221 protein-coding genes, 1 tRNA gene and 4 pseudogenes (2 of these 226 cut by a window edge) are annotated in these 229,121 nt (G+C 61.6%); 128 read left to right on the plus strand and 98 right to left on the minus strand.

Features of this window, described 5'->3' with window-relative positions; genetic code table 11:
- The 3 genes in view from G9U53_RS21110 to G9U53_RS21120 are tightly spaced (each overlapping or abutting the next) and all read right to left on the minus strand, a layout consistent with a single transcriptional unit that may run on beyond the window.
- On the minus strand, positions 1–330 hold the beginning of the coding sequence (locus tag G9U53_RS21110) for an acetyl-CoA C-acetyltransferase (protein WP_165639148.1). The gene continues 870 nt to the left of window position 1, outside the view; the window shows 330 of its 1,200 coding nt (coding positions 1–330); it begins with the start codon at positions 328–330; its stop codon lies off the left edge, out of view.
- Positions 327–989, minus strand: a complete 663-nt coding sequence (locus tag G9U53_RS21115; protein WP_020906493.1) for a 3-oxoacid CoA-transferase subunit B — start codon at positions 987–989, stop codon at positions 327–329. Before G9U53_RS21115 ends, G9U53_RS21110 begins: the two co-directional genes overlap by 4 nt.
- Positions 986–1,753: a CoA transferase subunit A gene (locus G9U53_RS21120; RefSeq protein ID WP_172827097.1), complete on the minus strand. Its 768-nt coding sequence runs from the start codon at positions 1,751–1,753 to the stop codon at positions 986–988. The genes G9U53_RS21115 and G9U53_RS21120 overlap by 4 nt, the downstream gene beginning before the upstream one ends.
- 167 nt (positions 1,754–1,920) lie before the next feature.
- On the opposite strand from G9U53_RS21120, the gene G9U53_RS21125 reads away from it, so the two are divergent.
- On the plus strand, positions 1,921–2,700 hold the full coding sequence (locus tag G9U53_RS21125) for an IclR family transcriptional regulator (protein WP_165639149.1): 780 nt from the start codon (positions 1,921–1,923) through the stop codon (positions 2,698–2,700).
- Here G9U53_RS21125 and G9U53_RS21130 read toward each other — a convergent pair.
- Positions 2,697–3,308: an XRE family transcriptional regulator gene (locus G9U53_RS21130; RefSeq protein WP_207624481.1), complete on the minus strand. Its 612-nt coding sequence runs from the start codon at positions 3,306–3,308 to the stop codon at positions 2,697–2,699. The genes G9U53_RS21125 and G9U53_RS21130 overlap by 4 nt on opposite strands.
- A gap of 103 nt (positions 3,309–3,411) precedes the next feature.
- Here G9U53_RS21130 and G9U53_RS21135 point away from each other — a divergent pair, with 103 nt between their 5' ends.
- From G9U53_RS21135 to G9U53_RS21180, 10 genes are all read left to right on the plus strand, one after another.
- A complete protein-coding gene (locus tag G9U53_RS21135) occupies positions 3,412–4,815 on the plus strand; it encodes an MFS transporter (RefSeq protein ID WP_075832419.1) in 1,404 nt (467 codons plus the stop codon).
- Between the two features lie 109 nt (positions 4,816–4,924).
- Complete coding sequence (locus G9U53_RS21140) at positions 4,925–6,832, plus strand: alkyl sulfatase dimerization domain-containing protein (RefSeq protein WP_042452401.1); 1,908 nt, start codon at positions 4,925–4,927, stop codon at positions 6,830–6,832.
- 17 nt (positions 6,833–6,849) lie between these two features.
- Positions 6,850–7,830 carry a linear amide C-N hydrolase gene (locus tag G9U53_RS21145; RefSeq protein ID WP_165639150.1) on the plus strand — a complete coding sequence of 327 codons (981 nt, stop codon included), beginning with the start codon at positions 6,850–6,852 and terminating at the stop codon, positions 7,828–7,830.
- Between the two features lie 104 nt (positions 7,831–7,934).
- The gene (locus G9U53_RS21150) at positions 7,935–9,266 is read left to right on the plus strand and encodes an MFS transporter (RefSeq protein ID WP_165639151.1); all 1,332 of its coding nucleotides are present in this window, start codon (positions 7,935–7,937) and stop codon (positions 9,264–9,266) included.
- 46 nt (positions 9,267–9,312) lie between these two features.
- Positions 9,313–10,509, plus strand: a complete 1,197-nt coding sequence (locus G9U53_RS21155) for an anhydro-N-acetylmuramic acid kinase (RefSeq protein ID WP_158170334.1) — start codon at positions 9,313–9,315, stop codon at positions 10,507–10,509.
- The gene (locus tag G9U53_RS21160; RefSeq protein WP_165639152.1) at positions 10,506–11,381 is read left to right on the plus strand and encodes a MurR/RpiR family transcriptional regulator; all 876 of its coding nucleotides are present in this window, start codon (positions 10,506–10,508) and stop codon (positions 11,379–11,381) included. Before G9U53_RS21155 ends, G9U53_RS21160 begins: the two co-directional genes overlap by 4 nt.
- Positions 11,382–11,478: 97 nt before the next feature.
- Complete coding sequence (gene murQ / locus G9U53_RS21165; protein WP_165639233.1) at positions 11,479–12,396, plus strand: N-acetylmuramic acid 6-phosphate etherase; 918 nt, start codon at positions 11,479–11,481, stop codon at positions 12,394–12,396.
- Entirely contained in the window at positions 12,397–13,176 is a 780-nt protein-coding gene (nagB, locus tag G9U53_RS21170; protein ID WP_161120330.1) for a glucosamine-6-phosphate deaminase, read from the plus strand.
- A gap of 60 nt (positions 13,177–13,236) precedes the next feature.
- A complete protein-coding gene (locus G9U53_RS21175) occupies positions 13,237–14,652 on the plus strand; it encodes an FAD-dependent oxidoreductase (protein ID WP_165639153.1) in 1,416 nt (471 codons plus the stop codon).
- 86 nt (positions 14,653–14,738) lie between these two features.
- Complete coding sequence (locus G9U53_RS21180; RefSeq protein WP_165639154.1) at positions 14,739–17,036, plus strand: serine/threonine-protein kinase; 2,298 nt, start codon at positions 14,739–14,741, stop codon at positions 17,034–17,036.
- A 27-nt stretch (positions 17,037–17,063) separates the two neighbouring features.
- Here G9U53_RS21180 and G9U53_RS21185 read toward each other — a convergent pair whose 3' ends face one another.
- Positions 17,064–17,372 (minus strand): amphi-Trp domain-containing protein, encoded by a 309-nt coding sequence (locus G9U53_RS21185; RefSeq protein WP_037129603.1) that lies wholly within the window; start codon positions 17,370–17,372, stop codon positions 17,064–17,066.
- Positions 17,373–17,620: 248 nt separating this feature from the next.
- Between G9U53_RS21185 and G9U53_RS21190 the strand changes: the two genes are divergently transcribed.
- The 3 genes from G9U53_RS21190 (at position 17,621) to G9U53_RS21200 (ending at position 20,876) form a co-directional block, all read left to right on the plus strand.
- Complete coding sequence (locus tag G9U53_RS21190) at positions 17,621–18,064, plus strand: Fur family transcriptional regulator (RefSeq protein WP_064443491.1); 444 nt, start codon at positions 17,621–17,623, stop codon at positions 18,062–18,064.
- A gap of 36 nt (positions 18,065–18,100) precedes the next feature.
- Complete coding sequence (katG, locus tag G9U53_RS21195; protein ID WP_003941458.1) at positions 18,101–20,323, plus strand: catalase/peroxidase HPI; 2,223 nt, start codon at positions 18,101–18,103, stop codon at positions 20,321–20,323.
- A 79-nt stretch (positions 20,324–20,402) separates the two neighbouring features.
- Positions 20,403–20,876 (plus strand): NUDIX domain-containing protein, encoded by a 474-nt coding sequence (locus G9U53_RS21200; protein WP_003941446.1) that lies wholly within the window; start codon positions 20,403–20,405, stop codon positions 20,874–20,876.
- A gap of 17 nt (positions 20,877–20,893) precedes the next feature.
- On the opposite strand, the gene G9U53_RS21205 is transcribed toward G9U53_RS21200, so the two are convergent.
- Genes G9U53_RS21205 through ctaD form a run of 3 tightly spaced genes read right to left on the minus strand, consistent with a single transcriptional unit; the run spans position 20,894 to position 23,676 of the window.
- Positions 20,894–21,712: a universal stress protein gene (locus G9U53_RS21205; RefSeq protein WP_065456042.1), complete on the minus strand. Its 819-nt coding sequence runs from the start codon at positions 21,710–21,712 to the stop codon at positions 20,894–20,896.
- Positions 21,690–21,941 (minus strand): hypothetical protein, encoded by a 252-nt coding sequence (locus G9U53_RS21210; protein ID WP_165639155.1) that lies wholly within the window; start codon positions 21,939–21,941, stop codon positions 21,690–21,692. The genes G9U53_RS21205 and G9U53_RS21210 overlap by 23 nt, the downstream gene beginning before the upstream one ends.
- Complete coding sequence (gene ctaD / locus G9U53_RS21215; RefSeq protein WP_165639156.1) at positions 21,934–23,676, minus strand: cytochrome c oxidase subunit I; 1,743 nt, start codon at positions 23,674–23,676, stop codon at positions 21,934–21,936. Before ctaD ends, G9U53_RS21210 begins: the two co-directional genes overlap by 8 nt.
- A gap of 199 nt (positions 23,677–23,875) precedes the next feature.
- Between ctaD and G9U53_RS21220 the strand changes: the two genes are divergently transcribed.
- Entirely contained in the window at positions 23,876–24,256 is a 381-nt protein-coding gene (locus tag G9U53_RS21220) for a VOC family protein (protein WP_007726436.1), read from the plus strand.
- Between the two features lie 3 nt (positions 24,257–24,259).
- On the opposite strand, the gene G9U53_RS21225 is transcribed toward G9U53_RS21220, so the two are convergent.
- The 3 genes from G9U53_RS21225 to G9U53_RS21235 all read right to left on the minus strand — a co-directional run bounded on the left by G9U53_RS21225 (position 24,260) and on the right by G9U53_RS21235 (position 27,260).
- On the minus strand, positions 24,260–25,960 hold the full coding sequence (locus tag G9U53_RS21225; RefSeq protein WP_165639157.1) for a GAF domain-containing protein: 1,701 nt from the start codon (positions 25,958–25,960) through the stop codon (positions 24,260–24,262).
- Positions 25,950–26,681: a response regulator transcription factor gene (locus tag G9U53_RS21230; protein ID WP_039972719.1), complete on the minus strand. Its 732-nt coding sequence runs from the start codon at positions 26,679–26,681 to the stop codon at positions 25,950–25,952. The genes G9U53_RS21225 and G9U53_RS21230 overlap by 11 nt, the downstream gene beginning before the upstream one ends.
- A 234-nt stretch (positions 26,682–26,915) precedes the next feature.
- Positions 26,916–27,260, minus strand: coding sequence for a nitroreductase/quinone reductase family protein (locus tag G9U53_RS21235; protein WP_037129595.1), 345 nt, complete (start codon positions 27,258–27,260; stop codon positions 26,916–26,918).
- Between the two features lie 238 nt (positions 27,261–27,498).
- On the opposite strand from G9U53_RS21235, the gene G9U53_RS21240 reads away from it, so the two are divergent.
- Positions 27,499–27,720: an RGCVC family protein gene (locus tag G9U53_RS21240; protein ID WP_003941442.1), complete on the plus strand. Its 222-nt coding sequence runs from the start codon at positions 27,499–27,501 to the stop codon at positions 27,718–27,720.
- A gap of 107 nt (positions 27,721–27,827) precedes the next feature.
- Here G9U53_RS21240 and G9U53_RS21245 read toward each other — a convergent pair whose 3' ends face one another.
- Together G9U53_RS21245 and G9U53_RS21250 are read right to left on the minus strand one after the other, a co-directional pair.
- A complete protein-coding gene (locus G9U53_RS21245) occupies positions 27,828–28,430 on the minus strand; it encodes a hypothetical protein (RefSeq protein WP_081557470.1) in 603 nt (200 codons plus the stop codon).
- 23 nt (positions 28,431–28,453) lie between these two features.
- Positions 28,454–28,903 carry a helix-turn-helix domain-containing protein gene (locus G9U53_RS21250; RefSeq protein WP_007726458.1) on the minus strand — a complete coding sequence of 150 codons (450 nt, stop codon included), beginning with the start codon at positions 28,901–28,903 and terminating at the stop codon, positions 28,454–28,456.
- A 127-nt stretch (positions 28,904–29,030) separates the two neighbouring features.
- On the opposite strand from G9U53_RS21250, the pseudogene G9U53_RS21255 reads away from it, so the two are divergent.
- Positions 29,031–30,158: pseudogene (locus G9U53_RS21255) on the plus strand (MFS transporter); the annotation flags it as partial.
- A 36-nt stretch (positions 30,159–30,194) separates the two neighbouring features.
- Here G9U53_RS21255 and G9U53_RS21260 read toward each other — a convergent pair.
- From G9U53_RS21260 to G9U53_RS21275, 5 genes and pseudogenes are all read right to left on the minus strand, one after another.
- Positions 30,195–31,445, minus strand: coding sequence for an amidohydrolase (locus tag G9U53_RS21260; protein ID WP_165639158.1), 1,251 nt, complete (start codon positions 31,443–31,445; stop codon positions 30,195–30,197).
- A gap of 97 nt (positions 31,446–31,542) precedes the next feature.
- On the minus strand, positions 31,543–31,965 hold the full coding sequence (locus G9U53_RS21265; protein ID WP_007726468.1) for a hypothetical protein: 423 nt from the start codon (positions 31,963–31,965) through the stop codon (positions 31,543–31,545).
- A 195-nt stretch (positions 31,966–32,160) separates the two neighbouring features.
- A pseudogene (locus G9U53_RS33600) lies at positions 32,161–32,259 on the minus strand (FAD-binding oxidoreductase); the annotation flags it as partial.
- 175 nt (positions 32,260–32,434) lie between these two features.
- Entirely contained in the window at positions 32,435–32,983 is a 549-nt protein-coding gene (locus G9U53_RS21270; protein ID WP_003943619.1) for a hypothetical protein, read from the minus strand.
- A 159-nt stretch (positions 32,984–33,142) separates the two neighbouring features.
- On the minus strand, positions 33,143–33,523 hold the full coding sequence (locus G9U53_RS21275) for a hypothetical protein (RefSeq protein WP_207624482.1): 381 nt from the start codon (positions 33,521–33,523) through the stop codon (positions 33,143–33,145).
- Positions 33,524–33,590: 67 nt separating this feature from the next.
- Here G9U53_RS21275 and G9U53_RS21280 point away from each other — a divergent pair, with 67 nt between their 5' ends.
- The 4 genes from G9U53_RS21280 (at position 33,591) to G9U53_RS21295 (ending at position 38,280) form a co-directional block, all read left to right on the plus strand.
- Complete coding sequence (locus G9U53_RS21280; protein ID WP_075832435.1) at positions 33,591–35,306, plus strand: 3-ketosteroid-delta-1-dehydrogenase; 1,716 nt, start codon at positions 33,591–33,593, stop codon at positions 35,304–35,306.
- Positions 35,307–35,995: 689 nt separating this feature from the next.
- A complete protein-coding gene (locus G9U53_RS21285) occupies positions 35,996–36,844 on the plus strand; it encodes a peptidoglycan DD-metalloendopeptidase family protein (RefSeq protein WP_242692638.1) in 849 nt (282 codons plus the stop codon).
- 244 nt (positions 36,845–37,088) lie between these two features.
- Positions 37,089–37,850 (plus strand): pentapeptide repeat-containing protein, encoded by a 762-nt coding sequence (locus G9U53_RS21290; RefSeq protein ID WP_064443221.1) that lies wholly within the window; start codon positions 37,089–37,091, stop codon positions 37,848–37,850.
- Between the two features lie 58 nt (positions 37,851–37,908).
- On the plus strand, positions 37,909–38,280 hold the full coding sequence (locus G9U53_RS21295) for a hypothetical protein (protein WP_250718746.1): 372 nt from the start codon (positions 37,909–37,911) through the stop codon (positions 38,278–38,280).
- A gap of 78 nt (positions 38,281–38,358) precedes the next feature.
- On the opposite strand, the gene G9U53_RS21300 is transcribed toward G9U53_RS21295, so the two are convergent.
- From G9U53_RS21300 to G9U53_RS21315, 4 genes are all read right to left on the minus strand, one after another.
- The gene (locus tag G9U53_RS21300) at positions 38,359–38,700 is read right to left on the minus strand and encodes a hypothetical protein (protein ID WP_003943650.1); all 342 of its coding nucleotides are present in this window, start codon (positions 38,698–38,700) and stop codon (positions 38,359–38,361) included.
- Positions 38,697–39,848: an alkane 1-monooxygenase gene (locus G9U53_RS21305; protein ID WP_165639160.1), complete on the minus strand. Its 1,152-nt coding sequence runs from the start codon at positions 39,846–39,848 to the stop codon at positions 38,697–38,699. Before G9U53_RS21305 ends, G9U53_RS21300 begins: the two co-directional genes overlap by 4 nt.
- Positions 39,849–39,943: 95 nt before the next feature.
- Positions 39,944–40,597: a class F sortase gene (locus G9U53_RS21310; RefSeq protein WP_003943710.1), complete on the minus strand. Its 654-nt coding sequence runs from the start codon at positions 40,595–40,597 to the stop codon at positions 39,944–39,946.
- The gene (locus tag G9U53_RS21315; RefSeq protein ID WP_064689434.1) at positions 40,598–41,929 is read right to left on the minus strand and encodes an ice-binding family protein; all 1,332 of its coding nucleotides are present in this window, start codon (positions 41,927–41,929) and stop codon (positions 40,598–40,600) included. It lies immediately after the preceding gene.
- A 223-nt stretch (positions 41,930–42,152) separates the two neighbouring features.
- On the opposite strand from G9U53_RS21315, the gene G9U53_RS21320 reads away from it, so the two are divergent.
- On the plus strand, positions 42,153–42,869 hold the full coding sequence (locus tag G9U53_RS21320; RefSeq protein WP_042452349.1) for a TetR/AcrR family transcriptional regulator C-terminal domain-containing protein: 717 nt from the start codon (positions 42,153–42,155) through the stop codon (positions 42,867–42,869).
- Between the two features lie 356 nt (positions 42,870–43,225).
- On the opposite strand, the gene G9U53_RS21325 is transcribed toward G9U53_RS21320, so the two are convergent.
- The 5 genes from G9U53_RS21325 to G9U53_RS21345 form a co-directional block, all read right to left on the minus strand.
- Positions 43,226–43,369 carry a hypothetical protein gene (locus G9U53_RS21325; protein ID WP_165639161.1) on the minus strand — a complete coding sequence of 48 codons (144 nt, stop codon included), beginning with the start codon at positions 43,367–43,369 and terminating at the stop codon, positions 43,226–43,228.
- A gap of 57 nt (positions 43,370–43,426) precedes the next feature.
- Positions 43,427–43,888, minus strand: a complete 462-nt coding sequence (locus tag G9U53_RS21330; protein WP_058038924.1) for an Hsp20/alpha crystallin family protein — start codon at positions 43,886–43,888, stop codon at positions 43,427–43,429.
- Between the two features lie 186 nt (positions 43,889–44,074).
- Positions 44,075–44,959: an MBL fold metallo-hydrolase gene (locus G9U53_RS21335; protein ID WP_165639162.1), complete on the minus strand. Its 885-nt coding sequence runs from the start codon at positions 44,957–44,959 to the stop codon at positions 44,075–44,077.
- A gap of 137 nt (positions 44,960–45,096) precedes the next feature.
- Complete coding sequence (locus G9U53_RS21340; protein ID WP_165639163.1) at positions 45,097–46,350, minus strand: wax ester/triacylglycerol synthase domain-containing protein; 1,254 nt, start codon at positions 46,348–46,350, stop codon at positions 45,097–45,099.
- A 46-nt stretch (positions 46,351–46,396) separates the two neighbouring features.
- The gene (locus G9U53_RS21345; RefSeq protein WP_234551966.1) at positions 46,397–48,061 is read right to left on the minus strand and encodes a hypothetical protein; all 1,665 of its coding nucleotides are present in this window, start codon (positions 48,059–48,061) and stop codon (positions 46,397–46,399) included.
- A 206-nt stretch (positions 48,062–48,267) separates the two neighbouring features.
- Here G9U53_RS21345 and G9U53_RS21350 point away from each other — a divergent pair, with 206 nt between their 5' ends.
- Together G9U53_RS21350 and G9U53_RS21355 are read left to right on the plus strand one after the other, a co-directional pair.
- A complete protein-coding gene (locus tag G9U53_RS21350; protein ID WP_075835174.1) occupies positions 48,268–48,885 on the plus strand; it encodes a DUF1109 domain-containing protein in 618 nt (205 codons plus the stop codon).
- A 200-nt stretch (positions 48,886–49,085) separates the two neighbouring features.
- Positions 49,086–49,577, plus strand: coding sequence for an FBP domain-containing protein (locus G9U53_RS21355; RefSeq protein ID WP_058038925.1), 492 nt, complete (start codon positions 49,086–49,088; stop codon positions 49,575–49,577).
- 149 nt (positions 49,578–49,726) lie between these two features.
- On the opposite strand, the pseudogene G9U53_RS21360 reads toward G9U53_RS21355, so the two are convergent.
- The 3 genes and pseudogenes from G9U53_RS21360 to G9U53_RS21370 form a co-directional block, all read right to left on the minus strand.
- Positions 49,727–50,468: pseudogene (locus tag G9U53_RS21360) on the minus strand (ABC transporter permease).
- Positions 50,465–51,400: an ABC transporter ATP-binding protein gene (locus G9U53_RS21365; RefSeq protein ID WP_058038927.1), complete on the minus strand. Its 936-nt coding sequence runs from the start codon at positions 51,398–51,400 to the stop codon at positions 50,465–50,467. Before G9U53_RS21365 ends, G9U53_RS21360 begins: the two are co-directional and overlap by 4 nt.
- Complete coding sequence (locus tag G9U53_RS21370) at positions 51,400–51,759, minus strand: GntR family transcriptional regulator (RefSeq protein ID WP_058038928.1); 360 nt, start codon at positions 51,757–51,759, stop codon at positions 51,400–51,402. The genes G9U53_RS21365 and G9U53_RS21370 overlap by 1 nt, the downstream gene beginning before the upstream one ends.
- Before the next feature lie 1,474 nt (positions 51,760–53,233).
- On the opposite strand from G9U53_RS21370, the gene lpqV reads away from it, so the two are divergent.
- Complete coding sequence (gene lpqV / locus G9U53_RS21375; protein WP_165639164.1) at positions 53,234–53,542, plus strand: lipoprotein LpqV; 309 nt, start codon at positions 53,234–53,236, stop codon at positions 53,540–53,542.
- A 175-nt stretch (positions 53,543–53,717) separates the two neighbouring features.
- Here the strand turns inward: lpqV and G9U53_RS21380 are convergent, their stop codons facing one another.
- Positions 53,718–55,322: an MFS transporter gene (locus G9U53_RS21380; RefSeq protein ID WP_165639165.1), complete on the minus strand. Its 1,605-nt coding sequence runs from the start codon at positions 55,320–55,322 to the stop codon at positions 53,718–53,720.
- Between the two features lie 271 nt (positions 55,323–55,593).
- Here G9U53_RS21380 and G9U53_RS21385 point away from each other — a divergent pair, with 271 nt between their 5' ends.
- Both G9U53_RS21385 and G9U53_RS21390 read left to right on the plus strand, forming a co-directional pair.
- Entirely contained in the window at positions 55,594–55,992 is a 399-nt protein-coding gene (locus G9U53_RS21385) for a hypothetical protein (RefSeq protein WP_165639166.1), read from the plus strand.
- Positions 55,993–56,561: 569 nt separating this feature from the next.
- The gene (locus G9U53_RS21390; protein WP_165639167.1) at positions 56,562–57,698 is read left to right on the plus strand and encodes a hypothetical protein; all 1,137 of its coding nucleotides are present in this window, start codon (positions 56,562–56,564) and stop codon (positions 57,696–57,698) included.
- Positions 57,699–59,497: 1,799 nt separating this feature from the next.
- On the opposite strand, the gene G9U53_RS21395 is transcribed toward G9U53_RS21390, so the two are convergent.
- The gene (locus G9U53_RS21395) at positions 59,498–60,061 is read right to left on the minus strand and encodes a hypothetical protein (RefSeq protein WP_165639168.1); all 564 of its coding nucleotides are present in this window, start codon (positions 60,059–60,061) and stop codon (positions 59,498–59,500) included.
- A 69-nt stretch (positions 60,062–60,130) separates the two neighbouring features.
- Here G9U53_RS21395 and G9U53_RS21400 point away from each other — a divergent pair, with 69 nt between their 5' ends.
- The 5 genes from G9U53_RS21400 (at position 60,131) to G9U53_RS21420 (ending at position 66,883) form a co-directional block, all read left to right on the plus strand.
- Positions 60,131–60,619, plus strand: a complete 489-nt coding sequence (locus G9U53_RS21400) for a hypothetical protein (RefSeq protein WP_165639169.1) — start codon at positions 60,131–60,133, stop codon at positions 60,617–60,619.
- Between the two features lie 193 nt (positions 60,620–60,812).
- The gene (locus G9U53_RS21405; protein ID WP_165639170.1) at positions 60,813–62,036 is read left to right on the plus strand and encodes a hypothetical protein; all 1,224 of its coding nucleotides are present in this window, start codon (positions 60,813–60,815) and stop codon (positions 62,034–62,036) included.
- A 205-nt stretch (positions 62,037–62,241) separates the two neighbouring features.
- The gene (locus tag G9U53_RS21410) at positions 62,242–63,723 is read left to right on the plus strand and encodes a phage/plasmid primase, P4 family (protein WP_207624483.1); all 1,482 of its coding nucleotides are present in this window, start codon (positions 62,242–62,244) and stop codon (positions 63,721–63,723) included.
- Between the two features lie 1,131 nt (positions 63,724–64,854).
- Complete coding sequence (locus G9U53_RS21415; protein ID WP_234551971.1) at positions 64,855–65,529, plus strand: recombinase family protein; 675 nt, start codon at positions 64,855–64,857, stop codon at positions 65,527–65,529.
- A gap of 1 nt (position 65,530) precedes the next feature.
- Positions 65,531–66,883: a tyrosine-type recombinase/integrase gene (locus G9U53_RS21420; RefSeq protein ID WP_165639172.1), complete on the plus strand. Its 1,353-nt coding sequence runs from the start codon at positions 65,531–65,533 to the stop codon at positions 66,881–66,883.
- Here the strand turns inward: G9U53_RS21420 and G9U53_RS21425 are convergent.
- On the minus strand, positions 66,880–67,185 hold the full coding sequence (locus G9U53_RS21425) for a hypothetical protein (protein ID WP_165639173.1): 306 nt from the start codon (positions 67,183–67,185) through the stop codon (positions 66,880–66,882). The two genes, G9U53_RS21420 and G9U53_RS21425, sit on opposite strands and share 4 nt — an antisense overlap.
- A 162-nt stretch (positions 67,186–67,347) precedes the next feature.
- Here G9U53_RS21425 and G9U53_RS21430 point away from each other — a divergent pair, with 162 nt between their 5' ends.
- The gene (locus G9U53_RS21430; RefSeq protein WP_165639174.1) at positions 67,348–67,596 is read left to right on the plus strand and encodes a helix-turn-helix transcriptional regulator; all 249 of its coding nucleotides are present in this window, start codon (positions 67,348–67,350) and stop codon (positions 67,594–67,596) included.
- A 98-nt stretch (positions 67,597–67,694) separates the two neighbouring features.
- A complete protein-coding gene (locus G9U53_RS21435; protein ID WP_165639175.1) occupies positions 67,695–68,381 on the plus strand; it encodes a hypothetical protein in 687 nt (228 codons plus the stop codon).
- Positions 68,382–68,565: 184 nt separating this feature from the next.
- Here the strand turns inward: G9U53_RS21435 and G9U53_RS21440 are convergent.
- Positions 68,566–68,639, minus strand: a tRNA-Gly gene (locus G9U53_RS21440).
- Between the two features lie 305 nt (positions 68,640–68,944).
- Here G9U53_RS21440 and dcd point away from each other — a divergent pair.
- The 4 genes from dcd to G9U53_RS21460 all read left to right on the plus strand — a co-directional run bounded on the left by dcd (position 68,945) and on the right by G9U53_RS21460 (position 71,676).
- Positions 68,945–69,514 carry a dCTP deaminase gene (gene dcd, locus G9U53_RS21445; RefSeq protein ID WP_003943702.1) on the plus strand — a complete coding sequence of 190 codons (570 nt, stop codon included), beginning with the start codon at positions 68,945–68,947 and terminating at the stop codon, positions 69,512–69,514.
- Between the two features lie 25 nt (positions 69,515–69,539).
- Positions 69,540–69,824 carry a hypothetical protein gene (locus tag G9U53_RS21450; protein WP_042452329.1) on the plus strand — a complete coding sequence of 95 codons (285 nt, stop codon included), beginning with the start codon at positions 69,540–69,542 and terminating at the stop codon, positions 69,822–69,824.
- Between the two features lie 91 nt (positions 69,825–69,915).
- Positions 69,916–70,122: a hypothetical protein gene (locus G9U53_RS21455; protein ID WP_007726530.1), complete on the plus strand. Its 207-nt coding sequence runs from the start codon at positions 69,916–69,918 to the stop codon at positions 70,120–70,122.
- A 30-nt stretch (positions 70,123–70,152) separates the two neighbouring features.
- Positions 70,153–71,676: a hypothetical protein gene (locus G9U53_RS21460; RefSeq protein ID WP_165639176.1), complete on the plus strand. Its 1,524-nt coding sequence runs from the start codon at positions 70,153–70,155 to the stop codon at positions 71,674–71,676.
- 3 nt (positions 71,677–71,679) lie between these two features.
- On the opposite strand, the gene G9U53_RS21465 is transcribed toward G9U53_RS21460, so the two are convergent.
- A complete protein-coding gene (locus G9U53_RS21465; RefSeq protein ID WP_054825467.1) occupies positions 71,680–72,432 on the minus strand; it encodes an IclR family transcriptional regulator C-terminal domain-containing protein in 753 nt (250 codons plus the stop codon).
- Positions 72,432–73,943 (minus strand): APC family permease, encoded by a 1,512-nt coding sequence (locus G9U53_RS21470; protein WP_083056129.1) that lies wholly within the window; start codon positions 73,941–73,943, stop codon positions 72,432–72,434. The genes G9U53_RS21465 and G9U53_RS21470 overlap by 1 nt, the downstream gene beginning before the upstream one ends.
- A gap of 238 nt (positions 73,944–74,181) precedes the next feature.
- On the opposite strand from G9U53_RS21470, the gene G9U53_RS21475 reads away from it, so the two are divergent.
- Genes G9U53_RS21475 through tatA form a run of 3 tightly spaced genes read left to right on the plus strand, consistent with a single transcriptional unit; the run spans position 74,182 to position 76,649 of the window.
- Positions 74,182–75,762 (plus strand): FAD-dependent oxidoreductase, encoded by a 1,581-nt coding sequence (locus G9U53_RS21475; protein ID WP_165639236.1) that lies wholly within the window; start codon positions 74,182–74,184, stop codon positions 75,760–75,762.
- Positions 75,763–75,801: 39 nt separating this feature from the next.
- Positions 75,802–76,473 (plus strand): Rid family hydrolase, encoded by a 672-nt coding sequence (locus G9U53_RS21480; protein ID WP_058038935.1) that lies wholly within the window; start codon positions 75,802–75,804, stop codon positions 76,471–76,473.
- Positions 76,473–76,649, plus strand: a complete 177-nt coding sequence (gene tatA, locus G9U53_RS21485) for a Sec-independent protein translocase subunit TatA (RefSeq protein ID WP_003943732.1) — start codon at positions 76,473–76,475, stop codon at positions 76,647–76,649. The genes G9U53_RS21480 and tatA overlap by 1 nt, the downstream gene beginning before the upstream one ends.
- A 52-nt stretch (positions 76,650–76,701) precedes the next feature.
- Here tatA and G9U53_RS21490 read toward each other — a convergent pair whose 3' ends face one another.
- From G9U53_RS21490 to G9U53_RS21510, 5 genes are all read right to left on the minus strand, one after another.
- Complete coding sequence (locus tag G9U53_RS21490) at positions 76,702–77,316, minus strand: SAM-dependent methyltransferase (RefSeq protein WP_007726541.1); 615 nt, start codon at positions 77,314–77,316, stop codon at positions 76,702–76,704.
- Positions 77,313–78,071: a PIG-L deacetylase family protein gene (locus tag G9U53_RS21495; protein WP_058038936.1), complete on the minus strand. Its 759-nt coding sequence runs from the start codon at positions 78,069–78,071 to the stop codon at positions 77,313–77,315. Before G9U53_RS21495 ends, G9U53_RS21490 begins: the two co-directional genes overlap by 4 nt.
- Positions 78,065–79,003: an acyl-CoA dehydrogenase gene (locus G9U53_RS21500; protein WP_054826873.1), complete on the minus strand. Its 939-nt coding sequence runs from the start codon at positions 79,001–79,003 to the stop codon at positions 78,065–78,067. Before G9U53_RS21500 ends, G9U53_RS21495 begins: the two co-directional genes overlap by 7 nt.
- Complete coding sequence (locus G9U53_RS21505) at positions 79,000–79,704, minus strand: glycosyltransferase (RefSeq protein ID WP_042452319.1); 705 nt, start codon at positions 79,702–79,704, stop codon at positions 79,000–79,002. Before G9U53_RS21505 ends, G9U53_RS21500 begins: the two co-directional genes overlap by 4 nt.
- 233 nt (positions 79,705–79,937) lie before the next feature.
- Positions 79,938–80,705, minus strand: coding sequence for a GAF and ANTAR domain-containing protein (locus tag G9U53_RS21510; protein WP_058038937.1), 768 nt, complete (start codon positions 80,703–80,705; stop codon positions 79,938–79,940).
- A 136-nt stretch (positions 80,706–80,841) separates the two neighbouring features.
- On the opposite strand from G9U53_RS21510, the gene G9U53_RS21515 reads away from it, so the two are divergent.
- Positions 80,842–81,513 carry a HemK2/MTQ2 family protein methyltransferase gene (locus G9U53_RS21515; protein WP_242692654.1) on the plus strand — a complete coding sequence of 224 codons (672 nt, stop codon included), beginning with the start codon at positions 80,842–80,844 and terminating at the stop codon, positions 81,511–81,513.
- Here the strand turns inward: G9U53_RS21515 and G9U53_RS21520 are convergent.
- Positions 81,470–82,519, minus strand: coding sequence for an iron-containing redox enzyme family protein (locus G9U53_RS21520; RefSeq protein WP_058038939.1), 1,050 nt, complete (start codon positions 82,517–82,519; stop codon positions 81,470–81,472). The two genes, G9U53_RS21515 and G9U53_RS21520, sit on opposite strands and share 44 nt — an antisense overlap.
- On the opposite strand from G9U53_RS21520, the gene G9U53_RS21525 reads away from it, so the two are divergent.
- Positions 82,520–82,759, plus strand: a complete 240-nt coding sequence (locus tag G9U53_RS21525) for a CDGSH iron-sulfur domain-containing protein (RefSeq protein WP_003943717.1) — start codon at positions 82,520–82,522, stop codon at positions 82,757–82,759.
- Positions 82,760–82,889: 130 nt separating this feature from the next.
- Here G9U53_RS21525 and G9U53_RS21530 read toward each other — a convergent pair whose 3' ends face one another.
- From G9U53_RS21530 to G9U53_RS21540, 3 genes are all read right to left on the minus strand, one after another.
- Positions 82,890–83,093: a cold-shock protein gene (locus G9U53_RS21530; RefSeq protein WP_003943666.1), complete on the minus strand. Its 204-nt coding sequence runs from the start codon at positions 83,091–83,093 to the stop codon at positions 82,890–82,892.
- Positions 83,094–83,409: 316 nt separating this feature from the next.
- Positions 83,410–84,387: a YhjD/YihY/BrkB family envelope integrity protein gene (locus G9U53_RS21535; protein WP_003943713.1), complete on the minus strand. Its 978-nt coding sequence runs from the start codon at positions 84,385–84,387 to the stop codon at positions 83,410–83,412.
- Between the two features lie 86 nt (positions 84,388–84,473).
- Complete coding sequence (locus tag G9U53_RS21540) at positions 84,474–84,911, minus strand: STAS domain-containing protein (RefSeq protein WP_058038940.1); 438 nt, start codon at positions 84,909–84,911, stop codon at positions 84,474–84,476.
- Positions 84,912–85,241: 330 nt separating this feature from the next.
- Here G9U53_RS21540 and G9U53_RS21545 point away from each other — a divergent pair, with 330 nt between their 5' ends.
- Positions 85,242–85,490 carry a hypothetical protein gene (locus G9U53_RS21545; RefSeq protein WP_003943680.1) on the plus strand — a complete coding sequence of 83 codons (249 nt, stop codon included), beginning with the start codon at positions 85,242–85,244 and terminating at the stop codon, positions 85,488–85,490.
- A gap of 16 nt (positions 85,491–85,506) precedes the next feature.
- Here the strand turns inward: G9U53_RS21545 and G9U53_RS21550 are convergent, their stop codons facing one another.
- Together G9U53_RS21550 and G9U53_RS21555 are read right to left on the minus strand one after the other, a co-directional pair.
- Positions 85,507–86,226, minus strand: a complete 720-nt coding sequence (locus G9U53_RS21550) for a SigB/SigF/SigG family RNA polymerase sigma factor (protein WP_223304625.1) — start codon at positions 86,224–86,226, stop codon at positions 85,507–85,509.
- A 59-nt stretch (positions 86,227–86,285) separates the two neighbouring features.
- Complete coding sequence (locus G9U53_RS21555; protein ID WP_003943620.1) at positions 86,286–86,720, minus strand: anti-sigma factor; 435 nt, start codon at positions 86,718–86,720, stop codon at positions 86,286–86,288.
- Positions 86,721–86,957: 237 nt separating this feature from the next.
- Here G9U53_RS21555 and G9U53_RS21560 point away from each other — a divergent pair, with 237 nt between their 5' ends.
- Positions 86,958–87,395, plus strand: coding sequence for a hypothetical protein (locus G9U53_RS21560; protein WP_039972685.1), 438 nt, complete (start codon positions 86,958–86,960; stop codon positions 87,393–87,395).
- A 9-nt stretch (positions 87,396–87,404) separates the two neighbouring features.
- Here the strand turns inward: G9U53_RS21560 and G9U53_RS21565 are convergent, their stop codons facing one another.
- The 5 genes from G9U53_RS21565 to G9U53_RS21585 all read right to left on the minus strand — a co-directional run bounded on the left by G9U53_RS21565 (position 87,405) and on the right by G9U53_RS21585 (position 89,624).
- A complete protein-coding gene (locus G9U53_RS21565; protein WP_003943622.1) occupies positions 87,405–87,722 on the minus strand; it encodes a WhiB family transcriptional regulator in 318 nt (105 codons plus the stop codon).
- A 185-nt stretch (positions 87,723–87,907) separates the two neighbouring features.
- Positions 87,908–88,579, minus strand: a complete 672-nt coding sequence (locus G9U53_RS21570) for an ANTAR domain-containing protein (protein WP_007726556.1) — start codon at positions 88,577–88,579, stop codon at positions 87,908–87,910.
- A 48-nt stretch (positions 88,580–88,627) separates the two neighbouring features.
- Positions 88,628–88,762: a hypothetical protein gene (locus G9U53_RS33990; protein WP_256261806.1), complete on the minus strand. Its 135-nt coding sequence runs from the start codon at positions 88,760–88,762 to the stop codon at positions 88,628–88,630.
- A 73-nt stretch (positions 88,763–88,835) separates the two neighbouring features.
- A complete protein-coding gene (locus tag G9U53_RS21580) occupies positions 88,836–89,381 on the minus strand; it encodes a DNA starvation/stationary phase protection protein (RefSeq protein ID WP_165639177.1) in 546 nt (181 codons plus the stop codon).
- A gap of 84 nt (positions 89,382–89,465) precedes the next feature.
- A complete protein-coding gene (locus G9U53_RS21585) occupies positions 89,466–89,624 on the minus strand; it encodes a hypothetical protein (RefSeq protein WP_003943664.1) in 159 nt (52 codons plus the stop codon).
- Positions 89,625–89,982: 358 nt separating this feature from the next.
- On the opposite strand from G9U53_RS21585, the gene G9U53_RS21590 reads away from it, so the two are divergent.
- The gene (locus G9U53_RS21590) at positions 89,983–90,285 is read left to right on the plus strand and encodes a MerR family transcriptional regulator (RefSeq protein WP_003943719.1); all 303 of its coding nucleotides are present in this window, start codon (positions 89,983–89,985) and stop codon (positions 90,283–90,285) included.
- Between the two features lie 24 nt (positions 90,286–90,309).
- Here the strand turns inward: G9U53_RS21590 and G9U53_RS21595 are convergent, their stop codons facing one another.
- From G9U53_RS21595 to G9U53_RS21610, 4 genes are all read right to left on the minus strand, one after another.
- Positions 90,310–90,687 (minus strand): hypothetical protein, encoded by a 378-nt coding sequence (locus G9U53_RS21595; RefSeq protein ID WP_007726560.1) that lies wholly within the window; start codon positions 90,685–90,687, stop codon positions 90,310–90,312.
- A gap of 136 nt (positions 90,688–90,823) precedes the next feature.
- On the minus strand, positions 90,824–92,311 hold the full coding sequence (locus tag G9U53_RS21600; RefSeq protein WP_165639178.1) for a trehalose-6-phosphate synthase: 1,488 nt from the start codon (positions 92,309–92,311) through the stop codon (positions 90,824–90,826).
- Positions 92,308–92,727 (minus strand): STAS domain-containing protein, encoded by a 420-nt coding sequence (locus tag G9U53_RS21605; RefSeq protein WP_007726563.1) that lies wholly within the window; start codon positions 92,725–92,727, stop codon positions 92,308–92,310. The genes G9U53_RS21600 and G9U53_RS21605 overlap by 4 nt, the downstream gene beginning before the upstream one ends.
- A 259-nt stretch (positions 92,728–92,986) precedes the next feature.
- Positions 92,987–93,175: a PI-type proteinase gene (locus G9U53_RS21610; RefSeq protein WP_136472457.1), complete on the minus strand. Its 189-nt coding sequence runs from the start codon at positions 93,173–93,175 to the stop codon at positions 92,987–92,989.
- Between the two features lie 166 nt (positions 93,176–93,341).
- Here G9U53_RS21610 and G9U53_RS21615 point away from each other — a divergent pair, with 166 nt between their 5' ends.
- The gene (locus tag G9U53_RS21615; RefSeq protein ID WP_007726566.1) at positions 93,342–93,590 is read left to right on the plus strand and encodes a hypothetical protein; all 249 of its coding nucleotides are present in this window, start codon (positions 93,342–93,344) and stop codon (positions 93,588–93,590) included.
- Between the two features lie 220 nt (positions 93,591–93,810).
- Here the strand turns inward: G9U53_RS21615 and G9U53_RS21625 are convergent, their stop codons facing one another.
- Positions 93,811–94,302 (minus strand): hypothetical protein, encoded by a 492-nt coding sequence (locus G9U53_RS21625; RefSeq protein ID WP_207624484.1) that lies wholly within the window; start codon positions 94,300–94,302, stop codon positions 93,811–93,813.
- Positions 94,299–94,877, minus strand: a complete 579-nt coding sequence (locus G9U53_RS21630; RefSeq protein ID WP_007726571.1) for an RNA polymerase sigma factor — start codon at positions 94,875–94,877, stop codon at positions 94,299–94,301. The genes G9U53_RS21625 and G9U53_RS21630 overlap by 4 nt, the downstream gene beginning before the upstream one ends.
- 186 nt (positions 94,878–95,063) lie before the next feature.
- Between G9U53_RS21630 and G9U53_RS21635 the strand changes: the two genes are divergently transcribed.
- The 10 genes from G9U53_RS21635 to G9U53_RS21675 all read left to right on the plus strand — a co-directional run bounded on the left by G9U53_RS21635 (position 95,064) and on the right by G9U53_RS21675 (position 98,785).
- Positions 95,064–95,528: an Asp23/Gls24 family envelope stress response protein gene (locus G9U53_RS21635; RefSeq protein ID WP_003943699.1), complete on the plus strand. Its 465-nt coding sequence runs from the start codon at positions 95,064–95,066 to the stop codon at positions 95,526–95,528.
- Positions 95,525–95,809, plus strand: a complete 285-nt coding sequence (locus tag G9U53_RS21640; protein ID WP_042452304.1) for a hypothetical protein — start codon at positions 95,525–95,527, stop codon at positions 95,807–95,809. The genes G9U53_RS21635 and G9U53_RS21640 overlap by 4 nt, the downstream gene beginning before the upstream one ends.
- A 70-nt stretch (positions 95,810–95,879) precedes the next feature.
- Positions 95,880–96,068, plus strand: a complete 189-nt coding sequence (locus tag G9U53_RS21645; protein ID WP_007726577.1) for a hypothetical protein — start codon at positions 95,880–95,882, stop codon at positions 96,066–96,068.
- 38 nt (positions 96,069–96,106) lie between these two features.
- Positions 96,107–96,286 (plus strand): hypothetical protein, encoded by a 180-nt coding sequence (locus G9U53_RS21650; protein ID WP_003943629.1) that lies wholly within the window; start codon positions 96,107–96,109, stop codon positions 96,284–96,286.
- The gene (locus tag G9U53_RS21655) at positions 96,279–96,671 is read left to right on the plus strand and encodes an Asp23/Gls24 family envelope stress response protein (protein ID WP_019747452.1); all 393 of its coding nucleotides are present in this window, start codon (positions 96,279–96,281) and stop codon (positions 96,669–96,671) included. The genes G9U53_RS21650 and G9U53_RS21655 overlap by 8 nt, the downstream gene beginning before the upstream one ends.
- Positions 96,668–97,237, plus strand: coding sequence for a DUF6286 domain-containing protein (locus tag G9U53_RS21660; RefSeq protein WP_065456024.1), 570 nt, complete (start codon positions 96,668–96,670; stop codon positions 97,235–97,237). The genes G9U53_RS21655 and G9U53_RS21660 overlap by 4 nt, the downstream gene beginning before the upstream one ends.
- Positions 97,234–97,818: a hypothetical protein gene (locus tag G9U53_RS21665; protein ID WP_165639179.1), complete on the plus strand. Its 585-nt coding sequence runs from the start codon at positions 97,234–97,236 to the stop codon at positions 97,816–97,818. Before G9U53_RS21660 ends, G9U53_RS21665 begins: the two co-directional genes overlap by 4 nt.
- A 64-nt stretch (positions 97,819–97,882) precedes the next feature.
- Positions 97,883–98,005 carry a hypothetical protein gene (locus tag G9U53_RS33995; protein ID WP_003943707.1) on the plus strand — a complete coding sequence of 41 codons (123 nt, stop codon included), beginning with the start codon at positions 97,883–97,885 and terminating at the stop codon, positions 98,003–98,005.
- Positions 98,006–98,224: 219 nt separating this feature from the next.
- A complete protein-coding gene (locus G9U53_RS21670) occupies positions 98,225–98,488 on the plus strand; it encodes a GlsB/YeaQ/YmgE family stress response membrane protein (protein ID WP_047890188.1) in 264 nt (87 codons plus the stop codon).
- A 99-nt stretch (positions 98,489–98,587) separates the two neighbouring features.
- The gene (locus G9U53_RS21675; RefSeq protein WP_007726588.1) at positions 98,588–98,785 is read left to right on the plus strand and encodes a CsbD family protein; all 198 of its coding nucleotides are present in this window, start codon (positions 98,588–98,590) and stop codon (positions 98,783–98,785) included.
- 33 nt (positions 98,786–98,818) lie between these two features.
- Here the strand turns inward: G9U53_RS21675 and G9U53_RS21680 are convergent, their stop codons facing one another.
- The gene (locus G9U53_RS21680) at positions 98,819–99,541 is read right to left on the minus strand and encodes a hypothetical protein (protein WP_063314882.1); all 723 of its coding nucleotides are present in this window, start codon (positions 99,539–99,541) and stop codon (positions 98,819–98,821) included.
- Between the two features lie 306 nt (positions 99,542–99,847).
- On the opposite strand from G9U53_RS21680, the gene G9U53_RS21685 reads away from it, so the two are divergent.
- The 4 genes from G9U53_RS21685 (at position 99,848) to G9U53_RS21700 (ending at position 106,229) form a co-directional block, all read left to right on the plus strand.
- Positions 99,848–101,809, plus strand: a complete 1,962-nt coding sequence (locus tag G9U53_RS21685) for a cellulose biosynthesis cyclic di-GMP-binding regulatory protein BcsB (RefSeq protein WP_165639180.1) — start codon at positions 99,848–99,850, stop codon at positions 101,807–101,809.
- Positions 101,806–103,539, plus strand: coding sequence for a glycosyltransferase family 39 protein (locus tag G9U53_RS21690; protein WP_064689397.1), 1,734 nt, complete (start codon positions 101,806–101,808; stop codon positions 103,537–103,539). Before G9U53_RS21685 ends, G9U53_RS21690 begins: the two co-directional genes overlap by 4 nt.
- Before the next feature lie 46 nt (positions 103,540–103,585).
- Entirely contained in the window at positions 103,586–104,734 is a 1,149-nt protein-coding gene (locus tag G9U53_RS21695) for a cellulase family glycosylhydrolase (RefSeq protein ID WP_058038946.1), read from the plus strand.
- A gap of 571 nt (positions 104,735–105,305) precedes the next feature.
- Complete coding sequence (locus tag G9U53_RS21700) at positions 105,306–106,229, plus strand: UTP--glucose-1-phosphate uridylyltransferase (protein ID WP_007726597.1); 924 nt, start codon at positions 105,306–105,308, stop codon at positions 106,227–106,229.
- Here the strand turns inward: G9U53_RS21700 and G9U53_RS21705 are convergent.
- From G9U53_RS21705 to G9U53_RS21715, 3 genes are all read right to left on the minus strand, one after another.
- Positions 106,223–106,549, minus strand: a complete 327-nt coding sequence (locus tag G9U53_RS21705; RefSeq protein WP_228232489.1) for a helix-turn-helix transcriptional regulator — start codon at positions 106,547–106,549, stop codon at positions 106,223–106,225. The two genes, G9U53_RS21700 and G9U53_RS21705, sit on opposite strands and share 7 nt — an antisense overlap.
- Positions 106,550–106,810: 261 nt before the next feature.
- Positions 106,811–108,247 carry a glycosyltransferase gene (locus G9U53_RS21710; RefSeq protein WP_257230690.1) on the minus strand — a complete coding sequence of 479 codons (1,437 nt, stop codon included), beginning with the start codon at positions 108,245–108,247 and terminating at the stop codon, positions 106,811–106,813.
- A 29-nt stretch (positions 108,248–108,276) separates the two neighbouring features.
- The gene (locus tag G9U53_RS21715) at positions 108,277–109,746 is read right to left on the minus strand and encodes a hypothetical protein (protein WP_232508984.1); all 1,470 of its coding nucleotides are present in this window, start codon (positions 109,744–109,746) and stop codon (positions 108,277–108,279) included.
- Between the two features lie 872 nt (positions 109,747–110,618).
- Here G9U53_RS21715 and G9U53_RS21720 point away from each other — a divergent pair.
- From G9U53_RS21720 to G9U53_RS21830, 24 genes and pseudogenes are all read left to right on the plus strand, one after another.
- The gene (locus tag G9U53_RS21720; RefSeq protein ID WP_007726602.1) at positions 110,619–112,139 is read left to right on the plus strand and encodes a sugar transferase; all 1,521 of its coding nucleotides are present in this window, start codon (positions 110,619–110,621) and stop codon (positions 112,137–112,139) included.
- Positions 112,140–112,289: 150 nt separating this feature from the next.
- On the plus strand, positions 112,290–113,387 hold the full coding sequence (locus G9U53_RS21725) for a glycosyltransferase (RefSeq protein ID WP_054187557.1): 1,098 nt from the start codon (positions 112,290–112,292) through the stop codon (positions 113,385–113,387).
- Positions 113,359–114,510 carry a polysaccharide pyruvyl transferase family protein gene (locus tag G9U53_RS21730; protein WP_231916139.1) on the plus strand — a complete coding sequence of 384 codons (1,152 nt, stop codon included), beginning with the start codon at positions 113,359–113,361 and terminating at the stop codon, positions 114,508–114,510. The genes G9U53_RS21725 and G9U53_RS21730 overlap by 29 nt, the downstream gene beginning before the upstream one ends.
- A 1-nt stretch (position 114,511) precedes the next feature.
- Entirely contained in the window at positions 114,512–115,834 is a 1,323-nt protein-coding gene (locus tag G9U53_RS21735; RefSeq protein ID WP_007726610.1) for an O-antigen ligase family protein, read from the plus strand.
- A gap of 50 nt (positions 115,835–115,884) precedes the next feature.
- Entirely contained in the window at positions 115,885–116,880 is a 996-nt protein-coding gene (locus G9U53_RS21740) for a glycosyltransferase (RefSeq protein ID WP_228232493.1), read from the plus strand.
- A pseudogene (locus tag G9U53_RS34210) lies at positions 116,877–117,167 on the plus strand (glycosyltransferase); the annotation flags it as partial. The gene G9U53_RS21740 and the pseudogene G9U53_RS34210, both read left to right, overlap by 4 nt.
- A 168-nt stretch (positions 117,168–117,335) precedes the next feature.
- Complete coding sequence (locus tag G9U53_RS34215; RefSeq protein ID WP_228232624.1) at positions 117,336–117,668, plus strand: hypothetical protein; 333 nt, start codon at positions 117,336–117,338, stop codon at positions 117,666–117,668.
- Positions 117,658–118,584: a glycosyltransferase family 2 protein gene (locus G9U53_RS21750; RefSeq protein ID WP_007726615.1), complete on the plus strand. Its 927-nt coding sequence runs from the start codon at positions 117,658–117,660 to the stop codon at positions 118,582–118,584. Before G9U53_RS34215 ends, G9U53_RS21750 begins: the two co-directional genes overlap by 11 nt.
- A gap of 218 nt (positions 118,585–118,802) precedes the next feature.
- Positions 118,803–119,933 carry a polysaccharide biosynthesis protein gene (locus G9U53_RS21755; RefSeq protein ID WP_242692639.1) on the plus strand — a complete coding sequence of 377 codons (1,131 nt, stop codon included), beginning with the start codon at positions 118,803–118,805 and terminating at the stop codon, positions 119,931–119,933.
- Positions 119,934–119,979: 46 nt separating this feature from the next.
- The gene (gene gmd / locus G9U53_RS21760; protein WP_003943737.1) at positions 119,980–121,011 is read left to right on the plus strand and encodes a GDP-mannose 4,6-dehydratase; all 1,032 of its coding nucleotides are present in this window, start codon (positions 119,980–119,982) and stop codon (positions 121,009–121,011) included.
- Positions 121,008–121,976 (plus strand): GDP-L-fucose synthase, encoded by a 969-nt coding sequence (locus G9U53_RS21765; RefSeq protein WP_042452275.1) that lies wholly within the window; start codon positions 121,008–121,010, stop codon positions 121,974–121,976. Before gmd (G9U53_RS21760) ends, G9U53_RS21765 begins: the two co-directional genes overlap by 4 nt.
- 52 nt (positions 121,977–122,028) lie before the next feature.
- Positions 122,029–123,354 (plus strand): UDP-glucose/GDP-mannose dehydrogenase family protein, encoded by a 1,326-nt coding sequence (locus G9U53_RS21770; protein ID WP_007726621.1) that lies wholly within the window; start codon positions 122,029–122,031, stop codon positions 123,352–123,354.
- A 639-nt stretch (positions 123,355–123,993) separates the two neighbouring features.
- Entirely contained in the window at positions 123,994–125,439 is a 1,446-nt protein-coding gene (locus tag G9U53_RS21775) for a polysaccharide biosynthesis tyrosine autokinase (protein WP_165639183.1), read from the plus strand.
- Between the two features lie 1,631 nt (positions 125,440–127,070).
- Positions 127,071–128,594, plus strand: a complete 1,524-nt coding sequence (locus G9U53_RS21780; RefSeq protein WP_054781086.1) for a sugar transferase — start codon at positions 127,071–127,073, stop codon at positions 128,592–128,594.
- On the plus strand, positions 128,581–129,906 hold the full coding sequence (locus G9U53_RS21785) for an O-antigen ligase family protein (protein WP_054826880.1): 1,326 nt from the start codon (positions 128,581–128,583) through the stop codon (positions 129,904–129,906). Before G9U53_RS21780 ends, G9U53_RS21785 begins: the two co-directional genes overlap by 14 nt.
- Position 129,907: 1 nt before the next feature.
- Positions 129,908–131,119, plus strand: a complete 1,212-nt coding sequence (locus G9U53_RS21790) for a glycosyltransferase family 4 protein (protein WP_165639185.1) — start codon at positions 129,908–129,910, stop codon at positions 131,117–131,119.
- Positions 131,116–132,327, plus strand: coding sequence for a hypothetical protein (locus G9U53_RS21795; protein ID WP_165639186.1), 1,212 nt, complete (start codon positions 131,116–131,118; stop codon positions 132,325–132,327). The genes G9U53_RS21790 and G9U53_RS21795 overlap by 4 nt, the downstream gene beginning before the upstream one ends.
- Entirely contained in the window at positions 132,324–133,220 is an 897-nt protein-coding gene (locus G9U53_RS21800; RefSeq protein ID WP_075832475.1) for a glycosyltransferase, read from the plus strand. The genes G9U53_RS21795 and G9U53_RS21800 overlap by 4 nt, the downstream gene beginning before the upstream one ends.
- On the plus strand, positions 133,217–134,383 hold the full coding sequence (locus tag G9U53_RS21805) for a glycosyltransferase family 4 protein (RefSeq protein WP_165639187.1): 1,167 nt from the start codon (positions 133,217–133,219) through the stop codon (positions 134,381–134,383). The genes G9U53_RS21800 and G9U53_RS21805 overlap by 4 nt, the downstream gene beginning before the upstream one ends.
- A 5-nt stretch (positions 134,384–134,388) precedes the next feature.
- Positions 134,389–135,183: a WecB/TagA/CpsF family glycosyltransferase gene (locus G9U53_RS21810; protein ID WP_165639188.1), complete on the plus strand. Its 795-nt coding sequence runs from the start codon at positions 134,389–134,391 to the stop codon at positions 135,181–135,183.
- Positions 135,184–135,280: 97 nt separating this feature from the next.
- The gene (gene gmd, locus G9U53_RS21815; RefSeq protein ID WP_007726640.1) at positions 135,281–136,312 is read left to right on the plus strand and encodes a GDP-mannose 4,6-dehydratase; all 1,032 of its coding nucleotides are present in this window, start codon (positions 135,281–135,283) and stop codon (positions 136,310–136,312) included.
- Positions 136,309–137,277, plus strand: a complete 969-nt coding sequence (locus tag G9U53_RS21820; RefSeq protein ID WP_081558758.1) for a GDP-L-fucose synthase — start codon at positions 136,309–136,311, stop codon at positions 137,275–137,277. Before gmd (G9U53_RS21815) ends, G9U53_RS21820 begins: the two co-directional genes overlap by 4 nt.
- A gap of 55 nt (positions 137,278–137,332) precedes the next feature.
- On the plus strand, positions 137,333–138,658 hold the full coding sequence (locus tag G9U53_RS21825) for a UDP-glucose/GDP-mannose dehydrogenase family protein (protein WP_165639189.1): 1,326 nt from the start codon (positions 137,333–137,335) through the stop codon (positions 138,656–138,658).
- Between the two features lie 130 nt (positions 138,659–138,788).
- Positions 138,789–140,213, plus strand: coding sequence for a polysaccharide biosynthesis tyrosine autokinase (locus G9U53_RS21830; protein ID WP_064074620.1), 1,425 nt, complete (start codon positions 138,789–138,791; stop codon positions 140,211–140,213).
- Here G9U53_RS21830 and G9U53_RS21835 read toward each other — a convergent pair.
- A complete protein-coding gene (locus G9U53_RS21835; protein WP_058038968.1) occupies positions 140,185–140,709 on the minus strand; it encodes a protein-tyrosine-phosphatase in 525 nt (174 codons plus the stop codon). The genes G9U53_RS21830 and G9U53_RS21835 overlap by 29 nt on opposite strands.
- Positions 140,710–140,817: 108 nt before the next feature.
- On the opposite strand from G9U53_RS21835, the gene G9U53_RS21840 reads away from it, so the two are divergent.
- Together G9U53_RS21840 and G9U53_RS21845 are read left to right on the plus strand one after the other, a co-directional pair.
- Positions 140,818–142,137, plus strand: coding sequence for a UDP-glucose/GDP-mannose dehydrogenase family protein (locus G9U53_RS21840; RefSeq protein WP_054187546.1), 1,320 nt, complete (start codon positions 140,818–140,820; stop codon positions 142,135–142,137).
- Positions 142,138–142,286: 149 nt separating this feature from the next.
- Positions 142,287–143,963 (plus strand): Hsp70 family protein, encoded by a 1,677-nt coding sequence (locus tag G9U53_RS21845; protein ID WP_207624485.1) that lies wholly within the window; start codon positions 142,287–142,289, stop codon positions 143,961–143,963.
- Positions 143,964–143,972: 9 nt separating this feature from the next.
- Here G9U53_RS21845 and G9U53_RS21850 read toward each other — a convergent pair whose 3' ends face one another.
- Together G9U53_RS21850 and G9U53_RS21855 are read right to left on the minus strand one after the other, a co-directional pair.
- Positions 143,973–145,235: a YibE/F family protein gene (locus tag G9U53_RS21850; RefSeq protein WP_065456010.1), complete on the minus strand. Its 1,263-nt coding sequence runs from the start codon at positions 145,233–145,235 to the stop codon at positions 143,973–143,975.
- Positions 145,236–145,744: 509 nt separating this feature from the next.
- Entirely contained in the window at positions 145,745–146,998 is a 1,254-nt protein-coding gene (locus tag G9U53_RS21855; RefSeq protein WP_003943683.1) for a pyridoxal phosphate-dependent aminotransferase, read from the minus strand.
- A gap of 76 nt (positions 146,999–147,074) precedes the next feature.
- Here G9U53_RS21855 and G9U53_RS21860 point away from each other — a divergent pair, with 76 nt between their 5' ends.
- Positions 147,075–149,015, plus strand: coding sequence for a prolyl oligopeptidase family serine peptidase (locus G9U53_RS21860; RefSeq protein WP_165639191.1), 1,941 nt, complete (start codon positions 147,075–147,077; stop codon positions 149,013–149,015).
- Here the strand turns inward: G9U53_RS21860 and G9U53_RS21865 are convergent.
- Positions 149,005–149,937: a hypothetical protein gene (locus tag G9U53_RS21865; protein WP_064074627.1), complete on the minus strand. Its 933-nt coding sequence runs from the start codon at positions 149,935–149,937 to the stop codon at positions 149,005–149,007. The genes G9U53_RS21860 and G9U53_RS21865 overlap by 11 nt on opposite strands.
- 245 nt (positions 149,938–150,182) lie before the next feature.
- Between G9U53_RS21865 and G9U53_RS21870 the strand changes: the two genes are divergently transcribed.
- Both G9U53_RS21870 and G9U53_RS21875 read left to right on the plus strand, forming a co-directional pair.
- Positions 150,183–151,361 carry a DUF6745 domain-containing protein gene (locus tag G9U53_RS21870; RefSeq protein ID WP_165639192.1) on the plus strand — a complete coding sequence of 393 codons (1,179 nt, stop codon included), beginning with the start codon at positions 150,183–150,185 and terminating at the stop codon, positions 151,359–151,361.
- Between the two features lie 45 nt (positions 151,362–151,406).
- Entirely contained in the window at positions 151,407–151,862 is a 456-nt protein-coding gene (locus G9U53_RS21875; protein WP_029537798.1) for a hypothetical protein, read from the plus strand.
- 172 nt (positions 151,863–152,034) lie between these two features.
- Here the strand turns inward: G9U53_RS21875 and G9U53_RS21880 are convergent, their stop codons facing one another.
- Positions 152,035–155,184, minus strand: coding sequence for a (Fe-S)-binding protein (locus tag G9U53_RS21880; RefSeq protein ID WP_165639193.1), 3,150 nt, complete (start codon positions 155,182–155,184; stop codon positions 152,035–152,037).
- A gap of 359 nt (positions 155,185–155,543) precedes the next feature.
- On the opposite strand from G9U53_RS21880, the gene G9U53_RS21885 reads away from it, so the two are divergent.
- Positions 155,544–156,194 (plus strand): ammonium transporter, encoded by a 651-nt coding sequence (locus tag G9U53_RS21885; protein ID WP_165639194.1) that lies wholly within the window; start codon positions 155,544–155,546, stop codon positions 156,192–156,194.
- 79 nt (positions 156,195–156,273) lie between these two features.
- On the opposite strand, the gene G9U53_RS21890 is transcribed toward G9U53_RS21885, so the two are convergent.
- The 5 genes from G9U53_RS21890 to G9U53_RS21910 form a co-directional block, all read right to left on the minus strand.
- Positions 156,274–157,584 carry a S1 family peptidase gene (locus G9U53_RS21890; protein ID WP_054187117.1) on the minus strand — a complete coding sequence of 437 codons (1,311 nt, stop codon included), beginning with the start codon at positions 157,582–157,584 and terminating at the stop codon, positions 156,274–156,276.
- 225 nt (positions 157,585–157,809) lie between these two features.
- Positions 157,810–159,150 carry a S1 family peptidase gene (locus G9U53_RS21895; protein WP_054187118.1) on the minus strand — a complete coding sequence of 447 codons (1,341 nt, stop codon included), beginning with the start codon at positions 159,148–159,150 and terminating at the stop codon, positions 157,810–157,812.
- Between the two features lie 109 nt (positions 159,151–159,259).
- Positions 159,260–160,510 carry a hypothetical protein gene (locus G9U53_RS21900; protein WP_047269499.1) on the minus strand — a complete coding sequence of 417 codons (1,251 nt, stop codon included), beginning with the start codon at positions 160,508–160,510 and terminating at the stop codon, positions 159,260–159,262.
- Between the two features lie 111 nt (positions 160,511–160,621).
- Positions 160,622–163,057: a LuxR C-terminal-related transcriptional regulator gene (locus G9U53_RS21905; protein WP_165639195.1), complete on the minus strand. Its 2,436-nt coding sequence runs from the start codon at positions 163,055–163,057 to the stop codon at positions 160,622–160,624.
- A gap of 14 nt (positions 163,058–163,071) precedes the next feature.
- Positions 163,072–164,799, minus strand: coding sequence for an Hsp70 family protein (locus tag G9U53_RS21910; RefSeq protein ID WP_065352067.1), 1,728 nt, complete (start codon positions 164,797–164,799; stop codon positions 163,072–163,074).
- Between the two features lie 335 nt (positions 164,800–165,134).
- On the opposite strand from G9U53_RS21910, the gene G9U53_RS21915 reads away from it, so the two are divergent.
- From G9U53_RS21915 to G9U53_RS21935, 5 genes are all read left to right on the plus strand, one after another.
- Complete coding sequence (locus tag G9U53_RS21915) at positions 165,135–167,450, plus strand: IniB N-terminal domain-containing protein (RefSeq protein WP_165639196.1); 2,316 nt, start codon at positions 165,135–165,137, stop codon at positions 167,448–167,450.
- Positions 167,451–167,573: 123 nt separating this feature from the next.
- The gene (locus G9U53_RS21920; RefSeq protein WP_007726689.1) at positions 167,574–169,442 is read left to right on the plus strand and encodes a dynamin family protein; all 1,869 of its coding nucleotides are present in this window, start codon (positions 167,574–167,576) and stop codon (positions 169,440–169,442) included.
- Positions 169,439–170,923: a dynamin family protein gene (locus G9U53_RS21925; RefSeq protein ID WP_042452229.1), complete on the plus strand. Its 1,485-nt coding sequence runs from the start codon at positions 169,439–169,441 to the stop codon at positions 170,921–170,923. The genes G9U53_RS21920 and G9U53_RS21925 overlap by 4 nt, the downstream gene beginning before the upstream one ends.
- Positions 170,924–171,027: 104 nt before the next feature.
- Entirely contained in the window at positions 171,028–172,611 is a 1,584-nt protein-coding gene (locus G9U53_RS21930) for an MFS transporter (RefSeq protein WP_007726692.1), read from the plus strand.
- A gap of 23 nt (positions 172,612–172,634) precedes the next feature.
- On the plus strand, positions 172,635–173,279 hold the full coding sequence (locus G9U53_RS21935) for an NAD(P)H-dependent oxidoreductase (RefSeq protein WP_054827513.1): 645 nt from the start codon (positions 172,635–172,637) through the stop codon (positions 173,277–173,279).
- A 19-nt stretch (positions 173,280–173,298) separates the two neighbouring features.
- On the opposite strand, the gene G9U53_RS21940 is transcribed toward G9U53_RS21935, so the two are convergent.
- On the minus strand, positions 173,299–174,303 hold the full coding sequence (locus tag G9U53_RS21940; RefSeq protein WP_070162097.1) for a TIGR03617 family F420-dependent LLM class oxidoreductase: 1,005 nt from the start codon (positions 174,301–174,303) through the stop codon (positions 173,299–173,301).
- On the minus strand, positions 174,300–174,875 hold the full coding sequence (locus tag G9U53_RS21945) for a hypothetical protein (RefSeq protein ID WP_039972689.1): 576 nt from the start codon (positions 174,873–174,875) through the stop codon (positions 174,300–174,302). Before G9U53_RS21945 ends, G9U53_RS21940 begins: the two co-directional genes overlap by 4 nt.
- Positions 174,876–175,137: 262 nt before the next feature.
- Here G9U53_RS21945 and dnaK point away from each other — a divergent pair, with 262 nt between their 5' ends.
- From dnaK to G9U53_RS21990, 9 genes are all read left to right on the plus strand, one after another.
- On the plus strand, positions 175,138–176,991 hold the full coding sequence (gene dnaK, locus G9U53_RS21950) for a molecular chaperone DnaK (RefSeq protein WP_003944365.1): 1,854 nt from the start codon (positions 175,138–175,140) through the stop codon (positions 176,989–176,991).
- A complete protein-coding gene (gene grpE, locus G9U53_RS21955; RefSeq protein ID WP_003944430.1) occupies positions 176,988–177,584 on the plus strand; it encodes a nucleotide exchange factor GrpE in 597 nt (198 codons plus the stop codon). The genes dnaK and grpE overlap by 4 nt, the downstream gene beginning before the upstream one ends.
- Positions 177,585–177,606: 22 nt before the next feature.
- On the plus strand, positions 177,607–178,779 hold the full coding sequence (gene dnaJ, locus G9U53_RS21960) for a molecular chaperone DnaJ (protein WP_003944329.1): 1,173 nt from the start codon (positions 177,607–177,609) through the stop codon (positions 178,777–178,779).
- Positions 178,779–179,186: a helix-turn-helix domain-containing protein gene (locus G9U53_RS21965; protein ID WP_020906601.1), complete on the plus strand. Its 408-nt coding sequence runs from the start codon at positions 178,779–178,781 to the stop codon at positions 179,184–179,186. The genes dnaJ and G9U53_RS21965 overlap by 1 nt, the downstream gene beginning before the upstream one ends.
- A gap of 332 nt (positions 179,187–179,518) precedes the next feature.
- On the plus strand, positions 179,519–180,733 hold the full coding sequence (locus G9U53_RS21970) for an ABC transporter substrate-binding protein (protein ID WP_007726702.1): 1,215 nt from the start codon (positions 179,519–179,521) through the stop codon (positions 180,731–180,733).
- A complete protein-coding gene (locus tag G9U53_RS21975) occupies positions 180,730–181,587 on the plus strand; it encodes a branched-chain amino acid ABC transporter permease (protein WP_007726703.1) in 858 nt (285 codons plus the stop codon). The genes G9U53_RS21970 and G9U53_RS21975 overlap by 4 nt, the downstream gene beginning before the upstream one ends.
- Position 181,588: 1 nt before the next feature.
- Positions 181,589–183,439 carry a branched-chain amino acid ABC transporter ATP-binding protein/permease gene (locus G9U53_RS21980; RefSeq protein ID WP_003944379.1) on the plus strand — a complete coding sequence of 617 codons (1,851 nt, stop codon included), beginning with the start codon at positions 181,589–181,591 and terminating at the stop codon, positions 183,437–183,439.
- Positions 183,439–184,158, plus strand: a complete 720-nt coding sequence (locus G9U53_RS21985) for an ABC transporter ATP-binding protein (protein ID WP_003944438.1) — start codon at positions 183,439–183,441, stop codon at positions 184,156–184,158. The genes G9U53_RS21980 and G9U53_RS21985 overlap by 1 nt, the downstream gene beginning before the upstream one ends.
- Before the next feature lie 132 nt (positions 184,159–184,290).
- Positions 184,291–185,466 (plus strand): NADH:flavin oxidoreductase, encoded by a 1,176-nt coding sequence (locus tag G9U53_RS21990; protein WP_064074636.1) that lies wholly within the window; start codon positions 184,291–184,293, stop codon positions 185,464–185,466.
- 91 nt (positions 185,467–185,557) lie between these two features.
- On the opposite strand, the gene G9U53_RS21995 is transcribed toward G9U53_RS21990, so the two are convergent.
- A complete protein-coding gene (locus G9U53_RS21995; protein ID WP_007726708.1) occupies positions 185,558–186,019 on the minus strand; it encodes a hypothetical protein in 462 nt (153 codons plus the stop codon).
- A 176-nt stretch (positions 186,020–186,195) separates the two neighbouring features.
- Here G9U53_RS21995 and G9U53_RS22000 point away from each other — a divergent pair, with 176 nt between their 5' ends.
- Positions 186,196–186,855: a response regulator transcription factor gene (locus G9U53_RS22000; protein ID WP_007726710.1), complete on the plus strand. Its 660-nt coding sequence runs from the start codon at positions 186,196–186,198 to the stop codon at positions 186,853–186,855.
- 7 nt (positions 186,856–186,862) lie between these two features.
- Here the strand turns inward: G9U53_RS22000 and G9U53_RS22005 are convergent, their stop codons facing one another.
- The gene (locus G9U53_RS22005; RefSeq protein ID WP_165639197.1) at positions 186,863–187,303 is read right to left on the minus strand and encodes a hypothetical protein; all 441 of its coding nucleotides are present in this window, start codon (positions 187,301–187,303) and stop codon (positions 186,863–186,865) included.
- 297 nt (positions 187,304–187,600) lie between these two features.
- Here G9U53_RS22005 and G9U53_RS22010 point away from each other — a divergent pair, with 297 nt between their 5' ends.
- The 5 genes from G9U53_RS22010 to G9U53_RS22030 all read left to right on the plus strand — a co-directional run bounded on the left by G9U53_RS22010 (position 187,601) and on the right by G9U53_RS22030 (position 191,936).
- On the plus strand, positions 187,601–189,226 hold the full coding sequence (locus G9U53_RS22010) for an NAD(P)/FAD-dependent oxidoreductase (protein ID WP_007726712.1): 1,626 nt from the start codon (positions 187,601–187,603) through the stop codon (positions 189,224–189,226).
- Positions 189,223–190,020 (plus strand): mycofactocin-coupled SDR family oxidoreductase, encoded by a 798-nt coding sequence (locus tag G9U53_RS22015; protein ID WP_081557514.1) that lies wholly within the window; start codon positions 189,223–189,225, stop codon positions 190,018–190,020. Before G9U53_RS22010 ends, G9U53_RS22015 begins: the two co-directional genes overlap by 4 nt.
- Before the next feature lie 4 nt (positions 190,021–190,024).
- The gene (locus tag G9U53_RS22020) at positions 190,025–190,855 is read left to right on the plus strand and encodes a mycofactocin-coupled SDR family oxidoreductase (RefSeq protein WP_165639198.1); all 831 of its coding nucleotides are present in this window, start codon (positions 190,025–190,027) and stop codon (positions 190,853–190,855) included.
- 131 nt (positions 190,856–190,986) lie between these two features.
- Positions 190,987–191,289 carry a hypothetical protein gene (locus G9U53_RS22025; RefSeq protein WP_042452216.1) on the plus strand — a complete coding sequence of 101 codons (303 nt, stop codon included), beginning with the start codon at positions 190,987–190,989 and terminating at the stop codon, positions 191,287–191,289.
- Positions 191,286–191,936, plus strand: coding sequence for a hypothetical protein (locus G9U53_RS22030; protein ID WP_003944437.1), 651 nt, complete (start codon positions 191,286–191,288; stop codon positions 191,934–191,936). The genes G9U53_RS22025 and G9U53_RS22030 overlap by 4 nt, the downstream gene beginning before the upstream one ends.
- Before the next feature lie 21 nt (positions 191,937–191,957).
- Here G9U53_RS22030 and G9U53_RS22035 read toward each other — a convergent pair whose 3' ends face one another.
- Complete coding sequence (locus tag G9U53_RS22035) at positions 191,958–193,391, minus strand: FAD-dependent oxidoreductase (protein WP_081557515.1); 1,434 nt, start codon at positions 193,389–193,391, stop codon at positions 191,958–191,960.
- 412 nt (positions 193,392–193,803) lie between these two features.
- Here G9U53_RS22035 and G9U53_RS34000 point away from each other — a divergent pair, with 412 nt between their 5' ends.
- Together G9U53_RS34000 and G9U53_RS22045 are read left to right on the plus strand one after the other, a co-directional pair.
- Positions 193,804–194,115, plus strand: coding sequence for an STAS domain-containing protein (locus G9U53_RS34000; RefSeq protein WP_228232503.1), 312 nt, complete (start codon positions 193,804–193,806; stop codon positions 194,113–194,115).
- Between the two features lie 236 nt (positions 194,116–194,351).
- Positions 194,352–195,623, plus strand: coding sequence for a DICT sensory domain-containing protein (locus G9U53_RS22045; protein WP_207624486.1), 1,272 nt, complete (start codon positions 194,352–194,354; stop codon positions 195,621–195,623).
- A 57-nt stretch (positions 195,624–195,680) separates the two neighbouring features.
- On the opposite strand, the gene G9U53_RS22050 is transcribed toward G9U53_RS22045, so the two are convergent.
- Positions 195,681–195,923, minus strand: a complete 243-nt coding sequence (locus tag G9U53_RS22050) for a hypothetical protein (protein ID WP_003944403.1) — start codon at positions 195,921–195,923, stop codon at positions 195,681–195,683.
- Between the two features lie 72 nt (positions 195,924–195,995).
- Entirely contained in the window at positions 195,996–197,366 is a 1,371-nt protein-coding gene (locus tag G9U53_RS22055; RefSeq protein WP_207624487.1) for a cytochrome P450, read from the minus strand.
- Positions 197,367–197,457: 91 nt separating this feature from the next.
- Here G9U53_RS22055 and G9U53_RS22060 point away from each other — a divergent pair, with 91 nt between their 5' ends.
- Positions 197,458–198,078, plus strand: coding sequence for a TetR family transcriptional regulator (locus tag G9U53_RS22060; RefSeq protein ID WP_054827522.1), 621 nt, complete (start codon positions 197,458–197,460; stop codon positions 198,076–198,078).
- A 31-nt stretch (positions 198,079–198,109) separates the two neighbouring features.
- Here G9U53_RS22060 and G9U53_RS22065 read toward each other — a convergent pair whose 3' ends face one another.
- Positions 198,110–198,733, minus strand: coding sequence for an AAA family ATPase (locus G9U53_RS22065; protein ID WP_042924159.1), 624 nt, complete (start codon positions 198,731–198,733; stop codon positions 198,110–198,112).
- Positions 198,730–199,164 carry a nucleotidyltransferase domain-containing protein gene (locus G9U53_RS22070; RefSeq protein ID WP_037131485.1) on the minus strand — a complete coding sequence of 145 codons (435 nt, stop codon included), beginning with the start codon at positions 199,162–199,164 and terminating at the stop codon, positions 198,730–198,732. The genes G9U53_RS22065 and G9U53_RS22070 overlap by 4 nt, the downstream gene beginning before the upstream one ends.
- 119 nt (positions 199,165–199,283) lie before the next feature.
- Here G9U53_RS22070 and G9U53_RS22075 point away from each other — a divergent pair, with 119 nt between their 5' ends.
- A complete protein-coding gene (locus tag G9U53_RS22075) occupies positions 199,284–199,769 on the plus strand; it encodes a flavodoxin family protein (protein WP_003944338.1) in 486 nt (161 codons plus the stop codon).
- On the opposite strand, the gene G9U53_RS22080 is transcribed toward G9U53_RS22075, so the two are convergent.
- The 3 genes from G9U53_RS22080 to G9U53_RS22090 all read right to left on the minus strand — a co-directional run bounded on the left by G9U53_RS22080 (position 199,742) and on the right by G9U53_RS22090 (position 200,986).
- Complete coding sequence (locus G9U53_RS22080; RefSeq protein ID WP_007726731.1) at positions 199,742–199,987, minus strand: hypothetical protein; 246 nt, start codon at positions 199,985–199,987, stop codon at positions 199,742–199,744. The genes G9U53_RS22075 and G9U53_RS22080 overlap by 28 nt on opposite strands.
- Positions 199,987–200,373 carry a nuclear transport factor 2 family protein gene (locus G9U53_RS22085; protein ID WP_003944423.1) on the minus strand — a complete coding sequence of 129 codons (387 nt, stop codon included), beginning with the start codon at positions 200,371–200,373 and terminating at the stop codon, positions 199,987–199,989. The genes G9U53_RS22080 and G9U53_RS22085 overlap by 1 nt, the downstream gene beginning before the upstream one ends.
- Before the next feature lie 112 nt (positions 200,374–200,485).
- Positions 200,486–200,986, minus strand: coding sequence for a flavin reductase family protein (locus G9U53_RS22090; protein WP_007726733.1), 501 nt, complete (start codon positions 200,984–200,986; stop codon positions 200,486–200,488).
- Positions 200,987–201,226: 240 nt separating this feature from the next.
- Between G9U53_RS22090 and G9U53_RS22095 the strand changes: the two genes are divergently transcribed.
- Entirely contained in the window at positions 201,227–201,928 is a 702-nt protein-coding gene (locus tag G9U53_RS22095; protein ID WP_003944324.1) for a PadR family transcriptional regulator, read from the plus strand.
- Position 201,929: 1 nt separating this feature from the next.
- On the opposite strand, the gene G9U53_RS22100 is transcribed toward G9U53_RS22095, so the two are convergent.
- The 5 genes from G9U53_RS22100 to G9U53_RS22120 form a co-directional block, all read right to left on the minus strand.
- Complete coding sequence (locus tag G9U53_RS22100; protein ID WP_207624488.1) at positions 201,930–202,712, minus strand: IclR family transcriptional regulator; 783 nt, start codon at positions 202,710–202,712, stop codon at positions 201,930–201,932.
- A 311-nt stretch (positions 202,713–203,023) separates the two neighbouring features.
- Positions 203,024–203,935: a biphenyl-2,3-diol 1,2-dioxygenase gene (gene bphC, locus G9U53_RS22105; RefSeq protein WP_007726736.1), complete on the minus strand. Its 912-nt coding sequence runs from the start codon at positions 203,933–203,935 to the stop codon at positions 203,024–203,026.
- Positions 203,936–203,974: 39 nt separating this feature from the next.
- A complete protein-coding gene (locus G9U53_RS22110; RefSeq protein WP_003944352.1) occupies positions 203,975–205,156 on the minus strand; it encodes an acyl-CoA dehydrogenase family protein in 1,182 nt (393 codons plus the stop codon).
- A 51-nt stretch (positions 205,157–205,207) separates the two neighbouring features.
- Complete coding sequence (locus G9U53_RS22115) at positions 205,208–206,404, minus strand: Rieske 2Fe-2S domain-containing protein (protein ID WP_058038551.1); 1,197 nt, start codon at positions 206,402–206,404, stop codon at positions 205,208–205,210.
- Between the two features lie 126 nt (positions 206,405–206,530).
- On the minus strand, positions 206,531–207,076 hold the full coding sequence (locus G9U53_RS22120) for a hypothetical protein (protein ID WP_007726737.1): 546 nt from the start codon (positions 207,074–207,076) through the stop codon (positions 206,531–206,533).
- Positions 207,077–207,298: 222 nt separating this feature from the next.
- Between G9U53_RS22120 and G9U53_RS22125 the strand changes: the two genes are divergently transcribed.
- A complete protein-coding gene (locus tag G9U53_RS22125; RefSeq protein ID WP_031332006.1) occupies positions 207,299–208,873 on the plus strand; it encodes an AMP-binding protein in 1,575 nt (524 codons plus the stop codon).
- 24 nt (positions 208,874–208,897) lie between these two features.
- Here the strand turns inward: G9U53_RS22125 and G9U53_RS22130 are convergent, their stop codons facing one another.
- Together G9U53_RS22130 and G9U53_RS22135 are read right to left on the minus strand one after the other, a co-directional pair.
- Complete coding sequence (locus G9U53_RS22130; protein ID WP_003944308.1) at positions 208,898–209,581, minus strand: response regulator; 684 nt, start codon at positions 209,579–209,581, stop codon at positions 208,898–208,900.
- Positions 209,578–211,230, minus strand: coding sequence for an ATP-binding protein (locus G9U53_RS22135; protein WP_230359592.1), 1,653 nt, complete (start codon positions 211,228–211,230; stop codon positions 209,578–209,580). Before G9U53_RS22135 ends, G9U53_RS22130 begins: the two co-directional genes overlap by 4 nt.
- A 157-nt stretch (positions 211,231–211,387) precedes the next feature.
- Here G9U53_RS22135 and G9U53_RS22140 point away from each other — a divergent pair, with 157 nt between their 5' ends.
- Together G9U53_RS22140 and G9U53_RS22145 are read left to right on the plus strand one after the other, a co-directional pair.
- Complete coding sequence (locus G9U53_RS22140; RefSeq protein ID WP_242692640.1) at positions 211,388–212,395, plus strand: tripartite tricarboxylate transporter substrate-binding protein; 1,008 nt, start codon at positions 211,388–211,390, stop codon at positions 212,393–212,395.
- Between the two features lie 93 nt (positions 212,396–212,488).
- Positions 212,489–213,874: a citrate:proton symporter gene (locus tag G9U53_RS22145; RefSeq protein WP_165639201.1), complete on the plus strand. Its 1,386-nt coding sequence runs from the start codon at positions 212,489–212,491 to the stop codon at positions 213,872–213,874.
- 6 nt (positions 213,875–213,880) lie between these two features.
- Here the strand turns inward: G9U53_RS22145 and G9U53_RS22150 are convergent, their stop codons facing one another.
- Complete coding sequence (locus G9U53_RS22150) at positions 213,881–215,068, minus strand: nitric oxide synthase oxygenase (RefSeq protein WP_042924169.1); 1,188 nt, start codon at positions 215,066–215,068, stop codon at positions 213,881–213,883.
- Positions 215,069–215,303: 235 nt separating this feature from the next.
- Here G9U53_RS22150 and G9U53_RS22155 point away from each other — a divergent pair, with 235 nt between their 5' ends.
- Complete coding sequence (locus G9U53_RS22155) at positions 215,304–216,464, plus strand: globin domain-containing protein (RefSeq protein ID WP_003944359.1); 1,161 nt, start codon at positions 215,304–215,306, stop codon at positions 216,462–216,464.
- 3 nt (positions 216,465–216,467) lie between these two features.
- On the opposite strand, the gene G9U53_RS22160 is transcribed toward G9U53_RS22155, so the two are convergent.
- Positions 216,468–217,214, minus strand: a complete 747-nt coding sequence (locus tag G9U53_RS22160; RefSeq protein ID WP_003944435.1) for an FAD-binding oxidoreductase — start codon at positions 217,212–217,214, stop codon at positions 216,468–216,470.
- Between the two features lie 16 nt (positions 217,215–217,230).
- Positions 217,231–218,427, minus strand: a complete 1,197-nt coding sequence (locus G9U53_RS22165; RefSeq protein ID WP_070160640.1) for an FAD-binding oxidoreductase — start codon at positions 218,425–218,427, stop codon at positions 217,231–217,233.
- 182 nt (positions 218,428–218,609) lie between these two features.
- Between G9U53_RS22165 and clpB the strand changes: the two genes are divergently transcribed.
- From clpB to pyrE, 5 genes are all read left to right on the plus strand, one after another.
- Entirely contained in the window at positions 218,610–221,162 is a 2,553-nt protein-coding gene (clpB, locus tag G9U53_RS22170; protein WP_007726750.1) for an ATP-dependent chaperone ClpB, read from the plus strand.
- A 158-nt stretch (positions 221,163–221,320) separates the two neighbouring features.
- Positions 221,321–222,292 (plus strand): hypothetical protein, encoded by a 972-nt coding sequence (locus tag G9U53_RS22175; RefSeq protein WP_165639202.1) that lies wholly within the window; start codon positions 221,321–221,323, stop codon positions 222,290–222,292.
- An 86-nt stretch (positions 222,293–222,378) separates the two neighbouring features.
- A complete protein-coding gene (locus G9U53_RS22180) occupies positions 222,379–223,266 on the plus strand; it encodes a hypothetical protein (RefSeq protein ID WP_003944407.1) in 888 nt (295 codons plus the stop codon).
- Positions 223,267–223,312: 46 nt separating this feature from the next.
- The gene (locus G9U53_RS22185) at positions 223,313–224,113 is read left to right on the plus strand and encodes an SDR family oxidoreductase (RefSeq protein WP_037131478.1); all 801 of its coding nucleotides are present in this window, start codon (positions 223,313–223,315) and stop codon (positions 224,111–224,113) included.
- Positions 224,114–224,211: 98 nt separating this feature from the next.
- Complete coding sequence (gene pyrE / locus G9U53_RS22190) at positions 224,212–224,745, plus strand: orotate phosphoribosyltransferase (protein WP_003944385.1); 534 nt, start codon at positions 224,212–224,214, stop codon at positions 224,743–224,745.
- A gap of 51 nt (positions 224,746–224,796) precedes the next feature.
- Here pyrE and G9U53_RS22195 read toward each other — a convergent pair whose 3' ends face one another.
- The 3 genes from G9U53_RS22195 to G9U53_RS22205 are packed head-to-tail and all read right to left on the minus strand — an operon-like array spanning position 224,797 to position 227,117.
- On the minus strand, positions 224,797–226,053 hold the full coding sequence (locus G9U53_RS22195; protein WP_003944384.1) for an MFS transporter: 1,257 nt from the start codon (positions 226,051–226,053) through the stop codon (positions 224,797–224,799).
- Positions 226,054–226,076: 23 nt separating this feature from the next.
- On the minus strand, positions 226,077–226,520 hold the full coding sequence (locus G9U53_RS22200; protein WP_003944339.1) for a MarR family transcriptional regulator: 444 nt from the start codon (positions 226,518–226,520) through the stop codon (positions 226,077–226,079).
- Between the two features lie 33 nt (positions 226,521–226,553).
- A complete protein-coding gene (locus G9U53_RS22205) occupies positions 226,554–227,117 on the minus strand; it encodes a TetR/AcrR family transcriptional regulator (RefSeq protein ID WP_047269489.1) in 564 nt (187 codons plus the stop codon).
- A gap of 63 nt (positions 227,118–227,180) precedes the next feature.
- On the opposite strand from G9U53_RS22205, the gene G9U53_RS22210 reads away from it, so the two are divergent.
- The gene (locus tag G9U53_RS22210; RefSeq protein ID WP_003944312.1) at positions 227,181–227,861 is read left to right on the plus strand and encodes a lysophospholipid acyltransferase family protein; all 681 of its coding nucleotides are present in this window, start codon (positions 227,181–227,183) and stop codon (positions 227,859–227,861) included.
- Between the two features lie 49 nt (positions 227,862–227,910).
- A complete protein-coding gene (locus tag G9U53_RS22215) occupies positions 227,911–228,624 on the plus strand; it encodes a lysoplasmalogenase (protein ID WP_003944391.1) in 714 nt (237 codons plus the stop codon).
- Between the two features lie 4 nt (positions 228,625–228,628).
- On the opposite strand, the gene G9U53_RS22220 is transcribed toward G9U53_RS22215, so the two are convergent.
- Positions 228,629–229,072 (minus strand): hypothetical protein, encoded by a 444-nt coding sequence (locus G9U53_RS22220; RefSeq protein ID WP_165639203.1) that lies wholly within the window; start codon positions 229,070–229,072, stop codon positions 228,629–228,631.
- Between the two features lie 34 nt (positions 229,073–229,106).
- On the opposite strand from G9U53_RS22220, the gene G9U53_RS22225 reads away from it, so the two are divergent.
- A protein-coding gene (locus G9U53_RS22225) for an SDR family oxidoreductase (RefSeq protein ID WP_165639204.1) crosses the window boundary here: on the plus strand, positions 229,107–229,121 show its beginning. The gene runs 768 nt beyond the window's last position; the window shows 15 of its 783 coding nt (coding positions 1–15); it begins with the start codon at positions 229,107–229,109; its stop codon lies off the right edge, out of view.

The raw sequence follows: 229,121 nt of genomic DNA on the forward strand, positions 1-229,121 counted from the left end.
GTCGAATTCGCCGGCGCGGATGAGTTGGTCGGCGAGGGCGATGGCGTCGATGCCGGAGAGGCACACTTTGTTGATGCTCAGGGCGGGGACGTTCATGGGGATGCCGGCGGCGACGGCGGCTTGGCGGGCGGGCATCTGGCCGGCGCCGGCGGTGAGGACCTGTCCCATGATGACGTAGTCGACCTGTTCGGGTGCGACTCCGGACTTGTCGAGGGCGCCCTTGATGGCGATGCCGCCGAGGTCGGACCCGGAGAGGTCTTTCAACGATCCGAGGAGTCGACCCATCGGGGTACGAGCTCCCGCGACAATCACAGTGGTCGTGTCGGTCATGCCAGTTCAACTTTCAGTTCGGTGCCGGTTGCGGCGACTACGTCTTCGACGCTGACATCGGGGGCGAGTTCACGCAGGACGAGTGGGCCTTCGTCGCTCACGTCGATGACGGCGAGGTTGGTGATGATCCGATTCACCACGCCCTGGCCGGTCAGGGGCAGGGTGCACGCGTCGACGATCTTGGGGTTGCCGTCGCGGTCGTTGTGCTCCATGACGACGATGACACGCCGGGCACCGTGGACCAGGTCCATTGCGCCGCCCATGCCCTTGACCATCTTGCCGGGGACCATCCAGTTTGCGAGGTCACCCGTCTTCGACACCTGCATACCGCCGAGGACTGCGGTGTCGATGTGGCCGCCGCGGATCATCCCGAACGAGAGGGCCGAATCAAAATATGCTGCACCGGGGTTGACGGTCACGGTCTCTTTGCCGGCGTTGATGAGGTCAGGATCGACGTTGTCCTCGGTGGGATACGGTCCGGTGCCGAGAATTCCGTTCTCCGAGTGCAGGACCACACGAACGTCCGAGCCCAGGTATCCGGGAATCAGTGTGGGAAGGCCGATTCCGAGATTGACGTACTCCCCGTCGATCATCTCTGCAGCCGCCCGCGCTGCCATCTGCTGGCGCGTCCAACCCGTCACTGTCACTGGTGCGGTCATCGTGAGGTTCCTTCCGAAGCGCTGACGGTTCGCTTTTCGATTCGCTTGTTCTGAGGGCCGGTGTGCACAATTCTCTGCACGAAGACTCCGGGCAGGTGCACCGATGCCGGGTCGATTTCACCGGGCTCGACCAGACGTTCCACCTGCGCGATGGTGACCCGTCCCGCCATCGCGGCGAGCGGGTTGAAGTTCATCGCGGTCTTGTCGAACACGAGGTTGCCGTCGGTGTCTCCGAGAACGGCGTGCACGAGTGCGTAGTCGGCGTTGATCGCCTCTTCCATCACGTAACGCTTGGTTCCGAAGACGCGAGTCTCCTTCGGAGGCGATGCAATAGCGATCGAGCCGTCGGCGTCGTAGCGCCACGGCATTCCGCCGTCGGAGATGGGGCTACCCACTCCGGCCGGTGTGAAGAATGCCGGGATTCCGGTTCCGCCGGCGCGCAGACGCTCAGCGAGCGTTCCCTGCGGCGTCAGTTCCACTTCGAGTTCGCCGGCCAGGTACTGCCGGGCGAACTCCTTGTTCTCACCGACGTACGACGCGGTCACTCGTCGGATACGGCCGGCGCTCAGCAAGATTCCGAGACCGTGATCGTCGACGCCGCAGTTGTTGGAGAACACCTCGAGCTCGGTTGCACTCGTAGCTGCGATCGCGTCGATCAACACGTCGGGGATGCCGCACAAGCCGAATCCGCCGACAGCCAGCGTTGCGCCGTCGACGATGTCGGCGACCGCCTCCGCTGCGGACTCGTACACCTTTGCTGTCATGTTCTCTCCCTGCCAAGCGTTCATTGAGTAGACACTCACTCACTTCGATATCCAGTGAACTATCTCCAGTTCACTGGTTCAAGGAATCTCGAACATCAACCGAGAACTGATCGACTACTGATCGTCTGAAGGAATTTCGTTCATTGAATGGACGCTAGGATGGCTGCATGCCAACTCACGGGCAATCGCCGGCCATGGTCGCGCGGGTGGCTGCACTTCTGCGAGCCCTCGGCGCGTCCGAACCAACGGGCACTTCCACCACGGAATTGGGCAAGGTCACCGGCCTCGCTCGGCCCACTGCGCACCGACTGCTCACGTCCCTGGCTGCCGAAGGACTGGTCGACCGTGACGCACGAACCGGTCGGTGGTCTCTCGGCCCAGAGTTGTACCTCCTGGGGGCGGCGGCCGGAAATCGGTACGACATCACCGACCGGGCCCGCGACGTCGTCGACGAACTTGCCCGGGTCACGGGGGAGAGCGCCTTCCTGTCGGCACGCCGAGGTGACGAGACCGTCTGCATCCTGAGTCAGGAAGGCAGTTTTCCACTGCGATCTCACGTGCTGCACGAGGGGAAGCGATTCCCGTTGGGGGTCGCGTCGGCGGGGCTTGCCATCTTGAGCCATCTACCGACGCGGGATGTCGACGACTATTTCGCCCGAGTGAATCTGGAATCGGAATGGGGTGAGATCCACAGTGAGGCATCAATCCGTGAGCGAATCGAGTCGACGCGTGTCACCGGGTACGCGGTCAATCCAGCCCTCATCGTCGAGGGAAGCTGGGGGATGGGTGCCGCGGTGTTCGATCGCAACGGTCGCCCGGCCTGGGCGCTGAGCCTGACCGGAGTGGAAACACGCTTCCGGCCCGCGCGTCATGCCGAGTTGGGAACGCTGCTCCTCGAGCACGCTCACACACTGTCGAACCGATTGAAAACGCATGCAGTGAACTAACTTTCGGGAACCAGGTCTTGTGCAGTAGTAGTTTTTGCCTTCGTGCGCACATGTGCCTTCTCGCCTTGCGGGCCGAAAAGATGCAAGATTTCCACCACCTGTTCATCGGCAGGCCCGAACCAGTGGGGCTCGGCAGTGTCGAACTCCGCGACTTCCCCGGGGTGTAAGAGAACCTCGTTCGCCCCCAGGATGAGACGCAGATCCCCGGCGAGGACGTAGAGCCATTCGTAGCCGGCGTGGGTGACCAGCTTCGGTGGACGCGGACCGATCACCTGCTTGAAGACCTGCACGCGGCCGGGATAGCGCGTCAACGGAACGACGGCACTGCCGTTCTTGCGTCGGCTCGGGGTGAGATGGACCCGAGGATCGCCCGTAGCGGGGGCGCCGACGAGTTGGTCCAGCGCGACCCGGTGCGCTCGGGCAAGCGGCAACAGCAGATCGAGGGTGGGACGACGCTTCCCCGATTCGAGGCGTGAGAGTGCGCTGACAGAGATGCCGGTGGCTTCGGACAGGCGCTCGAGGGTCAATCCGCGATCGCGTCGGAGCGTGCGCAGTCTCGGTCCGATATCGGTGATCAACTGCTCGAATTCAGCATCCATGCCGTCCATCTTTGCAGTTTCCGCAAAATTCTTACCGACTTCGGACGCTGGAGAGCAACGATCCTTTCGACAGTCGAGTACGGCAGAGCACTTCGAGAGATGGAGTCCGACCATGAAACCTTCGAGCGGGATCGAACCGCAAGTGATCGGACTTGATGCACGGCGGCGATGGGGCATCCTGGCGATCTGCTGCACGAGCCTGTTCGTCGTCGGGTTGGACACCACCATCGTCAACGTGGCCCTGCCGACGATCGGTGAGGGATTTCGCGTGGGAACCCGTGGTCTGGAATGGGTCGTCAACGCATACACACTCGTCCTGGCGAGCTTGCTGATCTCGTCCGGAGCAGTGGCCGATCGTTTCGGCAGGAGACGAGTCTTTCAGATCGGTCTGGTGGTTTTCGGGGTGGCGTCGATTGCCTGCGCGCTCGCTCCGTCCGTCGAGATGTTGATCGCGGCGCGGATCGTCCAAGGCGTCGGCGGGTCGATGCTCAGTCCGGTTGCCTTGGCGATCGTCGTCAACGTGATGACCGACCCGAAGGAGCGGGCCAAGGCAATCGGGGTGTGGGCCGCGGTCTTCGGTCTGAGTATGGCGGCAGGTCCGATCGTCGGCGGCGTGCTCATCGAAAGTTTCGGCTGGCGATCGGTTTTCTGGATCAACGCGCCCGTGATCTTGGCCGTGCTCGCCCTGACTGCTGTGTTTGTACCGGAGTCCCGAGCGCAGCAGTCGCGACGACTCGATCTTCCCGGTCAGTTGCTACTGGTGATTCTTGTCGGCGGGGCGGTCGCCCTTCTGATCGAGGGTCCGCGAATCGGATGGTTCTCTGCCGCGGCTACGGCAGGGTACGTCTTTGTTGCTGCAGCGTTGGCCGCATTCATCCGCGTCGAATCACGCAAGCGCGAGCCACTGATGGATCTGGCACTCTTTCGCCGCAGAACGTTCTCGTCGGCTGTGGTCGGCGCTGTCGTGGTGTTCGTGGCGTTGAACGTGACGCTACTGCTCGGCACGTTCTACTTGCAGCACTCCCGCGGAATGAGTCCGGCACTGGCCGGCGCGATCACCCTTCCGATGGCTGTTGCGGCAACGGTCTGCGCGCCGTTGTCCGGAATACTCGTCGGACGCTTCGGCCCGCGGCGGCCGCTACTCATTGCTGGTAGCTTCACGACACTCGGCGGGCTGTGCCTGGTCTCGCTCGACAACAACACGGCGATTCCGATGCTCTTGGCCGCTTACCTGTTCCTCGGTATCGGATTCGGATTCTCGAATGCCCCGATCACCAACACCGCCGTCAACGGGTTGCCGAGATCGCAGGCGGGGCTTGCTGGTGGAATAACCTCCAGTGCACGCCAATTCGGTGCTGCTCTCGGTGTTGCGCTGGCCGGTGGCATCATCGGCGGCAGTGCATCGGTGGATGTCGCGCAGGCATCGAGGTCGGGATGGATCCTGGTTGCCGGATGTGGGATCGCGGTCCTGGTGATTGCACTCGCATCTCGGAATTCCGAGGAACTCCCCGGCTGATCACCTCGCGTGTTCGTGGGAGCTTCACCCTGCGCGGGTGATTCCAAGCGCGTGCCCAACCGATACAGATGATGGGGTATCAGATCGTCGTATCCGAGCGGGGAGTGCCATGTGCCAGACACCTAAGGACGCAACACCGGCCACAGTCACGGCGAATCGCGAGGCAGTCGCACGGTATGCCATGGACGACCGGCAGGATTTTGCCGACGCGGATCGAGGATTGATCGCTCCGTTGCCGGGCAAGGTTGTCGCCGATGACGGGCATACGGTCTTCGATCCTGATGCGATGGCATACCTCGGTGACGATGTTGCCGCGCCGGAGACAGTCAATCCGAGCCTGTGGCGTCAAGGACAACTGATGCGCCGAGGTGGTCTGTATCAGGTGACGGATCGCCTTTACCAGGTACGGAACAACGACCTGGCAAATTTGACGGTTGTCGAAGGTGGCGAGGGGCTGATCGTCATCGACTGTATGGCGGGGGTCGAATCGGCGCGCCAGGGTATGAAGATGATTCGTGAGCACGTCAGCGACAAGCCAGTTTCGGCGATCATCTACACGCACACCCACATCGACCACTACGGCGGAGTCAAAGGGATCGTCGATCTGGACGACGTGACGTCCGGGCGAGTTCCGATCATCGCACCGGGCACGATCGCGTCGTTCGACAAGTTCGCGATCGGGGAAAACGTCGTCGCCGGAAATGCCATGGCGAGACGGTCCTTCTACGCCTTCGGTGGATTGCTCGATCTCGATGCCAAAGGGATGGTTACCTGCGGCATCGGCACGATCAGCACGAAAGGTCCACTTGTCTCGTATATTTCCCCCACTGACAGCATCACGGAGACCGGAACGAAGCGTGAGATAGCCGGTCTGGAATTCGAGTTCCTCTACGCGCCGGATACCGAGGCCCCGGAGGAAATGCACATCTGGATCCCCGAACTCGCCGCGCTGACCTGTGCGGAGAACGCCAATCATTCGCTCCACAACATCCAGACCTTAAGAGGTGCGCGCACTCGCGACGCTCGGAACTTCGCGCGGTATCTGGACGAGACTCTCGAACGGTGGGGAGACGACGCGGCTGTTCACTACGGACCGCACACGTGGCCGGTGTGGGGTAACGAGAACCTGGTGCCGTTCATCGAATCGCAAAGGGACACTTACAAGTACATTCACGACCAGGCGCTCCGTCTCGCGAACAAGGGGTACACGCCGCTCGAAGCTGCCGAGGTGATCGAACTACCGGACGAACTCGGGCGCAAGTGGTACAACCGCGGATATCACGGCACTCTGCACCACGACGTTCGCGCCGTGTACACCAAGGAACTGGGAATGTGGGACGGCGATCCGGTGTCGCTTCATCCTCATCCGCCGGTCGAATCGGCGAAGAGGTTCGTCGATCTCCTTGGCGCGCAGAAGATCCTGGACGAGGGTAAGCGGGCATTCGACGCCGCGGACTACCGATGGGCGGCAGAGATCCTGCACAAGTTGGTGTTCGCGCAACCGGAGAACGCCGAAGCGAGGAACCTGCAAGCCGACGTCTACGAGCAGATGGGCTATCAAGCCGAAGGGCCGCAGTGGCGTGGGATCTATCTCTCGGCCGCGTTGGAACTACGCGAGGGCGCCCAGCCTGCCCCGTACGTCACGGCAAGTCAGGACAGTGTCCTCGCGATGCCCATCGACATCCTCTTCGACTTCGTTGCAATACATCTCATCGGCGACAAGGCCACCGACGCGGAACTGCGGATCGATTTCGTGTTCACCGATCGCGGCGACGAGGCATGGACTGCGTGGGTCAAGCGCGGTGTCCTCAATGCACGTAAGGGTGCGTCACCGAACACACAACTGACGGTCTCGGGCCCGAAGGCGGCGCTCGTGGGAGCGCTTCTTCAACCGGGCGCGGCCGCCGAACTGGCCAAGGCCGGGCAGATTTCGCTCGACGGAGACGAATCAGCGCTCGAGACGCTGGGAGGGTTGCTCGATACCTTCGATCCCAGTTTCAATATCGTCACGCCGTAACGAAGGGATAGCTTTCGATGTGTACACGCTTGGTCTACTTGGGGCCCAACGACACTGTGATCACTGCTCGATCGATGGATTGGAAGGTCGACCTCGGAACAAACCTCTGGGCATTCCCGCGCGGCATGACCAGAGAGGGCTGTGCAGGTCCGAACTCGATACAGTGGACGTCGAAATACGGAAGTGTTGTCGCGACGGCCTACGACATGTGCACGACCGACGGGGTCAACGAGGCTGGGCTGTCTGCCAATCTTTTGTGGTTGGTCGAGTCCGAGTACCCGACGTATGACGGTTCGACCGCGGGATTGTCGATCGCGGCGTGGGCGCAATACGTCCTGGACAGCTTTGCGACAGTTCAGGAAGCGGTCGAAGTGCTCGCGTCGGAACCGTTCACGGTAGTGACCGCCGCCGTTCCCGGCGAAGACCGCCTCGCAACGCTGCACATGTCGCTCTCGGACGCTGGGGGAGACAGCGCGATCATCGAGTACGTCGGTGGACGCCCGACGATTCATCACAGCCGTGAGTACCAGGTGATGACCAATTCGCCGATCTTCGATCAGCAACTCGCCGTCAACGAGTACTGGAAGCAGATCAACGGAACCGTCATGCTGCCCGGAACCAACCGTGCCGCTGACAGATTCGCGCGGGCGTCGTTCTATGTCGATGCGATACCGCAGACGGACGATCCGCGGTCGGCATTGGCATCCACCTTCAGTGTTATTCGGAATGTGTCGGTGCCCCTGGGTATTTCGACTCCCGACGAGCCCAACATTTCATCGACCCGTTGGCGCACCGTCGTCGATCACAAACGCACGCTCTATTTCTTCGAGTCGGCGATGACGCCCAATACCTTCTGGGTGGACGTGGCGTCGATGGATCTCGCGGAAGGGACACCCGTCCGAAAGCTCGGCCTCGGCGCGAACGAGAGCACCGTCTATTCCGGTGACTCCACTGACCAGTTCGAACGGGCGGAGGCATTCACGTTCGCGGGAGCATAAGGCTTCGGGGCGTAGTAAAAATCCAATCGTGAAACTTCTTGACATTTCTACTCCGTACAGATGAAACTTTGTTGCATATTCGGGTTTCGTCAACGGAGGACGGCATGGGCATCACAGTGCAGACACGGAACGATGGTGCGCAGCTCAAACGGCGCAGGGCGCTCGTCGCCGGCTCCGTCGGAAATTTCATCGAGTGGTACGAGTTCGGTGTGTACGGGTTCTTCGCGACGATCATCGCGTCGAACTTCTTCAGCGGCGACGGCTCCGGCGACCTCGAAAGCCTGATCAAGACCTACGCGTCGTTTGCGCTGGCCTTCTTCTTCCGCCCAGTGGGGGCCGCGCTGTTCGGTCGACTCGGTGACCGCATCGGCCGACGCCCCACCTTGGTGATCGTTCTTCTGCTGATGTCGGGTGCGACGACCCTGATCGGTGTGCTCCCCACCTACGAGAGCGTCGGAATTCTGGCACCGCTGCTCTTGACGGTTCTTCGGATCCTCCAGGGACTGTCGGCCGGAGGCGAGTTCGGCGGCGCGGTGTCGGTGATGACCGAGTTCGCGCCCCCGGGACGACGCGGACTGTACGGGTCGTGGCAATCGTTCACGGTCGCGCTCGGATTGCTCGCCGGTGCCGGAATCGCGGCGCTCCTCGCGACAGTTCTCGACTCCGGTCAGCTCAACGACTGGGGCTGGCGCATCCCGTTCCTCCTTGCACTTCCGATGGGCCTGGTCGCCCTGTGGCTCAGGCTCCGACTCGAAGAAACGCCGTCGTTCGAGCGTGCCCGCGCAGTCCAGTCCGAACCGACAGTTGATGCGGCGACGCCGGTGGTGCAGCCGACCGTCGGCGAGACCGCCAGGGCGATCCTGCTCGGCATCGGCCGGTTGATGGGTTGGTCTGCGGCGGGTTACACGTTCCTCGTCGTGATGCCGACTTATCTTCAGAGTTCACTCAACGCGACATTCCATCAGGCACTGGTTGCTTCGGTACTTGCCAATGCCGGCTTCGCAGTGACGATTCCGCTTGCGGGTGGACTCAGCGATCGCATCGGACGACGCGCGGTCATGCTCACCGGCACCGTGATAATTCTGGTCTTGGCGCTGCCGCTGCTCAACGTCCTGCAGAATGAGCAGACGTCTCTGACAGCCAAGGGATTTGCAGTGTTTGCCGCCGGCGCCGCAGTGGGACTTGTTGCCGGACCAGGACCCGCCATGCTCTCCGAGATGTTCCCCACCTCGGTCCGGTACACCGGATTGGGACTCGCATACTCCCTGTCCAACGCGGTCTTTTCGGGCTGCGCCGGTCTGATCATCACGTGGTTGATCAAGGAAACGTCCAATCTCGATATTCCGGCCTACTTCGTGATGGCAACGTGCGCCGTCAGCGCGATCGCCTTGAGTACCTTGCGAGGGAATGCCCACAAGCGGGCACTCGTCGACTGACCGCAGTTCTTCCGAATGCCGAAACGATGCGAGTAAGGGATATTTCATGAGAGTCATCGGTCTGATGTCCGGTACTTCGTACGACGCTATCGATGCTGCCGCAGCAGACATCCGGATCGACGGGGACACTCTTGTGCTGACCCCACTGGGGATGGTCAGCGAACCGTATTCCGGTGAGTTGCGGGCAGCGGTGGCTGCTGCGGTACCGCCGGCGTCCACCACTGTCGGTCAGATCTGCCAACTCGACACCGAGATCGGACAGGCATTCGCGGCCGTGGCTGCGCGGGCGAACGCGGAACTGTGCGGTGGCAGTGCGGAATTGATCTCCTCACATGGTCAGACGATGTTCCACTGGGTCGAAGGAGCGCAAGTAAAAGGCACTCTCCAGCTCGGGCAGCCGGCCTGGATAGCCGAGAAGACCGGATGCACGGTCGTGTCGGACCTGCGCTCTCGCGACGTAGCGACGGGTGGTCAGGGCGCTCCACTTGTCAGCGCATTCGACGTATTGTGGCTCAACGGAAGAACTTCGGGTTCCGTCGCGCTCAATCTCGGTGGCATCGCGAACGTCACTGCTCCGGGAGGCGCTCCGACATCGACGGCAGATGGTGCCGCAGTACCGATTGCCTTCGACACCGGCCCCGCAAATGCGTTGATCGACGCTGCGGTAAGCGAATTCACCGCGGGGGAGCAGTGGTTCGATCTCGGAGGTGCTCTGGGCGCAGCCGGCACACCGAACGTCGATCTGCTCGCACAACTACTGAGCGAACCGTATTACGCGCAGCCCGCTCCCAAGAGCACAGGCAAGGAATTGTTCCATCGGGACTACCTACTCGCCGCACTGCGGGGCTACGAATCCTTGTCTCTGGCCGACATCGTCGCGACACTGACTGCACTGACCGCCCGGACCGTCGCCGATTCCGTCAAAGCACTGGCGGCTACCGAAGTTGTGGTGTCAGGCGGTGGCACCAAGAACCCGACGTTGATGGCGATGCTCCGTGACGAACTGGGCGACATCGCGCTTGTCTCTTCGGACGAACTCGGCGTCACCTCCGACATCAAGGAAGCATTGGCTTTCGCAGTTCTCGGCTTTCTCACCGCGCACGGATTGCCCGGCAGCATTGCTTCGTGCACCGGTGCGCGTCACGCCAGTGTGCTCGGATCTCTGACGCCAGGAAGCCGTGGGCTGCCTAGAATCACATCGGTGCCGTCAGCTCCGAAAACGATGCGAATCGAGGCGTTATGACTTTGGACCGGAGTGCTCCGGCGTCCGTCGACCTGCTTGCTCGTATTCGTGCATCACTGAGTAGCCTCTCGCCTGCCGAGCTGCGGATCGCCGAAATCATCGAAGCCGACCCCAGTCTGGCCTCCACCCTGACGGTCAACGACCTCGCCGAACGAGCGTCGACAAGCACGGCGACAGTGGTCCGCACAGCCAAAAGACTCGGTTTCGAGGGTTATCCACAGCTTCGTCTCGCGCTGGCGGCGATCAGCGGGTCCGGTGCAGAGAACACGATCCCGCTCGGTGTGGACATCGTTGCTGCCGACTCGGCCGGTGAGGTGATGGCCAAGCTCGCCGAGTTCGAATCCGAACAGCTCAAGGGCACGGCGCAATTGACAGATCCTGCTGCGCTCGAAGAAGTTGTGTCCCGGATTCGATCCGCCCGCCGCGTCGAGGTCTACGGCATCGGCGCCTCTGGCATCGTCGCGCAAGACCTCACGTTGAAGCTCTCTCGCATCGACGTCAACTGCCGGGTTCATCTCGACCGAGACGCGGCCATGGTCAGCGCCAGCTTGCTCGGACCGGACGACATCGCAGTGGGGATCTCACATTCAGGTGAGACTTCGGATGTCGTGGAACCACTTGCCCTTGCCCGTCGAACCGGGGCGTCGACGGCTGCGATCACCGGAGGGGCACGATCGACGCTCGCCGTGCAGTCACATCACGTTCTGCTCACTGCCGGTAGAGAATTCGGTTTCCGATCGGCTGCGATGGCAAGCCGCACCGGTCAGCTGTTGGTAGTCGACACAATTTTTGCGATGGTGGCGCACTCGCTGCCCAGCGCACTCTCTGCTCTGCAACGAAGCCATGATGCCATTGCTTCGAAGCGGCACTGACGAGGAGTCGTCGCTGTGAGTACTGACGAGGAGTCGTCGCTGTGAGTACTGACGAGGAGTCGTCGTAATGAATATCGATCGAGGAGGACTCGCCACAATGCAATTGGAAATGCTCTCCACCGAGAGACCCAACCCTCTGACCCGCGATCTCGATGTCATGTCGGTGTCGGGTCTGCTGACGGTGATGAATCAACAGGACGCAATCGTGGCCGACGCGGTGGCAGCGGTACTACCCGCCATCGAATCCGCAGTCGACTTGATCGTCGCGGCCCGAGCACAAGGTGGTCGACTGATCTACCTGGGAGCGGGGACAAGTGGGCGTCTGGGAGTTCTCGACGCAGTGGAATGCCCTCCGACGTTCGGGACCGATCCGGGCGAGGTGATCGGCATCATCGCCGGTGGCCCAGGAGCGTTTCTGAACGCCGTCGAGGGGGCAGAGGACGATCCGCGAGCGGCTGGGGTCGATCTCGACGCAATCTCGTTGAACGCCAACGACGTCGTGGTGGGTCTGGCTGCCAGCGGGCGTACCCCCTACGTCATCGGGGGACTCGATCACGCCCGCGAACTCGGCGCTGCAACAGTGGCAGTCTCGTGCAACCGGAACGCGGCAATGAGTTCTCACGCCGGCATGGCCATCGAAGTGGAGACCGGCCCCGAAATCCTCACCGGATCGACGAGGCTCAAGGCCGGAACTGCGCAGAAGATGGTGTGCAACATGCTCTCCACGGCCAGTATGGTTCGCTCCGGGAAGGCATTCCACAATCTGATGGTCGATCTTCGGCCGACCAATGCCAAGCTTGTCGATCGTGCGAACCGGATCGTCGCGGCAGCCACCGGAGTCGATACCGAGATCGCTGCGGAGACCATCGACAATGCCGATGGTCATGTGAAGGCAGCGGTCGTCATGTTGTTGGCCGAATGCGACTTCGCCGAAGCAACCGAATTGTTGGACCGCGCTTCGGGTTCGGTACGTGAGGCCATCGTCGGAGCCGGCAAGAGCAGTGAGGAAGTCTGAATGGAAATCGTCATAGTTCCCAGTCCGGAGGACGGCGGGCGAATCGCTGCAGATATCGTTTGTGGCGCAATCGAAAACGGAGCGCGGACGCTCGGCCTCGCGACCGGATCGTCACCGCTGCACACGTATCGAGAGCTGATCAAGAGGCATCGAGAATCGGGAGTGTCGTTCGCGGCGATGAGCGCGTATCTTCTCGACGAGTATGTAGGTCTCACGTCCGATAAGCCGCAGTCCTACGCGCACACCATCCGCACGGAACTTGTGGATCACCTCGACATCGACAATGCGCGAGTGTTCAGCCCCGACGGCGGGGCCGCGGATCCCAGTGACGCTGCCCGGCGTTACGACGCTGCCATCGCCGAAAACGGTCCCATCGACGTGCAGATCCTCGGCATCGGCCTGAACGGACACATCGGTTTCAACGAGCCCTCCTCCTCGCTTGCATCGCGCACCCGAGTGAAGACCTTGACCGAGAGGACCCGCGCCGACAATGCACGGTTCTTCGCAGACCCAGCCGACGTACCGCATCATGTGATCACGCAAGGACTCGGAACCATCAGTGATGCACGGCATCTCGTCCTGATCGCGGACGGCGCCCGCAAAGCGCCCGCCGTCCGGGCCGCGGTCGAAGGTCCGGTCTCGGCATTCTGCCCGGCGTCGGTGCTGCAGCTGCATCCACACGTGACCGTCATAGTCGACGAGGCAGCTGCCGGCGAACTCCAACTAGCGGACTTCTACCGCTACACAACCGAGCACAAGCCTGCAGAGCAGGGTTACTGAAAAGCGGGCTGCTGAAAGCGGACTTGATCTCCAGCGCAGTTGAGGTCCTAGCCTCGGGGGATGATCAACGCCAGAGGTCCAGCGGTATCCCCGCCTGCGGCGCCCCGATTCTTCTCACCACCGCTCAGTGTCGCGATCGTCGGAGCGGGGCCGGCGGGAATCCACGCCGCCGGCGCTCTCGCCGAACTTGCGCCCGGCACCAAGACAGACGTGTTCGAGCGTCTACCGACGCCGTACGGACTGGTGCGCTACGGTCTCGCACCAGGGCACCCCGAGTCCGAAAAGTTCGCCCATTCTCTGCACACCACGCTGGTCGCCAGTGAGTTCCGGCTGTTCTGCAACGTGGAGATCGGAAAGGACCTTTCCGTCGATGACCTACGTTCGTCCTACGATGCCGTGATCATTGCAACCGGTGCGCCGCGGGATGCACCTCTCGACATTCTCGGCGTCGAGCTTCCAGGTTCTTTCGGTGGCGCCGAGTTTGTCGGTTGGTACAACGATCACCCGGACAGCTCGCCGCAGTGGCCGCTGAACGCGGAATCGGTCGCAGTGATCGGAGGCGGCAACGTCGCACTCGACGTCACCCGTATGCTCCTCGCCGAGGCGCAATCGCTGCAGGCCACGGACGTCTCCGACCAAGTTCGGGAAGGGATCGCCGGCAGTCGAGTTCGCGAAGTACACATCTTTGTCCGGCGCGGACCAGCCGACGCTCGCTTTTCCCCGAACGAGTTGCGCGCTCTCGGTGAACTACCGGGCGTAGATGTTGTCGTCGATTCTGTCGATGTCGTACCGGACCGGCATGTCGAGCGGATGACCAAACAGTTGGTGCACACCCGACTGGCAGTCGAGACACTACGTAGTTTCGCCGACACTGCGCCTGCCGACCGAACTGCCCAGCGTCGAGTTCACCTGCACTTTTACCGACAGCCCGTGGAGATTCTCGGTAACGGGAAAGTCGAGGCACTCCGCGTCGAGTGGACTGACCCCGACGGCTACGGTCACGTCACCGCTTCGGGTGTCTGTACCGACTATCCGGTTCAAGCTGTGTACCGGGCAATCGGATTTATCGGGACGCCGCTTGCCGGGGTGCCTTTCGATCACGGACGCGGCATAGTTTCGCACCGGAGCGGCGCGGTGGTCGACGAGAGCGGCTCGCCGATCGCAGGTTTGTTCGTGACGGGCTGGATGAAGCGAGGTGCCGCCGGGCTGATCGGTGCGGCTCGGCCTGATGCACGCCAAACCGTCGAAACCTTGCTGCGACAGTTGGATTCGGCATACGAGCGTCGAGCCGGCCACGGCCGTATCGCGGAGGTCCTCAGGGCCGGCAGAGTGGTGCCCGTCGATTGGGACGGATGGCTTCGCATCGATGCCGCCGAACGTGCCCTCGGTGTGAAGCATGGGCGTGATCGGATCAAAATCAAAGAGCGCGACGAACTCGTTCGCATCGGCACGGAGTCGGCAGTTCACGCCGAATAGATTCGCTGGGGTCTGGAGTACCACCGGGGTTACGCTGAAGTGAGTCACTCCGATTCATTGTGATCGAGGTGCGGAACAGAAGTGTCATGAATGAACGTGGTGCGCAGGCCAGTGACGCGACAATCGCGAGCGGGCCCCTGACCGAACGGGGCACCGTCACCGAGTTGCGCCCCTCAACGCTGCCGGTGATGCGTGACGGCCAGAACGGTACAGACGGCCTCGGCCGCCTTGTGGCGGATTGGGAGGAGGGACGAACCCCGTCCGACCTGAGCGACTATCTGCCTGATCCAGCCAAGATTCGTCGGGCGGCGCTGATCGAATTGGTCGGAATCGACATGGAGTACCGCTGGCTGAAAAATGATTGCCCGAAACGGCTCACGGATTACTGTGCCGAGTATCCCGAATTACTCGAAGAACCATTACCGGCCGAGCTCCTGTACGAGGAGTTCCGGCTGCGGAAGCAGGGTGGGGAGGACGTCGCAGCAGCCGAGTACCTCAGCGAGTTTCCCTTGCAGGCAGAGAGTTTCGAGCAGATGTTCGACCGTGATTCGATGGCCGGTCGCGAAGACGTGATGATGTTGGGACTCTCGGGTTTCGACGAGTTCGAAATCGGGCAGCACCTGGACGATTTCGAGCTGGTGTTGGAACTCGGGCACGGCGCATTCGCCCGAGTGTTCCTCGCTCGGCAACTCTCGATGCAGCGGTGGGTTGCGTTGAAAATCTCGCGCAACGTCGGAGTCGAGCCGCAGACTCTCGCCCAGCTCGACCATCCCAACATCGTCCGGGTCTTCGATCAACGGTTGCTCGAGGAACGCGCACTGCGAGTCCTGTTCATGGAATACGTGCCGGGTGGGACCCTGCTCGACGTGGTCAAACTTGTCCGCGTGACACCGCAGGCGCAGCGGTCCGGACAACTACTTCTCGACGCCATCGACAAGACCCTGGCGAAGAAGGGAGAGATGAAGCCCAGCGAGACGAGCCTGAGGAGCGAGATCGCTGCGATGTCGTGGCCGGAGACCGTGGCCTGGATGGGGATGCGACTGGCCGATGCCCTCGAGTATGCGCGTGAGCACGGCGTATTACATCGGGACATCAAGCCGGCGAATGTCCTGCTCAGCGTCGAAGGCATCCCCAAGCTCGCCGACTTCAACGTCAGCTCGAGTGAGGAGGTCTCGACCGAGGACGCTGCATGTTTTGTCGGAGGCTCGCTTGCCTACATGTCTCCGGAGCAATTGGAGGCCTGTGCGGTGGGGGCGCCTGGCACACTCGACACCCGTAGCGACATCTATGCACTGGGCGTGATGTTGTGGGAACTCCTCACCGGGAGTAGGCCTTTCACGGACGACGGTACGGGGGAGAGCCCACCGTCGCCCAAGAAGGCGCTCGAGGCCCGCCGGCGCGGGGTGGATCCCGCAGCCGAGGCACGGCTACCGGACGACTGTCCGCCGGCGCTGCGCCGAGTTCTGGTCAAGTCTCTCTCGCCGGAGAGAGACGGAAGGTGGTCTGGCGGCCGAAAGTTGGCTCGTCAGTTCGCACTGTGTCTGGACCGGTCTGCTCGCAATCTGGTGGACCCACCGGAAGGGAGTCCACGTTCGACGTTGTGGAAGTGGGCGCTGCCGATAGTGCTTGCCGCGATCGGAATTCCGAATCTTCTTGCGGCGGGCTACAACTACTACTACAACAAGATGCTGATCATCTCGGGTCTCTCGCCGCAGGCTCAGCAGCATCTCGAGCAGGTTCATCTGGTCATCGGGGTGGCTGCGTTCTCTCTCGGTGCCGCAGCGATCCTGTATTGGTGTCGGCTTGCACTCACCGTGCCTCACGGACTGCGCAACGGTCAGACGTACAGCGCGGAGGTCTTGAACAAAGCGCGTACCGCGACGCTGAATGTCGGACATCGCGCGGTGGTGATCGCATTCGGGCTGTGGGTTCTGGCCGGTATCGCATATCCGGTCGCATTGCAGATTGCCGCCGGCGGAATTCCGCAGCGAGCCTACGTGCACCTGATGTCGTCGCTGGCGGTGTGCGGCGCCGTCGCAGTCGCGTATCCGTTCTTCATCCTGACGTATTACTCGGTTCGATGTCTGTATCCGATCTTGTTGTCGCACGGCGAGTTACGAAGCGACGACGGACGCGATATTCGCTCACTGGGTCGGAGCAGCACGCGTTACCTCGCAGTCGCGGCGTCGGTTCCCCTGGTGGGAATCGCGGGGCTCAGTTTTGTCGGTTCGGGTGCCGGTGAGGAACTCAACGCAACAGTCCGTGCGCTGTGTTTGGGCGGGATCGCCGGATTCATCGTTGTGTATCAACTGTTTCGACGGATCGAAAGTGACCTCCGAGCACTGCTGCGCGTCGTGTCTCTCGAGGTGTCGGCGTCTCCGTAAGTGCCGAACAACCGTATTCGAGTCGGCCTATGTGGAAGTGCTCTTGCGTGGTCGGCTGCGACGAACTGCTTTGGTGCGAGGCGGAGACTTCTCTTCCGATTCTTCCTGAGGGTCGTCGCGCCAGTGAATCTCGATTTCTATCTCGACTTCGTTGCCGTCGACTTCGATCTCGAGTTCCCACCGAACCTGTTCCGGAACACTGATTTCGATCGAGTCCCCACCCGACCCCAGCTCCACTTCCGATCCACTGGCGAGGGCTTGGCCGAGGGCGATGAGTCGGTCGGCGACTTCCTGCCGTGAGAGTTCTGACTTCCTCTTGATCTCCAGTTTGGGCACGAGCACTCCTGACCTCGGCGGATTCTCCCTTTCACGGTAGTTGGACGAAGGGGAGATTGTCGGAGTTTGTGGAACCACACAGCAGGACGCGTCGACGCGCAACAAACCTGAAGGCGGTGTGGGGACGCCAGAAAGAGCGAGGAATCCGGCTCACTTCCAGCACGGACGAATCGGGCGGGAGGGCCCTGTCAGCGATGATTTTCGCGAAAGTCTGGGTTCAGTCCAGAAGATTGCGCAATAGTGGAAAGGTGCCTTCGACGCCGGATTATGCAGCCCAACTGCGTAACGCTGAGCTTCGCGTGACTCGTCCCAGAGTCACGGTGCTCGAGGTTGTGCATGCACGCCCACACGCAGCCACCGAGACTGTCTTCGATGCTGTGCGGGCTGTTCTGCCTGGGGTGTCGCGGCAGGCGGTCTACGACGTGTTGCACGCTCTCACCGACGCCGGGCTGATCAGGCGGATCCAACCGTCCGGATCGGTGGCGCTGTACGAGTCACGCGTCGGCGACAACCATCATCACGTCGTCTGCCGGTCCTGTGGGGTCGTTTCAGATGTCGACTGCGCAGTCGGAGAGGCACCGTGTTTGACGCCGTCGGCGCACAACGGTTTCGTTCTCGACGAAGCCGAGGTCATTTACTGGGGCCTGTGTCCCGACTGCTCGACAACTCAGAGTTTGCGATCACAAACGTGATCGAAGTCCGTTCTACTCGCTCATGGAGGGATTATCGTGTCCGATAGTTGCCCGGTTGCTCACGACGGAAACACCGAGAGCACCAGCGAAAGTGAAAACCCCGCAATCCCGTCTCCGACGCCTACCGGGAATCGTCCGAGAACAAACAGCGACTGGTGGCCGAATCAGCCGGATCTCTCTGTCTTGCATTCACATTCGTCGAAGTCGAATCCGATGGGTGCCGACTTCGATTACGCCCAGGAATTCGCCAAGCTCGATGTCGAGGCGCTAAAGCGCGACGTCATCGCGTTGATGACGGCGTCGCAGGATTGGTGGCCGGCCGACTACGGGCACTACGGCGGACTCTTCGTGCGTATGAGCTGGCATGCTGCCGGCACCTATCGCATTGCAGACGGCCGCGGCGGTGGCGGCCAAGGTGCTCAGCGTTTCGCCCCGCTCAACAGTTGGCCGGACAACGCCAGCCTCGACAAGGCCCGGCGCCTGCTTTGGCCCGTGAAGCAGAAGTACGGAAAGCAGGTTTCCTGGGCCGACCTGCTGGTGTTCGCGGGCAACTGTGCCCTGGAGTCGATGGGGTTCAAGACCTTCGGCTTCGGATTCGGCCGAGAAGACATCTGGGAGCCCGAGGAGATCTACTGGGGTCCCGAGGACACCTGGCTCGGCGACGAGCGTTACAGCGGAGACCGTGAGCTGTCCGGACCGCTCGGAGCCGTGCAGATGGGCCTGATCTACGTCAATCCCGAAGGACCCAACGGGCAACCGGATCCGGTAGCGGCCGCCCGCGACATCCGAGAAACGTTCGCCCGCATGGCGATGAACGACGTGGAGACAGCTGCGCTGATCGCCGGCGGTCACACCTTCGGCAAGACGCACGGAGCCGGACCGGCCGACCTCGTCGGACCGGAGCCGGAAGGTGCTCCCATCGAGCAGCAGGGACTGGGCTGGAAGAGTGCCTTCGGCACGGGTGTGGGTAAGGACGCGATCACCAGTGGTCTCGAAGTCGTGTGGACTCCCACTCCGACGAAGTGGGACAACACCTTCTTGGAGATTCTGTACGGCTACGACTGGGAGCTGACCAAGAGTCCGGCGGGTGCGTGGCAGTGGATTCCGAAGGACGGCGCGGGGGCGGGCACCATCCCGGATCCGTTCGATTCGTCGGCCGGACGCACCCCGACGATGCTGACGACCGACCTGTCCCTACGCCTGGATCCGACGTACGAGAAGATCACCCGGCGCTGGCTCGATCATCCGGAAGAATTCGCCGAAGAGTTCGCCAAGGCTTGGTACAAGCTCCTTCACCGTGACATGGGACCGGTCACGCGCTACCTGGGACCTTGGGTTCCCGAGCCGCAGCTGTGGCAGGACCCGGTTCCCTCGGCCGATGATCAACTGATCGGGGACGCAGACATCGCGATCCTCAAGAGTCGACTTCTCGACTCCGGGCTGTCCATTTCGCAGTTGGTATCGACGGCGTGGGCGTCTGCCGCGAGCTTCCGCAGCACGGACATGCGCGGCGGCGCCAACGGTGCGCGAATCCGACTGGAGCCGCAGAAGAATTGGGAAGTCAACGAGCCTGCAGCTCTCTCCGCGGTGCTTCAGACTCTCGAGCGTGTTCAGCAGGACTTCAACCAGGCTGGTGGAGCAAAGGTTTCTCTCGCCGACCTGATCGTTCTGGGTGGTACAGCGGCCGTCGAACAGGCTGCGAAGAACGCCGGACAGGACATCACGGTCTCGTTCACGCCGGGCCGAACGGATGCAACGCAGGAGCAGACAGACGTCGACTCGTTCGAGGTACTCGAACCCCGGGCCGACGGATTCCGGAACTACCTCAAGGGAGGCGAGAAGATTCCGGCAGAGATTCTGTTGGTCGACCGCGCGTACATGCTGTCGCTGACCCCGCCCGAGGTGACAGTGCTGGTCGGCGGACTTCGCGCGCTGAACGCGAACTTCGGCAATACCCGTCACGGCGTGTTCACCGATCGTCCCGAGACGTTGACCAACGATTTCTTCGTCAACCTTCTCGACATGGGTACCGAGTGGAAGCCGTCGAAGACGGACGAAAACGTATACGACGGCGTTGATCGCGTGACGGGCGATCCGAAGTACACGGCAACTGCGGTCGATCTCGTTTTCGGATCGAATTCGCAACTGCGTGCACTCGCCGAGGTGTACGCCAGCGCAGACGCCAAGCAGAAGTTCGCCGAGGACTTCGCCGCAGCCTGGACCAAGGTGATGGACCTCGACCGGTTCGACGTGAACTGATCCAGCAGATCGTCGACGACGCCCCGCGAGCTTGTTCTCGCGGGGCGCCGTCATTTCACGCGCACGATAGCGTGGTCGTGTGGCCGATCAATTTGCGCTGGTACCAGCGGTGTACGTGATGTTCTGTCGAAGCAACCCGGTACAACGGCGCGAGGTGCTGCTGCAATTGCGCGAGGGCACGGGATTCATGGACGGATACTGGGCTCACGCTGCTGCGGGCCACGTCGAACTGGGGGAGTCGGCGATCGACGCTGCCGTTCGGGAGGCTGCGGAAGAACTTGGTGTCGAATTGCTTTCCTCGGAACTGAAGCCGCTGACCGTGTTGCATCGCCGCCACGCGGACGGGAGCGAACCGGTGGATCATCGAGTGGACTTCTTCTACGAATGCCGCACGTGGTCGGGTGAACCACGCCGGATGGAGCCGTTGAAATCTGCAGATCTGCGGTGGTGGCCGGTTGACGAACTCCCGGAGAAGTTGGTCGACCACGAGCGTTTCGTAATCGAAGCCCATCACTCCGGTCAGCTCGCACCCATCCACAGTTACGGCTTCTGACCGGGTGACGATCTGATTCAGGCTTCGCTGGCAACGATGACCGGGCAGTGTGCTTTTCGAATCATCGCACTGCTCGTGGTGCCGAGAGCGGTGTCGTCGAACGAGCCTCGCCCACGCCGACCCACGACGAGAAGCCGTGCCTCGGTGGAGAGTTGTTCAAGAATGGCAACCGAGGGGCCGTCGAACTCGATCTGACGGATCGCGACGCCAGGGTAGAGCGTGGCCCAACCCGACAGTTGCCACGTCAGCGGCGTCGAGTGCTGGGGCGCGTGCCCGGATGCGAAGTCTCGACGCAGCTCGGCCTCTGGCGGCGCTGCGTGCACGACGACCAGTTCGGTGTTCGCTGCCTCTGCTTCCTTGAATGCGATGGCCAGAGCGCTTTCGCTGTAGGCGCTTCCGTCCAAACCGACGACAACCGGCAAGGCTGCCGCAGCGCTGCTTTCACGCGGTGTTCCGACTCTTGCGAACGAACATGTCGGTCCAGGTGCGGCGGGATCGTCCTGTGGTGCGACGATCAAGGCGGCCTCAGCTGTCAGCGCGGTGAGAATTGCGGTGTTCTCCCCGGAGATCAGATCGGTCCGGATCCGAAGATCTGGCGACACCGACTCGGCGATCTGAATGGCCTCCATGAACAGGCCGGTCGGCGATGCCGAGGTGTTCAGATCGGCGCTCGGAGCTACGAAAACGATTCGCATCCAGAGACCGTGGCGATGTGCGAACTCAGCCGCCCACGTGATCTCGCCGGGGCGCAGCGGGGATCCGTCGATGCACACGACCACCGCTCCGTCCGCGGACCACTCCGAGGTGATGAGATCAGTCGATAGTTCGGGCTTCATCGTGAACTCCTCGAGCTGTGTCTGTTGAATGCGAACTAGCTTGCAGGACAGTGCCGAACAGCAATCCTGCGACGACTATCGAGCACGCGGCAGTCGTCAGGGGCAACCACACGAGCGTCGTGACAGCGAACATGAGCACGAGCAACGGGGTGAGGAGATGGCCGGGTTTCGCTCGGCATTCGTGGTGCTGCTTTTCTGCCCAGGCTCGGTACTTCGTGCCGTCATTCATGTTGTTTCACCTCAGTTCTCACGTCGGAAACCGACTTGTGACCAAGCAGTCCGACATGCGCCTCGTCGCGCATTCTTTCGACCATGTGGGGGTAGTGCAGTTCGAATGCCGGCCGCTCACTGCGGATTCGGGGAAGTTCGGTGAAGTTGTGTCGCGGTGGTGGGCAGGACGTCGCCCATTCGAGCGAGTTTCCGAAGCCCCAAGGATCGTCGACGGTCACAATTCGGCCGTACCGGTAGCTCTTGAAAACGTTCCAGATGAACGGAATCGTCGAGGCTCCGAGCACAAACGCGCCGATGGTCGAGATCGTGTTGAGAAGAGTGAAATTGTCCGACGGCAGGTAGTCCGCGTACCGCCGAGGCATGCCCTGGGCGCCGAGCCAATGCTGGACGAGAAATGTTGCGTGAAAGCCGATCAGGGTCAACCAGAAATGGATCTTGGCGAGCTTCTCGTCCAACATCCGGCCGGTCATTTTCGGGAACCAGAAGTAGATTCCGGCGTATGTCGCGAACGCGATTGTCCCGAAGAGGACGTAATGGAAATGCGCGACAACAAAGTACGAGTCGGTGACATGAAAGTCCAAGGGCGGGCTGGCAAGGATGACGCCGGAGAGTCCGCCGAACAGGAATGTGACCAGGAAGCCGACGGAGAACAGCATGGGCGATTCGAAAGTCAACTGCCCCTTCCACATGGTGCCGATCCAGTTGAAGAACTTGACTCCGGTGGGAACTGCGATCAGGAAGGTCATGAACGAGAAGTAGGGGAGGAGAACGGCGCCGGTTGCGTACATGTGGTGCGCCCACACAGCGATCGACAGTGCAGCAATTCCCAATGTTGCGTAGACCAATCCGGTGTATCCGAAGATCGGCTTGCGGCTGAAGACGGGGAAGATCTCCGAGACTATGCCGAAGAACGGCAGCGCCAGAATGTAGACCTCGGGATGGCCGAAGAACCAGAACAGGTGCTGCCACAACATGACTCCACCGGTGGCGGGGTCGAACAGGTGCGCTCCCAGGTGCCGGTCCACCCACAGTCCGATCAAGGCAGCAGCGAGCAGCGGAAAAACGAGGAGGATCAGCATGCTGGCGACCAGCGCATTCCACGTGAAGATCGGCATGCGGAACATCGTCATACCCGGGGCGCGCAGGCAGACGATCGTCGAAACGATGTTGACTGCGCCGAGGATGGTGCCGACCCCGCCGAGAGCGAGACCGATGATCCACAGGTCGGCGCCCATGCCGGGGGAGTGGAGTTCGCTGGTGAGCGGTAGGTAGGCGGTCCAGCCGAAATCTGCCGCACCACCAGGTGTTACGAATCCGGCGGACGCGATCAGGCCGCCGAAGAGATAGAGCCAGTAGCTGAAGGCGTTGAGTCGCGGGAAACACACGTCCGGCGACCCGATCTGCAGTGGCATGAGGTAGTTGGCGAATCCGAAGAACACCGGGGTCGCGTACAGCAGGAGCATGATCGTGCCGTGCATGGTGAACAACTGGTTGTACTGCTCGTTGGACAGGAATTGCATTCCCGGAACGGTCAATTCCATGCGCATGAGTAGTGCCATCAGTCCGCCGATCAAGAAGAAGGCAAACGATGTCACGATGTACATCAGACCGATCATCTTGTGATCGGTGGTCCTGAGGATCTCGACCAGTTTCGAACCCTTCGGAGCGGTTCGGGGAATTGCATCGGCGGGGGAATCGACCTCACCGACCGGCCGGGGCGCGAGATCAACCACGACGGCCGCCTACGCACATCGACGTGACGAAAGACCGAGAATGCCTGGGACTGTGGAACATAACGCAATGATCGTGGCGACCGGGAACTCGGACGAGGGGAAAAGGTCCCTAGGATCGGAACAGTGGCATGGCGTAGATCACGTGGTCCGGTACGGTCGAGAGAGTTGTCTTCACGAGCGGAAAGAAAGCGAGATGGTCATGGCATGTCGTATCAGTGAACTGGTGCTCGGTTGCCGGGAACCCGAGGTGCTGGGCCGGTTCTGGTGCGAGGTCCTGGACTTCGTCGTGCTCGATCGAATGGACGACGGTTCGTTGGAGATCGGCCCACGCGAAGGGTTCGGCGGTCCGCAGCCGACGATCATCCTCAGTCGCAGAGACGAACCGGAGAAGGGTAAGCCCCGCCTGCATATCGACGTCAACGCCACCGATCGCGATCAGGAGGCCGAACTGGAACGCCTGTTGAGTCTTGGTGCGCGGCCGGCCGACATCGGCCAGACAGGGCACGAACAATGGCATGTCCTGGCCGATCCGGAAGGTAACGAGTTCTGCCTGCTCAAGGCCCAACTGGATCCGCTCTGACGCTCAAAGATGCTGGATCGGCAACGGACTTCGCCTGGGGCTCAGCGGAACACGCCACACCAGTTCGGTGACACCGTTCTCACTGGTGATGTTGCTCGAGCCTCCGCACTGACGAGCGCGGGTCGCCAGGTTGTCGAGACCGTGGATTCTGGTTGCCTGGTCGATTCCCACACCGTCGTCGACGATGCTGATGACAAGCTCCTCGGTGGCCCGGATGGTGACGTCGATGGCATCGGCATGTGCATGCCGCAGAGCGTTGCTCAAGCCCTCGCGCACAACGGCTTCGGCGTGCGGGGCAAGTCGAGACGGGACGGAACTGTCGATGGTTCCCTCGAAAGTGACGCTGGGAGTGATCGACGAGTGGCCGGACAGACCGTTGACGGCATCGAGTAGTCGCCGCCGCAGGCTTGTGGGAGTAGACATCTCGCTCGTATGGAGGTCGAAGACTGCGGTGCGGATTTCACGGACTGTTCGATCGAGTTGATCGACAGAGGTGTCCAATACGGTTCGAACGGTGTCCTCGTCGCCTGGACGTTGCAGCACCCCCTGCAAACTCAACCCGGTGGCGAACAGCTGTTGGATGACGTGGTCATGGAGATCCCGCGCGATTCGGTCGCGATCTTCGAGGACGTCGACCAGTCTTTCTTTCCGTTGCTGTTCTGCGAATTCGACAGTGACAGAAGCGATGTCTGCCATCGCCGTCAGTTGCTCGATCTCGTCCACTCCCCACGGGCGGTTGCTGCGGCGTGACGCGAAGAGAACACCGCCGCCGAACGAGGTCCCGGAGAGGGGGAGTGCGACCACTGATTCGTCGCCGGAAACGTTCAGTGCCGGAACGGAACTGCCATGTGGTGCAGAGATCGGCCGCCGGCTCCGCGCAGCGTCGTCGATCACGGTCCCGGACAGATCGACGGCTGATCCGGTCGCGGGGACAGGCTGGGAATCAGCAGCATCGGCGACGTGGACTACCGGCTCTCTGCCGAGGTCGTAGCGAACGACGCACACAAGATTTCCATCCGTGAGGTGCCGCGTCGTCCGAACCAGTTCCGCCAGCGTCTCGTCGCGGGATCCGCCGCTGAGCAGACGTGCATTGACGGCTGCGACGGCCTTGAGCCAGGCTTCTCGCGTCCGGGATTCCTCGAACAGACGCGCATTGTCGATGGCGATGCTCGCAGCATTTGCCAGAATCTGGAGTACAGCCTCGTCGCGGTCGTCGAATGCAGTCCGTTCCGAGCTGTCCGCGAGGTAGATGCTGCCGAACACCTCGCCCCTGACGAAGATCGGAACACCGAGAAACGTGTCCATCGGCGGGTGATTGGTCGGAAACCCTGTCGAGCACGGATGCGAGGAGATTCGGTCGGTTCGAACCGGGCACGGTTCTCGAACGACCAGGCCCAGCAGGCCGTGTCCTTCGGGAAGATGCCCGATCTTGGCAACCTGCCCTTGAGTCAAACCGGAGTGGATGAATCGGGACAAGCGTCCGTCGGGGGATTTCACGCCGAGCGCGCCGTAGTCCGCTTCGAGGAGATGTCGCGCGACGTCGACTATCTGTTGCAGGGTTTCGTCGAGCTGGAGTGTGGACCCGACGGTCAACACGGCACTGAGCAGTTTGGGAATTGCAGTCGGGTTTAGAGCAGTCAGCTCCGCGCTTCCGGCGATGTCGCCGAAAAGGCTGAGCATGAGCGCGTCGCGGCTACCTGGCATGGTGCGTGCCCGTGGTGGCGGAAAAGGGCGAGCCGGACGGCGTCAGCAGGTGAGTGGTCGCCTGGCCCGAAGGATCCGGGTGCGAAGTGCCCGCACGAAGCTTTGTCGCCAGAACTGCGGCCTGCGTTCGACGTTCGAGACCCAGTTTCTCGAGGATGCGTGAGACGTAGTTCTTGACTGTTTTCTCCGAGAGTTCTGCGTGCGAGCTGATCTCTCGATTGCTCAGTCCCTTGCCGATCAACTCGAAGATCAAGAGCTCCTGATCGGTCAACAGGGCTGCCGCAGTACCCGACTCCTGTTCGGACCGGATGCGCCGGACCAAACCGATCACCGCCTGGGTGTTCAACAGCGACTTGCCGGTAGCAACCGTGCGGATCGCCGACACCAGGTCGTGGCCGCGGATGTTCTTGAGGACGAATCCTCGTGCGCCGGCGATCAGGGCGTCGAGCAGTGCGTCGTCGTCGGAGTACGACGTGAGCATCAAAGTGGCGGCGCTCGGGTAGGTCGACGCCAGTTCTCGGCACAGTTCCACACCGTTACCGTCGGGAAGTCTGACGTCCATGACAACCACGTCGGGTCGGCATTCGGGTATTCCGGCCGAGGCTTCGCGAACACACGACGCCTCGCCAACAACGTTGAATCCCGATACCTGATTCAACAGGTCTGCCAATCCACGACGGACGATCTCGTGGTCGTCGACCAGATAGATGCCGATCGTCACGGTGGTCACCTCTTCCAGCTCACGCCTGCCGTCGATGTTACCGGACGGTAATGTCCCGACAGGATCGGGTTGTCCGACCGATGGTCGACAAAAAACCCGCGTCGAAGGGTGCGAGACCGAGTCTCGATTGCACAGAGTCAAAGGTCCCGACCGTCACGAGATCTGAATCACCCAGATCTCGTGAGGCGGTGGGTGTGAGCTGAATGTGATTGCACCGGTGGCTGTTCGATCCGCTCAGTCGACGGGAGCGAGTTCGACGGAGACGTAGACACCCTTGCCTTTTCGGTGTGCGAGTGCCTCGCCGGGGCGATCGATACCGTCCAGTTGGAGAACGATCGGACCTTGTTCCGGGTAGAAATTGCGCCACCAACTCTTCTTGTCTGGCATGGCAACGCCGATCGTCACATGGTCGCCTTTTCGTTTGTAGGACACGGGCGCGCTGAAGGTGCGACCGGACTTGCGTCCGACGTAGGTGATGACGGTCATGGAACGGCCCAGTAGTTTGCCTACGATCGGAGCGCCGATCAGTGGTTGGACCACTACGTTCACGGCGGCGGATACACGTTGGAAAGTGTTCACGAGAAGCCCTTTCACGACGAATGCTGCACGAATTCGAATCCTGCACGGAAATGGTGCGTGCAGTAGTTCTATCCTGCTCGACCGGGAATGTCGCGTGGGCAGAAATTGGTACAAACCGGTGTGCCGAAGCGAGTAGCGTGGGGTACGTCGAGGGTCATTCGAATATGCGCGGTCAAGCCATGTCGTCCTCGACGCCAACCCGGTCTGTGGTCGAACGGCCGAGAACTGGAGCGCCGGTATGGCGTCGAACCCGTCCGATGTGTCGAATGCACGAGGGCAATCCGAGTCGACTGACGAGGATCAGAAAACACCGTCGATCTGCCCGGCGTGTCAGCACAGTATGGAATCCCACGATCCGCTCGGGGTTCGCTTCTGCGCAGTGACTGCCGACCGCGGTCTCGATCGAAAGTGCATCTGCGCTGCAGATCGCGAGGAGATGCAGCACTACTCGCGATACTGATCCGCCTGGGCATCACATCAATTCATACGCCAAGATTCGACTGTCACCTCGACGACACTGCCCGCGCCACTGAACGCGCCGCGGGTGAACCGCACTGAGTGACAGATTCACCCTCGTTGCGACCACTTGCTGCGCAGAAGCATCAGTGCGGTAAGGGTGAGGCCCCATCCGATCGTGGACAGTGCGACGCCCACGCCTGCCTGTCCGGTGACATCAGTACTGGCGTCGATGCTGAATGCGGTGGTGAATCCCGCAGCAGTGCCGGCAGCGGCCGTCATACCGCCGGCCTTCATCCATCGCGAGCAATGGGCGGAACCGAAACACGCCAGAATCACTGTCAGTCCACAGGCGACGACCTGCCAGGTGGGGAACTGTGTCGGGGCAGGCAGGCCGGGGCCGCGGAATCCGCCTTTGTAGTCGGCTGACCAGCTGAGCCAGCCCATGCAAGACAGAAAGCCCAGTGCAAAGGCCAACAGGCCGGTGCTCCACAGTCCGAGTGAGCCCGATCCCGTGTGCCCGCCGCCGAGGGCGGTCGTGGAGTGCTCCAGGCCAGTTCGTTCCGAACGCCAGATTGTCCAGATGATGCTCGCGCCGATAGTTGCGGGCACGCCGACGAAGATGAATGCAATCCAGAGAAACTGCGGCCAGGAGAACTCGAGATCGACAGTCATAGTCGGAGTATGCGCGCACTTCGAATCATGTGCGCCCATCTGTCAATCTGGCGAGTTGCGGGTCAACCTTCCTCGACCTTCTCCACATGTGTACTTGTAGGGTCCAGGTCGATATTCCGTGTGTTGATCAGTCGAAGCCTGGGAACCGGATCGCCCGTGGTGTCGTCGATCAAGATCGAGTGTGGCTCACCGTCATCGAAGGCGTGGCGCTCTCCCCACTGTCGCAGGCTAATGATCACGATGAACAGATCCATACCGCGTTCGGTCAGGATGTACTCGTTGCGGGTACCTTGCGCGTTCGGTTGGACTTCGAAGATTCCCTGCTCGACAAGGACTTTGAGCCTGTCCGTGAGAATGTTCTTTGCGATGCCCAGGTTTCGTTGAAACTGACTGAATCTCGATGACCCGTCGAAGGCGTCACGCACGATCAGCAGCGACCATCTGTCGCCGATGATGTCGGCCGCTCGGGCCGTCGGGCAGTGCGGGTCCGTCCATTGTGCGCGATCCGGCATCAAGTTCCTCATTGGTTGCGTTTTGAAACTGTATTGACGTAACCTCCAAATGGTATCAAAACGCAACCAAGTTGAGGTGGAAGTGACTGCACGTCATGCTGTCGAGAACGCGCGGGGCAAGTTGAAAATGTCTCGCGGACTTCGCCTGTTGCTCGCAGTGCTCTGCGGGGTCTCGGTAGCCAACATCTACTACGCACAGCCGCTCCTCGGGCAAATAGGCTCGGATCTTTCCATTCCTCCGGCCGGCCTCGGTTTCGTAGTCGCACTCGCCCAACTCGGTTATGTGGTGGGGTTGATCGTGTTGGTGCCATTGAGCGATCTCGTGAATCGAAAGAAATTGATCGCAATCCAGATCGTCGCTGCTGCAACGGGAACGATGCTTGTTGCTCTGGCCACCACGAATCTGCAGCTGTTGATCGGGATGGCGGTCGCAGGCACGTTCTCGGTAGTTGTTCAAGTCATAGTTGCCTATGCTGCGGCAATCAGTGACCCGGACGAGCGGGGCGCAAACATCGGTGTCATCACCAGCGGCGTTGTCGTCGGCATCATCCTCGCTCGGACTGTCGCCGGCGCAGTTGCGGATCTGGCAGGCTGGCGGGCGGTCTACGCGGGATCCACTTTCATTTCGGTACTGGTCGCGGCCGTCGCGCTGACGATGCTGCCGAAAGATCCTCGTTCGCAACACGATAGGCGTTCGTACGTGCGTGCAATGGGGTCTGTCGTGACGTTGACGCTTACGAACCGACTGTTTCGCACCCGGGCCCTGATCGCCTTGTTCCTTTTCGCGTCCTTTGGTGCTTTGTGGAGCGGAATGGCCCTGCCGTTGAGTGAGGAACCATGGCGGTTGTCGACCACACAGATCGGGCTCTTCGGAATCGCAGGATTGGTTGGAGCATTGGGCGCGGTCGGTGCCGGTCGGTGGGCCGATCAAGGCAAAGCGCAACGCGTCACCGGGGCGTCGTTGGTCGTTCTCTTGCTGTCGTGGGTATTCAACGCGCAGGCGACGCACTCGCTGGTGTTACTCGTAGTCGGTGTTGTTGCGTTGGACTTCGCCGTGCAGGCTGTTCATGTCACGAGCCAGAATCTGATCGTCGCGAACACACCGGAATCGTCGGGGCAGATCATCGGTAGTTACATGGTGTTCTATTCGTTGGGCAGCGCGGCTGGGGCGGTTTCCACCACTATGGTTTTCGACGCGGCAGGGTGGGGCGCTGCAAGTATTCTCGGCGGCGCCTACGCGTTTGCAGCCTTGATCGAATGGACGATCGATCGATTGCGGACCCGCAACACTCTAGGGAGTTGGGAGCCACGTCCTGGCCGCGACGACCAAGGCGTTCACACCGATGGTCAGGGTCGGCTCGATCACGGGAGAGTAGTGCGGAGAGTGGTTCGACGGCACGGTTCGCAAAGCCGGATCAGTCATGTCACCTGTCGTGAACAGTGAAGGGTCGGTACCGCCCAACAGCCAGTACGACAGTGGCGCACCGGCACTGGTCGCGAGAATGCCGACATCTTCACTACCTGCTCCCGCTCCGGGATCGAGAATCTTGTTCGTCCCCAACCATTCGGCAAACGCATCGAGTGTCTTGTCCAGCGCTGCCGGATCATTGACGACGATCGGAAAGTGCTCCGTCTCGGTGATGGTCGGTGGGGTGGGTGCACCGGCGGTGGCCGCTTCGCCCCGGACGATGCGGTCGACGCTGTCCAGGATGCGCTGACGCACACCTGCGTCGTAGCTGCGGATGTTGAGTTGCAGTTCTGCTTCGCCGGGAATGACGTTGGCGGCATCTCCAGCATGGATGGAGCCGACGGTGAGGACAGCTGTGGCAGTACTCGGGACCTCGCGTGAGATGACAGTTTGCAAACGCAACACGGTTTCGGCTGCCATGACCACGGGATCGACCGAGTTCTCCGGCATAGATCCGTGGGCGCCCTTTCCGACCAGTCTCACACGAAGTGAGTCCGATCCCGCATACGAGGGGCCGGCGTGCCCGGCGATCGTGCCTGCCGGTAGCGGCGATACATGTTGTCCGAGAACGATGTCGGGCCTCGGGAATCGCTCGAACAGTCCGTCGTCGACCATGGCTTGCGCACCCGCGCCAAGTTCCTCAGCCGGTTGGAAGACGAGGACAAGAGTGCCAGACCAGGTCGTCGTATCCTGAGAGAGGATCCGGGCCGCACCGAGTAAGCAGGTCGTATGCAGGTCATGGCCGCACGCGTGGCTGACCGAGACGGTCTTTCCCTGATCGTCGGTCGTTGTTACGGTACTGGCGTAGTCCAATCCGGTTTCTTCCCGAACCGGGAGGGCGTCCATATCCGCACGCAGCAGCGCTGTGGGGCCCACTCCGTTCTTCAGGACTCCGACGACTCCGGTAGTCCCGACATCGGTGGTGGTGTCGAATCCAAGTGCTGTTAAATGTCTTTCCACCAGACTGGATGTTCGTTGCTCGTGAAACCCCAGTTCCGGATGGCTGTGGAGGTCCTTGTACAGGTCGATCAAATCCAGATCCACGGCGATCGTTTCGTGCACTGACGAGGTCATGAGTGTCCTCTCGGTAGCGTCTTTTCAGGCTAACCGGGATGACGGGTCGGTAAACAGGACCTTAGGTCCAACGGTGCCGGTGATGCGGAGTCTGGTGCTACGGCACGTAGAACGATGTGACACCTGGGGTGATGATGGATCCGGCCACGGACAGCACGGCAACAGCGACTTGACCGGTCCCGGTCTGCACGATCGCCTCTGCTGGGACTCCGTTGAGACCGTCCGAGAGCCGAGCCGAGCCGGAGGCCCCGGTCGAAAGGTTCAGCCAGCGCACTTCGGACGAGAGCAGGCATCCCCACCGGCCTTCCTTGCCTCCGGTGATCGTCACCGTGCCGGGTTGTTCACCGACGACAGCTACGCAGCGGACGGCCGGCGCGTCGAAGCTGCCGTTCGGGTTGCCGTACGGCGCAGGGTTGACCTGGAATGGAATGGTCACCGCGGCGGATGCGAGCGCTACCGACGTCAGAGTAGAAGCGATCACGACGGATGTGCAGACGCTCAGTCGGCGAACGAGATTCATCACGGAGGCCTCCAGCCATGTCCAGGTGATTTGCTTGTCTTCCCCGACGTAACGTTTTGGTCGTAGCTTCCCTTCTTGCATCGCCGCATTGAAGACGACAGCCTCACCGTATCCGGTTGCACAGGAGAATTCAGGTACTCGTCGCTATTCGCTACATGTGGCGGCCTCAGATGCCGTCCGTCGAACCGCCTCTGCCGTCGTCGAAGCACGTACTACGGCAACCGGTGTTCCGGCTGCGGGATCGAAACTCCAGTCCTGCCGATAGGACTGGAGTAGATCTGGATCTGTGATCATCGCACCTGGCGACAATCGCTGGGCGAGCGTGTTCAAAGCGTCGACACTACCATGATCTGGTTTCAGCCTTCCGCTCCGAGATGTGAAACTCATTGTGTCCAAGGCATGTCCGTGGACCCGAGAGTTGAAAGTCAGTATCTCGAGTGCGGTTGAGATCCACCGAATATGGCGTACGTCATATGTTGCTGAGGTCGGTCAGTACCTGATCGAAGGCGCCGGTACGTCCAGGTGTCACTACCTTCTGAAACAGTGTCAGGACACATTCGTCAAGGGCGTCCGTTGCCGTGAGGGTTCTTCTGGCGACGGTGCTTCTACCGGACCATCGGCCACGTTCCATGTGTGCCAATGCGATTCCGTCACGCCGGGCTGTTGCCTTTCGGCCCGATGAATGAACGAAGAGGTATGTTCTGCCCGCGATATCGACTTCGCACAGCTTGTTCTTGCGGCGCATGGCCTTGGGCTTCTGGTCGATCAGGGTCCCGATCGTTCCGTCGGACAATCGAAGTGATGCAGGTCGGCCTTTACGGAATGTGAGCCTGGATCGATCCTGCTCGGCTGTTGACGATTTCCTCTTCCGCCCGCCGGCAACGCTCTCCGATCCGTCGTCGGATGCGGGAATCAGTTCGCCTTGAACGTTCCCCGACGGATCGAATATCGATACGGCCGAACCACCTTCGGCGAGGTTGACGAACCAGCCGGTCTCTGTAGGGGTGTTCCATTTCATGTAGATGATTATTCTTCATCAGTGCCGAGGAACATCAGCCGACAGCCCGAGACGAGGATCGCGGTCAGGATTCGACAGTCACCTCGATCACGCCATCGTCGCCGTTGAAACGAACCGCCGGCCAGTACCCGTCCATGAAATGCAAACCGCACGAGTCTGTCAGACGTTGACAATCGCTTCGACGGCCAGACGGTGAAGAGCCTGGTGCTGCTCGAAGACGTGGCGTAGGCGGGGAAGCATGCCGCGTACAGCGTCGGGGTCGAGGGAGTGTGCGATGAAGCTGACAGTGCGCCCGTCGACGTTGCAGGTCAGGCTGTAGTAGTCGTCGTCCAATCGCTCACCGTCGGACGAGACGTAATACCCGCGGACAAAGGTGCCGAGCGTTTCGTCGACGATGCCGAAGCTGGGATTTGTCCTCACGTGAGCAGCGTAGACATCGAAGAAGGCAAGCCGCGATTCTGCTGGGGCGGGCACAACGCCCGACCCGTGGCAGGAGCCGTTCTTCGCCAATCCACTCGCAATGTCCCGCTGACTGGGCATCCGGAACCTTCTGCGCCGCGACTGCCTTAGCGTTCTACGTCGATAACCACGTGAAGGGATTTGTTCAATGGCGAAGAATCAGGCACCCCCCGCGACACAAGCCAAGGACATCGTTGTCGATCTACTGGTGATCGGGTCCGGTACCGGCATGGCTGCCGCCCTCACCGCGAACGAGCTCGGCTTGTCCACGCTGATCGTGGAGAAGACGCAGTACGTTGGCGGTTCGACGGCGCGGTCCGGTGGAGCGTTCTGGATGCCTGCCAACCCGATCTTGGCGAAAGCCGGTGCGGGCGACACCGTTGAGCGCGCGAAGACATACGTGCGGTCGGTGGTCGGTGATACTGCCCCTGCCCAACGTGGGGAGGCATTCGTCGACAACGGTGCGGCCACCGTCGACATGCTTTACCGCACGACGCCCATGAAGTTCTTCTGGGCCAAGGAATACTCCGATTACCACCCCGAACTGCCGGGAGGTAGCGCCGCCGGACGTACCTGCGAGTGCCTGCCGTTCGACGCGTCGGTACTCGGCGCGGAACGCGGTCGCCTGCGGCCCGGTTTGATGGAAGCCGGACTGCCGATGCCGGTGACAGGTGCGGACTACAAGTGGATGAACCTGATGGTGAAGAAGCCGAGCAAGGCTTTCCCTCGCATCATCCGCCGCCTGGCGCAGGGCGTTTACGGCAAGTACGTACTCAAGCGTGAATACATCGCAGGCGGTCAGGCGCTCGCCGCCGGCCTGTTCGCAGGTGTGGTCCAGGCCGGTATCCCGGTGTGGACGGAAACGTCGTTGGTTCGGCTCATCACCGAAGATGGCCGCGTAACGGGTGCAGTTGTGGTGCAAGACGGACGTGAAGTGACGGTGACCGCTCGGCGTGGTGTCGTTCTGGCAGCCGGCGGGTTCGACCACAACATGGAGTGGCGCCACAAGTACCAGTCGGAGAGGCTCGGTGAGCACGAGAGCCTGGGCGCAGAGGGCAACACCGGCGAAGCGATCGAGGCAGCACAAGAGCTCGGCGCAGGTATCGGATCGATGGATCAGTCGTGGTGGTTCCCGGCGGTGGCAAGCATCAAGGGCCGCCCGCCGATGGTGATGCTCGCAGAGCGTGCGCTGCCAGGCTCGTTCATCGTCGACCAGACCGGTCGTCGATTCGTGAACGAGGCGACGGACTACATGTCGTTCGGCCAGCGCGTGCTCGAACGGGAAAAGGCCGGAGATCCGGCCGAGTCGATGTGGTTTGTTTTCGACCAGGAGTACCGCAACAGCTACGTGTTCGCAGGCGGTATCTTCCCCCGTCAGCCGCTTCCGCAGGCATTTTTCGACTCCGGCATCGCGCACAAGGCGAGCAGTCCGGTCGAGCTTGCCCGCAAGGTCGGTCTTCCCGAGGAGGCTTTTGCCGAGTCCTTCGAGAAGTTCAACGAGGCCGCTGCTGCCGGTAGCGATGCGGAATTTGGTCGCGGCGGAAGTGCATACGATCGGTACTACGGCGACCCGACAGTGTCCCCGAACCCGAACCTGAGGAAGCTCGACACGAGTGCCCTCTACGCGGTGAAGATGACGCTCAGCGACCTCGGCACCTGCGGCGGTGTGCAGGCGGACGAGCATGCACGCGTGCTTCGTGAGGACGGCAGCGTGATCGACGGCCTGTATGCGATCGGCAATACTGCGGCCAACGCATTCGGTCACACCTACCCGGGCGCCGGTGCAACGATCGGCCAGGGGCTGGTTTACGGATACATTGCCGCTCACCACGCAGCCGAGAAAGTAGCTTCGACTCAGCAGTAGATCCACTAGGCAACAGATCGCCGAACGGGAGATCAGCACGCGTTTCCGATGCCGGGAACGTGCACTGGTCTCCCGTTCGGCTTGTAGGAGCAATGCCGCCTGTATGTCCCATCTCGGTAACGCTGACGCGCCGGGTGATCAAGACGCGGTATCGTCTCCAGAAGTGACATGGGGCACTGGCGATTGTTCGACCAGATGCCATCCACCGAAGGCGCGCCTGATATCGACCGGTCGGGTCGAATGCGCAAAAACAGGTATGTACCCAGGTAATTCAACCGTGGTGTGGAGCGTCGTGAAGCGACAGCGTATGAGGTGATTCCTCATCCGCAACGCAAGGATCTCCATGTTCCACCCCCTTTCCGACCATCCGGGTAGACACCCGCCCTGTCGATCTTCGAATGAGAAGCCTTCGGTTTGTTCCGGCATTCGTAGTCCTCGATCAACGATCGATTCAGGCACTGCCTCGATGTAGAACCCGTATCTCCTGTGCTGTCACCAGGAGTTGCAGACCTGCGGGTCTATGCGCGCGCTCGCGTTCGAGAGCGGTCACCGTACCTCTCTCCATGGCGCGATCCGAACATTTCACTCCAACGGAGTCTTGGTGCGATACACCGAGTAGCTCAGCACGTATTGAGTGCTGTCTGCGGGTAGAGCCTGCACCTGCTCCGAGCACATCAGTCAAGGAAAACATGAGTAAGCACAGAAAACACAAGCCTTCCAGCACAAAACGATTCATCGCCGTAACTGCGGGACTGGGCGCCCTTGTGGGGGCCGGAGCAGTAGCCAATGCAGGTACCGCCGGTGCGCAGGGCTGGTCGGCGAGTTGCAATTGGGAGTGGCCGGTAAGCGGATCACTTTCGCAGGGTTACCACGCGGGACATGACGGAGTCGACTTCGCTGTCAACGTCGGCACCGCGCTCCACGCGCCCACATCGGGCACGATTTCTGTTGCCGGACCCAATGATCCGGGTGGATATGGAACGTACATCCAGTTGGAAGCGGACAGTGGCGAGCAGATTCAGATGGGCCACCTCTCCGAAACATGGGTCGGTGTGGGGCAACACGTCGAGGTAGGCGACGAGATCGGGGCAACGGGTAACACCGGTAGCTCCACCGGCCCACATCTGCATCTCCGCATTCACAGTGGAGGCGCCGTCGATCCCATGTCCTTCCTGAGTTCGATCGGGGCGTGCGATACCGGGTCGAGTATTGCTCCCGCGCCCGCGCCCGCGCCCGCGCCCGCGCCCGCGCCCGCGCCCGCGCCCGCGCCCGCGCCGGCACAGGACGTAGCACCCGAATTTGCACCGGAACCGGCGCCTGCTCCCGTTGTCTACTCTGAGACATCCGAATCTGCACCGGTAGAAAGCATTCCGGAGTCGGAGACTCCAGCGCCCGGCTCAGAGGTAGTCGTTGCAGCCGGTGATACATTGTTCGACCTCGCGACAGAACGAGGTCTCACCTGGCAGCAGGTGTGGGACATGAATCCGCAGATCGTCAATCCCGATCAGATCCTTGTGGGCGACGTGATCAACTTGTGAGAGTTGATAATTCGATACTGATCCGGAGATGAGTCAACGGCTCGTACACGACCGGTTTCAGTACCCCAGTTGACTCCGAGTTCCACTTCGTGCGCGTGAGCGCTGCAGCCGGGCCGTGCATTTCACGGTCCGGCTGTTTTGCGCGCTCCGAGAAGTGATTCCTACCGAAGTACTAATGTGTGGTGGTTCGCTTCTCGGGCAGCCACGGCCAATCAATGGGGATCTTGCCGATACTATTGAGCCCGTGAACCGGTCCGCGATCACCTCCCTACGTCGACGTTGGTCAGATGAGGGCGTCGATAATTTACGGGCGCAGCTGCTCGATCAGTCGCGGATCGTCAAGCCGCCCCACACTCTCGTCTCCCCATGGGCGGAGACCGATGACGGGCTGATCGATGTGCGTGGCCTGACAGCGGGTAGCGCTGGATTGGACATCCGGTATCTCACGTTGGAACGGATTGATCTGAGTTTCGCTCGGGGTCCGATCTCCGTCTTCGAATCCGAATTATTCGACTGCCGTTTCGATTTCGTGGCACTGACCGGACAGCCCCGTTTCAATCGCCGATTCGAACGGTGCAGTTTCCGGGGTGCGACGCTCTCTCGTCTGGCGCTCGGACCGAGGGTCGTCGATTGCGATTTCACTGGAGCCAAAGCACGCGGGCTCCGCTCCGTGCCCAATACTGTGTTCGAACGATGCGCATTCGACGACACAGACCTGACTGGTGCGCAGTTCGCCGATACCTCATTCGTGGAGTGCACTTTCGGCGGCGCACGATTCTCGGCGGCCACGAGTTTTGTGCGGTGTTCCTTCACCCGGACCGCTGTCGAGTTCTCCGAGGCGCAAGTGTCGCGAACAACGTGTGACGGCACCGCGATTCCGGATCAATGGGAAGGTGAGGCCGATTCAGCAGTCGCACTGGAGCGGTATGCCGGTCGATATGCCCGAGCACTTGGCGTGGGGGACACAGAGGGTATGGCCCTCGATCCTGAAATGGATGATTCGTAAAGGGGGCAGATCGATGACTCGCGGGGTCACGTTCAGGACAGTATTCGGTGGACCGTCGGTGCCGCTTGACTTCATCGAGGAGTTGACTCGGCTCAGACACCGGCTGAGGGGCATCGCGATGCAGTACGACTTCGATCTGTTTGTTGTCGTTGGTGGCGACATCTCCGTGGTGACCGATCCGACCGGGATCCGGCTTCCGCGTGTATTTCTGGGCAGGCGTACCGCTACGGCGCAGGTACAGATGAACACTGACGACGTGATGGGGGTGCCCGACCCGCGTGCATTTCTGTACACGACGATCCATGCGGCACTGACGGAACTGATCACGCGTGTCTCAGACCGCGACAACGACTTCGATGCGGACGGGGAGCGAGCGAAGATCGAGTTCTTGATCCTCGATGACATTGGCGAGCGCGAATCAAAGCTGTGATGGCAAATGACAAATGCTGCGCTCCCGAATTCGTCAGGCCGTTGTCACTCTCTGGCATCAAACACTGCGGTGACCACTTCACAGAAAATCGCCGGGTGCCGGCAATGGACGAACCTCACTATGAGTTCTGCGGTGCGCGGTAGCGGTGACAAGTAGGTAGCGTTCAGCTGCGGCGTAGTCGGTGATCGATGTTCCGTCGGGCCCGGGGGTTTGAGTGATCAGGTCGAGGTATCGGCGGCGATAGAGGTATGCGTCGGGCTGGGTCAACAGGTACTCCGCGGCAGCGACGACGTCCAGGCTCGGTGCGGCTCGTCTGAGCCGGGTGCGCGCCGGCTGGTACGCAGCTCTGGCGTGTTTGGTCGGCCCGGTGGCCGTGTAGTGCCCGTCGCTGTGGTCGTCGTCTCGGGCATTGTCATTCATATCGTCGCCTTGGTGTGAATGAGCTCGACGTTGCCGTTGTAGTAGCCGAGGACACGGTGATCCATCATCCGCCGCCACAGTGGTGGTACGGCAGCGCAGACGATCATCACCGCGTATCCGGCAGGGAGTTGCGGAGCGGTTGGAGCGCTGCGCAGAGATTGGTAGCGCAGACGCGGATTCGCGTGATGGTCACTGTGTCGTTGTAATTGGTACAGGAACAAATTGGACAAGAGATGATCACTGTTCCAACTGTCTTCGGGCCGGGCTTTGACAAAGCTGCCGTCTTGTCTTCGCGCACGGAGCAATCCGTAGTGTTCGAGGTAGTTTGCGGCCTCGAGGAACGTGATCCCGGCCAAGGCTTGCAGGAGCAGCCAGGGCAGTATCTGCCACCCGAATAAGGTGATCAACGTCCCGAACAGTGCGGCGCTCAGCGACCATGCCTGCAAGATGTTGTTTCGAGGCGACAGTGCGGGTGAACCCTGCCGGCGCAGGCGTGCTGATTCGATCCGCCAGCCCGATTTCAGACCTCCGAATACGCTGCGGGGCAGGAATATCCAGAACGATTCCCCGAAACGAGCACTGGCGGGATCGCTCGGCGTCGCAACGTTGACGTGGTGACCGTGATTGTGCTCGATGTAGAAGTGCCCGTAGAACGATTGAGCGAGCACAATTTTCGCCAACCGCCGCTCGAGGCGGCTGCTCTTGTGGCCTAGTTCGTGTGCGGCATTGATACCGACGCCCGCAACGACGCCGACGGTCATCGCCAGTGCGATCTTCTCTCCGGTTGCCATCGGGGCGTGCGCCCAACACCATGCGGCGAAGACGAGGCCAGCGTATTGAAGTGGCACGAACAGGTAGGTACACCAGCGGTAGTAGCGGTCGTCCTGCAATGCCGCGATCACGTTGTCGGGTGGGCTGCGGCCATCTGCGCCGACTGCGACGTCGACGATCGGGATGACGAGAATCAGGATCCAGGCACCGGTCGCCCAGAACAGGCCGAGGTGCAAATATTCGACCAGCAGCCAGGACAGGAAGGGACTCAGCGGGATCAGCAATCCCAACGGCCACCAGTAACGCTTCCGATCCCGCCATGCAGGAGCGTCGACACCTGCTTCGGCGCTCGCTCGAATGTCGTCGGTGTCTGTCATCGAAACTTCTCGAGCACGGGAAAGTGGAATACGGTCATTGCTCTCCAACGGTTCGTGCGGACTTTCGAAGTGGTGTGCTGCGGCGTCTCAGGCGGTTAGGCCAGGTCGGCGAATGCGATGATGTTGTCGTTGTAACTGCGTGCGGTTTCGTCGAAGGATCCACCGCACGTGATGATCCGGAGTCCGGGGTGGTCGATGTCGCCGTATACGACGTCGGTGGGAAAGTCCTCTTTGGGGAAGTGTTCGACACTGGTAGCGGTGAACACTGCGCGACTTCCGTCTTCGCGGGTGACGATGATGTCGGCTCCTGTTTCGAGATTCCGCAGATCGAAGAAGACCCCGTCGGTGCCTTGCCAGTCGACGTGGCCGGCGATGATTGCCGGTCCGACCTCACCGGGTGCGGGAGCGCCGGTGTACCACCCTGCGTCCTTCCCATCCGGTGGGACCTCGAGTGCTCCATCGGTATCGAGTCCGAGATCGATGATGTCGGTGTCGACGCCGATGGACGGGATTTCGAGGCGCGCGGGGCGGTGTTCAGCAGTTACCGGCGCCCTTTCGGGCAGTGCAGAGTCAGTGGCGCGTGGCGCGGATGTGGTGTCTTGTCGAGGCGACGAGTGTGGTTGTGAATTTCCGCTGTCGGATTGTCCACCGGCGCATCCGACCACCGTTACGAGTACTGAAACAGTAAGGGCGAGAGCCGTGATGGCTCGGCGAGTTCGCGGAGCCATCACGGAGTTTTCGTCTTTCATCTATCGACTTGTCCGACGGATGACGAGGGCCGACATAGCCACGACGCTGAAGAAGCCGACGAGCAGGGCGATCCACCCTCCACTGGACTGTCCGTCGCGTTGGGATTGTGTGCTTCCGTCACCGGTGTCGACCGACCCTCGTGGTACCTGCTGCACCTGAGGGGCTCGAACATTCGGGGATTCCGGGCCTACCGGTTGAGTGGTCGGGGTACCCGTTCGAGAAGCTGACGTCGTCGGCACCCGAGACGGGACGGTTACCGTCCCGGGAACGGTGGGAGGTATTCCCGGCAGTGGTGGGAGACCGGGAATCTCGGGTATGGACGGAATGTTTCGGCTGGTCGTGATGATCGGCGGTACGTCCACAGTGGTTGTAGTCGTGCCGTTCGGCCCTGGTGTGGTGGTCGTCGCTTCCACCGGTGTACCAGTCGTGGTTGTAGTCACCTCCGGCGGGACGACCGTCGTGGTTGTAGTCACCTCCGGCGGGACGACCGTCGTGGTTGTAGTCACCACCGGCGGGACCACAGTCGTGGTGGTAGTCGTCGCGGTGTCAGGCGGGACTGTAGTCGTCGTAGTGGTCGGAGTCGTGGTCGTGACAGGAGGCGCACAGGTCGGGATCGTAACGGTGTTCGTATCCAGAGTGACCGCGCCATTGATCGCCAACAGTCGACCCTCGACGGTTGCCTCGGTTGTGGCAGTAATGTCTGTCAGCGCCAACAGGTTTCCTCGGAAGACGGAGTTGGTGCCCAGGGTGGCGGAACTTCCAACCTGCCAGAAAACATTGCACGCCTGCGTTCCGTTGATCAGTGCAACGGTGCTGGACGACGATGTGATCAGCGTTGATCCCGCTTGGAAGACGAAGACTGCATCGGGGTCACCTTGCGCGTCGAGGGTGACGGTTCCCGACAGTGCGATCGACGAACCGGAGTTGTAGACACCCGAAACCAGTGTCCGACCGGTCAAGTCGTCTCCCGTCGGTTGTGTGGGTCCCTGACCGGCAAGAGTGTTGTAGGCAGTCAACACGTCGGGTTTCGCTCCCTGCGATACCGCGTCGCCACCATGATTGGTGCCGGTAATCGTCAGGTCCGATACACCGGTGATGGTTGGAGTCGGATACGTGCCGATATCGCCGCCGAGGGTTGTCGGTCCGGTGTTGGTGATTCCTGCTCCGGCAAGGACTGCAAAGGGCTCAGCGGTGCCGAGTCCGACAGCAGTCGCTTCCGCGCCGGCAGTGCCGGCCGGCAAGACGAGAATGCCGACGGAGAAAACGGAAATCGTTGCAATACCCGAGAATTGAAAGAACCGCGAGCGTCGTGTTGCGGTGGGTGCTGTCATGTTCTGTTCATCTTCGATCCTTTGAAGAAGGGACTCATGCGACGAAAGTGAGTCCGTACGTCCGCGCCGACTCCGGCGCCGGGACGTATCGATGAGCGCCCACGTAAATCCGGACATTCCGGGTATACGATGTGTGTATACGTTGTATGCATAGGGCGTATCCGAACAGTAAACCAGCCGTACTGTTCTGTCAACGCGTAGGCATACGTTGTATGTTTTGTGAATGACCGGACACTCGCCAGATCGCACTAAGGGTTTGATTCCCGCCGCGGACCGCGAGGAGCCCCTCACCAGGGCGCTCGTACTCTCGACGGCGTTGGCGATCATCGACGAGGAAGGTGCCGACGGCCTCTCCATGCGCCGACTGGGCAAAGCGCTCGACAGAAATCCGATGACTCTCTACAGGTACGCGGCCAACAAGGCGGCCCTGCTGGACGGGGTCGTCGAGACCGTGCTCGAACAACTGGTCGTCGACCCGTCCGATCGCGACTGGAGGGGGCAGCTGCACGCAGTTGCGTACGGGTATCGCCGCCTCGCGCTCGCGCACCCCAACGTGGTTCCTTTGCTGGTCACTCGGCCGCTGTCCACCCCGCTCGGATTGCGTCCTCCCGGGACGTTGCGCTACGTCGAAGCGATTCTCGAACTGCTGATACGGGCCGGTTTCACTCCTGAAGACGCATTACACATCTACCGAGCAGTGTTCGGCTTCCTCAACGGGCACATTCTCAACGAGCTTCAGGAAATAGTCGAAAATCCCGAGGAGACGGACGATCTCTTGCGGCTCGGTCTGCATCGGCTTGCGCTTGCCGAGTTTCCGAGACTGCGGTCGATGGCTACGATCATGGCTCACTACGACGGGCAGGACGAACTCGAGCGCGGTCTGGCAATCCTTCTGGAGGGTCTGGCGACGGCATCTCCTCCGACGAGGGTTGAGGGCTGACCACTTTCAGTTTGGGTATAGACATGAGGCGACCTCGACGGCCACACAATTCAGGGGACCGACGAGGTCGGTAAGCGTCAGCGCAGTCACTGACGTCTACATTTCAACCGTACGAGTCACGGTTGGCAGGTGGCGGCGAGCTTCGTCCTTGTTGTGTGAGTGTTTCGTCCTGCTTCGCCCATTTCGGGCGGTTCCTGACCTGCTGCAGGTGATGGCTCTTCGGTTCGGCCGGAAGGCTTCATCGAGCTGAACGTGTGTAGAGCGCCTGTAAATGCCTTCCGTCCGCCTCGGTGGACGGACGGAAGGCATCATTTCATTTGTGGGTGACCGTATTCGGCGAACACGGTCTGGTTTTGTCAGGGTTGAAATTCTTCGTTGGTGGGGTTCTCGGGCGGGGTGGCCGCGAGGATGCGCTTCCACCAGCCTTGCCGCTGCGGGTCTTCGTTCCAGACGACCGGTTCAGCCAGAGCTGCGGCGGGGGCCATGATTGGCGCGGGCATAGTGGACCTCCTGGATGAAAGGCTCTCGTACAGTCGATTTCGTGCAAGCCGTTCAGGTCAGGCTTCGATCTGTCCTTGGGTTTTCACCTCGGAGTTTGCGGTGCGGGACGGCGGTCTCGACGAGATTTCGATCCGCCGCGGTTTCGCCTTCTCTGCGATCGGCAAGGTCACGGTCAACACGCCGTTGTCGTATGAGGCGACGATCCGTTCGGAATCGATGTCCTCACTGATGGACAGCTGCCTTCTGTATGTTCCTGTGAAACGCTCACCGGCCAGCCACGTCACTCCCTCTTCGGAAATGGCGCTGCGGTGCGCGGTCAGGGTGAGGGTCGAGCCGTCTACCTGTACGTCCACTGATCCTGGGTCGACGCCGGGAAGATCGGCGTGAAGGACGTAGTGGTCATCGATCTTGTAGAGGTCCATCGGCATGAAGCGTGGACTTCGGCTGCTGCCGGTTCCGGTGGCAAGCAGGGACTTGGTGATCGCGTCGATGTCGGTGAAAGGATCGAAACGAAGCACAGCAACACACCTCCCGTATCGTCTAAGAAAGGTCACCGTCACCTCGACGGCGACCGAACTTACTGTGCGAGAACATGATAACCAGCCAAACTGGCACTCTGCAACCTCGAGTGCCAGATTTTTTCGGTGAACTTCGGTCCGATTTTCGGAAGTATCCGAAATGGCGCGATCAGTTCGCCAGGGATGTCAGAGGGTCCGGCGAAACACCTTGTCTTCGTCGACTGTGACGGCACCGGATGCGATGAGTCGTTCGAGGTGTAGCTGAGCTGTCCGTCGTTCGACGGCGTCGACGTACGGGGCCGATACGTGGGGGCGGTAGACGAGTCGATGAGCGACTATGTCTTCCAAGAGTTTTGGTTCGCCGAGGAATTGGATGAGACGGTCTTCGCGGCTCAGTAATTTGTCGCGGTATGCGGACAACCGGCGACGGAACTCGTCGCTGCCCTCGACCACGCCCTTCTGATGGAATGTTCCGTACCAGCGTGCGTCGATCGTTGCGACGTGGTCGATGGAGTCGAGGAAGTCGTTGACGCTGCTACCCAGGTCGCCGTACATCGGGCCGAAGGAGGTGAGGTCGACGTCGGCGACGTAGAAGAAGCCGTCGGGTTCGACGAGGACCCCGCAGTGTCCGCGGGTGTGCCCTGGCAAATGAATGACTGTCGCAGTGCGGTCGCCGAGGTCGAAGACGTGGCCGCCCGCGATCCCCGACACGTTCTCGTGGGTCGGGGGTATGCCGTATTGCGTAGCAATCGACTGCTGGACCTCGACTCGTTCGTTCGGAGGAAGGCCGTAATTGGTGAGCATCGTGTCGAGGGATGCGACTGCGGGTGCGTCGAGATGGTGCGCATAGGCCGGGGTGTCGAAATGGCGTAGTCCGGCGATGTGGTCCTCGTGCCCGTGGCTGACGAATACGAGGTCTGCGCCGACGGGGTCGCGGTCGAGGGAGAGCGAAGGGTCGATGACGAGCGTGCTTTCAGATCCGTGCACTACCACGGTGTTCCCGTAGGGGACGGCACCACCGTTCTCAGGAACCAGTACCGAGACCTTGCCGAATTCTGCAGGTGTGAACATCTTTCGCCTTCCTCGTGACGATCGTGTCGTGACGACACCGGCTTGCAGGCTCGAATCAGTGGAGATGTTGTCGAGACGTCTCGACAGTATCCGTTGCCCAAGCGGCGAGGTGCATCGGATAGTGGCAGTAGATCCAGTCAGTGTGCAGTGCCGGCTATTTCGTCGAGAGTCCGTTCGACGGCTCGGGCGATCTTGCTTGCAGGTGGGAGATGCTCGGCATCGGCCTGGATTCCGATCCAGAATGTGTCGTTGTAGGACGCTGCGGTGAAGCCGACGCGGACATTGCCCGCCAACGGGCCCAGAGGCCAGAGTTCGACTAGCGCTCCCCCGTCGAGCGTGAGCGGGCCGCGCGGTCCATGGACGTTGGACGCGACTGCACCGATCATGTGCTGCCGCTTTGCGAGCTTGTCGAAAACGCCGGCGATACGCGGTGACCGAAAGGTTGTTCCCGCAGCGCGTGCGGAAGGTTTGGCCGCAGCGGTTTGCTTCGCGACGATCGCGACTGTGCGTTGTGGGTCGGTTTCACGAAGTGGAAGGTCGATGATCATGAACCCGACGGCATTGCGTGCGCTACCGATCGCTGTGACTGCGACGGGTACCGATACCGCAATCGACTTGGGGATGGGCTCGCCGCATTCTTGGAGGATGAATCGCAGTCCGCCGCCCACCGCAACGAGATAGGCATCGTTCAAAGTGCCTCCCGCTTGCTGCGCGGCATGCTCGATCAGAGAGGTGCGGACGTTGACGGACGAGATCGATCTCGTGGGACCAATGGCGCCCAGCAACACCCGTGATCGGATTGGCCGGTGCAGGAAAGTACCGATTCGAAATCGGAGGAGGTCGAGGGAACCGGCGGCCTTCGGAGGGATGTTCGGCACGGGAGCGCCCGGGTCGGTACTTTTCGAATCAGGTGAGGCGAACAAGCGCTCGAAAAGGTCGCTGGCTCTGGCGCCGTCGAGAACCGCGTGATGCACTCGGATCACAATGCCGCACAGACCCGGTCGAGCTGCAGGAACGAAGGCGATGTGCCACAACGGTCGGGTGGTGTCGAGGGGTTGCATCACGAGTCGACCACAGACGGATTCGAAGTCGGGTTCTGTAGGCCCGCGTTCGTCAAGCGAGAGATGGAGGTCGAAGTCGATGTCGTTTTCCGTCCACCACCATGACCCGTTCCGCATGATCGGTCGCTGCCGCAGTAACGGCTCCTGCGCGATGTGAGCGGCGAGAGTGCGGTGAAGTCGCACTAGATCAGGTCGACCGTCTCGATCGACGAAGCCACCAGGAGCGAGCAGTCCGGCAATAGTGACCAGGTAGGGCTGGACGTGCACACCGAGCTGGAAGCTCGCAGCGTCGACGGGTGATATCGGCACGTCGGGTGTGGTGTCGACCATCTGCTGAGCCTAATCGAGGCGACATGGTGGACGGCGCTGTTTTCGGCTAGCGGATCACCAAGTCGTGGTCGGTGGCGCTGAGCGTGATCGCGGCAATGGGGTTTCCGTGCATCCAGTCCTGCACGAACGCGTCCAGAGCGGGGTTCGATGCCCGATCCGCGTACGCGTCCGACGGGATCTCGATTGCCCCGACGAGGTGGCGCGGATCGGCATCGAGGCCGGATGCGCGGGGAGTCATCCGTAGTCCGTCGGCGGTGTGCAGGACGACCGGAAGAACCGTGCCATCCGGTGCAGTCACGGTCGCGGTCCGCGTGGTGGCGACCGGGTCGAAATGGTCCACGTCCAGTCGGTATCCGGACGGTTGTGCGTGCTGGCCGATCGCGTCGAGCATGCGCGGATCCACCACAGAGTACGGAAACCCGATGTCGATCAGAGTCTGACCGTCGATGGCACCGTCGCGGGCGGGCAAGGTCGTGGACAAGTGCCAGGGGGCAGCGGGGGACAGGGTATCCGTCGACCGGTCTGTCGGCGCGTTTTCGATCAGTGTGCCGAGGAGGGACGCGCCGGTCGGTGTGAACTCCCAGTCGCCGCCGACGAGATCCTTGTGCCAGAAGCCGGATTCGGCGCCGCGGAGACCCTCGACACGCAACTCCCGCCGGTTCGGGCCGGGACCGAGTGAGTGCACACTGATCGCGGATGTAACTTCACCGGGAATTTTGGGCTGGTGCACCCAGTCGGGGGCCGGAAGTTGGATCGCGGCGGTGCTGCGGTCCAGTGTTTCGGCCACGAGGTTGGGTGCCGACGGCTTGTCCGACTGATCTTCCCAGCTGTAGCGGAAGAAGATCGAGTCCGATCCCGAAGAATCGAAATCAAATGTGCGGGTGTACATGTCGCCGTACTTGTTCATCACGAAAGTGGTTGATCCGGCCGCCGACAGCGAGTCCGCCTGGAATCGCCCGCCGAGCGGGCCGCCGATCTCGTAGCTGTCGTCGTTGGGCAGCCACGGGTCCGCGTAGGTTATCCGGCTGCCGTCCCCGGTCAACGTGGGGATCATCGTCATCTTGGCGAGTCCGACGAAGTGAATCCGTCCTGCGACGTCGGTGAAAGTTTGGTTGTCCCAAGGCGACGAGACGCTCAGTGCCCACCCGTTCGGGTGGTCTCCGGGGAGTTGTCGGCCGGGACCGCTCCACAGCGGTGCGCCCCATGCCGAGGTCCAATTCCACACCAGCGGATCCTGGGATGCGTTGTCCATCGTGTAGATCCAGCCGTTGTCGTCGACAGCGACGAGTTCGTCGTCGTCCAGTGATATCCCGACCAATCGTCCACGCAGGCACCCGGGCATCGGCACGAAACGCCACGGTTGAGCCGTTGATGCGCCTGGCTCTCGCGGCCGAGCGAGTAAGTCGTGGTCGACTAGCGCGAAGTCCCAGAAACGATTGAATTGCGTCGTTGGCGTGCGGATCTGGACCGAGCTGGGGGCGGTTGAACCGGTGAATGTCGGTAGGTTTGCCAACCCGACTCGACCTCCACCGGAGGGCGCACCTGGTGGCAGTTGGGCGGTTCCGAATGATATGCAACTGGCCGGCCCAGGTTCGGTGGGCGCGGCAGCGGCGAGGGGAGTGGACCACAGGAGGGCGGCGGAGAGTAGGACGCCGACGCTCAGCAGTCGCGGTCGGTGCGGGTGCGAAACTCCACTCGCGGTCTCGTTCACCGTCCGATTGTCGCATGATTCGCATTGTTTGTATGGATCGTGGGGATTGTCTATTTGTTTCGGTTGTGGCGCAGAGTGCCGATCGCTGTGCTCGGGAGTTTGTTGACGATTGGAGAGTTTGTCTTGCAAGTGCTTTCGGAGGAATTGTCAACCCACTCCGTAGGTTTACCGTTCAGATGGGGCTTGCCATCACATACGGTGGGGTGATGAGAAGGCCGACGTCGTTGGGTGAATGGTTGGTAGCTGATCCTCCGGAGTCGTCCAAGCCGCCGGGGCCGATTCTTTTGGCATTCACCGTTGTTCCGCTCATTGCGTTGGTCTGCCGGCATTACGGTTGGTGGCCTTCGCCGTTCGGGGAGTACAGATGGTTGGATCCCTTCCTCGTCAGCGCTGCGGCTCTGCTCATCTTGATCGTGGTCGGTCTGGTGTGGGCGATCCGCACCCTCTACGTCCTTGGCCAGGACCGGCGGTGGTCGTGGTGGATTCTGCCCTCCCCGATCGCCGTCATCGCTGCAGTCGCTCTGGCGTTGTTGATGCCGCCGGCAACTTTCCTCGACAAGAGCGGAGAGTTCGAGACCATCGCGATTGGTCTTTTGGAGCAGCCTGAATCGACCGTGGAAGAGCTCGAGATCGGCCAGTTCGATATCAGTAGTGCCCATGTCGTGCGGCCGGATGAGGTCTACTTCATCGACGACGACAGCATGTTCATCACCTCGAGTGGGTGGGTGTACTCGCCCAGCGGCCCACCATCGGGGTTCGATGATTTCTCCGCAACTCACCTCGGCGGACCTTGGTACGAGTTCACGGCGGTATGGCGTGACTGATAAATCGAGTGGCCTGTAACGCAGGCCTGTAGCTACCATCGCGGTGTGGATACGTACACGGTGACGCCCCATGGGCGTGAGGGGGTTGTCGGCGTCGTCTTCGCCGGCGACAGATAGCGCATTTCGGACCCGACAGCACTTGGTGCTGATCGGGCCATGAGCTGTACCCACCTTCACCGAGCCACGATTGGTATACACCCATGATCATTTTGACCGATACATCTATTCGTTCCAGCCTCGTCAACGCGAGTCGTAAGGAGAAGTCCGATCTCACCCTGCCGGACGGCTTCGGCACCATCGACTTCGACGCTCTCGACTACCTGGGCTGGCGAGATCCGAAAATGGGCCGACGCGCCTACACGATCGTCCCGACACTCGACGGGGAGACCATCGGAGTCTTGCTCGTTCAAGCCGAGGCCACTCCGCGATCGCGCGCCCAGTGCTCCTGGTGCCGCGACACGCGACTCCCCAACGAGGTCGTCTTCTACGGCGCCAAGTTGGCCGGGCCCGCCGGTCGACGTGGCAGCACGGTCGGAACACTGATCTGCCGAGACTTCCAGTGCTCGTCCAATGTTCGTAACGACCCCCCGCTCCCGTATGCCGGCTACGATGCCGCCGCTGCGCGCCAGAACCGGAAAGATGAACTGGTGCTGCGGGCTTCGAGTTTTGTCGAGCGGGTGGCTCGGCAGTAGAGCGGACCAAATCGGGGACGAGATAGCACCCTGTTGCGACGTTCGTCCCCCTTTCCTGACTCAGGGAGGGGGACGAGCTGTCTAGACGGGTTTGATCCGACGAGCACTTCGAGACGACGCGACATGTGGCGTCGCACATGATTGCGCGGTCACGGCGTTGCTCGACGCAACGTCGCCCAGGCTCCGGCGATGCACGCGATGGCAAGGGCCAGAGGGAGTAGCGCCATCGGTACCACTCGGGGAGTATCGACAAACCACGAACCGATCGCCGGGCCACCACCCAGCCCAGGTGATCGCGATCGCTGACAAGCCGAGCAAGCCGAAAAGCCCAGTGAGGGAGGCGAGTAGACCGGTGATCCTCCACCGCTGGTAGATAGCACCTGCCAGCATTGCGATCGAACTGGTCAGCAGCAGCGTCGCGAACAGTGCGAGCAACTGTACGGCGGTGTTGTCGGTGAAGTAGCGTGCGATGCCGAACATGCGCATGTGCACACCCCAGCCGTTGGTGGCGGACTCCACCACTGACAGCAGTTGCAGCGCGATTGCGAAGATTGCGGACTGTGCCAACGCCATTATCGCGGTGGCAGTGAAGAACTCGCGGCGAGTCACGCTCAGCCCGAGCGCGAACGGGAACGTCTGGGTCATCGACTGGAGGTAGAACGCCAGCACGAAACCGTAAACGGAGAACACACTGCCGGTGAATCCCTCACCTTGCTCGTTTCCGACGATCGCGTAGATAGTGAAGCTGATGAGGAAAGAGATCAAAAGGATGCCCACCGGCCAGGCGATCAGCAACGGCCACGCGACCGTATGCAGTTGTAGGACGGGACCGATCCTGGACCGAGCGGGCGTCTTCGGGACCGTCCGTGGCTCTGTCGTTGCGATACTCATACGGTGATCTCCTTGCGCTGCGTCGAAGTCGCGATGACAAGTTCCTGCAAAGATGCCGGTTCCACTTGGACTCCAGCCTCCCGCAGTCGGTTTCGCTCGGTCTCTGTCACATCGGCCTGCAACATGATTCGGCTGTGGGCGCCCAGTGTCTCCCGGCGCAGGACCCTGCCGGACGCAGCAACGGCATCCACCGCATCAATGGGACCGGATACCAGCACGGCGCGACCTCGCAGTGCGTCCGCGTCCTCGTCGACGACAATCCGGCCGCTGTCTACGACAATCACGTGCTCGAGCAGATTGGCTACCTCGTCGATCAGGTGAGTCGAAAGCACTACAGTGCGAGGATGTTCGGCGTAGTCGGCAAGCAGTCGATCGTAGAACAGTTGGCGTGCAACGGCATCGAGGCCGAGATACGGCTCGTCGAATAGCGTGAGCGGTGCACGGGAGGCAAGTCCGATGATCACTCCCAACGCTGACCGCATGCCGCGCGAGAGCTTCTTCACCTTGCGGCACAGGGGAAGTTGGAAGTCGTCGAGCAGTGTCTCGGCGAACGCGTGGTCCCAATTCGGGAGTAGATGGCCGGCGGCGACGAGTACGTGCTTGACCTTGAGGTCTTCGGGGTACGTCTGGCTTTCCTTGACGAAGCACACGTTCGCCAGTACGTCGGCACTTTCGAACGGGGCAGCCCCGAAAACTTCGACGTCGCCGCTGGTGTGCAGGTCCTGCCCGGTCAGTATCTGCATGATCGTCGTCTTGCCTGCGCCGTTGCGACCGAGCAGGCCGTAGATCTTGTTGCGGCTGATCTCGAACGAGACGTCCGCGAGCGCGTCGACGTCCCCGTACTTTCTGTCCACGGAGCGCATCGAGGCGACGAGTTCAGTTTCGTCGAAACGCCTGACGTGGGGCTCGGTCGTTGTCGTGCTTGCGTTCATCAGTCCGCCTTCCTGTCGTCCAGCATGGATTTGAGTTCTTCGAGGGAAATCTGGAGGCGGTCGGCCTCCGCGACCAGCGGCTCGATGTACTGGCGTGCGAACGCTTCTCGGCGTCTGAACCTGAGTGCATCACGGGCGCCGACAGTGACAAACATTCCGATTCCGCGTTTCTTGTAGAGAATCCCCTCGCCCACGAGTTGATTGAGGCCCTTGGCTGCAGTGGCCGGATTGATCCGGTGGAACGCCGCCAGTTCGTTGGTCGACGGCACCTGCCCGTCTTCCGGCAGGGAGCCGTCGATGATCGAACTCTCGATCTGTTCGGCGATCTGTTGGAACAGTGGTCGTCCGTCGTCGATCACGATGATCGGCGCCCGATGTTCACTGGTTCATTACTCATGTAATGAACCATAGAACGTCATGGGGCATGTTGGCAATGAGATCGCGGAAACTGGCATCGACGACGTGGGTCTCCGAGTGCTACCCATCGGGACATTCATCGAGGCAACAGCGGTGGACAGTTCCGCCAGTGGTCGCAGGGGCGACAACCCGCGGGGCGTTGCACCACAGGCATTGAACTTCTGCGGATCAGTGGAACCGCCCGTTGTAGGTGGTCCGACCACGGGGCGGGGCACCTTCGGGTGGCCGCCTCCTATTTTGGAGGGAGTCGATTCCTTGGCACCAGAGAACAGTTCATTATCGAATCGCTAAGTTCGGCAGTTGTCGCCCCAACGAATTCGGCTACCGCATCGAAGACGGGAACTATGTCGCGGGGTCATTCTGCATGGACGTTGTAGAAGCGGAGTTCACCACGCGTTGACGCAAACACCGTCGTCATCTGCAACTCGCCACCCAACGTGAAGCCTGCGAAACCAGAAGCCTCGGCTTCCGGTCGTAACCCGCAGTCGTAGAACAGAAGCCGGACCGCACGCCGCGGTCGGGCTGTTTTTCGTCAACCCAAAGACGGAGTCGTATCCACCGCAAGTAGGGACTTAGCGCCCTGTTTTGGTGTTTCTGTACTGATTCGCAATCCCGATACGTACGCTTCCGGCCAGGGAATCGGACACTCGACCAGCAGGGGTATCTATGCCGAATGTGACAGTGAAATTCGGGGGTTCAGACCCGGAAACAGCAGACCTCGCACGCCGGGCACTGCAACCAGTACTCGACAGCATCTACCGCACATACCGCAGGAAACCGCTCCCATTCGTCGAAGCCGCACTTAAACGCGCAGGCCGAGGAAGCTTCTCACAAGCAGGAATTGAACGATTTGCCGACTACATTTCAAGAGGAGACCGACCGATCCTCACCACATAGCGGCCGCTCATGATCACGCCGAAGAGCGAAGCGCTTCCACCGGCCACCTGTTCGACGACCTAAATTGGTCAGTGCCAACTAGGTACAGGTCCATCGTGGTCAAAATCAAGAGACAGCCCCCGCCCGCGTCCGAGATCGGTAGCTGCCTCAACATGGCAATGGCACTCGCCGGCAGACGGATTCGATCAATCGGAGCTGAGAAGGCTGATTGAGCAGATGCACGTTAGTCCATCTCTGTGTGAATTCTGCTCACGGTGCGCACTCGCGTGATCAAACCGGCGTCGCTGCGACATTCGGTTGCTGATCCCATTCCGCACTGTGTCGAGTGTTGGGAGGGAGAAACTCGGAAACTGATTCTGGTTTGATCTGAGTGTGAAACGAACGATGAGCGTGGTCGCGATTCCGGCACTTCTCGTTTTGTCGGCATGCCGGGGTAGTGAACCGGAGAACAATCCACTGGAAGGTGACGCTGGCGTGGTCAGGCCAGTGTCGAGTCCCTCGCCCACTTCGTCGGATGTTGTGCGTTCGAAAATTTTAGAGGAACAAGGGAATCCCGATCTCTACGACGTCACGTTGGACGGCATTACGACAGCGGTGCACGTTCCGATCAACCCGTCCCCGGGGGAACTTGCTGCCGCGTGTGACGACGTGAAAACGGCGCTGATGGCCTTTGGATCGGTCGACGGTGCGCTGGCTGGTCTTCAAGACACCGGCTGGAACCACATTCTTGCGATCACGTTGCCCGACGGACCTTGGACAAAGCAAACTCCGCAACAGCAGGCGTTGGTCATCGAAGGTCTCCATGCTGCAGCAAACGGGGAATGCTGATTGCAATTGCCGCGGGCCGGCGACCACCGCGATCGTCTCAATCATGAGACGAGAATCGGGCATCGTGCGATCACTGACGCAACCCGCCAACCGGGTCGGTAATTTGCGAGACTGGGCAGGGGTTTCGCTCGGCTGCAGCTGATTTGAGAGCTTTCGGCTCCGGAAGTGCCGCTTGTCAGAGCACATCCGGCTTGGCGCCGGAAGCCGTTGACGTGGTTTCCGGGATCCGGATCATCCGGAACGAATTGAGCACCCCGATGAGGCCGGCGAGGAGGGGAATGAGAAGCGCGACTTGAAGCGCGAGAGGGCGTGAGTCGGTGTTGATACGGATGATCTCGTTCTGAATCTCCGGAGGCTGGTTGGCGAGTAGTTGCTCGAGTTGGGTGTTGCTCATGACTTCGGCGTCGTCCTCGAGGGCTTGCGCCACCTGCTGCTGCTCTGTCTGGGGGAGCACGGTGCTCGATTGCGCCATGGTGGTGAAAGTGATGGAAAGCGTCGCCAACATGATCGCGCCGGCGAACGCCAACCCGAAGGACAATCCGAAGGATCCGGCCGCGGAATTGACGCCGGCAGCTTCGCTTATCCGCTGCTCCTCGATCGGGGCAAGTGTGTAGTTGTTGAGCTGAGAGACCAACAATCCCAAACCTGATCCCGCGATCAGCAGGGGGACTATCAGACCCCAGCCGAACTCTGCCCGTGGCACGATCGGGATCAGCGCCACGATTCCGATCGTGAGCAGTACGAATCCCCACCTGACGATTTTGCTCGGGCGCCGGTCTCCTGACTTCTTCGCTGCAAGTAACGCCACTGCGAACATACTCAGGGAGAGCGGTGCGAGTGACAAGCCTGCCTGCATTGCGTTGTATTCCAACACCATTTGCAGGTAGATCGGCAGCGCGATCATCGTGCCACCCAGGGCAATCTGTTGGAGCATCTGTCCGGAAATGCCCAGCCGGAAGATCTTGGAGCGGAACAGTTCCGGATCCAGAAGCGTCGGCCGTCCTCGACGTTTGCGCCGCAGGAGCCAGTACGCCAACAATGCCAGTGCAGCCGCCCCGACCGCCAGCAGCGCACCAACGGCTTCACCGCCTTCCTGCCAGACCAGGATTCCCAGCACGATCCCGCCCATACCCAGAACGGATAGGACTGCACCCACCAGATCGATCCCTCGAGGGCCGGTGTACGGCACGTCGTGGACCAGTTTGATGCCGGAGAGAACGATCGCGATGACGACGACCTCGAGAACGAAACCGACGCGCCACGAGAGATAAGTGGTGATGAATCCTCCGAGTAGCGGTCCGACAGCGGCGGCAATCGCTGCCGCTGCTCCGACCAAGGCGTAGACCTTCTTCTGCTCTGCTCCTTCGAAGTTGCCGTGGATGAGGGATTGCATTGCGGGCAGCAAGAGAGAGGCGCCAATCCCGCCGAGCACGGCCCAGAAGATGACGATCGCAGTCAGGGACTGCGCGAACGCCATCGCCGAGGCGCCGATTGCGTAGCCGAGGAGGCCCAGCACGTAGGCCCGTTTGCGCCCGATGAGATCGCCGACCTTGCCACCGATCAATATGAATGCCGCGGATACCAGCGCTTCGAGTGCGATCGCTGCCTGGACGCCGCTCACAGTCGTGTCGAGATCGCGGACCACGGAGGAGATCGAGACATTCATCAGAGATGTGTCGACGACGAGAACGAACATCGCCATCGCGAGCAGGAGGGCGAGCAGGCGTGGAGGACCGGCCGCCTGCTCGGCGGTGCTGTCGGTTGTCGGTTCCTCAGTCATGACGGATTAGCTGCCTCCGTGGTTAAGGCACTCTCCCCGCAGAGTTCCACCTCGCGACGAGTCCCAATCTGCGCTCGCCCGTGGATGCCTGCGGTATCAGAGCGAACGTGCGGAGCGCCTGTGAACGACCCGACATCGCCGTGGTCGAGGGCCGCATGAGGCTGTCGACTTCGCGCCCCGCGATTGAGGACCGAGCAGCGGGTATCCACCCGTCGTGACCCTAGGGCTGGGGCACCCGACCGATTCGCACGTGAGACCTCGAGGGGCGGCTATGTCCGAGAAAATTCTGGTCCAGCAAAGTGTGGCAAAGGGAGCGACGATGGGCGGTGCGGTACTTCTCGTCACTGTCGGCGTGCTCGAGTTCCTACAAGGTGTCTCCGCGATAACGAAGGACGAAGTGTTCGTCGTGGGTCCCGATTACTCCTACCAATTCAATCTCACTGCGTGGGGGTGGATTCATCTTGTACTGGGTGTCGTAATCGCGGTGGTCGGCGCCAGTTTGTTCACGGGGTCGATTTGGTCCCGGGTGGGCGCTTTGGTGATCTGCGGTGTGTCGGTTCTCGTCAATTTCTTGTGGCTGCCCTACTACCCGTGGTGGGCGACGACGATCATCGCGCTCAACGTGTTCGTGATCTGGGCGGTCACGACCTGGAATCGCGAGATCATCTGAGGCGCAACGCCGTGTGCACCTCGTTTGTATGTACACGTGTTCGAGAGTTCGAAGTGCTCGGAGAAGATCCGTCGAAACCGGCCTTACGACGGCTGATCAACCAGAATTCGTCTGTCGGAAGGATCTGCGGATCCATGGCGAGCTCAACAGCTCTTGATGGGTGAACACCCAGTGGAGCGAGGACGGGAATCGAACCCGCGTATTCAGCTTGGGAAGTTATTTCTGGAAATTTCTGTGGGTTCTCCTGCCTCGGGATATGAGCCAGTCGTCGGTAGGGTAGACGCTGGTCAAGGTGCGTTTTCGGTCGGGATCGGTACTGGATCGGTATAGCTGCGGTTCGGATTGGGTCGGGATTAGTTCGCGGCGTATTGGCGGCGCGAAGCGGCCAGCGTCCAGGCCGACATCGACCCCGTAGAGTCGGCCCGGTAAGCCGGTTGATTCGCTCGGAGAGCGCCCGTAGTTACAACGTCTTCATGGGGTAGTGCCCCACCCCGGTACCACGCGGAGCGCGACCGGGTGTCCATTACCCCGTTTCCAGCCAAAGGGCTGGCTCTCTCCTGGAGCAATTCATGGCAATCACCCGTGGCTTTTCTGAAGAATCCGCAATCGTCAAAGTCAGCGCGGACGGCGTAGACCTCAATTCGATTTGGGCTGAGCAGCAACTGGCGCTCTCGATTTACAACGAAGAGCGCGACGCAATTCGCCAGCTCCTCAGCTACCCGACGACAAGCGCCGCCGACGCGGTTCCGCAGTCCACCTCCGATTTGGAGTTTGAGGAAGCGTCGGAGTTCGGTGTGCCGCAGTCTGCGCGGATTCCGAACGAAGCGCTCAAGGTCGGCTACACCATTCGCGACTTCGATATGGCGACTCGAAGCACGTGGAAGTACCTCCGCGACGCGGACTCACGCCAGATCGAGGCGCTCTTTGCCTCGATTATCGAAGCCGACAATCGGAAGGTCAACACGTCGATCCTCGGGCGGCTGTTCGATCCGGCGCAGCGTGAGAACGACTTCCAGAATCCGGTCTACGGTCTCTACACCGGTACCGATGGAATCACCCCACCGCCTTACCTCGGCAAGACGTTCCCAGAGAACACCAACCACTACATCGCCTCGGGCGCGCCGGTGATTGATTCGTCCGACGTGGAAGATGCAGCGCGCATGGTCACGTCCAAAGGTTATGGCCGCAAGACAGGCTCCAAAGTGTTGTTGCTCGTAAATCCGCAAGAAGCAGAGGACGTTCGCTCGTGGCGCGCAGGCGAAGAGAGCCGCGCAAAGTACGGGGCAGAACTGGCAGGCCCAATTGCGAAGTGGGACTTCATCCCCTCGCTGGGTGCGCCCGCGTACCTTCAGCCGGACAACGTCGTCGGAGCTGTCGCACCCGCAGAGTTCAACCGTCTTCCTGTGCTCGGTTCGTATGGTGAACTGCTCGTGATCCAGTCGGAGTTCATTCCTGCCGGATATTTCACGGTCGTCGCTACCGGCGGGCCGAGCAGCGACCTCAATCCTGTCGCATTCCGGCAGCACACCAATACGGCATACCACGGCCTCCGTCTGTTTCCCGGTACGGTTCCGGCGTATCCGTTGCAGGAGAGCTTCTTTGCGCGCCAGTTCGGCGTAGGTGTTCGACATCGTGGCGCGGCGGTCTGCGCTCAGATCACGACGGGCACAACGTATTCCGCGCCGTCGCTGTTGAAGTGGCGGTGATCCGCGATGCGGTACGCCTCGAAAGGTGCGGCCAGGGCGTCGGCGTCCTCGGCGAAACGCACGAGCACCCGTAAGTCTCCAAAGGCTCAGCTACGCGATTCTCACGGCAGGTTCGTCTCAGCGTCCAAGTCGTCGGCGGCTCAACCGCCGAACCGCGCTGGTCGTCGGCAAGCCGCGAAGCACGCGAGTACAGCGGCAACGTCTGGTAGGTCTACAGCGATACCCCGAATGTCGACCCGCGGCCTCGACAGCACAGGTCGAGTGAGGAGTCGGTAATGCTCAAGCGTGGCAGTACTCCCGGACCCAGCGAGTTCAGCTGGGGGCCGGGGCCGACTCCACCCGGTCTTGAAGATGCGCCGCCATCGCAGGGCGGTCGGTACAAGGGCATGGCTCCGCCGGTCGATATGACGGCGGACGCGGTGCGTGGTGCGGCCCGACTGAGACGAGGTCGATCGTCATGAGCCGCAACTACAAGCGCGATGCACGCGGCCGGTTTGCTCGTTCGGGCGGCTCAATCGCTGGCGCTGCGGCGGGTGCCGCTATCGGCGGCGCACTCGGAAGCAAGGCCATGCGGAAGCGGTACGTATCCGGCAGCCTCCAAGATCACTCGCGCATTGGGACCCTGCTGATGGGAAGTTCACGGGCGCGAAGGTCGGCGCGGTCTACCGCGCACCGGGAGGTCGGCAAATCCTCGTCAAGGGCAGCATCGCGGTCTCGCAGAAGCCTAATGCGAAGACCAAGGTCCACGTTTCATCGGACCTCAAGAATCGCACCGGGTCGGTGAAGGTCACGTCCCGCAAGCAGTCGAAGCCCAGAGCCTCGACCAAATCTGCCGGGTCGAAGGTATCGACGGGGGCGAAGGGTCGCGCCCGTCGCGCAACTGCGGCTCGTGGCAGCTCATCGGGCCGCAAAGTGAGTCGATAGCGGCTCGGCGCGGGGTCCGCTCGGGCGCTTCCGAGTCGGACCCCGCACCAACAACTCCATTTGAGACTTCCGCGTGAGCGCCCACGTCCACGCGGAATTGCGGAGGGGTAGCACGTTGACTTGTCCGTGCCCCTTCGAGCGTCGTGTGGTCGGTTGACTTGTCCCGACCGCGACGACGTAGAGCGCAGGTTCTTGAAGTCGCTTTCTGTCCTGCGCTCGGCAACAGCACCCCCGACCGTCAAACCGAAGTTCAGCCAGTCGGGGGTGCTGTTGCGTTCGGGCGTGCGTCACGCAGTTCCTGTTTTCGCGCGTTTCTCGCGCACACCCTTCCCGGTGCCCAAGTGTCACAGTGACGAAATTCCAAAAACCAAAGCGCGCAAGGGTTCTGGTCGGCCGATGAATAGACTTCTCCGGTCGAGTTAGGTAGACTTCGAGTCGAGCCCGGTCCGAGCGAACCCATCTAGCGCGACGATCATACGAAACCGAATGCAGTGTCTCAGTACCGGGCGGACCGCTTAAGGGCCAGGCGATAGGACCCTTGGAAAGTTGATGAAGCGCTCGCGTTGGCGGGACTCAAGAGCGCCGAAACTGACCTAAACAGGCACGCAAACACCAAACCGACATGGTCGGGAGGTCGTTTGCGTGCTTTTTGCTTGCGATCTCCTGAATTTCACGGGAGGAAACATGAGTAGGACTGCCCAGCCCAGCATCACACCTGCTGTAGAGCGTGTAATGCGGATTCGCACTGCCCCAGCGTATGACCCAGAGCTGCCCGCTTTCAATCGATCAGGGGTGGTCGCGCTTTGCGCCGCACGCGGGATCGTTGTCACGGAGCACGTCGTCAAATTTGCCTCCATTCGAGGAGACCTCGCGTCTCACAAGGTCGGCGGGCGGCTGCTCTGGTCGGAGGATGATGTTCTCTCTTGGTTGCGCGGAGCGCGCCGCGTTGGAACCTCCGGCGGTGCGGAATGACCAAGAACATTTCCGCCCGACAGCGCGCTGAGCTGGTCGCAAAATACGACGCGCTGCAAGGCGATATTCACTTTCCAGAGCCGTCGGGTGACCCTTCGGAGCTGATGCTTGGTCGTCAAACTGACTACAGCGCTCAGTATTTCGATCATCCCTGGGCAGGTCGTTTCGTCGCAGATCATCGGGGAGGGCTCAGGCATGACCTCGGCTGGGTTCCGCGAACGATGGAACAAACGTACGGCTACCACGAACCGACGGAACTTGTTCGTGATGACTCGCTCGGCACGAATGTTCGGCGTATCGACAGAGCTGACTTTCGATCGGATGAACCCGGTATGCGCGGGTGGGATGAGCACGCGATCGGGGTTGATGGAGAGCCAATCCCAGCGCCGCCCTACTCGCGTGCTGGTGTGTTCGAGCTTGCTGATCGAGACCAGCCGCTTCTCCTGCTGAAGGACGGGATCAATCACGCCTTGCAGCGCCAGGCCCTTGATGTGGCTCGTGATGATCCGGCCGCGCCTTGCTTGCTGTGGTGGTCGATGGACACCCTAGGTCTGGACTATCGTCACCGGCGCTTGGTTCTGTATCCAGTCTCCATCGTCTGGACGTTGGAAGAGTATGCCCGAGCACTGCTGCTGCATGCGTTGGAGATTCAGCGCGCAAAGTACCTCCGCGAAGAGCCGGAACTGGATGCCGTATCGGGATACGACGCGGTAGCTCGCTGCGATGAGCAGCTAGCCGCACGAGAGCGAGGGAGGGCGTCAGCGCCCCTGCTCCAGTGTGACCGGGACCGGTATGACCAATCCGGCGCGACGGACTGGACGCAGATGGGAGATCAGTGGCAGGAGTATCGCCGCGAATTGGCTGATTCGGAACCCGATTACTCGATCCACGCAGGCAGCGCGATTCTTCTGGTTTCGTGTGGGCCGACAGTTGTCATGGCTGTGCTCGGGGACCGCGCACGCGCTCAGTGCGACTCGGAGGGAAATGGGCTGTCCTGGTTCACGAGTGAAGGAGGCCGACTGTGATGCAGATGCTGAGCTATCTGGCTGCCTTCGGGGTCGGCTCAATGCTCTGGAGTCATCCGGGCAATCCGTTCCTGCACAAACAAATCGTCCCCGACGCCAGGGGAGCGCCGGGGACGTTGCCGGTCAACGGGGTACCAGCCCCATCAACCTTTCCTTGCCTTACCGAAACCACTCAGTCGACAAAGGACTTCACATGACTGATTCTACGCTGTCGCGGATGAGTCCGCGTGGCAGACGGCAGAATCCTGTTGGGACAGAACGTAACTTGTATGACGTGCTCTCCGCTTTGGGCTTCCGCTCCACCGAACGAATCAGCATCAACACGAAGGCGCGGGACGGTCGCTTCTCCTCACGCCTGTGTCAGGTCTCGGAATTGGCGGATTGGCTTGCTCCGACAGATCGTGATGTCTGGTTTGGTGCAAATCCCATCGCCGCGTCAGTTGTGCGCGGTCGTGGCACCGACTGTGATGTGACGCGAGTTCGCGTGTTGTTCGCTGACCTGGATGTGAAGGACGGCGGGTTGGAGACGATGGACGAATGCCGCGAGGTCGTGGATAGCCTGGCGCGGATTCTTGGCACGCCACCCGCTGTGGTGGTGGAATCCGGCCACGGCATCCAGCCCTACTGGCGCCTGACTTCGCCGCGAGTCGCATCAACGCGGATCGCTGACGGATCGGAAGCAGCGAGCGAACGGTGGTCCCGCCAGACGTGGCGGGAGGTGTACGCGCGGTGGGGTGGGCTCATTCATCAAGTAGCGCAAGAAGTTCGACCCGGTGCGCGCATCGACAATGTGTACGACCTGAGCCGAGTGTTGCGCTGCCCAGGCTCGGTGAATCACAAAGCCGCGCCGGTCTCGGTCATCACGCATCTTTACGACAGCGCTCGCAGCCTGAATCGCGATCAACTGCTAGATGTGTTGGATGATCGTGAGGCCGCGCCGCTCGGTGGGGTTGTAGGGCCGCGTTCGGTGAAAGTGCCGACGGGCTGGGCTGACGCGGAGGCCTGGGTCAACGCCCAACCCGGCGCGGGAGCGGATCTAGATTCCATGAGTCCGTATCTGCGACGCAAGTACAACTACGGCGATCTTGTTGCCGAGTTCGTTCGCGGGACCGACGACGAGCGTTCCGCGCACAACCTCATGCGTAACCGCGTCAACCATGTAGTCCTGTCGAGCACCGAAGGAAACGCGGGTCTTGCGTTGTGTCTCAACCTCGTCTGCGCGGCGTATCTCGAAGTCATGGAGCGGCGACGGGCGGGTGAGGTCGCTGGAGAGGCGCGCAGCGAATCGGTTGCACTGGGCGACTTCAAGAGGGCAGTGCTCGGTGCGGTCTCAGTCGCACGCGGTCGTCCCAACTCCCCAATGCCGCTGCGAGACAGCAGCGGTTCAATCTACATTCGCACCACGCAAGGGGCCTGACATGGGACACGTATCACCGGAGCAAAACGCAGAAGCGCTGCGTATCTCCAAGCAGAGGGCCGCGAGACGAGAGGCAAAGCAAACGTCACGCCAGCGCACCGCCAAAGGTCCGCTCAGCGTAGTCCCCACGTCGGCGGCGACAAACGGTCCTGCTGACAGCGGGACAGCGAAAGCGGTCGATCCTTTGGCCGCGACAAAGGCGGCAATGGAGGTCGATTCCCAGAGGCGCGCAAAATTTACCGTCACTGCCGATGCTCGGGGGAGGAGCGACGGCGCATACCAGGCCGACTTCGCGGCGATGTTGAAGGCCCACTGCTACAAGAACCTTCGCTATGTGGGGAAGGAATGGGCGAGGTACGACGGAAGGCGCTGGGTCATCCAGAAGGAAGATGTGGCCGCGTACCGCGAGTGGGAGGGGTTGCGGAAGCGTATCGAGTTCACGTTTGAGGACGACAACGGCATGCGGAAGTTCAAACCCGTTTCCGGCGCGAACAATATGATGCATGGCGTGGTTGCCTCCGCGAGGCACCTGTTCGAGTTCCCGCAGGGCAAGTTCGATCAAAACCCTTACGAACTCAACACGCCTGCCGGCATTATGGAGTTGTCGACGGGCGAACTCGTACCCCACGAATCGCGTCGGTTGCACAGCCGAATCACGCAAGTAGCCCCGGACTTTGACGCGCCAAAGCCCCGGCGTTTCCTCCAATTCCTCGACCAGATCATGCTCGGAGACTCCGACCAGACGAACTACCTGTTGACGTTGCTGGCGACGTGTCTGCTCGGGAAGCCCGGAGGCCAATACCTTCACATCTTCCGAGGTGATGGTGACAACTGTAAGGGCGTGGTTTTGAACCTGATGGAGGAGCTACTGGGGATCGGAGGGAAAGACGGCGCGGGGTACTACGTGGAACTGGAGGGCACCTACCTCACGGTCACCCGCAGTCCGAAGCACGAAGCCGAGAACGCCAACCTCCACGGCGCGCGGGTGGTTGTGGTGTCGGAGTTCCCCGTCAACTCCAAGTTCAACGGCACTCGATTGAAGAACAACACTGGCGGAAACGTCATCACCGCCAGCTTCAAAGGTCAAGACCCGTTTAGCTTCCGGCTCGCGGCCACCTTCCTTGCCAACTCGAACGTCATTCCCGACACCAGCGAAATTAACAACGCGATCAAACGTCGCCTGCGTTGGGTTCCGTTCGACTACACCCACGACGGCCCGCGAAACGACAACTTCTATCGTGACCTGGTGAAGGCGGAGGGCGGCGCGATTATGGCGCTGCTGTGCCGGAAGGCGCACGGGTTCTTGCTGGATGAGGAGCAGTTCCCACCGCAGTCGAGGCGGATGATTGCGAGTATGGCCGACTACTTCGAGAACCAGGACGTGGTGAAGTTGTTCTTGGAGGAATGCTGCCTTGCGCAGGACGGCGCACAAACCCTCAACAGCGACCTCAAAGCCGCCTTTCAGGGGTGGTGCGACCGCCAAGACATACCCAAACGGGAGCGAATCACCGGCACTAACTTCATGTCCGAGATCAAGAAGCGCGGTTACAAGATCGATGACAAGCGCCGCGACCCCGCGACGGGCGAGTTGGACGGACGCCGGAGGACTCGCGGGTTGGCGATTGTGGGGGCTACGAAGCTGAGGCTGAGGTCTGATGATGAGGGATTGACCGTGGCTGACGGGTGAGTCCGCGACCCGACGCGGACGTGTGCTGTCGAGTGCGTGCGCCCGCAGCCGGGAGAGCGGGTTGGGTTCGGAAGTGTTGGGCGAGAGACGTTCCCGCGAAACGGGACGGTTACCGCCGCCGAACCGCCGAGGGAGGGGAGTGGCGGTAACGGTAAAACGCCTGGTCAAGGGTGGTTTTCCTATATTCGTTACCGCCGTTACCTCTAAAAAGTAAGTAGAGATATATATAAGGAAGACGTTCTAACCTACCGTTCTAACCTACCTATTCCGCTATACGTATATAGGGCTAGCGACTTCGGGCGGTAACGGCGGTACGGAGGTAACGCCGCAGGTAGGCGGTGTTTCGGAGGCGGTAACGGTTACCGCCGGTCGGCGGTAACGCGGACGGCACGACCGAAAACGGTTGGAATGAGCGGTGTTTCAGCGTGTTTCGAGGGATAGTCGGGGCATTATAAGGCAGGAAACATAGGGTTCCAGTGGCAGTCTAGGATGATCCCTACTGAAACGGTAGGAAATACCGCGAAAATCTGTCTTTTCCTTTCGGTCGGCCCTCGCGTACGCGAGGCGACTTCACATTTCATTCAAAACCCAAGTAGCAGAGCGAGGTTGAACATTGGCAGAAACGCTGCAAGAGCAAGGGTTTCGGAGGACTCTGGACGCGGATCGTGAGCGATACGCGAAGCTGGAGGCGAAGAGGTGGGCCGAGGTCGATGCGATGGCGAGTCCTACCGCGCCAGTCTCCGTGCCAGTGTGCCCACCTGCTGTGATGACTGGTGAGCCGGTTGAGTGGGATGGGGTTGATCCGGGGCCAGATCCTTTCTGACTTCCCGCGCCGACGCGGCCTCGCTCGCTCGTCGGCGCGCCTACGTCCGAGACCCACACTCATTGGCCCTTGATTCCATCTGTCAGGGACTTGCGGCGACGAGTAGGGGAATCGGACGTAACGACGCTTGGCAATGTTACGTGGCAAATGAGCTACGAATGATGCACTGAGCGTTCAATTTTCATCGCAGCGGCAACGCTCAACGTCTGTACCAGGTTTTGTAGTGCTCGGCGCGGATTCGCGCTATAAACGTCGTAAACGTCCAATTTCGACGTTTGTGGCGCTCGAAACATGCAGGGAGGCAATAAATGTCAGTGGAGATGATTCAGTCGGTCAGTCCTCGATTGCGGGTGATTGGGTACGTCCGCGTATCTACGACGGCCCAGGAGGAGAGCGGGCATGGACTCGCGGCCCAGCGATCGGCGCTCGAAACCTACTGCACGGCTCACGGTTACGATTTGCTCACCGTGACGACCGATGTGGTGAGTGGAGGTCGCGCAGACAAGATGTTTGGGCGGGCGGTCGCCATCGCCGCAATCGAGAACGGGGTCGCGGACGCGCTGCTGGTTAGGTCTCTGGATCGGGCGACTCGAGACCAGGAGGACGCGGCCCAGCTATTCAAGCGTGCTTCTCGGTTCGATTGGCGGCTCATGGACACGGACAAGGCCGACTCGGGCGACCCAAGCCAGCGACTTCTCGCAGACATTCGCCTCGCGGTCGCGGCGGAGGAGAAGCGCAAGATCAGCGAACGCACCAAGGAGGGGTTGGCTGCTGCGCGGAGTAAGGGCGTGAGGTTGGGTCGCCCCTCGAAGCTGAGCGCGGAAGTCGCCAGGAAGATCGTGGACCTTCGGATGAAGCAAGGAATGAGCGCTCAGTCCATCGCGAAACGTCTCACCGAGGAAGGCGTACCGACGCCAACGGGTGGCGAGACTTGGGCGCATTCGACCGTCCGCGCGGTCTTTGCACGAGAGGGCGTGGCTTGAGATGGCGAACGTACGCAAGCTCACCCGCGCCGACGGAACGCGGTTCTACCAGGTTCGGTGGCGCACGCCCGACGGGAAGCATCGGACCAAGGGCGGATTCCGGACCAAGAAGCTGGCCGAGGACTACGCCACCGACATCGACCACAGTCAGCGCCGAGGAACCACCTTCGACCCGAAGTCGGGCCAACTCCCGTTCCGAGCGGCGGCGCGGTGGTGGCTCGACTCCCGACACGACCTCAAGCCGCGCACACGGGCCGGGTACGAATACCAGATCGCAGAGGGAAGCGAGATTGACCGGAAGTTCGGCGGCTACCCACTCAACGGGATCACCCGCTCCTACGTCTCGGACTGGGTGGAGGGTTTGTCGAAGGCGGACAAGAAGCCTTCGACCGTTCGCCACGCGTTTTTCGTCGTGCGGATGGTCCTCGCCCAGGCGGTCGCGGACGGGAGGTTGGCCGCGAATCCGTGTGATCACGTGCGGTTGCCGTCGGAGCGGTCCGCGATGGGCGGGACTCCAGGAGTGGTTGATGATCCGGCCCAATTCCTCACCGCCGCCCAAGTTTCCGCGCTCGTGAACGCTGCGCCGTGGCCCTACAACGTCATGATCCACGTCGCGGCTTGGTCGGGTCTCCGCGCGGCTGAACTCGCAGGTCTCCAGCTCGGGGACGTTGAGTTGCCGGCCAAGTCGCTCAACCCGAACGCAGCGCCGAAACCGGGCCTATTGCGGGTGGATCGGACGGTAATGGTGATTGACGGCGTTATCTCCTACGACTCTCCGAAAACCAAAGGCTCACGCCGTAGAGTCCCGTTGCCGCCCGCGACGGTACGAATCCTTCGGGACTATCTCGCAGCTCACCCCCGTCGCGATGAGCCGGGCGCACCGCTCTTTCCCGCGTCCGCGCTCGTCGCGGCTAAGCCGACCGGGAAGCGCGCGACCGACAAGGACGGCAAACGAATCGTCCCCAAGGCCGAAGAGGTCTTGGCCGCGCTCTCGGTCGAGGAGGCCGAAGCCCGGTTGACGCTGGATTGGTCGGTTCCGATGCGCCACCCGAGCTTCTACAAGGCGGTCTATCGGCCTTCTGTGCTGCGGGCGAACCGACTCGATCCTCGCGCGGCGTTGCTCCCGCCGCTCAAGTTCCACGCGCTCCGCCACACGTACGCGAGTTTGTGCGTGGCGGCGGGAATCTCGCCACTGGAGATTGCGCGGTTCATGGGCCACGCGAAGGTCACCACCACACTTACGGTCTACGCGCACCTCTTCGAGGACGACCACGCTGACGCAATGGCCGCCCTCGGAGCGATGGGAACTACACCGGTCGAAACCGGCAATGTGGTTCCGATCCGCGCGGTCTAGCGGGCGGCGGAGGGGCTGACCAGCTTGCACTGCCAGCACTCGTATTGCCCTTGAGTTGCGGAGATGTTCTGCTGAGCATTGCAGCGCGGGCACGTAACCGAGCGCGATCCCTTTGGCGCAGCTGGATTTCCGCGAGCGGCGAGGATCGCCACGAGAACGCCGATCGGGCCGAACAGGAAGCCCAGGACGAAGAACCCACCTGCACTTCGGCTTTTTCGCGCCGCGATTACCGCTGCCACCATTCCACATACAAGCCAAACCGCCACGAGGACGACTAGGACTCCGACGCTTGAATTGCTCATCTGTTGCTCCTTGCTGAAGTCGAGGTGTGCGTCGGACCTGTGTCCGCAACGTCGCTCGAACGGTTACGTCGATAGATAATAGGACGTTTTGAGTTGAGACGTTTATGCATGGGACGTTTCAGCTCTGGATCATTGCAGTTGGGACGTATGGAGTAGGTAGCCGTGTCCGATGCCGCAAAGCCCCCGCTGAGCCCAACCCTTCGAGAGCTAGGGGAGCGCGTCCGCGCACGCCGCGCTGAACTGGGCTGGAGCCAAGAACACGCCGCACAACAGTGCGGCGTGCATTGGACCTATATGGGGCAGGTTGAACGCGGCCAGCGCAGCGCCCGTGTGGAGAACCTACTCAAATTGTCGGCAGGCTTGCGGACGACGCCGGGGCAGCTCCTCGACGGCCTGCCCCACCCAGAATGAGTCATGGTGGGTTGGACCTTTTCGCGCTCGCCGCTGCACGTTGTGACGTTGCGGAATATCGCGGTTGATTCTTCGAGATAGTTGCTACTGTCGATGTCATGTCAGAGAGTGTTGTTGGCGGCCCCGACGGGGATGACGGCCATATGGTGCAATTGGTCAATATCGAGGAAGTCCCTTACGTGACGGAGCTATACAATCTCATTGGGGTATCGCTTGACCTCAAGTTTGCCGCAGAATGTTTCGACAAACTTAAGAATTGTCTTGAGGAAGACGAGCCGATCGACCATACGCCCGTGCTGGCGTATTTCTCGGCAGGCGCGATTGCGTATTCTCGATGCTTCGGTACAGGTATACGTGGTGGGCTAGATCTAGCAATGCTAGATGCCTTGGACCAGTCGGAACCGGGGGCTGCGCGTGCAGTGCACAACTACATCAAGAACATGCGTGACAAGCATATCGCGCATTCTATAAGCCCGTTCGAGTTTGTGATGGTGGGCGGAATGATGGACTTTACTGATCCATCGAACCCAACGGTAGGGGTCGGCTTTATGACTGGTGTCGGATCGCCGCTTGGGTCAGAACTTGCTCATACTTGTCGCGAATTGGCAAGGAATTTGTATCTCGCTGTGGGTAAGGAAATTGAGGCCACCGAGGCGCGTGTACGCCAGGCCCTATTGGATGGCGGAGCAGAGGGATTCGAGAACAGGCCTGGGATGTCATACACCGTACCCGGAAGCGATCAGGCTGGAATTCCGCGTCGGTTTGGCAGAGGGCTTTCTCCGTAAATTTTGCGACGGCCTCTCAGCTCAGGTAGGGAGTTGGGAACTATGCGGTGCCGAGAGTATCGGGCATTGGCAGGCGCGCAACCTGCAGAGTGGCAATTCGCCACGCGGCGTATTCGCGGCGTCATCGAGCAAGCAAAAGGGCGTTTCCGTCAGCGGAAATGCCCTTTTAGCTGCGAAGAATCTGTGGAGCCGATGACGGGAATCGAACCCGCGTATTCAGCTTGGGAAGCTGATGTTCTACCATTGAACTACATCGGCGTCGCAGCCGACCGGACGTGTTTTCACCGCCGACCAACGTGCTTTCCGAACATTATCAGACGAGCTTTCAAGCAGCGGTGTCCCCGGCCGTCATTGATCAACACAGGCGTGTGGAAGTCGGCGCCATCGGTAAATGATTTGCCCACAAGTTCTGCGCGGGAAAGCCTTTCGGCATGGAGAACTTGAGATAGGTGGGGCTGGGCTCTCCCGTGGGAGTCCAGAACCCGCGCATCGTGTTCGGTAACCACAGTGTGATCGCCCCGGCGATGGGCCGGCACTGCCCGCAGAACCGGTAACCTCTACCTGTGCTGCTCTCCGATCGTGACATCCGTGCCGAAATCTCCGTTGGACGTCTGGGTATCGACCCTTTCGACGACTCCATGGTGCAACCGTCGAGCGTCGACGTCCGACTGGACGGTCTGTTTCGGGTGTTCAACAATACGCGGTACACGCACATCGACCCGGCACTGCGCCAGGACGAGCTGACCAGCCTGGTCGAACCGGCAGAGGGCGAGCCGTTTGTACTGCATCCCGGCGAGTTCGTTCTCGGTTCGACTCTCGAAGTGTGCTCACTGCCGAACGACCTCGCCGGCCGTCTCGAAGGTAAGTCGAGCCTCGGGCGCCTGGGCCTTTTGACGCACTCCACCGCCGGCTTCATCGACCCGGGTTTCAGCGGCCACATCACACTGGAGCTGTCCAATGTCGCAAACCTGCCGATCACGCTCTGGCCGGGAATGAAGATCGGACAGCTCTGCCTGCTCAAGCTCTCGAGCGCTGCAGAGTTCCCCTACGGAAGCTCCGAGGCCGGATCCAAATACCAGGGCCAGCGCGGCCCGACACCGTCGAAGGCGTACCTGAACTTCAACCGCGGCTGAACGAACGAACTTCGGGGGGAGTCGCATGATCGGAATTTTCTACGGTCTGGTTTTCATGAACTTGTTGTTCGTGACCAGCACCGTGTGTTTGATGAAGCCGTCCAAAGCCAGTGTTGTTGTGACCGTCTGTGCAGGGGTGGCGTGGCTGTTCTTCAATGGACCGCTGGAAGGTCAGGTCTTGTGGTCGTTGAACAGAGAACACGGTCTGACGGTCTCGGATCTGATGTCGCTTGTTGCCTTCGGCATCGCCGCTCGTGGTTGGAATCAGGTTCGCAAAGCCCGTGAAACCGTCGACGCAGATCGTTTCTGACCTGCGCGCTCACCTGGATTGACCGCCACGATTCGGACAGATGTTTCGACCTGGAGCACAACAGTCGTCGAATCGGGCACAATTACTGGTTATGTGGTGGATTGTCGGAGGCGTACTACTCGTATGGGTCGTGTGTTCCATTCCGATTGCCATCCTGGTGGGGCGGGGTATCGCGCGTCGGGACCGCGCGGAATTCGACGGGCGAAATCAACAGTGGGCCGACGAGGTTGTCAGGTCGATCGAGAAGCAATCGGAGCAGGACAATGCCGATCGGCGTAAGCCACCACTGATCAGCTGACCAGCTGGACTTTTCCGGAGGTGAGTGGGCATGGAACTTCCATCCGATACTCCCGACGACGTCGTGGCCGCGGCCGCCGGCGGACCAAGGGTTCCGCAGTTCGATCCCACAGTGGGGATTCCGGTAGTTCCGCCAGGGGGAGATGCTCCCCACCGGTTGGTGGTCATCGGCGATTCGCTGTCGCAGGGATTCCAGAGCGGGGCGATCTTCAATACCGATCTGTCGTATCCGGCGATCATTGCTCACCAGCTGGGCCGGCTCGACCAGTTCCGCTTTCCCCGTTACGGCGGCCCGGGCGGGCTTCCGCTCAACATCGAACTGTTGCTCCGCACCCTCGAGGAGCGCTTCGGCCCACGGCTCGACCTCTGGGAGGTTCCGCTCGCACTCTTTGCTGCACGTGCGTTCATGGACCAGGTGGAGGACTACTGGGAACGCGGACCGGGCAGTGAGGCGCCGACATTCTCGACAATCAACCACAACCTCTCGGTGTACGGGTGGGATCTTCGTGACGCTCTGACCAAGACGGCGCAGGGCTGCGAGGATGCTCTTCACCAACCGCACGACGATTTGATCAGCCAGATCGTCGAGAACAACGGCGAGCGCGCCGCACTGCGAGTTCTGCCGCGAGGCTCCGACGCCGAGAAGCGTATGACCGCGTTCGACGCAGCAGCGGAGTTGGGCAAGGAAGGCATCGAAACTCTGATCGTCTTCCTCGGTGCCAACAACGCGCTCCGCACCGTCACCGAACTTCGAGTCGAGTGGAGCGGCAACAACTTCCGTGATCCGGGCGGCAAGCGCGACTACACGGTGTGGCGGCCTGAGCACTTCGCGTCGGAGTATGCCGAGGTGCTCGCCGCGATCCGGAAGATCAACGCGCAGCACGTCATCCTCTGCACTGTCCCACACGTGACCATCGCACCGATCGCCCACGGGCTCGGCGGCAAGATCGAAATCGGATCCCGCTACTTCCCGTACTACGCACGACCGTGGGTGCGCGACACCGACTTCGACCCACAACGCGATCAACACATCACCGGCGCGCAGGCATGGGCCGTCGACAGCGCAATCGACATGTACAACGACGGAATCGAGCAAGCCGTCGCGAATGCCCGTCGGGTGGGGAAGGACTGGTACCTCTGCGATATTGCCGGGTTGCTCGAGCGCGTGGCCTCACGGCGCTACGTCACCGACGTCAATGCGCGGCCGTCATGGTGGACGCCGTACCCCCTCCCCAAAGCACTGACCGACTTGCAACCCGTGCCGGACTCGCTGTTCCTCTCCGCCGACGGTCGCGGCGGCCGCGCTTCGGGCGGCCTCTTCTCGCTCGACGGCGTTCATCCCACGACAGTCGCGTACGGGGTGATGGCGCAAGAACTGGCGAACATCATGGTCACGGCAGGGGTCCAGTTCGACCGCGCTCAGGTCGATTTCGACCGACTCGTCCGACGCGACACCTTGGTGCGCACTCCGCCGCAGAATCTCGATTCCACGCTCGGCGTCATCGGCTGGGCTGACGAGCATCTCGGCTTTGCCAAACGTGTGTTCGGCCTCTGATTTTCAGCTTGCCTTCGACATCGTCGGTGCAACGATGCGTTCCGCGTACTCCCGCAACAGCACGACCAGGTCTACGTCGTCGACGGAAAGTCTGCCGGTCGGACCTATCACAGCCAAGGCACCGACGACACACCTTTCCGCGTCGTGGATCGGGACGGCGACGGCGGAGCGTCCGACACGAATCTCGTCGACCTCACGGGCGGGCTCGCCGCGCCGGATCCGCGAGAGTTCGAGTTCCAATGCGTCGCCGTCGGTGATGGTGTGTGCGGTGACCTTTCGCAATGGGGTCTCGGCCAATTCGGGTCGGCTGGCGAGGAGCAGTTTCCCGATAGCCGACGCGTGAAGGGCCGTGACCAGTGTGCGTTCGCCGCTGAGTTCGTGGTCGGGATCGCGATCCACCAGTCTGATTCGGTTTTCCGCAAACGACGCGAGATAGACGCCGAACCGTAGCTGCTCGCGGAGTTCTTCGAGGAGCACCGAATTGTCGATGGGTGTGGGTTCGGCGGCAGCCCCGGCTAATTCACGGGTGCGTCGGCCTAGTGCGAAGCCGGAGAGGTCGGCGATCCGAACCAGGTAACCGTCGGCGACAAGGATGTTGAGTAACCGATACGCAGTGGCAGGTGGGATGTCGGCCAGGGCGGCAATGTCCTTGGCGGTGGCTCCCGATCCGAGCCTGGCCGCCGACTCGAGGAGGGCAAGGGCGCGCTGAACCGCTCGGGGTTCGTGCCCACCGAGGTCGCGTGGTCGGCCCACCATCAGCGGGCGCCGGCAGTCGGCTCGCCCACCAGCACGATGTTTCCGGCTGCGTCGGTAGCGAACACCCCAGCTCCTGGTAGTACGTCCTCGGTTTCGGGACTGTCGAAAGCGCCGACGTGCAGCAGACTTTTGGGGCTTCGGCGTCGCAGGTAGAACTGCCAGAGTGTGCCCGAAGTCAGGATCACGAGCACGGCGATCGGTGCAACGTACGCGTGGTCGATCGTGTTGGCATAAACCAGGTAACCGAGGACTATCGCTCCGGCACCACTGCCACACGACGCGGCCGCGAGAACGCCGGGAGTGTGCTCGCCGATCCGTGTCAGGAAGACAACGGATGCGATAGCCGTCAGTGCATAGGCCACGATGACGGCGCCGCGAACAGTCAGTCGAACGTCGTCGAAGATTTCTCCGCGCCCGAGAACGGCAAAGGTTCCGCCGCCCAGCAGGACGGTGCAGACCACGGTAGTCAATGCGAAGTAGGGCGTACGGAAGGCACTGTGAACCGAGGCGAACCGGCGGGGGAGTAGGCGCTCGACACCGAACGAATAGACCAGGCGTGACGCAGCATTGGACGACGCCATCGACGACGCCAGCCACGAGCAACCCAGACCGACGTTGAGAGCGATCACGACACCGGGGCTCACGCCCGTCGCCGTTCCGTGGAGATAGGCGTTGACGAGGGTGTCACTGCGCCCGGACCAAGCGGCCCAGCCCGCGAAGATGAAGAGCGATCCACAGATGATCGGAGTGAGAAGGACTGTGCGGGTGACGGTTACCAGCGGCCGACGAGCCTCGGGGCCGAAGAAGGCCGCGCTCTCGAATCCGGCGAGAGCGAACACGGCAGCCAGAGCGGTGAGCAGTAGTCCGTGGCCGGAGGTGGGCGGAACGATCTGCGCTTGTTGACTTCCGGAACCGCCCAGGATCATGAGCCCGACGATGAACAGAAGTGAACAGCTTTCGACGACGAGGATCGCGAGCGCGGCGAATCTGACACTTCGCACGAGGGCACCGAGAATCAGCAAGGCTATCCCCAGATAGAGCACGATGACGTGAAAAGTCTTGTCCACGTGCACACCCGCGAAGCCGAGCAACGCGATTGCCGCCTGCCCGCCGTGATAGAGCGTCATGACCGCGCTGCCGACGTACTTGACCAGCATGGCGATGCCGGTGGTCAATGCTGCCCGGGTGCCCAGGCCACGAAAGACGAAGCTGTGCAATCCTCCCGACGCAGCCATTCGGCGAGTGAACTGCGAAACGCAGAAGGCTATGAGCGTCACCAGCACGGTGGCCGCGATGATGGTGATCATCCCGCTCAACAATCGGCCGTGTGTCAGCATGGTGACGGGCAGAACGACCATCGACACAGCAGGGGCAGTGGTTGCCACCGACTGGGCCAGCACTTCGGCGCCCGAGAGTTGCCGACGGCCCAACGCCCGCAGCGGTGATCGCGCCGGGGGCTGCTTCTCGCGCGTGGTGAAGGACCGCGCGATGGCTTCGGTGAGAGCGGACATGTCGCGTCACGCTAGTCCGGTTCTGTAACGCCGATATTGCGGGCATGCTTCCGCTGATCGCACTCGGGTGAGAGAGCCCGATGCTGATGCTCGCAGGTTTCTCACTCGGTCCCCACTGACTGTTTCCTGTGCGTCAAGTTCCGGACCCAACGCTCCTGAAGTCTGTGTTCAACACCAACCACCCGGGTCACCGGGAGCACACTGGGGAGCTCGAATGCCATACACACGTAGATCTTTCATGCGCAGCCTGGGAATCACCGGCGGCGCGGGCCTGGCGCTCGGTGCTATGTCGTCCATCGGCCTGGCGCCGGCAGTGGCGTCGACGCCGAGGCGATTTCAGGCACCTGCTGCGGGTGACCTGATCGGAAAGGTCAAGGGAAATCACTCCGTCGTGATCCTCGGCGGCGGACCGTCCGGGCTGTGCTCTGCCTACGAACTGCAGAAGGCCGGATACAAGGTCACCGTCCTCGAAGCACGCAACCGCCCGGGTGGTCGGGTGTGGTCGATCCGCAACGGCACCGAAGAAACCGACCTGAACGGTGAGACACAGACCTGTTCGTTCTCCGAGGGGCACTTCTACAACCTCGGTGCGACGCGTATTCCGCAAAATCACAACACCATCGACTACTGCCGCGAACTGGGCGTCGAACTGCAGATGTTCGGAAACCAGAACGCGAACACCTTCGTCAACTACACCGGCAACAAGCCGCTGGCGAATCAGTCGATCACCTACCGAGCAGCCAAAGCCGACACCTACGGATACATGTCCGAGCTGCTGCAGAAGGCCACCAATCAGGGCGCTCTCGACCAGGTCTTGAGCAAGGAAGACAAAGAAGCACTCTCGTCCTTCCTCACCGACTTCGGCGATCTCTCCAGCGACGGCCGCTACGTCGGATCCTCGCGTCGAGGGCACTCCGCGGAGCCGGGCGCCGGCCTCAACTTCGGAACCGAGATCGAACCATTCGGGATGAGCGATGTCATCCAGGGCGGCATCGGGCGTGCATTCTCCTTCGAGTTCGGTTACGACCAGGCCATGACGATGATGACCCCCGTCGGTGGCATGGACCGGATCTACTACAAGTTCCAGGACGCGATCGGGATGGACAACATCGAGTTCGGCGCCGAGGTCAGCGGCATGAAGAACGTGCCGGAAGGCGTCACCGTCGACTACGTCGTCGACGGCAAATCCAAGTCGATCACCGCCGACTACGCAATCTGCACGATCCCGCCGCACTTGATCAAGCGGCTGAACAACAATCTGCCCTCCGACATCCTGCTCGCGTTGGATGCAGCCAAGCCGTCGTCGTCGGGCAAGCTCGGTATCGAATACTCGCGTCGGTGGTGGGAGACCGAGGACCGCATCTACGGTGGCGCGTCCAACACCGACCGCGACATCTCCCAGATCATGTTCCCCTACGATCACTACAACTCCGACCGCGGCGTCGTCGTCGCGTACTACAGCTCGGGTAAGCGTCAACAGGCTTTCGAATCGCTCACCCACCGTCAGCGGCTGGCAAAGGCCATCGCCGAAGGCGCAGAAATCCACGGCGACAAATACACTCGCGACATCTCGTCGTCCTTCTCCGGAAGCTGGCGTCGCACCAAGTATTCGGAATCCGCCTGGGCATCATGGGCCGGCGCGGGAGATTCCCACGGCGGCATGGCAACTCCCGAGTACACCAAGCTGCTCGACCCCGTCGACCGGATCTACTTCGCCGGCGATCACCTCTCCAATGCCATCGCCTGGCAGCACGGGGCCTTCACGTCCGCGCAGGACGTCGTGACCCACCTGCATCAGCGTGTTGCGCAAACTGCCTGACGTGCTTCGTTTTCCATCACTTTCTCTGGAGGTCACATCATGAAATCTCGCAGAACCAAGGTCCTTGCAGCGGCATTCGCCGCCACTACGCTACTGGGCTTCGCCACTGCCTGCTCGTCTGACGAGGCGGACGCCGAGACCACATCGAGTTCGTTCGCCTCGAAATCGATTCTCGAAGCGGGGCAGGCAAACCCGATGATCGCTCAGGGCGTCGCGATCGGCGGCGACACCGCAATCTACAAGACCAGCGGCATCGGTCCGTCGGCAGGAAACAAGGCGGCGCCGGAAGGTTCGCCGGAGTCGTACATCGACGGTCAGTTCTCCGGCGGTGTTCTGCCGGCCGGTGTCACCGTCACCGAGGCGCAGGGCATCAATGTACTCAAGAAGATCCGCGACAACCTCGAAGCTCAGGGATTGAGTCTCGAAGACGTCGTGACGATGCGCGTCTTCCTCGACAACGCGCCGGGATCGGACAAGGCCGACTACACAGGATGGAATCGCGCGTACCGGCAGTTCTTCGCCAACACCAATCTCGACACGGGTGACACCGAGTTGGTGCCGATGGGCACGGCCGAGCCGATCGCTCCGATCGAGCGAAACAGCGCCCGGCCCACCCGATTCGCCCTCGAGGTTGCCGGACTGCCCGTTGCCGGTTGGCTCGTCGAGGTAGAGGTCGATGCGGTGTACCCCGACGGCAAGGAACCCGCCTGATGGGCGCGCTCAGCCCGACTCACTGGGCGATCGTCGCAGTAGTGCTCGTGGTGCTGTTCGGTTCGAAGAAGCTGCCCGACGCGGCCCGGGGCCTCGGCAGGTCGATGCGGATCCTGAAGTCCGAAGTCGGTGAACTGCAGTCGGATACGGACCTCGCGTTGGAGCAGCGAGACTGACCCCGGTGCGCGGTTGAGGAGCCCCCACACTCCTCAACCGCGCACAGGTTTACTAGATCAGACCTTCGGAACGAGCTACCGACGGTGGTGACGGCGGACCCTTCACGAAGACATCGATCAGCACGTCCTCGTCCTGGTACGACGCGAACTGCGCCAACCCCGGCGTCTGGCGCACAGCCGAATGAACAGCGTCACCGTTTTGCGGATACTCCGGCACGACGTGACGCCAATGGGCGCACAGCAGCGTTCCGCCAGGCTCGAGATGCTCGACGACCTGCAGCATTGCCTCGATGAGCTTTTCGAAGGTCAGGTAGTAGCCGACTTCGCTGATGACGACGAGGTCGAAGGTTTCTTCGGACCAGTCGTCACCCAAGGCCCAGAGCCGAAATTCGGCGTCATGTCCGGTAAGCCTCGCACGAGCGCTCTCGAGTGCGGTCGGGACGATGTCGGTGGCGAGAACGCTGTCGCAGCGCTCGGACAACTTCTCGGTGAGAACCCCGATCGAGCACCCCGGTTCGAATGCGCGACGGTATCGAGGTTTCGGGAGCATAGCGACACTGAGTGCGTACTTCCGCTGCTCGTACCAGCGGGATTCGAAATCCCATGGGTCGGACTGTGCGGCATACATCTTGGCGAAGTAATCCGCGGGGAGTTCACGATCGCTCATACGAACACCGTCTCGTACGGCCTCAGTAATCGTTCCATCGCGTGGCGGGGGAGGATGGGTGCATCCGCGGGATGATCGGAAAGCGGAGCGATCTGTGAAGTGAACTCATTGGTGGCAGCAGATTTCGCAGCCTGAACGTCGGAGGGCAAGGGCACCTTTCGTGCTCTTTCCCACGGGACTGCCGCATGATCCGGCGCGGCCCAATGCCACGCCCAGATGGGATACTCGATCAAGCGCGATCCAGTGTCCGCGCACGCCCTCGCCGCCGCGTCTCCGGTGGCTTCGTGGTCCGGGTGGCCGTCCCCGCGCCACGTGGAGGCGCACCAGGTATCCGCCGAGGAATCACCGAGAATCGAGCTGAGGCGGTCGGTCAACTCCTGTCGGTTCTCGCCGATCTTTCCGTCCGGGATGCTCAATCGAACCGGTGTGGGAATTCCGAGGACACGCGCTGCCCGATCCGACTCGGACCGTCGACGGCGTTCCATCTCGGGCTGAGTCACGGTCGGTGAATCGGGATGCGAAGCTCCGCCGTCGGTGACAGATACGACCTGAACACTGATGCCGGAAAGTATTGCCAGAAGAGCGGTTCCGCCCAGACCGAGTATTTCGTCGTCGGGATGGGGAGCGACGATGATCAATCGTGAGCATCCGGTGAGATCCAGTTCCGGAAAACTTCTTCCCCACTCCCGCCATGTCGATTCGGGAGTACCGCCGTCGTCGACAGGCTTCTGCGCGAACAGTTTCGAGTTCACCACGGCCGTTTCCCCTTGGCTGCAATCCGGCCCAGCTCGGCGAGATCCTTCTCGGCGTGACTCTGCCGCAAGTAGACGGTGAGATCGGCTACCCGTGCGGCGTGCGCGGCGTCCATGCAGAGCGGTGCGGCGCCGAGAGCGCGTCCCACCCGATCCAGGGTCTCGGTAGCGGCGCGCTCGACAATTGCGCGCACACGGAGTGCCCGCTGCATGGCCTCGGCATTTTCGTCGAAGGGATCCGCATCGACCTCGGCCGCCGCGACTGCGAGCGCGTTGCGCGCTGCGGCGAGCGCTGCATCGACCGCACCGAGGTGTGCGAGTACGTAGGGATCTTCGCTGCTTGCAGCCTTGTCGTACAACGGATCAGCGACGCCGCAGGCGCCGCCGTACCAGCATGCAGCCACGCCGATCGCGCCGTGCCAGAACCCCGGGCGGCTCAGGTAGTCGCCTGCCGTCCCGACCGGTATGGCCGGAACCATGTCGAAGTCGACCGCGCTGGAGTCGCTTTCGGCCATACCGACGGCCTTCCACGAATCGGGAACGGGATGCACCCCAGGTAGTCCGAGCTCGACCGCGAAGAGGGAGGGGACACCGTCGACCAAGGCGGTGATCAGTGCATGCGTGCAGGTGTTGGCGCCGGAACACCACAACTTGCGACCGGTGAGCGTCCAGATCCCCACGTGCTCAGACGCATTCACCACAGGTTGGGGTGGCTCGGCCGCCCACACTCCCCACAGCTGCCCGGGTTCGGGATCCGGTCCGTCGAGTTCGGTGAGTATCGCGACGGCATCGGTGTGAGCCTCAGCCATCCGGCCGAGAACCACATTCTCCCGTGTGAGCTCTGCCAGGGAGGTCCACCGTGCGGCCGTCGCGCCGCCGCCGGGCAGCGGCAAGTACAGTCCACCTGCGTCCAGGAGTGTGTGTAGTCGTTTCATCGTGCCAGCTCCGCTTCTTCGTTATCGGCGGTCGTACCACCCAGGTTACGGATATGTCCGGCAAAGCCGCCCGGAGTTCGGCCGTCGAGACGCGCAGACGTGGTGACCGCAATGTCCTCTGCCCACGCGATACAGGCACCGGCCTCGCTCAACCGCCGGACGAGATCGACATCCTCGTCTTCTTCGAGATCGCAGAATCCTCCGACGTCCCAGTACATATCGGCGCGGACACCGAGGTTGGCACCGTGGACGTGACCGTGTCGACCATAGGGATGTGCGTGGTACATACGTTCGTACCGTTCGCGAACGGAGTGCGGATGGCCTTCCCAGTCCGCGATGCGAACGGTGCCCGCGACGACGTCCGCAGTACGCGCATACTCCAATTGGCGCGCAATCCAGGTGGGGCCGACCACCGAATCGGCATCGGTCGTGGCGAACCACGCTGAGGCCCCCAAATCCGAGCCGAACGCAGAGAAACCCGTCGCTCGCGAACGGCCGACGTTCTGATGCTCGACGCGGAGTACTTCCACCCCGTCGGGGATGACCCCCGCGGTTCCGTCCGAACAGTTGTCGAGGACGGCAACCACTCGGACGGGGACAACGCAAGCCGACGCCGCTGTTGCGAGTGCACGAAGGCAATTGGGGAGGTCTTCGGCTTCGTTGTGGGCGGGAACTACGACAAGAACCTGGTCGATTGGCACAGTGACGATCCTTTCCTCACCCTGGTACGGTCGGGTCTTCTTTCGTCCCGGTTCTCAACAGATAACCACATTTCGGACGGGTGCCGCCGCGCGACCGCCAGCAGCCGTGCAGGTCGAAAACTGTTTCAGTGAAACATCTCTGGATACGTTTGAGAGATGTGCCGGCGGGGTACAAGACGGGGTTTTGCGACTGTGCTTTCGGGTGCAAAACGGGGTTTTGCACCGAAGAATCTTCAGAACCGGCGGTGGCGCACCGAATCGACGAGCATCCGGGCCACCTCGTGCAGTTTCACGTTGGTGTGCTGCGATTGCTGAACGAGTCGGCTGAATGCTTCGTCGGCGTCGATGCCGTGGATGGCGATCAGCACGCCCTTGGCTTGTTCGATCTCGGCACGAGATTCCATGGCGCAGTGCAACTGTTCGATGTGCTCGTGTGCCTGACGCCAGCGTCGTGAATCTGCGATCGCCGCGCCCGCACCGGCGGTGAACAATTTCATCAACTCTTCGTCGAAGGGCTTGAACTCTGTCGAGGCGAATCCGTAGACGTTGAACGCGCCGAGAAGTTCGGTGCTTCCTTCGCCCATGGTGAGCGGCACGGACAAGTAGGACCGGACACCTTGTTTCCGGGCCTCGGCGGTGAATTCCGGCCATTTGTCGTCGTGATCACCCACCTTCGACCGAACCGACGACATGGTGCGCGCGGAGTCAACGCACGGACCACGATCGGCGGAATGCTGGGCATCGTCTATCGCGGAAAGGTAGTCCGCGGTAGATGCAGCAGTTCGTGGGCCATCGGCGGACAGCACCGTCACGCTGACAGCATCGGCATCCGGCAGCGCTTTGACCGCCGTCTCGGCCAGACGTTGGAGCATGGAGTCGAGATGCGCGTCCGTGTTCAGAGTGGACCGGAGTCCGGCAATCGCTTCGGCGAGGGTGTCGAGCGAATCTGCTGCGGAAGCAAACGCCGCGGCTCCCTGTGGGGTGTCCGCATTGCCTGTCATGATTCAGGTCTACTCCGCAAATTGCGGCGATGTAACCGTTCCAGGCGGTCTTTGCTTCGATGTTGCATGAAATCCGAGGTTCCTGGGTAGCCGCACGCAGCGATGTGCGATGTCGCCTGAAAAAGAGGAGCCGATGATGATCCTGCGTTTACCTGGTGTGTATCCACCGCAACACGACACGTCGTTACTGGCGGATGCGCTGCTGTTCGAGCGCCTCACCGCTCGCAGTCGGGTGCTGGATCTGTGCACGGGGACCGGCGCCCTCGCTGTCGCGGCATCCGCGGCAGGCGCAGGCCACGTCGTCGCGGTCGACATATCTCGCCGCGCGTGTGCCAATGCTCGTCTCAACGGGATCCTCAACGGAACCTCGATCGACTCCCGTCGTGGCGACCTCACCGGGGCGGTGCACGGCGAACTCTTCGATCTGGTGATCTCCAACCCGCCGTACGTCCCTGCTCTTGCAGATGATCTCCCTACCGCTGGAATCGAACGTGCTTGGGACGCAGGAAAGGACGGACGCGCCCTCATCGACAGGATCGCAGCCACCGTGCACGAGGTGCTCGTCCCGGGCGGCACACTGCTTCTCTTGCAATCGGTGCTGTGTGGGGTCGACAAGACCGAGGCGATACTCGAAGAACACGGTATGGCCGTAGAGATTTCAGCCCGGAAGTACGTTCCCTTCGGGCCCGTGATGCGCGAGAGGCGCACCATGCTCGAGGCACGAGGGTTGATCACCACCGGTCAGGAAATCGAACAACTCGTGATCATTCGCGCAACGAAGTCTTGCCCTTCTCCCAACTCGATGTGAGGTGATCGCCGAGAAGATCGTCGAACGCCAGGCACGCTGCGGCGCCGAACAAGATGTCATCAGTGCGGTGCGGCTGCGAAGAAGCGAGACCGCCGGCAAGTTCCCGAACGGCGATCTGTTCGTGAACGGAATCCGCTTCCACGTGCTCGTCGTAGAACAGTGTCGCGCCCGAACCGAATCCGAGTCGGCGCAGTCCTGCGCTGTATCGTTTGCTCGGCAGCGCAGACGTGGTCTCGACAGCGCACAGGTGCCCGACCAGCGTTCCGAGATGGCGGCGATGAAAACCGAAGAGCGAGAGAGCATTCAACGACGCCAACGTTACCGCGGGAACAGAATCGATGTAGTGGCCGTAGCGGTCCGAAAGACCTACAGCCCGCATGGTGTCGGCAAAAAGACGCGAATGCATTCGCTCTGCGCGGCCGCCTCCGTACTCGTCGCTCTGCACTTCGACGAGGGCGGCCTTGACGGCACCGGAGAGGCGCGAAATTCCGAGGGTGTGCACATCCGCCTCGCGGAGCTGATTGAGCGAACGGTGAATCAGCACCTCCGAGAACTGATCGATCGTTGCATCTTTCGCCATGAAGGACGCAAGACCTGGGCCTGCACTGGGGGCGGTCATCGACCAGAGGTCGGCCACGACGTCGCCAGACGACTCCACTGTCCCCACGAGTTGCGCGATGGCGGACTCGAAACGCTCTTCGAGCCGAGACCGCACCGCGAGCAGGTCCGGATTCCACTCCCATTTGTCCGAGACGTTCTCGATTCCCTGCAAATGAAGCTCGTAGAGGAGCGTCAGGGTCAGCTGAGCGTCGTCGTCACGAAGAATGTCGTAGGTGAGGTCGGTGGACTGTGCATCCTCGTACGCGTCAGCGGCAGCCGTAATCTCCCTCGGATCGGCCGAGGAGCGCAGAATGGAAACGAGAGTGGCGCTCAGTGGGCCGCGGGCCTGTGGAACAGGCATGGAAGTGGGCACACCAGTGGCCGAATCGAGAACTGAAGAGGACATATGACCGCGTTTCCCGAATCGTCATCTGCCGAAACACCGAGTGTTCCCGGTAACAACACCACCATAACCGCCTGCACGGACGGCCCGCTGCTGGTGCGTGGTGACTTCGAGTTGCTCCGTGACGACGGCACTCCGATAGAGAACAAGCGCTCTACGGTTGCATTGTGTCGATGTGGGCGGACCGGCATCGCGCCGTTCTGCGACAGCTCCCACAAGAAGAAGCGGGCGCGAGCGACGTAACCGGTGCCAATATTCGGAACAAGCCCGACCCGTGAACCGAGACGACCCGGAAACCAAGAAAAGGCTGGATGCCGGCACCATGCGGTGCAGCGTCCAGCCTTTTCAGTCTGAAGTCAGACTGGGATCGAACTCAGATGGCGCGAACATTCTGAGCCTGGGGGCCCTTCTGGCCCTGTCCGATCTCGAACTCGACCTTCTGGCCCTCGTCGAGGGACTTGTAGCCGCTGCCCTGGATCTCCGAGTAGTGAACGAACACATCCGGTCCGCCACCTTCCTGCTCGATGAATCCGAAGCCCTTTTCACCGTTGAACCACTTGACACTGCCCTGAGCCATAACCAAATTCTCCTGGATCCATCGAGCCGAGCCCTCCCATCGAGAGTCCGGTCTCACACCTGATCCTGCCATGCTCTTCTTTTTCTGTCTCCAATTACATGCATGGCGAGTTGCAGTATTTGACGGCTTTGTCCCGTTCCGGGACCACGTCGGAAGCAGGTGATTGTTCAACTATGCGCGTTTACCTGCTGTGATGTATTCGTCCCTTCGATGCAGCGCGAAATGACAACACCTGTGTTAAATCTGGATTCGCGGCGCAGAATGCCACCCCGATACCGAGGAGGGGACCAAATACCCAACTCGATCGGGGTCGAGATCAGTCCGAATCGTCGGGTTTGGTGTGCCCGTCGAACGTCACATGGATGTTCTCGTGGGGAACCGCGCGTTGTGCTTTTGCTTGATCGGCGAAGGTGCGCCGATCGCCTTCGATGAGTTCGGTGTTGTCGGTGAACGGAGCCAACAACGCCCGCGGATGGAGTTTGTCGACTCGCACGACGTTGATTTCCGCGCACATGACGATCGAGGCTGCAGCGAGGAACAAGAAGGCCAACAAACCCAGAACGATGGCAAAGACGCCATTGGTGGTGGAGGCACCCCGCACCACAGAGGTCACATAGAGGGCACCGAAGGACTGAAGTGCTTGCCAGAGAACAGCAGCGGCGATCGCTCCAGGTGCCACATCGGCTACCGAGAGCGGGCGGGCGCAGGTGAGCCGGAAAGCGACGATGAAGATGCCCGCATTCAAGACGACTACCGCAAGGGTCAGCAGGAAGCTGAACGAACCGCCCAGATGAAGCGCACCGCCGATGTTGGAGACAGCGGTGGTCCCCAAGATCGCGAGACCGATCGTGCCGAGGAGTAGTAGCCCTTGGAGACGCCCGCGGATGGGATCCGGTCGCATGTTTCGGGGTACCGACCACACCGTGTTCATCGCGTTCTGGCAAGCCAGAGCGACACCGAGGCCACCGTAGAGACCACCGACGATTCCGATCACCAGACCCGTGACACCGCCGCCGATCTGTTGCGCATTGCCCAGGTCGTCACCGATCACCGGAAACTGATGCAGCGCGGAGTCCAAGATCTGTTGCTGAAGCTCAGGGTTGCCCGACAGCACGAAGCCGAGAATGGTCGAGAGCAACAGAAGAAGAGGAAAGAGCGAGACGAAGCCGTAGTAAGCGATCAGCGCGGCTAGATAAACACCTTGATCGTCGAGGAACTTGTAGAGGACCGCTATCGGGAACCCCAGGGCCGGATGCTTCTGTTGCAAGGCATCGAGGCGCTTGGCGATTGTCATTCTCGGTCTCTCTCAGCTCGTCGGACAGCCCGACGAACCTTAGTCGCTGCGAGCGCCCGGCGCTCGACGCCGGTGCAGCCGTCGCGTCAGGAGGCTTCGAGTGACTTCTCTGCTTCGTCGAGCGCGCGCATTGCTCCCTCGACAGAGTTGGTGACCGGGAATTCCTCTTCCGCCCGCGCCGCGCGAAGCAAGCGTCGAAGCGGGTGTGACCCGATCGCGGCCCACTGGAAGTCGTTGGCTCGCGAACGGGAGTTCAGCTCGGCGAACAGTTCGAGGCAGACCGCACCGACGAACAGTGAGTTGGACAAGTCCAGAATGACGCGAGACCACTCCGCAGCGTACGAGTTGAGAAGTTCTCGTAGTGCTGGGGCGGAGAGTTTGTCGAGGTCGACGTCGACCTGGATCAAGACTGTCGAGGGCGCTATCCGCCAGGCCGCGAAACCATGCGTTTCCACGATCGGCCCCAATTGTGTTGAGGGATCGATGGAATCGATCGGTGTGTGGTCGAGTTCATTCAGATTCATGGCAGATCCGGTCTGTGTGCTTTCATCGAAAGGCTGACGACCGATCTGGCGGCGCGGAAAGTGAATGCGTCCAGGCGTGGAAAGCTTTAGAGCTCAATGGAAATGAACAGTACAGATGTGCGCAGGAAATACTCACCTGATCCAGAGCCTTGATGCGAACCGAGCGCCAGTGGCTTCAACCCCGGCTGTATTCTCAACCTCGGTACCGTTCAGTGTAGCTCGAGGGCGTGAATCGGTCCAGGTGAGAGGTCGAATATTAAGCGGTGCAATGTTTTTGGCTCGACGCTTCGGTATGGTGGAAGATCAGCGTCACCGGACGAAGGGAATCAGATGAACGACCGCGATGCACTCACGGCCATCTCGACCAAGCTCGACACACTGATCGGCGCGGAGACCAACGGTTTGCGGGACGAGGTTCCGCCCGGTTCCAGTGTGCAGCGCACCGAGCAGGACGGCGAGCACGGCCGGTGGGGGCACGATTACCGCCTCGCCAACAAGTATCTCGAGGCCCTCGACATCGGCCAGCCCGGTCTCATCGATCGAGACGAGCTGGAACGTCTTGCACAGGAATACATCTGATCCTCGAGACGTACCTTCAGAAGATTTCACCCATCTCGGTGCGTAGCTGCTTCAGTGACTGAGTGAGGATTCTGGATACATGCATCTGAGAGATGCCGACCTTTTCGGCAATCTGGGATTGGGTGAGATGGCCGAAGAATCTGAGAACGACGATCGTGCGCTCGCGCTCCGGTAGTGCCAGGAGCGCGGGCCGCAGGGTTTCGTGATTGTCGATCCGACTGATCGCTTCGTCGTACTGTCCCAAAGTGTCTATCAGAGTCAGACCACTCCCGTCGCCGGCGGACGCGGTGTCGAGCGGTGTGGTTCGGTACGAATTACCGGCGGTCAAACCTTGTTCGACCTCGTCCGGTTCGATGTCGAGTTCCTTGGCGAGTTCCGCGACTGTCGGTGCACGGCCGAGCGTCTGGGACAAAGTCGTGAGCGCCCGGTTGAGGGCAAGGTGCCGTTCCTGAAGGCTACGAGGCACTCGCACGGACCAGCCGTGATCGCGAAAATGCTTGCGAACCTCACCCATGACGGTCGGGACGGCGAACGACAGGAAATCCGATCCTTTGTCGACGTCGAATCGCTGCACGGCCTGTATGAGCCCGACACGAGCAACTTGCTCCAAGTCCTCGAAAGGCTGGCCACGCCCCTGGTATCGGCGAGCGACGTGTGTGGCCAGGGGTAGGCACAGTTCGATGATCGAGGTGGTGATCTTTTCTCGGCTGGGATCATTCGGCGGAAGCGAGGCCATCGAGACGAACAGTTCGACAGCTGTTTCGTACTGGTCCTTCTTGTCCGGTGGGACAGCGGTCACGCACGCTCCTGGGGCAAGCCCTTTTCAAGCGTCATCGTCAGGGTGATGTGACCGTCCGCGTCGATTTCCGACTGTTCCAAGCGGACGGAATCGACCAGCGCTTCGAGAACGAACCATCCGAAGCTGTGCGACTTGTCGGGTATCTCGGAGTGCGCGATCACGGACACGACGGTCCGAAGTGTGCGGCCGACGGTGTCGAATCGGCAGGTCAAGTCGCTGGACGGTATCGCGTGGCCGATGAGGATGCTCGCGACTTCGTCCATCGCCAGAGCAAGGTCGGCTGTTCCGTCGACATCGAGTCCGGTGTTGTTGGCAACCGTTCGGGTGATTCCGCGCAGAGTGGGAAGTTGAGAGTACGACGCGCGGACGCGGAGCGAGGCGATGGAGTCGTGAGTTAGTTCGGTTTCGGTCGGACTCGACAGAGGGATCAAGGGGCTTCCTGTAGGTAGATGTGGCGTAATTCCGGCGGACCGAGGCAAGGACCGGTACCGGCCGTGCGTGCCAGCCATCTCTACCCCGGAAGTATTCATGGCCTTGGATTACCCTTCGCCCGGCGAACTAACCCTCTTTACCCGAACTAGAGGATGAATTGTGAGACACATCACCTGTGGTGCGGACGTACCGAATCCTCATCTTTCATTTTCGCGTCGTTCGGGTACAGCCGCTTCATGGACACCCATTCGGACAGACAGATCCCCGTACACATACGACCGGAAGGTGTCACTGATGACGAGGTGAAGGCGGCAGGAGTGCTGTCGAACGCCCTTGAAACGGTGGAACGGGCACGCGGTGCCCTGTACGACTTCCATCAGCTGATAGGGCATGCCGATCTGATGCTCGACGAGGTCGTCGAGCTACTGCGATCCAGCGGCAACGACGACCTGGCCGATCAGGTCGAGGGCGAGTTGATGGGCCGGAACGTGGTCGAGGGGCGCTGGACTTTCCAGTTGGTCGAAGAGTTCGACGAGAACTACTGGTCGTTTTTTCGTGAATGCGAGAAAGTGGTGCGCGACAAGCTGGCAGGCGGAGTGCCGCACCTCTTCGAAGCCGAGATGAAGGAGCGACGCCGCACGCACGGTTTGCGGCACCACGAGGCCAGGCCCTGAGATTCCTATCTACTCTCGTGAGCTCGTCGCGGCACTGATCAGTGGTTCAGTTCGAGCTTTGCGCAACGATTCTCGCTCGGTCGCCGTCATGCCGCCCCAGATACCGTGGGGTTCCCCGGTCTGGATGGCGTGCACCAGGCATCTCTGCACGACAGGGCATCTGGCGCACACCAGCTTCGCCGAACTCTCGCGCTTCGCTCGCCTGGAGCCGCGCTCGTTCGTGTCGTCGTAGAACAGAGCGGGGTCGGTGTCGCGGCAGGTGCCGGACAGTTGCCAATCCCACTCGTCGGCAAGGGGCCTGGGAGATGTGTAGGAGCGCATGAACATGGACGTTCCCTTCGCTGCGTGACGAACTCGACTCGGATCGCGGATCCAGGTCGGGTGTTAAGGCAAAGCTCGGTCCCGCCGGCCTGAACCGGCGGGACCTTCGAGGCTCCTCCCTCGAGGGGGAAGATTTCGGGGGTACCTCTGGTCGGTCATTACCCAGCCGTACAACTTTTGAATCCCGGTCGTCAGGAATTCTTTTGATCCACGGCACGTCGTTCTGCTGCGGCGACAAGACCACCGGCGATGTCGCGCACCTTGACGTTCCATTCCTGCGACATCTGGACCAGAAAGTCGAAGGCTTGGTCGGCCGAGCACTCACGCTCGGCCATCAGTAATCCCTTGGCCTGCTCGATCAAGGGCCGAGAATCCAAAGCTCTTCTCAGTTCGTCATTTTCCGCGCGAAGGCGGGTGAGGACGTCTGACGCCGAACTGGACTGCTGAGCCAGCGGTCGTTGAACCTCGTATACACGATGAAGCACACCGATGACTCTGCCGTCATCATCGGTGACGGCGGAATTCACCGTATTCCAATATCGGGTGACAAACATCCCGCTCCCGCGCTCGTCGCGCACGTCGTAACGCTGAGTCGGCAGTGTGTCCCGAGTTCGGGACCGCATCGTGCGCTCGAATGACGCTGTCAACGAGAAGATTCCATCGGCAAACGAGTCGTCGGGATTGTCGGGGAAGGCTTCGAACACTTCCACTCGGTGCAATTGATCGAGGCTGCGACCGGATACGGCAAGGTATTCGTCGTTTGCGCCCTGGATACGAAAATCGCTGTCCACGAGCAGAAGAGAAGAACTGCTTGCCGCAAATCGATCGCTACGAACGATCGAGCGGAGAGTGCTCGAACTCATGATTGTGTCGTTTCTGTCCTGTCTTCGACGGTTGCGGCCCCTGATATTTCAGAAGTAGGTGATCGCGAGAACTCCAAGGGCGGTGCCTGCCAGGATCGATCCGAACAACAAACGCTGCTGCAACACGAACATCTGATACTCGCGACGTGTTTGTGTCGAGGTGCCGCGCGAGTCCGCAGACATGCTCTTGCCCTTTCCTGTTGTGGGGAGTGCGGTTTCGGCCGACCCCCGATCGGCCGAAACCGCGGACGGTGCATCAGTTCTGACGCGCCTCATTTGCGGCATCCTGCTCGGTGGACGCGCCTTCGTGTACGAGGCTGCCACCCGAGTTCTCGAGGTGAGCACGAACGAACCACTGGAACTTTTCCAACTGCGCCGTCTGGCCGATCAACATGTCCTCGGTGATCGGATCGATCTTGCCGACCCTGTCGATTGCGGTGCGACTGTCGGTGATGATCCCGGTGTAGACGAGGTCGAGCGCAGCGAGGTGCGCACGAGCGTCGTCGCGGCCGACGGAGTAGTCGTCCCACGTTCGATCGCGCTCGATTGCTCCCGCGGTGCCCTTGGGTGAGTTACCCAGTGCCGCGATACGTTCGGCCACATCGTCGGCGTAGCCGCGAACCAACTCCACCTGGGGGTCGATCATCTCGTGCACGCCGATGAAGTTGGGGCCCACGACGTTCCAGTGAACGTGCTTGAGCGTGAGGTGAAGATCGTTGTAGGCGCTGAGGCGTTCCTGCAGAATATCGGCGACGGACGAACCGTCTGCGCTGCTCAGTCCCGGTACGGTGAACTCGGACATATGTTTTCCTCTCGTCTTGATGGGGATCGCCCTCCAGTGGGGCGGTCTCGCGCCATCGTCAATCGGATCGCGTGTCGGTCAGGTTCAGTGCGCGAGTGCTACTGGCTCCTCTGTCACCGGGTCGCCGTACATCATCGCGATTCGGCGCTTGACCTCTTCGGTTGTCAAAGTCGCACTTGCGACAGTGATTCCGATGCCGGTGGTGCTCTCGCCCTGTGTGGGCGGGATGTCGATCGTCGTCATCTTGCTCCCGGTGAAGAGTGTGCCGTGAGGGAGTCGGCTGAACCACCGACTCCGACGTCTGGGTGTTCTGCGCCTTCGAGCTCCAGTTATGGCGCTTTCAGGTGCTACAAAATCTATATCAGCCGATGTAGATAATTGGCAAGGCTACTTCGATTCGCGGGCGAAGGAAAGCGCATTGTGCAATCTTGTCGAAATCGGCTTTGATCTGCCATTTCACGCCTTTTCTGCTCGACGATTCTTGTTGTCAGTGGTCCTGGACACGCTTGAATCTATGTCCTGGGCGTCAGATTCACTGCGTGATGGTGCTAAGGTCGGGTGACGCCGATTGAGACAGCCCACACCGAACTAGGAGGTTCCAGTGACGTCGGAATCCCAGACCCGGGCGCTGCGCGGCGTGTACGGGATCTCAGTGATGTCTGAACTGTCCGGGGTAGGACCTCAGACGCTGCGCCTTTACGAGCGAAGGGGCTTGCTCACACCAACCCGCACCGATGGCGGTACGCGCCGGTACAGCGAGGCCGACCTGGATACGCTCGGACGAATCACCGCGCTGATCGACGACGGAGTCAATCTCGTCGGTATTCGTCTGATTCTGTCCCTCGAGGCCGAGAATGCAGTCTTAGCGGCTCGAATCAGCCAGTTGACCGCCGAGGGGGACTAGTGGTGCTGCTCGAGACGATGCCGTTCAGGATGGAGTTTCGGTGCGGGTAGGGTCGCCGAAGTCCGCGTCGGCGGAGATTTTGTTCCCTGCCGCTGCGATCTGTTCGAGCGCGGCGTCCAACGCATCGACCAACCATTGATGCGACGCCTCCGCGAGGAGGCGATCCGGAGTGTCGGTGTTCTCGGATTGGAAGAACCGCACCAGCCATGATTCTCCGTTGTCGGGTCGATCGGAGAGTCCAGCCGCGGTATTGGTCGCCAGAAGGAACCGGTTGTATTCGAGGTCAACACGAATGGCGTACTCGCCGAACAGGTTCACCACGTTGGCCGGCCGATGAGTAGCGGCAGCGAGCGCAATGAGAGCGTCGTTGTAGGTTTCGGAGTACTTCATCGTGAGGGGCATGGTCGGCCTGTCTTTCTGGGCCGATGCAGCATTGCACGGCTATGTCGAGGAGATCAGTTCGCAGCCGCTGCTTGACGATGAACTGAAACCAATCCTAGCTCGAGTCTCCGAGCGCACTGACGCAAGCCCGTGAGGGTCAGTTGTTGCGCGCAAAGTTCGACTCACGCTCCGTGACGAACTGATCGTCCGGAAGCGGTCCGGGTGGGGCAAGCGCAGTCAGGAACGACTCGGCCCACTGATGCACATCGTGTGTCATGACCTGTCGATGTAGCGCAGCCATACGGCGACGGCCTTCCTTCGGATCCTGATGAACCGCGGTCAGGATCGTATTCTTCACGCCGTCCAAATCGTGCGGGTTGACCAGGTATGACTGTCGTAATTCCATTGCGGCACCGGTGAACTCGCTGAGAACGAGAGCACCTCCGAGGTCGCCACGACAGGCCACGTACTCCTTGGCCACCAGATTCATCCCGTCGCGCATCGGCGTCACGAGCATGACGTCGGCAGCGACGAACAGTGCGATCAGTTCTTCACGGTCGATCGGCTGATACAGGTAGTGAACGACGGGGCGGCCGATCTGACTGTGGTCACCGTTGATGCGGCCCACCTGCTCTTCGATGACGCTACGCAGGTCGATATAGTGCTGCACGCGTTCACGACTGGGCGTCGCGAGCTGCACCATCGTGTACTTCTCCGGATCCAGACGATCCTCGTCGAGGAGTTCCTTCAAGGCTTGAAGCCGCAGGTCGATACCCTTGGTGTAGTCCAGCCGGTCGACTCCCAGCAAGATTTTCTCGGGATTTCCCAGCTCTTCCTTCAATTCGCGCGCGCGACGCAGGACCGAATCGCTTTTCGACTGGCGCTCGAGTTCGGCAGTATCGACGGAGATGGGAAAGGCGCCCACCTTGACGACGCGAGAATCGAAATCCACATGCCCGAGCGCACTTCGAACACCGACGCCCGCGGTCGTCGTCTTGAGGCCGAGAAGTTTGCGGGCCAAGAACAGGAAATTGTTTGCGCCACCAGGTAAGTGGAAGCCGATCAGATCGGCGCCCAGCATTCCCCTGACGATCTCCTTGCGCCACGGAAGCTGCATGAAGAGCTCGACCGGAGGGAACGGGATATGAAGAAAGAACCCGATCGTCAGATCTGGCCGCAGCTCGCGCAGCATCGCCGGCACAAGTTGCAACTGATAGTCCTGCACCCAGACAGTCGCTCCGTCCGCGGCGCAACGCGCGGTTTCCTCGGCGAACCGCTGGTTGACTGCGACGTAGGTGTGCCACCACGACCGCTCGAACGTCGGAGCCACCAGAACGTCGTGGTAGAGCGGCCACAACGTGTCGTTGGAGAACCCCTCGTAGTACTCGGCGAGGTCCTGAGAGGTCAGCTCGACGGGAAACAGACGAAGGCCGTCAACCACTATCGGATCGACCTTCTCGTCCGCGACCCCCGGCCAGCCGACCCAGGCGCCATCCCGCTGTCGGAGGATGGGTTCGAGCGCAGTGACGAGCCCACCCGGACTTCGCTTCCAGTTCTTGCTTCCGTCTTCGTCGGTTTCGAGATCGACCGGCAGTCGGTTTGCGACGACGACGAATTCGGAGAGCTTTTCGAGATCGGTACTCACGCCGACATCGGCTCCGCCAGGGTCTCGTCCAGGACGGAGGTCGAGGACAGGTACGCGACTGCATCGGCTGTCGAGTCGGTGTACACGATGTCGGTGTCCATCTTCAGAAGAGACAGCGGACGCCTGACAGGGTGCGCTGCGACGAGCGTCCACGGCACGCCGAGCCTCCGTGCCTTGGCCGACAGAGTCTCGATGATGGAAAGACCTCCGACGGAGATGAACTGGACGTCCGAGCAGTCGAGTACGAACGGGTGTCGCTCACCGATCAGGTCGTCGACGCAGGCAGCGAAATCAGCTCGGGACCGGACGTCGATCTCGCCGCTGACCACGAGCGACTGAATGTTTTCGGCACAGGTCGTCGTGAAGGTGGGGGGACTGTCCGTACGCTCATCTGTAGTTCTCGAAAACTCGTTCATCGAAACTCCTGACGGATTGCTCGAAACGGTTCGTTCGAACGGTCTGGTTCGAAACGGTTTCGTTCGAAACCGGGAAACGGCACGGGAAGCAACGCACGAACCGTGCTCGTCTTCAACGGCTGGGTACTCAACCGTGCTGAGTGCCTACCTTACCGCATCGCGAAAACCCAGGTGAAAAGCGTTAGATCCGTACGGATTTCAAGGTCCCGTGAGCGTCGGCCCACGGGACCTTGGTCCCGATGGTTCAGACCTTCCGGGATCAGTCGGTGTCAGTCGCCGGGCCGGTGCTCGAGGCTCCGCCCTCGTCGGCCCACGTACGTTCGCCCGACGGATCGGTCTGAACGTCCTTGGGTGCGGTGTCGGAGCCGGTTCCCGGACCGTGGTCGGTGCCGGTGGTCTGCGGCTCGTCCGTCTGATCCGTGCGGTCGGTGGAATTCTGTTCACTCATGGTGTGCGTTTCCTTCGGGAAGTCGTTGTTCATGTACTTGTCGTTTCCTGCTCACCCGCGAGGGGTACTCAGTAGGGGTAGTGCGTCACGTCGAGCCAGTACGTCACGTCGAGTCCATACCGGCAAAGTCAGCTGTCACCGAAGCAGGAGATTTCACGTGAACCATATGACCGTGACGACCGAACACCTGCGTGCACTGCTGGGCAGTGGCCCCCATTCGGAACTGGTAGCGGTCGGGGGCGAGATCGAGATCTACGTCCCCGATGAAGAAGGGTTCGGTCTCGAGGGTATCTCGCTTGTCACTCGCGAGCAGTTGGCCGAACGTCTACCGTCCTCACCCGACAATCCCGACGAAGGTGAACTACGTATCGCCGCAGAATCGTTGAGCGAGATGATCGCCGAACTCGGCGGTTGAACTCCGAAGTTCGGGGCAGCCGACGTCAGATCTGCGGGATCGGATCCGGAGGGTACGGGTTCGGTGGCGTCGGAGTCGGTGGCACGGGCGGCGGATTCATCGGATCGGGTGGTGTCGGCGCCGGTGGTGTCGGCGGCCCCGGGTCGGGGGCGGGGCCCGGATCCGGTGGTGGGGGAGTGGTCATGAGTGCCGGGTTCCCAAACACTTGCCGAACAAACACCTAGTGTTCGGAGTGGCTTTTGGTGTTCGCTTCGGCAGGTAGATCATCGACGATGTCGACTACGGCGACGTGGATGCTCTCTGCAGAGACCGGTGGGTCCGTGTCGCCGAGGATCAGGTGAACGACGTCCACGACGGTGAACCGAACCCGGTCCGACAGTTCGGCCAGATCCACTCCGTATGGCGCTGCCAGTTCGATACGTAGTGAACGTATTTCGTGGCCGTCGACGAAGAACTCGATGCTGCTCGGCGAGCAGTGGTGCCGAGAACGTATCTCGGCGGCCAAGTGGGTGCGGAGTACGTGATCGCTCACCGACACAGTGCCTAGACGTGGACCTTCCGACGCGTGTGCGTCGAGCGGCCAACCGGACGCCGAGGTCGACCGTAGCGCCCGGATCACCTTGTCGCTGATTCGATCCCAGCCCGGCTCGGGAGCGTTCCGCAGGACGTCGGATGCGTGCGCCATCAATGCGTCGGTTCGTGATTCAGTCATCGCCACCTCGTCATTCGTTCACTCAGGTTAGCCCGTGCACGATGGTGATGCCCGCGCACCGCATCCGGGGTGAGTCTTAGAATCTTGCCGATTTGAACGAACGTGAGCATCTCCACCTCTCGCAGCGTCCATGCCGCACGCTGGCGATAAGGCAGTTCACCCAACGCTTCTTCCAGTGCCTCGAGGAACGCGGAGTTCGAGGTCGTGTCGAACGGGCCGGCCTCGGGAGACGGCACGAGAGGATCGAGCAATCTGTCGTCGATCGGTTGAGCTCTCTTGATTCGATAGCTGTCCACGATCTTTCGGGAACAGATCGCGAAAAGCCATGTTCGCATCGACGATTCGCCACGAAACGAATCGAGTCGACGCCAGGCGGCCACGAAGGTGTCCTGGACTACCTCGAGAATGTCACCTTCGTCTGCGAGCATGCGACGCGCATAGCGGTGAAGTGCAGGTCCGTAGTAGTGCACCAGTGACTCGAATGCTTCTCGGTCGCCGAGTATCGCAGCGTTCACTGTCGCGGTGTCCAAACCGTCAGGTGCTTCGGTGAGCCCCTGTGTATGCGGTAACGCCACAGTCGCTCCTCTCGCGGAAATGCGGAAAACTCGGCTGCGTTCGAAGATTGTTCGCCCGGCCGGGGCGTTGAATGTTACGGACAGTAACTAACAAGTGTCAGTGATGCACGTCACCTGACTGGGGCATTCGGTTTTGCCTTCGAGTGACGACTACACAGGTAGATCGATCAACAGGAGGAGATGACAATGGTCAGCACGCAGGTTGCGACAGCATCTACGAAGGATGTTGCATCATCGAACGACTCGGCTCTCGTGAGTTCGCAAGGAAAGACGTCGATCGCCGACACCGTTGTCTCGAAGATTGCCGGCATCGCTACGCGAGAGGTGAGCGGCGTGTACGACGTCGGCGGCGGAGCGTCGCGGGTTGTCGGGGCACTGCGCGAGCGGATCCCCGGCGCGAGTGTCAACCACTCCCAGGGAGTATCGGTCGAGGTCGGCGAAAAGCAGGCAGCGGTCGACATCGACATCGTGGCCGAGTACGGCGTATCGCTCGCCGATCTGGCCACCGGCATTCGCCGCAACGTCATTGCGGCGCTCGAACGGATGACGGGTCTCGAAGTGACCGAGGTGAACATCACGGTTCACGACGTTCACCTCGACGAGGGCAGTGACGACGAAACCGGCGAGCCCAAGACTGCACGGGTGCAGTGAGTTCCGAAATCGCCGACACCATCGCGGCGGCTGTGACGGGGATACCTGGGGTCGCCTCGCTTCATGCCGGAATGTTCGGCGAGGTTGGCACGTACCTCCCCGGTCGCCGCGTCGTCGGCGTGCGGGTGACGGAGTCGTCGACAGACATCCATGTGTGCATCTTCGCCGACGCCGCCGTTCGAGATACGGCTTTACGTATCCGCCAAGCGGTTTCAGGACTCGTTACAGGCCCCGTGAACGTGACAGTGGAAGACGTAGTCGGTCGTGCGCACGATGCCTGAGCACTCTCGTGGTCCAGTTCCTGATCGCCGATCCGCACGCCGAGAGGCGATCAGGAGCTACCACCCCGACGTGGGCGGATCTGCCGACGCACTCAATCGAGCGCTCGAACGCGTCGACCGGGACTTCGCGTCCCCGATCGGTGTGGGTGTGCGCAGGACACTGCGCGGCACGATGCGGCAGATAGCGAAACCCGCTCGGACCCAGTACACGCGTTTGCGCGCTCGGTTTCCGGGTGCCAAGACCTACACCGAGATCTGACTCGCACCAACGAACATCATCCACAACGGAGGATTCACATGACCACCTCGACTGTCGGCCTACTGGCAGGACTACTTCTCGGAGTCGCAGCTGCTGCAGGCGGTTTCACCGGATTCCTCATCGCTCTGGTTCTCGGTGTGATCGGATACCTCGTCGGTGGTCAGCGTGACGGCGAGTTCGATCTCGGTGTGATGCTGAAGGGTCGCGGACGTGGCTGAGACAGCTCGACCGGAGTCGTCTGTGCTTGGTGAGCCGGGCGATCGCGGAACGCTGACGATTCGAGACAGAGTCGCGCAGAAGTTGGTTCTCGAGGCGACGCGCGGAACCCCGGGGGTGCGCCATCACGCCGCCGGCATGGACAAACTGACCGGGCGCGAATTGCCGAGGGCGCGAGTGCTGGTATCCGGCAAGCGGGTACGGGCCAAGGTGGACATCGCGATCGAGTGGCCCGGATCCTTGTCGGTCATCGGTACCGCGGTGCGAGAGAACGTGACAACCCAGTTGCAGTCTGTATCGGGCCTGGACGTAGACGGCGTGGACGTGGCGATCGTGAGCGTTCTCCCGGCATCGACCAAGCGTGACGCGGGAAGGAAAGTGCGATGACCGCCGACAAGGTCGCACCACCCAATGCCTCGAGGGCTGCTGCTCCTGTTCCCCTTGCGGCGCCCGGATCGGCCGTCACGGGATTCCTCATCGCCGCGGCGCTACTTGCGCTCGGCGTGGTCGGCGTCCGCGACGCGCTGGTGGATACCGGCGTGATCACCGGGTCGCAGTGGATACCAAGTGCTGCCGCATATGTGGACGGGCTCGCGTACCAGGGTTGGATGTTGCCGGCGGGGATCGCAGCCGTCGTTCTCGGCCTGTGGTTCGTCATCCTCGGACTCAAACCGCGACGAAAGACTGCCAATGCCTTGGTCGGAGTCGCGAATACGTGGATCGATCCCGCCGATGTAGCGGCGATAGCGTCTGTTCGCGTCGAGTCACTGGCCCAGGTTCGATCCGCTTCGTCACACGCGACCCGGCGCAAGCTGGAAGTGAAGGCCTCGGTCACGCCCGATGGAGCCGCCACCGCTGAATCGGAAATCCGTGCGGTGCTGGGGGACTTGGCCGGGTCGCTGTCACCATCGCCGCGAATCAAGGTTCGTATCCAGACGGGATCGCTGTCATGACTCGGACGGCGACGGCGATGGATCGCGTGGCGACATGCGTCGTGGGGATGCTCGCGATAGCGCTGGGAGTTGCAGCGATCCTGTGGAATCGCGACGTGATCAAGGATTTCCCGGCGCGTATCGAGATCCCGTGGGCTGAAGATCTTGTCGATCACTCGTGGTGGCCATGGGCTGTCGGAGCTGGGGGAGTACTGCTAGTCCTCCTCGCGTTGCGGTGGTTGATCGCGCATGTGCCGCTGCGTCGGGTGAAGGAGATCGCCGTCCATGGGTCGAACTCACACAATTCCATCACCGCGGATCTGGGTGCGGTGGCGGAAGGGGCGAGCGCATCACTGGAGGACTTCGACGAAGTGTCGCGTGTCCGAGGAAAAGCGTTGCTCGATCGTGGAGTTCGCACGATCGATTTGCGAGTGACATTGAGACGTAGCGTCGTATCCGGATCGGAAACGTTGTCCGAGCTGATTTCTCGCGTCACCGACACGGGGGATCAAGTCGCTGCGGTGGTCGGTGATCCATCCGTCGCGACCAGAACTCACATCGCCGTGGAAAGCGCGAAACACGATGAGCCGAGAACTCTCTGATCAATCGAGGTTTGAGCCTCCCGACGGCCGGGTATTGGTAGACCTCCCGATCGTGCACAGAGTCATGGATGTTGCTGTGGCACTGTGCGTCACGGTGCTCCTGGCGACCGTCACTTCGATGGCGATCGCGATCGTAGTGACGCTGATCATGTGCGCGTCGGTGAGTGTCGTTTCTCGTATGTGGTGAATCGCCAGTCATTTTGGTTCTGTCGTGAACACCTGATAGAAAGGTAAGCAGACAATGTGGCTGCTACTGAGTGCACGATCCCCCGCGTCGTGCGGCGGAGAGTCCGGTTGTGTGCAAACACAACCCGCGATCACGGTCTAGTTGCGCGGGCCGATCGCTCGGAACTCTCCCTTCACCGGCAGTCTCTCATTGCGCCGTCCCTTACCTCAAGGAGTCACAATGCTCTCACTCGGAATCATCGCCTGGATCATCATCGGTGGACTAGCGGGTTGGATCGGCAGCAAGATCATGAAAACCGATGCGCAGCAGGGGATCTTCCTCAACATCGTTGTCGGTGTGATCGGCGGCCTGATCGGTGGTTTCCTGCTTCGAGTCTTCGGCGTCGATGTCGAGGGCGCGGGCTGGATCTTCAGCTTCCTCACTTGCCTCCTCGGCGCTGTCATCTTGCTGTTCCTGGTCAAGGCAGTCACCGGAAAACGCTGACACATTTGTCCACGCAGTTCGAGTTCGACTGAATCCACGGCCGAATCCCACGGCCGAACGCACGACCGAATCCACACCGAATTCAAGAAGGAGAAATACATGTCTGACTTCATCGACAAGGCAAAGCACCGCGCTGAGGATCTCATCGGCGAAGCGAAGGAAAAGTTCGGAAACGCCACGGGCAACGATGATCTGGCTGCCGAGGGTGTTGCCGATCAGGGCGAGGCGAAGGTCAAGAAGGCCGGAGACACTGTCAGTGACAAGGTCTCGGATATCAAGGACAAGTTCACAAGCTGAGTGAGCTTCGGCGCGGTTGATCGGCAAGTCCGGTCAACCGCGCTTTTGTGTGTCTCCTCGGCCGTTGCGGCTACCGCGATACGCGAACTTGCGCGTTTCTGCGAGCCACTCCGGAAGCATGCGCATGTGGGCCGGCCTGTTCAGAATCGGATCGAAGGACGGCTGGAGGCAATCCGGGTGGTCCTCGACCTCGTCGAGACAGAGATGCCCGATCGGTATCAACTGAAGTTGAATTCTCGCGAGGTACACGGAGAAGTGCAGCGGGGAATGATCGACCGCAGCTTTCAATGCAGACAAAGAAGTGCCGGCCGGATGGACACCGCGCGGTGTCACGATCAGCCACGCCGCGGCACCGCCCGCGCGTGAGTAAGGAACCAGTGTGCTGTATCTCGCGCCGTTCCACGAGAAAGCCGGAGCTGGAAACATTTTCGAGAAGGTAGAAAGTCCTGATGTTGCGAGAAGAATGTCCCACGGGTTTTCATCTGCGCCGACATCGTGCAACCGAAGCGCCAGGCCGAGTACGTCGGGTAGGTCTCCGGGTGTTCCGAGGGCTTTCGACATTCGAGCGGTGACGGTAATCGTCGACGACTCCGATACCGGCCACCATGGGGTGGCCGGCTTCAATGTTCCCTTCAGTTCGATCCCGTGAGGGTGAAAAACCCTGGCCATGCGCAGCGATGATGCGAAGTGGAACGGCGCACCGACTAGCTTTCCGATCGCACTCTTGCCGGCGGGGATGATCGAATTGATCGTCACAGCTTCCTTTATCTGAGAATTCTCCGCCCGTGAAGCGCCCGGACTGGACGGACGTTCAGGCGTATTGACGGGCTTTTCAGTGGCGTCTTTCGACTTCCCGGTGGTGGTGATTGCTAATCATGTGACATGCCGTAACAAAAGTCTCGCCCGCCGGGATAATTAGCCAAACGCATAAATTGGTCGTTATGGTTTGTTTGTCCGTAACGGTGCGATCGGACCTGCGACCGTCGCGAACTGGCGAGATTGCTACTCGTGATTTGTGTTTGGTGATTGCGCGGAAACAAGAAATGTCGAGGAGACACGCTGATGGGCCACTCTCGAACCTGGCTGACGCGCGCGCTGGCAATGCCGGTGGCTGTCGCGGTCACTTTGTTGCTTCCGCTCGGCAGTGTCGCCTCCGCCCAGGATTTCGAGGACGACGCAGATACTTCGGTGGCCGCCGCAGCCACAACTCCGATCTCCTTCACCGAACTCGGACGAGGAACAGACATCGTGTTCTCCTCCGATGACGCACCCGTCTTGGTGACCGTGCCGGTGCCGGACGGACTCACCGCAACAGCCGTGACCGGAATCCTGACCGCCCCGACCGACTTCAGTAGGGGTTGGCTCGAAGTGACTGCGGACGGCAGATTGGTGAGCCGCGTCGACTTCGACGCCGGGCAGGCCGGAACCGGCCTACCGATTTCGGTTCCGTTGCAAGGTCTCGAAGTGGTCGACCGGAGCGTGACCGTGTCGATGATCGCTCACCTCGTTCCCGTCGACGACCGCTGCTACGACCGAACGAGATACCAGCCCCTTGCGCTCCGGGATGCCTTTGTCGCCTACGACGGTGCCGAGCAGCAGCCCACGACTGTTGCAACCTTCTTTCCGCCGATTTTGAGGAAGGCAACCATCTACGTCACGGATGGTTCGTCACGGTCACAGCAGAGTGCGGCTCTGCAGCTGAGTGCAGCGATTGTCAACAAGTACGGAAGTCAGCCTGACGCCGTGGTGGTGGAGCAACTGCCGAACGGCCAGAGTCTGCCGTCCGCTGAGCCGGGACTTTTCGAGAGAGCTGTAGTGCTCGGCAACAGTGGGGACGCCGGCATCGATCTCGCGGCTGCTCCGAGTGCTGCACCAGTGCTGCGAATTTCAGGGGACGACAAGACCCTCGTTCCTCAGGTCAGTCTGTTGGCGGCGAACTTCGACGGTTACTGGGCGGCGAGCAGGGCGCTCGCGTCACCGGACAACACAGTTGCCCAGATTTCCCAGGACGCCATCACCGTCGGTGAGCTGAAGCTCGGAACGTTGACGGCTTCCGGTCTCAATCACATCGAGGTCGACGTCCCGTTCAGCCAGTCGCAACTGGGGCGTCCGATGAAGGACGTGTCGATCCGAATGATCGGTTCCTATGTACCGCTGCCGAATTCACGCAACGGAGAACTGTCGATTTCGCTGGGGGACTCACGGCTTGCTTCGCAGACGGTGAACGAGACAGGGCGCTTCGACATCGGCGTCGATGTTCCGAACGAACTCCTGCGTCGTGACCTGACCTTCGAGGTCTCGATGGATGTGACCGGCGACTTCCAATGCGGCACCAGTAGCCCGTCTTCGCTCACTGTCGATCCGGCAAGCACCATTACGTCCACTACCGGATTCCCGCCGACGCCTGGAGGATTCCAGGCATTACCGCAGTCGATGCTGCCCACACTCGATGTCGGTTTGAGTCACGGTGATTTCGCAGATCTCGTTCGCGCGCAGCGCCTCGTTGTCGCGATGCAGCGGTTGAGCTATCTGCCGCTGCAACCGCGTGTGCTCCCGTTCGGCGACGCGGCGACCAGTTCGCTGCCGGCGTTGTTGATCGCGGCGGACGGGACGCTTCCCACTCCGGTGGCTCTACCCATGGACACAGCAGATCAAGGGCTCCTGCGCTTGCAGGGTCTGGAATTCGGTGGACAATACGGTGCCTTGCAGGTGGTTTCGGGTTCGCACAACGAAGTGGTGGCGCTGACCTCTGAGGGTGATGCGGCCGATGCCGACGGTCTGCTCGACTGGTTGGAAGGTGGGAAGGACCGGTTCGCAGAACTGACCGGCGATCTCCTGGTCGCGCCTCGGGGAGGTGAGCCCTTCGATGTCGGAGTCAACGTCGCCCCGTTGGGCACCGCGACCTCGGCCGAAGAGGAGACCGGACTGAGCGCGGTCACGATCGGCTGGATCGGATTCGGGACCGTGGTTCTGATTGCTGTTGCCGTCGGTGGTGTGCTCGTGGCTCGGCGTCGCGGACAGTGACCGTCACCGATCGCCCGGCCCTGTCCGTCGCGGTCCACGATCTACCGGGCCGCAAGCCATGGCGGATGTTCGTCGCGCTCTTCGCGATCTACACCGCGTTGGGCGTGTGGATGAACGCGGGTATCGGGTTCATCTTCACCGATTCGCTCAGCCGCGTCGCCGCGGTGTCGGCGATGCTGCTCAGCCGTGATCCGCACTTCGCGGCGATCGGGTTCGTGTTCACCCCGTTGACGGCGGCAGTCCAGATTCCGTTGGGCCTGATGGGTCATTGGTGGCCGGATCTGCTGCGGTGGAACATCACTGCGGTCGTGATGTCCGCGGCCTTCATGGCCGGTGCTGTGATTCAGGTACGTGGGATCAGCCGCGACCGTGGGTGTGCGCGATGGGTCACCGTCGTCCTGACCGTGCTGTTCGCTGTCAACCCGATGATCGTCATGTACGCGGCGAGCGGAATGAGCGAAGCTCCGTTCCTCTTCTTCGTTCTGTGGGCGACACGTCGGTTGATTCGGTGGATGCGAAGCGACGACGTACACGACCTCATCGGTGCCGGCCTCGCGTTCGCTCTGGCGTACCTCACCAGATACGACGCATTGGCCCCGCTGTTCGTCGCGGTGGTGCTGGTGACCGTGGTGAGTTGGCTTCGTTTCCGCCCGACTGCTGAGGAGCGCGGCGAGGGCGCGGGGCCTGGCTTGCGGCTCTGGGCAGCAGCCCTCGACGGTGCCGTAGTGCTGATGCCGGGATTCCTTGCCTTCGCCTTGTGGTCGTTTGCCAGTTGGCTCATCACAGGTCAAGCGTTCCAACAGTTCTCGTCGGTCTACGGGAACAGTTCCATCCTGGAGCAGGCTGGTGCCGGAACCGACTCACCGATCGCCCGTCTCGCGTTCTCGATTACCGAAATGGCCGTACTCGGCCCGGCGCTCCCGGTGCTCGCGGTCCTTGCAATCATCTACGCACTTCGGCGGCGCGACACCGAAGTGGTCGTGCCTCTTGTGTTGTTCGGCGCCATCCTCGGTGCCCAAACCTTGCTCTACGTGATGGGATCGACGTTTCCCCTTCTGCGCTTCTACATTTCGATCATTCCGCTGTGTTTCGTGTTGGTCGTCCTGATCGCACCTCGCGGTGCGCCGGTCGTCACGCGTCGACCGGGGGCTGCTGCGTCACGCTCGGTATCGACGTACCCCGAGCAGTCGGGGCCCTCTCTGCCCCTTGTGATCTCTCTGTGCTTGCTGGTCGGGTCGACGCTGGTCACGTTTGTCGCGATGGGTAATGCGCGGATCGCAGTGCTCGAGCATTCCATTGCCAGTGCGATCATTCCGGGCCGGCAGAACCTGGAGGAGCAGACGAATCTGCGCACGTTTGCGGCCGAGCGTCGCATCGCCAGATACCTGGACGACTTGGCTCTGCCGGAGGGGTCGGTTCTGCTCGACACCGTGCAGAGCTATGCCGTCGTGGCGTCGTCGAACAACCCTCGGCAATTCGTCGTGCCTTCCGATGCGGACTTCGTGCGCGTACTGAACAACCCCGCCGAACATCACGTCGAATACATCCTGTCGGTGCCGAACACCGGTCGCGGTGTGTCGGACGCGGTCAATCGGCGCTATCCGACGATGTACGACACCGGGGCCGGCGGTGTGGGAGCGCTGGTACTCGAGGTTCCCAACGACGGCGGCATGGACCCTTCGGCCTGGCGTTTGTATCGCGTCACCGGTGAACGGCAAACGGGTCGATGAGGCAATTCGTGTGGGAGGATTGTCCGTATGACGTGGATGGTTGTAGATGTCTTCTGAAGAAGTGCGTCCGCGTGTGCCTGGCACAGTGCGTCGCCGTATCGCTGCCGCTGTAGTCAGCTTTGCAACCGTCGCGGTGGTGACAGGAATGTTCACGACGCCGGTGGTTGCCGATTCGCCCAAGACGGTTCGGGTGGGAGCGTCGTCGAGCGGACTGACGCTCGACGGACAGCCATGGTGGCCTACCGGGCTGAATGCTTATCAACTGGCCACTGATTGGTCGGTGAACTTCGGCTGTGGCGCCATGGTCGATCTCGATGCCTACTTCGGTTCTCTGCCACCGAACTCCGTCACGCGTTTCAACGCGTTCCAGGCGCTCGCGGTGAACAAGGTGTCCGGGGATATGGATTTCGGCCCGATGGACGCGGTGTTCGACGCTGCGGCGCGACACAATCAGTTCACGATTCCGGTGCTCTCACCCCAGGACAGCGGGTGTGATGACGGGCTGTTCAAATCCAGGGACTGGTACACCGACGAGTGGAAGGTCGCGAACCTGATCCCAGGTCGAGCCACCATGAGCTTCCAGGACTGGATGCACACCGCCGTCGACCGTTGGAAGAACGAGCCTTCCGTCGCGGCGTGGGAATTGGTGGGGGAGCCGGAACCGAGCCTGTGTACCGATGCCGCCTGCAATTGGTGGACAAGAACGTGCCCGTCTGATTCCGCGCAGGTGTTGCGGGAGTTCTTCGACACGGCAGGCGCCGAACTTCGGGCGATCGATCCGAACACCCTGATCACGGCCGGATACGTCGGGGGCGGTCAGTGCGGCACTGCGGGTGACGACTACCAGTACGTGAGCGAGTCCGACTTCGTCGACGTTCTGCAGTATCACGACTACGGAGCAGACGGGGTTCCGCTTCCGGGCGACCAGTGGAACGGACTGGCGCGTCGCATCGAACAGGCCGCGAACGTCGGTAAGCCGTTGTTGGTCGCCGAGACAGGCGAATTGGCAGGCAGTTGTGAATCACTGGCGACCAGAGCCACGAATATCGAGACGAAGCTGACGGGGCAGAAGGTGGCCGGTACGGCCGGAGCTCTCCTGTGGGCATTCGTGCCGGATCCACGGCCGAACGAATGCACGATGGATATCGGGCCTGACGATCCACTCTTCGACGTGATTGCTTCACTGGCAAGTTAGGACACTGCGAGTAGTCCACTGGGAGTTCCGCCCAGTGGGAGTATGGTCACGATTTGATAACAACCTGAACCTGGTGTTGCGGCGTGATGATCGTATTTCGTTCGTATTCAATGGTATTCAGTGGCATTCACCTGTGGATAACCGAACTTGAAGGCTGGTGAAGTCGCACGGGACCATCGATGCGACGCCTCCAGGACCTACGTCCGGGTCGGCTGGGGACGGTCCGGTTGAGGCGCTGAGTTCGGAAGTTGTGTCGTACCTGTCTCTTTGGTCAGTTGCTACGTCCCGCCGTGGTCAACGTCGAAATACGATCACAACCGTTCGCCGCGGTAACGGGTAGTGCGCGGAGTGCGGCGCGCCCCTCGTGGAAGTGACATCGAGGGGTGGTGTGTAGCTCTCGCGCGCAACGAATTCCGAGTTCGAGTCAACTTGCGGCGGCATCGGCCGCCCGGTAGACCTTGTGCGCAGGCTGTACATGCGGTGTGAGCTTCGGTCGTCGAAATGGGGGGACGACCGCTGCATGCGCGTAACGGTAAGTGTGTGAAACATCGCGTGAGCGGAGAGGTGAACGATGACTGGGTGCGCTGAACGGCCTTTCAAGACTGCTGTGGTTCCGGCTGCCGGAATGGGGACTCGTTTCCTCCCGGCCACCAAGACGGTTCCGAAAGAGTTGCTCCCCGTGGTCGATACACCCGGGATCGAGCTGGTCGCCAGCGAAGCGGCGCAAGCAGGCGCGGAACGTCTGGTGATCGTCACTGCGCCGGGCAAGGCATCGGTCGTAGGGCATTTCGTCGAGGACCTGGTGCTCGAGGGCAAGCTCGCCGCCAGCGGGAAGCACCATCTACTCGAACGTGTGCGTCGGGCTCCGGGCCTGATCTCGGTGGAGCCGGTTGTGCAAGAGTCTCCGCTGGGATTGGGACACGCTGTCGGTCTGGTCGAATCGGTGCTGGATGCGGACGAGGACTCGTTCGCGGTGCTGCTTCCCGACGATCTGGTCCACCCCTGCGGCATTCTCGACGCGATGGCGAAGGTACGTGCCGAGCGTGGTGGTTCTGTGCTGTGCGCGTTCGACGTCGCGCCCGATCGTGTTGGGGCCTACGGAGTATTCGACGTCCAAACACCTGTGGAGGGCAGCGATCCCGATGTACTTGCCGTCATCGGCATGGTTGAGAAGCCGGCTCCTGAGGATGCTCCGTCCACTCTCGCCGCGGCCGGACGATACCTTCTCGATCGCGCCGTGTTCGACGCGCTCAGACGAATCTCACCCGGGCAGGGTGGCGAACTACAACTGACGGATGCGATAGCGCTGTTGATCGCGGAGGGGCATCCGGTTCACGTCGTCGTCCATCACGGAACCCGCCACGATCTTGGTAACCCGGGAGGCTTTCTGCGAGCATCTCTCGACCATGCGCTCAGTCGCACCGAGTACGGACCGGAGTTGCGAGTCTGGCTCAAGGAACGATTGGATCAGCCGGATCCGCAGCTGACCTACTGACTTGCAAGGCTATGCGACGCGGAGCGTCTCGCCAGCTCATCGAGGAGATCTTGCGTGCTGAGCGACGACAGCGAAATCGGCTTGTCGTCCAGACCCGACTCGTCAGGTGTCATGTAGCCCGCCGCGACAAGAATTTCCTGGACGTGGACGTCGAAGACGCGGCAAGCAGTTCTGATCGTGTCCTGCGTGGGAGGGCGTTTCGCGGACAGCCACCGACCGAGCTCGGAGGGGCGTATTCCCAGCGCACGCGCAGCATCGGCTACGTCAGTTTCTTGGCGAAGTTCCAGTTGATGCTTCACCCATTCCGAAAAACCGCTCATACCGGTCATAGTGCCTGAGTGCTGCGCGGTAAGCCAGCGCCGTCTCGACACGTAAGGCGCTCGACGGCTGATCTGTGATCATTCGGCAACCAATCACCGCAGTTCTCGCGTACCGGTAGTTAAGTTTTGTGACTGGATTGTGTGTTTACCGCAACCATCTAGCTGTGCGTTTTCCGGTGAAACCCGAAATCGGGTGAAATTGTGGGTGAGGCGGATCAGTAGACATAACTCACACCTGTGTAGAACGTGAGGGTTGCGTTGTCACGTGTTCAGACCGTGGAAGGTTTTTTCCCAGTAGGACGGGTTGCGAATCAATTGGTAGGTCCCCTTGATCGCCGCGATGCTCATCAGCACCCAATACAACGGAGCAGTCAGACAGGCGAGGAGGAGCATCGCGTTTCGCGTTTCTCGGCACGCCACGAGGTTCATGTAGAGAACAGCGGCATTACCGAATGCCAGAGAGATCAACGCGGGGAAATAGACATAGTTGGGGAAGACCTGGTGGATCACTTCAGGTTGTCCGAGAATCCAGTCCAGACTGATGAGCCAGAACACCATGTTCAAAGTGGCGACCAAAGGTGTGCCGGCCATGAGAATCGTGAATCGGAGAAAGCCGATCGGACCCAATCCTCGCCATAATTTGACGGGTTGGCGCATGTGGACGAGCCACGTCTGCAAATAGCCCTTGTACCAACGCGAGCGCTGTCTGATCCAGTTGATCGTGTCACTGTTGGCTTCTTCGAGCGTGGTGGAATTCAAGACCGCGGTGCGATATCCGCTCTCTGCAATCCGCACGCCGAGGTCCGCATCCTCCGTGACATTGAAAGGATCCCACGCCCCGATCTCGTCGAGGACGCTACGGCGTAGGTGATTCGAAGTGCCGCCGAGAGGAATCGGTGAATTGCTCCGCATCAATCCAGGAAGGATGAAGCTGAACCACAGCGCGTAATCGGCGGTGAACCACGCGGTCAACAGGTTCTGAGTTCCGTTGTGGAATGCAAGTTTGGCCTGAACACAAGCAGTGTTCTCGGGAAGTTTCGCGAAAGTTGCGACTACTCGACGTAATTGGAGTGGGTCGGGGGAATCCTCGGCGTCGTAGATCGTGACGATCTCGCCCGTCGAGAAATGCAGACCGTAGTTGCATGCTTTCGGTTTGGTTCGTGGATCGGCCGCGGGCACCTTCAGAATGCTGACGACCTCGTCCACACCGGCGGCAAGTGCAGCTTCGATAGTGACGGCGTCGTCTTCCTCCAGTAGGAGAAGGACTTGCATCTTGTCTGCCGGATACTCGATCGCTCGCATGGCTGCGATGAGGTCGCCGACGACTTCAGGCTCGTTGTATGCGGGGACCAGAATGGTATAGGTGGGAAGGTCGTCGTATGAAAGAGCAAGTGCCTCTTCGTCACTGATCGTCATGATCGAGGACGCATCGAGACCCCTCGTGAACAAGATCAGACGGTCGACCATCGCCCAGATGTATCCAATGGTGCAGATCAATGTCAGCGCGATGAGAGTCGGGACGAGGAAGAACACGAGGCTGACGACGACCAGCACAAAGCCTGCCAACAACGTATTTCGCTGCCACGGATAGAAGGCCACGGAGGCGGATGAGATCGGATGGCGCTCGCGTAGACCGTTCACTGCATCGTGCAGGGCGGCCTCGCGGTACTCCGCTGTATCCGGGTCACCGCTGACCACGACACTGTTGGACTGGCTTCGGTTTTCGTTCACCACGTCTGAGCCTCCACGAGTAGTCGAGCGAGTGCTTCGAGCATGTCCAGGTCCTTGTACTCGGATTCGGTGTCTTCGGTCGAGGTTTCACCACGCAGTAGAACGGCGAGGGTATTGCTACCGTTGGACGCCATCGACGGCTTCGGTTCGGGGAAGTAGGCGTCGGGTTCGTGATTGTCGACGCTGATCAGGCTGACTCGTTGCGCGGCTCCGTCGCCCCGCGTCCAGACGAAATTGAGATTGCTCCATGTGAGAAGGAGAGCGTCGTCGACGATCGTGTACATCTCGGCGACGATCCCGTGCGGCAGCTCCAGCGTGACCGTCGGGCTGACTCTCGCGTTCTCCAGGTCGTAGGTGGTCTTGCTGGGATACACGGCGAGCGTGGAGGGTCGACGGACCTGGACGACGTCAATCTGTACCGTGCGAGGCCGCATCTGTGAGTCCCAAGCGGGATTCGGAGTGTCGGCCCGAATGGTCTGACGACTCAGCTCGGAGGTGCTGCCGAAGTAGCGACGGGGCCAGTCGTATTCGGATGCTCCAATCTGATGCCAGCCCAGTGGAACGACAAGTCGAGGATCCGCAGTAGCCGGGGGCGGACCGACGTTGACTGTCAAACTTGTCGATGGCAGCGGCGTGAAGAACATCAGCACTGCGGCGGCAAACACCGCGAGGATGGTCCAGTTGCTTGTGGCTGTCGAGGGCTTTCGGAGTGGTCGGTCGAACGGTTTGAGCGACTTACCCCGGCGTTCGTACAGATAGAAGGCGCCGCCGACGACGATTGCGGTTCCGAGTGCCGGAAACAACTGCACGGCGAAAAGCGGAGCAGTGGGATACTTCTGAATCGTGAAGTAGAGAATCACCACACCGAGCACCGTTGCGGCGACGAAGGCGATCGCCCCTCGCCTCCACGTTCTACTGACGGCGATCGTGGTCGCGGCAGACGCGACAAGCACCATGAGGACGCTGTAGTCGAAACGAGTCCCGCCCATTTCGGTCGCGATGGCGCGGTAATGCAGCGGCGCCAAGATGATCGGGACCACCCAGATTGCCCAGTACCGATTGACCGGACGGAGGCCGAACATCAGAACCGCTGCGCTCCAGACGAATACCCAGGCTGCGATGACGTCGATATGCATCAGTTCGTAGGTCTCTGCGAAACGCGGTAGCAGGAGCGCTTGAAGTCCCAACGCGACGAAGAGACCGATGCAGCCGACTATCTTGTCGGTCTCACGATCGTGAATCGGAAGCTCCGGGCCGCGCCTCAAGTCTGTTCCGACGGCTGCAACCAGGCACAAGAGCGGTAGAGCGAAGACGTAGCCGATGGCAGTTCCGCTGGCCGTGCTCTGCCAAAGCTTGGTCCAGGTGGGCCAAAATGCAAAGATCGTGGCGAGCGCGATCATCAACCACCGCACTGCGAGTCGAGGAATGATCCCGGACTCGGAGCGGATCTCACGAATCTTCAACATTTCCAGTTCCATTCGCTTACTACCCGACATCTGCGTGCGATTCGAGGCTGCGCACCGCTGGGGACTGCCGACCATCGCCATCGGTCCGGCGCCATATGCAGACATTACTTGATCGAGACATATCGCCCTCGCCACGTCGAAGCGCCAGTCCCCGAGCAGTCCGGCCGGAACGTCTCACATGCTCACATCTCACATAGTGGGAATTTTGAAATCTTTTTTTCGGTACCCAGTGCGGGTCTGGGTTGGCCGGATGGCATGGCGGGATTTCGGGTCTGCCGAATTACTCCATATCGAAGGGCAATTCACTTGCGAATTGCAGAAAGTTCAATCAGGTCCGGCGGATTCGACCTACGGGGACATAGGTCCCCGGCGTGCAGGGACGGTTCTCGGTTGCGTGGATTCGGGTCCAGTTACCCATGCGAAAGAACTGTGGTCAGCAGTGAGAGGCAATGTCCGCTTTGTGAGCTATTGCAGTCGTCGGGACCTAAGCCCTCGACGTTTCCGCGGATTTACTCAATAGCTGAACTATAGCTACTAAATGGTAACTACAGCGTAAATGGCACCGTGACATTGCGGCGATTGAACGTGAACGATCGTCCAACATCCTTTGGGTGTGTGCTGGGAAGAAAAATTGCCGGTTAGAGTCTTGACCTGCAACATTATTCGAATTGAACTCCGGCCTTGGAGATGTTCTCATAGTACTCACGCGGCACGTGCAATGCCTCCGGATTATCGAGTTGCAATGTTGCCGATACCTAAGCGGAACATTTGCTCTTCTCCATCTTTAGCTGTGCCTGAAGCGTTCGGGTGCAAACGGGAAATTCCGAAGAACGGTCGGGGCCTGGCGGCTCGCAAACGGGAAGGTTGGTCAGATGTCGGCATTGGACATGTCCATGGCGCCGTCGCTCGGGTATCGGCGTCCGCGCATCGTGCCGGACTCCCGTGCGGAGTTTTCCTCGCGTGCTGCGTGGCAGCATCGATACATACGTGCTCTGGCAGTGACGGATTCGCTGATTGTCGTAGCGGCGGTTTCGGCTGCGCAGTGGCTTCGATTCGGCGCCGCGCCGACCGCCGTCGACGCTCGTGAGCTCGGGCAGTTCAGCTACACCGGTTTGTCGATCGGCGTGGTGATCGCGTGGCTAGCGACGTTGCAGATATTCAGGACCAGATCTGCGAGTGTGATCGGAAGCGGTCCTGAGGAGTATCGGCGAATCCTGGTGTCCGCGATGAGATTGTTCGGCGTCATTGCGATAGTAAGCCTTCTGCTTCGTCTCGATATCGCCCGGCTCTACCTCGCATTCGCGTTCCCTGTCGGCCTTCTCGCGCTACTGGTGAGCCGTTGGCTCTGGCGTGGGGTGATCGTGCGAAGGCGTACTCGCGGGGAGTGCCTCACATCGGTACTGGTGGTGGGCAGCAAGGATGCCGGCGCTGAACTTGCACGAAACTTCGAGCGGGGTAGCGCAGACGGTTTCCGCGTGGTGGGAGTGTGTGTGCCGGGGTTCCTTCGGCGCGCGGACGAGTCCATCGCAGTCGACGGGCGTGACATACCGCTCCTCGGTGGTGAGACATCGGTAGTCGAAGCGCTGGAACTTGTCGGCGCAGACACCGTTGCCGTGACGGCAACCGAACATCTCGGCTCGGATGGCATCCGTGCACTTGCCTGGGATCTGGAATCGCGGGACGTAGATCTGGTCGTTGCGCCAAGTATCGTCGACGTGTCGGGGCCGCGCCTGTCGATGCGGCCGGTGGCCGGTCAGCCTTTGATACGCGTCGAGCGCCCGAAATATCATGGTGCGCAACGCTTTGCGAAATCGTCGTTCGACGTAATTTTCGCGTCATTGTTACTGGCAGCAATTGCACCTGTTCTCCTGGCCGCGGCTCTGGCGGTCAAGCTCTCGAGCCCGGGCCCGGTGTTGTATCGAGCGGAGCGAATGGGACTGGACGGCAAACCATTCCCGATGCTGAAGTTCCGTTCGATGGTCCAGAACGCAGACTCACAGGTGGAGTCGTTGATGGCCCAGAACGACGGCGCCGGTGTGCTCTTCAAGATGCGCGACGACCCGCGCGTTACACCGGTCGGGCGCTTCTTGCGCCGTTACTCGATTGACGAGCTGCCACAGTTCGTCAATGTTCTTCGGCGCGAGATGAGCGTGGTCGGCCCCAGGCCTCCGCTTCGCCGCGAGGTCGAGGCCTACGACGGAACTGTCAGTCGCCGACTTCTTGTCAAGCCGGGGATCACAGGATTGTGGCAGGTCAGTGGACGATCGGACCTTTCTTGGGAAGAGACTGTACGACTGGACCTTTCGTACGTCGACAACTGGTCGCTGATGGGTGATGTATTGATCGTCGGCAAAACGTTGAAAGCGGTGTTGGCCAGTGACGGTGCGTACTGAGACGTGAATGCGGATTCGGGACCGACTTCAGTTCGTGACGTTCTCGGTGGAAAGGCATAGCTCCCCTTGATCTTTCGTACGTCGACAACTGGTCGATGGCGAGCGAGAACACGATCGTCGCGAAGGCGCTCAAGGCGATGTTGGGAAGTGATGGAGCAAATTGACCAGGAGAAGTTTGTGTCGGAACCGCCAAAGTTGAAGTCGTTGCTTGTTGTGGCGCCCTGGTTGGAAGGTGGGGGTGCACAGAAATCATTGTGCGGGTTATTGCGCGGGCTTACCGACACACATACGACCGTGGTCACTTTGTTTGCAGGCTGCCGCGACTTCAACGAGGTTGCGGACCTCGCAGACGAGTTCGTCATGCTCGACTATCCAAGGAGTCCTGGCGGACTGGTCGGAGCCAGTCGTGCCATAGCAACACATCTACAGCATTCGGATGTGGTCTATTCACTGATGAGGGGTAGCCATGTCGCACTAGGCGTTTCGAGTTTGCTCAAACGTCTTCCGAGTGAGCTGATTGCGACCTTCCATCAGTTGCCGAGTGCGGATGAAACTGGCGTTTTCTCCCTGGTCGAGAACATGCTCGTTCGTAAAGCACTTCGGCACGCAAAGCTGATCACCGCGCCTTCGGAATCAGCCGTGAGTCAGATTCGTCAACGACGTTACGGACCGCACGCTCGGCTTGTTTACGAGCCGAACTTGATCCGAGTTGACTCGAGAGAAACCATTCGTCGTGAATCTTCGGGGGCACCTCTACGGCTCCTGGCCTGTGGCCGTCTATCCAAGCAGAAGGGCTTCGATCGTATTCCCGAACTGCTGTCAGATATCGAGATTCCGTGTGAAATAAAGATCTTGGGATCAGGACCGGAAGAAGAAGACCTGAAACGGCGGTTCGGCAATACGAAGCCTTCTTCGCATACGGTGGAACTAGTGGGACGCGTCGATGACGTTGTGCCCTATCTGGATTGGTCAGACGCGGCATTTATGCCCAGCCGAAACGAACTCAACCCTGTGTTCGTATGGGAGGCGTGGGCGCGCGGCCGGCCGGTTGTTGCTGCCCATCTACCTGCATTCGAGGATCTGCGAACCTCCGGGCCGGTGCTCACATTTACCGGCGCGGCCAGCCTTCGGTCCGCCCTCGGCGTCGTATCGAGTGACGAGTACCGAGATTTCGCCTATTCAATGGGTTTGCAGGCGTCCCGAACCATGACGACCAGGAGTGAGATCGTTGCCCGAATACAATCGTGACCACCCGCGCATCCTGGTCATTCACGCATACAGTGCTCAAAACTCCGGCGACCGGTTGCTGGTGGAGGAAACACTCGAATTGCTGAGATCGGTGTGGCCGGATTCTGTCGTCGACGTGATTGCCACTGATGCCGAATCGTTCCGCCACCATCCGATCGCGAATCATGTCAAGTTTCATCAGTGGACGTCGGCATGGATTCCGAACCCGAAAAAGAAGGCATCCGTACGTGTTTCCATGCTGGCCAGTACCGTCACCGGCGGGCCGGCACCTGTCAGGATACTGTTCGAGCAAGCGGATTTGATAGTCGCTGTCGGGGGCGGATACCTTCGGGGTTCGTCCGTTTCCGAGGCCCTGAAAACTGCGGGGGCGCATTTCGGTCAACTCGATCTTGCCGCACGAAGTCGTGCGCGCAAGATCTATCTGCCGCAGAGTATCGGTCCGTTCCCGAACATTCTCCGTCGGCGTATCGCGAGTTCACTGAAGGCGATGGATCAGGTGCTCGTTCGTGACGATCGATCACGGGAATTGTTCGCCGACCTGACCAATGTCGAACGAATCTCGGATCTGGCGGTTCTCAAGATGGCGGAGGTCCGTACACCTCGTACTATCGAGATCACGCATGGCCCGGTAGTCGTGGCACGTGAGCTGTCCCGCCCTGGATCCTACGAGAACACTCTGTCCGACTTGGCTCGGTCAGATCATGTTGTATGGGCGATTCAGTCCACCGGTGGCGGAAACAATGACACTCCACTCACCGTCAAATACTCCTCGGGAACCCCAAAGCCATTGCAGCACTATCTGGAGAGCGCGGAGAATCGCGTCGTTGTCAGTACACGCCTGCATGGATCGTTGTCTGCATTGCTCGCCGGAAAGCCGAGTGTGCACCTGGGCTACGAACGAAAATCATGGGGAGCATTTCATGATCTGGGGTTGGAACAGTACGTTCTCGATGCCCGACGGACTTCGGCAACTCGCGTTCTCGACGCGGTGGAATCGATACGAGACGATCCAGCCACTTACTGGCGCCTGATCGATTCACGCATCGAGGCCGTCGCGTCCCAGAGGGAACGCCTACTCGGCTCCCTGGCTGTGCCATGCCACCTGCCGACGGCTGGCCAATGACATGAACCTCTCGTTCCTGTTGTTTGCCAGTGTTTTTCTCTTGCTGATCGCACGTGTACGTGGGGTGACGGTGTTGCCAACCCGCCGTCAAACCTCAACAGGTACCAGAAGCGGGCTGATCGGGATCTGGTTTTGGGTATCGGTGGTATGGCCGGTCCTTTTCAAGGCGGTGTTAGGTAGCGTCCTTGCCCTATACCTTCCAGTTTCTGGCTCCGCGGTCTTCGTGATCTCCTACGTGCCTTCGATTGTCATCGGAATCGCGATTTTCATCGCCTCTCTCGGGTCCCGAGATTCATTCCCCTATATCCCCGCGATACTGGTCATGGCGGTGGCGATCATGCCGATCCTCATCTTCGGGGTCGTGGACATCGGTGTCGTCGGAGCGATATTCATGATTGTGCCTACGCTCCTGTGGTGCCGCGCGCTCTCGGTTGACGTACTGAACTGGCCCCGTCTTTGTTACCAGGGTCTGCTTGCGCTTTGTCTGAGCATGGCTGTGGTTTTCGTCGTCTGGCCTGAGGCTGTGGTCGAGACCTGTCGGTTGGACAAGTGCACTGTGGCGGGCCAAGTGCTCACGTCATCGATCACAGGCAATGGCAACTTCCTGGGGCTGTGTGTCGCACTGCTGAGCGTCGTTGCCGTGTATCGGCAACACTGGATCACAGTTGCGGCGGTTGGACTGGCGAGCCTCATCGTGATCGAAATTTCTGGCAGTCGAACAGCGATGATCGGTCTGGTTCTCGGCTACCTCGTAGTCCTCGGTATCGGAAACCGCATGTCGCGGGTTGTGGCTCTGGCAGCTGCGATGGTTGCGTTGGTGATTTCTTTTGTGCCAGTGTTCCGAGTTTACGGGCTCCGCGATTACACCTATCGCGGTGCTTTGTGGATGAGGGCGAAGGAGCTGATTTCGGAGAGTCCGAATGTTGGTCACGGCGCGAACTATTGGACGGAGCATAACGCGTATCGCTTCTCCTCCAACTATGCCGCGCACAACATTTGGTTAGAACTCGGCGTTGCCGTCGGGTTTCTCGGAATTGCCGTGCTTGTCGTCGCTGCGGCCTGGGCGTTGCTGACCACTGACGTGGAAAATCGATACTTGGCATGGGCGCTGATCGTAACTACGGTCGCTGTGGGATTTCTGGAGGCGCCCATCCAACCGTATCGAACCGGTCTGCTTCCCTTCCTGTGCCCTCTCATTCTTCTCTTGTGCTCCTCGGGTATGCGGAAAAGATCAGTTGATACTTCGGAGACGGAAGACCTTGCGATGGAAGATATTCGAAGCTCACATGTTGATGCCGGCCTGACGAGGGATGGTGCGCGATGAAAGTTCTGCATGTCACGGAAGCGCTCGGAGGAGGTGTAAGCACCGCGATCTTGAACTATCAGGCGTTGACGCCAGAAATGCATCACTGCGTGATTGCTCGCGAACGGGCCGGGCAGAGCACATACAATTTCCCCTCCGAACTCAGCGTGACATTGGTACCTGGAAGTTTGGCCGCACTTTTGCTGTCCGCGATTCGTATGGTGCGCCGGGGAGATTTCGATGTTCTCCACCTGCATTCCAGTCTTGCCGGTCTCGCCCGGATCATCCCGGGGCACCGAGCTGGAATCGTATACACCCCACACTGTTACGCATTCGAGCGCACCGACGTCAGTCCCCTGGCGCGGGTACTCTACAAGTCCGTTGAGCGTGGGCTACTCTCGATTCGGCGTCAGTGCGTTGTTGCCGTGAGTGGACGAGAAGCCGAGTTGACTACGGAGTTGTCGAACTCCTCCACCTCCATCGTGGTCGGCAATGTATCCCCGACCGATCACGGCGCATATTTGCGCGCAAGCAGCCCTCGGACAGCGGAAGCATCGGCTGAAAGAAGCCGAGTAGTGATGGTGGGAAGGATATTTCCCCAAAAGGATCCCCAACTGTTCGCCGATATTGCAGCAAGGTTGTCGAGCAGGTTCGAGTTCGTGTGGGTAGGAGACGGCGAAGCCGGGTTGAAAGAAAGTCTCGTGGAATCCGGGGTTCGGGTGACGGGCTGGATTCCAGCTGAACAGGTGCTGGATGAAGTGCGCGCCAGTTCGCTGTATCTCCATACCGCGGCCTGGGAGGGCGCTCCGATTTCCGCTGCGGAAGCCGCCGCGGTCGGTGTCTCGGTGATCAGTCGTGACATCAAAAGTATGGTCTCGCTTGGCTATCCAGTCGCTGGCAATACTGCGGAGTCTCTGTCAATGGCCGTCACACATTACTTCGACTGCCTGGACTACCGAACGACTGTTCAAGCCAAGACACAATATTTCAACCGAACAGTGGACGTCATGAGTTCGCGTACAGCACTCATCGACGCCTATGCATTCGCGATAGGGGCTTCTCGATGACTTCATCGGTCACCGTCATTACCATCACCAGGAATGATCTTTCGGGGCTGGTCCGCACGATCGAGAGCGTCCGGGCTCAGAGTGCACAGGGAGTCGAACACATCGTGATCGATGGTGGTTCGACGGATGGAACTGTCGAATACCTTGATTCGTTGGGTGATTCGTTAGTGTGGAACACAGGCCTCGACAGCGGTCGCTATGACGCAATGAACATCGGTGCGGAACTGGCGAGTGGCGAGTTGCTGTGGTTCATGCACTCGTCCGACGTGTTCCATTCATGTGACGTTCTGGAGAGAGTCTCTCGAGATCATCAAGGAGGGGGCGTCTCTTGGCGGTGGGGTTACGGGCTGAGCAACATCCACGACTCCGGAAGTTCCATCGGAATCGGTGGCCGTATCCCGTTCAGTCTGTCCCGATTCGCGCTAGGTGGAAACATCATTCCCCATCAAGCATGTGTGATCGAGAAGTCGCTGCATGTTGAGATCGGCGGTTACGATACCGAATTCGGACTCAGTGCCGACCAACTGTATCTGTTGAAGATGGCGGTCCGATCGCAACCGCGCGTGTGGACCGAGTTCTTCTGTGACTTTGATTCGGCCGGCGCTGGTTCGGTGCGGGGCATGATGGATCATTACCGGGACATGCGGCGATCACGCGCCCTGACCGGAATTACAGTCTTCAGGGCGCAGTGGCTCGATTATGCGGTGTCCTTGGGGGTTGCGCTTCTCGCAAAAACCGACCGTGTTCAAAGACGAGTTCTAGCAGGGGTGACTCCTCGTGTCCGATGACTATTTGGAACCCACAACGCAATCAAGTGCGGAATTCGCAGTTGTCATACCAGCTTTCAACGCGGAAGCCACACTTTTGGCGTCAATCGAGAGCGCGCACAATGCGGGCGCTTCGGAAGTCATCGTGGTGGACGACGGATCCACAGACAGTACCGCCGCGTTATGTCGCGCCCACGATATACGTGTCCTGACGCAGCCAAATGCGGGTGCATACCTCGCGAGACGACGGGGGGCCACGCTCGTCACGGCACCGTACATCGTGTTCCTGGACGCGGATGATCTTCTGGTCGCACCCGGCATTCACGAGTCCTTGCGTATTCTCTCTGCACAGGCGGACTGCGCAGTCGTCGCTGGACGTGTGATGGCGAGTCTCCCACGTGGGCGTAGTCGGTTGAACAATCAGTCGTACTCCGAGATCAATACTCGAACCCTGTTGACACAAGGGTATGGTCCGTTTCCACCGGGAGCGGCGCTGGTTCGGCGTGCCGATTACGAAGCAGCGATTGCGCTGGACGTACCGGAGATCGTCGAGCGTTACGCCGACGACTACGAAATGTTCATTCGTCTATCCGTCGTCGGCCGAGTCGTTCAACACAACACCGTTTCCCTCGTGTATTCGATGTACGCAGGCAAATCCATTGGTTCTCCTGAGAAATCGCTGTTGTGCAAGGAATCGATCAGGGGGCACTACGCGCGACATCTGGGGATCCCAGTTCGGCTGATGAGCGCATCGGCGGTTGCCGCAGCTGCGAACGCACGCATGGGACGAGCGTCGTTCGCGCAAGGTTTGTACTGGCGGGGTTGCGTGAAGGTAGCAGTTGCCGCGTGCTACAAGGTACTCGCTCGGATCGGCGACAGCGGTCTGAAGCAGTCCACAATCGTGTCTGGCGCTGGAACCTCGGAGACACGAGGGTGAACACAGTGGTCAGCTCATACGTGAGGTCGGCGAAGTCGATCGACCTGGGCGGGACCGGGTTCTTTCGACTGGTAGGTCTGCTGGCCGGCGCTTGCGCGAACTTCGCCGTAATAGCAATTCTGTCTCGGGACTACGGCGTCGAGTACTACGCCTTCTATGCGCTGATGGCGTCCATGTTGAATCTACTTCCCTTCGCGGACTTCGGTATCGGCGCGACCATGGTGAACGCGACAGCAGATTACCGAAGTGGTGCACTCGATCGGATGTCGTTCCAATCCCATTTTCGGCGGGCGAGTCTGGTCACCGTTCTGGTATCCCTCGCTGTCGCAAGCCTCGCGTTCCTGTTCTATCAGATGGGGCTGTGGGTGCCAGTTCTAGGCGCAGTCGGTGAGATGGATCATGCGTCGGCGCTGGCCACAGTAGTGATTGTATCTGCGGCAGTTGGTATTCCATTGGGTTTGGGGTCACGCATCCTGCAGGGTTGCGGAAAGATGCGCGTTGTCGTTACCGCAGCGTTGATCGGTCCGATCATTCAACTGATCGTGATAGGGGTTTGTTGGACTACTCAGGCGCCGGCCTACCTGTTTGTTCTGGCACCGTGCGCAGGCTACCTCGCCGTCGGATTTCTTACCCTTGCTCTCGCGCTTCGATCGATTTCCGGCGATGAGGGTTCGTTGATCGGCTGGCGTCTTACAAGCCCGGTGCGAGTTCGCATAGCTGAAACGGCGGTTCCGTTTTTTCTCATATCGATCGGCATGGTTGTCGGGTTCCAGAGCCATAGGTTGCTGATCTCCACTTTTGGAACGGTCGAAGACGTCGCACAATATTCGGTGGTGGCGCAATTCGCTGGACCCCTGCTGGCTATCTTGGGAGTGATGGGCCAGAACTTGTGGTCAAGATATCGCGAGCGATACCGAATCGGGACACTTCGGGTGCGTGAATTCGCCCAGCATATAGTACTTCTCGGCACTGTGGGCGCCGTATTTGCGCTTGCTCTGGTCGTCATCAGCTATCCGGGAATTCGGTTTGTCTCGGGTGGAAGTCTTGTCGTCCCGCTGGCAACCGTTTTGGCCGGAAGTGTTTACATCCTTGTTGCTTCGGTGCATCAGCCGGCGGCGATGTTCCTCATGGACCCGCGAGGACTATGGTTGCAAGTCCTCTGTGTCTGGCTGAGCGGCCTCGTCGGAATGGTATTGGCAATATCCCTGATTCCTGAACTCGGAGCCGCCGCACTCTACTTGGGACTATCCGCAGGAATGGTTGTACTCCAGGTTATTCCGTGTATCTATATTTCGGTTCGGCGAATTTCAAGCATGGAGAAGGCGGTGGAGGCAGGCGTGACCGTGTGAATAGCTGCCCGAAAATCGTGAAGTCGCACATACATGAAGGAGAGAAATGAAGAAGGCACTGATCACAGGCATCACCGGTCAAGACGGCTCCTATCTCGCGGAGTTGTTGCTGGGCAAGGGATACGAGGTCCACGGACTTATTCGTAGATCGTCCACGTTCAATACAGCTCGAATCGATCACATGTATGTGGATCCCCACACGCCGGATGCAAAACTGTTCCTTCATTACGGAGATCTCAGCGACGGGGCGCGTTTGGTCACTCTTCTCGCACAGATACGCCCGGACGAGGTCTACAACCTCGCAGCGCAGTCCCATGTACGGGTAAGTTTCGACGAGCCCGAACATACCGGTGACACGACGGGAATCGGGTCGATCAGGCTGCTCGAAGCAGTCCGGATGGCTGGTCTCGAATGCAGGTTCTACCAGGCGTCCAGCTCCGAGATGTTCGGTGCGACACCGCCTCCGCAGGACGAGCAGACTCCCTTCTATCCGCGATCGCCGTACGGTGCGGCGAAGGTGTACTCGTACTGGATCACCAAGAACTACCGCGAGGCGTACGGGATCTTTGCCGTGAACGGAATTCTGTTCAACCACGAATCTCCGCGGCGAGGCGAAACATTCGTAACTCGCAAGATCACGCGAGCGGTGGCGCGGATCAAGGCCGGCCTGGAAAACGATTTGTACATGGGTAATCTCGATGCAATCCGCGACTGGGGCTACGCGCCGGAGTACGTGGAGGGAATGTGGAGGATGCTTCAGGCCGACGAGCCGGACGATTACGTGCTCGCGACAGGCGGTAACTACTCGGTCAAGGATTTCCTGACGGTGGCCTTCGAGCACGCGGGTCTGAACTGGGAAGATCATGTGCGCTTCGACGAGCGCTATCTGCGGCCGACGGAAGTAGACGCGTTGATCGGAGATGCAGGTAAGGCGGAGCAGAAGCTCGGCTGGAAGGCGACTGTACATACCCCCGAGCTGGCTCGAATCATGGTCGATGCGGACATAGAGGCTCTGAAGTGTGAGGGCAAGCCCTGGATCGACCGCCCGAACCTGGTGGATTGGGAGCATGCCCGATGACGGGGGAGTACGCGCAGAAGTCCCTCGATCGGAACGATGCGGTGTACGTCGCGGGCCATCGTGGACTCGTGGGTTCAGCGATCTGGCGTCGTTTGGAGGCCGACGGTTTCAATCGCCTTGTCGGTCGCACGTCCGCCGAACTCGATCTTCGCGACCGCGGTGCCGTGTTCGAGTTCTTCGCCGCCGAGAGGCCGAAGAACGTGGTACTCGCGGCAGCCAAGGTGGGCGGGATACTGGCGAACAGCACACTGCCGGTGGACTTCATCTCCGACAACCTTCGCATCCAGGTGAACGTGATGGACGCGGCGGCCGAGTTCGACGTAGATCGCCTGCTGTTCCTCGGATCATCCTGCATCTACCCGAAATTCGCTCCTCAACCGATTCGCGAAGAATATTTGCTGACCGGTCATTTGGAACCGACGAACGATGCATATGCCATCGCCAAGATCGCGGGAATCCTGCAGGTGCAGGCTGTTCGAAAGCAGTTCGGGCGTCCGTGGATCGCCGCGATGCCGACCAATCTCTACGGCCCGGGTGACAACTTCTCTGCCAAGGGCTCTCATGTGCTGCCAGCCCTCATCAGACGCTTCGACGACGCGCGCCGTGATGGAGCTGCTTCAGTCGTGAACTGGGGCAGCGGGACGCCGAGGCGCGAGTTTCTCCACGTCGACGACATGGCGGATGCCTGCCTTCATTTGCTCGACCACTATGACGGAGCAGAACACGTCAATGTTGGTACAGGCGAGGACCAGAGCATCGCGGAGATCTCTGCGATCGTGGCGGACGAGATCGGGTTCGACGGCGAGATCGAATGGGATCATTCGAAACCTGACGGGACGCCGCGGAAGTTGCTTGACATCGGGAAGCTTCGAGATTTGGGGTGGCAGCCCAAGATTGATCTTCGTGCGGGGATCGCATCGACCGTGGAGTGGTATCGACAGAACGTCGATTCGATCAGGACATGAAGTACTACAGCATTATTCGACGTAAACTCGACTTCGACAGGCAGACATCGTTATGACTTCTCGTATTGCGGTATTCGGCACAGGCTACCTCGGGGCGACACACGCAGCTTGCATGGCCGAGTTGGGTCACGAGGTTCTCGGGGTGGATGTTGATCCGAACAAGCTCGCTATGCTCGAAGCTGGGGAGGTTCCTTTCTACGAACCGGGACTCGAGGAAGTACTGCGCCGCAACATAGCCGCGGGACGTCTTCGATTCACGGCTTCCTACGAGGAGGCCGCAGAGTTCGCCGACATCCACTTCCTCGGCGTCGGTACGCCGCAGAAGAAGGGGGAGTTCGCGGCCGACATGCGTTTTGTCGATTCGGTGATCGAGACACTCGCACCCCTCTTGACCAGGCCGACCGTAATCTTCGGGAAATCAACTGTGCCAGTCGGTACAGCAGAGCGATTGGGTGCGCGGGCACGGGAACTGGCGCCTGCCGGACAAGACGTGGAGGTGGCGTGGAACCCGGAATTTCTCCGGGAAGGCTACGCGGTGAAAGACACGCTTCACCCGGACCGGCTTGTGCTCGGGGTCGACCGCAATCGACCCGGACGTGCGGAATCGATTGCGCGTGAAGTGTACGAGCAACTCTTGAACGAAGGTATTCCCTTTGTTGTGACCGACCTTGCGACTTCGGAGTTGGTCAAAGCATCAGCCAATGCATTTCTGGCAACGAAGATCTCGTTCATCAATGCGATCTCGGAGGTGTGCGAGGCTTCAGGTGCGGATGTGACCGTTCTTGCCGATGCCATCGGCCATGACGAGAGAATTGGTAGGCGATTCCTCAACGCCGGAATCGGTTTCGGTGGGGGCTGCTTACCGAAGGACATCCGTGCTTTCATGGCACGTGCTGGTGAGCTGGGAGCAGATCAAGCACTCACATTCCTACGCGAAGTCGACAATATCAACATGCGTCGTCGTACTCGGATGGTCGAACTGGCTCGAGAAGCGTGTGGTTCTCTACTCGGAGCCAATGTGGCGGTTCTCGGGGCAGCCTTCAAGCCTGACTCCGACGACGTGCGCGACTCACCTGCGCTGAACGTTGCCGGGCAGATTCAGCTGCAAGGCGCTGCCGTCAATGTCTATGACCCGAAGGCGATGGGAAACTCGAAGGCGTTGTTCCCCACCCTCACTTACACTTCGAGCGCACTTGAAGCGTGCGCAGGCGCTGATGTCGTCTTGGTTCTGACCGAGTGGGCCGAGTTTCGAAAGTTGTTGCCGTCGGACCTCGAACCTGTCGTCCGCAAGAAGGTCATCATCGACGGACGTAACTGTCTGGAACCGACCACCTGGCGCGACGCAGGGTGGACCTACCGAGGTCTCGGAAGGCCGTAAACCGGTGAAACCTTCACGGAGGGTAGGTGTTGTAGGCATCGAGGGGAAGTGGCCGTGTGCCCGGGACCAAAGTCCGTCAGCGAGCGAGCTGTGGCCGGGGGAGATGCTGGGATAGCCGCTCGTGCATCACAGGGTGAGGGGCATGTTGCCTTGTTCGGTTGGTATGCATCAACTTCCGTCGGCAAGTTGCGTAGTTGGTCGTCGACGGACGTTGGTCCTACGGCCCGCTGTGGTATGTGACCCTTTCATGGTCGGCACAGTCGACTGACGATGTCTAGGAAGTTTCGAGGCTCCGTTGCGGTGGTGAAAAGACCAATGACGCAGTAGAGTTCAGCCTGGCTGCACGTTGTGTCTGCTCTGCGCGATGTGTGAGTGGGCCCGATGTCAGTGTCGCGGGTTTGTCAGTGTCGCGTGTTCGCCACTTCCCGATCATGCATCGGCCAGGAAGTGAGATGTGTGAGATGCCGTGAAGGCCTCTCCCCCCTGGCTGTTTCGGCAAATACCTCGCGCTGTGACGCAGGGACACGCGATAGAAGATTGGCTGCCTCGTTCAGCCTGCATTGAGTGCAGCGGCTCGACAGCGGCTGTCGATTACTACTCGAAGACGTGATACGTGTTCGAGCCGAAGGAGATTCGACGATGGATGTACGGGACTACCTGAAGATTTTGCAGGCACGGTGGAAGATAGTCGCTGTCGTCACTGTGGTCGTGATCTTGGGCGCATTGGGCGCCTCGTTGATTGCCACGCCGATCTACCAGGCTTCCACGCGCCTGTTCGTGTCGACTTCTACCGGAACAACCGTGAACGAGGCTTACCAAGGTAACCAGCTCTCACAGCAGTTGGTCACTTCCTACGCCAAGCTCCTTACCGGCGAGACACTGGCACAGAGAACGATCGATTCAGTCGGGCCCGATCGACTCGGCGGGCTTTCCGCTGCGGAGATTTCGTCCAAGGTGACCGCCACATCGGCGCCGGATACAGTACTGCTCGATTTGAGCGTGCAAGATGCGTCGCCTGAACTGGCACGTGAAATCGCAAATGCGCTCTCGGACGAGTTTGTCGTGATGGTCAAAGATCTGGGTACGCCCGCAAATGGTGGCACAGCACCTGCGCGCGTCGTTGTCGAACAGCGAGCACAAACTCCCGCGGAACCGGTGTCGCCGAAGACTTCGCGGAACGTGGCGCTCGGTGCCGCGATCGGGCTTCTGCTGGGGATCGGGTTGGCTGTGGTGCGTGATCGCCTGGACAACACCGTCAAAGAGCGCAAGGTGGTCGAAGACATCGCCGGCGCGGCGATGGTGGGAACAATTCCGTTCGACAAGGAACGCGAAGTTCATCAAGCGATCAACTTCCACGAGGGCAACTCCGCAAGTGCCGAGGCGTACCGCGAGCTGCGAACCAATCTGCAGTTCCTGGCCGTGGATCGCCCACCGAGTGTCATCGTCGTTACGAGTTCTCTTCCCTCCGAGGGAAAGACCACGACTGCGGTGAACATCGCACTCGTGTTGGCCGAGGCAGGCAAGAAGGTGTGTCTCGTCGAAGGTGACCTCCGTAAGCCTCGCGTTTCGAAGTATCTGGGACTTATCGGAAGCGTTGGTCTGAGCTCGGTCCTGGCCGGGCAAGCAGATCTCGACGACGTACTTCAAGTCACGAGCAATGCTGACCTGACGGTTCTTGCCTCAGGTCCGATTCCCCCGAACCCGAGCGAACTTCTGGGCACTGACACTGCCCATGCGGTCTTTACCGATCTCCGCAGAAGGTTCGACTACGTCATCATCGACGCCTCGCCGTTGCTTCCGGTTACGGATGCTGCAGTTCTTTCAGCGCTGGCGGACGGTGCGCTAGTGATTGCTCGTCACGGCACGACGAAGAGGGAACAGCTGAGCAGGGCGGTCGGCAATCTCCACAGTGTGGGCGCGACGATTCTTGGTACTGTCATCACGATGACCCCGCTGAACGGTCGTGGTGTCTACGAGTACAAGTACTACTACGATTCCGATCCGGTTGTCGCTGACTTGGCCGTGGAAGGGTCCGTGGACAGCAATCCAGTCGGCGGACGAAAGGTCACGTCGACAGTCATCTGACCTGGTCGTACTTTAAAATCCCGACGCCTCACAGGGCCCTCGAGCAATGCTCGGGGGCCCTTCTCTGTGTGGTGAATCGGACGCGATCTCTAGTCAGGTCCTCTGAGTCTGCGACGCGCAGTGCGGAATACGGGTTCATCGGCCGTCGCAGTAATCGGGTAGGCACGGGCATGCGGGATGTGACGCTGCGGTCTGAGCTGTCCCTGCTTGACCGGTGCCTCTATGACTGTCGATCTGGTTGCGCCCGACGAGGCCTTGTGGGCGTCTCGGTTGGAATCGAGTAGCGAGTGTGGCGGACCGCAGGAGGACCAGCCCGATTCGGCCTCGAGAGTTTCGCAATGCCTAGATGTCGATCTGGCATCCTGCGATGGATTTGGACAGCGGGTGCGGGGGGTTGTCGGCCAGCTGCGACACAGCATGAACGCGTTCTTGGCCGATGTCGGTGGTCATATCGGCCACGGGGTCCGTCGGTCTGAGGGCCGGAAAGGATAGCGTCGACTGCTCTGGGTGAGGTGCTCGCGTATGTCGGCGACCCGGTGGGGCTCAGTCGCGTCCTGGTTACCTGCGACGAAAGGAACCCGGTTTCGCGTAAGACAATCGAAGTGTGAGGGGGGTTTACTCGATAGCGTGCGCCCAGCTGATCAGTTGTCCCGCAATGTCGGTTGTTCGAGAGACACGCTCCGCTACTGGGTGCGAACGAGCGTGTCGAGTGTCCGTTGACCCTACACGGCCACACACGCTTGCCATGGCCATGGCCATGGCCATGGCCATGGCCATGGCCATAGACATAGACATAGACATCGGTAGCGGTCGCCTCGCTTTGCAGCCGAGCGGCTGCGCAACTCGCATGTCCCTAATTGGGCTGTGCTGCAACTATTTCAGGACATCACCGGCGATCGCTGGCGGTCTACACTCCTCCTTTTGCATGTCTGAATTCTCGGTGTCGCCCGATCGTAGGTTCGCGCATTGCCGGCTAGGAGTAGGTAAGACGCCCAGAGGCGAAGTGCCGAACAATCGTCCAAGGCTGAGTGGATGCTGAGCGCATCAAAGTACGGATTGCAGAGTGTTTACCAACCGCGTGCTGGTTTCCGTCCAAACGCGGAGCCCAAATGGGCTAGGCGATGAAAACTATAGGTACGCAATGGTAATGGTGAGCAATGTTCACTCCTTCTTGTCGGAGGGTGAATAACTGACGTCAATGCTGGCGTCGGGAAGAACTTCGGAAAGCGCTATTGCCACGCTGTCCGGAATGTGGCAAACTCCTCACTGGTACTGACCAGCTAGCCGAAGAGTTGCCAAGATGTGAGTCCTGGCAATATCGAGGCCGGCGACGTCAGCGGGCGAGGAGAAATCGCCGATCGTCCTGTGTTTGGGTTGTTAGTGGACTCTGCTTCAATCACGGGGTGTGAGCTGCGGCAATGCCGCAATAATCGACAGTTGGGCCGAGGCCTGACAATAGTCGCCGGGTTAACTGCAAGGCGCACGTAATGCAACCATACGCACTGAACGCAGCAATGCGGAGCAGTTGCTTCGCTGTCGAAGTTTCGGGAATCGGCAAGGCGGTCCGATGGACCTCGGCCGGTGAACATCTTCAGGCCGAATTCTGTGCATGGGGAAAGGTTTCTGAACACATGACGGTTCTCGAGATGGCCGCGCCCACGAAAGAGCGGCCACAACAACACCGACGAGTAACGCCGGAGAGGGCCGGTGGAGTTTCCGCACGCAGGAAATGGCAATCTGCGTATCTTCGTCGTCTGGCGATCACCGACACGATCATCGTTGCGGCAGTTGTGTTTCTGGCTCAATGGTGGCGATTCGGTAGCGACGCGGATGTCGTCGACGGTGAAGCATTCGGCCATTTCAGCTACACCGCACTGTCTTTCGCCCTGATTATCGGCTGGTTTGCCGTACTGAGGGTATTTCGTACCAGATCTCCTCGCGTGATCGGAAGCGGCCCTGAAGAGTACCGATTGATCGCTGTCGGAACGCTCCGCCTGTTCGGACTGATTGCGATCGCCAGCCTTCTCCTTCACCTGGAGATCGCGCGCCTGTACCTTGCCGTGGCGTTTCCGATGGGATTGACCGCCTTGATCGCGAGTCGTTGGATCTGGCGACGGGTGATTGCTCGTGAGCGAGCCCGAGGTGAATTTCGAACTGCCGTACTTGTGGTCGGTGTGCGAGGGGCGGTTGTCGATCTTGCACGCAACCTCGAGCGCGACGATGCCCATGGATACCGAGTTGTCGGAGTCTGCGTACCCGGCTACGGAGGAGACGTGGGCGAAGTTGTCACAGTGAACGGTCGGGACATTCCGGTGCTCGGAGACGAGCACAGTGTCACCGACGCGATCGAACAGGTCGGTGCCGACACGGTGGCAGTGACGGCGTCGGAGCGGTTCGGACCGGAAAGGCTGCGCACGTTGGCCTGGGATCTCGAGCGCGATCATGTGGACCTTGTTGTTGCACCAGGGATTCTGGATGTGTCCGGGCCGAGGCTCTCGATGCGCCCGGTCGCTGGATTTCCGCTGATCCATGTCGAGCGTCCGCGTTATCACGGCGCGCAGAAGTTCACGAAGACGACCTTCGACATCGTCTTCTCAACCGTGGTACTCGCCGTGATCAGTCCGGTGCTACTGGCGGCTGCGATCGCCGTCAAGCTCACGAGCAAGGGGCCGGTTCTGTACAAGTCCGAGCGGATGGGGTTGGACGGTCAGCCGTTCCCCATGCTCAAGTTCCGCTCGATGGTCCAGAATGCGGATTCACAGGTCACGGCGCTGATGAAGGAGAACGAAGGCGCCGGAGTGCTTTTCAAGATGCGAGACGATCCGCGTGTGACGACGGTCGGTCGATTCATGCGCCGATACTCGATCGACGAGTTGCCCCAGTTCGTCAATGTCCTCCGGCGTGAGATGAGCGTTGTAGGCCCGCGGCCACCGCTTCGGCGCGAGGTCGAGATGTACGACGGTGCGGTCAGTCGTCGGCTACTGGTCAAGCCCGGTGTCACCGGCCTGTGGCAGGTCAGCGGACGTTCTGATCTTTCGTGGGAAGACACTGTCCGCCTGGATCTTTCCTACGTCGACAACTGGTCGATGATGGGTGACGTCATGATCGTCGCGAAGACGCTCAAGGCGGTGGTGGGAAGTGATGGCGCCTACTGACAAGAAGGCGGTACCGGCGCCTTGCGAAAATGAGGCACCGAACAATCCGCTGATCTTGCGAACGGCATTGGTGATCGCGGTCATCGGCGCGAGCGGAGCCTTTCAGGCGTACACGCAGAGGACAGCGCTCGGATCGTTGCTCGTACACGGTTCGGCCGTTCTTTCGGCGACACTTGCGTTGGTCTACTTCCTCGACCGGCGATACTCACGCAATACGACGTGGCCTGTCTTCACGCTTATGATCTCGGCCGGCGTCCCGGCAACCAGCTGGTACTGGTCTACACTGCCCCGGAACTCCGCCGTCGCCGGCATCGTCGTCGTGTGCCTGGCGATCACGGGAATCATCGTCGCCCGTGAGTTGACCTTCGCGGTGCGAGTGCGGACTGTTGCCCTCACCTTGCTGGTACTTCTCGTGCTGTCGCTGATGGTCGTGTTCCTCGATCCTTCGACTGGCATCGACGTGGACACCCGCGCCGTTGCTTATCGCGGAATCTTCACGCACAAGAACACTTTGGGACGAATGGCTGCCATCGAAGTTGTACTTGTCGGTGTCATGCTCATGCTTCCCGACGGCAAGCGTATTCCGTGGGTGGCGGCGCTGGCTGTCGCCGGCATCGTGTTGTTCGAGGCCCGGAGCCAGACCGGTCTCGTCGCTGCGGGGATTGCGCTGGCGACAATGCTTGCTCTGAGGTGCTTTCGACGGACACCGAACGCTCACCTCGCCTCGACTGTGATCATCGGCCTGTACCTCGGGGTGTCCGGCGCGATGAAGGTGCTCGGACCCGATGTCGCGGCGCTACTCTCGCGAGATGTCACGCTGACCGGCCGGTTACATCTCTGGACGGTATCCGACTACTACGCCGAACAGCGGCCTCTGCTCGGATGGGGCTTCGGCTCGGTGTGGGCGCCGGACAGTGCAGTGGGGCAGATGATTCGGTCAAAGCTGTCCTTTCCGGCGACCAGCGCACACAACGGAATGCTCGACATTCGGCTGCAGATCGGTTGGATCGGATTCCTGCTGCTGTTGGCCGGCTATTACCTGCTTCTGAGCACGGCGCTCGGGCGAGCCCGCAGCAGAACGGAGTACATCGCCGTCGTCGCGATCATGGCTCTCGTCTTCTCGATGGACTTGACGGAGTCGACGCTCTTCTTCGGCGCCATGTGGCTGATCGCATGGGTCTTCCTGGCGCCGTACGGACCCTCGACCCACCGCTCCCACAATGCGGGCAACGCCGAGTTGTCGATCCGTGGGGTTCGTGCCGACAAGAACGACGCGTACAGGTTCGCTCCGGAGCGAAGAGGAGGTCACTGAGATGTACAAGTCGTTCGATGTAGCGCGTTCGAAGCCTGAAGTGAACCCGACGTCCGCCGGTGGATTCACGCCGCCGAAAGCCTTGATGTTCCATGCGATCTATCGGAATCCGGGTGGTGAGGAGCAGAGCTTCGCCAACGAATCCAAGCTCCTGAAATCGATCGGATACGAGACGGTTCAGTGCACCACCGAGAATTCCAAGATCTCCCGGGGACCGTGGGCGGCAGTCACCGCAGTGTTCAGTCCTCGCGTACTCGTCGATGCGTTGCGCATCATCCGTTCGGAGCGCCCCGACGTCATCTACGTGAACAATCTCTGGCCGGCGTTCTCGGCTTCGTTGCTCGTGGCCGCAAGAGCCGCCGCAATTCCTACGTTGCAGGCGGTTCGGAACTATCGCCTCGCCACACCGTCAGCCAAGTTGCGCGCAGATGGCACGTGCACCGAATGCGGTTCCACCAAATACTTCACGAGTTGTGTCCGCAACGGATGCTACGGAAACAGCCGACTACAGAGCCTTGTCTGCTACCTGAGCGCCACGGCGGTCAAGCTGAGCGTCTTTGGGTGGAAGCAGCACAGGTTCGTCGCAACGAGCGCGATGACAGCACGTCTGGTCGAAGGACGACTGATCAGTTCTGGCCGCGTCGTGGTTCGTCCGAACTTCGGATTCGAAGAAAATGAACCCGAGTTTCGGGGCACTGATTCGGTTGTGTGCGTCAGCCGACTGACACCGGAGAAGGGCGTCCTGGATTTGGTGCGCAACTGGCCGCAGGGCGCTGGAAGTCCCTCGCTCACAGTTCTCGGTGACGGACCGCAGTACGGCGAGATCTCCAGCATAAGCGCAGCTCTCGACAACGTCACGCTGGCCGGATTCACTTCGCACGAAGATGTGATCGAGATACTTCGCGACAGTGCGGCGTCCGTGGTGCCGTCTCAATGGGCAGAACCGTTCGGACGCGTTGCGATCGAATCGATGTCGGTTGGCACCCCGGTCATCTACGCAACCAACGGTGCACTCGCGGACATCGTCGGACCGGGCGGAACGCCTCTCAATACCTTGGAAGAGTCGTCGATACGCGAGGCCCTCGATCGAATCTTCGGAGCGGACGATCGATCGGCGATACGCAGATCCGCTTATCGTCACTACTCGAATCGCTTCACATCGCGCAAAGCGGCGACGTCGATGCGTGAGCTCATCGACGAGGTGAGATCGTGAAAGATCGCACTCGGCATGTGACATTCATGGCCGATCAAGGGCTTTCGAGCGTCCTCACTTTTGTCGTTCTCACCTCGGTGGCACGACTCGGTGGTCCGATCGAAGTCGGCCAGGTTGCCGTGATTCAATCGGCGGGTCTGTTGGCACTGGCACTGGGGAGAGCGATCGGCGTCGACGTCTGGCTGTCGCGAGGGGCGGGGTCCGACGAGCGTGGACCGGCGTTGGCGCCCACGATCGTGCTGGCGGCGGTATCGGTGACATCGGTGTGGGCACTGTTCGTGATCGCCGGCTCGGACTCGATGAATCTCACGGTATACGCCTTGGCTGCAGCTGGTTTCGTGGTGTTGGACGTGATACGCACGATGCTGATGCACGACGGTGCGAGTTGGATCTCTGTGTCGATACAGATCGTGACACTCTCGTTCGTCCTTATTGCAGCTTTCCTGGTCGAGAATCTGACACTTGCACTCGTGACCTATACGGTCGGTGTCTTCGTCGCGCTCGCTCTCGGTCACGCATCCATGCGTCTGGTACCGCCGGTACCGTCGATCAGGTACTCGTGCACTCACCGATATAGATCCGTGCCGTTTGCGATCGAGATATTGATGGGATCAGCTGCTCAGCAGGCGATGTTCTTGATACTCACTGTGGTGGCGTCGATCTCGATGATCGGTGAGATCAGAACTGCCCAGACACTGCTCGGTCCGCTGTCCTTGATGTTCGCGGGCATCTCGCCAATTCTGATGCGTAAGTTCGGCGGTGGTGTCGAAGCGATGAGCCCGAGCGAGTGCATGACACTCGGCCGCCGAGTGGGCTTGCAGATCTTCTGGGTTTCGATCATCTGCGTTTCGCTGATCTGTCTCACGCTCGAGATTCGACTCTCGGGAGTGCGATTGATGGATCATCTGGTCGGGCCGCACTTTCCGAACTTGATACCGGTCATTCTGCTGTGCGGGTTGGCGGTGGCGTTCAACGGGATTCTTCTGGGCGTCGGTACCTCGATCCGCGTCGTGGACAAGACCGCAAACCTCAACACATTTCGCGCCATGCTGTTGCCTCTACAGTTTCTGATCGTTCTCGGGGCGGGACTGACCGACAGCGCCGTATACGTCGCAGGAGCATTGGCCGTGTCGGCGTGCGCCAGCGCGAGCGTCGCACTTCTGGTTTCGATGAACCGTGACGCCCGACCGAAAGTTGACCTCTCATGAAGAATCCCAACGGCGTCGTAGTGGCGATTCTGACCTTCCGTCGTGAATCGGAACTGGCTGTCTGCATCGACAGCGTCCGGGCATCGATCCAGGCTTCCGGTGCCTCCGCCCAGGTCGTAGTAGGCGACAACGATCCGGAATCCACCACGCCGACGTATGTTGCCGACGGGATCGAACGACTGCATCTCGGATTCGGCGGGGTATCTCCGGCGCGACGTGCGCTGGTCGATCTCGCCCGTGCACGAGATCGTCGTTACATCGTCTTCGTCGACGACGACGAGTACGTCGATGTCGACTGGCTGTCGAATCTCCTCACCTGCGCAGCAGATTTCGACGCAGGTGCTGTGGCCGGTCCTGTGATTCCGGTGGGTCTGCCTGCCTCGGAACTTCCATTGCACACTCGCGTTCGCCATTCGACCGGCACCCCGGTTGCGTCTGCAGGCGCTGGAAATCTGTTGTTGGACCTGAAGGCTTTGAACGGCTTGAACTTCAGTGACGACTGGGATCTACCTGGCGGCGAGGACACCGAGTTCACGCTCAGGATGAGCGCCGGCGGTGTCCGGTTGTTGTGGTGCGACGAGGCGCTTGCGTACGAACCCGTCGGCGAGGATCGGCGTCGGGATTCCTGGCTCTTCGCCCGGTATGTCAACAACGGACGAATCCTCGCGGTCTGTCAGGGACAGCTCGAGCTGCCACTGTTGGCGGCTCAGAGTGCCAAACGCGCTCTGCTCGTACTCGCGTCGGCGGCGTTGATCCCCGTTGCCTTGATCAGTCCACGGATCAAGCGCGTGGTTCTCGACAACGGTGCACGCAACATCGGTTGGTTCTCAGAGCGATTCAGCCGCAGCGATTCTCGGACGCCGCGCGCACAGAGGCTGGTGGTAACGCGATGACACGGTTGTTGATGACGGCATACGCCTGCGATCCGAATCAGGGGAGTGAATCCGGTGCGGGTTGGGCGCTTCTCTCGGCGGCTTCCGAACTGTGTGAGTCGATCACGGTGGTGACTCGGTCCGGTGAGGCTCCCGCATTGGAATCAGAGTGTGAACAGCTCGGTTGCGAAGTTCGTGTCGTGCGAATAGCGACTTTGCCCGCGGAAGAAGCCGGATCGTACGGCCGATACCTCCGATGGCTCTGGCACACTTCACTGTTCGTTCGGCGTGAAGCGGCAAACTTCGACGTCCTGCACCATGCAACTTTCGCCTCTGACTGGCTGCCCCCACCGGTGCTGTTCGGTGGAGCCGGCGGCGCACGACTCGTATGGGGGCCTGCCGGGGGCAACACCTACCCGCCGATGCCGCTCGCCAAGCGCATCGGCATGCGGTATCTGGCAACCACGGCAGTTCGAACCTGCTCGACGAAAGCCGTTCGGTCACTGACGCACATCTTCATGGCTGGACGAGTTGACACTTTCATCGCGATGAATTCCGACAGCGGACGCGGCGCACCGCGGGCAAGAAACGTCGTCGTCCAACCCAATTGTGTTCTGGACTACGACGGAATCGAGAAGCAAGCGGTACCCCGGCCGAAACGAAGGCTCTTGTTCGTAGGAAGACTGTTGCAATACAAAGGAATCGACCTGATTCTGGATGCGCTCGAGCAGCTGGGTACCGAGTGGTCCATGACCTTTGTCGGGGAGGGACCCGCCCGCGGGCGGATCGAGAAGTCGCTTCCGTATCGGCGCGGTCAGATCACGCTTCGCGGATGGCGCGACAGATCGGAAGTGGTGGGCGAGATGGGGGCCTCCTCCGCTCTGCTCTTCCCGAGCATGCACGATTCGGGCGGCTGGGTGGCGGCCGAAGCGGCTGCGGTGGGCCTGCCGGTGGTCTGTTTGGATCTCGGCGGTGTGCCGACACTGGCAGGTAGGAACGCCGTGACGATCCCGGTTGCTCCGGCGTCGACTCTCGCCTCTCGTATCGCTCGATCGATTGTCGAGACCGAGCTTTCTCTCTTTGAACCGCAACGTGATTGGACTCGGTCCCGGTTGACATCGGTCTTGTCGCGCAGCTACGGCCAGTGCAATGAACGTCGACAAACGAACTCGGAAAAGTGTTGAGACAGATGAGCAGTCCGTTCGAGGTCATCGAGGTGGGTGGCATTCCGTTTGCCGCGACCAATCTCGAGAGAGCTACCGATTGGGTGGTCAACGACAGACGAGAGGGAGCCGGAACCGGAGTCTCCGTGAGGTTGTCGAATTCCTACTGCGTGTCGGCGGCGCACAGTGATCGCGACTACTCCGCGGTTTTGAAGGGTCCCGGTGTGAACTTCGCAGACGGAACCCCGGTCAGCTGGGTGATGCGCCTGATCGGCGGCACCGCCGATCACGTCGGTGTTCGACCAGTCCGGGGTCCGTCGTTCTTCGAGGCCACCCTGGACAAGGGACGCCGCTACAGCCTTCGTCACCATTTTGTCGGCACGACAGAAGAGACGTTGAATCTCTTGACGGATCGAGTCGAGGAGTTATACCCGGGAATCAAGGTGGCCGGCACATATGCCCCGCCGTTTGCCGCGTTCAGCAAGGAGTTCGTCGACGACATCATCACGAAGATCGATCCGACGTCACCGGACATCGTGTGGGTCGGTCTGGGTGCGCCGAAGCAGGACTTTGTCACGAAGGCGATAGCGGATCGAACCGACTACGTGGCCGTCGGTGTCGGCGCGGCCTTCGACTTCTTGGCCGGAACTGTCTCGGAGGCACCATCTTTCGTCCAGAACTCGGGTTTCGAGTGGTTGTATCGACTTGTATCCGAACCCAAACGTCTGTGGCGGCGCTACCTGTTCGGTAACTCGACATTCGTACGGCTGGCATCACGTGACATACGAAAAGTCTTCGGCCGTTTGGGGGGACGCGCATGAGCGAGATCAAGACTGCCGAGCGATTCGGAGGACTACGGACCACAACCGTGGTTTCGCAACTATCAGGCGGGCTGTCCCGCAACGGAAGGAACGCAGGATGAAACGCGCACTGATTACCGGAATCACGGGGCAGGACGGCTCTTACCTTGCCGAGTTGCTGCTCTCCAAAGGCTACGAGGTTCACGGACTGATCCGTCGATCCTCGACGTTCAACACTTCGAGGATCAACCACATCTACGTTGACCCGCACGATGCGGATGCTCGACTTTTTCTTCACTACGGTGACCTCAGTGACGGAGCGCGCCTGGTGACACTACTCGCGCAGATCAAGCCGGACGAGGTGTACAACCTCGCTGCGCAGTCTCACGTCAGGGTCAGCTTCGACGAACCCGAACACACCGGGAACACCACTGGCGTCGGGTCGATCCGACTACTCGAAGCGGTTCGGATGGCCGGACTCGACTGCCGGTTCTACCAGGCGTCGAGTTCCGAGATGTTCGGTGCCACACCGCCACCGCAGAACGAGGAGACACCGTTCTACCCACGTTCGCCCTACGGTGCGGCGAAGGTGTACTCGTACTGGATCACCAAGAACTATCGTGAGGCATACGGGATCTTCGCTGTGAACGGAATTCTGTTCAATCACGAATCCCCTAGGCGTGGTGAGACATTCGTGACGCGGAAGATCACGCGCGCGGTCGCACGCATCCAGGCAGGTATCGAGGATCATCTGTACATGGGCAATCTCGATGCGATTCGCGACTGGGGATATGCGCCGGAGTACGTGGAGGGAATGTGGCGCATGCTGCAGGTCGACGAGCCTGAGGATTTTGTGCTCGCCACCGGTGGCAACTACTCGGTGCGCGACTTCCTGACCGTCGCGTTCGAACATGCAGGTCTGAACTGGGAAAACCACGTTCGATTCGACGAACGGTATCTTCGGCCGACCGAGGTGGACGCACTGATCGGGGATCCGAGTCATGCCGAGCGCAAACTCGGTTGGAAGGCCGGCGTGCACACACCCGAACTGGCCCGGATCATGGTCGAGGCAGACATCGAAGCGCTCGAACACGAAGGGCGACCGTGGATCGACACTCCGGCACTTCCCGACTGGTCGGCGACGCGATGAGTGATTCATTCGCAGCGCGACCACTCGATCGAGGCGCACCGTTCTACGTGGCCGGCCACCGAGGTCTGGTCGGCTCTTCGGTGTGGCGACACCTGGAATCTGCGGGCTTCACCAGGTTGCTCGGAAAGACGTCGGCCGAACTCGATCTACGTGACCGGGAAGCTGCTTTCGATTTCTTCGCCCGCGAAAAGCCGACCAACGTGATCCTTGCAGCAGCAAAAGTTGGGGGGATTGCGGCGAACAGCACTTTCCTCGTCGACTTCCTGTCGGAGAATCTGCGCATCCAGGTGAACGTGCTCGACGCTGCCCTCGCACACGGCGTCGAGCGTCTCCTGTTCCTCGGATCATCGTGCATCTACCCGAAATTGGCACCGCAACCGATCAAGGAGGAATACCTGCTCACCGGGCATCTCGAGCCGACCAACGACGCCTATGCAATAGCAAAGATCGCGGGAATACTCCATGTTCAAGCTGCCAGGCGGCAGCATGGTCGCCCCTGGATCTCAGCTATGCCCACCAACCTGTACGGCCCGGGAGACAATTTTTCGCCGCACGGATCGCACGTACTTCCCGCCCTCGTTCGGCGTTACGACGAGGCGCAGTCGTCGGCAGTCCAGTCGGTTGTCAACTGGGGGAGTGGCAATCCGCGACGTGAATTCCTGCATGTCGACGACTTGGCGTCGGCGTGTCTGCATCTGCTCGACAACTACGACGGTGCATCGCATGTCAACGTCGGAACCGGCGAAGACCACACAATTCGCGAGATCGCTTCGATGGTCGCCGACGAGGTCGGATACACCGGCGAGACGCAGTGGGACACCTCGAAGCTTGACGGAACGATGCAGAAACTGCTGGACGTGAGCATGATTCGTGAACTCGGATGGCGGCCGACAATCGGATTGCGCGAAGGAATCGCGTCGACGATCTCGTGGTACCGCGACAACATCGGTGCCGTACGCACCTGAATCACTTTTCCCATCAACACACTTCGCACACTCTCGAGAAAGCAGATCGAGCAACATGAGCACTCGCATAGCAGTATTCGGCACGGGATACCTGGGCGCGACACACGCGGCCTGTATGGCCGAACTCGGTCACGAGGTCCTCGGAGTGGATGTCGATGCGGCAAAGCTGGAGAAACTGGCAGCAGGTGAAGTTCCGTTCTACGAGCCAGGGTTGGGCGAGGTCCTACGAAACAACATCGATCGAGGGCGACTGAAGTTCACGTCGTCGTACGAGGAAGCCGCAGAATTTGCGGTCGTGTTCTTCCTCGGGGTCGGTACGCCGCAGAAGAAGGGTGAGTTCGCCGCGGACATGGTCTACGTGGATGCCGTGATCGAGACTTTGGCGCCGCTGCTCACCAAGCCCTCGGTCATCTTCGGCAAGTCCACAGTACCGGTGGGCACCGCGGAACGGCTCGGCAAACGCGCGCGGGAACTGGCACCGATCGGTGACGGCGTCGAAGTCGCGTGGAATCCCGAGTTTCTCCGTGAAGGATTTGCCGTCCAGGACACGTTGCACCCGGACCGACTTGTGCTCGGAGTCGATCGAAATGTCCGCGGTCGAGCGGAATCTGTTGCGCGCGAAGTTTATGCAGAGCTCCTCGATGAGGAGATTCCGTTTCTCGTCACGGACCTTGCGACGGCGGAGTTGGTGAAAGCGTCAGCGAACGCTTTCCTGGCCACCAAGATCTCGTTCATCAACGCCATCTCCGAAGTGTGCGAGGCCGCGGGCGCCGACGTCACAGTGCTCGCCGACGCGATCGGGCACGACGTTCGGATCGGACGTCGATTCCTCAACGCGGGAATTGGTTTCGGCGGAGGGTGTTTGCCGAAGGACATCCGCGCCTTCATGGCTCGCGCCGGTGAACTCGGTGCCGACCAAGCACTGACGTTCCTGCGCGAAGTCGACAACATCAATATGCGCAGACGTACACGCATGGTCGAACTGGCGCGGGAGGCATGCGGATCGCTTCTCGGTGCGAGAGTCGCAGTTCTGGGTGCCGCGTTCAAACCGGACTCGGACGACGTTCGTGATTCGCCGGCGCTCAACGTCGCGGGTCAGATTCAGCTCCAAGGTGCTGCAGTGAACGTGTACGACCCAAAGGCCATGGACAATTCGCGCGCGCTGTTCCCGACGCTGACCTACTCGGCAAATGCATTGGAGGCCTGCGAAGGTGCCGACGTCGTCCTGGTATTGACCGAGTGGCTCGAATTCTTGAAGTTGCAGCCGTCCGATCTCGATTCGGTGGTTCGCAACAAAGTGATCGTCGACGGGCGCAATTGCCTTTCCCCCGACGACTGGCGAGGCGCAGGTTGGAACTACCGCGGACTGGGACGCCCGTGAGCACAGGACGTCTCGTCCGTCGCAGCTGATCTATATCGAAATTGATAAAGCCCGGTTCGCCCTCGCGGTCCGACCGGCAAAGACCGCTCAGACCCGCAGTGGACATGCGTGAGCCGAAGGAGACATCAAGATGGAAATTGTCGACTACCTGAAGATATTGCAAGCCAGATGGCGAATCGTCGCTGCTGTAACCGTGCTCGGAATCCTCGGAGCCCTTGGCGCTTCTCTTCTTTCGACGCCCGTTTACCAGGCCTCGACGAGGCTGTTCGTTTCGACGTCGGCGGGTACCTCGGTCAACGAGGCACTGCAGGGCAGTCAACTTTCACAGCAGCGAGTTCTGTCCTATACAAAACTCCTGACCGGCCGAACACTCGCACAGCGGACGATCGACGAACTGGGACCGAGGGTGGTCGGCGGGATGTCGGCTGACGAGTTGGCCTCCAAGGTCACTGCGACGTCGGCGCCCGACACTGTGTTGATCGACCTCGCAGTCAAGGACGCGTCACCGGAACTCGCACGCGAGATCGCGAACACTCTCTCATCCGAATTCGTGGCATTGGCAAAGGAACTGGAGACACCCGAGAACGGCGGAACACCGCCTGCACGTGTGGTCGTCGAACAGCAGGCTCAACAGCCGACTGTTCCGGTGTCACCCAAGACTTCGCGCAACCTCGCGCTCGGCGCAGTGGCGGGACTGGTTGTGGGGATCGCGCTTGCGTTGATTCGTGATCGACTCGACAACACGGTGAAAGATCGTCGAACTGTAGAAGAGATCGCGGGTTCGGCGATGGTGGGCACGATCCCGTTCGACAAGGACGTCGAAGTCAATCACGCGATCGCTTTCAGTGACGGAAGTTCCGTGAGTGCCGAAGCCTTCCGTGAGTTGCGCACCAACCTTCAGTTCCTCGAGGTGGACCATCCACCGCGTGTCATCGTCGTCACGAGTTCGCTTCCCTCCGAAGGTAAGACGACCACGGCCGTGAACATCGCTCTCGTCTTGGCGGAGGCCGGCAAATCAGTGTGCCTGATGGAAGGCGACCTCCGGAAGCCGCGAGTATCGAAGTATTTGGGATTGCTCGGAAGTGTCGGCGTCAGTTCGGTGCTCTCCGGTCAAGCGACGCTGGACGATGTGCTTCAGCCGACCGAGTTCGACGGGCTGACAGTGCTCGCCTCCGGACCGATCCCGCCGAACCCGAGCGAACTACTCGGCACGGACACGGCCAAACATGTTCTCGAGGAACTGCGGGCGCGATACGACTACGTCATCATCGACGCCTCGCCGTTGCTACCCGTCACGGATGCCGCGGTCCTGGCCGCGATGTCGGACGGTGCCCTGGTGATCGCCCGACACGGCTCCACGAAGTGCGATCAACTGGCGCGCGCGGTCGGAAACCTACAGAGTGTGGGTGCGCACGTCCTGGGCACTGTCATCACGATGACGCCGTCTCGCGGACGCAATGCGTACGAGTACAGCTACTACTATGAGTCGGACAAGTCGCTACCGCAGTTGACCGCGGTGCCCGCGCTCAACGCTCACCGAAGCGAAGTCGGCTGAGCAGCGGGCCGAGGAGATCGGCGATCTCAAGTCCGATCTCGTGAAACACGTTCTCTTCCTTACCCATCGGATCCATGACGTCCTCGGGTTCGGTGGCACGAAATCGGGGTCTGGCGGCGGCGAGGTCCTCGACAGTTCCTGCATCTGCGAGCGAGCCCAACCGTGCGGCTTCTCGAAGTGTGAACGTGCGCTTGAGCCGCGCCGGAGCCATCGCCAGGACCTTGTCTCGCTGACTTTCGGTCATCGTGAGAATGAGGTCGGCGTCCGAGGCCAGCGCTGTTGTCATGCGTCGGGCTTGAAACTCCGTGGGGTCGCCGCCGAGCCCCGCGAGAACCCTCGCAGCAGTTGGCTCGATCGGGTGTCCGACCATCGCCCGGGTTCCGGCACTCGAGGCGGTGAATCCGGTGACCCCGGCTTCGGCGGCATAAGCACGTGCAAGGCGTTCGCCCGTGGGTGATCGGCAGATGTTTCCCGTACAAACGAAGAGAACGTGCATGGCAGAAGCATAGGTTGCACACGCGACGCACTCGTCGTACGCCCGATGTTGGTTTCGCGCCCACCTGGCGTACGCGTTTCGGAAAGTTCGGACGCATACCAACAACACATGAAGATGACCGTGTTCGGAACGGGATACCTGGGGGCGACCCACGCAGTGTGTATGGCCGAACTTGGCCACGACGTGCTGGGAGTCGACATCGACCAGTCCAAGGTCGACAAGTTGTCTCGTGGGGAGGTCCCGTTCTTCGAGCCGGGTCTGACCGACATGCTGGAGAAGAATCTGGCGTCGGGTCGGCTGCAGTTCACGACTTCCTACTCCGATGCCGCGGATTTTGCGGACATCCATTTCGTCGGTGTGGGGACGCCTCAGAAGAAGGGGGAGTACGCCGCAGATCTGAGTCATGTTCATTCGGTGATCGACATGTTGGCGCCGTTGTTGCGAAAGCCTTCGCTGATAGTCGGGAAGTCGACGGTGCCGGTAGGCACGGCAGCGGCTCTCGGCGAGCGGCTCCGAGCGACTGCGCCGGCGGGTGGCTCGGTAGAGGTGGCCTGGAATCCGGAGTTCCTGCGTGAAGGACACGCGATCGCGGACACCTTGAGCCCTGACCGGTTGGTTCTGGGGATCGATCGTGACCGGCCGGGAAACGCCGAAGGCGTTCTTCGCGAGGTGTATGCCGAGATACTGGACGCGGGGGTGCCCTTCCTCGTGACCGATCTGGCGACGTCCGAGTTGGTCAAAGGATCTGCGAATGCGTTTCTCGCGACCAAGGTGTCCTTCATCAATGCGATTGCGGAGGTGTGCGAGGCGACCGGCGCCGACGTCACGATGTTGGCCGACGCTCTCGGGTACGACGCTCGGATCGGTAGACGATTCCTCAATGCGGGCTTGGGGTTCGGCGGTGGTTGCCTGCCGAAGGACATTCGGGCGTTCATGGCACGCGCCGGGGAGTTGGGTGTCGACCAGGCGCTGTACTTCCTCCGCGAGGTCGACAGCATCAACATGCGACGACGGACAAAAGCTGTGGAACTGGTGACGGCAGCCTGCGATGGCAGTTTGCTGGGAGCTAACGTGTCGGTGCTGGGAGCCGCGTTCAAGCCCGAATCCGACGATGTACGCGATTCGCCTGCGCTCAACGTTGCAGGAATGATGCAGTTGCACGGGGCGGCGGTCACCGTTTTCGATCCGAAGGCAATGGATAATTCTCGCCGACTGTTTCCCACCCTTCACTACGCAACCTCCACGTCAGAAGCTTGCAGGAATGCTGATGTGGTCTTGATCGCCACTGAATGGGACGAGTTCGCCTCATTGATGCCCGCCGATTTGGAACCACTCGTTCGGCGGCGGGTGATCGTTGACGCCAGAAATTGCCTCGATCCGGACCTGTGGCGCGCCGCCGGTTGGAACTATCGCGGATTGGGGCGGTAGGTCGAACGTCCAGGTAGCGAGAAAATAGCTGCGAGAAGGCCTTAGGTGAGATGCGCGAACCTCGCAGACCATGCCCAGTGGGTAGACTTCCGGCCGGGGAATGACGGGGTCTGGTGACGGAACCCGTCGACGGTCGACGAAGGTGGATCATGAACTTGGTTTTGGGTGTGACGGTGGGAGCCAGCGCTGTGCGTTTGGCGCGCCCGGGGACGCCCGACCACAGTGGTCCGGTGTTCCGATCCAGAGCGGTCGATCGAGGCCGCGAGATTCCCGAGGAAGTCGCAGCGGAGGCAACCGGCGTGGCCTTGACCGAGAATGCCGACCTCGGCAGCAATACGGTCGTCGCTTACCGGGATCAAGCGCAGGCCGGAGCACTCCAAACAGCGTTCGAACAGAAGGGCATCGACAACTTCGAGCTGGTTCCCGAAGTAGTCGCGACGCTTCGAATGCTCGAGGAGTCCGGTGCGTTGACCGACCAGAGCACACTCGTCGTCGTCGACATCGGTAGTTCTGGATCGACGATCAGCATTGTGGACAGGCAGATGCGGTCTACCGTCGTCACCGCCCGGTCGACGCGGGTCAGTGGAGATCACTTCGACGAGCTCGTCTACTCGGATCAGACCGTGCGTCGCCGTATAGCTACGCCGGCCGACCCGGGCGGCGATGCCGAACTGCAGGCGCGATGCCGACTCGCGAAGGAACAGCTGTCCTCACGAAGTGCGGTGTGCCTGCCCGGCCCCGGCGGGCTTCTCCTGCTGTCGCGGGAAGTTTTCGATTCGTTGGTCGTCGCGTCGGTGGAGGCCTTCGCACGCGAGATACGAGAGGTCATCGCAACGTCCGGCCGTAACCCCGACGCGATTCTCCTGATCGGTGGCGGTGCACGCATTCCGATCGTGCGGGCGACCCTCGCCGCGTGGCTGGAGTGCCCCCTCATCGCGCCCGAGCAGCCGGAACTCGTGACTGCGCAAGGCGCTGCGCTGATCGCGGAATCGTCGATGACGCCATCGGCGCGCGCGGTATCTGCCCCGGTTCAGGTTCCGGCTGTAGCGCCGATCTTTGCGCCGTATCCGATCCACACCCCGGCGGAGGTACCCGTTCCGGTTCAGGCGTTCAGCCACGGAGGGGTCGCAACGCTCGCGGAATCGGAGCGGCCGAATGCCTTGTCCGAAGTCACTTCCGGCACGAAGTCCGTTCCGCAAGAACAGGTGCCGAGCCCTTACGCGGCGGAACTGCCTCAGCCGCGACCGAACCGACACGAGCAACGATTCGATCCGGCCGCAGATCTCGTGGTCGCCGACAGCGACCAGGCCACGGACGGATTCAGCACAGAACGTGACGCAGACACCGAGGCCGTGATGGTTGACGCCCAGGCGTACTCGGCGATGTACGAAGGCGAGGCACCCGGGGCAGGGGCCGCACACCCGTCCTGGCTCGCCGGGACACAACCCGTTGAATCGACATCCAAAGAGCCGAGAAACCCGCTACGGTTCGCGGGCCTCGGCGCCGGTGTGATCGCGGCGATCGTGATCGTGGGGCTGGGATTGGGCTACGGAGGAAAGGTCTTTGATTCCGAGGACGCCGGACCCGTGGCAACCGAGGTGACCACGACGGCACCGACGACCACGACTACTCCGCCGCCTACGACCACAACGACCCCGCCCCCGACGACGACGGAGGAAGCCCCTCCGGTCGTCGAGGCTCCGCCAGTCGTGCAGGACACTTACGTGCCTCCCGCGCCCGCGCCCGCGCCGCCACCGCCGGCGATCTACATCCCGGGGCTTCCGCCGATTCTGTTGCCGGTCCTCCCACCGATTCCCGGACTCTGAGGCTCGCTTTCAGCGTTTGGAGTGTCGGCCACCTGACATGGGGCCGGCCTTGACCGCGCTACCGGGCGGACGGGCGAGAATCACGGCGATGGCAGTGGTGAGTGGAACCGAAAGCGCCAGGGCTATTCCGCCGACAGCGGACCTTACGATCTCGATTGCGACGGCGTCACCGACCAGGACGTCCTGAAGTGGGCGCCCGCTGACGCTGAAGAGCAGTAGCAGCGGCAGCGCCCCACCCGCGTACGCGAGAACCAAGGTGTAGACCGTGCTGGCGATGTGATCACGTCCGACCCGCATCGCACCGCCGAAGACTTTTCGACGGGACGCATGCTTGTCGAGTTCGGCCAACTCGAATGCCGAGGATGCCTGGGTGATGGTGACGTCGTTGAGAACGCCGAGCGAGCCGATGATGAAGCCCGCCAGCAGCAGGCCGGTGATGTCTATGTGCTCGATATAGGTCTGAACATTGGTGTTCTGCTCTTCAGACAAACCGGTGAGGTGTGTCAGTTCAATGCAGAGGTAGGAGAGAACCGCGGCGAGCACCATGGCGGCAAGGGTGCCAAGCAAAGCAGAACTGGTCTTGAGTGAGACCCCGTGCGCCAGATAGAGAACCGCGTACAAGATCACCGCCCCGGCGACCAGCGCAACCGGTATCGCAGGCTTGCCGTCGAGCAGAGCGGGTAGGAGAAACCCGACGACTACGCCGAAGGCGATCACCAGGCCGACGAGTGCGCGCAGCCCTCTCCACCGTGCGACTGCGATGATGACGACGGCGAACGCGATGACGATCAACGCCAGCGGGAGCCCACGCGAATAGTCTTCGAAGGAGTACTGCGTGTTTCCGTTCGGGTCGGTCTGACGCACCAGGCGAATGTGGTCACCCACGCGAAGGTCCGGCTGACCGGCGCCCGGAATGACCTCGAGCAATGTCTTCGTTCCGGCATTCGGCCCGGATTCGATATCGACGATACTTCGCTGGCACTGGTAGGCGGAGGTAGGCGGCGGTTGCGGGGCACCGACGAATACCCTTCCGGCAGAGGAACTTCCGCAGTCACCGAGATCCTGCATCGTGACGGTGCCCGCCTCGGTTTCCACCGAGCTGCCGTCGGCATTCTGGAAGGGGAGTGGGACGGGAATGGTGTTCTTGTCCGGCCACAGTGCGACAGCTGCCGCGACGACGACCATGCCGATGACGACGAGCAACCCGATGACGACGCGTGATGCGGTGGGGCCGATCTGAATGGGGCCACCGTGGCCGTGGCCGTGACTCATCGGAAACTGAGTGTCGGACTGGGGATTTGCACCGGTGCAATGTTATCGGCTCCGAAGCGAATGGTCAGCTTCTGACGGCAGTGTCGGTGAAAGGCAGTGTCGCTGCAAGGCAGAGTCGGCGAAAACCGGTGCTACCGATGAGGGGTTGTGAAACTGGGATTGGTCGAGCTGGGTGGCGGGGAACAGGGGGGGTTGTCCCCGCCACCAACCTGGTATCCACAGGGGGGGGAGGGATACCAGGTGCTCGCGGCACCGAAGTGCTGCTAACTAATGTACCCAACTTCAAACCGATTTGGCGCGTTGTCCAACTACCAATTTCACAACGAATCACGTACCGGTTGGACCGTTTTCACATCGGGGCAGGTCACTAAATAGTTAAAGAGTCAATCAAACCGCATGGTTTGCGAAAAATGTGACCAAGGTCGCACAAATGCCCCGCAGTTTTACGTTTACGGGGCATTTGTACAACGAATTGTTTACTCGATTTCAGCCGGATTCAGCGTGAGAATCTACTGTTTGTAACTGGTGAGGAAGTTGCCGAATCGCTCGATGGCCACGGCGAGATCTCGGGCCCACGGAAGGGTGACGATCCGAAGGTGATCGTGATTCGGCCAATTGAACCCGGTGCCTTGAACCATCAGGATCTTCTCCTGGAGAAGCAGGTCCTGAACCAATTTCTCGTCGTCGTGGATCTCGTAGACGTTCGGATCCAGACGAGGGAACGCGTAGAGCGCGCCGCGAGGCTTCACACACGAAACGCCCGGAATCATGTTCAATCGCTCCCAAGCGACGTCGCGCTGCTCGAGCAGGCGGCCGCCGGGCAGGATCAGGTCTTCGATGCTCTGGTGACCGCCGAGGGCGACCTGAATGGCGTGCTGTCCGGGGACGTTGGGGCACAGACGGGTCGACGCCAAGAGATCGAGTCCCTCGAGGAAGCCGGCCGCGTGATCCTTCGGGCCCGTGATCGCCACCCAGCCGGAGCGGTAGCCGGCGACGCGGTAGGCCTTCGAGAGGCCGTTGAACGTCAGGCACAGCAGATCAGGGGCAAGTGTTGCCAGCGAGATGTGCTTGGCGTCGTCGTAGAGGATCTTGTCGTAGATCTCGTCGGCGAGCAGCAGAAGCTGATGCTTGCGTGCCAGATCGACCAACTGCTGCAGAACCTCCATCGAGTACACCGCACCCGTGGGGTTGTTCGGGTTGATGACGAGGAGAGCCTTGGTCTTGTCGGTGATCTTGGATTCGATATCGGCGATATCGGGATTCCAGTCGTTGGCCTCGTCGCAGAGATAGTGGACGGGCGTGCCTCCGGACAAGCTCGTCATCGCAGTCCACAGGGGGTAGTCCGGTGCTGGGATCAGAACCTCGTCGCCGTTGTTGAGGAGGGCCTGCATGGTCATCGTGATCAGTTCGGAAACACCGTTGCCGAGGTAGATGTCGTCGACGTCGAGCTCGGGGAAGCCGGGAACCAGCTCGTAACGCGTCACGATTGCGCGCCGCGCCGACAGAATGCCCTTCGACTCCGAATAGCCCTGTGCATAGGGCAGGGCGGCGATCATGTCCCGCATGATCACATCGGGGGCGTCGAATCCGAACGGTGCCGGGTTGCCGATGTTGAGCTTGAGGATCCGGTGTCCTTCCGCCTCCAACCGGGCGGCATGCGCGTGTACCGGTCCACGGATTTCGTACAGGACGTTCTGGAGCTTCGACGACTGCTCCAGCTCGCGCTGCGGCTGACGGTGGCGGACGGGTTCTGGTGTGCTCACGAGTTACATGATTCCACCACTGTGCAAGTGCATTGTCGGGGACCGTGTCGCACGCCCCGTTGGCTATTGTCGAGCGATGACCCCCAGCGAGCAGATTGCAGCCCCGTACGGATCGTGGACTTCTCCGATCGGAGCAGCTGATCTGGCTGCAGGTGGGCACCCTGTCGAGGGTGGACGATACGTCGGTGACGAGATCTGGTGGGCTGAACTTCGTCCGACCGAGGGTGGTCGGACCTCGATCCGTCGATCCGGTCTCGACAACCAACCCGTCGACATCCTCCCCGCGCCGTGGAACGCGCGTACCAGGGTTCACGAGTACGGCGGTGGCGCCTGGACGGTCACCGAGTCCGGAAAACTGGTCTTCAGTGAATTCTCCGATCAACGGGTGTACATCCTCGAAGGAGTCACTCCACGGGCTCTGACGCCCGAACCGGCGTCGCCGGCCGCATTGCGATACGCAGACCTGCAGATCGTGAACGGCGAGGTGTGGGCGGTTCGGGAAGCGCACGCGGAGGACGGGGCGATCACTCGCGATATCTGCGCGATTCCGCTGGACGGTTCCGGCAACATCCGCTCGATCGTCGGCGGCTCGGACTTCCTCTCGTCACCGAGGCTTTCGCCGAGTGGAACCAAGATCGCCTGGATCGCATGGAACCATCCGCAAATGCCCTGGGACGGTACCGAACTGAGGGTAGCTCCACTCGTCGACGGCGTCGCTCAGGCGTATTCCGTGCTGATCGGCGGACTTGAAGAGTCCGTCCTGCAGCCGGAGTGGATCACCGACGACGAACTCTACGCAATCAGCGATCGCAGCGGCTGGTGGAACATCTATCGCGTCGGCGGCAAGATCAGCCCGATTTGCCCGGTGAACGCGGATTTCGGTGGCCCGCAGTGGCGCTTCGGTGGGCGCTGGTTCGTCGAACTCGGCAACGGGCACCTTCTCACCGCACGCACCGTCGGAACCGACACGCTGGCGGTACTCGACCCGGCGTCGGGGGAACTGCGCGACATCGCGACCCCGGGTGTCACCAGCATCGGCCTCATGCAGGTTCGCGGCGATCGGTTACTGCTCATCTCGGGAGGTGCGAAACTGGCGGGCGCGCTACGTGAACTGGACCTCGGTACCGGCGAACTCACCGAAATCCGTTCGTCGGTCGAAGAATTGCCCGAGTCTGCCTACCTTCCGGAAGCGCGAGCCGTCGTGGCTCACGGACACGGGCGAGAAGTTCACGCCGTTGCGTATCCGCCGCGCAGTCCGCGATACAAAGGGCTCGACGATGAACGACCGCCGTATGTCGCGTTTGTTCACGGTGGGCCGACGGCGCACGTCGCACCGGCCCTCAACCTCGTCTACGCCTTCTTCACCAGCCGCGGAATCGGCGTCGTCGACGTGAACTACGGCGGGTCGACCGGTTACGGACGTGAGTACCGTAATCGATTGCGTGGTCAGTGGGGTGTCGTCGACGTGCAGGACGTCGTCACCGCCGTCAACGGGTTGGCCGAGCAGGGGCTTGCCGATCCGGCCCGCCTTGCCATCGAAGGCGGATCCGCCGGTGGTTGGACCGTTCTGGCCGCACTGACGACGTCCGACGTGTTCGCTTGTGGTGCTTCCTATTTCGGCGTGGCCGAACTGGACCTGTTCGTGCAGGAAACTCACGATTTCGAATCGCGTTACGTCGACGGTTTGATCGGCCCGCTGCCGGAATCTGCCGACCTGTACGCGGAACGTGCTCCACTCAACAACGTCGACGGGTTGAACTGCCCGGTGTTGCTTCTCCAGGGTCTCGACGATCCGATCGTGCCACCCTCGCAGGCGGAGCGATTCCGGGATGCTCTGGTGGCCAAGGGCATTCCGCACGCGTACCTGGCCTACGAGGGTGAATTTCACGGATTCCGCAAGCAGTCGACCATCATCAGCTCACGCAACGCCGAGCTGTCCTTCTACGGGCAGGTGCTCGGATTCACTCCACCCGGCATTCCGACGCTCGAGCTGTGGAAGCCTGCGATCAGTAGCTGACGGCCCCGTGGCTGCGCGCGAAGGCCGCCAGGATCCGACTTGCCACCAGTGACGGGGTCGACAGGTCGGCCCACGTCCACCTCGCGACCTCCCACCCTGCGTCACGGAGTCGGTCTTCGCGGAGCTTCTCGTTCCAGAGCGCGTCCTCGGGGCTGCGACCGGCGGGCACCAGTCGGCCGTACTTGATGCGGCCGTCGAACTCTCCGATGGTGCGCTGCTCACGCCACAGGAAGTCGACGCGGCCGGCGAACCCTCGAGCGTCGTGGATGTCGACCTGGGGTTCGGGGAGCGGCAGGTGTTCGTGCAGGAACAATGCGAGGCTCCGTGATTCACCGACGCTTTCGATACGGGAGTCCATCGCGGTGAGCGCGTGGAGCGCATGTCGATGGCGCGGATGGTTCGGGCTGAGTGCCAGCGAGGCTGCAACCGCGTCCTTGGTCAACCTTGAACGGTGCAACGCTGAATTGCCCACGACGAGAGCCTGTTCGAAAGTGAGTGTCCTCGCGAGATCCGCAACTGTTCGTGCCGGAGTCGTGACGCGCAGCCCATCGACTTCGGTGATCTCGTTGTCCGCCAGCCATGTCGAGTGCACGTGACGTCGGGCGGACTTTCGGCCACCACCTCGCCGGTTCCGGGACAGGTGAACGACCTCGAGCGGAGTGTTCCAGAGTTCGAAACCGTGCAGAACCGCAGCCGAGACGTGGCTGACAGTGGCACCGGGTGAAGCGGCGCAGGCCACGGCCTCTGCCCGTAATCGATGTCGTCCGTATGCGTCGAGGCGGGACAGGTGGCCGCTGTCCACGTACGCACCACGATGGATTCTGGCCCAGGTTCCACTAGCGCAGGCCTGTCGGATCTCGGCATCGGTGCGACCGATCGACAGTTGGTCCGGCCTGCGGATGATATGTGTCTGTTCCCCCATGTCGATCGATCTTGCTGTGCCCGGCGCTGGAAAGGAAGCCGTGACCCCGGGGGTGTGGATAGCCGTGAGTGAACACCACTTGTCCACAGTTCGAACCGGTTTCGCGTCGCTGGAGAGGGTGTTCGGTATGGGGAAACGGTGGCAGGTTCCCGGTGTCGCGCTCTAGGAAACCCTTGCGTCCGGAGCGTTCGCGTGCCAGGCTGTTCAACTATGACTACAGGAAAGGCGGACACCGCCACCGTCTCGTGAGCGCCGCACCGATTCGCTCGTCGGCATCACATCGAGCGACATTGCCCGAGAACTTCAATCTCTTCGATGAAGACAGTCTGGCCCTGGAAAAGATCCGCGACGTGTGGCTGAAACGCGGATTGTGTACTCGTCCTGCTGATCGAAACACCGCAGAAGCCTCTGTCGCGCAACTGTATCGACGCTCCGGGCTCCCGAAACCGGAGTTCGTCTGGGTCCCGTCGCCGTCTGCTGGTTCGGACCTGATCGTCACCGAAGGACTGTCGACCAAGATGTCATTGGACGGCACCGGCCTCGACTGCGCTTCCGGGTACATCGCGAGCATGTTTGCGGCATCGCGCCGACGCATGGACGCGCGAATCGAATGTCGGAGAACTGGCTGGCAGATGGAACGCCGGCAGGGGGAGCGCTTGATCAGGGCGTCCATTTGGGAATCGTTGCACACCACGCTGTTCGACGGCGTCGCAGCTGCGATACGAACGATGTCGACCCCGGTGGCCGGGGAAGTGACCTGGTACGGGCAGCAGGACGCCCATCGAATCGCGTACTACGACACATGCCATCGATACGGTCTTGCGACCTTCCGCTCGGAAGACCGTGAACTTCTCGATGTGCAGACCGCACTGGCTGACTCGACCGGGTGGTGGTGGGCGTTCGACGACGTGTGCATCATGGCGGAACGACCCAGGGTCTTGCACTCGGAGCGGATACCGGGCAGTGCGCGGGGAGAACGCCGACTCCACCACTCTGATGCCCCGGCACTCGAATTCGCAGACGGAACAAGGGCGTTCGTTCTGCACGGAGCGATCGTTCCCGACTGGGTGGTGCTCGACCCGACCGCCGAACGCATCGCACACGAGCGCAATGTAGAGATCCGTCGATGTGCAATCGAGCGGATCGGGTGGGATTCCTACATCGAGCTGGCCGGCCTGACACTGGTCGACCAAACCGACGATCCCGGTAACGCCGGTTGCCTGCTGCAGCTCTACGCGTCGCCGGAGGGCTGGGGTCGAAGTGGACGGATTCTCCTCGCGGTCAACGGTTCTCTCGAACGCGACGGGCATCGGCGTCGATACGGCCTTCACGTACCCGGATGGTTTACCTCCGCGTTGGATGCCGCCGGATGGACTTACGGCATCACCGGTACCGACTATTCCCGTCTCGTTCGTCGAACCTGAATCCCGAACCCTCTACCCTCAATCCTCAAACCCTGGGTGATACTTATGAACTCGAACATGACCTTGTCCGCTCTCACCACCCTCACCGGCCTCGATGTCTTCGACTACCTGGACCAGGAAGTGTCCATTCCTGTGATCGACGGACTCCAGGCGCAAGGCGATCTCATCGTGATCCCGTTTTCGCTGCTCGCAAATATCGTGGCGCCTCTGCCATGGACACGCTCTGTGAGAGTGCCGCTCTCCGGCGTGGAACTGCTGCGAAGTGCGGCGGGAGGGAACCCCCACAGTCTGGTTGCAGACGAAGGGGAGTGCACGTGGTCGACGCCGGTGAAAGATGCTCGGGGCCTTGCACTCGGCGTGCTCGACACCCGGGTGACCGCGTACCTCATCCACCCGGAGCACGGCGCGACCGGTATCGCTCCGGGGCGATACGTCATCGGCCGGCAGCAGGAAAGGGGCGTCGGGCGTGCGCGCGGTGCGGTGATGCTTGTCGCCGACTGACACGCCGGCCTCGAGTTGGCGGGGAGTGGGCACCACTTGCATAGGGCGAGCACCGGTTTCCGTGTGCTGGACGGTGTGTTGGGTCGAGGGAAAGGGTGCTCGGTCGGCAAAGGCTCCCGCACAAACACGAATGCCCTCACCATGACGGTGAGGGCATTCGCGTGTGGTGCGCTTACTTCTTGCGGCCAGGAGCCTTCGCGCCGGCCTTGAATCCGAGTCCGCCTGCCTTGGGGGCGGGCGGCGCGGCAGCAGGCGCCGGAGCTTCCGCGGGTGCGGACGCCTCAGCAGGCGCTTCAGCGGGTTCTGCCTTCACAGGTTCGGCCTCGGGAGCCGGGGCCTCAGCAGCCGGCGCCGGGGCCGCAGCGGGAGCTGCCTTCCGAGCGCCGGGAGCCTTTGCGCCCGACTTGAATCCGAGTCCGCCGGCCTTGGCAGCAGGCGGAGCCTTCGGGGCTTCCGCCTCGGCGGCCGGAGCCTCTGCCGGAGCAGCAGCAGGTGCTTCAGAAGCCGGAGCAGCCTTTGCACCAGGAGCCTTGGCCCCACCCTTCATCTGCAGTCCCTTGCCGCCGGGTGCCTTGGCGCCGGACGCCAGGCCCAGACCCTTCGGCTTGGCGACGGGTGCAGCAGCTTCGGGTGCACCAGCCTGAGCAGCCTCAGCTGCCGGAGCAGCAGCAGGTGCTTCAGAAGCAGGAGCAGCCTTTGCTCCGGGTGCCTTGGCGGCGCCCTTCATCTGCAGTCCCTTGCCGCCGGGAGCCTTGGCTCCGCCCGCAAGACCGAGACCCTTGGGCTTTGCCACAGGTGTGGCCGGTGCAGCAGCTTCGGCGGCGGGAGCTTCCGCGCTTGCGGCGGGAGCCGCCTTCTTGGCGCCGGGAGCCTTTGCCCCGCCGGCCATTCCGAGGCCCTTGCCTGGTGCCTTGGCTCCGGGAGCTTTTGCGCCTGGTGCTTTGGCGAGGCCCTTCATGGCCAGACCCTTGCCTGCCGGTGCAGCCTTGGCTTCCGGAGTCGCGGCGGCTTCCTCGACTTCGGCGACCCGATCCTGCTCGACGGTCTCAGCCTTTGCCTCAGCAGCGACCGGGGCCTTCTCACGCGGGATCACCTTGATGTTCTCGCCGAGCTGGGCGGGATCGAGGCGGGTGACGGAGTTCAGCATCAGCTGCGCGACGTCGACGACCTCGACGCCTTCGCCCTGGCCTTGCTCCTGGCGGGCAGTGACGCCGTCGGTGAGCATGACGCGGCAGAACGGGCAACCCGTGGCGATCTTCTTGGGGTTGGTGGAGAGCGCTTCGTCGACGCGGTCGACGTTGATGCGCTTGCCGATGTTCTCTTCCATCCACATGCGAGCACCACCGGCACCACAGCACATGGAACGTTCGCCGTGACGCGGCATTTCGACGAGCTTGGAGCCTGAGGCTTCCATGAGTTCACGGGGAGCGTCGTAAACCTTGTTGTGGCGTCCGAGGAAGCACGGGTCGTGGTAGGTGACGTCTTCGCTCACGGACGCAACCGGGATCAGCTTCTTCTGGCGCACCAGACGGTTGAGCAGCTGAGTGTGGTGCACGACCTCGTAGTCGCCGCCCACCTCCGGGTACTCGTTGCCGAGGGCGTTGAAGCAGTGCGCACAGGTGACGACGATCTTGCGCTTCTTCTGCTCGATACCGTCGAAGACCGAATTGAGCATCTCGATGTTCTGCATCGCGAGCTGCTGGAACAAGAACTCGTTGCCGGCACGACGTGCGGAGTCGCCGGTGCAGGTTTCGTCGGCGCCCAGGACCATGAACTTCACTCCCGCGGTGGCGAGGAGTTCGGCGACAGCCTTGGTGGTCTTCTTGGCACGGTCTTCGTAGGCGCCGGCGCAGCCGACCCAGAAGAGGTACTCGTAGTCCTCGAAGCTGTCGGCGTCCTTGCCGAAGACAGGGATCTCGAAGTCCATCTCGTTGATCCAGTTGAGACGGTCCTTGGAGTTCTGACCCCAGGGGTTGCCCTTGTTCTCGAGGTTCTTGAACAGGCCGGCGAGCTCGGAGGGGAACTCCGATTCGATCAGGACCTGGTAGCGACGCATGTCGATGATGTGGTCGACGTGTTCGATGTCGACGGGGCACTGTTCGACGCAGGCACCGCAGTTGGTGCAGCTCCACAAGGTTTCGGCGTCGATGACCGGGGCCATCTCACCTTCGACGGTTTCACCGACGAGCTTGCGGTCGGCCTCGAGACGTGCGGCCTCGGGGATGGCTGCGAGTGCGGCTTCCTTGACATTGCCTTCGCTGTCGACGAGACCGATCTCGTCGCCGCCCATGTCCTTGCGTCCACCAGCGAGCAGGTACGGGGCCTTGGCGTAGCCGTGGTCACGCAGCGACATGATGAGCAGCTTGGGCGAGAGCGGCTTTCCGGTGTTCCAAGCAGGGCACTGGGACTGGCAACGCCCGCACTCGGTGCAGGTGGTGAAGTCCAGCCAGCCCTTCCAGGAGAAGTCTTCGATGTTTCCGGCGCCGAGAGTGTCGGTGTCGGGGTCGACGTTCTCCATCGTCAGGACTTTGCCCTTGGACATCATGGGCTTTGCTGCGCCGAGCGCGACGGTGCCGTCGTCTTCACGCTTGAAGTAGATGTTGAAGAACGCCGAGAAGCGGTGCCACGCGACGCCCCAGGTGATGTTGCGGCCCACGATCGCGAGCCAGATCATGCCGGTCATCAGCTTCACGAATGCGAACACCGAGATCATGACGGGGCTGGCGGGAAGCAGTTTCGCGACCTGCATGGTGAAGAAGTCGGTCCACGGGTTGGCGTGACCGTAGGTCGCGATCTTGCCTGCCTTGACCATGATCATGCCCAGGCCCTCGAGCAGGACGATGCCTTCGATGACGTAGGCAGCCTTGAAGTTGGAGCCGCCGAAACGGGACAGGCGCGCGGGCAGACGCGGGTGGTTGAGCTGACGGATCACGATCAGCGTGGTGATACCGATGACGGTGCCCAGGCCGAGGATCTCGTCCCACAGGTGCCACGCCCACGTATTACCGAAGATGGGCCAGTGGAACTCGGGGTTGAACGTCTGGCCGTAGGCCTCGAACCACAGCAGGAACCCACCGAGGAAGCCGACCATGACGAGCCAGTGGGCCCAGCCGACGCTGCGGAACTTGTTCATGCGCGTGTGCGCGATGAACTCGATGATCATCTGCTTGAAGCGAGGGAAGAACGGGCGCCATCGATCGGGTGCCGACTGGCCGATGCGCACGGTGTTGAACATCCTCAGCGCGCCTGAGAGGAAGATGTACCAACACACCAAGCTCAGCAGAGCACCAATCGTGCCCAACGTAATCGTCAGGGCATTCATGTCGCGGCCTTTCGTTTCAGGGCGACGCGTCGGCCACCTCGGGACAGCCCACTGATACTAACCTGCGTTATGTTACCCGCCAGTAACTAGCATTACCAGCCTGTGGGTACCGGCTGGTAACCGCTCGTGGCCTGGAGAGATCGATCTTCTGCGTCGGACGGGCTGGGCCAGACGCAGACATGTCTGGTCGTCACGTTAGGCGGTGCCCGTCAGGTGTCCATCTGTCAGGCAGCCCTAAGTCGGGTTCCGAGCAGGTGAGAACAACCGACCGGCTGTTATCGTTACGCCCGTCACGCACAGGGGAAACGGGTGGTGTGAGTCATCGACTGACGCCCGCCCGATCCCGGGGAGGATCAAAAATGTTCATTCGAAAAGCTGCGGCCGTCGCAGCGATGACCATTGCCGCTACGGGCATCGCTGCAGGTACTTCTTACGCAGCTCCGGAGACGTCACCCGACGTTTCGTACACCGCCGAGGTCGCCGACCAGGCCGTTGTCACCACCATCGACGCCGGAGCATTCCGGGTCTCGGGCGACGGAACTCACGTCGACTTGCAGAACAGCCAGGGCGCAACTCTCGTGAGTCTTCCGCTCGCGTTCAACCTCGGCGACGTTCAGTTCCCGTTCGACGAGACCGTCAGTGAGGACGGCAAGACCCTCACCCTCAAGCCGAACCTGGACCCGGCCAGCTCCAAGCCAAAGCCGGTCGCTGCCGAGTTCACCCCGGTTGCTTCGCCTGACGAGGATCAGAAGGCAATCGAGAAGTTCCAGTCACAGCTCGGGCTTGCCACGCAGATCGGTAGCCTCACCGGCACGATCGTCGGGGCGGTCATCGGTTGCATCGTGGGTCTGCCCGGCCTGGTCGTCGGCTGCCTGCCCGGCATGGTCACAGGGGCCGGTATCGGTGGAGTCGCCGGTACCATCCTCGCCGGCGGCGGAACCGCCGTCGTCGCGGGCTTGGACCTGATCAAGGTTCTGAACGCTCCGGCTGGAACAACTCTCTTCCAGTAGAGCGTCACGAATGCCGAAACGGGCGCCACACCTTCAGAAGGTGTGGCGCCCGTTTTGCTGTCTCGAGGAATGCGTGTGATCAGTAGTCGCGAACCTTCAGGCCTGGGTTGGCGGCGAGGATGTCGTTGATCGGCGTCGCGTACTGGGTCGGGGCTTCTTGCCCGAACAGTGTCTCTGCCTGAGCGATCTCGCACAGGGGAGAGGTGGCGACGTTGGACGCACTCGTGATGCCCACTGCCAACGTTCCGGAGACGATCGGGCCACCGCTGTCACCCTGCAGGACGCAGATGTTGGTGGTGAAGCCGTTGTCGAGGGTGTGATCCAAAACCTTTGCGACGCGGTTGACGCCGGTGACGACGCCGCAGCTGAAGCCTGTGGTCGATCCTGCCTTGCAGACCGGGGCGCCCACGACAGGATCGGCGGTACCGGTGATGTTGACCGAGCGGTTGAACGGGACCCGCACGCTGTTGTTCTCGAAGCGGTACTTCGCGTTGTCGTCGATGTTGATGATCGAGTAGTCGCGCCCGTCGAAGCTGCTCTTGGCGAAGTACCCGACGCGGGGCCCGGTCTGGTTGTTCACCATCGGGAAGACCTGGCTGGAGTTCGAGGTGCCGGCAGCGGCACGGTTGGGATCGCAGTGACCGGCGCTGATGTTGACTGTGCGTCCTGAACCGTCGGTGCCGTTGAAGCCGAACGAACAACGCAGTCCTGTGTTACCGGAGGTTGCGCCGAAGGCGTCTCCGCCCAGTGCAGCGTCGCCGGTTGCGGATCCGGTTGCGGGGATGAGGTCCGCGACGATCGGGGGAACCAGTAGCGGAGCAGCGGTATGGACGACGGTCCGCTTCAGGAATTCAGGCAATTCGATGCCGGCGGCAGGATCGGCCGTGAGGGCGACTCCGTTGCCGACGACGTCGACGGCGATGCCACGCACGAGGTCTGCGACCTCGGCAGGCTGCGAATCGAGCCAGGTGTTGAGTGCCGAGAGTTGACCTTGCAGAGCCTGCTCGCTCTGCGCGACGTCCTTGACCTCGAAACCGGCCTTCTCGGCGGCCTCGCGGGCAGCATCCTTGTCGCGACCGTCAGCGAGAGCGACGATGCCCTTGCCGAGGTCGTCGAGCCACACTCCGGCAAAAGAGTCGGGAAACTGGACGCGCGCGATGGCGGCGAACTCCGCGAGCTTCTGCGCGAGTTCGGAACGCGAGACGAACTGGTCGGGCGTCAGCGCCAAGTCGTGCTGTAGGGCTTCGGCGAGTTCCACGGGCAGATGGGCTGCCTGATCGGATACCCCGGATTCGTTCGGTTCTGCGTTCGCGACCGCGGTAATCGGTCCGAGGAGCAGCAGCGCGGCCGAACCGAACACTGCGGCGCGACGTGCGATGGAGCTTCGCATGTGGGCCTTTCCACTTCGTTGACCGCGTACCACCCCCCTGGGAGCACACGGATACGGCTCACGGACTTGTGGTGAGCCGATCACAGTCGACCATGACTATATGGGTTCGAACGCGCTATTCCCACCCGTTACATGAGCAGACAGCGCTGACCCCGACCGACAACAGCACTGTGCCCGCCAATCGCGAAACGGATCGGCGGGCACAGTGCGTGAATCAGTGGTTGGTCAACCTGCAGTGCGGACGCGGATTCCGGCACCGACACCGCCACCGGAAGCGCGATCTGCCGCGTCGAGGATGTCTCCGACCGGAATACCCAGATTCGAGGTTCCACCGGAGGTCGCCAGTACCAGGTTCGCTTCGTTGCAACTGGGTGCTCCGCTGCTGTTGGAGCCGCTGGTGATGCCCAGAGCCAAGGTTCCGGAGACGATGGCGCCGCCACTGTCCCCGGCGAGGGTGCACGCGGTGCCGGCGAATCCGCGAACGGTTCGTGAATCACCGTCCGCCATGACCAGTTGAGTTTCGACGCGATCGGCTGCCACGACACCACAGGTGAAGGACGACGTCTGGCCGGACTTGCAGATGGGAGCGCCGATCACGGGACGTGCTGTTCCCGTGATCGCGAGGGTGGTCCCGTTGGCACCGCGGACGGCAGCACGGTCGAGGCCCGCGTCGATGCCGGACTGGTCGAACTTGATGACCGAGTAATCGAGATCGCCGGCGTTGTTGCCGACGGAAGACTGTGAGAATGCTCCGATCAACTGACTGTCGTCGACGTTCGCGTGATTCGGCAGGTAGACGGGCGACTTCGAACCCTCGGCCGGATTGCAGTGTCCGGCACTGATATTGAGAGCATTGTTCTGATCGTCGACGGCGTTGAACCCGAACGAGCAGACCGAGATGTTCTCGGTCGGTGTCTCGCGAATGGGGCCTGTCGACGTGATGTAGGTGTCGCCGCCGAGTGCTCCGGGATCAACCGATCCGCCACCGTCCGGGCTGAGAACGATCTTGGTGTTCTCGAGCAGGGTCGGAAGATTGAGCGCCTGCCCGACGGGGCTGTTCGCGACGTCGATGACGACCTGGTTGTTCAGGACGTCGATAGTCGCCGAATTGACTGCGCGTGAGATTTCCTTGGGCAGCCCGGCAATCCATCCGTTGACGTCGGCCAGCGTCTTCTCGAGGGTGTCGGCGGAGACGGGGGCGACGTGCGTGCGGTAACCGTCGTCGGCCGCGATGCGTGCAGCTTCGGTGGTGGTGACGGCTACGACGGGTTGACCGTCGAGTCCCATCCACGAGCCGGCGTAGTCGCCAGGGCGCTCGGACTTGAATTCCTGGGCGTATGCACCGAGTTCCTGAGCTTTGGCAGCGCGGTCCAGATACTCCTGTGGGGAGATCTTCAGATCGCGTGTGATCGCCTCGATCAGCTCAGCCGGAAGCTGATCTGCCCCGAGCTGTTCGACATGCGTGTCGGAGGCGGGCTCTGCCGATGCCGTCGTGGTGAATGGAGCTGCGAGCAGTAGTGCCGAGGCGCCGACCACAGCGGTGCGGATCGCCAACGAGTTACGCATGAAATCCCTTCAAGTCCCCGGCACCGAGCCGGTAGGTACCGCACCCACCATAGGGGAAAAGTTTCGACGAGGAATATGTGCCTGTTGTCGGCAAGTCGAGTTATTCTGTCTAACTTGGCATTCCGGGTCTCGGGGCCAATGGCATGACGGGCATGTCGGGATTCGGAACCACCGGATCGGTTGTGTCGGTCGGGTTGGACGGCTGCGTCGGCGTTGTCTGTGTATCAGTGGGGGCGGTCACGGCGGGAGTGTCCGGGGTATCCGGATCGACCGGATCCAGCGGTCCGACGACCGGCGGCAGGTTCTCGATCCGAAGGGGATCGATCTGGATGGTGATCGGCGATCCCTGTTGCGCGGGGACGTTCGCCGTAGTGGATTTCTCTGTACCGGTGCCCGGACTCACCGGAATGGGCTGGGATTCGGATGAGGTCGATTCCGCTTCGGATGCCCACGACTGCGCCGTCGGCTGCGCGCCGAGAGCGGGTACTTCCGGTGGGGGTGAGGTCGCTGATTGCGTGCCTGTCCCGGATGAACTCGTCGGGGTGGCAGCTGTGTCCGTCCCGGGGGACAGGGAAGATTGTGCGTCGAGAATCCTGGGTGCTGAAATGGTCGGAGTGTGTCCGATGATGACCGCTGCCGCGCAACCCGACACCGTCAGAAAGACTGCGGCGGCTGCTGCGGCGATGATCGGTCGGCGCTCCGACCGCCACTGGCGATTCAGCCAACCGTCGATGCTCGGTTCTTTCGTGACCGGTGCCTCCACGCCGGATTCCGGCTCCGGTTCGATCAGAACGAACGGCGGAAACTCTTCGGGGGTGTCCTCTGGCTCGGCAAAATCGGTTGGCTGGGGTTCGGGACAGGTAGAGGTGATCGAGAAGGGTGCGGCCAACGCTGCGGCTCCGCGAGCAGCACGGTCGTCGGCGTCCGGATCCGCGAGCCAAGCCGCAGAGGCTTCATCTTCTGAAATCAGTTCGACGCCGTCGAGATTCATGCTGTCGAGTGCGCCGCGCAGTACGTCGACGGAATCGCTCGACCAACCTGCGGGGATCACCGCAGAGATGTTCAGGTTCTGATCGGTGAGTGTTCGGACTTCCTTGACCAGGCAATACATTGCTGTCGCTACCAGTTCCTCCCCTCGCGTCATGTGCTCGGAGAAGTTGTCGGTATCGTCGGTGCCGACCCTGTCGAGGAACCCGCGCAACCCGGTGGACCCCGCCGCGGTTCCGCCTAGCTGCACGGTGCCGTCGGGGGCGTGGTGCAGAACCGATTCGCGTTCGAGGGTCACCAGCTCCGAGTCAGGTCTCGCGATCGCAGCAATGCTTCGTTTGTTGCCGACGGCGAGTCCGACTCCCCACTTCATAGCGATCCCCGTTTCACAGTTACCGAACTTTGCTCGGCAGGCATGTCCTGATTCCTGTGAAAGCTATCACTTAAACGGATATACGCAACCCTCTGGACAATATGCAGCTAACTACTTGTTCGGCGGTGTCATGCTGCGAAGGATGGTGAGCAGTTCCGAACGAGACTGCGCCCCGACGCGCCGCTTGATGCGTGCGACATGGTGCTCGACGGTTTTAGCGGAGATGTAGAGGCGTTCGCCGATTTCCCGATACGTCAGTCCGACGACGACGAGTTCGGCAACTTCTTGTTCGCGCTCGGTCAACACCGACGGTGGCGCCGCACTTGTGGCGGTATCGGTTGCACTTGTCTCGGCCGTCGACGTTGTGCGTAGCGAGCGCGCAACGTGGAGCAGTGCCGTGGCCGATTTGGTGTCCGGGGTGCGCAGCGCTGCTTCGCCGGCGAGGCGAGCGGCGTCCCACGGGAGTCCGATCCGACTGAGCGTTCGTGCGGCGGCTTCGACACCGTCTGCGTCGACGTTGCCTTGCATCAGTAGGAGCCACTGGCGTCCGGCGATCGCCAAACCGGCTGCGTAAGTGTGAGTTTTGGCTGATTCGGCGAGTGTATGGGCGTGTGGGAGGAGATCGGCCGGCGACTGCGAGAGGATCGACGCCTGGACGCCGTACCAATGCAGCGGCGACGACCACAGCGGCGGCTCGCCGAGCGCGCGGAGGAGTGAGCGCGCGTCGTCGACGAGATGCTCGACCTGCTCGGTCTCCTCGAGCCGTACTGCCGCAAGCCACAGTTCGCCGATGGGAAGCAGATTGAACAGATCAACGCTGCAGGACGAGAGGGTGCCTGCCGCGCCCGACCAAGCTCGACGCAGCTGGGCGAGATCGCCGGAACGCCGAGCGAGACCCACGATCAGAGCATGCAGAAACAGTGCGTCACGCTCACGGAGGGGGCCGCGGACTACCTCCTGCGGTAGGTCTTCGAGAATCGTGTCCTGCCCGCGGACCATCGCGATCCAGGCGCCGAGAAGGTGAAGTCGCGCCCACGTGTGGCTGCTTGCGTCGTCGGCGGCGATCGCGGACGTGACGACAGCGGCGGCCCGTTCATGGGCGCCGTTGTGCAGGAGTGCGAGAGCTACCAGCGCCGGGGCGGAATCAGGCTGGAATTCAGATGTGTCGGCTCCGCCGGGGAGCGAGAGTGCGCGCGACATCGTGTTGAGCGCACTCGGTGCGCTCCCGGTGACCGATTGCATCAGTCCGTTGGCCAGTGTGGTAGCGCCGACCGTCGAGCTCGACGGTGATCCGGTGTGTCCGGTGAGCGCCGCGTTCGCGTCATCGACCTTGCCGATGCCGAGGAAAGTGATTGCGGCGAAGGGGGATTCGTTTCCGGTGCGCCCTGGCCCCAGCCAGGTGTAGAGATCTGCAGCGGCGCCGAGTTGGCCGCATGCTGCGGACGAAGCTGCGCGGATTCGCACCGCCGCAGCCAATCTCGCGTCGTCGAGATCGGGTGCGGCGATGACGGAATCGGCCAGACGGCAGGCAGTGTCGAGGTCACCACTGCGAGCCGAGACCTGGGCGTACAGCAGCGTGTCGGCCACGCCGAGAGGCTCGATCGAATTCACGCGGCGAAAGAGATCTGCCGCGACCGCCGGCGTGCTCGCCTCGACGGCGTCTCGTAGTACACCCGTGAGATCGCGGTGGCGGATTCCGGAGTCGAAAAGTCTTCGTGCTGTGTCGATATCGAGGGTTCTCGTGTGTGCGCGTGATGCGACGATTCTGATCAGCTCGCTGCGGATACGCCCGGTGCTCGTCGACTCGGCGAGCACGCTCGCGACGAGTGGTGATCGCGAACCGAACAGTCCGGTCGCCAGTGCCCGGTCGAATGCAGCTGTGAGGCTGAACTTCTCCTGTCCCAGATCGAGCTCGAAGGCGTCGATGTCCGGGACGGCGAGTGAAACTTCGAGGATCTCGCGCTCGATCGGATGCAGAGCGGTGACCTGGTGGAGGATGTGTGTGCGTATGGCGTTCGGCATTTCCAGGCGGCCTGCCGAGGCGGCGGCGAAGTACGCTTCGATCGCCCCGAAGGAACCACCGGACAGATGCTCGAGCGCCACCACGGCGCGGTCGTCGAGCGGGACTCTTCGCTCGGCCGCGATCTTCCGAATATCGTTTCGGTTCAACGGGTTCAGATGCAACACGGTGCCGAAACTCGAGATGTTCGAGTAGATCGGTGCGAGTGGTGGATCGATCCGATCGGAGGCTACGACAACTCCGAGGTCGTCACGTTGGACAAGCTCTTTCAGGGCACGGATTTCATCGGAGGTCAGAGCTTGCGCGTCCGCGATCACCACAATCGCGTCGGCGGGGACGTCATGCGTGACTGCGGTGACCACGGGCTTGTCACCCGATTCGATTCGCTTCCGTACAACCCTCGTCACTTGGGGCCGAGCGCTGGCATCGGTCCCGGTGACGAATAGGCGCAGTGGCGATGCAGTCAGGTCGACGTCGCGCAAAAGTCCTGCGATGAACGACGATTCGGTGCAGTTGTCACGGTTCATCGAAAGACCGCCGGTCAGCGGATCGGTGCGGTGACGCCGCCGACGACACCACCGACCACGTTTCCGACACCACCGACGACGTTACCGAGACCTCCGACCACGCCGCCGACTCCGTTGCCGACACCGTCGACCAGACCGCCGACTCCGTTTCCGATGCCGGTCGCAGCGTCACCGACACCGGTCCCGACGCCGGCTCCAGGCGCGGGTGCGGGTGCTGGTGCCGGGGCGGGAGCAGGTGCGGGCGCCGGGGCGCCGGGTGCGGCAGGTGCAGGCGCCGACGGAGCGGTCTCGCCCGGTGCGGGCGAGGATCCCGCCGGTGCGCCGGCAACCGGAACTGCCCCCGGCGCCGTCGTAGAGCCGCCTGCGGCAGCAGGAGAACCGGGCTGATTGCTTCGAGTGCCGTTGTTCGCAGTCGTGGATCCGGTGCCTGCCGCTTCCGCTGCCGTGGTGCTGCCGGGAGTAGAGCCCGCGGTGGTCGATGCGGTCGAGGAGGTGGACTCGCTGGTGGTGTTCGCCGAACTGGACGGAACGTTGATCTTGTCCATGGCAGTTCCGATTCCGAGCCCGCCTGCGGCGAGCACGATGAATGCTCCCACCACTGCAGCAACTACGCCGACCCTCGACGAGCGTCGAGTCGCCGTGTTCTCTTCTTCGGTCGGCTCGGCAAGCAACGGAGTGGAGAAGGCGGGAACCGGTGCGGGCTTGCGAGACGGCTCGGCGGGAATCACTGCAGTGGCAGCGGCCGGCACTTGCGAGTCTCTGGCGTCGAGTGCGAGGGCCGCGGCGCCGGACGCCGCGCACGACGCTGGATCGGCGTCGGCGATCACCGGGACACGAAGCTCCGCGGACAGTAGTTCGGCGACAAGGGGAATGGACGAGCTTCCGCCGGCCAGGACAACCTGATTGACGTCACTGGACTCGACGCCGGCAGATCGCAGGCTTTCGCGAACCAATGCCACCGATTCGGTGAGGGCGGGCCGGATCAGATCTTCGAGTTCGGAACGAACGAGTCGAACGTCGCTGACGGCACCGGGAAGCGCCACGCGGGCAACGGTTTCCGTCTCGGTGGAAAGTTCCTCCTTGGCTGCGCGGGCATGCTCGCGCAGAGTTTCCAGCGCTGCAATCGTCTCGGGTGCAAAGGGATCAAGGGTTGCGAACTGGTCGGAAACCGCATCGAGCAGGTGAACGGTGACGAGGTGATCGAATTCGTCGCCGCCGATGTCCTCGCTGCGCAGCGGCTTACCGAAGATCTCGCTTCGTCCGTCGGTCGTGGACATCATCGTGACGTCGAGCGAGCGAGCACCGAGGTCGTAGACGACGGTCAGACCGTCGCTGACGACAGTTCCGGAAGCGGCGAGCCACGCCATGACGGCTGCGGGTTCGGCGACGAGAGTCGCCCCGTGAATTCCGACGTGGTCCAGAGCGGACTCCATGGTGCGTGCCGTGTGGCGGTTCCACCCCACCGGGTGAGCCAGGACGACAGTTGGCCCTTCGTTACCGCCTGCCTGGTCTACCAGTGCGCCGACCGCTGTCGCCGCGAGAGCCTCGCCGCGGTACTCGGTACCGTCGGCCGCAAGTATCGGAATCGGGTCTCCGACGCGCTCGACAAATCCGGTGATGACGGATCCGTCGTCCAATTGCAGCGCACTGGGTAAGCGGACCTGTTGCGTTTCACCGGTCGAGCCGTCGGTGACAGCTACGAGAGTGGCCGAACCGATGCTGATGCCGAGCCCTGCCGCCATGAACGAACTCCCCTGGTCGTGGGCGACAGAAGGACTGTCGCGGTTGTCTGCGATGTCGGTTTCAGGACCTAGATCGTTACCGGATCGGAGGCGTCGCGACGAAGTAGGGGACCGATCCCCTAATCGGGGCAAATCCCCTATTCCGACCGGGCGTAGCCCAATGGGGGGCTTCCCCACCTGTCCCTGGAGAAGAGGGGGGTGCTCCCCGTTGGCCCCAGTCGCAAAAGTTCTTAGCGTTGATTCCACTCGCTACCTCTGGCAGCGCACCAGTTTCCGGACCACCGGCAACTACCCACCGGCAACAACCCGGTCAACGAACTTCAGGAGAACCCGCCATGGCAACGAACGCCGTACTCGAATTCATCCTCGGGCTACTTCGTGACGACGAGGCAGCTGCCAACTACTGCGCCAACCCGACCGCGGCACTCGATGCTGCCGGTCTGTGCGACGTCAGCCCCGCCGACATCGTCGCGGTCGCTCCGCTGGTGGCCGAGTCCGGACTCTTTGCCGGTGGTGGCGCCGACCTGTCCGCGATCGTCAACGCCGGTGCGTCCGCTGCCGGTGCAATCGGCGGTGGTCTCGGACTCGGCGGTGGTCTCGGTGGTGGACTCACCGGTGGTCTCGGTGGTGGCCTCGGCGGCAGCCTGGGTCTCGGCGCCGGTGCAGGAATCGGAGTCGGAGGCGCCCTCGGCGGCCAGTTCGACCTGGTCGGCGACTTCGCAGCAGCCCTCAGCGCTGCGCTTGCCATCGGTGGCGAGATCAGTGCCGAACTCGGCGCAGCCTTCGGCGCTGTGATCGAAGCCGGTCTCGGTTTGGGCGGCGCACTCGATCTCGAAGGAGCTCTCGATCTGGGCGCACAGCTCAGCGCGGCTCTGGGCGGCGCCCTCGGTGTGACCGGCGGCCTGACTGCGGAGCTGGGAGCAGCCCTCGACGCCGCGATCGGCGCAGTCGGCGGACTCGACCTGACGGCAGGGCTCAGCGGAGCTCTCGCACCCGTATTCGCCATCGGTGGTGACCTCGGAGCCGATCTCGGCCTGGCTCTCGGTGGACTCCTCGGCGGCGCAGCAGACCTCAGCGGTCTCCTTGACATCGGCGGCGAACTGGGCACGAGCCTGACCGGCGCACTGGAATCCGCTCTTGCACTCGGCGGCGGCCTGGATCTTGCCGGCGCTCTGACAGGCGACCTCAGCACGGCATTGTCCGGCGCGCTCTCGGGCGTCCTGGGAGCCGGCGGCACGATCGGCGCCGATCTGGGTGCATCGCTCGGCGGCGTCCTCGGCGCGATCACGGATGTCAGCGTTCTCACCGATATCGCGGGCGGCCTCGATCTCGGTGCTGCCCTGAGTGGCGCCCTCGGCGGAGCACTCGGCGTCGGCGGCGGTCTGGAAACTGCATTGGGCGGCGCACTCGACGCAGCACTGGGTCTCGGCGGCGGACTCGACCTCGACGCCGTACTCGGCGGCGGAGCAGACCTCGGCGCGCAGCTCAGCGCGGCACTCTCCGGCGCCCTCGGTGCCGGGGGAACGGTCGGAGCCGACCTGGGTGGCGCACTCGGTGGACTGCTCGGGGGAGCACTCGACCTCGAAGGCGGTCTCGGCGCAGACCTCGCGGCAGCTCTGGCCGGAGGCGCGAATCTGTCGACGGCCCTCGAGGGTGTTCTCGGTTCGGCACTCGGCGTCGATGCCGGGCTCGCGGGCGGTCTCGGCGGCGCTCTCGACGCAGCGCTGGGCGCAGGCGGACTTACCGGAATCGACCTCGGTGGTGCACTCGGTCTGGGCGGTGAAGCAGGCTTGGCAGCCGGTGTCGCTGCGGCTCTCGACACCGCCCTCGCAGGTGCAGGCGGCTTGGGTGCTGTCGGTTCCGTGGGCACGGACCTGACCGGCGCGCTGGACGGTGCGCTGGGCGCGGGCCTCGGGCTGGGGGGCTCTCTCGACAGCGTTCTCGGTGCCGAAGGTGCACTCGGTGGAGCGCTGGACACGGCACTGAACCTCGGCGGAATCGACACCGGTTCGATCGGTGCCGACTTGCCCTCCGTCGACCTCGGCGCTGTGAACCTCGGCCCGATCTCCGCTGAACTGCCTTCCGTCGACCTCGGAAGCATCGCGGCAGAAGGCCTGAACCTCGGCGGTGTGACCGGCGACCTCGGAGCAACTGTGGGCGGCGCGCTGGACGCAACAGCAGGTCTCGACGCAACAGCAGGTCTCGACGCGGCCACGAACGCTGCGGCTGGTTTGGGTGGGTCGCTCGGCGGCGCACTGAACGGCGTCACCGATCTCGGTGGATCGCTCGGCGGGGCTGTCGGAGCAGTCACCGACGTGACGGGTTCGATCGGTGCCGACGCAGCCGCAGCTGCCGGTGGCACAGTCGACGGCGGCGGTACCGTTGGCGGCGGCGGTACCGTTGGCGGCGGCGGAGTCGCTGACCTGGGCGGATCCCTCGGTGGAGCAGTGAGCGGAGTGTCGGACCTGACGAGTTCGTTGACCGGTGCGCTGAACCCGTGGTCGTCGATCGATGCGACCGATGCTTTCGGTTCGGGTTCCACTTCGGGTCTGAGCGCCGATACCGAACACTCGCTCTTCGCCGAGGATTCGGTTGCAGCGCCGGTCGATCACATCGACCCGGTTGCGGTTGTCGATCACCTGCATCCCTGATCTGCTGACGCAGGAACTGAAATCGGTCAAAATGACCTGATGTAACAAATCCGGCCCTGCGTGCGCTATGCGTTCGCAGGGCCGGATATTCGAGTCGGGAAGAATTGCGGGTCAACGTAGCTCATGAGTGATTCAGCGAGTCAGGTAAGCAGCCGGAAGGCGCGCGTCGCGTCGTCGACGGCGTCGTTGCTCGAACGAACAGCCGTCGTGGCGAAGGATTTCGGGCGCACGGATCTGGTGCGCCGACTCGAGAACGCTCAGGTGAGAGTCAACGACCCGCGTATTCGCATCGTGGTGGTCGGACCCCTCAAGCAGGGCAAGAGCCAGTTCGTCAATTCTCTGCTCGGCATCGACGTGTGCTCGGTCGGTGACGACGAGACCACGGCCGTGGCGACGGTAGTCCAGTACGCGGAGACCGCGGTCGCCGAACTGATTCTCGCCGATCCGGGTGCGGCGCCCATTCGGGTGCCCCTCCCGCTCGAGGAACTGATGGGGATCACCCCGGCCACGCCTCGCGCCGAAGGGCGTGAGGTTCTGCGTGTGGAAGTGGGTGTTCCCAGTCCGCTGTTGGCCGACGGTTTGGTTCTGATCGACACCCCTGGTGTCGGCGGTCATGGAAATCCTCATGCTGCAGGAACATTGGGATTGATCACTGCGGCCGATGCAGTGTTGGTTCTGTCGGACTCCAGCCAGGAGTTCACCGAACCGGAGCTGGGATTCATCCGCCAGGTCGTCAATCTGTGTCCTGCGGTAGCCGGGCTGATCAGCAAGACCGATCTGTACCCGCATTGGCGGCAGATCCTCGACGCCGATCGCGGACATCTCCAGCGTGCCGGGTTGGATCTGCCGCTCATTCCGATCTCCTCGGTACTGCGCTCGCACGCGCTGAGGCTGGGGGACAAGGAACTCGAAGCGGAATCCGGATTTTTGGACCTCTATCAGTTCTTGCGGGACAACGTCGTTGCGCGTGCCGAATCGAATACTCGACGCGCAGTTGCGATGGATGTGCGTTCTGCGGCAGCGCATCTGACGTTGGAGATGGGCAGTGAGCTTGCGGCGCTGAAGGATCCGTCGACCGCTCAGGCAGCGGTCGCGGGACTGCAGCGTGCCCGGGCAGCGGCCGAGGAACTGCACAAGAAGACCTCACTGTGGCAGCAGAGCCTCGGTGACGGCATCGCAGACCTCGCCGCCGACATCGATCACGACCTCCGGGACCGGTTGCGCCGGGTGACCCGCCAGGCCGAGGAGACGGTCGACGAAGGCGATCCCGGTAAGGACTGGGACGTCGTGGGGGAGTGGCTCGAACAGGAGATCGCCACCGCGATCGGTGACAACTTCGTGTGGGCGCATGATCGCGCACAGTGGCTGGCAGAAGTTGTGGCGCAGCACTTTGCGGAGACCGGTGACGTCGCGCTCCCGCATCTCGACGTCGCCGACACCGACGGTTTCCTGGAACCGGTCGGTGCATTGGCGGACCTCGAATCCGGCCGAATCGGCATCACTCAGAAAGTCCTGGTCGGCATGCGCGGCTCGTACGGCGGCGTGCTCATGTTCGGCTTGATCACCACGATGATGGGCATGGCTCTGGTCAACCCGATCTCCATCGGCGCCGGGGTTCTGCTGGGCACCAAGGCTTATCGTGAAGACAAGCAGGCTCAGGTGCTCAAGCGTCGCGCTGAGGCGAAAGCGGCTATCCGACGGTTTGCCGACGACGTCAGCTTCCAGGTGGGCAAGGAGTCGAAGGATCGCCTACGCCTGGTGCAGCGGCTGTTGCGTGATCACTTCACCGACATCGCCGAGCAGGCGTTGCGCTCGATCAACGAATCCCTCCGCGCCACTCAGGAAGCCGCGCAGTTGGAGTCGAGTGAACATGCCGCTCGGATCAAGCGTCTGGAGACCGACATGCGCGTCGTCGCGGAGCTCGACGCCGTTGCCGGAACGCTGATCGGCGAAACTCCCGCTCCTGCCTCGGCAAAGGTGACCAACGCATGAATGCCACGACCACCGTGACCGCAGTGGAGTCGGCACACGCCCTGATCGACCACGCCAGACGTGCCTACGCCGATCAGCCGCAGACGCGCGCCCAGTTGGAAGAATGTGCGGCCAGGCTCGACGAGCCACTCCGGGTGGCGCTCGCCGGCTCCCTCAAAGCGGGTAAGTCGACGCTGCTCAATTCGCTTGTCGGACAGGATATAGCGCCTACCGACGCGACGGAATGCACACGCGTCGTCACCTGGTATCGGAACGGGACGACGCCGCAGGTGACCGCGACGGCCGAGAACGGTGCCGAGTTCAACGTGCCGGTGACGCGCCGCGACGGCAGGCTCACGTTCGATCTGGGCGAGTACACCGCAGACTCGGTGGACCGCATCGACGTCGACTGGCCGTCTTCGGCATTGGCTCGTACGACGATCATCGACACACCGGGCACTTCGTCGCTCTCGACCGAGGTCTCGGCCCGCACCTGGGACATGCTCGTTCCCGACGGTGAGGCACCGGGCGCGGATGCAGTGGTCTACCTCTTGCGGGCTCTCAACGCCAGTGACATGCAGTTCCTCGGGAAGATCGCGGATCACGTGGGCGGAGAATCCGGGCCACTCGGAGTGATCGGAGTTCTCTCGCGTGCCGATGAGGTCGGCGCAGGCAGGCTCGACGCGTTGTCTTCGGCGAAGGACGTCGCGGCGCGATTCGCCGAGGAGTTGGAGCGAACCGGCCTGTGCCAGTCGGTGGTTCCGGTGGCAGGTCTACTCGCGCTCGCTGCTCGGACGATGAGGCAGAGCGAGTTCGCGGCCTTCTCGGCGCTCGCGCAGGTTCCGGCCGAGGATCTGAGCCTTGCACTGCTCTCCGCGGATCGCTTTGCCAGGCAGGACAGTCCGCTGCCGGTCGATGCGGCGATGCGGGCGCAATTGGCCGATCGGTTCGGGCTCTTCGGAATTCGCCTCGCCGTGACGTCGATCAAGTTGGGGGCGACCGATTCACCGTCCCTGGCGGCCGAATTGTTGGAGCGCAGCGGCCTGGACGAACTGCGTCAGGTGATCGACGTTCAATTCGGGCAGCGGGCAGATCAGCTCAAATCGCACACGGCGTTGGTGACGCTGGGAAGAATCCTCGAAGCCGATCCGAGCGAGGAAGGCGATCAGATCGCGGCGGAGGCGCAACGGTTGCTTGCCGATGTTCACGGCTTTCACGAACTTCGCCTGCTCGGGCGTCTTCGTTCGGTACACACGGATCTGCCACCCGACGACCTGGCACAACTGCAAAGACTGATCGGCGGCTACGGAATCCGGGCAAGTGACCGGTTGGGCTGCGAACCGGAAGAATCGCCGGAGGTGCAGCGTGCGCGGGCCACGGCGGCTGTCCGCAGATGGCGCGAGTTGTCCAGACATCCGCTCTTCGACAGGTTCACCTCGCGCGCCTGCCTGGTCGCCGCCCGCAGCGCCGAGGGCGTCCTGGCTGAAATTGTGCCCGAATAGGGACCCGTTCACTATGCGAGCGCCGGACGAGGGTTCTATCTTGAGTTCGGGATGATCCGGACATAACTCCCAGGTTCGGGTCCCACCTCGATGGGAGCACGCGCATGGCGAGTGACATCAAGTCCGCTTCACCGGATCGAGCCACCCTCGTCCTGGGGACGCTCATCCTGGTCGCTGCGGTCGCGAACCTCAATCTCTCGGTCGCGAATGTCGCTTTGCCCGATATCGGGCGGGCTTTCGACGCCAGTCAGACGCAACTGAACCTGATCGCGGTCGGCTACTCGCTGGGCCTGGCCGGAACGGTGCTCTACCTGGGGGCCTTGGGAGACCGATACGGCCGCAAGATGTTGCTGGTCACCGGCATGGCGCTGTCCATTCCGGCGTCGATCGTGGCGGGATTCGCCGGGAACTTCGAAGTGCTGTTCCTCGCTCGGATAGTCGGAGGCGTCTCGGCAGGTCTGGCGTTCCCGACCACGCTGGCAATCATCACGGCGTTGTGGGCCGGACCGGCACGAACCAAGGCGATTGCCATGTGGTCGGCAATCGGTGGCGCGATTTCAGCACTCGGTCCGATCGTCTCGGGGGCGCTGCTCGAGCAGTTTCACTGGGGTTCGGTCTTCTTCGTCACCCTTCCCTTGGCCCTTGTGGCACTGATCTGTTCCCTGGTGTTGGTTCCCGCTCACGTCAACGAGACGACCGAGCGAGTCGATCACCTCGGCGGCATAGTGTCGATCGTCTTCATCGGGGCGCTGGTGTTGTCCATCAACTTTGCGCCGGTGAAGGGTTCGGGCACGTTGGCTCTGGTGCTCGGGGCGATAGCAGTTGTCGCGGGTATCGGGTTCTTCCTGCAACAGCGACGCGCGGCCAATCCGCTGTTCGATCTTCACGTAGCTGCGCGCCCGACCTTCTGGGTCGCGGCGGTGGGTGGGTTGGTCGTGTTCGGTTCGCTCATGGGCGCGATGTTCATCGGCCAGCAGTTCCTGCAGAACGTCCTCGGGTACTCGACGCTGGCAGCCGGTGCGGCGATCATTCCGGCTGCGCTGGCGATGGTGATCGTTGCGCCGCGCTCGGCGACCATGATCGAAAGGTACGGCGCCCGCGTCACGCTGCTCGCCGGCTACCTGTTCGTGGTTCTCGGGTTGTTCGTCGCGCTGTTCCTGTGGAACGAAAGCACACAGTATTGGCAGGTCGCGCTGGCCTATGCGCTTGTCGGCATCGGCGTCGGTCTGGCCGGCACACCGGCATCGCGTTCGCTGACCGGATCCGTTCCCGTGCACCGCGCTGGTATGGCGTCGGGAACCTCGGACCTGCAACGCGACCTGGGCGGCGCCATCATGCAGTCGATTCTCGGCGGAATACTCACGGCCGGGTACGCAAAATCGTTGGGAAATGCGATCTCGTCCTCGCCGAACGCATCCGAAGTGACTCCCGAAACTCAGGCCGCGCTCACCAAATCCTTCTCCAGCGCCGAAGTTCTCGCGGAACGCTACCCGCAATACGCGGACCAAATCATGACCGCCGCCAAAAACGCCTTCCTGGACGGGGATACAAACGCCTACATCGCGGCGATCATCATCGTGTGTGCCGGTGCCGCGGTGGTGACGTTCTTCTATCCGCGTCGCGAGCGCGAACGAGTCCTGCTGGCGCAGTACGCGGCGGAATCCGATCTAGCCGCGGAGAAGAGTTGAGCGCGCTCTGGTAGTGATGAGGGATGCCACAGCTACTTCTCATCGATTCGTCCGCCGAACTCCACCACTCGACCTCACGTGATCTGACCGCACTGTTCGCTCAGCAGTGGTCGAAGAACAGTCCGGATCACACGACGGTGACGTTGGACCTGCACCGGGATCCCTTGCCGCACCTCGCGGACGCGGCCCTGCACTATGCACCACGCTTGCGAGTCGAGGGCGAGATTCCGGATCCCGCCGCGGAAGCACTCCAGGCTCGGGTCATCGAGCAACTTACCGCTGCAGACGTCGTCGTGATCGGTGCGCCGATGTACAACTGGTCGATCCCGTCCACGTTGAAGGCGTGGATCGACTACGTACACGTCCTGGGGACTACGGTCCCTTTCGACACGCGTACTCAGCCTCTGGCAGGTAAGCCGGTGGTGATCGTCTCCAGCCGCGGAAACACCTATGCGCCGGGCTCGGGAAACGAGGCCAACGATCACACCGTCCCGCCACTCGTTCAGGTGCTCGGGGTGTCGATGGGAATGGATGTCTCCGTCATCACCGCGGAACTGACTTTGGCGCAACGTATTCCGGCGATGGCACCTCTGGTCGAGCAGGGTGACGCGAGCCTGCGTGCTGCCCGTGAGTCGTTGACCGAGCTGGCCCGTACCTTGGGAGCCTGATCAAGAAGTTCGACCGGGTTCAGGTGAGAGACGAGATCATCGACGCCACGTCTGACGGTTCTACGTCGTAACCGGGGAAATAGCAGCACACTTCGTCGGCATGTTCGCCGAACCGCCGCCGAATCTCGGTGGCGCACTCTTCGGGAGTGCCGACGACGGCGAGTGTGGTCAGCATCGGATCGGTGATCAGCGACGCCATCTCGGTGTAGCCACCTCGCTTCGACAGGGCATTGAGTTCCGGTTGGACCTCGCCCCACCCTTCGACGTCGAGCACCGGACGGTATGCGGGCGTCGAACCGTAGAACGAGAGCAGGGCTCGGACGCCTCTGGCGGCCGCGGCAAGTTGATCCTCGCCGCGGCCGACGCCGACGATGACCTGCGGGATGATCGTGAATTCGTCTCGGGTGCGGCCGGATTCGCGAAGACCGGCATCGACGGCCGGAAGTGTTCGTTCGAGGAAATGTCGTTGCGTGTGGAACGGCATGACCAGTAGTCCGTCGGCCACCTCGGCAGCCGTCCTGGTCATCACCGGTCCGAGCGCACCCATCAGGATGGGCGGCGGCCCATAGGGGTTGGGGCCGGGATCGAACGTCGGAGGCATCAACGTGTGGGTGAAGAACTCGCCGCGGAAGTTCAGCGTCGAGGTGTTCTCCCACGCAGTGAAGATCGCCTTGACCGCTGCGACCGTCTCCTTCATGCGGGCCGCCGGACGCGACCATGTTGCGCTGTAGCGTTTTTCGATGTGCGGTTTGATCTGCGATCCGAGACCCAGTCGAAAGTGGCCGCGACTGAGCAACTGCAGGTCGTTGGCCGAATGCGCCAGATGCATGGGACTGCGGGGGAATGCGATGGCGACGTTGGTCATCAGGTCGAGGTCGACGGCCGATGCTGCTTCGACGAGCGGGAAGAACACGTCGTGTGGTCCCTCGAACGTGAACAGGCCACCGGCGCCGGTCTCCGCGAGTTCACGGCTACGAGCAGCGCCCGCGCCCGGCGCGGAGTCCAGTTGTACGTGAACCTTCATCGGCGTCCCCGCAGCCAGGTGCTGACACCGGGAGCGAACGGAGCGATCGCCGCCACCGCGACCAGGGCGCAGTAGAGAATCGGGCCCCATCTCAGAACTCCGGCGCCGATGTCTGCTGCGCCGTCGACCAGAGACATGAAGCCGAGTCCGGCCGCGATGCTCACGACTCCCACGATCGCCGTCATCACCCGCCCGGCGTTCTTGCGTGCGCGGAGGAGTTGAAGGCTCATGAGTGCGAGCAGGACCAGGACGAGAGCGCCGCCGCCGCTGCCGGCGAGTACGACGGTCACGGCATCGGAGATGTCGGTGGACGAGTATCCGGGATTGTCGCGCGCAGTCGATTCTTCGAGAGCCGACCGGACGTCGTCGAGGCTGGTGACTACCACTCCGGCGATTCCGGCCAGGACGACGAACGAGCCGATCCAGGCAGAGGTAGACAATGTCACGGCTTTGGGTGTCTCGTCGCTCGCTGCAGGTCGGAGCGGCCGAACCGAGACGTCGGGTCGCTCGGGTGCCGGGCGTGGAGGTGACGGGCGAGGAGGTCGCGCGGGAGAATTGTCGGGATCGGTCACCGGCCGATCGTAGCCATTCGGAGAGATACGGAAGTGATGTGGCGCACTTTTCCGGCTTTTCGGGGAAGGCGGGAACAAATCTACGTGGGCTGTAGTTGACCATTTCGACAAGCTTGAGCGCCCTCGGCTCAACTTCAAGTTGACTCCCGGCCACGGTCGGAGGCAAACTTGAGCGGAGGACGCTCACCAAGCGAAAAACTCGCGGTCATGTTCGAGATCAACCACTCGGGCAGAGAACCGCAGAACGAAAGGTAGGAACACTATGGCTCGTGCAGTCGGTATCGATCTCGGTACGACCAACTCGGTAGTTGCAGTGCTGGAGGGCGGCGAGCCCGTAGTGGTCGCCAACGCCGAAGGCTCACGTACCACCCCCTCGGTGGTCGCATTTGCCAAGAACGGCGAGGTTCTCGTCGGTCAGCCCGCGAAGAACCAGGCAGTCACGAACGTCGACCGCACCCTCCGCTCCGTCAAGCGCCACATCGGCACTGACTGGAACGTGGAAATCGACGGCAAGAAGTACACGCCGCAGGAAATCAGCGCCCGCACGCTCATGAAGCTCAAGCGTGACGCGGAGGCTTACCTCGGCGAAGACATCACCGACGCCGTCATCACCGTCCCCGCGTACTTCGAGGACGCACAGCGTCAGGCAACCAAGGAAGCCGGCCAGATCGCCGGCCTCAATGTCCTTCGTATCGTCAACGAGCCCACCGCGGCTGCACTGGCATACGGACTCGACAAGGGTGACACCGAGCAGACCATTCTGGTCTTCGACCTCGGTGGCGGCACCTTCGACGTCTCCCTGCTCGAAATCGGCGACGGTGTCGTCGAGGTTCGCGCAACCTCCGGTGACAACCACCTCGGTGGCGACGACTGGGACGAGCGCGTCGTCGCTTGGCTGGTCGACAAGTTCAAGGCTCAGAACGGCATCGATCTGACCAAGGACAAGATGGCCCTGCAGCGTCTGCGTGAGGCTGCGGAGAAGGCGAAGATCGAGCTCTCCAGCTCGCAGAGCACCTCCATCAACCTCCCGTACATCACGGTCGACGCGGACAAGAACCCGCTCTTCCTGGACGAGCAGCTCACCCGCAGCGAGTTCCAGAAGATCACCTCGGACCTGCTCGATCGCACTCGTGCGCCGTTCCAGGCAGTGATCAAGGACAGTGGAATCGCCGTCAAGGACATCGACCATGTCGTGCTCGTCGGTGGCTCCACCCGTATGCCGGCCGTCTCCGATCTGGTTCGTGAACTGACCGGTGGCCGTGAGCCCAACAAGGGCGTCAACCCGGACGAGGTCGTCGCCGTCGGCGCCGCACTCCAGGCCGGTGTGCTCAAGGGTGAGGTCAAGGACGTTCTGCTCCTCGACGTCACGCCGCTTTCCCTCGGCATCGAAACCAAGGGTGGCGTGATGACCAAGCTCATCGAGCGCAACACCACGATCCCCACGAAGCGTTCCGAGACCTTCACCACCGCTGACGACAACCAGCCTTCGGTGCAGATCCAGGTCTTCCAGGGTGAGCGCGAAATCGCTTCGCACAACAAGCTGCTCGGCTCCTTCGAGCTCACCGATCTGCCGCCCGCCCCGCGTGGCGTTCCGCAGATCGAGGTCACCTTCGACATCGACGCCAACGGCATCGTGCACGTGACGGCGAAGGACAAGGGCACCGGCAAGGAAAACACGATCAAGATCCAGGACGGCTCCGGTCTGTCCAAGGAAGAGATCGAGCGCATGGTCAAGGACGCCGAGGCTCACGCCGAGGAAGACAAGGCCCGTCGCGAAGAGGCAGAGGTTCGCAACCAGGCCGAGTCGCTGGTCCACCAGACGGAGAAGTTCGTCAAGGAGCAGCGTGAAGGTGAGAACGCGGGCAAGGTCTCCGAGGAGATCCTGACCAAGGTCGAGGCAGCGGTCAAGGACGTCAACGACGCCCTGGCAGGCACCGACATCGCTGCAGTGAAGACCGCAGTGGAGAAGCTGGGCACCGAGTCGCAGGCTCTGGGCCAGGCCATCTACGAGGCTTCCGCTGCAAACGAGGCCGGAAACACCGACGGCGCAGGCAATGACGACGACGTCGTCGACGCCGAGGTTGTCGACGAGCCCACCGACTCGGACAAGAAGTGACCTCGGACAACCCCGAGAACAACCCGGTCGACCCCGAGACCGGTGCACAGGGAGAGGCGGCGGGGGAATCCCTGCCGCCGCTCGACTCGGAAGACACAGGGGTAGTTCAGGAAGCAGAGTCGATCGTGGAGGAAGCATCCGCCACCGATCAGCTCGCCGAACGGACTGCGGATCTGCAGCGACTTCAGGCGGAGTTCACCAACTACCGTCGTCGCGTCGAGCGTGACAAGCAGGTCATCAAGGAAACCGCGCGGGCTTCGGTCATCACCGAGCTCATCGGAATTCTCGACGACCTGGATCGCGCTCGGGCACACGGTGACCTCGAATCGGGTCCACTGCGTGCACTCGCAGACAAACTCAACACGACCCTGACGGGTCTGGGTTTGACCGACTTCGGCAGCGAGGGTGACGATTTCGATCCCGCACTCCACGAAGCGGTGCAACATGAAGGCGAAGGCCACGACCCCGTACTCGGGACGGTCATGCGCAAGGGATACAAGCTCGGCGACCGGGTCCTTCGGACCGCAATGGTGGCCGTGACGGACCGGGTAGGCGACAAGCCTGCAGACGGTTCAGAACAAGAAGCGAAGTAAGAGTGAGAGGAGGAGACGCCCAGTGAGTCAACGGGAGTGGATCGAGAAGGACTTCTACAAGGAGCTGGGCGTCTCGTCCACCGCGACGGCCGACGAAATCAAGAAGGCGTATCGCAAGCTGGCTCGGGATCTTCATCCCGACGCCAACCCTGACGATGCGAAGGCCGAAGAGCGTTTCAAGTCCGTCAGTGAAGCTCATGCCGTTCTGTCTGACCCGGACAAGCGCAAGGAGTACGACGAGGCTCGGCGCCTCTTTGCCAGCGGCGGCTTCGGCCCCCGCGCGCAGGGCGGCGGCGGATTCAACCCCGGCGCTGGTGGTTTCGACATCAACGACCTGTTCGGCGGCGGGGCCGGTGGGCAGGACTCGGGTCTCGGAGACATCTTCGGCGGATTGTTCAACCGCGGGGGAGCGGGCCAGCGAACAGCTGCGCCCAACCGCCCGCGTCGAGGCAAGGATCTCGAGACCGAGACGACGCTCGCCTTTCGTGAAGCAGCGCTCGGTGTCACCGTCCCTCTTCGTCTGACCAGCCCTACGTCGTGCACCACGTGTCACGGCAGCGGCGCAAAGCCAGGCACCAGCCCGCGAGTGTGCCCACATTGCAACGGAACCGGCGTGGTCAGCCGGAACCAGGGCGCCTTCGGATTCAGTGAGCCGTGTGACGATTGCCGGGGAACCGGCTCGATCATCGACTCGCCGTGTGAAGACTGCCACGGTAGCGGAGTCACCAATCGCACACGGACCATCACGGTTCGCGTGCCTGCCGGTGTGAGCGACGGTCAGAAGATCAGACTCAAGGGCAAGGGCGAAGCGGGACTCCGCGGCGCTCCGGCCGGCGACCTGTTCGTCAACATCCGCGTCAAGCCGGACAGTGTCTTCGGACGCAACGGCGACGACCTGACACTGACGGTTCCGGTGAGCTACGGCGAGCTGGTGCTGGGAACGACACTGTCCGTGCCGACTTTGGAAGGCCGTGTCGGAGTGAAGGTTCCGGCTGGAACGGTGGACGGACGCATTCTGCGAGTTCGCGGACGCGGTATCCCCAAGCGGCCGGACGGTGCCGGTGACCTTCTGGTCACGGTCAAGGTATCCGTTCCGCAGAAGTTGGACGACCCGGCGATCGAAGCGCTGAAAACCTATCTCGAAGCCGAGAAGGCGAGCGGGTTCGATCCACGGGCCGGGTGGGCCGGTGCATGATGACAGAGCGACCGCAGAATCAATGGGATGCGACGGTCGATCCTGACGCTCAGATCTTCGTGATCTCGGTGGCAGCCGAGTTGGCCGGAATGCACGCGCAGACTTTGCGTAACTACGACCGACTCGGGTTGGTCACCCCGCATCGAACCACCGGTGGCGGACGACGCTACTCTCCGCGCGATGTTGCGCTTCTTCGTGAAGTACAACGGCTTTCGCAGGACGAGGGAGTCAACCTTGCCGGAATCAAACGAATCATCGAACTGACCAACCAGGTCGAGGCTCTGCAGCATCGCGTCCGCGAATTGGCCGAGGAGATCGCGAAAGTCCATGCGGGCTATCGCCGGGATCTCGTGCCGATTCCGCGCAACAACGCGTTGGTGGTCTGGAAGCCCCGCAACCAGCGATAGTCGGACCTTTACACAAACGGCTCCACGCCCTGTCGGATTCATTTCGTCGAATCCGCCAGGGCGTGGAGCCGTTTCGGCGTTTCCACCCAGCGGGAAGAGATCTGTCGACGCCGCCTCAATGTGCATAGCGTCCGCTTCCATGACTCCACTTTTCAGCGTTTGACGTTATCCAGATCACATTCTATGCTCCATCCCAAGCAACTGCTTGCTAGATCATCAAGCGGGTGCTTGGTTGGCTGGTGCTCGAAATCAGGCACGTCCACCGGCCGATCATTCTTTCGTCAGGTATTCGCCTGACGTTCGGTGCATACATGTGTTCTAGGAGTGCAGACATGAATCGTCGGCCCATTCTTGTTGCGGCAGTTGCCGTGACGGCTCTGGCTCTCGCAGGGTGCAGTGGTTCTTCGGAGTCCGACGGAGGTGCGGACTCGCCCTACCGTGTGCTGCTGACCGGCGGGATCAGTGCACAGGGAGTCCTCGCGGCTAATTCGCAGACCTCGCTGCTCGCCACCAAGGCGGGCGTTCAGGTCCAGAACGAAGCCGGGGGGATCGGTGGCCGTCAGATCGAGCTCACTACGGTGGACGACGCGGGTGACGCAACCATCGCCGTCACCAAGCTGCGCGAAGCCATCAATTCGGGGAACAAGCCTGACCTCTACCTGAACTCGGGTCCGTCGTCGATCGCGGCTGCGGTTCTGCCGATCCTCAAGCAGAACAACATTCTCTCGATGAGCATGGCTCCCTCGCCCGATTCGACGGACCCCTCGAAGTTCCCGCTCAACTTCGATCTGGCTCCGGGTGCGACCGATACCGCTCGCGGAATTTCCGAGTACGCGAAGTCCAAGGGTTACAGCAGCGTCGGAGTCTTGCACGGCAGTACCGCTTACGGTGAGCTGTTCGGCGAAGAAATGACCAGTGCTTTGCAATCCGCAGGTCTGAAGGCCGCCGGTAACGAGGAGTACGACGCCGCCGCTTTGGACATGACGGCGCAGTTGCAGTCGCTCAAGAATTCGGGTGCCGCGGCAATCGCCTTGGATGCGTACGGCGCTCCTCTCGGATACGTGTTGCAGAGCCTCGAGCGACTCGGCTGGGACGTGCCGCTGGTCGGAAACACCTCGGTGTCTGCCACCAACCTCATCGCCAATGATCCGCCCGCCGGCGTGCTCGGCACCCCGCAGGTGAAGAACCTGGTGACGCAGGTGTTCAGCAGCACGGTGTTCGATCCGAACAACGCACTCGTCAACACGATGGTGGACACGATGGCTTCGCTGGGCTCCATCCCGTCGACGCTGATCCTCGCAGACAACTACGACGCATTCCCCCTCGTCGCGGCGGCAGCGGAGAAGGTCGGCAGTTCGACCGATCCGAAGAAGCTCGCCGAAGCACTGGAAACCACTGAGGTCCAGGAGAATGCCAAGACCGCATTCCTCTCGCGCTACAACTTCAGCTCCGACAACCACGGCCCGAACCCGGACACCAGCGAGCTGAAGTTCATCAGCCCGACGAAGATCCTCAACGGTCAGTTCGGAAACCCGGCTGCGTCATGACCATTCTGTGGTCCGGGTTGGCGCTCGGCGCGGTTTACGTGCTGGTTGCCATCGGGTACAACATCGTTTTCGTTTCCTCCAACACTTTCAACTTCGCTCAAGCTCAGCTGATGATGGTGGGCACCTTTGTCGCCTACACGGGTCTGGTGACCCTGAAACTTCCCGTTCTCGTGGTGGCCGTCATGGCTACCGTGACCGTGATGCTCCTCGCCTCGGTCGAGGAGATCGTCGCGATCAGACCGGTGGCCGATCACCAGAACCAGTTGGTCACGACGTTGGGTGTCGCAACTCTGCTCAACGGCGCCACTCAATTGATCTGGGGTAGTGAACCTCTCACGGTTCCGTTCTTCGGATCGAACGAACCGATCACCCTGCTCGGCGGCCGTACCTACCCGGTCGAGATCGCTCTGCTGGTTGCGGCGATCGCACTGGTCGTCGGGTTGAGTTACGTCTCGAAGAAAACGATGACGGGTCTGGCTCTGATCGGCATCTCCGAGGATCGTGAAGCGGCGATGCTGCGAGGAGTCAACGTACGACGGTTGGCACTGGGAGCGTTTGCCTTCTCGGGTGCCTTGGCCGGTGTCCTCGGACTCTTCGTCGGCCCCAAGACGTTTGCAGTTGCGACGTTGGGTGCAGCGTTGGCCCTCAAGGGATTCGTGGCGTTGGCGATCGGCGGGTTCGGCTCTCTGCCTGGCGCTTTGATCGGCGGTCTGACCGTCGGCCTGGTGGAATCGTTCACCGCCCTGTGGGCGGGAAGTCAGTACAGCAATATCGCCGTCTTCACGGTGCTGATCGTCATCTTGATGGTCAAACCGGCTGGACTGTTCGGCAATGTCCGAGAACGGGTGGTGTGAGATGGTAAGTGCGTGGCGGACTTTCCGTTCCCTACCGAGCTGGATCATCCCACTCGTCCTGGCCGTGGTGATCCTGCTGCTGCCCGTGATGGGACTCGACCTGTCGACATCACGTCAGATTCAATTGGCCTGCATCCTGGCACTTGTGGTCAGTGGCCTGAACTTGAGCCTCGGCTTTGCCGGTGAACTGGCACTCGGCCAGGCAGCGATGTACGCGGCCGGTGCCTACACCGCGGGTCTGATGTCCCAGGCAGGTCACACCGACATTCTGCTTCAGCTTGCTGCCTCCGGAGCAGTGGCACTGGCGGTCGGAATCCTGACCGGTGTTCCCGGTCTGCGCCTGGGCAACTGGTCCCTGGCGATGACGTCGTTCTTCCTGGTTCTGCTGGTACCGGACGTACTGGCGATCTTCGGTGGCAAGACCGGCGGCCGAAACGGCCTCACCGGTATGGAGCCGCCGACGTTCTTCGGTTCCGAACTCGACACCCAGCAGTACTACATGGTGGTCGTCGTCGTGACCGTGCTCTGGTTCGCGGTGATGCGTAACCTGGTGGTCTCGCGGCACGGCATCGCGTTCCGCACGCTCAAGCAGTCGCCGGTTCTGGCGTCGTCGCAGGGTGTATCGGTGTTCCGGATGAAGCTGCTCGGTTATGCCATCGGTGCGTTCCCCGCCGGTCTGGCGGGTGCGCTGTTCGCCAACACCGACCTGTTCATCTCGCCGGAAGCCTTCGGGTTCACCTTTGCCACAGCAGTTCTGGCGGCGTCGATCCTCGGCGGTGCGGCAAGTGTGTACGGCGCCGTGGTCGGTGCCGCGATCATGCAGCTCGGTCCCAACCAGTCGACGGCGTTCCAGGAGTATTCGCTGATCTTCTACGGCGGCTTCCTGATCATCGGCGGTGTGCTTCTCTCCGGGGGTTTGACCAAGGTCGGGCGAGCGATCGTCTCGAAACTCGATCGCAAGGCCGGCCTGGGCGTAGTCACTGCAAAGGAAAACAGCGGTGGGACACCGGAACTGGCGCCGATCAACGGAGCACGGTTGGTGGTCGACGGAGTGTCCAAAGCGTTCGGTGGCAACCAGGCGCTCAATGCGGCAACCCTGACCGCAGAGGCCGGTAAGGTCACCGCGTTGATCGGGCCCAACGGTTCGGGTAAGACGACCATGCTCAACATGATCTGCGGCTTCTACACCGCAGATGCGGGCGTGATCACGATCGGTGACACGGTGGTCTCGCAGTCGTCGCCGCACAAGGTGGCGCGCGTGGGTGTGGCGCGCACGTTCCAAACTCCGACGATTCCGGAAAACATCACGGTTCTGGAAGCTGTTGCATCCGGACGTTATTCGGTGCACCGAGCGTCGATGGCGTCGGCTGTGCTTCGCCTGCCCAGCTTCCGCAGGATCGCGAAGGCCGACATCGTCGAGGCCGAGCGTGTCCTCGAACTCGTGGGGATGTCGCACTTGCGCAACGAGATCGCGACGTCGCTGCCCCTGGGGATGCGTCGCATGCTCGAGGTTGCTCGCGCCGTCATCGCCGAACCGAGGGTCGTCCTCTTCGACGAGGTGGCATCCGGACTCGACGAGGACGAACTCGAACGCCTGGCAGATCTGATCCGGGTACTGCGAGATGCCGGGGCGACAGTGGTGTTGGTGGAGCACAACTTCCGCCTCGTCCTCTCGCTGGCCGACGAGATAGTCGTGCTGGCGCAAGGGCAGGTGATCGCCACCGGCGATGCGGCAACCATCGAACATCACCCACGCGTCTTGAGCGAGTACCTCGGAGTCAAGTCCGGTGACGAAGAAGCACTTCTCGAAGAAATCGGCGCGGTAGACCATCAGACCAGTGAGGTGAAGTGATGGAACCGATTCTGAAGGTCCGAAACTTGCAGACCGGGTACGGCGATCTGCGCGTCGTCTGGGATGTCTCGTTCGACGTCTATCCCGGTCAGGTGACCGCCCTGCTCGGACGCAACGGCGCAGGCAAGACGAGCACGCTCCGTGCCCTGTCCGGCCTCAACAAGGTGGCCTCCGGAACCGTCGAGATGGACGGCGCCGACATCACCGGAGTCCCCGCGCACAAACGGGTACGACAGGGGATGGCGTACGTGCAGGAGGGCAAGCGGGTCTTCCACAAGCAGACCGTCGAGCAGAACCTCCTGCTGGGCGGGTACACCCGCAAGGCAAAGCGCGGCGAGCTTATGGAATCCGTCGAATCGATGTACGAGATGTTCCCGATCCTGGGGGAGAAGCGTTCGCTTCCCGCCGGTTCCATGTCGGGCGGTCAGCAGCAGATGCTCGCGATCGGCGCAGCGCTGATGGCGCAGCCTAGGTTGCTCCTTCTCGACGAACCTTCGGGCGGTCTCGCTCCCGTGATCGTCGGTGAGGTGATGGACCGCGTCCAACAACTCAAGGAAACCGGCCTGGCTGTTCTACTGGTCGAGCAGGCAGTCGAGGCCGCGATGAGCGTCGCCGATCATGTGACGGTCCTCGACATCGGCAAGGTGGTTCTCGACGCCGACGCCAAGGACATCGACGACCTGGCAGTGCTCAAGGATGCGTATTTCGGACGCGTCTGAACGGCAATGACGGCTTCAGCCCGGCCACCTCGGCCGGGCTGAAGCCGTTTCCCGCTCCGTGGCACGGGCCCTAGCCGGCTCGGGGCCATCGATCTACCGTCCTGCAAACAACTCCCGCGAGAGGCAAACTCGATGACCACTGCTCCCGACGTGCTCGCCCCGGCGAAGCTCGGCCCGGTGACCCTTCGAAATCGAATCATCAAGTCCGCGACATTCGAAGGCAAAACTCCCGACGCCCTGGTCACCGACGAGCTGATCGAGTTCCATCGTCGCCCAGCCGCCGGCGGAGTCGGGATGTCCACCGTCGCGTATTGCGCCGTCGCACCGGAAGGGCGCACCGAATACGGCCAGCTCTGGATGCGGCCCGATGCCCTCCCCGGGCTTCGGCGGCTCACCGATGCCATTCACGCCGAAGGTGCTGCTGCGTCGGCGCAGCTCGGCCATGCCGGTCCCGTGGCGAATCAGAAGTCGACCGGACTGCCCGCGCTGGCACCGTCGAGTTCGTTCAATCCGTTGAGCATGAGGATGATTCGCACTGCCACGACAGCGGACATCATCAGAATTGCGGCCGCGCACGGGAGCGCTGCGCGACTTGCCGTCGAGGCAGGATTCGACGCCGTCGAGATCCACTTCGGTCACAACTATTTCGCGAGCTCGTTCCTGAGCCCGAAACTCAACCGTCGTAAGGACTCCTACGGCGGATCGCTGGAGAACCGGGCTCGCGTCGTACTCGAAACTGCACGCAGTGTGCGCGATGCCGTCGGTGACAAGATCGCGATCTTGGCCAAGCTGAACATGGACGACGGTGTGCCAGGCGGATTCTGGGTGGACGAAGCAATCCAGGTGGCGCAGTGGCTCGAAGCATCCGGAAGCGTCGACGCGCTCGAGTTGACGATGGGCAGTTCACTGCTCAACCCGATGTACCTGTTCAAGGGCGATGCGCCGATCCGCGAGTTCGCCGCCGCGATGCCGCAACCTGTTCGACTCGGTGTGCAATTGGTGGGTAAGAGCATGTTGCATACCTATCCGTACAAGCCGTTGTTCATGCTGGAAGAGGCTCGGCAGATTCGTGCTGCGGTGAAGTTGCCGCTCGTGCTGCTCGGGGGTGTCACGGACAAAGCGGGCATGGATACCGCAATGGCGGAAGGGTTCGAGTTCGTCGCCATGGCACGGGCGCTGCTCAGAGAACCGGATCTGATCAATCGGATCGCGGCCGAATCCGATACCCAATCACTGTGCATCCACTGCAACAAGTGCATGCCCACGATCTTCAGTGGCGCCCGCTGCGTGTTGGTCGAACGCGTCTGAGCTGGTCAGCGCACACCACGTCCCGACATCCATGCGGATACCGGGTCGTGGGCCGTAGCGGATCAAGTTCGTGGTTGCATCAACGCTTGGTTCAGTTCTGCGTGAAGACGTCGTAGGAGGCGTTCATCGTGGGGTAGCCGGTGGCCATGTAGTCGGTGAGGATGACGTGCGTCGGGTCGCCGATGATGCGAGTCCCGTCGAGGGTGGGGTTGCCGACGTAGTTGTTGGCAGCCATGACCGTCTGGACGCCGTCGGCGACGTTGTAGGTGACGTCGACACCGATACCGCGGGGATCGCTGCTGTAGGCGGTGACGATCTCGGTGGTGTGCGGGGCCAGGTAGGAGCGCGGGCCGTTGATCCACTGTCCGTAGGGGTTGGACGCGCTGTCCAGCAGCATCGGGTTGTCGGTGTTGTTGGTGATGGTCATGGCAACCGTCGGGCCGTCGGTGGGCATGGTGCCGGCGTTGGCGATCGCTGCGGTTCCCAGTGCGGTTCCGCCGACAGCGAGGGCGATTGCGGTGACTGCTACGAAGCGAGTGGTGTTGGTACGCATGATGTCTGCTCCTGGGATGGTGTGTGGTTGCCGTTCTCGGCGATGAATCAATCTTGTCGCGAATGAGTGCTGCAGTATGTCCGCCGACGGGGCCGTGGCGGGGTTGAATCTCTTGTCCCCCGATCGGGGGAGGCGTAAGTGCTCGCATTGCTGGTACGGGCGTGAGAAAGTGAGCAATGCGCGAAGGCACGAAGCCGCTGGCCGGCAAGGTTTCCGTGGTGGTCGGCGACGATCACCCACTGTTCCGTGAGGGCGTGGTTCGGGCTCTGACCGGCAGTGACAGCATCGACGTCCTGGGCGAGGCCGACGACGGCGCAGCAGCGCTCGCAATGATCCGCGAACTACGCCCGCAGGTCGCGCTGCTCGACTTCCGGATGCCGCACCTGGATGGAACTCAGGTCGCCGCCGCAGTCGTTCGAGACGAGCTTCCGACGCGTGTGCTTCTGCTCAGCGCTCACGACGAATCGTCTGTCGTGTACCAGGCCCTGCAAGCCGGTGCTGCCGGATTCCTGCCGAAGGAATCCACTCGCGCCGAGATCGTGAGCGCCGTGCTCGACTGTGCTGCGGGACGAGATGTGTTGCCGCCCAGTATCGCCGCCGGATTGGTAGGAGAGGTTCGGCGTCGTAGTGAACCCTCCGGTCCGACGCTCAGCGCCCGCGAACGTGAGGTTCTCGGATTGATCGCGCAGGGCGCCAGCATCCCGGCCATTGCCTCACAACTCTTTCTTGCGCCCTCCACCGTCAAAACCCACGTGCAGCGCCTCTACGAGAAACTCGGAGTCAACGATCGAGGCGCGGCCGTCGCCGCTGCAATGCGGCAGGGATTGTTGGAGTGAGCAAGCGTCACCGAAGCACGTACGTGACGTTCATGGCCGGGTAACCCGAGGTCATCGTCACCGTGACGTCGTGGCTGTCGGGGGCGTGCGTACCGCCGGCATCCGCCCTGGTCTTCGAGTTGGTGGCACTGAAGACAAACACTCCACCGTCGTCGGAGCGGTACGTGAGCACGATGGGGAAGTCGTTCTGGTTCTTGCTCGTGGCCACAACGTTCACGTTCATGTTGGGGAGGATGTAGTCCGCCGGCGGGACGACCCAGTCGCCGTTCGGATTGGACGCGTGGACCAGATACAGGGCCCCGCGACCCGAATTGCTGATCATCGCCGTCGTGACGGATGTGTCGGTCATCGACTTCACCGTGTTCGCACCGGCGGAGCGGGCAACCAGAGCTGCCATGCTGAGGCCGGAGAAGGAAAGTGCTTCAGGTCGAATTGTCTTGGTGCTCATCATGTTCTCCTCGATTTGTCGGTCTCGGTGACCGTGTGTTTCTGTGATGAGACAACTATGGCCCCGAAATCCCTTCGGGTCTGTCCACCTACGGGTCCGAGTGCTGGACGACATCGCTGTCCCCCGATCGGTGGACACAGCGCTCTCCGCCCACCCAGTGTCATGGGGTGGAGGCTCCGCCCACCCAGTGTCATGGGGTGGAGGCTTCGCCCACCCAGCGTCATGGGGTGGAGGCTCCGCCCACCCAGCGGGAGAACCTGTTCCTCTACCATTCAACCCACTCGTAGCGTGGCCACCATGACCGATCCTGACTTCTCCACCGCACCACTCGACGTCGTAGTCATCGGCGCCGGCGTCGCCGGCATGTACGCCATGCACCGACTTCGCGAGCAGGGACTGCGTGTCCACGGCTTCGAGGCGGGCTCCGGAGTGGGCGGCACGTGGTACTTCAACCGCTACCCGGGCGCACGCTGCGATGTCGAGAGTTTCGACTACTCCTACTCGTTCTCCGAAGAGTTGCAACAGGATTGGGACTGGAGCGAGAAGTACGCCGCGCAACCGGAGATCCTGTCCTACCTCGATCACGTCGCCGATCGCTTCGACCTACGCAGTGGGTTCACTTTCGATACCCGTGTCCTGAGCGCACAGTTCGACGAGGACTCGTCGACGTGGCGAGTGCACACCGACGGTGGTCATGACGTCACCTCGCGGTTCGTGGTGTGCGCCACGGGCAGCCTCTCGACCGCGAACGTTCCGAACATTGCAGGTCGCGAGACTTTCGGCGGTGAGGTCTTCCACACCGGCTTCTGGCCGCACGAGGGCGTCGATTTCACCGGCAAGCGAGTGGGAGTGATCGGCACCGGATCGTCGGGCATCCAGTCCGTTCCGTTGATCGCCGAGCAGGCCGATCACCTCTTCGTGTTCCAGCGGTCCGCGAATTACAGTGTGCCGGCGGGAAACACGCCTCTCGATGACAAACGACGCGCAGAGATCAAGGCCGACTACGCCGAGCGTCGAGCGCTGTCCAAGCGCAGTGGCGGTGGATCTCCGTTCGTTTCGGATCCTCGCAGCGCGCTCGAGGTATCCGAGGCCGAGAGAAACGCGGCCTACGAAGAGCGGTGGAAGCTCGGCGGTGTCCTGTTCGCCAAAACCTTCGCCGACCAGACCAGCAACATCGACGCCAACGCGACGGCGGCCGCATTTGCCGAGGCCAAGATCAGATCGGTGGTCGAAGATCAGGCCATCGCCGACCTGCTGATCCCGAACGACCACCCCATCGGGACCAAGCGGATCGTGACGGACACCGACTACTACCAGAGCTACAACCGTGACAACGTGAGCCTGGTCGATCTCAAGAGCGCACCGATCGAGGCAATCGACGAGGCCGGGATCAAGACGACCGACTCGCACTACGAACTCGACGCATTGGTGTTCGCCACCGGCTTCGATGCGATGACCGGGGCACTCGATCGCATCGAGATCCGTGGCCGCAACGGCGAGACCTTGCGAGAGAACTGGCATGCGGGTCCGAGAACCTATCTTGGTTTGGGAGTTCACGGCTTCCCGAACCTGTTCATCGTCACCGGGCCGGGCAGCCCGAGTGTGCTGTCCAACATGATTCTCGCTGCCGAACAGCACGTCGACTGGATCGCCGACGCGATCAACCACCTCGATTCGGCGGGCATCGACACCATCGAGCCGAGTGCCGAAGCCGTGGACAACTGGCTCGAGGAGTGCTCACGCCGGGCGTCGGCAACATTGTTCCCATCCGCGAACTCCTGGTACATGGGAGCCAACATCCCGGGAAAGCCGAGGATATTCATGCCCTTCATCGGAGGCTTCGGTGTCTACTCCGACATCTGTGCAGACGTGGCAGCAGCGGGATACCGAGGCTTCGAGCTGAACAGCGCGGTGCACGCATGAGCCGGCTGGAGGGCAAGCGGGTACTCGTGACGGGTGCGGCCGGCGGAATGGGACGCTCACACTGTGAGCGGCTCGCCGAGGAAGGCGCGTCCGTGATCGCGTTGGATGTCGAACAGGCACAATCGGGGTTGGCGGAAACCGCTCAGGCAGTGCGTGATCGAGGCGGTATCGCGGTCACCGGTGTGGCGGATATTCGGGACTTCGACGGTCTGGCCGCCGTCGTGGCCGAGTGCGTTACCGAACTCGGCGGGTTGGACGTCGTGGTCGCGAATGCAGGCGTCTACGACACGCCGGGACCGTCGTGGACCATCGATCCTGCAGTGTGGAACCGCTCGCTGGACGTCAATCTGACCGGGGCGTGGCACACCGTCAAGGCCTGCGCTCCGCACTTCGGCGACGGTGGATCCGTCGTTCTGGTCAGCTCGACAGCGGGAATCAAAGGTATTGCCGGAGCAAGTCATTACAGCGCAGCCAAGCATGCCGTGGTGGGCCTGGCCAGAACGCTGGCCAACGAGTTGGGGGCGCAGAGTATCCGCGTCAACTCCGTGCATCCGGGTTCGGTACGTACCCCGATGATCATCAACGAGCGAGTGTTCGCGAACCTGTGCCCGGACATCGAGAATCCCACCGAAGGAGACGCTGCTGCAGTGCTCAGCGCTCGCAACTTGCTGCCCGTTCCCTGGGTCGATCCGGTGGACGTCAGTAATGCGGTCCTGTTTCTCGCATCCGCGGAGTCCCGCTACATGACCGGCTGTCAGTTGATTGTCGACGCCGGCCTGACCCAGAAAGTGTGAATTGATGACTTCTCGATTGGAAGGCAAGATCGCGCTGATCACGGGTGCGGCACGAGGAATCGGGCGGGCTCAGGCCGTGCGTTTTGCCGAAGAGGGCGCGGACATCATCGCGGTCGACGTGTGCACTTCGGTGGAAACCACAGTCACGCCGCCCGCGACGGAGGCCGATCTCGATGAGACAGTGGCGCAGATCCGGGCGCTGGGGCGAAAGGTCGAATCTGCGGTAGTGGACGTTCGGGATCTCGAGGCACTACGCAGTGCCGTGGACTCGGCCGTCGGAACGCTCGGTGGTCTCGACATCGTCTGCGCTACAGCTGGTATCACGTCCTCCGACGGGGCCCTGACCATGTCGGAAACGATGTGGCAGACCATGCTGGACGTCAATCTGACCGGCGTGTGGCACACCACGACCGTCGCGGCTCCGCACTTGATCGCGCGGGGCGGGGGATCGATGACACTCACAAGCTCCATCGCCGGACTTCGGGGGCTGGTCGGAGTCGCGCACTACACCGCAGCCAAGCATGGAGTCGTTGGTCTGATGCGTTCGCTGGCAAAGGAACTGGCTCCGCACAACGTACGCGTCAATACGGTCCATCCCACCAACGTCGACACCCTCATGATTCAAAACCCGTTGGTGCGCGGCAAGTTCCGCACCGATCTCGAGAACCCGACGCGCGAAGAATTTGCTGCCGCAGCGATGACGATGAACATGCTCGCCATTCCGTGGATCGAACCGGTGGACGTAGCGAACGCTGCTCTGTTCCTGTCTTCCGACGAGGCTCGCTACATCACGTCGGTCGCCCTGCCGGTGGATGCAGGAAGTTCGTCCCGCTGAGGTTTCGAACAGCTGAAATCTTGAACAGCTGAAATCTTGAACAGCTGAAATCTTGAACAGCTGAGGTTTTGACACGCTGAGTTCCGCCACGGTGTGTAGCGTCGGTTTCACCTAACCGAAAGGCGTACACCGTGGCGGAACGGCGCTATCTGGAAGTCACCGTCGGGATCAACATCGTGATGGTCCTCGACCACCGCACGGTGGAGGTCTTCGACCGCACCGCCGCGAGCACGAGCGAAGTGGCTCGTTGGCATGTCGAACACATTGCGGTGAAGGCGAAACCGTCGAAGTCGGGACTGAAACTCACCATCGGGAACAGGCTCGCCGACGACTCGATCGCGGTAGCGGGTCCACGGGCATCGCTGACTGTTCCGCCGGAGAACGAGGCAGCCGTCATCGCGTTCTTCGACGAGGTCAAGGCTGCTCGGGTGTGAATCGGCAGAAGACCTTCGGCGCGGATGATTCGGGTTCTCTAGTCGAGCACGTCGTGCGCTGCCACGAAGATCGGGCCGGACGCACTTTTGTCGGGATCTCGGGAATCGAGGCTTCCGGAAAATCGACGATCGCGGACGAGTTGGCTGCCGGTATCTCGAAGTCGGGCCATGACTTCATCATGATCCATGGGGACGAGTTCTCGACTGCGAAAGCGGTACGGAACAAAGATCCTGACACGGTGCGTGGGTATCTCGAGGATGCGTACGACTATTCGAACCTGAGTAGCCGTGTGATGGTGCCGCTACGGTTGGCCGAAGTTACCGAAATTTCCTACGTCTCGACTGATCCGGAGACAGACGAATCTGTGGTGTCGAAGCCACGAGTCCCGGATCGCGCCATTGTGATCGTCGAGGGAGTGCTGCTTTTTCGCGGACTGATGCGAGATCAGTTCGACCTACGAATCTGGGTTGAAGCAAGCTTCGACGAGTCCTTGCGGCGTGCGAAGGGACGTCCGCGCGATGTGAGCTATTACGGGACGGCCGAGGCGATAGCGTCCCGGTACGAATCCCGGTTTCATCCGGCGCAGAGGATTCATCTGCGTGACGATCGACCACAACTGACCAGCCACGTAATCGTGCGTGGCTAGTCAGTCGAAAGGCCGGCGATATCAAGCTTTACGCGCGGCGGCATGGGCCCCGGCGACACGGCCGAATGCGAAGGCGTCGGCAATGTGGAATCCGCCGTCCTTCGCCGCGCTGTAGGTGGAACTGACCGCGCCCGCGGCGTAGAGGCCAGGAATTGGATTGCGGGCAGTATCGAGTACGCGGGAATGACCGTCGCGGCGCGGCCCACCGCTACTCCATCCCAGCAGTGGCGACCCGGAGACGGCGTAGAACGGAGCGGTAGCCACCGGGGCCAAAGTTTCGGGATTGCGGCCGAACGAATGGTCGATGCCGTCCGCGCACGCCTCGTTGTAGCGTCGCACGCTCGTTTCCACGACTGTTGGGTCCAGTCCGAGTTTCTCGGCGAGTTCGGCGAGCGTGTCCGCCTTGAGGATCCATCCCTTGTCGATCTCGGCTTGATTGTCCGAGCTCCACTCGTACCCTTCGTCGAGAACCCTGTGGCCGACGGGCAGTGCGTCGCGGCCGGGGCTCAGCTGTCCGGCCAACCTCATCGTCTCGTCGAAGACGACGTTCATCGGTTGCACCGGAAAGTGTTGGTAGGAACCCTCTCTGAACACATGACCATGCCGCATTTCGGCTGACTCGTCGGTGAAGCGTCTACCTTCCCGGCTGAGGAACACATAGTTGTGCGCGTTCCACAGTGCGAGGAAGAATCCAGTCGGATTTTCGAGGTCGCCGGGAATTCCCGTAATGGTCATCATGTTGTTCATGTGCCACAGATCGGCGCCCACGGCCTGTGCCATGCGGTGACCGTCGCCGGTTGCCGATGGTGAGCCCCAGATCTTCGGATTCTCCAGACGCAAGTAGTCGCGCACCATCGTCGGATTTGCTTCGAATCCTCCGGTGGCAAGGATGACGCCCCGGCGTGCCTGGATCTGCGAAGTCTTTTCACCCGAACGGATCTCGACTCCGGTCACCGCTCCGGATTCATCCGTCAGCAGTCCGGTGGCTTCGGTGTCGAATAGTGTTGTGACGCCGCGTTCAGCGAGAGCGGAGACGAGGAACCGGTAGAGAAGTTCATTGCCCATCTTCCCTTCGACGGTGTCCATCCCTGCGTAACAAGAACTTCCGTCAAGTTCGGCGAACTCTGCCGTGGAATGGAAATCGCCGGTCATCGCTACAGTTGCACCCAGACTGCGGATCCAGTCGGACAGTCCGTGAGTGTTCTCGGCCCAGGCATCGATGACGTCCTCGGCAACGGGGAACTCCCCGTTCAACGAACGCAGGAAGGTTCGGGCGGCAGCGGGGTCCTGGTTGACGAACCATCCACTGCCGGACAGTCGAGTGTTGCCGCCCGCGGAATCAGGTCCGCTCTTTTCCAGAATCACGACCGATGCGCCGTCGGCGTGCGCTTGGAGCGCTGCGGCCGATCCGGCAGCTCCCGATCCGATGACGAGTACGTCGACAATGTTATCCATGTCACAGAAGGTATTGCGGAATGGTGGTGCGGCGAACCCACCTTCCCGATGAGCGAGAAAGCCAGTGGTCGACGCCGCAGAGACGTCGCCCCGGGGGCCAGGCGAGGTAGCGGTTCAGTGCGTCAGGGGTGGCGCCAAAAGTGCGATATCGCGCTGTGACGTTTTCGAGACCCTAGCGTTATAGATGTGGTTGTGTCGGCGAAACCTGCCGGTGGCAGAGTTCGTCTGGAACGCAGTGACCGACACGGTTGGTTATCCGACGCACAGTGATTCATCGCTGATTCGGGCGGTGGGGCACGCCGAGTCCAGACAAGAGGCTTTCATGACTACGATCAACGAACGTTCTTCAGCTGCAAATGTTCTCGATCTCTTTGACAGCGCCGGCCGAGAAGGGCATCGGTACAGTATCGACGTGGAAAGCTACACCCCTTCGTATGCGGTACTGAGACTTGCCGGAGAATTGGACATGGGTCAGCGGGTGGAATTGGTGCACGCGCTCGACCGACTTCTCCTGGTCGGAACCGATATTCACGTCGATCTCTCCGGCGTGACCTTCATGTCGTCCGGAGTGGCGAATGCCGTTGTCGATGCTGCGGGGCGTGGCAACAACCGCATTCGCTTGTTTGCCCCGACGCGAGCGGTCTCCATGATCTTTCAGGCTCTCGGCGCCTCCGAACTCATTGCGGGCGATGCCACGTCGACCGCTGATGCTCTCGGTGCTTGAGCCGGAAACAACTCCCACGAACGATGTGAAGTGAGCAGTGCTCGATACGCGTTGACTTGGTATCTGGTCTGATCTGCGTGTCGATGTGCACTTTGCGGCGCGGGATCAGGTTGTCGTCACCGGGTTGCGCCGAGATTTGCGGTAGTCTCGTTCGGTGTCGAGCAGCCGGCGCCGCCATCGACGCGTCCGGCCGCATGAACGCTTGGTGGTCCCGACTCGTAGTGAAGAGCCACACCATGGCGTATGACACCAGCAACGGTTCGACATCGTCGCATTCTCCGATCACCCAGTTCTCCGATGTGATTGGTCTGGAAGTAAGCATGCAGTTCGCACCGATACGCCGCCTCGACGACCACGCACTTGCAGGCGCCGAGTTGCAATTGCGTGGGCCTGACAATTCCTCTCTGTGTTCGGCGCATGCCCTTCGTCGCGCCTCGCAATTGATGCAGCAACGCTCGGAATTCGACAGTCACAAACTGGCCATGTCCCGTACTGCACTCGCATGCACCGTCGCGGATCGCCTGCCGTTGCTGGTGGCAGTCGACTCGGCTTCCCGAGCAGCTCTGAACGCTCCCGGTATCGAAGGAGCGACGAGAAATCTGCAACGGATCGTCATCACGGTTGACAGCGCATCGGTGCTTACCGATCCCCACAACTCTCTGGCAGTGATCAGAGAAGCCCGCGCGGGCGGGCGTCTGATTGCACTCGACGGTGTCGGCATCGACAGGCACTCGGCGACACTTCTGTCTTTGGTCGAACCCGACATCATTATCACTTCCGCTGAATTACTCTCCAAGGCAGCATATTTCGAAGTCGGAACGACGGTGCACGCGCTCGGCGCCTACGTCGAGCGATCGAACGCGATTATCCTTGCCGAGGGTGTCGACTCGGAATCGTCCCGTCTTGCCGCAATCACCATCGGAGCCACATACGGAACGGGTGAGTTGTATCCCGCAGTCGACGATCCGAGTTCACTGTTGTCCGAACCGGTCGTCGCGATGCCCGACAGTCCGGTGTGGAGTGATCCCATCCCCGACGTGGGCACTCCCTACTCGATCGTGTCTGCTCACAGCCGGATCCGGCGCGGTACCAAGCGTCTGTTGATCCAACTGAGCAAGTCTCTCGAAGCGCAAGCCACCACATCGGGTTCCTCGATGCTTGTTCTGGGCACCTTTCAACAAGCCGAGCATTTCACCGCATCCACAACAGCACGGTGGCGTCACCTCGCCGATACCGTAGGGTTTGCCGGTGTCTACGGTGTCGGACTGTCCGTGATGCTCGACGGTAAAGTTCAACACGCACCGCTCGACCCGGGTGATGATCTCGTCAACGAGTGGACGGTCGTCACTCTGGGACCACACCATGCGGCGATGCTGTCGGCGCGAGATCTTCATGACAACGGTCCAGATCTCGAGCGGACCTTCGACTTCGTGCAAACCTACGATCGCACCACCGTCACCCAGGCAGCGCACTCTATTCTTCGTCGTTACCCCAAGACGAATTCGTGAACCCCGTACCGATGTTCTCGACGTTCGCCGCGAGCGCTGCCCGACCGGCGATCGTGGCTAAGGAGTGGCCGGGCGCCGCGCAGCACGTCTCTTTGCCGCAGAGTTGAGTAGATACCTTTCGGCGACCGTGTAGTCCGTGACGGTTGCGCCATCCGGCGCTGTGGTGTGGGTGAGCAGTTCGAGATAGCGGCGACGGAAGACATGGGCGTCGGATTCTGCGAGTAGGAACTCCGCCGCTGAGACGACCTCTGGTTTCGGAGCAGCGCGTGCATGCCGGTTTCGGGCGGGCCGAGTGCTCATGTTTTCCTCTGGATTTCGAAAGCGTCTGTGCCGGTAGTCATGTGCGAGTTGATCCTGACGTCTGTTCGGTCGCTACCGGTCATGAGAAGTCGTGAGTGGTTTCAGATCGATCGGCTGTCCGTCGGAGGGGAACGGCAAGGACATGTAGTTGAGAGGGGCGGTGTAGCCGGGCGCGACCTGCCAATCGAAGCGTGTGAGCAGGTGGTGCATGATCGCTTTGATTTCGACGCCGGCGAAGTGCATGCCGAGGCATTTGTGCACGCCTCCACCGAACGGTTCCCAGGCATACCGGTGCACCTTGTCTTCACGTCGGTGGTCCGCGAAACGTTCGGGATCGAAATGTTCGGGGTCGGGCCAGTACTGCGGCATGTGGTGAGTGAAATGTGGCACCACTGACACGTAGGTCCCAGCGGGTACGAAGTGGTCCTGTATCTGGGTGTCACACACCGCTCGGCGAGCCATGACCGGCACGGGAGCGACGAGTCGGAGGCATTCTTTCATCACCAGGTCCAAGCCGGCGAGTTGGTCGAGTTCGGCATAGCTCGGCGTCGACGTACTCAGTGCGAGTGATTCCGCCCGACATCTGTTCTGCCACTGAGGATTCTGGCCGAGATATTGCATCATTGTCGAGATGGTGATGGTGGAGGTGTCATGTGCGGCCATCAGCAGGAAGATCATGTGATCGATCACCTCGCCGTCGCTGAAGCGCTGTCCGGTGTCTGATTCGATGTGACAGAGAACGGAAAACAGGTCGTCGGTTTCGCGTGAACGGCGCGCAGGTAGGTAGCGGCGGAAGAAGTTTTCGAGGGTTCGGCGCCCGTCGAGGCCGCGCTTCCATCTGGTGCCGGGAACTCGATAACGGATCACCGAGGTTGCAGCTTGCACGCAATCGACGAAAGCTTTTTTCACAGAGTCGATTTCGCTTTCAGTGGTCCCTTCCGCGCCGCCCATGAAGATGTCGGTCGCGAGGTTGAGTGTGAGAGCTTTGAGAGCGGTGTAGGCGCGGAAGCCATCGGACGGAGTCCAGGCGTCGAGCGCGGAGGCGATCGCGGGATTCAGCACGTCCACGGTCTTTTCGAGACGCGATCTCGTGAAGGCTTGTTGCATGATGCGTCGTTGTCGTAGGTGCTCTTCGGAGTCGAGAAGCATCAGACCCCCGTGAAAGAAGGGACCGATGAGCACTGACCACCCGTCGCTGTTGACAAAAGCGCGGTCTTTGTTCTGGAGAACTTCTTGGCATGCGTCGGGCCCGAGGGCTGCGACCCATCGTCTACCGGCCATCGAGAACCACGAGACTTCGCCGTAACGATCCCAGCGTTTTTGCATCAGAGCGAGAGGGTCGCGGATGTATTCGAAAGTTTGCCCTATTCCGGGTAGTCCCGAGTTGCCTGAGATGGGATGCAACTGCGACCGGATGGGTGGAGCGGCCAGGATTTTCGACATCACGTACCTGCCTTCCGTTTGCATCTGACAGTGGCGCCTGTCAGATGGGGGTAGTCTGCGTCACAGTCGCGTCGTCTGTCAAGATCGACTCATGGCTTCTCCCACACCCCGTCGATATGCCGGTCTGAGTGGTGAGCAGCGGGCCGCGCTTCGGCGTGAAAGCTTGCTCGCAGCAGGACTGGACGTGTTTGCGGCCGCGGGCAGGCAGGGTGCCACCATGACCGCCATCTGTGCGCATGCGAAGCTGACAGAGCGATATTTCTACGAGAGTTTCGCCAGCAGGGACGAACTCCTCCAGCAGGTTTTCGACGGAATCGTCGACGAGGTGCGCGTGGCCGGAATGGCTGCACTCCGAACGACCGAGGGGACACGGGAGGAGCGCGTGCGGAGCGCCATTGCTTCGTTCGTCAACATCCTGACGGACGATCCTCGAAAAGGGCGTGTCGCGATGGTCGAGTCGGTGGCTTACGAGCCGCTGCGCACTCACCGGCGGGGAGCGCTGCGTGGGTTCGCGCAGATGGTGGCCGACGAGGCTGCGCTCTTGTACGGCGATCGAGCTTGGCCTCCCCATCAGGGTGAGATCAACGGATTACTGTTCGTGGGCGGCCTGGCCGAATTGGTGACGGCCTGGCTCAACGGCGAAATCGACATCACGCCCGCTGAGATCGTGGATGCCGCAACCTTCCAATTCACATCCACAGCGCACCGATGAAACGCGGGGCCGGCGATGCGGACTGCCAACTCTAGTGGGCGGCATGTGTCGTGATTCGAGGCAGTTTCGGGTCTGAATTGTCGATGACACTGTCCGCGCGGGTCCAGGGCTCTGCAGCCGCGAAGTACAGACGTTGGCCGCCGACATAACGGTTCATCGACGGGTGTTCCGGATCCGCGTTCGTTCCGTCGCGAAGGTTCATTCGCTCGGCGGTGATCTCGAAGGGCACGTCGAGAAAGATCGAATAGTCCCATCGGGAAGCAAATTCGTCCCGATGCAGAAAGAGTCCCTCGACGAGGACTACGGCTCCGTCGGCTGCATGCAAGTACGCGTCGCTGTCCCGTCGTGGTCGGTACTCGCGGTTACCTCCCGGTCTCAGAGGGGCGAGAACATGACGCTCGAGGGCGTCGTAGTCGTAGCTGTCGAGCCAGAAGCCTTCCGGTGACAGCCGACCTCTGCGATGGCGAATCTCCGGCGGATTGAGGAAGTCGTCGACGTGAATCACAATGGCGGGGCGTTCATTCAGCTGTGCTGCAAGACTTTTCGTGAATGTCGTCTTGCCGCTCCCGTCGACGCCGTCGATCGCGACGACGGGAGAGCCGCGCAGCGCGTTTATTTCGGCGGCCAAGGTCTCGAAGACCGTCTTGGTGCTCATCGAGCAGTTCTTCCCGCGCTCGTAGCGACGCGAAGAGGCCCGGTGTCGTACAGGATTCGGTGGCCGTCTTCGAGGACGCGTCGAGTGCCCGCGTCGAGCGGAAGGTCGGCCCAGCTCTCGCTCGCGAAATTCAGTTCGACGAGGAGGCCGGACCGTAGGCGGAAGCGTCGTTCTCGGACTGGCCCCCAGTTGGCGGCTCTGATGAATCGCGCGTCGGGGCGGAGCCGGTCGAACCAGTCTTCATTTGCGAGCGCGTTCGCGTCGTCGGCCAGGATCATCAGATCAAGATCACTCGCCATACGCTCCGCGCCGCGCGCGTAGGACCCGACCAGCGCTACAGCTTTGACGTCATCGTGCTCAGCGGCCCATCGTTCGACGTCGACGAGCAGCGCGTTCACCGCACGTCTTCGTCCCTTCAACCTTGCTGACATACCGGCATCATTCCCCATCGCCACCCTTCTCCGTAGCTTCGCCGGGGCCTCTATCCTGGAACTGTCAGTGACAAACCAGGCGGAGGGATGCGTATGTCCAAAATGAGAGAACTCAGCCGATGAAAGCAATCATCGTGTGTACCTCTGTCTCCCATGGCAATACGAAGCTGATCGCCGATGTCATCGGAGAAGTTCTCGATGCTCGCGTGGTCGAGCCCGGTGACATCGACGCCGCGCAGCTCGCCGACTACGACCTGGTGGGGTTCGGCTCCGGCATCTACCTACGCTCGTACCACGCAGATTTACGCTCGTTCGTCGAGGCACTCCCCGAAGAACGGCGATCCAAGGCTTTTGTCTTCGCCACCAGTGGATTTCCTGACAAGGGGATTCATCGCTTCTCGCGTCCACTGGTTCAGTTGCTCGAACAGAAGGGCTTCGATGTGGTCGCAGCCTTCTCGTCCCGTGCGTGGGATACCTATCTCCCGTTCAAGCCTTTCGGCGGTATCCGGAAGGGGCGGCCGAACGCCGACGACTTGGAATCGGCGCGCATGTTCGCCGAAATGCTACGCGGAAGCGTTCAGGACAGCTTGCCCGGCACCGGGTAGCTGCGCAGGCTCATCTCCAGCTCACCGGCGTCGGCAAGGTCGTTGATCGTCTGGCGCAGAGCGCCACACGTCCGCTGAGCGTTGGCACGGCTGTTCGCGCGACCCAACTCCGGGCACACTTCCTGCGACTCTTCGAGCCATTGGACGCTGGTGTGCGCTTCGCTGTACTTCTCGACGAGGACACGGTTTCCGCAGTTGCGGCAACTGACCTGACGCATCAGCGTGCAATCAGATCGGCCGGTGACCAGAAGGCGCGCATGCTCGTGATCTTGGCGTCCTCGTCGAAAGTCATGACGTCGATCGGTTCGACCTCGTACACCTGATCGCCCACCGGTGTGACGACGCGGAAGTGGAAGGCCGCGCTGGATCCGCTCACCCGCAAGGTAAGCAGTTCCGTCTCTTGCGAACCGCCCTCGAGAGCGCCGTAGAACTCGGTGATCGCGGCCTTGCCGACGCGGGGTTCGCTGCCGACCGGGTCTTCGAGCGTCGCGTTCTCGGCGTAGAGGGCGGCGATGTCCGCTGACGATCCGCGAGCCACGGCGTCGAGGTAGGTGGTAACCGTCGCCGTGATCGCGGCCGTGGTGTCTGGTTCGAGAGTGGTCATCGAGTTAGTCCGATCAGTCGAGAAGTTCAGGGTCTGACAACTACTTCGGACGCTATCGGTGCGGGCTCGATTCGGCGCCGGCATCTCCCACGCAGCGGGACAGCCTGAGCACTCAGGCGTCGAAGCGTCCGAACCCGCCGCGGTAGAACAGAAGCGGACCGTCGTGGCGCAGCACGTTCAGATCGGTGATGCGTGCGACGACGATGGTGTGATCACCGGCGTCGTGCTCCTGCTCGACCGTTGCTTCGATGCGGGCGAGCGCGCCGCTCAGCGCCGGAGCACCGTTGCCGGCGGCATCCCACTCGACGCCGAGGAACTTGTCCGTCCCGCCGCGAGCGAACGCCGAACACATGTCCTGCTGATCGTGGGCGAGAACATTGATGCAGAGAGTTCCCGTTTCGCGAAGCTTCGGCCAACTTGTCGACGTCTTCGCCGGGCAGAACGAGAGCAACGGGGGATCAAGCGATACCGAGACCAGGGACTGGCAGGTGAAACCGAGGGGTGAATTTCCGTCGTGAGCGGTGATTACGGTGACGCCAGTGCAGAAATTGCTCATCACGTTGCGAAGTGTGCGTCCGTCCAGAACTGGTGGCTCGGCGTTTTCCACGGTCATGTCGTCTCCTTGTTCAAATCTTTTGTTCAAAACTCTGCAAACAGCTTCAGAAGCAACGATGTGTGGCGCCGCGGCCGTAATCCAGCGGCAGTCCCACTCAATGGCAGCAATGGCTTCTCGGCACGGGTCAGGACCGACCGAGTGGCAGGTGGAGGGGTTTCGAGCAAATTTGATCCCGCTCAGCGGTCCGTTCGGATTCTACGAAACCAGCAAATGACCAGTGATTGTTAGACTTCGGGCATGTCCGAACCTGATGACGTGTCCCGAGGACTTCCCGCTACCAGCTGGGCAGTGCTCGGGATGCTGACGTTCGGGGAGGAGCTGACCGGAAACGATTTGAAGAAGTGGGCTGACTGGAGTGTCGGCTTCTTCTATTGGAGCCCGTCCATCAGCCAGGTGTACGCAGAACTGAAGAAGCTCGAAAGCATCGGGTTCGTGGAGTCCCGGGTCGTCTCCGAACCAGGGGTGCGAGGCAAGCGCCTTTACTCCATTACTCAGTCAGGAACCGACGCCGTCCGGACGTGGTCACGGGAGGCACCGGTGGAAGTTCCGGTGCTCAAGCACGGTGTGATGTTGCGTCTGTGGATGGGACACCTCAACGAGCCCGAGCGACTGAAGGCGCTGGTGGAAGCCCACATCGCCAATGTCGAAGAGCAGATTCGACGCGCGAAACTCCACGCAGATCATGCCGAGAACGAGCCGGCCTGGTCGTTCCCGGTCATGACGTTGCGATGGTCGGAACGGTACTTCCGAGCCGAGATCGAACTTGCTCGCGAACTGCTCGACGACATCGATCGTGCGACCGCCGAGTTCGCGAACGTCGCCGAGCACGACCGACTGGGATCACCGTTGCCCTCGACGCCTGGCAAATGGAAGAACGTCGAGGAGTACGTGTTGGCGCTCGAGCAAGCCGGGCTCACCGGCAACGGTTCGAGTATCTGAGTCAGGCCCCGGCTGCGGTCGGCATGTTGCGCAGCAGATGACGACGTTGCAAAGTCGGAGTGACGCTCAGCGATCCGCCGTCGATGCCTCGCCAAATTGCAGCGGCCGCCATACGGACCGGCGCTGCGCTGACGTGGTCGAGGCGGAGGGCCTTCGACGGCGCGCAGATGGATACCGCGGCGACGGCGCGGCCGATGGGGCCGATCGGTGCCGCAAGACAGCTGAATCCCGGTAGGCCGTTTCCGGATTCGAAGGCCACCCCGGACTCGCGGATTCTGGCGAGGTGGGGCAGTGCGTAGCCCGGGGACTTCGGCGAACCGAACGCGAGCAGTGCCTGACCGATCGCAGTGGTCTCGGCGCGGCGTCGACCACCGACACGCGTCGGCACTGCGGCGGCGAGGCGTCCGCCGATCTTCTCCATGTAGACCACATCGGGCCCGTCGAGGATGCCGAGGTGAACCACGAATCCGGTGACTCGGTAGAGCTCGTGGAGAAGCGGCATGGCTGCAGCGTGGAGGCGGTCCTGATGAACCGCGAGCGATCCCAGTTCGACGAGGCGCATACCGAGTTCGTAGTCACGGCCGTCGCGACGCAGCCAACGCATCGAGACGAGACGTTCGAGCATGCGGTGGGCAGACGAGCGGGGAAGGCCTGTGCTCCGAACGACTTGAGCGAGCGTCAACCTGCCGGGACCGTCGAAGGCGTCGAGAACCAGCGAGACGCGATCGAGAATTGCTGTCGGGGCCGAATCGGCGCCTAAAGCATCCACAGCCTGCAGTGTCATCGTGTACCTCACTTCTCTTAGAGCTCCACAACCAGTGAACTGGCTATTTCAATTAGAAATAGTGTCATAGAGTTACGGATTTGTGAAGTGGATCACCGGTCTGTTTTCGGGCGCGTCGCGGGTGGAAACGACGAGGGGGTTTGCGCGAATGCTCGCGCAAACCCCCTCGTCGTTTAACTACTGGCAGGTATTACATCGCCACCGGCAGGTATTGATCGCCACCGGCAGGTATTGATCGCCACCGGCAGGTATTGATCGCCACCGGCAGGTATTGATCGCCACCGGCAGGTATTGATCGCCACCGGCGGGTACTACATAGCTGCCAGTGGTTCGCTTCCGGACCAGTCGTGGCCCCAGTAGCTGTCAGCGGTGATCTCCTCGGAGGAGTACGAGTCCTGATCCACCCTCGCGCCCTCGGTGCCGAACTCGATGTCCCAGCCGCCGGGTGCGCGGACGTAGAAGGAGATCATCTTGTCGTTGGTGTGACGACCCAGGGTCGACGACACGGAGAATCCGTCCTTCATCACGCGGTCGAGTGCCTGGCCGACGGCGTCGAGGGTGTCCACCTCGACCATGATGTGAATTAGGCCGGGTGCGCCGCCGTGCGGTGCCGGGCACAGGGCCAAGCTGTGGTGACGCTCGTTGACGCCCATGAAACGGATTCGCAGCGGCCCGAATTCAGGCGGGGCCGGCAGGCGGAAGGCGCCGCGCGGGTAGAAGCCGAGCACCTCGGTGTAGAAGTCGAAGCTCGCAGCACTGTCCATGACGGGGAGTACGACGTGGCCGAGACCCTGTGAGCCGGTGACGAATCGAGCGCCGAAGGGCGTCACCACGGGGCTGTGGTCGAGGATCGCTCCGTGGAAGACCTCGATGGCTGCTCCGCCGGGATCGGTGAAGGCGATGACCTCTTCGACCCGTCGAGCATCTGCTTCGGCGAGCGAAAGCTGCTCGACCTCGGTGCCGTTCTTTTCGAGTGCTTCTTGAACGCGGCGCAGTGCGGCGTGGTCGGCGACCTCCCAACCGATGTTGACGATCTCGTCGCGCTCACCCTCGACGACGACGATGCGAGCAGCACGCTCGTCGAGTCGTAGGTAGAGCGCGTTCTCGTCCGGCCCACTGCCCTTGGCGAAGCCGAGAACGTCGAAAGCGAAAGTGCGCCAACGTGCCATGTCGTTGGTCGAGATCTTGACGTAGCCAAGTCCCTTGATGTCAGTGCGTGTCATCGTGTCTTTTTCCTGTCGATTTCTTGTGTCGAAGTCTGATCAGATCATCGCCCGCAGCGGACCCTGCGGGTCTGCGCCGAGACGGCTCAGTGATGCGGCGTGGAAAACGGTGCTCGGCACGTGAATTGCGTGATGCTGTCCAGCATGAGCATCGCGCCAGAATCGCTGAAGCGGCTTGTCCATCCGCAATGCGTTGCCACCGCAGCGTGGGTAGACCTGATCGATTGCGTTGACGGCGCGCCAGGCGGCCTGTACCTGAGTCTGACGTCCCTCCGCGCGCTGCTCGAAGGTCACTTCCTTGCCAGCGTCCACTCGATCCCACATGCGGTCGACGTTGGCAAGCAGGGTGTCGCGCGCAGCCCGGATGTCGGCGGTTGCCTGACCGATGGCGAACAAGGTGTACGGGTCGTCCTTGATCGCCGTGCCCTGCGCGTTGATGCGATCGGCTTGGTACTCGTTGGCGTGGAAGAGCATTCCCTCGCAGATGCCAATCGTGGCGGCGGTGATTCCGAGGGGGAAAATGTTCGACCACGGCATGAGGTACAGCGTCTCGGTGCGCCCGTACTTGCGCACTGCCGTGCCGTCGATGACCTCGTCGCAGTCCATGACGCGGTAATCGGGGACATACGCATCCTTGACTACGAGATCCTTGGAGCCGGTGCCGCGAAGTCCCATGACATCCCACGAGTCTTCAATGATCTCGTAGTCGGTGCGCGGAATGATCACATGGAGCATGCGCGGCGGCATCTCCATGTTGCCGTCCTTGTCACACGCCATCGCGCCGAGGAATGCCCAGTCGCAATGGTCGGTACCGGAGGAGAACTGCCAGCGACCGGAGAACTTGTAGCCGCCGTCGGTGGGGATACACATTCCGCCGGGCATGTACGGCGATGCCATCCAGGTGTCGGGATCGGATCCCCAGATCTCCTGCTGCACCTTGGGATCCGCGAACGCGAGTTGCCACGGGTGAACTCCGACGATCCCGTGGACCCAGCCGGCCGACGGGTTCAGTGAAGCCATCCGCATGACGGTTTCGGCGAATTCGCGCGGATGCGCCTCCATGCCGCCATGTTCCTTGGGCTGCAGCATGCGGATGGAACCGATTGCCTTCATCTTCTTGGCGGTGTCGTCGGCCACCCGGCCGATCCGCTCGGCCTCGATGCCTTCGGCGAAGATGTCGTCGGCCATCGCGTTGATCTGTTCGAGCACTTCGTACGTCATGTTGTTCCTTGCATCCAGTCTGGTTGTCTCAGCAGTGTTTTCGACTGCGGATCAGGAGGTTGTCTCGAGTGCCTGGGCGTCGCGTGCGGCAACGTTTTCGGCGACTTCCCGCTTCCAGCTCTCCACTGCGCGGGTGGTGTCGATCTCGAATTCGAAGCGCTTCGTCATGTCTTCCGTGACATTCTCGACGTCGGTGTAGAACTGGTTGTACCAGCGACGCAACTGGTAAACCGGGCCGTCCTCCTCGGAGAGCAGGGGGTTGTCGATCGGAGCTTTGTTCTTCCAGATCTCCACGTCCTGAAGGAATCCCATCTCGACGCCCTCGGTGAACTGCGCGGCCATCGCGGCAGTGGACTCGTCGTCCATACCGGGTAGCTTCTTGACCATCGCGCCGTACTGCAGGACGAACGCATTGTTCGAGATCGGGTAGTGGCAGTTGATCAGGACGGTCTCGATGATCTGCCCGTTGGCTTCGCTCTTGATCCAGTCGATCATGTACGACGGTCCGAAATATGAAGCATCCGAACGGAGCACAGCGTTGGGATCGCCGTAGTTGGTGCCGCTGATGACGTCCTCACGTCCCACCGATTCCATGTACTGGCTCGCGACATGACCTTCGAAGATGTTCTTGAAGTACTTGGGGAACGAGTAGTGAACGTAGAAGAAGTGGGCCATGTCCACGACGTTGTCCACGATTTCGCGGCAATGAGAGCCTTCGATGGTGAGCGTGTTCCAGCTCCAGGCGCTCCACTCATCGCTTCCGAAGCCCTCGATGTCGGGGATCGTGACCTCGGCGGGCGGGGGATTTCCCTGGGGATCGTGCCAGACGAACAGCTGACCGTTCTTCTCGAGAGTGATCCATGCCCGCGTCTTGGCCAGCGGCGGAACGCGTCGTGCGTAGGGGATCGCCGTACATTTTCCGTTACCGCCCCAACGCCAGTCGTGGAACGGGCAGGCGATCGAATCGCCCTTGACGGTTCCGTGAGCAAGGTTGCCACCCATGTGGCGGCAGTATGCGTCGAGAATCTTGATGTCGCCCTTGCTGTCGGCGAAGACGACAAGGCTGGTGCCGAATGCCTCGATCTGGTGGGGCTGACCGTCGCGATAGGTATTGCTCAGTCCGAGGCAGTGCCATCCACGTGCGAACCGTGCGGGAGGCGCTGCCGCTTCGATTTCTCGAATTTCCTCGCCGGCGCCCGTCTGCGTCGGGGTGTCCGTAGTGGTGAGTGGGCCGGTTCCGAGTGCCATGTCTTCCTCCGAGCCGCGTCTTGCGACGCTCCAGTGATGTGATCCGTCTCATACAACGACGAAGCGTCCGCTGGAGATACGGCAGTTCCCGCTGGATGGAACGCCTACTCGGTGACCTGCAGAGATTCAGCTCGCGAGTGTCGCCACATCGTCGATCGCGTAAGTCGCCCAGGCCCGGGCGGTGACGACCCCAGCGGGATCGGTGGCGACCAGAGCTACGTCGGCCACGCTCTCGTGGTCCTTCTCGTACGTCGCGAGCACTGTCACGGAGCAGTGCAGATCTGCTCCCGTGGAAGTCGCGGTGGAACGTCCGCGGAAGCGTCGTAGTGACGCCGAGCCGTAACGACGAGCAGCGAAATCAGCAAGGGCGGCAACGGAATCGGTTCCGGTGCCCGCTGTCGGGACTTCCCGGACGAAGACCTCGGCCACCAGATGTCCGGTCTGGTCGTGGTATTCGGTGATCCGCTCGAGTGTCGAACTCAACGCCCTCACGGATCCGGTGAGCAGTGCGCCGGGATCGGGGCGTCCGAAGAACACGACGTCCTGCTCGACGACGGCCCCGTCGGGTGCCGAGCGCACGGTGCCGTACAACGAGTCGAAATCGGAGAGGAGCGTGGTGGCAGTACGCGGAGCAGTTGCCGTGAAGTGGGCGGTACCGAGGTTGGTAGTCATGACACTCTCCGTTGGACGCGACCGAGACGCTGTCGTCTCGGTGGGTACATCGACGCTAACCACCGCTCTCGCGGGTGACGACGGGCTTCCCGCTGATCGGGAGCATTCTCGGATTCGATCGAAGAGGTGGAACCTGTTCCAGTTTTGTGCAATTCTGGATATCGTATCCGTGACCGGGAGCACATCTCGATGACTGCACGCGCCGAGCAGAAGGAAGACCAGATGACAGACGAGTTCGCTGACCTGCACCGACCGGTATACGGTCCGGACCTGCTCATCACCGCTCTGGAACGCAATCACGACAAGCCCGCGCTGTACCTCGGCGACGTGATCCTCACCGGCGGTCAGATGCGCGATCAGATCAGCTGCTTCGCCCAGGCGCTCGCGTCTTTGGGAATCACTCAGGGCACCAGCACCGCGATGCTGTCGAAGAATCGCCCCGAGGTTCTGATCAGTATGGGCGCGACCATGATCACCGGCTGCCGGGCGAGCGCCTTGAACCCGATGGGATCGCTCGACGACCACAAGTACATCGTCGACGACGCCGAGATCGAGACGCTGATCTTCGATCCCAATGCCTTCGAAGAGCGTGCCGCCGAGTTGAAGGCGTCGTCACCCTCGTTGACCAACGTGCTCTCGATGGGGCCGTCCGAGGTGGGAATCGACATCCTCGCGCTGGCTGCCACGTTCGAGCCCGCGCCGCTGAAGGCAGCGCACGTCGACGCCGAAGACGCCAGCAGCATGGTTTACACCGGTGGAACGACCGGCAAGCCCAAAGGTGTTGTCGGATCCTTCCGTTCGGGTGCTGCGCTCAATCAGATCCAGATGTCGGAGTGGCAGTGGCCCGAGGACAACCGCTTCCTCATCTGCACGCCACTCTCACACGCAGGTGCAGCGTTCTTCATCCCGACCTTGCTGCGCGGCGGTGCGTTGATCGTCCTGCCTGCCTTCGAGCCAGGTGCTGTGCTCGAAGCGATCGAGAAGCACAAGATCACGGCAACCATGTTGGTGCCCACCATGATCTACATGCTCATGGACCACCCCGATCTGCCCAAGCGGGACGTCTCGAGTTTGCAGACGCTGTTTTACGGAGCGTCCGCGATGTCTCCCGCCAGACTGCAGGAGGGCATCAAGAAGTTCGGTCAGATCTTCTTCCAGTTCTACGGTCAGACCGAGTGCGGCATGACTATCTCGGTGCTGCGCAAGGAAGAACACCTCGCCGACGATCCGGCCCGCCTCGCCACGTGTGGGCGTCCGGTGCCGTGGCTCGACGTCCGGTTGCTCGACGACGACCTCAACGAGGTGCCGCAGGGAGAACTCGGTGAGATCTGCGTCCGTGGCCCGCTGATCATGAAGGGCTACTGGAAGAAGCCGGCCGAAACCGCCGAGGCGTTCCGGGGTGGTTGGCTGCACACCGGCGACATCGCGCGCAAGGACAAGGACGGGTTCATGTCCATCGTCGATCGCAAGAAGGACATGATCGTGACCGGTGGTTTCAACGTGTTCCCCCGCGAAATCGAGGACGTGATCTCGGCGCATCCGTCCGTCGCGTCGGTGGCGGTAGTCGGTGTGCCCGACGACAAGTGGGGCGAAGCCGTCAAGGCCTGTGTCGTACTTCGTGCCGGACTGACCGTCGACACCGAGGAACTGGTCGACAAGGTGAAGGCAGCCAAGGGTTCGGTTCACGCGCCCAAGAGCATCGACTTCGTGGATTCCCTTCCGCTGACGCCGCTGGGCAAGCTGGACAAGAAGGCGCTGCGCGCGCGGTACTGGGAGACCAGCGCCCGCGCGGTCTAGGAACCAGCGTCGTGTAGCGAAGGGTCAGCGTTTCCAGACGTAACGACGTTCCGGGCGGCCCACCACTCCGTATTTCAGCGAAGTGGTGGACCGCCCGGTTTCGTAGAGGTATTCGAGGTAGCGCCTCGCGCTCGCGCGTGAGATGCCGACCCTCTCGGAAATGTCTGTGGCCGAGGCGGGTTCGGTTTCGTCTCGTAGTGCTGCCTCGACCAGCTGAAGGGTCTCAGGACTGAGTCCTTTCGGTAGACCCTTGAGGGACGACGCCGTTGTCGCGCCACCTGCCACGCCGAAAGCCTCGTCCACCGCCTCCTGTTCTGCTTCGCCGGAGCTGTCGAGATTCGCATATGTCGATCGGTAACGCTCGAGACGCTCACGGAGAACCTCGAACGTGAAGGGCTTCATCAGGTAATGCACGACGCCGCTGCGCAGCGCTTTCTTGACCGAGCCGGCCTCGCGCTCACTAGTGATGACAAGAACATCCAGCTCCGGTGCCAGCTCGCGAAACGGGGCGATCAGATCGAGTCCGGTGGTGCCGGGCAGGTGGACGTCGAGAAGCACCAGGTCGGGTTGCAACTCACCGACTGCGGCCAGCGCGGTCTCGGCCGAATGGGCAACGCCGCACACTTCGAAACCGTCTATCCGTGAGACGAATCCGCTGTGCACCTTCGCCACCATGAAGTCGTCGTCGACCACCAGTACCCGGATCATGCGCCCTCTCCGTCGTGTAGGACTGCGCTGAAGACAGTCCACTCGATGTCCTCTGCCGAACGAGTGCTCACGGTGACGTCGCCGCCCCGCCGACGACACGTCAGGCGCACCAGCGCCAAACCGAAACCGTGTCCGTCACTCGATTGTCCCTTGGTGCTCCAACCCTGGCCGAACACCCTGTCGCGATTCTCCGGCGCGATACCGGGGCCGGCGTCCTCGACCCGCACTTCGACCGCGGTGCCACGGCCCCGAATCGACAACCGAACCTTGCGGCGCGCGGCTTCCGGCATCTCACCGACGGCGTCGACGGCATTGTCGACGAGGTTTCCGACCACTGTCACGAGATCTCGTCCGAGTCTGCGGTCCACCGGTTCCAGATGCGTGTCCGCCGCCAGCTCGACCGTGACCAACCCCTGTGCAGCAGCACCTATCTTGGCGATCACGAGTGCGGCGGTGCCGACGTCGGCGATCTTCTCGGTCACGGTCGCGCTGACCTGCGCGCGCTCCATGGTCAGACCCTCGACGTAGCCGACCACCTCGTCGTATTCGCCGAGCTGGATGAGGCCGGAGATGGTGTGCAGTTGATTGTCGAACTCGTGGATGTGGGCGCGTAGTGCGTCGGTGCTGGTTTTGGTCACGTCGAGTTCTTCTTCCACGGAGCGCAATTCGGTGCGGTCGCGGAAAGTGGTGACCGACCCGATGGTGCGGCCTTTCGATTCGATCAAGACGGTGTTGAGGACGAGCAGGCGATCGCCGACAAGAACCAACTGATCGGATTCGGTTGTGCCGGAGGTCAGTACACTCTGGAGGCGGTCGTCGAGACCGAGGTCCCGCACCGATCTACCGGCGCTGCCGCGTGGGATGTCGAGGAGTTGGTGGGCACTGTCGCTCATCAGCACCACCTTTCCCTGCGCGTCGAATGCGATGACACCTTCCTTGAGGCCACGCAGCATCGCCTCACGTTGGCGAACCAGATCCAGGATCTCGCCGGCTTCCATGCCGAGGGTTTGCCGTTTTACCCTGCGGGCCAACAGGATCGACCCGACGCCGCCGAGAAGGGATGCCACCGCGAGGTATACCAGGAGATTCGGTGCAGACTGCAGCAGCCGTGTCCAGATCGAGGGGTACTCGATGCCGACGATCGCGGTTCCGGTAATCGCTCCTTCGCTGCCGAGAATCGGAACGTGCGCCTCCACGGCCTTGCCGGAGGGCGTGTCGACCAAACCCGTCCACGACCGATCCTCCGTCTGACGTGCGTCGATGCCGACATCACCGGGACGCGTCGAAATGACGACACTGCCGTCGGCGTCGGCAAGCGAGACGTAGGTGACGCCCGAGATGGCGCGTACCGAGTCGACCGAACCTTGTAGTCCGGAGCGGAGACGGGTCTGCGCCTGGGGGAGTAGCTCGCGTACTGCCGGATTGGCTGCGAGCGATTCCGCTGCCGAGAGTGCGCGACGTCCCTCCTCGCGTTGGAAACTCGCGGACGACTGCGCGAGGGAGAGGGCGGTGACGCACACGAGAACTGCAACGACGATCAGAAGTTGCAGTTCGAGAAGTTGTGTCGCCAGAGTGTGCCGGCGGCGAAACAGCCGGGCAAACAGAGACGACTTGCTCTCTCGCTCCGCCTGCTCGTTTCCTGAGGACACCAGCCAGACCCTAGCCTTCAGTTCGATGCCGGGAAAGCGGCCGTTCGTGAGCACAATGAGCACAAATCAATTTGCTTTCCCAATGGTGACCCCAGTCACAAAGTGCGTCAGTATGAAACCTGTTCACACATCGGTACCGGCAGACAAGGACGAAGCCATGAGCACATCGAAGCGGCTGAGCAGGCATATCGCCCTGCTCGGTGCCTGCGCGATGACTCTCGTGCTCTCGACCGGATGCACTCCGGTCGAGTCCTTCGTCGCCGGTGGCCGAGCGGGTGAGAGTTCCGAAGAACTGCGCGTGCTGGTGCCCTCGGTGGCCGGTGGTGGTTACGACCTGACCGCCCGGACCATGGTGCAAGCACTGGCCGACGAAGGGACCGTCGACGCCGACGTCGTTGTGCTGCCCGGATCGGGTGGCATCGTCGGACTCAACCGGTTGGCTCTCGAAAGCGGGAATCCCGACCTACTCATGGTCATGGGGCTCGGAGTTCTCGGTTCGCTCGAGATACTGCCGTCCGAGCACACACTTGCCGACGTGACACCGATTGCGAGACTCGTCGAAGAACCGGAAGCGTTACTGGTTGCAGCAGATTCACCGTACAAAACTCTCGCCGATCTGACGCAGGCCTGGGTGGCGGATCCGTCGTCGATCTCGATCGGCGGTGGTTCGAGTGAAGGTGGACCGGACGGGTTGTTCCGCCTTCTGTTCGCACGGGCGGTCGGCGTCGATCCGTCGCGCTCCCCGTACCGCATCTACGACGGCGGCGGCGAACTGCTTCCCGCACTGCTCACGAGGCAGGTCGACGTAGCCGCCACCGGTATCGGTGAATACCTCGATCAGATTGCGGCAGGCACGGTTCGGGTCCTTGCGGTCAGTTCGCCGGCCCGTACCCCGGCGGTGGATGCGCCCACGATGGCGGAGTCTGGCGTCGACGTCACGTTCACCAATTGGCGGGGTCTCATGGCGCCGCCGGGCCTGACGGACGATCAGCGTCAGCACTTGCAGAATTTGGTGCGGGATCTGGCGGCAAGCCCGCGCTGGAACGAGCTGTCTCGCCGAAACGGTTGGAACAGTGCAGTTCTCACCGAACCCGAGTTCTCCGCATTCCTCACCGATCAATCCCGGTTCGTCGACGCAACACTCGATCCGCCCGGCATCAACTGAGCACTACCGAAGTTTCGTTTCACCTCCACGAAGGTCACCGGCTCGATTTGCCGTGCCGTTTTTCTCGGCAATTCAGCACTAAAGGAGTTCATCATGCTCGTCACACTCGGCTTCCTCATGGTTGCGGTGTTCATGTTCCTGATTCTCACCAAACGCGCGACCCCGGTGGTGGGACTGACTCTGGTTCCGGTGGCCTTCGGACTACTTGCCGGGGCCGGCCTCGGAATCGGCGACATGATCACCGACGGCATCAAGTCGCTCGCACCCACCGCGGCGCTGTTGTTCTTCGCGATCATCTTCTTCGGAATCATGATCGACGTCGGCCTCTTCGATCCGCTGGTCAAGCTCATCCTGCGGATGGTGCGAGACGATCCGATGAGGCTCGTGGTCGGAACCGCAGTGCTCGCGATGGTGGTCTCGCTGGACGGAGACGGTTCGACGACCTTCATCATCGTGACCTCGGCGCTGCTTCCGCTCTACCTCAAACTCGGTGTCAGTCCCGTCGTTCTGACGGTGATCGCCGGCCTGTCCAACGCGACGATGAACATCATTCCGTGGGGCGGCCCGACCGTCCGGGCCGCGAGCGCGCTGGGACTCTCACCCTCCGACGTGTTCGTGCCGATGGTGCCGTCGTTGATCGTCGGCCTGATCATGGTGCTCGGATTCGCGATTCACCTCGGGATCATGGAGCGCCGCAGGATCGGGACTTTGGTCCTGACTTCTGAGCGCATCCTCGAAAAGGTCGGAAACGGTGGAAGTTCCAGCACCGGTAGCGCCGGCACCGGCGGCTCGAACGACTCCGAGGGCGACGGCGGCGACACCGGACGATTCATCGACGGCCTCGACCCCAAGCGAGACACCTTGCGGCCGAAATTGCTCTGGTTCAACGCTGCGCTGACGACGATCCTTCTCGTCGTACTCGTGATGGACATCCTGCCCATCCCGGTGCTGTTCATGATCGCGTCGTCGATCGCCCTCGCGGTGAACTTCCCGGCGGTCAAGGATCAGGGTGAAGCAATCGCACGCCATTCGTCGAGCATCGTCTCGGTGGTCGCGATGGTGCTGGCAGCAGCGGTGCTGACCGGCGTTTTCCAGGGAACCGGCATGGTCGAGGCGATGGCAGAGTGGCTGCTTCAGGTCATCCCCGACGCGATGGGCCCGCACCTCGCCGTCATCACGGGCGTCCTGAGTATCCCGCTCACGTTCTTCATGACCAACGACGCGTTCTACTTCGGTGTGCTGCCGGTGCTGTCCGAGACTGCAGCGCAGTACGGCATCGAGCCGGTGGAGATGGCGCGCGCCTCGATCACCGGGCAGGCCGTGCACATGCAGAGCCCGCTGGTCCCGGCGATCCTGCTACTGGTCACACTCGCCGGTGTTTCTCTGGCGGATCACCACAAGAAGGTTCTGTGGCGAGCGGGCCTGATCTCGATCACGATGCTCGTGGTCGGCGTCGGATTGGGGCAGATCCCCTTCTGAGCGCGATCAGTTGTGGAAGGGGCACCGGCCTTGGTCGGTGCCCTTCTTCTTTTTTGTCACGAAATTGGGCCGGATGTCGAGATCGGGCTCGTCGTACAAGCGGTGGAACGTCGGCGTGAGCGAGCTGGACATGGGCGGGTTCACCCATGACCAGTCGGTCGGGCACTTGCGCCCGGCCTTGTCCTCACGCGCGATGTGATCGATGAATTGCTTTGCGACAGTGTGATGGTCGACCATGATGACGCCGGCCTTGCGGTAGCTGTGGATAACTGCACGGTTCAGTTCGACCAGTGCGCGGTCCTTCCAGAGCGTGCGGTCGTGGCTCATGTCGAGCTCCATCATCGCTCCGATGGTGGGTAACATGTTGTAGCGATCGGTGTCGCTGAAGTTGCGTGCGCCTACCTCGGTGCTGACGTACCAACCGCTGAACGGCGTGCAGGGGTAGACGATTCCGCCGATGTCGAGGTTCATGTCCGAGACCGCAGGGACGGCATGCCATTTAAGCCCCAGATCAGCGAACCAGCTGTATTCGGGGTGCTCGATCTCGACCTCGAGAACCAGGTCGGTCGGGACGTCGAAGTATTGCAGGGGTTCGTCGGGAACCGAAATCAGTACGGGGAGAACGTCGAACGGCGTACCGGCGCCCTTCCACCCCATCGCGGTGACCTGAGCCGTCAGATCGACGTGCCACGGGTCGCCCAGGATGGTGCCGTCAGGCTGCCGGTAGCCGGCGTAGCGGATCAGTTGCGGGCTGAGGATTCGGTACTCCTGACCGTCCTCGCGGGGGAGTGGCCCGACCGTCACGACCGACTGCAGAGCGCCGCCGTTGGTCGACAGTCGCAGGTGCTCCCAGCATGCTTCGGCGAGAGCGGAAGCCGTGACGGCATCGCGCGCGTCGATGAGTTTGAGGGTCCGCCAATGCGCGCGACCGACGCACCTGGCGTGGTTTCGCCACGCGAGTTTGGCGCCGACGAGCAATTCCTCCGCTGTGTGCGTGTAGGTGCCGGTCCGATGAAGTTCACGCAAGGCCTCACGCCGCCGAGACGTCGGGAGGTGTCCCAGTTCCGGAGAGTCGAAAAATTCGACGCACTCGAGTTCCCGACGTTGAAGCTCGGTCAGCGTCGGGGTAGTGGAGGCGATCTGGGACGTAAGCCCGCTATCGGTGGGCAATTCGTCCTGTCGAACAAAATCCACGGCACGACTCCTGTTTGGCTGGTTGAGATTTCGCTGAACGTTAGCTCGGCGATCGAGAGTGTCGAAGCTCTTGTTTATCTTGCACGCAAGAATAAGAAAGGGACGGTCACACCGCGAAATGGGGTCGCATTGTGACACTTGTCCAGAATGATTTACGAGTCAGACATTTGTGACATAAGCTGCAGACGAAATTCCGCGGCGGGTCTTGCCGCGTCTAGTCGGGACGAGGATGAGCGTGGATTCGCAAGCAATCTCTCTGGTCCGGTCGAGCTTCAAATCCGTCGCTGCGGTAGAAGATGGTCCGGAACGGCTCGCCCGTACCTTCTATTCGATCCTGTTCGCTCGATCGCCCGAAACCCGGGAGTTCTTTCCGGCAGCGATGGATGTGCAGCGTGACCGGCTTGTCAGCGCTATCGCTCACGTCGTCGAACGCCTCGACGAGTCCGACGCGATACTCGAGTACCTCGCACAGCTCGGCCGCGATCACCGTAAGTACGGCGTCACCGACGAGCACTACACGGCAGTCGGCAATGCCTTGATCGAAGCACTCGAGACCTTCGGTGGCGCCGAAATGTGGACCGACGAGGTCGACAGCGCGTGGCGTAACGCGCTCGCGATCATCTCGGCGGCGATGATGGATGCCGCCAACGCGGAAGACGGTCCGCCCGCGTGGAGTGCCACGGTCATCGAATGCCGCCCGGTCATCAAGGGCGTCGCCGTCGTGCGGCTGCAACTCGACCAGACGATGGAGTACCGCGCCGGTCAGTACGTCAGCGTGCAGGTCGCCGCGAGGCCACGGATGTGGCGCTACCTCTCTCCGGCCACGCCGTACGACGGGACCGGAATCCTCGAGTTCCACATCCGCCAGGTCACCGGCGGGTGGGTCAGCCCGGTCATGGTGAACCAGACCGCTGTCGGTGACACCTGGGTGGTCGGTTCGCCCATCGGCGCCTTGGGGATTCCGGAGAACTCCAAGGACCTTTTGATGATCGCGTCGGGAACCGGAGTGGCTCCGCTGCGCGCTCAGATACTCGAGCTGATCCGACGCGGCAACACCCGCAAGGTCCAACTGTTCTACTCCGGACAGCATCCGTGCGATCTCTACGACCTTCCGCATCTGTGGAAGCTGGCAGAGAAGTACCCGTGGCTCACGATCATCCCGGTCTCCGAAGAAGACGAGAATCCGTGGTGGCACACCGAAGCGGAGCCACTGCCGCCGATCGGCATGAAGCGGCGCATCGTCGGCAAGGTCGGTAAGGTCGTGACCTCGTTCGGGGACTGGGCGGGCTACGACATCCAGGTCGTCGGCAGCGAATCCATGGTCAACAGCACCAAATTCAGGCTTCGCGCAGTGGGCATCGACGTCGACACCGTTCGCAACGACCCGACGTACTGACCGTCAGTACGGATCGAACTGAATGACCTCGGCCGGCGTTCCGGCCTCGATCAATCGATCACGCGTCGACCGAACCATGGCCGCCGATCCGCACACCAGGACCTGATGTTCGGTGAACGCACCGTACGACGCGACGACGTCGGCGAGCGTGCCTTCGATGAGATGATCGTCGCCGAATCCGATGTCGACGTTCAACCGGTCGAACCATCCGTCGGGCGGGCCGCCGTCGGAGAGATCTTCGACGACAGGAATGGGCTGCAACCACGGAAACTGGTCGGCGAGCAGCCACAGCATGTCCGCAGCGTAGAGATCACGAAGCGTTCGGCCACCGAAGAAGAGGTACACCTGCGGCGGGTTCGGGGTCTGAGCCAGATCGAGAATGATCGACCGGAGTGGGGCCAAACCGGTTCCGCCCGCGACCATGATGACGGTGGGGCCGTTCTCGTCGACGGACAGGTTGCCGCGCGGGTCGAGGATCTGCCAGACGTCACCAGGCTGGGTGTCCTTGACTATCGAACCGCTGACCCAACCGCCGGGAACCGTCTTGACGTGAAACTCCAACTTCCCGTCGTGTGAGGGAGGCAGTGCGGGGGAGAGTCGACGGAGCAACCGCGAATTCTGCGGGACGCTGACGTCGACGTACTGGCCGGGTCGGAACGGGACGACGTCGCCGACAAGACGAACAACCGCCAGATCCTCACGGAGACGGTGATGTTCGACGACTGTGCTCGACCAGGTTCGCTGGGCCATGAAAGTTCTCCTGTAGTCAGTAGAGCGGGTCGTGCCGGATCTGGTCGAGCGGAGTTCCGCCGGCACGCAAGGCGTAGACGGTTGTCTTGATCATCGACGGTGACCCCGAGATCTGCACCTGACGGTCGGCCCACGAACCGAACTGCGCGACCACTTTTCCGATCGGTCCGATCAGCCGGCTGTGCATTCCGAACGGTGGTTCGAGCACCGGTCCGTTGTGCCACCAAGGGTTTTCGGGTTCTTCGGAAACCGGCACGACGGTCAACCACGGGTTGCTGAGCGAGATGTGCCAGAGGGTTTCGAGGTCGTAGAGATCGCACGGATAGCGGCCGCCGACGAACAGGTGCACGCGCGGGTTGTGCGCGCGTTGAGACATTTCCATCACCTGTGCCCGCAGTGGAGCGATACCGGTGCCGGACCCGATCATGAGAACGTCACGGTCGCTTGTGAAGTCGACCTCGAGACCGCCGAGGGGAGTGGACATGACCCAGCGGTCACCGACGTTGGTCTCGCTGACGATCGCGGGGCTGACCCATCCTCCCGACACCTTGCGGATGTGGAACTCGAGCTGACCGAAAGGGTTGGTCGGAATCGCCGGTGAGTAATACCTCCACATTTTCGGGCGCTGGGGAATCTGAACACCTACGTATTGCCCCGCCCCGTACGGAATGGGTGGGTCGGCTTCGAGGCGCACAATCGCCAGATCGTCGAGGACTCGTTCGTGGCTGACCACGGTTGCGCCCCAGAGCGCCGGGGTCGTATCGGATTCGGCGCCGTCGGCCATCGTGCTGACGACGAGGTCGGTGAACTGAGACCAGGCCTCGTCCAGCTCCGGCGTCCACTTGTAGCGGCTGTGCGCGCTCGTGCCGTACATCGACCGAACCGCACGCTTCAGAGCGACGCCGGCGGCCTCGTAGTGCTCACGCTCGACGCCGTAGCGACGGTGGTCGCGGCCGAGTTGGGTGAGGAACTTCCGGATTCGGCGATGCTGGGGCAGATTCTTCACGACGAACTCGATGGCTCTGAAGAAACGGTGGCCCTGCGATTCCATCCCGGCGGGGAACAATGAGCGGTACAGAGGATGTTCCGCAAAGAGGCCGGTGTAGAACACTGCCGAGAAGTGCGCACGGCTCTCTTCGTCGTCGGTCAGAGAATCGAGGCTGGATTGCAGACGGGCGATCACTGTCGGATCCAATCCATCCCCCTTTCGCACCAGCTGCAACTCTCGCCACAATTCTAGTACGGCTGAAAATGTGACCTACGAAACCAACTCGGCCTGGCGAAAACAAACTTGAGCGGAATAGACTCAAGTTTGTCCGCGTTGAGCATATTGACACAGTCGCAATACCAACCGGTCGCGGCTCTTCCCGTTCGACTTCGCCAGAAAGGTGACAAGTGGACTCGTTCACACCAACAACCAAGACCCAGGCTGCGATGACGGCTGCACTGCAGTCGGCGTCGTCGGCGGGTAACCCCGATATCCGGCCTGCCCATCTGCTGGTCGCATTGCTCGACCAGACCGACGGCATCGCTGCCCCACTACTCAAAGCTGTAGGCGTCGACCCCACGGTCGTACACCGTGAAGCACAGGCAATCGTCGATCGCCTACCCAAGACAACCGGCGCAAGCTCCACCCCGCAACTCGGGCGTGAGGCACTCGCGGCACTTACTGCTGCTCAGCACCTCGCCACCGAGATGGACGACGAATACGTCTCCACCGAGCACGTCCTCTACGGACTGGCCGGCGGCGACTCCGACGTCGCACAGTTGCTCGTACGGCACGGCGCCACCCAGGACGCATTGCGTGAAGCCTTCACCACCGTCCGCGGTAGCGCTCGCGTCACCAGCCCGGAGCCCGAAGGCACCTACCAAGCGCTGGAAAAGTACTCCACCGACCTCACCGAAGCTGCACGTAGCGGCAAGCTCGACCCGGTGATCGGTCGCGACACCGAGATTCGCCGTGTCGTGCAGGTGCTCTCGCGTCGTACCAAGAACAACCCGGTACTCATCGGTGAGCCCGGCGTCGGCAAGACCGCGATCGTGGAGGGCCTTGCCCAACGCATCGTCGCGGGTGACGTCCCGGAATCGCTGCGAGGCAAGACCGTCGTGTCCCTGGATCTCGGGTCCATGGTCGCCGGTGCCAAGTTCCGCGGTGAATTCGAAGAACGCCTCAAGGCTGTCCTCGACGACATCAAGAACAGTGCCGGACAGGTCATCACCTTCATCGACGAGTTGCACACCATCGTCGGCGCCGGAGCCACCGGTGAATCCGCGATGGACGCAGGCAACATGATCAAGCCGATGCTCGCCCGTGGTGAGCTGCGGCTGGTCGGTGCGACCACACTCGAGGAGTACCGCAAGTACATCGAGAAGGACGCAGCACTCGAGCGTCGTTTCCAGCAGGTGCTCGTCGGTGAGCCCTCGGTCGAGGACACCATCGGTATCCTGCGCGGCCTCAAGGAGCGCTACGAGGTGCACCACGGCGTGCGCATCACCGACTCCGCGTTGGTGGCGGCTGCCGCGCTGTCGGACCGCTACATCACGTCGCGGTTCCTGCCGGACAAGGCCATCGACCTCGTGGACGAAGCCGCATCGCGACTTCGTATGGAGATCGACTCGCGTCCCGTCGAGATCGACGAGGTGGAACGCACGGTTCGCCGACTCGAAATCGAAGAAGTGGCACTCGAGAAGGAAACCGACGACGCGTCCAAGGCTCGGCTCGAGAAGCTGCGTCAGGAACTCGCGGACGACCGCGAAAAGCTCAATCAGCTCAGCACCCGCTGGCAGAACGAAAAGCAGGCCATCGACTCGGTGCGCGTGCTGAAGGAACAGCTCGAAACCCTGCGAGGAGAGTCCGAACGCGCTGAGCGTGACGGCGATCTGGGCAAGGCAGCCGAGTTGCGCTACGGCCGTATCCCGGCGCTCGAGAAGGAACTGGAAGAGGCAGCAGCCGCTTCCGGAGCTGCCTCCGACGGTGACGTGATGCTCAAGGAAGAGGTCGGGCCCGACGACGTCGCAGACGTGGTCGCAGCCTGGACCGGAATCCCCGCCGGCCGGATGATGGAAGGCGAAACCGAGAAGCTGCTCCGCATGGAGTCCGAACTCGGCAAGCGTGTCGTCGGCCAGACCGACGCCGTCGTCGCCGTCTCGGATGCGGTTCGCCGCGCCCGAGCAGGTGTCGCCGACCCCAATCGGCCCACCGGTTCGTTCCTGTTCCTCGGCCCGACCGGCGTCGGCAAGACGGAGCTCGCCAAAGCCTTGGCGGACTTCCTCTTCGACGACGAGCGCGCGATGATCCGCATCGACATGAGCGAATACGGTGAGAAGCACTCGGTGGCCCGACTCGTCGGTGCTCCTCCGGGATACGTCGGCTACGAAGCCGGTGGCCAGCTCACCGAAGCAGTTCGACGACGCCCGTACTCGGTGGTCCTCTTCGACGAGGTCGAGAAGGCACACCCCGACGTGTTCGACGTCTTGCTCGCAGTACTCGACGAAGGCCGACTGACCGACGGTCAAGGCCGCACGGTGGACTTCCGCAACACCATCTTGATCCTGACCTCCAACCTGGGATCCGGTGGCACGCGGGAGCAGGTCATGGATGCGGTACGCCACGCGTTCAAGCCGGAGTTCATCAACCGTCTCGACGACGTGGTCATCTTCGACTCGCTCTCCGAGGAGCAGTTGGAGCACATCGTGGACATCCAGCTCGAGCAGTTGCAGAAGCGTCTGGCTGCGCGTCGTCTCACCCTCGAGGTGAACGGTGCGGCTCGGATGTGGCTCGCAGTGCGCGGCTACGACCCGCTGTACGGCGCTCGGCCATTGCGTCGACTCGTTCAGCAGTCGATCGGCGACCAGCTCGCCAAGCTGCTCCTGGCCGGCAAGGTCCAGGACGGCGACACCGTGCACGTCGGTGTCAGCGAGGACGCGGATCAGTTGGTTCTCTCCTGATTCCGTAAGCGGAATGCCCCGTCGATCCACTTGGATCGGCGGGGCATTCGCATTTTGTTCTACCCTGGATGGCTGGATGCTCGAACCGGGGACGAGTGCACCCGCGCCTCTCCGAACGACTTCGACGCTCTTTCGTCCCAACCGAAGGTGAGCCAGGCATGACCGATCAGAACGATCCGCGTAACTCGGGTGGGCCGCGCCGTGAGGATCCCGAGGCGACCGAGGTGTGGGGGCGTACGCCCGACCAGCCGACGGAGCAGTACGGGACGGTGTCCGGCCAGAATCCGAACCAGCCGACGGAGTTTTTCGGTCAGCAGCCGGGGGCACAGCAGTATCCGGGGGCACAGCAGTATCCCTACGGCGGACCGGATCAGAACACGGAGTACTTGGGGCAGCAGGGGCAGCAGCCGAATCCCACTCAGGCGTTCCCTGCCTACAACCCGCAGTTCGATCCGCAGGCGCCGCCGCCTGGTGCGACGCAGGCCTATCCGCCGTACACCGCTCAGCAGTACGGGAACCCGGATCAGTACGGGAACACGCAGCAGTACGGAAATACACAGCAGTATCCGGTTGCCGGTGGTGGCGGTGGAGTTCCGCCGGAACAGCCGTTCATCGACGATGGATCGTCGGGCGGCGGTAAGAAGCGCAAGCTCGCGACGTGGGTGGCCGCCGGTGTGGTCGGGATCCTGGTCGCCGTGATCGCGATCATCGCGTTCTCGGCGTTCGGCTCGAACGACAAGGGCACCCAGACCGCTTTCGTTCCCCCGACCACCACGACGCAGGCGCCGACCACGACACCGCCGAAGGCCAGCACCACGGCGCCGACTCCGACGACGGATTCTCCGCTCAGCCAGCTTCCAGGCGGGCTCGGCGAAGTCATCGGTGACGCCGGGGGAGCCGTCGGCACCGTGAAGTCGAACGACGGCGGCACGTTGGTCATCGATTCGATCGGGGGTTCGCAGGTGACGATTCTGACCACCGCGGACACCACGCTCATCGCGCTCAACCGCGCCACCATCGCCGATCTGCAACCGGGAGACAACATCGTCGTGGACGGAACGCCGGTGGAGAACGGCACGATGACCGCCAACACGATTCTGAGTACGTCGCTGCCGAAGTTCGGCAACTGAGTCGTTCACGACACATCGGGCGAGTCCACCAGGGTGTCGCGGGAGGTTGAGGCCGCGAGTCGCTACCCTGGAGGGTGATGACTGGAATGTGGTTCGGACTGGCAGCAATTGCACTCGCAGGCGCGGGTGCGCTTCTGTACGTCGACAGGACGAGGCGAGATCAATCCGGGCGAGTGCGTCAGATCTGGGCCAAGGCGCAGGGTTACACGTACACGGCCACTGACGATCAGCTGGCAGGCGAATGGCACCGCGCGGTCATGGCCAAGCAGGACTACCTCACTGCTACCGACGTCGTCCGCGGCCGCCGTCGCGGAGAGCAGTTCGTGCTGTTCGACCTGGAGGAGACCGCAACCATCGTGGCTGTTCGCCGCGAGATCGGGTCGGACGTCGACATCGATCTTCGGTTGAAGTCGACGGCTCCGCCCAAGGACGGCGACCTGAACCTGTTGGGTGCGATCGGTTCACGAGTCGTCTTCGCGACCGATCTCGAGATCGCACGTCGTGTCTGTGATCAGCGCATGGTGGCGTTCACCGAATCGGTTCCGCCGTCGATCAGCATGCTGTGGAGCGAAGGGCAGTGGACGCTCGGTTCGCTTCCGGTGACCAGTAACGGCCGGGACTGGGACGCGGCAATCGAGTCGGTTGCGCGCCTGTCCGGCATTCTGCATGTCCTGCCTCCCGTCACCGATCCCAACGAACTCGAGGTCGATCACGATCCGAGCCGCCCGCGGCCGGGCGCCGAGAAGTCTCGCCCAACTCCGGATCCGGTAGAACAGCCCCGTTCGCGTCAAGAGCAGCCGCCCCGTGACGCTCCGCCGCGTGAATTTGCCCCGCGTGAGTCCGCACCGCGTGAGCCCGCACCGCGGGAATCTGCGCCACGTCCGGATCAATCGCTGCGCAAGCCCGAGGCGGCTGACAAGCCGGCTCAGCGCCCGGCGTCGCAGCGCTCGGGCACAATTCGCCCGGTCGACTGACCTTTAAGGTTCCCGTCCAGGCGCGATAACCACTAGCGTGGCCGGTATGTCGACTTCCCACTCGGATCGCCCTGTGCGTCCCGTTGCCCTGGTGACCGGACCCACCTCTGGTCTCGGCGCCGGTTTCGCCAAGAAATACGCCTCCCTCGGATACGACCTGGTTCTCGTCGCACGTGACGAGGTCAGATTGCACGACCTCGCGTCCGAGTTGAAGACGATGTTCGGCACCGAGTCGGAGATTCTGGTTGCCGATCTCGCATCGGAGGCCGGACGCGACACGGTCGCGCTTCGTTTGGAGAAGGGCGTCGAGGTGTTGGTGAACAACGCCGGATTCGGTACCTCCGGCGAGTTCTGGACCGCCGATCCGGCGCTTCTTCAGTCTCAACTCGACGTCAACGTCACCGCCGTGATGCGGCTGACCCGTGCGGCGCTGCCCAGCATGATCGCGTCGGCGCACGGAACGATTGTCAACGTGGCGAGCGTCGCGGGCCTGCTGTCCGGGCGGGGTTCGACGTATTCGGCAAGCAAGGCCTATGTCATCTCGTTCACCGAAGGGCTGTCCGGCGGGTTGGCCGGGACGGGAGTGCGCGTGCAGGCGCTGTGCCCGGGCTTCATTCGCACCGAGTTCCACGAGCGCGCGGGCATCGAGATGTCCACGATCCCCAAGCCGATGTGGCTGAGCGTCGACCAGGTGGTTGCGGCGTCGATGAAGGATCTCGGTGACGACAAGGTCATCAGTATTCCGGGATTCCAGTACAAGGTCCTCACGACGGCCGGGCGTCTCGTTCCCAAGGGGCTGGTTCGCCGGCTGACCAACATCGTCGGACGAGGCCGCGGGCGGACGTAGCCCAGAGGCGGAAGCCGGACGTAGCCCAGAGGCGGAAGCCGGACGTAGCCCAGAGGCAGAAGCCGAACACAAGGCAGTGGTCGGTAGGCTGAGCACTCATGAGCGATCGTGAGGATTTGGCTGCGCTGGTGCGCGAATTGGCTGTTGTACACGGAAAGGTGACGTTGTCCTCGGGCAAGGAAGCCGATTACTACGTCGACCTTCGCCGCGCGACACTTCACCACAAGGCAGCGCCGCTGATCGGCTCGCTGCTGCGTGAACTGGTCGCGGACTGGGATTTCGACGCCGTCGGCGGTTTGACGATGGGCGCCGACCCGGTTGCCATGGCGGTGATGCACGCTCCCGGCCGACCGATCGATGCGTTTGTCGTCCGCAAGGCCGCGAAGGCCCACGGGATGCAGCGCCAGATCGAGGGCCCGGACATCGTCGGCAAGCGTGTCCTGGTTGTCGAGGACACGACCACGACGGGCAATTCGCCGTTGACAGCAGTGAAGGCCCTGCGCGAGGCAGGGGCCACCGTGGTCGGAGTCGCTACGGTCGTCGATCGCGCGACGGGTGCGGATGCGGTGATCGGTGCCGAGGGCGTCGAGTACCGCTCGCTGCTGGGCCTGGAAGATCTGAACCTGAGCTGACGCCCCGTGAGTGGTTGAGGAGTCCCTGCACTCCTCAACCACTCACAGGGGTCAGTCGCCTACGGTGACGGCGAGTGCTTCGTCGACGCTGTGCGGCGCGGGATCGTGGTCGTCGACGTGAGCGAGAACCTTACGTCCGCTCGACAGGACGAATACGGCGGCGAGGGTGAGCACCGCGCCGACCCAGAACGGCATGTGGACGTTGGATTCGCCGAGCTTGCCGGCTACCCACGGAGCAGCGGCGCCGCCGACGAATCGGACGAAGCTGTAAGCAGCCGAGGCGGTCGACCGCTCCACGGGAGCTGAGATCATGACGGTTTCGGTGATGAGTGTGTTGTTCACGCCGAGGAACAAACCGGCGAGGACGACACCGACGATCAAGACGATCTTGTTCTCGGTGAAGAGCGCCATCATGCCCAGGTCGAGTGCGAACAGGGTCAGTGCCAGCATCATCATCGGCAGGGTGCCGAAGCGTCGTTGCAGGCGAGGGGCGAGGAAAACCGACGAGATCGCCAGCATCAGGCCCCAACCGAAGAAGATGAATCCGATCGGGTACGCCCCCATGTCGAGGGGGAACGGCGTGTACGCGAGCAGCGTGAAGAATCCGTAGTTGTAGAGCAGCGCGGTGATGGCAACGGTGAGTAGCCCGCGGTGCCGCAACGCCTGGAAGGGCGCAGCGATGGACGTGTGGTGTTCGGGCTTGGGTGCGCTCGGAAGCATCACCACGATGAGAATGAAGGCGACCGCCATCAGGGCTGCGACGCCGAAGAACGGTGCGCGCCAGCTGATGTCACCGAGAACTCCGCCGACCAGCGGTCCGACTGCGATACCGATGCCCAATGCAGCCTCGTACAGGATGATCGCCCGTGCCACGCCGCCGCTGGCCGCGCCGACGATTGCCGCGAGCGCCGTTGCGATGAACAGTGCATTGCCGAGTCCCCAGCCCGCACGGAATCCGACGATCTGGCCGATGGTGCTGGAAGCGCCTGCCAGAGAAGCGAACACGATGATGATGGCAAGGCCTGCAAGAAGTGTTTTCTTGGCGCCGATGCGGCTGGACACCACACCGGTGATGAGCATGGCCACGCCGGTGACGAGCATGTAGCTGGTGAACAGCAGCGAAACCTGCGACGGTGTGGCGTCGAGTTGTTCGCCGATCGGTTTGAGGATCGGATCGACCAATCCGATGCCCATGAAGGCGATGACGCTGGCAAAGGCTACCGCCCACACCGCTTTCGGTTGTTTCAGGAGGCTCGGCGGAGCCTCGTTCTGGTGCGTTGATGTCGCGGTCGTGTTGCTCACGGCCACCTCCTTTTTCAGTGGTGGGTGTTTCAGCTGGGATCGGAAGTCTTGATGATGGACCGCAATTCGGCCAATCCGTCGGCCAGTTTCTTGATCTGCTCGGGCCCGAGTTCGACGAAGTGGGGGACTAGAGCGTCGGCGATCTCGTTTCGACCGTCGTTCAAGATCTTTCGGCCCTTGTCCGTCATGGCCACTCGAACTGCCCGGGCGTCTTCGGGGTCGGCGCGGCGTTCGACGTAACCGTTCTCGCCGAGTTTGCGTAGTAGTGCAGTGGCAGAGGGCTGCGAGCTTCTGTCGAGTCGAGCGAAGTCGCTGATCCGCATTTCGCCGTATTCCTCGAGTAACGAGAGTGCGCGCAGCCAGGCGCGTGGGTACTGATCGGACGCGAAGGAGCCTGCCAGCTTCGCGAAGCGGTGCGTATTGCTCACGAGGTCGACGAGTAGTTCGTGCAGTTGCTGTTCTTCGTCTGTCACGAAGAATATTATTGCATAGGTTAACTATGTAAATCAACGAGTCCGTGGAAGGTGGTCCGTCACGGCGGTGGCTACCAGCGACGGCACATCGAGGTCGGGTGCGACGAGTGTGAGGCTTCGATTTGCCGCCAGCACTGCGATGCCGTGGGTTCCGGTCCAGATGTTCAACGCAGATGTGGTGGGATCGGAGGCGTCGGCCTCTTCGGTCAGGGATTGCAGGGCGGCGAAGAGTGGGAGAGAAGACTCTCGGAGGTTGCTGCCTGCGCCCTCGAGGAGGTCGTGGCGAAACATCAACTCGAACATCGCCGGTCGCTCCTGGGCGAACGACACGTATTCGATTGCTGCCGAGATCAATCGGCTACGAGCGGGTTGTTTGCCGGCGAGGACGGGATCGAGCCTGTCGGCGAGATCGCGCAGGCCGTGTGAGGCAATTGCGGCTAGCAGGCTGTTGTGGGTCGGAAAGTATCTCCGCGGGGCGCCGTGCGACACGCCCGCCCGACGCGCTATCTCCCGTAGCGTCAGTTCTGTGGCGCCGTCGGCATCGAGAATCTCGACGCCGGTGGCGACGAGTGTTTCGCGAAGGCTGCTGACAGTCATGGAAGACAGTGTCTACTATTCTCGTCGTAGACACTGTCTACTAGACGGAAAAGGTGATGCCCTGTGCTCTATTGGCTGTTCAAATACGTCCTGATCGGCCCGGTCCTCTGGCTGTTCGGGCGGCCGACGATCGAGGGTCAGCACCACATCCCCAAGAAGGGGCCGGTGATTCTCGCCGGCAACCATCGGGCAGTCGTCGACTCGTTCTTCCTGGTTCTCATGGTGCGCCGACGCATCACCTTCGTCGCGAAGAGTGAATATTTCACCGGGACCGGTGTGAAGGGCGCGATGCAGCGCTGGTTCTTCGGTGGGGCCGGTCAGGTGCCGATCGACCGTAGCGGCGCCGACGCCTCCCGTGCGGCGTTGGACACGGCCATCGGGATTCTAGACAAGGGTGGTGTCTGGGGGATCTACCCCGAGGGAACACGATCACCCGACGGTTGCCTGTACAAGGGAAAGACCGGAGCGATTCGAGTTGCCTTGGAAACCGGGGCGCCGGTCATTCCCGTCGTCGTACACGGCGGCGACGCAGTCAACCCGCCGGGTACGCGGATGTGGCGCTTCAGCAAGGTCCGGATCACGGTAGGGGAGCCGATCGACTTCTCTCGGTACCGCGAACTTCGTGGCTACCAGGCCGTCGTGCGTGCGGCGACGGACGAATTGATGGCAGTGCTCTGTGACCAGTCGGGGCAGGAATACGTCGATGTCTACGGCGCGGACGTCAAATCCGGCGATGCCGCCTGAGTGACCCAGTACGGTCGCTGTTGGACGTGTAACCAACAGGAGGATTGTGATGGCGGGCAAGTGGGGCATCGAGCACGCAGTTTTTGCGGCGGCGACGGCAGCGACAGTGGTCGGGGCAGTAGTCGGTAACGAGCGGGTTCAGCAGATCGCGAAGCCGTTGATCGCACCCGCTCTGGCCGCCCGAGTGCTGCGCAAGCGCTCGGAGACGGAAACTGCCGATACCGCACTGCTTCTGGCCGGTCTCGCCGCTGCAACTGTCGGCGACGTGTTCATGATCGACCCGGACAACGATGCTCGTCTGATCAAGGGTGCGTCCTCGTTCGCGGTGATGCAGGCCAGTTACTCGGCGCTCCTGCTGCGCCGCGGCGCTCGGCCGACCCGCGCTGCCCTGCGGCCCCGCATCAGCGGTTGGTCGACGGCGTCCGGACTGCTCCGTGCCAAGGCCCCGAGCGTGTCGACGCCGCTCACCGGATATGGATTGATGTTGGGAACCACCTCGACGTTGTCGGCGGACCCCGCTCTGGCACCGCAGTCCAACGCCGTGCTCGACGTGGTCGTCCCGAACAAGGATCGACGCTCCTGGCTAGGATTGGGCGGAGTGCTCTTCACCGCATCGGACGGACTGATCGTGGTGCGTCGTCTGTTCATCCGCGGGACTGCCGGCCGCGCTGCTGCCGAGGGAGTGATCCTGGCGTCGTACGCGGGAGCGCAGCTGATGCTGGTGGAGGGCATGTTGGCGCTGGGACGCAAGAAGAGCGTCTAGTCCTTCACGGGCACAGCATGATTCGGTCTCGGTTCTTCGGGTCCACCATGACGGTGACCGTGGATCCGGGAGTGATCTTGTCTTTGTACTCGGGTCGGATCTCGTACTCGATCCGGCCCGAGTACGAATCGGAACCTGGAACCGTGAGGTGGAGTGCGAGCTTGGCCAATTCGCCGTCGACGGTTCGGCGCAGGGGTGTGACGGTGTCGATTCGTGCCCACCCTGCGAGGCCGTGCTTTTCGAGTTTGCGCTCGGCGCGGGTCGGGCGGTTGGCCCATGCCATTCCGAATCCGAGAACCGAGCCGAAAGCGGCGAGCAACCCGCCGATCTGATAGGGCAGCGTGCCAGGTGGGGTGTGCTCGACCAGCCATCCGAGCCACACGGCGAGCACGATCAGATACCCCACCGCGATGAAACACACGGTGTGTACGACGCGACGGTGATTCATCAGATTTCCTCCACATCCAGGATAGCCTGACCGGATGAGCGAACCGAAC

This window comes from Rhodococcus sp. D-46 (assembly GCF_011290655.1).
In the GTDB taxonomy this organism is placed as follows: domain Bacteria; phylum Actinomycetota; class Actinomycetes; order Mycobacteriales; family Mycobacteriaceae; genus Rhodococcus_F; species Rhodococcus_F qingshengii.

Coding starts and splice junctions, on each gene's coding strand:
- G9U53_RS21130 (WP_207624481.1), bottom strand. CDS start 3,308: ATGGACGGCATGGATGCTGAATTCGAGCAGTTGATCACCGATATCGGA.
- G9U53_RS21990 (WP_064074636.1), top strand. CDS start 184,291: ATGACCACTGCTCCCGACGTGCTCGCCCCGGCGAAGCTCGGCCCGGTG.
- G9U53_RS21450 (WP_042452329.1), top strand. CDS start 69,540: ATGATCGGAATTTTCTACGGTCTGGTTTTCATGAACTTGTTGTTCGTG.
- G9U53_RS22035 (WP_081557515.1), bottom strand. CDS start 193,391: ATGGATAACATTGTCGACGTACTCGTCATCGGATCGGGAGCTGCCGGA.
- G9U53_RS33995 (WP_003943707.1), top strand. CDS start 97,883: ATGGATGTTGCTGTGGCACTGTGCGTCACGGTGCTCCTGGCGACCGTC.
- G9U53_RS21315 (WP_064689434.1), bottom strand. CDS start 41,929: ATGACAGCACCCACCGCAACACGACGCTCGCGGTTCTTTCAATTCTCG.
- G9U53_RS22160 (WP_003944435.1), bottom strand. CDS start 217,214: ATGGCCCAGCGAACCTGGTCGAGCACAGTCGTCGAACATCACCGTCTC.
- G9U53_RS22010 (WP_007726712.1), top strand. CDS start 187,601: ATGACCGATCCTGACTTCTCCACCGCACCACTCGACGTCGTAGTCATC.
- G9U53_RS21820 (WP_081558758.1), top strand. CDS start 136,309: ATGAGTGATTCATTCGCAGCGCGACCACTCGATCGAGGCGCACCGTTC.
- G9U53_RS21565 (WP_003943622.1), bottom strand. CDS start 87,722: ATGTTCATGCGCTCCTACACATCTCCCAGGCCCCTTGCCGACGAGTGG.
- G9U53_RS21910 (WP_065352067.1), bottom strand. CDS start 164,799: ATGGCGGCAGGGCTCGGCATCAGCATCGGTTCGGCCACTCTCGTAGCT.
- G9U53_RS22120 (WP_007726737.1), bottom strand. CDS start 207,076: ATGACTACCAACCTCGGTACCGCCCACTTCACGGCAACTGCTCCGCGT.
- G9U53_RS21460 (WP_165639176.1), top strand. CDS start 70,153: ATGGAACTTCCATCCGATACTCCCGACGACGTCGTGGCCGCGGCCGCC.
- G9U53_RS21715 (WP_232508984.1), bottom strand. CDS start 109,746: ATGTTGAAGATTCGTGAGATCCGCTCCGAGTCCGGGATCATTCCTCGA.
- G9U53_RS21400 (WP_165639169.1), top strand. CDS start 60,131: ATGGACACCCTAGGTCTGGACTATCGTCACCGGCGCTTGGTTCTGTAT.
- G9U53_RS22130 (WP_003944308.1), bottom strand. CDS start 209,581: ATGATCCGGGTACTGGTGGTCGACGACGACTTCATGGTGGCGAAGGTG.
- G9U53_RS21225 (WP_165639157.1), bottom strand. CDS start 25,960: ATGCCAGGTAGCCGCGACGCGCTCATGCTCAGCCTTTTCGGCGACATC.
- G9U53_RS21475 (WP_165639236.1), top strand. CDS start 74,182: ATGCGCAGCCTGGGAATCACCGGCGGCGCGGGCCTGGCGCTCGGTGCT.
- G9U53_RS22060 (WP_054827522.1), top strand. CDS start 197,458: ATGGCTTCTCCCACACCCCGTCGATATGCCGGTCTGAGTGGTGAGCAG.
- G9U53_RS21770 (WP_007726621.1), top strand. CDS start 122,029: ATGACTTCTCGTATTGCGGTATTCGGCACAGGCTACCTCGGGGCGACA.
- G9U53_RS21160 (WP_165639152.1), top strand. CDS start 10,506: ATGACTTTGGACCGGAGTGCTCCGGCGTCCGTCGACCTGCTTGCTCGT.
- G9U53_RS21310 (WP_003943710.1), bottom strand. CDS start 40,597: ATGAAAGACGAAAACTCCGTGATGGCTCCGCGAACTCGCCGAGCCATC.
- G9U53_RS22125 (WP_031332006.1), top strand. CDS start 207,299: ATGACAGACGAGTTCGCTGACCTGCACCGACCGGTATACGGTCCGGAC.
- G9U53_RS21545 (WP_003943680.1), top strand. CDS start 85,242: ATGAACGACCGCGATGCACTCACGGCCATCTCGACCAAGCTCGACACA.
- G9U53_RS21280 (WP_075832435.1), top strand. CDS start 33,591: ATGGCGAAGAATCAGGCACCCCCCGCGACACAAGCCAAGGACATCGTT.
- G9U53_RS21385 (WP_165639166.1), top strand. CDS start 55,594: ATGTCCGAGAAAATTCTGGTCCAGCAAAGTGTGGCAAAGGGAGCGACG.
- G9U53_RS21250 (WP_007726458.1), bottom strand. CDS start 28,903: ATGCCGGATCGCGCACAATGGACGGACCCGCACTGCCCGACGGCCCGA.
- G9U53_RS21920 (WP_007726689.1), top strand. CDS start 167,574: ATGAGTGATTCAGCGAGTCAGGTAAGCAGCCGGAAGGCGCGCGTCGCG.
- G9U53_RS21550 (WP_223304625.1), bottom strand. CDS start 86,226: ATGGCCTCGCTTCCGCCGAATGATCCCAGCCGAGAAAAGATCACCACC.
- G9U53_RS22080 (WP_007726731.1), bottom strand. CDS start 199,987: ATGCGTCAGGTCAGTTGCCGCAACTGCGGAAACCGTGTCCTCGTCGAG.
- G9U53_RS21145 (WP_165639150.1), top strand. CDS start 6,850: ATGTGTACACGCTTGGTCTACTTGGGGCCCAACGACACTGTGATCACT.
- G9U53_RS21840 (WP_054187546.1), top strand. CDS start 140,818: ATGAAGATGACCGTGTTCGGAACGGGATACCTGGGGGCGACCCACGCA.
- G9U53_RS22000 (WP_007726710.1), top strand. CDS start 186,196: ATGCGCGAAGGCACGAAGCCGCTGGCCGGCAAGGTTTCCGTGGTGGTC.
- G9U53_RS21650 (WP_003943629.1), top strand. CDS start 96,107: ATGACCACCTCGACTGTCGGCCTACTGGCAGGACTACTTCTCGGAGTC.
- G9U53_RS21900 (WP_047269499.1), bottom strand. CDS start 160,510: ATGAAGTGGGGAGTCGGACTCGCCGTCGGCAACAAACGAAGCATTGCT.
- G9U53_RS21615 (WP_007726566.1), top strand. CDS start 93,342: ATGACCGTGACGACCGAACACCTGCGTGCACTGCTGGGCAGTGGCCCC.
- G9U53_RS21930 (WP_007726692.1), top strand. CDS start 171,028: ATGGCGAGTGACATCAAGTCCGCTTCACCGGATCGAGCCACCCTCGTC.
- G9U53_RS21875 (WP_029537798.1), top strand. CDS start 151,407: ATGAACTCGAACATGACCTTGTCCGCTCTCACCACCCTCACCGGCCTC.
- G9U53_RS22045 (WP_207624486.1), top strand. CDS start 194,352: ATGGCGTATGACACCAGCAACGGTTCGACATCGTCGCATTCTCCGATC.
- G9U53_RS21305 (WP_165639160.1), bottom strand. CDS start 39,848: ATGACAGACACCGACGACATTCGAGCGAGCGCCGAAGCAGGTGTCGAC.
- G9U53_RS22085 (WP_003944423.1), bottom strand. CDS start 200,373: ATGACCACTCTCGAACCAGACACCACGGCCGCGATCACGGCGACGGTT.
- G9U53_RS21455 (WP_007726530.1), top strand. CDS start 69,916: ATGTGGTGGATTGTCGGAGGCGTACTACTCGTATGGGTCGTGTGTTCC.
- G9U53_RS21845 (WP_207624485.1), top strand. CDS start 142,287: ATGAACTTGGTTTTGGGTGTGACGGTGGGAGCCAGCGCTGTGCGTTTG.
- G9U53_RS21520 (WP_058038939.1), bottom strand. CDS start 82,519: ATGTCCTCTTCAGTTCTCGATTCGGCCACTGGTGTGCCCACTTCCATG.
- G9U53_RS21775 (WP_165639183.1), top strand. CDS start 123,994: ATGGATGTACGGGACTACCTGAAGATTTTGCAGGCACGGTGGAAGATA.
- G9U53_RS22185 (WP_037131478.1), top strand. CDS start 223,313: ATGTCGACTTCCCACTCGGATCGCCCTGTGCGTCCCGTTGCCCTGGTG.
- G9U53_RS21155 (WP_158170334.1), top strand. CDS start 9,313: ATGAGAGTCATCGGTCTGATGTCCGGTACTTCGTACGACGCTATCGAT.
- G9U53_RS33990 (WP_256261806.1), bottom strand. CDS start 88,762: ATGTCTGCGGACTCGCGCGGCACCTCGACACAAACACGTCGCGAGTAT.
- gmd (WP_007726640.1), top strand. CDS start 135,281: ATGAAACGCGCACTGATTACCGGAATCACGGGGCAGGACGGCTCTTAC.
- G9U53_RS21595 (WP_007726560.1), bottom strand. CDS start 90,687: ATGCCCCTCACGATGAAGTACTCCGAAACCTACAACGACGCTCTCATT.
- G9U53_RS21725 (WP_054187557.1), top strand. CDS start 112,290: ATGGAGCAAATTGACCAGGAGAAGTTTGTGTCGGAACCGCCAAAGTTG.
- G9U53_RS21205 (WP_065456042.1), bottom strand. CDS start 21,712: ATGAAGCCCGAACTATCGACTGATCTCATCACCTCGGAGTGGTCCGCG.
- G9U53_RS21765 (WP_042452275.1), top strand. CDS start 121,008: ATGACGGGGGAGTACGCGCAGAAGTCCCTCGATCGGAACGATGCGGTG.
- G9U53_RS22095 (WP_003944324.1), top strand. CDS start 201,227: ATGTCCGAACCTGATGACGTGTCCCGAGGACTTCCCGCTACCAGCTGG.
- pyrE (WP_003944385.1), top strand. CDS start 224,212: ATGAGCGATCGTGAGGATTTGGCTGCGCTGGTGCGCGAATTGGCTGTT.
- G9U53_RS21885 (WP_165639194.1), top strand. CDS start 155,544: ATGTTCATTCGAAAAGCTGCGGCCGTCGCAGCGATGACCATTGCCGCT.
- G9U53_RS21935 (WP_054827513.1), top strand. CDS start 172,635: ATGCCACAGCTACTTCTCATCGATTCGTCCGCCGAACTCCACCACTCG.
- G9U53_RS21260 (WP_165639158.1), bottom strand. CDS start 31,445: ATGACCTCGTCAGTGCACGAAACGATCGCCGTGGATCTGGATTTGATC.
- dnaK (WP_003944365.1), top strand. CDS start 175,138: ATGGCTCGTGCAGTCGGTATCGATCTCGGTACGACCAACTCGGTAGTT.
- G9U53_RS22050 (WP_003944403.1), bottom strand. CDS start 195,923: ATGAGCACTCGGCCCGCCCGAAACCGGCATGCACGCGCTGCTCCGAAA.
- G9U53_RS21540 (WP_058038940.1), bottom strand. CDS start 84,911: ATGAATCTGAATGAACTCGACCACACACCGATCGATTCCATCGATCCC.
- G9U53_RS21700 (WP_007726597.1), top strand. CDS start 105,306: ATGACTGGGTGCGCTGAACGGCCTTTCAAGACTGCTGTGGTTCCGGCT.
- G9U53_RS21580 (WP_165639177.1), bottom strand. CDS start 89,381: ATGTCCGAGTTCACCGTACCGGGACTGAGCAGCGCAGACGGTTCGTCC.
- G9U53_RS21635 (WP_003943699.1), top strand. CDS start 95,064: ATGGTCAGCACGCAGGTTGCGACAGCATCTACGAAGGATGTTGCATCA.
- G9U53_RS21980 (WP_003944379.1), top strand. CDS start 181,589: ATGGTAAGTGCGTGGCGGACTTTCCGTTCCCTACCGAGCTGGATCATC.
- G9U53_RS22065 (WP_042924159.1), bottom strand. CDS start 198,733: ATGAGCACCAAGACGGTCTTCGAGACCTTGGCCGCCGAAATAAACGCG.
- G9U53_RS22175 (WP_165639202.1), top strand. CDS start 221,321: ATGACCGATCAGAACGATCCGCGTAACTCGGGTGGGCCGCGCCGTGAG.
- G9U53_RS21570 (WP_007726556.1), bottom strand. CDS start 88,579: ATGAGTTCGAGCACTCTCCGCTCGATCGTTCGTAGCGATCGATTTGCG.
- G9U53_RS21500 (WP_054826873.1), bottom strand. CDS start 79,003: ATGAAACGACTACACACACTCCTGGACGCAGGTGGACTGTACTTGCCG.
- G9U53_RS21245 (WP_081557470.1), bottom strand. CDS start 28,430: ATGGGCGCACATGATTCGAAGTGCGCGCATACTCCGACTATGACTGTC.
- G9U53_RS22180 (WP_003944407.1), top strand. CDS start 222,379: ATGTGGTTCGGACTGGCAGCAATTGCACTCGCAGGCGCGGGTGCGCTT.
- G9U53_RS21905 (WP_165639195.1), bottom strand. CDS start 163,057: ATGAACCGTGACAACTGCACCGAATCGTCGTTCATCGCAGGACTTTTG.
- G9U53_RS21410 (WP_207624483.1), top strand. CDS start 62,242: ATGGAGGTCGATTCCCAGAGGCGCGCAAAATTTACCGTCACTGCCGAT.
- G9U53_RS21365 (WP_058038927.1), bottom strand. CDS start 51,400: ATGAACGCAAGCACGACAACGACCGAGCCCCACGTCAGGCGTTTCGAC.
- G9U53_RS21685 (WP_165639180.1), top strand. CDS start 99,848: ATGGGCCACTCTCGAACCTGGCTGACGCGCGCGCTGGCAATGCCGGTG.
- G9U53_RS21805 (WP_165639187.1), top strand. CDS start 133,217: ATGACACGGTTGTTGATGACGGCATACGCCTGCGATCCGAATCAGGGG.
- G9U53_RS22020 (WP_165639198.1), top strand. CDS start 190,025: ATGACTTCTCGATTGGAAGGCAAGATCGCGCTGATCACGGGTGCGGCA.
- G9U53_RS21670 (WP_047890188.1), top strand. CDS start 98,225: ATGCTCTCACTCGGAATCATCGCCTGGATCATCATCGGTGGACTAGCG.
- G9U53_RS21780 (WP_054781086.1), top strand. CDS start 127,071: ATGACGGTTCTCGAGATGGCCGCGCCCACGAAAGAGCGGCCACAACAA.
- G9U53_RS21790 (WP_165639185.1), top strand. CDS start 129,908: ATGTACAAGTCGTTCGATGTAGCGCGTTCGAAGCCTGAAGTGAACCCG.
- G9U53_RS21300 (WP_003943650.1), bottom strand. CDS start 38,700: ATGAATGACAATGCCCGAGACGACGACCACAGCGACGGGCACTACACG.
- G9U53_RS21470 (WP_083056129.1), bottom strand. CDS start 73,943: ATGTCCGCTCTCACCGAAGCCATCGCGCGGTCCTTCACCACGCGCGAG.
- G9U53_RS21420 (WP_165639172.1), top strand. CDS start 65,531: ATGGCGAACGTACGCAAGCTCACCCGCGCCGACGGAACGCGGTTCTAC.
- G9U53_RS21490 (WP_007726541.1), bottom strand. CDS start 77,316: ATGAGCGATCGTGAACTCCCCGCGGATTACTTCGCCAAGATGTATGCC.
- bphC (WP_007726736.1), bottom strand. CDS start 203,935: ATGACACGCACTGACATCAAGGGACTTGGCTACGTCAAGATCTCGACC.
- G9U53_RS21625 (WP_207624484.1), bottom strand. CDS start 94,302: ATGACTGAATCACGAACCGACGCATTGATGGCGCACGCATCCGACGTC.
- G9U53_RS21175 (WP_165639153.1), top strand. CDS start 13,237: ATGATCAACGCCAGAGGTCCAGCGGTATCCCCGCCTGCGGCGCCCCGA.
- G9U53_RS21660 (WP_065456024.1), top strand. CDS start 96,668: ATGACCGCCGACAAGGTCGCACCACCCAATGCCTCGAGGGCTGCTGCT.
- G9U53_RS21605 (WP_007726563.1), bottom strand. CDS start 92,727: ATGAACGAGTTTTCGAGAACTACAGATGAGCGTACGGACAGTCCCCCC.
- G9U53_RS22145 (WP_165639201.1), top strand. CDS start 212,489: ATGCTCGTCACACTCGGCTTCCTCATGGTTGCGGTGTTCATGTTCCTG.
- G9U53_RS21220 (WP_007726436.1), top strand. CDS start 23,876: ATGGCATGTCGTATCAGTGAACTGGTGCTCGGTTGCCGGGAACCCGAG.
- G9U53_RS22055 (WP_207624487.1), bottom strand. CDS start 197,366: ATGTCGAAAATCCTGGCCGCTCCACCCATCCGGTCGCAGTTGCATCCC.
- G9U53_RS21270 (WP_003943619.1), bottom strand. CDS start 32,983: ATGAAATGGAACACCCCTACAGAGACCGGCTGGTTCGTCAACCTCGCC.
- G9U53_RS21285 (WP_242692638.1), top strand. CDS start 35,996: ATGAGTAAGCACAGAAAACACAAGCCTTCCAGCACAAAACGATTCATC.
- G9U53_RS22005 (WP_165639197.1), bottom strand. CDS start 187,303: ATGAGCACCAAGACAATTCGACCTGAAGCACTTTCCTTCTCCGGCCTC.
- G9U53_RS21350 (WP_075835174.1), top strand. CDS start 48,268: ATGAGAAGGCCGACGTCGTTGGGTGAATGGTTGGTAGCTGATCCTCCG.
- G9U53_RS21665 (WP_165639179.1), top strand. CDS start 97,234: ATGACTCGGACGGCGACGGCGATGGATCGCGTGGCGACATGCGTCGTG.
- G9U53_RS21340 (WP_165639163.1), bottom strand. CDS start 46,350: ATGGTCGACACCACACCCGACGTGCCGATATCACCCGTCGACGCTGCG.
- G9U53_RS21425 (WP_165639173.1), bottom strand. CDS start 67,185: ATGAGCAATTCAAGCGTCGGAGTCCTAGTCGTCCTCGTGGCGGTTTGG.
- G9U53_RS21850 (WP_065456010.1), bottom strand. CDS start 145,235: ATGAGTCACGGCCACGGCCACGGTGGCCCCATTCAGATCGGCCCCACC.
- G9U53_RS21415 (WP_234551971.1), top strand. CDS start 64,855: ATGTCAGTGGAGATGATTCAGTCGGTCAGTCCTCGATTGCGGGTGATT.
- tatA (WP_003943732.1), top strand. CDS start 76,473: ATGGGCGCGCTCAGCCCGACTCACTGGGCGATCGTCGCAGTAGTGCTC.
- G9U53_RS21265 (WP_007726468.1), bottom strand. CDS start 31,965: ATGAATCTCGTTCGCCGACTGAGCGTCTGCACATCCGTCGTGATCGCT.
- G9U53_RS21755 (WP_242692639.1), top strand. CDS start 118,803: ATGGTGAACGCGACAGCAGATTACCGAAGTGGTGCACTCGATCGGATG.
- G9U53_RS22075 (WP_003944338.1), top strand. CDS start 199,284: ATGAAAGCAATCATCGTGTGTACCTCTGTCTCCCATGGCAATACGAAG.
- G9U53_RS21995 (WP_007726708.1), bottom strand. CDS start 186,019: ATGCGTACCAACACCACTCGCTTCGTAGCAGTCACCGCAATCGCCCTC.
- G9U53_RS21835 (WP_058038968.1), bottom strand. CDS start 140,709: ATGCACGTTCTCTTCGTTTGTACGGGAAACATCTGCCGATCACCCACG.
- G9U53_RS22070 (WP_037131485.1), bottom strand. CDS start 199,164: ATGTCAGCAAGGTTGAAGGGACGAAGACGTGCGGTGAACGCGCTGCTC.
- gmd (WP_003943737.1), top strand. CDS start 119,980: ATGAAGAAGGCACTGATCACAGGCATCACCGGTCAAGACGGCTCCTAT.
- G9U53_RS21975 (WP_007726703.1), top strand. CDS start 180,730: ATGACCATTCTGTGGTCCGGGTTGGCGCTCGGCGCGGTTTACGTGCTG.
- G9U53_RS21970 (WP_007726702.1), top strand. CDS start 179,519: ATGAATCGTCGGCCCATTCTTGTTGCGGCAGTTGCCGTGACGGCTCTG.
- G9U53_RS21210 (WP_165639155.1), bottom strand. CDS start 21,941: ATGAATGACGGCACGAAGTACCGAGCCTGGGCAGAAAAGCAGCACCAC.
- G9U53_RS21610 (WP_136472457.1), bottom strand. CDS start 93,175: ATGAGTGAACAGAATTCCACCGACCGCACGGATCAGACGGACGAGCCG.
- G9U53_RS22090 (WP_007726733.1), bottom strand. CDS start 200,986: ATGACCGTGGAAAACGCCGAGCCACCAGTTCTGGACGGACGCACACTT.
- G9U53_RS21895 (WP_054187118.1), bottom strand. CDS start 159,150: ATGCGTAACTCGTTGGCGATCCGCACCGCTGTGGTCGGCGCCTCGGCA.
- G9U53_RS21585 (WP_003943664.1), bottom strand. CDS start 89,624: ATGACGACGATCGACATCCCGCCCACACAGGGCGAGAGCACCACCGGC.
- G9U53_RS21465 (WP_054825467.1), bottom strand. CDS start 72,432: ATGGTGGGCCGACCACGCGACCTCGGTGGGCACGAACCCCGAGCGGTT.
- G9U53_RS21825 (WP_165639189.1), top strand. CDS start 137,333: ATGAGCACTCGCATAGCAGTATTCGGCACGGGATACCTGGGCGCGACA.
- G9U53_RS21120 (WP_172827097.1), bottom strand. CDS start 1,753: ATGACAGCAAAGGTGTACGAGTCCGCAGCGGAGGCGGTCGCCGACATC.
- G9U53_RS21380 (WP_165639165.1), bottom strand. CDS start 55,322: ATGACTGAGGAACCGACAACCGACAGCACCGCCGAGCAGGCGGCCGGT.
- G9U53_RS21865 (WP_064074627.1), bottom strand. CDS start 149,937: ATGGGGGAACAGACACATATCATCCGCAGGCCGGACCAACTGTCGATC.
- G9U53_RS21860 (WP_165639191.1), top strand. CDS start 147,075: ATGACCCCCAGCGAGCAGATTGCAGCCCCGTACGGATCGTGGACTTCT.
- G9U53_RS21320 (WP_042452349.1), top strand. CDS start 42,153: ATGACCGGACACTCGCCAGATCGCACTAAGGGTTTGATTCCCGCCGCG.
- G9U53_RS21560 (WP_039972685.1), top strand. CDS start 86,958: ATGGACACCCATTCGGACAGACAGATCCCCGTACACATACGACCGGAA.
- G9U53_RS21880 (WP_165639193.1), bottom strand. CDS start 155,184: ATGAATGCCCTGACGATTACGTTGGGCACGATTGGTGCTCTGCTGAGC.
- G9U53_RS21965 (WP_020906601.1), top strand. CDS start 178,779: ATGACAGAGCGACCGCAGAATCAATGGGATGCGACGGTCGATCCTGAC.
- G9U53_RS21720 (WP_007726602.1), top strand. CDS start 110,619: ATGTCGGCATTGGACATGTCCATGGCGCCGTCGCTCGGGTATCGGCGT.
- G9U53_RS22115 (WP_058038551.1), bottom strand. CDS start 206,404: ATGGCACTCGGAACCGGCCCACTCACCACTACGGACACCCCGACGCAG.
- G9U53_RS21510 (WP_058038937.1), bottom strand. CDS start 80,705: ATGACAGGCAATGCGGACACCCCACAGGGAGCCGCGGCGTTTGCTTCC.
- G9U53_RS21830 (WP_064074620.1), top strand. CDS start 138,789: ATGGAAATTGTCGACTACCTGAAGATATTGCAAGCCAGATGGCGAATC.
- G9U53_RS22100 (WP_207624488.1), bottom strand. CDS start 202,712: ATGACACTGCAGGCTGTGGATGCTTTAGGCGCCGATTCGGCCCCGACA.
- G9U53_RS21675 (WP_007726588.1), top strand. CDS start 98,588: ATGTCTGACTTCATCGACAAGGCAAAGCACCGCGCTGAGGATCTCATC.
- G9U53_RS22140 (WP_242692640.1), top strand. CDS start 211,388: ATGAGCACATCGAAGCGGCTGAGCAGGCATATCGCCCTGCTCGGTGCC.
- G9U53_RS21480 (WP_058038935.1), top strand. CDS start 75,802: ATGAAATCTCGCAGAACCAAGGTCCTTGCAGCGGCATTCGCCGCCACT.
- G9U53_RS21115 (WP_020906493.1), bottom strand. CDS start 989: ATGACCGCACCAGTGACAGTGACGGGTTGGACGCGCCAGCAGATGGCA.
- G9U53_RS21390 (WP_165639167.1), top strand. CDS start 56,562: ATGGCAATCACCCGTGGCTTTTCTGAAGAATCCGCAATCGTCAAAGTC.
- G9U53_RS21150 (WP_165639151.1), top strand. CDS start 7,935: ATGGGCATCACAGTGCAGACACGGAACGATGGTGCGCAGCTCAAACGG.
- G9U53_RS21890 (WP_054187117.1), bottom strand. CDS start 157,584: ATGCGAAGCTCCATCGCACGTCGCGCCGCAGTGTTCGGTTCGGCCGCG.
- G9U53_RS21940 (WP_070162097.1), bottom strand. CDS start 174,303: ATGAAGGTTCACGTACAACTGGACTCCGCGCCGGGCGCGGGCGCTGCT.
- G9U53_RS21705 (WP_228232489.1), bottom strand. CDS start 106,549: ATGAGCGGTTTTTCGGAATGGGTGAAGCATCAACTGGAACTTCGCCAA.
- G9U53_RS21355 (WP_058038925.1), top strand. CDS start 49,086: ATGATCATTTTGACCGATACATCTATTCGTTCCAGCCTCGTCAACGCG.
- G9U53_RS21325 (WP_165639161.1), bottom strand. CDS start 43,369: ATGCCCGCGCCAATCATGGCCCCCGCCGCAGCTCTGGCTGAACCGGTC.
- G9U53_RS21335 (WP_165639162.1), bottom strand. CDS start 44,959: ATGTTCACACCTGCAGAATTCGGCAAGGTCTCGGTACTGGTTCCTGAG.
- G9U53_RS21695 (WP_058038946.1), top strand. CDS start 103,586: ATGTCTTCTGAAGAAGTGCGTCCGCGTGTGCCTGGCACAGTGCGTCGC.
- G9U53_RS21240 (WP_003941442.1), top strand. CDS start 27,499: ATGGCGTCGAACCCGTCCGATGTGTCGAATGCACGAGGGCAATCCGAG.
- G9U53_RS21985 (WP_003944438.1), top strand. CDS start 183,439: ATGGAACCGATTCTGAAGGTCCGAAACTTGCAGACCGGGTACGGCGAT.
- G9U53_RS21135 (WP_075832419.1), top strand. CDS start 3,412: ATGAAACCTTCGAGCGGGATCGAACCGCAAGTGATCGGACTTGATGCA.
- G9U53_RS22015 (WP_081557514.1), top strand. CDS start 189,223: ATGAGCCGGCTGGAGGGCAAGCGGGTACTCGTGACGGGTGCGGCCGGC.
- G9U53_RS21275 (WP_207624482.1), bottom strand. CDS start 33,523: ATGCCCAGTCAGCGGGACATTGCGAGTGGATTGGCGAAGAACGGCTCC.
- G9U53_RS21125 (WP_165639149.1), top strand. CDS start 1,921: ATGCCAACTCACGGGCAATCGCCGGCCATGGTCGCGCGGGTGGCTGCA.
- G9U53_RS21925 (WP_042452229.1), top strand. CDS start 169,439: ATGAATGCCACGACCACCGTGACCGCAGTGGAGTCGGCACACGCCCTG.
- G9U53_RS21530 (WP_003943666.1), bottom strand. CDS start 83,093: ATGGCTCAGGGCAGTGTCAAGTGGTTCAACGGTGAAAAGGGCTTCGGA.
- G9U53_RS21535 (WP_003943713.1), bottom strand. CDS start 84,387: ATGACAATCGCCAAGCGCCTCGATGCCTTGCAACAGAAGCATCCGGCC.
- G9U53_RS21405 (WP_165639170.1), top strand. CDS start 60,813: ATGACTGATTCTACGCTGTCGCGGATGAGTCCGCGTGGCAGACGGCAG.
- nagB (WP_161120330.1), top strand. CDS start 12,397: ATGGAAATCGTCATAGTTCCCAGTCCGGAGGACGGCGGGCGAATCGCT.
- G9U53_RS22215 (WP_003944391.1), top strand. CDS start 227,911: ATGGCGGGCAAGTGGGGCATCGAGCACGCAGTTTTTGCGGCGGCGACG.
- G9U53_RS21915 (WP_165639196.1), top strand. CDS start 165,135: ATGGCAACGAACGCCGTACTCGAATTCATCCTCGGGCTACTTCGTGAC.
- G9U53_RS21140 (WP_042452401.1), top strand. CDS start 4,925: ATGTGCCAGACACCTAAGGACGCAACACCGGCCACAGTCACGGCGAAT.
- G9U53_RS21515 (WP_242692654.1), top strand. CDS start 80,842: ATGATCCTGCGTTTACCTGGTGTGTATCCACCGCAACACGACACGTCG.
- G9U53_RS21435 (WP_165639175.1), top strand. CDS start 67,695: ATGTCAGAGAGTGTTGTTGGCGGCCCCGACGGGGATGACGGCCATATG.
- G9U53_RS22110 (WP_003944352.1), bottom strand. CDS start 205,156: ATGACGTACGAAGTGCTCGAACAGATCAACGCGATGGCCGACGACATC.
- G9U53_RS22205 (WP_047269489.1), bottom strand. CDS start 227,117: ATGACTGTCAGCAGCCTTCGCGAAACACTCGTCGCCACCGGCGTCGAG.
- G9U53_RS21785 (WP_054826880.1), top strand. CDS start 128,581: ATGGCGCCTACTGACAAGAAGGCGGTACCGGCGCCTTGCGAAAATGAG.
- G9U53_RS21735 (WP_007726610.1), top strand. CDS start 114,512: ATGAACCTCTCGTTCCTGTTGTTTGCCAGTGTTTTTCTCTTGCTGATC.
- G9U53_RS21180 (WP_165639154.1), top strand. CDS start 14,739: ATGAATGAACGTGGTGCGCAGGCCAGTGACGCGACAATCGCGAGCGGG.
- murQ (WP_165639233.1), top strand. CDS start 11,479: ATGCAATTGGAAATGCTCTCCACCGAGAGACCCAACCCTCTGACCCGC.
- G9U53_RS21800 (WP_075832475.1), top strand. CDS start 132,324: ATGAAGAATCCCAACGGCGTCGTAGTGGCGATTCTGACCTTCCGTCGT.
- G9U53_RS22220 (WP_165639203.1), bottom strand. CDS start 229,072: ATGAATCACCGTCGCGTCGTACACACCGTGTGTTTCATCGCGGTGGGG.
- G9U53_RS21810 (WP_165639188.1), top strand. CDS start 134,389: ATGAGCAGTCCGTTCGAGGTCATCGAGGTGGGTGGCATTCCGTTTGCC.
- G9U53_RS21525 (WP_003943717.1), top strand. CDS start 82,520: ATGACCGCGTTTCCCGAATCGTCATCTGCCGAAACACCGAGTGTTCCC.